140 protein-coding genes, 1 tRNA gene and 11 pseudogenes are annotated in these 170,373 nt (G+C 71.7%); 93 read left to right on the top strand and 59 right to left on the bottom strand.

Going from position 1 to position 170,373, the window contains the following annotated elements; genetic code table 11:
- Nucleotides 1-91 precede the first annotated feature (91 nt).
- Both AB0937_RS26435 and AB0937_RS26430 read right to left on the bottom strand, forming a co-directional pair.
- Entirely contained in the window at nucleotides 92-559 is a 468-nt protein-coding gene (locus tag AB0937_RS26435; RefSeq protein WP_366714704.1) for a molecular chaperone TorD family protein, read from the bottom strand.
- Nucleotides 560-693: 134 nt separating this feature from the next.
- Complete coding sequence (locus AB0937_RS26430; protein WP_366714702.1) at nucleotides 694-1,557, bottom strand: helix-turn-helix transcriptional regulator; 864 nt, start codon at nucleotides 1,555-1,557, stop codon at nucleotides 694-696.
- Nucleotides 1,558-1,798: 241 nt separating this feature from the next.
- Between AB0937_RS26430 and AB0937_RS26425 the strand changes: the two genes are divergently transcribed.
- The gene (locus AB0937_RS26425; RefSeq protein ID WP_366714700.1) at nucleotides 1,799-2,224 is read left to right on the top strand and encodes a hypothetical protein; all 426 of its coding nucleotides are present in this window, start codon (nucleotides 1,799-1,801) and stop codon (nucleotides 2,222-2,224) included.
- On the opposite strand, the gene AB0937_RS26420 is transcribed toward AB0937_RS26425, so the two are convergent.
- The gene (locus AB0937_RS26420) at nucleotides 2,206-3,012 is read right to left on the bottom strand and encodes a helix-turn-helix transcriptional regulator (protein ID WP_366714697.1); all 807 of its coding nucleotides are present in this window, start codon (nucleotides 3,010-3,012) and stop codon (nucleotides 2,206-2,208) included. The two genes, AB0937_RS26425 and AB0937_RS26420, sit on opposite strands and share 19 nt — an antisense overlap.
- 127 nt (nucleotides 3,013-3,139) lie before the next feature.
- Between AB0937_RS26420 and AB0937_RS26415 the strand changes: the two genes are divergently transcribed.
- The gene (locus tag AB0937_RS26415) at nucleotides 3,140-3,445 is read left to right on the top strand and encodes a 4a-hydroxytetrahydrobiopterin dehydratase (RefSeq protein ID WP_366714695.1); all 306 of its coding nucleotides are present in this window, start codon (nucleotides 3,140-3,142) and stop codon (nucleotides 3,443-3,445) included.
- A 4-nt stretch (nucleotides 3,446-3,449) separates the two neighbouring features.
- A complete protein-coding gene (locus tag AB0937_RS26410; protein WP_366714693.1) occupies nucleotides 3,450-4,193 on the top strand; it encodes a class I SAM-dependent methyltransferase in 744 nt (247 codons plus the stop codon).
- Between the two features lie 13 nt (nucleotides 4,194-4,206).
- Here the strand turns inward: AB0937_RS26410 and AB0937_RS26405 are convergent, their stop codons facing one another.
- The 3 genes from AB0937_RS26405 to AB0937_RS26395 all read right to left on the bottom strand — a co-directional run bounded on the left by AB0937_RS26405 (nucleotide 4,207) and on the right by AB0937_RS26395 (nucleotide 10,810).
- Complete coding sequence (locus AB0937_RS26405; protein WP_366714691.1) at nucleotides 4,207-4,839, bottom strand: hypothetical protein; 633 nt, start codon at nucleotides 4,837-4,839, stop codon at nucleotides 4,207-4,209.
- A 163-nt stretch (nucleotides 4,840-5,002) separates the two neighbouring features.
- Nucleotides 5,003-7,651, bottom strand: a complete 2,649-nt coding sequence (locus AB0937_RS26400) for a cellulose binding domain-containing protein (protein ID WP_366714689.1) — start codon at nucleotides 7,649-7,651, stop codon at nucleotides 5,003-5,005.
- Nucleotides 7,652-7,891: 240 nt separating this feature from the next.
- On the bottom strand, nucleotides 7,892-10,810 hold the full coding sequence (locus AB0937_RS26395; protein WP_366714687.1) for a glycoside hydrolase family 48 protein: 2,919 nt from the start codon (nucleotides 10,808-10,810) through the stop codon (nucleotides 7,892-7,894).
- A gap of 454 nt (nucleotides 10,811-11,264) precedes the next feature.
- On the opposite strand from AB0937_RS26395, the gene AB0937_RS26390 reads away from it, so the two are divergent.
- The 3 genes from AB0937_RS26390 (at nucleotide 11,265) to AB0937_RS26380 (ending at nucleotide 14,813) form a co-directional block, all read left to right on the top strand.
- Entirely contained in the window at nucleotides 11,265-12,980 is a 1,716-nt protein-coding gene (locus tag AB0937_RS26390; protein WP_366714685.1) for a glycoside hydrolase family 6 protein, read from the top strand.
- A gap of 130 nt (nucleotides 12,981-13,110) precedes the next feature.
- The gene (locus tag AB0937_RS26385; protein WP_366714683.1) at nucleotides 13,111-14,034 is read left to right on the top strand and encodes a class I SAM-dependent methyltransferase; all 924 of its coding nucleotides are present in this window, start codon (nucleotides 13,111-13,113) and stop codon (nucleotides 14,032-14,034) included.
- A gap of 83 nt (nucleotides 14,035-14,117) precedes the next feature.
- A complete protein-coding gene (locus AB0937_RS26380; RefSeq protein WP_366714681.1) occupies nucleotides 14,118-14,813 on the top strand; it encodes an SDR family oxidoreductase in 696 nt (231 codons plus the stop codon).
- Nucleotides 14,814-14,887: 74 nt separating this feature from the next.
- On the opposite strand, the gene AB0937_RS26375 is transcribed toward AB0937_RS26380, so the two are convergent.
- From AB0937_RS26375 to AB0937_RS26365, 3 genes are all read right to left on the bottom strand, one after another.
- Nucleotides 14,888-15,679 carry an aldo/keto reductase gene (locus AB0937_RS26375; protein WP_366714722.1) on the bottom strand — a complete coding sequence of 264 codons (792 nt, stop codon included), beginning with the start codon at nucleotides 15,677-15,679 and terminating at the stop codon, nucleotides 14,888-14,890.
- Nucleotides 15,680-15,835: 156 nt separating this feature from the next.
- Nucleotides 15,836-17,662 carry an AMP-dependent synthetase/ligase gene (locus tag AB0937_RS26370; protein ID WP_366714679.1) on the bottom strand — a complete coding sequence of 609 codons (1,827 nt, stop codon included), beginning with the start codon at nucleotides 17,660-17,662 and terminating at the stop codon, nucleotides 15,836-15,838.
- 323 nt (nucleotides 17,663-17,985) lie between these two features.
- On the bottom strand, nucleotides 17,986-18,864 hold the full coding sequence (locus AB0937_RS26365) for a LysR substrate-binding domain-containing protein (RefSeq protein WP_366714677.1): 879 nt from the start codon (nucleotides 18,862-18,864) through the stop codon (nucleotides 17,986-17,988).
- A gap of 161 nt (nucleotides 18,865-19,025) precedes the next feature.
- Between AB0937_RS26365 and AB0937_RS26360 the strand changes: the two genes are divergently transcribed.
- The gene (locus AB0937_RS26360) at nucleotides 19,026-20,039 is read left to right on the top strand and encodes a bile acid:sodium symporter family protein (RefSeq protein WP_366714720.1); all 1,014 of its coding nucleotides are present in this window, start codon (nucleotides 19,026-19,028) and stop codon (nucleotides 20,037-20,039) included.
- Here the strand turns inward: AB0937_RS26360 and AB0937_RS26355 are convergent.
- From AB0937_RS26355 to AB0937_RS26345, 3 genes are all read right to left on the bottom strand, one after another.
- Nucleotides 19,975-21,213: a DUF4185 domain-containing protein gene (locus AB0937_RS26355; RefSeq protein ID WP_366714675.1), complete on the bottom strand. Its 1,239-nt coding sequence runs from the start codon at nucleotides 21,211-21,213 to the stop codon at nucleotides 19,975-19,977. The two genes, AB0937_RS26360 and AB0937_RS26355, sit on opposite strands and share 65 nt — an antisense overlap.
- 11 nt (nucleotides 21,214-21,224) lie before the next feature.
- A complete protein-coding gene (locus AB0937_RS26350) occupies nucleotides 21,225-23,096 on the bottom strand; it encodes a sialidase family protein (RefSeq protein ID WP_366714673.1) in 1,872 nt (623 codons plus the stop codon).
- Between the two features lie 154 nt (nucleotides 23,097-23,250).
- A complete protein-coding gene (locus tag AB0937_RS26345) occupies nucleotides 23,251-24,168 on the bottom strand; it encodes a zinc-binding dehydrogenase (RefSeq protein WP_366714671.1) in 918 nt (305 codons plus the stop codon).
- A 103-nt stretch (nucleotides 24,169-24,271) separates the two neighbouring features.
- On the opposite strand from AB0937_RS26345, the gene AB0937_RS26340 reads away from it, so the two are divergent.
- Nucleotides 24,272-24,709, top strand: a complete 438-nt coding sequence (locus AB0937_RS26340) for a MarR family winged helix-turn-helix transcriptional regulator (RefSeq protein WP_366714669.1) — start codon at nucleotides 24,272-24,274, stop codon at nucleotides 24,707-24,709.
- Between the two features lie 106 nt (nucleotides 24,710-24,815).
- Here AB0937_RS26340 and fdhD read toward each other — a convergent pair whose 3' ends face one another.
- The 4 genes and pseudogenes from fdhD to AB0937_RS26320 form a co-directional block, all read right to left on the bottom strand.
- Nucleotides 24,816-25,664 (bottom strand): formate dehydrogenase accessory sulfurtransferase FdhD, encoded by an 849-nt coding sequence (gene fdhD, locus AB0937_RS26335; RefSeq protein ID WP_366714667.1) that lies wholly within the window; start codon nucleotides 25,662-25,664, stop codon nucleotides 24,816-24,818.
- 7 nt (nucleotides 25,665-25,671) lie between these two features.
- Nucleotides 25,672-26,497, bottom strand: a pseudogene (locus AB0937_RS26330) (2Fe-2S iron-sulfur cluster-binding protein).
- Between the two features lie 32 nt (nucleotides 26,498-26,529).
- A pseudogene (locus AB0937_RS26325) lies at nucleotides 26,530-27,188 on the bottom strand (NADH-ubiquinone oxidoreductase-F iron-sulfur binding region domain-containing protein); the annotation flags it as partial.
- Nucleotides 27,182-27,794: pseudogene (locus tag AB0937_RS26320) on the bottom strand (2-dehydropantoate 2-reductase); the annotation flags it as partial. The pseudogenes AB0937_RS26320 and AB0937_RS26325, both read right to left, overlap by 7 nt.
- 219 nt (nucleotides 27,795-28,013) lie before the next feature.
- On the opposite strand from AB0937_RS26320, the gene AB0937_RS26315 reads away from it, so the two are divergent.
- The 20 genes and pseudogenes from AB0937_RS26315 to AB0937_RS26220 form a co-directional block, all read left to right on the top strand.
- Nucleotides 28,014-29,348 carry an OFA family MFS transporter gene (locus AB0937_RS26315; RefSeq protein WP_366714665.1) on the top strand — a complete coding sequence of 445 codons (1,335 nt, stop codon included), beginning with the start codon at nucleotides 28,014-28,016 and terminating at the stop codon, nucleotides 29,346-29,348.
- A complete protein-coding gene (locus AB0937_RS26310; RefSeq protein WP_366714663.1) occupies nucleotides 29,317-29,457 on the top strand; it encodes a hypothetical protein in 141 nt (46 codons plus the stop codon). Before AB0937_RS26315 ends, AB0937_RS26310 begins: the two co-directional genes overlap by 32 nt.
- Before the next feature lie 204 nt (nucleotides 29,458-29,661).
- Complete coding sequence (locus tag AB0937_RS26305; RefSeq protein WP_366714661.1) at nucleotides 29,662-30,600, top strand: beta-ketoacyl-ACP synthase III; 939 nt, start codon at nucleotides 29,662-29,664, stop codon at nucleotides 30,598-30,600.
- A gap of 171 nt (nucleotides 30,601-30,771) precedes the next feature.
- Nucleotides 30,772-31,449 carry a GntR family transcriptional regulator gene (locus AB0937_RS26300; RefSeq protein ID WP_366714659.1) on the top strand — a complete coding sequence of 226 codons (678 nt, stop codon included), beginning with the start codon at nucleotides 30,772-30,774 and terminating at the stop codon, nucleotides 31,447-31,449.
- A 234-nt stretch (nucleotides 31,450-31,683) separates the two neighbouring features.
- Complete coding sequence (locus AB0937_RS26295) at nucleotides 31,684-32,865, top strand: ROK family transcriptional regulator (RefSeq protein ID WP_366714657.1); 1,182 nt, start codon at nucleotides 31,684-31,686, stop codon at nucleotides 32,863-32,865.
- Between the two features lie 88 nt (nucleotides 32,866-32,953).
- Entirely contained in the window at nucleotides 32,954-34,471 is a 1,518-nt protein-coding gene (locus tag AB0937_RS26290) for a sugar ABC transporter ATP-binding protein (RefSeq protein ID WP_366714655.1), read from the top strand.
- Nucleotides 34,468-35,484 (top strand): ABC transporter permease, encoded by a 1,017-nt coding sequence (locus tag AB0937_RS26285; RefSeq protein WP_366714653.1) that lies wholly within the window; start codon nucleotides 34,468-34,470, stop codon nucleotides 35,482-35,484. The genes AB0937_RS26290 and AB0937_RS26285 overlap by 4 nt, the downstream gene beginning before the upstream one ends.
- Nucleotides 35,485-35,501: 17 nt before the next feature.
- Nucleotides 35,502-36,548 (top strand): substrate-binding domain-containing protein, encoded by a 1,047-nt coding sequence (locus AB0937_RS26280; protein WP_366714651.1) that lies wholly within the window; start codon nucleotides 35,502-35,504, stop codon nucleotides 36,546-36,548.
- Nucleotides 36,549-36,603: 55 nt separating this feature from the next.
- The gene (locus AB0937_RS26275) at nucleotides 36,604-37,815 is read left to right on the top strand and encodes a Gfo/Idh/MocA family oxidoreductase (RefSeq protein ID WP_366714646.1); all 1,212 of its coding nucleotides are present in this window, start codon (nucleotides 36,604-36,606) and stop codon (nucleotides 37,813-37,815) included.
- 15 nt (nucleotides 37,816-37,830) lie between these two features.
- The gene (locus tag AB0937_RS26270; RefSeq protein ID WP_366714644.1) at nucleotides 37,831-38,829 is read left to right on the top strand and encodes a sugar phosphate isomerase/epimerase family protein; all 999 of its coding nucleotides are present in this window, start codon (nucleotides 37,831-37,833) and stop codon (nucleotides 38,827-38,829) included.
- A gap of 136 nt (nucleotides 38,830-38,965) precedes the next feature.
- Nucleotides 38,966-42,688: a ThuA domain-containing protein gene (locus AB0937_RS26265; protein ID WP_366714642.1), complete on the top strand. Its 3,723-nt coding sequence runs from the start codon at nucleotides 38,966-38,968 to the stop codon at nucleotides 42,686-42,688.
- A gap of 86 nt (nucleotides 42,689-42,774) precedes the next feature.
- Nucleotides 42,775-43,959, top strand: a complete 1,185-nt coding sequence (locus AB0937_RS26260) for an inositol-3-phosphate synthase (RefSeq protein WP_366714640.1) — start codon at nucleotides 42,775-42,777, stop codon at nucleotides 43,957-43,959.
- A 2-nt stretch (nucleotides 43,960-43,961) separates the two neighbouring features.
- Nucleotides 43,962-44,999 (top strand): SCO3242 family prenyltransferase, encoded by a 1,038-nt coding sequence (locus AB0937_RS26255; RefSeq protein WP_366714718.1) that lies wholly within the window; start codon nucleotides 43,962-43,964, stop codon nucleotides 44,997-44,999.
- Nucleotides 44,996-45,991 (top strand): sugar phosphate isomerase/epimerase family protein, encoded by a 996-nt coding sequence (locus tag AB0937_RS26250; protein WP_366714638.1) that lies wholly within the window; start codon nucleotides 44,996-44,998, stop codon nucleotides 45,989-45,991. Before AB0937_RS26255 ends, AB0937_RS26250 begins: the two co-directional genes overlap by 4 nt.
- Nucleotides 45,988-46,734, top strand: a complete 747-nt coding sequence (locus AB0937_RS26245; protein WP_366714636.1) for an EboA domain-containing protein — start codon at nucleotides 45,988-45,990, stop codon at nucleotides 46,732-46,734. The genes AB0937_RS26250 and AB0937_RS26245 overlap by 4 nt, the downstream gene beginning before the upstream one ends.
- Complete coding sequence (locus AB0937_RS26240) at nucleotides 46,734-47,645, top strand: TatD family hydrolase (protein ID WP_366714634.1); 912 nt, start codon at nucleotides 46,734-46,736, stop codon at nucleotides 47,643-47,645. Before AB0937_RS26245 ends, AB0937_RS26240 begins: the two co-directional genes overlap by 1 nt.
- Nucleotides 47,646-47,648: 3 nt before the next feature.
- A complete protein-coding gene (gene eboE / locus AB0937_RS26235) occupies nucleotides 47,649-48,818 on the top strand; it encodes a metabolite traffic protein EboE (RefSeq protein WP_366714632.1) in 1,170 nt (389 codons plus the stop codon).
- Nucleotides 48,815-50,293, top strand: coding sequence for a nucleotide pyrophosphatase/phosphodiesterase family protein (locus tag AB0937_RS26230; protein WP_366714630.1), 1,479 nt, complete (start codon nucleotides 48,815-48,817; stop codon nucleotides 50,291-50,293). The genes eboE and AB0937_RS26230 overlap by 4 nt, the downstream gene beginning before the upstream one ends.
- Before the next feature lie 83 nt (nucleotides 50,294-50,376).
- Nucleotides 50,377-51,429, top strand: coding sequence for a sugar phosphate isomerase/epimerase (locus AB0937_RS26225; RefSeq protein WP_366714629.1), 1,053 nt, complete (start codon nucleotides 50,377-50,379; stop codon nucleotides 51,427-51,429).
- A 164-nt stretch (nucleotides 51,430-51,593) separates the two neighbouring features.
- Nucleotides 51,594-51,848, top strand: a pseudogene (locus AB0937_RS26220) (aldehyde dehydrogenase); the annotation flags it as partial.
- 49 nt (nucleotides 51,849-51,897) lie between these two features.
- Here AB0937_RS26220 and AB0937_RS26215 read toward each other — a convergent pair.
- Nucleotides 51,898-53,232 (bottom strand): DUF2254 domain-containing protein, encoded by a 1,335-nt coding sequence (locus AB0937_RS26215; RefSeq protein ID WP_366714628.1) that lies wholly within the window; start codon nucleotides 53,230-53,232, stop codon nucleotides 51,898-51,900.
- A 142-nt stretch (nucleotides 53,233-53,374) separates the two neighbouring features.
- Between AB0937_RS26215 and AB0937_RS26210 the strand changes: the two genes are divergently transcribed.
- Nucleotides 53,375-53,459, top strand: a tRNA-Leu gene (locus AB0937_RS26210).
- Between the two features lie 109 nt (nucleotides 53,460-53,568).
- Here AB0937_RS26210 and AB0937_RS26205 read toward each other — a convergent pair.
- Complete coding sequence (locus AB0937_RS26205) at nucleotides 53,569-55,281, bottom strand: helix-turn-helix domain-containing protein (protein ID WP_366714627.1); 1,713 nt, start codon at nucleotides 55,279-55,281, stop codon at nucleotides 53,569-53,571.
- Between the two features lie 357 nt (nucleotides 55,282-55,638).
- Here AB0937_RS26205 and AB0937_RS26200 point away from each other — a divergent pair, with 357 nt between their 5' ends.
- The 9 genes from AB0937_RS26200 to fusA all read left to right on the top strand — a co-directional run bounded on the left by AB0937_RS26200 (nucleotide 55,639) and on the right by fusA (nucleotide 66,799).
- Nucleotides 55,639-57,387 carry an FAD-dependent monooxygenase gene (locus tag AB0937_RS26200; protein ID WP_366714626.1) on the top strand — a complete coding sequence of 583 codons (1,749 nt, stop codon included), beginning with the start codon at nucleotides 55,639-55,641 and terminating at the stop codon, nucleotides 57,385-57,387.
- A 45-nt stretch (nucleotides 57,388-57,432) separates the two neighbouring features.
- Nucleotides 57,433-58,302 carry an intradiol ring-cleavage dioxygenase gene (locus AB0937_RS26195; RefSeq protein WP_366714625.1) on the top strand — a complete coding sequence of 290 codons (870 nt, stop codon included), beginning with the start codon at nucleotides 57,433-57,435 and terminating at the stop codon, nucleotides 58,300-58,302.
- Nucleotides 58,299-59,375 carry a maleylacetate reductase gene (locus AB0937_RS26190; RefSeq protein WP_366714624.1) on the top strand — a complete coding sequence of 359 codons (1,077 nt, stop codon included), beginning with the start codon at nucleotides 58,299-58,301 and terminating at the stop codon, nucleotides 59,373-59,375. Before AB0937_RS26195 ends, AB0937_RS26190 begins: the two co-directional genes overlap by 4 nt.
- Nucleotides 59,376-59,614: 239 nt before the next feature.
- The gene (locus AB0937_RS26185; RefSeq protein WP_366714623.1) at nucleotides 59,615-60,622 is read left to right on the top strand and encodes a hypothetical protein; all 1,008 of its coding nucleotides are present in this window, start codon (nucleotides 59,615-59,617) and stop codon (nucleotides 60,620-60,622) included.
- Nucleotides 60,510-61,544, top strand: a complete 1,035-nt coding sequence (locus AB0937_RS26180) for a S8 family serine peptidase (RefSeq protein ID WP_366714716.1) — start codon at nucleotides 60,510-60,512, stop codon at nucleotides 61,542-61,544. The genes AB0937_RS26185 and AB0937_RS26180 overlap by 113 nt, the downstream gene beginning before the upstream one ends.
- A 25-nt stretch (nucleotides 61,545-61,569) precedes the next feature.
- Nucleotides 61,570-62,412 carry an NAD(P)H-binding protein gene (locus AB0937_RS26175; RefSeq protein WP_366714622.1) on the top strand — a complete coding sequence of 281 codons (843 nt, stop codon included), beginning with the start codon at nucleotides 61,570-61,572 and terminating at the stop codon, nucleotides 62,410-62,412.
- A 138-nt stretch (nucleotides 62,413-62,550) separates the two neighbouring features.
- A complete protein-coding gene (locus AB0937_RS26170) occupies nucleotides 62,551-63,465 on the top strand; it encodes a YceI family protein (RefSeq protein WP_366714621.1) in 915 nt (304 codons plus the stop codon).
- A 117-nt stretch (nucleotides 63,466-63,582) separates the two neighbouring features.
- Entirely contained in the window at nucleotides 63,583-64,386 is an 804-nt protein-coding gene (locus AB0937_RS26165; protein WP_366714620.1) for a hypothetical protein, read from the top strand.
- A gap of 370 nt (nucleotides 64,387-64,756) precedes the next feature.
- Nucleotides 64,757-66,799, top strand: a complete 2,043-nt coding sequence (fusA, locus tag AB0937_RS26160) for an elongation factor G (protein WP_366714619.1) — start codon at nucleotides 64,757-64,759, stop codon at nucleotides 66,797-66,799.
- Nucleotides 66,800-66,859: 60 nt separating this feature from the next.
- On the opposite strand, the gene AB0937_RS26155 is transcribed toward fusA, so the two are convergent.
- On the bottom strand, nucleotides 66,860-68,662 hold the full coding sequence (locus tag AB0937_RS26155) for a coagulation factor 5/8 type domain-containing protein (RefSeq protein ID WP_366714618.1): 1,803 nt from the start codon (nucleotides 68,660-68,662) through the stop codon (nucleotides 66,860-66,862).
- 241 nt (nucleotides 68,663-68,903) lie between these two features.
- On the opposite strand from AB0937_RS26155, the gene AB0937_RS26150 reads away from it, so the two are divergent.
- The 5 genes from AB0937_RS26150 (at nucleotide 68,904) to AB0937_RS26130 (ending at nucleotide 75,551) form a co-directional block, all read left to right on the top strand.
- Complete coding sequence (locus tag AB0937_RS26150; protein WP_366714617.1) at nucleotides 68,904-70,220, top strand: sugar ABC transporter substrate-binding protein; 1,317 nt, start codon at nucleotides 68,904-68,906, stop codon at nucleotides 70,218-70,220.
- Between the two features lie 5 nt (nucleotides 70,221-70,225).
- The gene (locus AB0937_RS26145) at nucleotides 70,226-71,215 is read left to right on the top strand and encodes a sugar ABC transporter permease (protein WP_366714616.1); all 990 of its coding nucleotides are present in this window, start codon (nucleotides 70,226-70,228) and stop codon (nucleotides 71,213-71,215) included.
- Between the two features lie 8 nt (nucleotides 71,216-71,223).
- Entirely contained in the window at nucleotides 71,224-72,063 is an 840-nt protein-coding gene (locus AB0937_RS26140; RefSeq protein ID WP_031107080.1) for a carbohydrate ABC transporter permease, read from the top strand.
- Nucleotides 72,064-72,092: 29 nt separating this feature from the next.
- Complete coding sequence (locus AB0937_RS26135) at nucleotides 72,093-73,451, top strand: GH1 family beta-glucosidase (RefSeq protein WP_366714615.1); 1,359 nt, start codon at nucleotides 72,093-72,095, stop codon at nucleotides 73,449-73,451.
- Nucleotides 73,452-73,625: 174 nt separating this feature from the next.
- Complete coding sequence (locus tag AB0937_RS26130; RefSeq protein ID WP_366714614.1) at nucleotides 73,626-75,551, top strand: DUF262 domain-containing protein; 1,926 nt, start codon at nucleotides 73,626-73,628, stop codon at nucleotides 75,549-75,551.
- Nucleotides 75,552-75,760: 209 nt separating this feature from the next.
- Here AB0937_RS26130 and AB0937_RS26125 read toward each other — a convergent pair whose 3' ends face one another.
- The gene (locus AB0937_RS26125) at nucleotides 75,761-76,432 is read right to left on the bottom strand and encodes an HD domain-containing protein (protein WP_366714613.1); all 672 of its coding nucleotides are present in this window, start codon (nucleotides 76,430-76,432) and stop codon (nucleotides 75,761-75,763) included.
- Between the two features lie 169 nt (nucleotides 76,433-76,601).
- Between AB0937_RS26125 and AB0937_RS26120 the strand changes: the two genes are divergently transcribed.
- Entirely contained in the window at nucleotides 76,602-77,144 is a 543-nt protein-coding gene (locus AB0937_RS26120) for a hypothetical protein (protein WP_366714612.1), read from the top strand.
- Nucleotides 77,145-77,177: 33 nt separating this feature from the next.
- On the opposite strand, the gene AB0937_RS26115 is transcribed toward AB0937_RS26120, so the two are convergent.
- Nucleotides 77,178-78,137 carry an ATP-binding protein gene (locus AB0937_RS26115; protein WP_366714611.1) on the bottom strand — a complete coding sequence of 320 codons (960 nt, stop codon included), beginning with the start codon at nucleotides 78,135-78,137 and terminating at the stop codon, nucleotides 77,178-77,180.
- A gap of 105 nt (nucleotides 78,138-78,242) precedes the next feature.
- On the opposite strand from AB0937_RS26115, the pseudogene AB0937_RS26110 reads away from it, so the two are divergent.
- Nucleotides 78,243-78,752: pseudogene (locus AB0937_RS26110) on the top strand (ABC transporter substrate-binding protein); the annotation flags it as partial.
- A gap of 9 nt (nucleotides 78,753-78,761) precedes the next feature.
- On the opposite strand, the gene AB0937_RS26105 reads toward AB0937_RS26110, so the two are convergent.
- Nucleotides 78,762-79,163 (bottom strand): Rid family hydrolase, encoded by a 402-nt coding sequence (locus AB0937_RS26105; RefSeq protein WP_366714610.1) that lies wholly within the window; start codon nucleotides 79,161-79,163, stop codon nucleotides 78,762-78,764.
- Nucleotides 79,164-79,291: 128 nt separating this feature from the next.
- On the opposite strand from AB0937_RS26105, the gene AB0937_RS26100 reads away from it, so the two are divergent.
- Nucleotides 79,292-79,672: a helix-turn-helix domain-containing protein gene (locus AB0937_RS26100; RefSeq protein ID WP_366714609.1), complete on the top strand. Its 381-nt coding sequence runs from the start codon at nucleotides 79,292-79,294 to the stop codon at nucleotides 79,670-79,672.
- A gap of 20 nt (nucleotides 79,673-79,692) precedes the next feature.
- Here AB0937_RS26100 and AB0937_RS26095 read toward each other — a convergent pair whose 3' ends face one another.
- Complete coding sequence (locus AB0937_RS26095; protein WP_366714608.1) at nucleotides 79,693-80,454, bottom strand: CDP-alcohol phosphatidyltransferase family protein; 762 nt, start codon at nucleotides 80,452-80,454, stop codon at nucleotides 79,693-79,695.
- A gap of 108 nt (nucleotides 80,455-80,562) precedes the next feature.
- Between AB0937_RS26095 and AB0937_RS26090 the strand changes: the two genes are divergently transcribed.
- From AB0937_RS26090 to AB0937_RS26070, 5 genes and pseudogenes are all read left to right on the top strand, one after another.
- Nucleotides 80,563-81,555, top strand: a complete 993-nt coding sequence (locus tag AB0937_RS26090) for a zinc-binding alcohol dehydrogenase (protein WP_366714607.1) — start codon at nucleotides 80,563-80,565, stop codon at nucleotides 81,553-81,555.
- A 158-nt stretch (nucleotides 81,556-81,713) separates the two neighbouring features.
- Entirely contained in the window at nucleotides 81,714-82,112 is a 399-nt protein-coding gene (locus AB0937_RS26085) for a 6-carboxytetrahydropterin synthase (RefSeq protein WP_030843501.1), read from the top strand.
- A gap of 29 nt (nucleotides 82,113-82,141) precedes the next feature.
- Nucleotides 82,142-83,314 carry a glycosyltransferase family 4 protein gene (locus AB0937_RS26080; RefSeq protein ID WP_366714714.1) on the top strand — a complete coding sequence of 391 codons (1,173 nt, stop codon included), beginning with the start codon at nucleotides 82,142-82,144 and terminating at the stop codon, nucleotides 83,312-83,314.
- Nucleotides 83,311-84,435, top strand: a complete 1,125-nt coding sequence (locus AB0937_RS26075) for a class I SAM-dependent methyltransferase (RefSeq protein ID WP_366714606.1) — start codon at nucleotides 83,311-83,313, stop codon at nucleotides 84,433-84,435. The genes AB0937_RS26080 and AB0937_RS26075 overlap by 4 nt, the downstream gene beginning before the upstream one ends.
- Nucleotides 84,432-85,481 (top strand): annotated as a pseudogene (locus tag AB0937_RS26070) (lysylphosphatidylglycerol synthase transmembrane domain-containing protein); the annotation flags it as partial. The gene AB0937_RS26075 and the pseudogene AB0937_RS26070, both read left to right, overlap by 4 nt.
- A 143-nt stretch (nucleotides 85,482-85,624) precedes the next feature.
- On the opposite strand, the gene AB0937_RS26065 reads toward AB0937_RS26070, so the two are convergent.
- The gene (locus AB0937_RS26065; protein ID WP_366714605.1) at nucleotides 85,625-86,353 is read right to left on the bottom strand and encodes a creatininase family protein; all 729 of its coding nucleotides are present in this window, start codon (nucleotides 86,351-86,353) and stop codon (nucleotides 85,625-85,627) included.
- A 41-nt stretch (nucleotides 86,354-86,394) separates the two neighbouring features.
- Here AB0937_RS26065 and ribA point away from each other — a divergent pair, with 41 nt between their 5' ends.
- The 3 genes from ribA to AB0937_RS26050 all read left to right on the top strand — a co-directional run bounded on the left by ribA (nucleotide 86,395) and on the right by AB0937_RS26050 (nucleotide 89,405).
- Nucleotides 86,395-87,054 (top strand): GTP cyclohydrolase II, encoded by a 660-nt coding sequence (gene ribA / locus AB0937_RS26060; protein WP_366714604.1) that lies wholly within the window; start codon nucleotides 86,395-86,397, stop codon nucleotides 87,052-87,054.
- A gap of 142 nt (nucleotides 87,055-87,196) precedes the next feature.
- A complete protein-coding gene (locus AB0937_RS26055; RefSeq protein WP_366714603.1) occupies nucleotides 87,197-88,258 on the top strand; it encodes a saccharopine dehydrogenase in 1,062 nt (353 codons plus the stop codon).
- Complete coding sequence (locus AB0937_RS26050; RefSeq protein WP_366714602.1) at nucleotides 88,248-89,405, top strand: saccharopine dehydrogenase family protein; 1,158 nt, start codon at nucleotides 88,248-88,250, stop codon at nucleotides 89,403-89,405. The genes AB0937_RS26055 and AB0937_RS26050 overlap by 11 nt, the downstream gene beginning before the upstream one ends.
- Here AB0937_RS26050 and AB0937_RS26045 read toward each other — a convergent pair.
- The gene (locus AB0937_RS26045) at nucleotides 89,383-90,642 is read right to left on the bottom strand and encodes a serine hydrolase domain-containing protein (RefSeq protein WP_366714601.1); all 1,260 of its coding nucleotides are present in this window, start codon (nucleotides 90,640-90,642) and stop codon (nucleotides 89,383-89,385) included. The two genes, AB0937_RS26050 and AB0937_RS26045, sit on opposite strands and share 23 nt — an antisense overlap.
- A 222-nt stretch (nucleotides 90,643-90,864) precedes the next feature.
- Here AB0937_RS26045 and AB0937_RS26040 point away from each other — a divergent pair.
- A pseudogene (locus AB0937_RS26040) lies at nucleotides 90,865-91,274 on the top strand (VOC family protein).
- Nucleotides 91,275-91,365: 91 nt separating this feature from the next.
- Here AB0937_RS26040 and AB0937_RS26035 read toward each other — a convergent pair.
- Both AB0937_RS26035 and AB0937_RS26030 read right to left on the bottom strand, forming a co-directional pair.
- The gene (locus tag AB0937_RS26035; RefSeq protein WP_366714600.1) at nucleotides 91,366-92,724 is read right to left on the bottom strand and encodes an MFS transporter; all 1,359 of its coding nucleotides are present in this window, start codon (nucleotides 92,722-92,724) and stop codon (nucleotides 91,366-91,368) included.
- Between the two features lie 162 nt (nucleotides 92,725-92,886).
- Nucleotides 92,887-93,552, bottom strand: coding sequence for a TetR/AcrR family transcriptional regulator (locus AB0937_RS26030; RefSeq protein ID WP_366714599.1), 666 nt, complete (start codon nucleotides 93,550-93,552; stop codon nucleotides 92,887-92,889).
- Nucleotides 93,553-93,694: 142 nt separating this feature from the next.
- Here AB0937_RS26030 and AB0937_RS26025 point away from each other — a divergent pair, with 142 nt between their 5' ends.
- Nucleotides 93,695-94,570: a shikimate dehydrogenase gene (locus AB0937_RS26025; RefSeq protein WP_366714598.1), complete on the top strand. Its 876-nt coding sequence runs from the start codon at nucleotides 93,695-93,697 to the stop codon at nucleotides 94,568-94,570.
- A gap of 14 nt (nucleotides 94,571-94,584) precedes the next feature.
- Nucleotides 94,585-96,381, top strand: coding sequence for a TIM barrel protein (locus AB0937_RS26020; RefSeq protein WP_366714597.1), 1,797 nt, complete (start codon nucleotides 94,585-94,587; stop codon nucleotides 96,379-96,381).
- Here AB0937_RS26020 and AB0937_RS26015 read toward each other — a convergent pair.
- The 8 genes and pseudogenes from AB0937_RS26015 to tkt all read right to left on the bottom strand — a co-directional run.
- Nucleotides 96,368-97,000: pseudogene (locus tag AB0937_RS26015) on the bottom strand (membrane-associated oxidoreductase); the annotation flags it as partial. The gene AB0937_RS26020 and the pseudogene AB0937_RS26015 overlap by 14 nt on opposite strands.
- Before the next feature lie 73 nt (nucleotides 97,001-97,073).
- On the bottom strand, nucleotides 97,074-97,661 hold the full coding sequence (locus AB0937_RS26010; RefSeq protein WP_366714596.1) for a histidine phosphatase family protein: 588 nt from the start codon (nucleotides 97,659-97,661) through the stop codon (nucleotides 97,074-97,076).
- A gap of 3 nt (nucleotides 97,662-97,664) precedes the next feature.
- Nucleotides 97,665-98,549, bottom strand: a complete 885-nt coding sequence (gene gnd / locus AB0937_RS26005) for a phosphogluconate dehydrogenase (NAD(+)-dependent, decarboxylating) (protein ID WP_184907646.1) — start codon at nucleotides 98,547-98,549, stop codon at nucleotides 97,665-97,667.
- Nucleotide 98,550: 1 nt separating this feature from the next.
- On the bottom strand, nucleotides 98,551-100,215 hold the full coding sequence (gene pgi, locus AB0937_RS26000; protein ID WP_366714595.1) for a glucose-6-phosphate isomerase: 1,665 nt from the start codon (nucleotides 100,213-100,215) through the stop codon (nucleotides 98,551-98,553).
- Complete coding sequence (gene opcA, locus AB0937_RS25995) at nucleotides 100,208-101,143, bottom strand: glucose-6-phosphate dehydrogenase assembly protein OpcA (RefSeq protein WP_366714594.1); 936 nt, start codon at nucleotides 101,141-101,143, stop codon at nucleotides 100,208-100,210. Before opcA ends, pgi begins: the two co-directional genes overlap by 8 nt.
- Nucleotides 101,140-102,813, bottom strand: coding sequence for a glucose-6-phosphate dehydrogenase (zwf, locus tag AB0937_RS25990; protein WP_366714593.1), 1,674 nt, complete (start codon nucleotides 102,811-102,813; stop codon nucleotides 101,140-101,142). Before zwf ends, opcA begins: the two co-directional genes overlap by 4 nt.
- Complete coding sequence (tal, locus tag AB0937_RS25985) at nucleotides 102,810-103,955, bottom strand: transaldolase (RefSeq protein ID WP_366714592.1); 1,146 nt, start codon at nucleotides 103,953-103,955, stop codon at nucleotides 102,810-102,812. Before tal ends, zwf begins: the two co-directional genes overlap by 4 nt.
- Before the next feature lie 19 nt (nucleotides 103,956-103,974).
- Entirely contained in the window at nucleotides 103,975-106,050 is a 2,076-nt protein-coding gene (gene tkt / locus AB0937_RS25980) for a transketolase (protein WP_366714591.1), read from the bottom strand.
- 157 nt (nucleotides 106,051-106,207) lie between these two features.
- Between tkt and AB0937_RS25975 the strand changes: the two genes are divergently transcribed.
- Entirely contained in the window at nucleotides 106,208-107,089 is an 882-nt protein-coding gene (locus tag AB0937_RS25975; RefSeq protein WP_366714590.1) for an AraC family transcriptional regulator, read from the top strand.
- 48 nt (nucleotides 107,090-107,137) lie between these two features.
- Here AB0937_RS25975 and AB0937_RS25970 read toward each other — a convergent pair whose 3' ends face one another.
- Complete coding sequence (locus AB0937_RS25970) at nucleotides 107,138-108,532, bottom strand: glycoside hydrolase family 16 protein (RefSeq protein WP_366714589.1); 1,395 nt, start codon at nucleotides 108,530-108,532, stop codon at nucleotides 107,138-107,140.
- Between the two features lie 217 nt (nucleotides 108,533-108,749).
- Here AB0937_RS25970 and AB0937_RS25965 point away from each other — a divergent pair, with 217 nt between their 5' ends.
- From AB0937_RS25965 to AB0937_RS25950, 4 genes are all read left to right on the top strand, one after another.
- Entirely contained in the window at nucleotides 108,750-109,259 is a 510-nt protein-coding gene (locus AB0937_RS25965) for an SRPBCC family protein (RefSeq protein WP_366714588.1), read from the top strand.
- Nucleotides 109,252-110,871, top strand: coding sequence for an NAD(P)/FAD-dependent oxidoreductase (locus AB0937_RS25960; RefSeq protein WP_366714587.1), 1,620 nt, complete (start codon nucleotides 109,252-109,254; stop codon nucleotides 110,869-110,871). The genes AB0937_RS25965 and AB0937_RS25960 overlap by 8 nt, the downstream gene beginning before the upstream one ends.
- Nucleotides 110,872-110,915: 44 nt before the next feature.
- The gene (locus AB0937_RS25955) at nucleotides 110,916-111,797 is read left to right on the top strand and encodes an SDR family oxidoreductase (RefSeq protein WP_366714586.1); all 882 of its coding nucleotides are present in this window, start codon (nucleotides 110,916-110,918) and stop codon (nucleotides 111,795-111,797) included.
- Between the two features lie 186 nt (nucleotides 111,798-111,983).
- Nucleotides 111,984-112,835, top strand: coding sequence for an oxygenase MpaB family protein (locus AB0937_RS25950; RefSeq protein ID WP_366714585.1), 852 nt, complete (start codon nucleotides 111,984-111,986; stop codon nucleotides 112,833-112,835).
- Between the two features lie 30 nt (nucleotides 112,836-112,865).
- Here the strand turns inward: AB0937_RS25950 and AB0937_RS25945 are convergent, their stop codons facing one another.
- The 4 genes from AB0937_RS25945 to AB0937_RS25930 all read right to left on the bottom strand — a co-directional run bounded on the left by AB0937_RS25945 (nucleotide 112,866) and on the right by AB0937_RS25930 (nucleotide 116,924).
- Nucleotides 112,866-113,609 carry an IclR family transcriptional regulator gene (locus AB0937_RS25945; protein ID WP_366714584.1) on the bottom strand — a complete coding sequence of 248 codons (744 nt, stop codon included), beginning with the start codon at nucleotides 113,607-113,609 and terminating at the stop codon, nucleotides 112,866-112,868.
- The gene (locus tag AB0937_RS25940) at nucleotides 113,606-114,979 is read right to left on the bottom strand and encodes a prolyl oligopeptidase family serine peptidase (protein WP_366714583.1); all 1,374 of its coding nucleotides are present in this window, start codon (nucleotides 114,977-114,979) and stop codon (nucleotides 113,606-113,608) included. Before AB0937_RS25940 ends, AB0937_RS25945 begins: the two co-directional genes overlap by 4 nt.
- On the bottom strand, nucleotides 114,976-116,322 hold the full coding sequence (locus tag AB0937_RS25935; RefSeq protein WP_366714582.1) for an MFS transporter: 1,347 nt from the start codon (nucleotides 116,320-116,322) through the stop codon (nucleotides 114,976-114,978). The genes AB0937_RS25940 and AB0937_RS25935 overlap by 4 nt, the downstream gene beginning before the upstream one ends.
- An 80-nt stretch (nucleotides 116,323-116,402) precedes the next feature.
- Entirely contained in the window at nucleotides 116,403-116,924 is a 522-nt protein-coding gene (locus AB0937_RS25930; RefSeq protein WP_366714581.1) for a MarR family transcriptional regulator, read from the bottom strand.
- A gap of 135 nt (nucleotides 116,925-117,059) precedes the next feature.
- On the opposite strand from AB0937_RS25930, the gene AB0937_RS25925 reads away from it, so the two are divergent.
- Genes AB0937_RS25925 through AB0937_RS25910 form a run of 4 tightly spaced genes read left to right on the top strand, consistent with a single transcriptional unit; the run spans nucleotide 117,060 to nucleotide 120,841 of the window.
- Nucleotides 117,060-117,977: an SDR family oxidoreductase gene (locus AB0937_RS25925; protein WP_366714580.1), complete on the top strand. Its 918-nt coding sequence runs from the start codon at nucleotides 117,060-117,062 to the stop codon at nucleotides 117,975-117,977.
- Between the two features lie 11 nt (nucleotides 117,978-117,988).
- Nucleotides 117,989-118,864: an amidohydrolase family protein gene (locus AB0937_RS25920; protein WP_366714712.1), complete on the top strand. Its 876-nt coding sequence runs from the start codon at nucleotides 117,989-117,991 to the stop codon at nucleotides 118,862-118,864.
- Between the two features lie 10 nt (nucleotides 118,865-118,874).
- Nucleotides 118,875-120,389: a long-chain fatty acid--CoA ligase gene (locus tag AB0937_RS25915; protein ID WP_366714579.1), complete on the top strand. Its 1,515-nt coding sequence runs from the start codon at nucleotides 118,875-118,877 to the stop codon at nucleotides 120,387-120,389.
- Nucleotides 120,386-120,841 (top strand): MaoC family dehydratase, encoded by a 456-nt coding sequence (locus tag AB0937_RS25910; RefSeq protein WP_366714578.1) that lies wholly within the window; start codon nucleotides 120,386-120,388, stop codon nucleotides 120,839-120,841. The genes AB0937_RS25915 and AB0937_RS25910 overlap by 4 nt, the downstream gene beginning before the upstream one ends.
- On the opposite strand, the gene AB0937_RS25905 is transcribed toward AB0937_RS25910, so the two are convergent.
- From AB0937_RS25905 to AB0937_RS25895, 3 genes and pseudogenes are all read right to left on the bottom strand, one after another.
- Nucleotides 120,832-121,659 (bottom strand): PaaX family transcriptional regulator C-terminal domain-containing protein, encoded by an 828-nt coding sequence (locus AB0937_RS25905; protein WP_366714577.1) that lies wholly within the window; start codon nucleotides 121,657-121,659, stop codon nucleotides 120,832-120,834. The two genes, AB0937_RS25910 and AB0937_RS25905, sit on opposite strands and share 10 nt — an antisense overlap.
- Before the next feature lie 66 nt (nucleotides 121,660-121,725).
- A pseudogene (locus tag AB0937_RS25900) lies at nucleotides 121,726-122,012 on the bottom strand (histidinol-phosphatase); the annotation flags it as partial.
- A 44-nt stretch (nucleotides 122,013-122,056) separates the two neighbouring features.
- Nucleotides 122,057-122,515, bottom strand: a pseudogene (locus AB0937_RS25895) (LamG-like jellyroll fold domain-containing protein); the annotation flags it as partial.
- A gap of 149 nt (nucleotides 122,516-122,664) precedes the next feature.
- Between AB0937_RS25895 and AB0937_RS25890 the strand changes: the two are divergent.
- The 3 genes from AB0937_RS25890 (at nucleotide 122,665) to AB0937_RS25880 (ending at nucleotide 127,879) form a co-directional block, all read left to right on the top strand.
- Nucleotides 122,665-123,429 (top strand): DeoR/GlpR family DNA-binding transcription regulator, encoded by a 765-nt coding sequence (locus AB0937_RS25890; protein WP_366714710.1) that lies wholly within the window; start codon nucleotides 122,665-122,667, stop codon nucleotides 123,427-123,429.
- Complete coding sequence (locus tag AB0937_RS25885; RefSeq protein WP_366714576.1) at nucleotides 123,426-124,766, top strand: 6-phospho-beta-glucosidase; 1,341 nt, start codon at nucleotides 123,426-123,428, stop codon at nucleotides 124,764-124,766. Before AB0937_RS25890 ends, AB0937_RS25885 begins: the two co-directional genes overlap by 4 nt.
- Nucleotides 124,767-124,837: 71 nt before the next feature.
- Complete coding sequence (locus AB0937_RS25880) at nucleotides 124,838-127,879, top strand: glycoside hydrolase family 38 C-terminal domain-containing protein (protein ID WP_366714575.1); 3,042 nt, start codon at nucleotides 124,838-124,840, stop codon at nucleotides 127,877-127,879.
- 159 nt (nucleotides 127,880-128,038) lie between these two features.
- On the opposite strand, the gene AB0937_RS25875 is transcribed toward AB0937_RS25880, so the two are convergent.
- The 3 genes from AB0937_RS25875 to AB0937_RS25865 all read right to left on the bottom strand — a co-directional run bounded on the left by AB0937_RS25875 (nucleotide 128,039) and on the right by AB0937_RS25865 (nucleotide 132,109).
- Nucleotides 128,039-128,332: a putative quinol monooxygenase gene (locus AB0937_RS25875; RefSeq protein ID WP_366714574.1), complete on the bottom strand. Its 294-nt coding sequence runs from the start codon at nucleotides 128,330-128,332 to the stop codon at nucleotides 128,039-128,041.
- A 38-nt stretch (nucleotides 128,333-128,370) separates the two neighbouring features.
- A complete protein-coding gene (locus AB0937_RS25870; protein ID WP_366714573.1) occupies nucleotides 128,371-130,929 on the bottom strand; it encodes a GH32 C-terminal domain-containing protein in 2,559 nt (852 codons plus the stop codon).
- Between the two features lie 217 nt (nucleotides 130,930-131,146).
- On the bottom strand, nucleotides 131,147-132,109 hold the full coding sequence (locus tag AB0937_RS25865; RefSeq protein WP_366714572.1) for a carbohydrate kinase: 963 nt from the start codon (nucleotides 132,107-132,109) through the stop codon (nucleotides 131,147-131,149).
- A gap of 246 nt (nucleotides 132,110-132,355) precedes the next feature.
- Between AB0937_RS25865 and AB0937_RS25860 the strand changes: the two genes are divergently transcribed.
- The 5 genes from AB0937_RS25860 (at nucleotide 132,356) to AB0937_RS25840 (ending at nucleotide 137,099) form a co-directional block, all read left to right on the top strand.
- The gene (locus tag AB0937_RS25860) at nucleotides 132,356-133,378 is read left to right on the top strand and encodes a sugar ABC transporter substrate-binding protein (protein WP_366714571.1); all 1,023 of its coding nucleotides are present in this window, start codon (nucleotides 132,356-132,358) and stop codon (nucleotides 133,376-133,378) included.
- Between the two features lie 106 nt (nucleotides 133,379-133,484).
- Nucleotides 133,485-134,498 (top strand): ABC transporter permease, encoded by a 1,014-nt coding sequence (locus tag AB0937_RS25855; RefSeq protein ID WP_366714570.1) that lies wholly within the window; start codon nucleotides 133,485-133,487, stop codon nucleotides 134,496-134,498.
- A complete protein-coding gene (locus AB0937_RS25850; RefSeq protein ID WP_366714569.1) occupies nucleotides 134,495-135,331 on the top strand; it encodes an ATP-binding cassette domain-containing protein in 837 nt (278 codons plus the stop codon). Before AB0937_RS25855 ends, AB0937_RS25850 begins: the two co-directional genes overlap by 4 nt.
- 71 nt (nucleotides 135,332-135,402) lie before the next feature.
- Entirely contained in the window at nucleotides 135,403-136,434 is a 1,032-nt protein-coding gene (locus AB0937_RS25845; protein WP_366714568.1) for a LacI family DNA-binding transcriptional regulator, read from the top strand.
- 131 nt (nucleotides 136,435-136,565) lie between these two features.
- Nucleotides 136,566-137,099 (top strand): cupin domain-containing protein, encoded by a 534-nt coding sequence (locus tag AB0937_RS25840; protein WP_366714567.1) that lies wholly within the window; start codon nucleotides 136,566-136,568, stop codon nucleotides 137,097-137,099.
- Here the strand turns inward: AB0937_RS25840 and AB0937_RS25835 are convergent.
- Nucleotides 137,036-138,217, bottom strand: coding sequence for an ATP-grasp domain-containing protein (locus tag AB0937_RS25835; RefSeq protein ID WP_366714566.1), 1,182 nt, complete (start codon nucleotides 138,215-138,217; stop codon nucleotides 137,036-137,038). The genes AB0937_RS25840 and AB0937_RS25835 overlap by 64 nt on opposite strands.
- A 256-nt stretch (nucleotides 138,218-138,473) precedes the next feature.
- On the opposite strand from AB0937_RS25835, the gene AB0937_RS25830 reads away from it, so the two are divergent.
- Nucleotides 138,474-139,334: a metallophosphoesterase gene (locus tag AB0937_RS25830; RefSeq protein ID WP_366714565.1), complete on the top strand. Its 861-nt coding sequence runs from the start codon at nucleotides 138,474-138,476 to the stop codon at nucleotides 139,332-139,334.
- On the top strand, nucleotides 139,331-139,990 hold the full coding sequence (locus tag AB0937_RS25825) for a 4'-phosphopantetheinyl transferase superfamily protein (RefSeq protein ID WP_366714564.1): 660 nt from the start codon (nucleotides 139,331-139,333) through the stop codon (nucleotides 139,988-139,990). Before AB0937_RS25830 ends, AB0937_RS25825 begins: the two co-directional genes overlap by 4 nt.
- 37 nt (nucleotides 139,991-140,027) lie before the next feature.
- Here AB0937_RS25825 and AB0937_RS25820 read toward each other — a convergent pair whose 3' ends face one another.
- The 3 genes from AB0937_RS25820 to AB0937_RS25810 all read right to left on the bottom strand — a co-directional run bounded on the left by AB0937_RS25820 (nucleotide 140,028) and on the right by AB0937_RS25810 (nucleotide 141,651).
- Entirely contained in the window at nucleotides 140,028-140,252 is a 225-nt protein-coding gene (locus AB0937_RS25820; protein ID WP_366714563.1) for a hypothetical protein, read from the bottom strand.
- Nucleotides 140,253-140,428: 176 nt separating this feature from the next.
- A complete protein-coding gene (locus AB0937_RS25815) occupies nucleotides 140,429-140,959 on the bottom strand; it encodes a toxin-antitoxin system, toxin component (protein ID WP_366714708.1) in 531 nt (176 codons plus the stop codon).
- A 32-nt stretch (nucleotides 140,960-140,991) separates the two neighbouring features.
- A complete protein-coding gene (locus tag AB0937_RS25810) occupies nucleotides 140,992-141,651 on the bottom strand; it encodes a helix-turn-helix transcriptional regulator (RefSeq protein WP_234848044.1) in 660 nt (219 codons plus the stop codon).
- A 238-nt stretch (nucleotides 141,652-141,889) separates the two neighbouring features.
- Here AB0937_RS25810 and AB0937_RS25805 point away from each other — a divergent pair, with 238 nt between their 5' ends.
- From AB0937_RS25805 to AB0937_RS25775, 7 genes and pseudogenes are all read left to right on the top strand, one after another.
- Entirely contained in the window at nucleotides 141,890-142,549 is a 660-nt protein-coding gene (locus tag AB0937_RS25805; RefSeq protein WP_366714562.1) for a hypothetical protein, read from the top strand.
- A gap of 72 nt (nucleotides 142,550-142,621) precedes the next feature.
- On the top strand, nucleotides 142,622-143,776 hold the full coding sequence (locus tag AB0937_RS25800; RefSeq protein ID WP_366714561.1) for an FAD-binding oxidoreductase: 1,155 nt from the start codon (nucleotides 142,622-142,624) through the stop codon (nucleotides 143,774-143,776).
- Nucleotides 143,773-144,069 (top strand): annotated as a pseudogene (locus AB0937_RS25795) ((2Fe-2S)-binding protein); the annotation flags it as partial. The gene AB0937_RS25800 and the pseudogene AB0937_RS25795, both read left to right, overlap by 4 nt.
- Nucleotides 144,070-144,274: 205 nt before the next feature.
- Entirely contained in the window at nucleotides 144,275-145,639 is a 1,365-nt protein-coding gene (locus AB0937_RS25790; RefSeq protein WP_366714560.1) for an FAD-dependent oxidoreductase, read from the top strand.
- Nucleotides 145,636-146,526, top strand: coding sequence for a dihydrodipicolinate synthase family protein (locus tag AB0937_RS25785; RefSeq protein ID WP_366714559.1), 891 nt, complete (start codon nucleotides 145,636-145,638; stop codon nucleotides 146,524-146,526). Before AB0937_RS25790 ends, AB0937_RS25785 begins: the two co-directional genes overlap by 4 nt.
- 5 nt (nucleotides 146,527-146,531) lie before the next feature.
- Nucleotides 146,532-147,533: a proline racemase family protein gene (locus AB0937_RS25780; RefSeq protein ID WP_366714558.1), complete on the top strand. Its 1,002-nt coding sequence runs from the start codon at nucleotides 146,532-146,534 to the stop codon at nucleotides 147,531-147,533.
- Nucleotides 147,534-147,572: 39 nt separating this feature from the next.
- Entirely contained in the window at nucleotides 147,573-148,244 is a 672-nt protein-coding gene (locus tag AB0937_RS25775; RefSeq protein ID WP_366714557.1) for a GntR family transcriptional regulator, read from the top strand.
- Nucleotides 148,245-148,301: 57 nt separating this feature from the next.
- Here the strand turns inward: AB0937_RS25775 and AB0937_RS25770 are convergent, their stop codons facing one another.
- The 8 genes from AB0937_RS25770 to AB0937_RS25735 form a co-directional block, all read right to left on the bottom strand.
- Entirely contained in the window at nucleotides 148,302-149,237 is a 936-nt protein-coding gene (locus AB0937_RS25770) for a PDR/VanB family oxidoreductase (RefSeq protein WP_366714556.1), read from the bottom strand.
- The gene (locus tag AB0937_RS25765) at nucleotides 149,234-149,413 is read right to left on the bottom strand and encodes a hypothetical protein (protein WP_366714555.1); all 180 of its coding nucleotides are present in this window, start codon (nucleotides 149,411-149,413) and stop codon (nucleotides 149,234-149,236) included. The genes AB0937_RS25770 and AB0937_RS25765 overlap by 4 nt, the downstream gene beginning before the upstream one ends.
- Nucleotides 149,410-150,480 (bottom strand): aromatic ring-hydroxylating dioxygenase subunit alpha, encoded by a 1,071-nt coding sequence (locus tag AB0937_RS25760; RefSeq protein WP_366714554.1) that lies wholly within the window; start codon nucleotides 150,478-150,480, stop codon nucleotides 149,410-149,412. The genes AB0937_RS25765 and AB0937_RS25760 overlap by 4 nt, the downstream gene beginning before the upstream one ends.
- Nucleotides 150,481-150,586: 106 nt before the next feature.
- Nucleotides 150,587-151,405 carry a hypothetical protein gene (locus AB0937_RS25755; RefSeq protein ID WP_366714553.1) on the bottom strand — a complete coding sequence of 273 codons (819 nt, stop codon included), beginning with the start codon at nucleotides 151,403-151,405 and terminating at the stop codon, nucleotides 150,587-150,589.
- Nucleotide 151,406: 1 nt separating this feature from the next.
- Nucleotides 151,407-153,779: a hypothetical protein gene (locus AB0937_RS25750; protein WP_366714552.1), complete on the bottom strand. Its 2,373-nt coding sequence runs from the start codon at nucleotides 153,777-153,779 to the stop codon at nucleotides 151,407-151,409.
- Nucleotides 153,776-155,413 (bottom strand): GH3 auxin-responsive promoter family protein, encoded by a 1,638-nt coding sequence (locus AB0937_RS25745; RefSeq protein WP_366714551.1) that lies wholly within the window; start codon nucleotides 155,411-155,413, stop codon nucleotides 153,776-153,778. The genes AB0937_RS25750 and AB0937_RS25745 overlap by 4 nt, the downstream gene beginning before the upstream one ends.
- Nucleotide 155,414: 1 nt before the next feature.
- The gene (locus tag AB0937_RS25740) at nucleotides 155,415-156,143 is read right to left on the bottom strand and encodes a DUF6182 family protein (protein ID WP_366714550.1); all 729 of its coding nucleotides are present in this window, start codon (nucleotides 156,141-156,143) and stop codon (nucleotides 155,415-155,417) included.
- Nucleotides 156,140-157,243, bottom strand: coding sequence for a hypothetical protein (locus tag AB0937_RS25735; RefSeq protein WP_366714549.1), 1,104 nt, complete (start codon nucleotides 157,241-157,243; stop codon nucleotides 156,140-156,142). The genes AB0937_RS25740 and AB0937_RS25735 overlap by 4 nt, the downstream gene beginning before the upstream one ends.
- A gap of 302 nt (nucleotides 157,244-157,545) precedes the next feature.
- On the opposite strand from AB0937_RS25735, the gene AB0937_RS25730 reads away from it, so the two are divergent.
- The 9 genes from AB0937_RS25730 (at nucleotide 157,546) to AB0937_RS25690 (ending at nucleotide 167,804) form a co-directional block, all read left to right on the top strand.
- Nucleotides 157,546-159,129, top strand: coding sequence for an MBL fold metallo-hydrolase (locus tag AB0937_RS25730; protein ID WP_366714548.1), 1,584 nt, complete (start codon nucleotides 157,546-157,548; stop codon nucleotides 159,127-159,129).
- A 2-nt stretch (nucleotides 159,130-159,131) separates the two neighbouring features.
- Nucleotides 159,132-160,439, top strand: coding sequence for a PLP-dependent aminotransferase family protein (locus tag AB0937_RS25725; RefSeq protein ID WP_366714547.1), 1,308 nt, complete (start codon nucleotides 159,132-159,134; stop codon nucleotides 160,437-160,439).
- Nucleotides 160,440-160,628: 189 nt separating this feature from the next.
- Nucleotides 160,629-161,693 (top strand): 3,5-dihydroxyphenylacetyl-CoA synthase DpgA, encoded by a 1,065-nt coding sequence (gene dpgA, locus AB0937_RS25720; protein ID WP_366714706.1) that lies wholly within the window; start codon nucleotides 160,629-160,631, stop codon nucleotides 161,691-161,693.
- A gap of 23 nt (nucleotides 161,694-161,716) precedes the next feature.
- The gene (dpgB, locus tag AB0937_RS25715; RefSeq protein WP_366714546.1) at nucleotides 161,717-162,415 is read left to right on the top strand and encodes an enoyl-CoA-hydratase DpgB; all 699 of its coding nucleotides are present in this window, start codon (nucleotides 161,717-161,719) and stop codon (nucleotides 162,413-162,415) included.
- Nucleotides 162,412-163,767: a (3,5-dihydroxyphenyl)acetyl-CoA 1,2-dioxygenase DpgC gene (dpgC, locus tag AB0937_RS25710; protein ID WP_366714545.1), complete on the top strand. Its 1,356-nt coding sequence runs from the start codon at nucleotides 162,412-162,414 to the stop codon at nucleotides 163,765-163,767. Before dpgB ends, dpgC begins: the two co-directional genes overlap by 4 nt.
- A complete protein-coding gene (gene dpgD, locus AB0937_RS25705) occupies nucleotides 163,764-164,570 on the top strand; it encodes an enoyl-CoA-hydratase DpgD (RefSeq protein WP_366714544.1) in 807 nt (268 codons plus the stop codon). The genes dpgC and dpgD overlap by 4 nt, the downstream gene beginning before the upstream one ends.
- 352 nt (nucleotides 164,571-164,922) lie before the next feature.
- Complete coding sequence (locus AB0937_RS25700; RefSeq protein ID WP_366714543.1) at nucleotides 164,923-165,726, top strand: alpha/beta fold hydrolase; 804 nt, start codon at nucleotides 164,923-164,925, stop codon at nucleotides 165,724-165,726.
- 185 nt (nucleotides 165,727-165,911) lie between these two features.
- The gene (locus tag AB0937_RS25695) at nucleotides 165,912-166,865 is read left to right on the top strand and encodes a hypothetical protein (protein WP_366714542.1); all 954 of its coding nucleotides are present in this window, start codon (nucleotides 165,912-165,914) and stop codon (nucleotides 166,863-166,865) included.
- A 276-nt stretch (nucleotides 166,866-167,141) separates the two neighbouring features.
- Entirely contained in the window at nucleotides 167,142-167,804 is a 663-nt protein-coding gene (locus tag AB0937_RS25690; protein WP_366714541.1) for a hypothetical protein, read from the top strand.
- A 102-nt stretch (nucleotides 167,805-167,906) separates the two neighbouring features.
- Here AB0937_RS25690 and AB0937_RS25685 read toward each other — a convergent pair whose 3' ends face one another.
- Nucleotides 167,907-168,824 (bottom strand): transcriptional regulator, encoded by a 918-nt coding sequence (locus AB0937_RS25685; protein ID WP_366714540.1) that lies wholly within the window; start codon nucleotides 168,822-168,824, stop codon nucleotides 167,907-167,909.
- Between the two features lie 1,007 nt (nucleotides 168,825-169,831).
- Here AB0937_RS25685 and AB0937_RS25680 point away from each other — a divergent pair.
- On the top strand, nucleotides 169,832-170,373 hold a 542-nt coding region (locus AB0937_RS25680; protein WP_366714539.1), incomplete at its 3' end, for a condensation domain-containing protein.

Genomic DNA, 170,373 nt, shown 5'->3' with positions numbered 1-170,373 from the left:
CCTCATCCAACTCCCCAGGTGTCACAAACCGCTCAACGACACAGCCCCCCAATCGGACACGCCACCGACAAACGAACCTGACCAAGCACTACTAGCGCCCCGTGGCCACCGGCGGCAGCGTCGCGCACACCGCGTCCAGGACCGTCGCGTACGGGGTGCCGAAGTCGGTGAGCTTCGACCGGAGCCGGTCCAGGCCGTCCCGGTGCTCCGCCAGCAGCTCGGTGTCGCCGGTGCGGGCCGCGCACTCCAGGACCGCCGGCAGGAAGTCCGGCGGCTCCTCGCCGGTCGTCTCCAGACCGTGCGCCCTGTACAGCTCCTCGGACGGTGCCGGGGCGGCCTCGCGCCAGGCGCTCAGATACAGGCTGTGGTCCTGCCCGGCCTCGAACACCTCCACGTAGTGCGCGGCCAGCTCCCGCGGCGGGGTGACGGCCGCGTGGTCGGCGAACTCCCGCAGTTGGGGGGCCGCTTCGCGCAACAGCGGCAGCCTGGCGCGGAAGTCGTCGTCGGGGTACATCAGGCACAGCGCGGCCGCCTGGTACAGCAGCTCGAATCCGGGCATCGGACCTCCTTCACGTGCGCTCGCCTGGCCGTCCCGTCATCCCGACGCTAGGGGTGGGCCGGGGAGCACACCTGCCGACGGCGCCCGTACGGGTCAGAACCCGTCCCATGACGTCGAGGGTGGAGCCGTGGGGCTCAGTAGCGCTCGCGGTACTCCCGCAGCAGCTCCTCCGTGCGCTGCGCGGAGCCCGCCCGGGCCGTCATGTGGTCCAGCACCTCCAGGTGCGCGGAGACCTCCTTGCGGGCGTCCAGGTACAGCGCGCCGGTCAGGTACTCCGTGAAGACCATGTCGGGCAGCTCCGGCTCGGCGAAGCGGAACAGCGAGAACGGCGCGTACGTCCCCGGGTGGGGGCCGGCCGCGAATTCCGCGACCTGCAGGGTGACCCGGTCGCGCTCGGCGTACTCCAGCAGCTTGTCCAGCTGGTCGCGCATCACCCGGCCGTCCACGCTCACCGGGCGGCACAGCACCGTCTCGTCCATGATGACCCACAGGTGCGGCGGGTTCGGCCGGTCCAGGAGCCGCTGCCGCTCCATGCGCAGCGACACGTGCCGGTCCACGGCCTCGGGCCCGGCGTTCGCGATGGTGCCTGCCTGCAGCACGGCCCGGGCGTACCCCTCGGTCTGCAGCAGCCCCGGCACGAAGTGCGGCTCGTACGACCGGATGATCCGGGCCGCGCCCTCCAGGCTCACGTACAGGCTGAACCATTCCGGCAGCACGTCGTGGAACCGCTGCCACCAGCCCGGCCGGTTCGCCTCCTCGGCGAGCTCGACGAAGGCGGTGACCTCGTCCGCCGCCACCCCGTACGCCGTCAGCAGGATCTGCACGTACGGGATCTTCAGCGCGACGTCGGCGGTCTCCATGCGCCGGACCGTCGCCGGGGCGACCCGCAGCACCTTCGCGGCCTCGTCCCGGCTGAGGCCCGCGGCCTCCCGCAGCTCCTGCAACCGCTTGCCCAGGACCACCTGGCCCACGGTGGGTGCGGCCCGCCGTTCACTCACGCCACGCCTCCCCAACGTGCCCAAGCCTGCGATCAGTCTGTCACGGCCGGCCGGCGGCGTGACAGGGCCCGGAGCGAGAAGATCGCCGGAAGCCTCAGGCGCGGGGCGGGCATGACCCCGCGGGTAATCGACCGGACGCCACCCGAAAGGGATCGTGGACGCACCGGGTCCCGGGCCGGCGCACTCCGCCCCGGGACCCGGCCCCAGCCGCCGCACCACGACCCGACGGAGGGTGATTCCCATGTCCGCGTTCCAGCTCGCCGCACTCGCCCGCACCTCCGAGCCGCAGTCGATGCTGCGCCGCTTCCTCGCCCTGGACGCCGTCGTGACCGGCGTCAACGCGCTCGCCTACCTCGCGTTCTCCGGCCCGCTCGGGCGGTTCCTCGGCGCTGACGCCACGCTGCTCCTCGCCCTGGGCGCGTTTCTCGCCCTCTACGCGGCGGGCGTGGGCCTGCTGGCCGCCCGCAGGCAGCCGCCGGCACTCGGCGTGCGGGCCGTCGTCGAGGGCAACCTCGCCTGGGCTGCGGTGAGCCTGGTGGCCCTGGTGCTGTGGCTCTCGCCCAGCACGCCGGGAACGGTGTGGACGGTGCTGCAGGCCCTGACCGTGGCCGGCTTCGGGGTCCTGCAGCACACGGCCCTGAAGGCCCGTCAGGACACGAGCGTCTGAAGATACTTGGCCGTCGCCGGGTCCGCCGGGAGCAGCGTCTCGATGGCCAGCTCGGCGACCGTCACGTCCATCGGCGTGTTGAACGTGGAGATGGAGGAGATGAACGACAGCGTCCGTCCCTCGTGCTCGATCCGCAGCGGCAGCGCGAAGTACGGAACCGGCTCCGAGGGCTCGTCCGCCGCATCCGCGGCGGGCACGGGGTACGCCGCCACCTCCTCGTACAGCGCCCGCAGCGGCTGCGAGCGGTGCAGGGCGATCTGCCGCTCCATCTGCTCCAGCAGATGGCCCCGCCAGGCGCGCAGATTGCGGATGCGGGGAGCGAGGCCCCGCGGGTGCAGGGCCAGCCGCATCGCGTTCAGCGGCGGTGCGAGCAGCGCCTCGCCGACGCCCTCGACCAGCGTCATCACCCCCCGGTTGGCGGCCACGACGTTGTACAGCGCGTCCACCACCAGGGCCGGATACGGCTCGTAGCCGCCGATCAGCCGCTCGATGCCCTCCCGCAGCGCGCCCAGCGCCGGGTCGTCCAGCGGGGTCTCCGGGTAGCGGGGGGCGTAACCGGCCGCCAGCAGCAGCGCGTTGCGCTCCCGCACGGGCACGTCCAGATGCTCGGCCAGCCGCAGCACCATCTCCTCGCTGGGCCGGGAGCGGCCGGTTTCGACGAAGCTGATGTGCCGGGCCGAGGAGTCCGCGCGCAGGGCCAGCTCCAGCTGGCTGACCCGCCGCTGCTCCCGCCAGGCCCGCAGCAGCGGGCCCACGCCCTGCTCGGCGGTGGACGGGTGAGTGGTCATGCCGGGACCGTAGTCGAGAACCGGTCGTCTCGGACAGATACACCCTTCTGACCAGGGCTTCGGCCGCCCCGTTGTGGCAGGCTGGGAGGACACCGGGGACACCGCAGTCCGGGAAGGAGCGCAGCCCATGCCCGTCGAACCGCTGTCGCAGAAGGAGGTCGAGGACCGGCTGGCCGAGCTGCCGGGCTGGTCGCTCGACCAGGACCGTCTCGTCCGTTCCTACCGGCTCGGCTCGCACTTCTCGGCGACGGCGATGGTCGTGCACATCGCCCAGGTCCAGGAGGAACTGAACCACCACTCCGACCTCACGCTCGGCTACAACACCGTCTCCCTGGCCGTGCACACGCACAGCGCGGGCGGCGCCGTCACCGAGAAGGACTTCGAGCTCGCCCGCAGAGTGGAGGACCTCGCCCCCGGGCACGGGGCACACTGACCGGGTGCTCGACTACGACAAGGAAGCGGAGCGGTACGACGCCTCGCGCGGCGGCGAGCCCCGGGCGGCCGCCGCCGCACAGGGCGTGCTGAGCCTCGTGCCGCCGGACACGCGCAGTCTGCTCGACGTCGCCTGCGGCACCGGCATCGTGACCCGCCGGCTGGCCGCCGCCCGCGACCACATGAGGGTGACCGGCGTCGACCTCGCCGCGGCGATGGCCCGGCAGGCCTCCACCCGGCTCCCCGGTGCCGTCGTACGCGCCGACAGCCGCCGGCTGCCCTTCCGGGACGGGCAGTTCGACGCCGTGTGCAGCGTGTGGCTGCTGCATCTGGCCGCCGGGCCCGCCGAGGTGCGGGCCATCGTCGGCGAGTGCGCCCGGGTGCTGCGCCCCGGCGGCGTCTACGTCACCACGGTCGACAAGGCCGCCTCCCACAACGTGGGCAGTGACATCGATGTCGTGCTGTCCTCCCGGCCGCCGGGCCCGGTCCGGGACGCGGCGGCGGACGTCGAGTCCTGTGCCGCCGCCCACGGCCTGGCCCCGGCCGGGCAGGCCCGTTTCACCGGTCACGGCCAGGGCCGCAGCCCCCGCCGTACGATCGCCGACCTGCGCAGGGGCTGGTTCGTCACGCTGCCGCCGGGCCACCCGCTCGCCGACGGGTTCGCCCGCCGCCTCGCCCGGCTCCCCGACCAGGACCGGCCACGCCCCGACCCGGTGTTCAGCCTGCGGGCGTTCCGCAAGACCGGGTGAACTCGACCTGCGACTAGCTGAAGCCGCCGCTGAAGTCGCTGTTGAGCTGGGCGGAGCAGATGTTGTAGGCGCCCTGCGCCCGGCCCGACTTCGTCCTGCCGTCGATGGTGATCGAGCACCGGATGTCACCGCCGCCCATGAGCTGCGCGGTCACCTGGTAGTAGAGGGCGTCGTCCTTGACGGTCAGGGTCTTCTTCAGGGGCAGGCCCTTGCCCTGGAGGTTGGTGCCGTCGTTGCCGTACGTGATGTCGACCCCGGAGGGGGCGGAGCCCCACACCTTGAACACCGCCGTGCCCCCGTCGGTGTCGTCGGCGGCGGCCTCGGGGGAGTCGTCCGCGGTGTCAGCCTTGGGCTTCGGCTTCGGCTTGTCCTTGGCGGTGGCGGTCTTGGTGACAGTCACCGTAGGGGCCGGTTCCGCCGCGTCGTCCGCCTGGGCCTTCTCGGTGACGGTGACGGTCGGGCGGGGCTCGGCGGCCGTCTTCTCGCCGTCGCCGCCGTTCCCGGCCGAGCCGATGCCCGCGCCCACGAGGAGGGCGACGGCGGCGGCGGGTATCAGGACGCGTTTGCGGGCCCAGGACGGACGGGGAGCCGGCGGGGAGGGATGCGGCCCGAAGCCGGGCGGCGGCGGAGGCTGGGTGTACGACATGGACCCCCCTGAGAGTTTTCGTGGGAGGTGAGCGTAACGGTCGGTGTGAAGAAAGTGTGAGTGATGTGCGGGGGAGGTGACGGATTCGTGATCGACTCATGGGGGCGTCCGTGGTGCGGGGAGGGCGCACACCGTGTCCGGTGCACGCCCTCGGGCCGCCCGGTCAGTCGACCGTGCAGTTCTGCCGGCCCAAGGTGAAGGCGGTCGGTCTGGCGTTCGTGCCCGAGCGGTTCGCCGTGAAGCCGAAGCCCACCGACGACCCTGCCGCCACGTTCGCGTTCCAGCCGACGTTCCTCGCCGTCACCGCCGAACCCGCCTGTGCCGCCTCGGTGTTCCACGCCTGTGTCAGCTTCTGGCCGTCGGCGAAGCTCCAGCCGAGCGACCAGCCGTTCCAGGCGCTCGTACCGGTGTTGGTGAGCTGCACGTGCGCCTGGAAGCCGTCCTGCCACTGGCTGGTGACCTTGTACGTCACCGCGCAGGCGCCGGTCGGCGTCGGGTCCGGGCCCCGATCCGACGGGCCGCCGCCTGCGCTGTCGCCGTAGATGACGCCCCGGCCGTTCGTGGAGACGTAGACGCGGCCGTACACCCGTGGGTCGCCGGTGATCGCCGCGCCCGTCCAGCCCCACTGGTGGGCGTCGTCGTTGATGCGCGTCCAGCTCGCGCCCTTGTCCGTGGAGCGGAAGAGGCCCCGCACTCCGCCGATCTTCGCACTGGTGTAGAGGGTCTGGTAGGAGGCGCCGGGTGCCGCCTTGCCGAAGCCGATGGTGTCCGCCTGGGCGACGTTCGCGAGCCTGGTGAAGGTCGTTCCGCCGTCCGTGGAGTGCCACAGGCCGTAGGCGCCGTCCGTGGTGCCGCCCGCCAGCCACACGTCGCCCTTCCCGCCGGGCAGCGCCTTGAAGCGGACGCTGTCGCCGCTCGGCAGCCCCGTGGCGGGGGAGGCCTTGAAGGTCGCGCCGCCGTCCGTACTCACGTAGAACTTCCCGGACTTGAAGCCGTAGAAGGTCTTCGTGTCGACGCGGTCCGACTCGACGATCGCCCCTGCCGGGATCCCGGCGGAGGCCTGCCACGACGTGCCGAAGCCCGTCGCGTGGTGGACACCGGCGCCCTCGGGGCTCCACACGAACCGGCTGCCGTCGGCCGCCGACGCGACGGTGCCGCCGCCGCTCACACCCGAAGGGTCGGTCCCGGCGGACCAGTTGGCCCCGTTGTCCGTCGAGAACGCGATGTGCGGGCCCGAGTCCAGATTCCCCGTCCGCACCACCGTGTTCGGGTTCGACTCGGCGAAGTCCAGGCTCGTGGTCGTCGTGAAGTTCGGCCGGGTGAACATCATCGACGGCACCTTCGTCAGATCCGTGTGCCGGAAGCCGCCGATGTCACCGAGTGCGCTGAGCAGCGGGGCGCCGGACGGGGGAGAGGCGAGGTCGTTGACCGCCGTCTCCTCCAGGCCCCGCACCATCGGCTTGACGGCGAACCTGCCTCCGCTGTCCCAGTTCGTGAGGTTCTCGGTGCCGTAGACCGTCGCGCCCGTCCCGTACATCATCCGGTTCGAGTCGAACGGGTCGATCTCCAGCGCCTCCGTCATCCAGCCCAGCTTCGGCGTCTGCTCGGGTGGTTGCGGGTCGGCGCCCCACGTCAGCCACGGCGAGGACGAGACGTCCATCGTGTAGCGGTTCTCGCGGTTCGGGTACGACGTGTAGTCCCACGCCCTGGTCCAGGTCCCGCCGCTGTCCGTGGAGCGGAAGATCTGGGTGTCCGGCCACCAGGCGCTGTACGCGGTCGCCATGACCGTGCCCGGCTTCTGCCGGTCCACGGTCAGTCCGCTGAAACCGTAGAAGGTGTCCTCCTCCGCCACCGGGCTGATGTCCCTCCAGGTCCCCGCGCCCGTCGCGTACCGCCACAGCCGGCCCTTGCCGCCGTCGTACGGCCCGCCCTTGTCGCTGTAGGCGAGGTAGAGGTAGCCGTTCTTCGCGTCCAGGACGCCCTTGTGGGCGAGGTGGCCGGTGGGCTGCCCGGGCAGCCGCTGCCAGGTCGCGCCCGCGTCCGTCGAGCGGTACACCGCGTTGTCCTTGTCGGCCACCCCGACGTAGACCGTCTTCGTGGCGCTCCCGGCGGTGCCCGTGGACTCGTCGAAGGTGACCCACACGATGCCCTGGTTGTCGGACGCGTAGCCGCTCGTGTCGCTCGGGTCCTGGGCGTAGTTGCCGGCGTTCGGGAAGTTCGTGACCTGCGACCAACTGGCGCCCGAGTCCGTCGACCGCCACAGCCCCTTGCCGCTGGGCGCGCCCAGGTACAGCACGCTGTTGCGGTTCGGGTCGATCGCCAGCCGCTCGCCCATGCCCCGCCCCGGCATGTTGCCGCCGAGCTTGAACGGCAGGTCGGCCTTCCACCAGCTCGCGCCCCGGTCGGAGGAGCGCATGACCGCGCCGTTCTTCGGGTCCCAGCTGTTCGTGTACGTCCCGACCGCCGCGTACACCCGGTCCGGGTCGACGGAGTCGGACGCGATGCTGACCACGCCCGTGTGCCCCCAGTCGTCCCACCCGACCGAGTCCAGCAGCGGCGTCCAGGTCTTGGAGGACTCCTGCCAGCGGTAGGCACCGCCGATGTCCGTGCGGGCGTAGGCCAGGTTCTTCTCGGAGCGGTTGAAGACGATGCCGGGGACGAACCCGCCGCCGTCGATCCGGGCGTTCTTCCAGGCGTAGGTGTCGGCGGCGAGCTCCGGCGCCGGGGGATCGGCGGCCAGGGCGGTGGGGGCGCCCGACAGCAGCCCGGCCGCCAGCGCCAGGACAGCCGTGAGGATGCGGGTTCTTCGCACGGTGGGGGTCCTTCCGTGAGGGGGGACGTGCGAGGGCCGGGCGGCTCCCCGTGCGGAGGGGAGCCGCCCGGCCGGGCCGGCCTCGCCGTCAGGTGGCGAGACCACGAACGCGGAGCTTCGGACGCACCTGCCTTCAGGGGGCGCGGGGCTGCATCGATATGCGGTTCCGCCGCGTGGGCGAGACCAGCCGCACACGGCCCGCAGACACAACCCGCGCCCCGGCCGAGCGCCCGGCGGGGGCTATTCGAGAAGCTCCGCGTACGCGCCCATGGCCAGGGCGATGTCCGCCTGGGCCCAGAACCGGTGGTACGTGAACGACGGCACCGCACCGCCCGCGAGATAACTCTCGACCTTCGACCAGGCCGGGTCGTCCTCGTAGAAGGAGCGGATCGACTCGAACGTCGACGACGAGTTGATCGCGTCGCCGTTCGGCATCGTGCCGGTCCAGCCACTCGGGATGAACACCCGGTCGTCGAAGCGGTTGTAGTCGGCCCGGTTCTCCGGGACCGCGACGCCGAGGGCGTCCTGGTGGTTGGCCCACATGCCGTCCAGCAGCTTCTTCGCCGCCGCCGCGGCCTCCGTGTCACCGGAGCGGTCCGCGTAGTACGTCAGGGTCTTGGCGTACGCGGCCGCCACACCCACGTCATTGGTGTAGTCGGCGACCGTGACGTGCAGACCGCTGTTGGAGCCTGGGCTCGATGCGTTCCAGGTGTCGGGCTGGCCCGACCACTGCAGCGTCGACGGGATGCGGAACGTACCGTCCGGGTTGAACGTGGTCTTGGACAGCGCCCAGTCGACCCACTTGTCGAGGACCGTCTTGGCCTGCGCGTTCCCCGTCTGCTGGTACAGCTCGGCGACGCGCTCCATGGACCACGCCTGGAAGCCGAACCACTGGTTGGACGGCGGGTCGTGGTACACGGGCTTCTCGTCGTAGAACATGCCGTAGAACGTCGACTTGCCCGAAGGCGGGGTCGCGTACCGGCCCGCCCAGCTGTTGGTCGCGCCGCCCGCGATGGCGCCCTCGTCCGACTGCAGCCAGCGGTAGAACTCCAGCTGCCGGTCCATGGACTTGGCCCAGTCCGCCGCGCCCGTCGCCGACTTCGGCTTCAGCGGCGCGTAGTTGGCGAGCGCGTAGGCGGCCAGGGGGTTCTGGTAGCCGCCGTGGGCGTGGCTGGAGCCGATGCGCCAGGCCCACCCGGCACTCGTGTCGGTGGCGCCGCCCCAGGCGTAGTACCAGGACATCAGGTAGAACGAGGCGTCCTTGCCGGTGCCCGCAGGGCAGGCGGCGGGACCGACGCAGTTGCCGGCCTTCTTGAAGTACTTGTCGTACATGGAGTAGCGCAGGTAGTCGCCCATCTTGGCGGCTTTGCCGACCGTCGCGGAGACGGCGGAGCCCTTGCCCTGCTCCTTCGCCCACAGGTCGGCCCAGTAGGCGGCCTGCACGGCACGCGCGTCGGCGTCCGGCGCGTTGGTGAACTTCCACTGCTTGGCGTAGGAGGCGTCACCGGTGAACAGGTCCAGATAGCCGTTCTTGCCGCCGTACTTGAAGGCGTCGCAGGTCGGCTGCGGCACCGTCTCCCACACCGACTCCTGCGCGCCGCGCTGGAAGGTGTTGATGTACGACGGGCCGGTGTCCGACGGACCCGCCTCGCACTTGCCGGGTGCGTTGCCGTAGCCGTAGACGTTGTCGACGTCCTGCAGCCAGTGCATGCCGTAGACGTCGTCCGTGCCGTACGCGCTCTTCAGCTCGGCGGCGATCGGGTCGCGGCCGACCGGGACACCGGTGTCGAGCTTGGCCGGGTACTCGTCCGGCGTGTCCAGCTCGGGCGCGTAGGTGGCCGGCTTGGCGGCGTTGTAGAAGGAGTTGGTCGGCTGGTCGGCGTGGGTGGGGATCATGTACTTCTCCATGAGGTCCCACGCGCCGTTGAACTTCGACCAGTCACCCGTCACCTTGCCGTACATGGCCTGGAGCCACAGGAGGTAGCTGTACGCCTCCGAGGTGGTCTCGTGGCCGTGGTCCGGCGCCTCGACGATCAGCGTCTCGACCGAGTGGTAGGGGATGCCCTCGGGGGAGAAGTAGCCGTTCGCCGGGTTGGTGATCTTCCCGTAGAGCTCAAGGAAGCGGGCGTCGTAGACCTTCGCCGCGGCCAGCTGGGTGACGGTGACCGAGGCCTTGGCGTGGCCTGCGGCCGTCGACTCGAACACGGCCGATCCCGTGCCCGAGTTCGCGGCCGTGACGGTCACCTGCTGCGCGGTGTTCCAGTTCTGCGGCGTGAAGGTGAGCGAGGCGCCGGCCGAGACCGACAGGCCCGAGTTGCCGCTCGCGCGGGCCGACGTCACCGTCACGCTGGAGGCGGGCTGCTTGGACAGCTTCACCTCGTAGGTGCCCGACTTGCCGGACTGGACGCCCAGTTGGAGCGGCGAGGCGACGATGGCCGGGCCGGAGGAGACGGTGATGCCGACCGGGGTGGAGTCTGCGGAGGCGCCCATGCTGTCGTACGCCTTCGCCACCAGCGAGTGACCGCCCACGGCCAGGTCGGAGACGGACAGCGCGTAGGGCGCGCTCGTGTCCGTGCCCAGCAGCTTGGTGTCGTCGTAGAACTCCACCTTGCTGATCGTGGCGTTGTCCGCGGCGGCGGCGGTGGCCGCCAGCGGCACCGCCTGGCCCTGGGTGTAGACGGCGCCCGCGCTCGGGCTGGTCAGCACGGTGATCGGCGGCTGGTGCGCGCCGGTGCAGGGCGTGCCGTTGACCGAGAAGGACGTGGGCGCGGTGTTGGAGCCGCTGTAGGAGAACTGGGCACCGGTGGAGACGGCGGCGCCCGCCGCGACCCGCGCGTTGTGGGAGGCGTTCTTCACGGTGATGTTCTGGCCGGACTGCGACCAGGTGCCGTTCCAGCCGTTGCCCAGCTTCTGGTTGCCGGAGTAGGCGTAGGTCAGCGTCCAGCCGTCGATGACGTCCGTGCCGCGGTTGGTGAGGGTCAGGTCCACCGTGAAACCTGAGCCCCAGTCGTTCGCCTTGTAGTCGACACTGCACTGAAGTGCCGCCGCCTGCGCGGGAGTCGATGCTGAGGAGAGCATCGTCAACGGAAGAGCGAGAGCGGCGAGCGCGGCGGTCCACAGCCGCCGCGCGGCTCTCCGCCTCCGGGGTGGGGGATGCATGGTGCTGGTTCCTCCTTGCGGCTCGGAGAAGTCAAGGCTTGAACCAGTGGGAGCGCTCCCATAGTGCGGATACGTCAGGTACTGGTCAAGGTCTTCGAAGAGTCGAAAAGATTCGACGCGGCGCCTTGAGCAAAAGTCAGCAACTCCCCTGTTCTTTGCCGTCACTTGCCGCTACCTTCCTTGACACCAGTGGGAGCGGTTCCATCAGTCGACGCGTCCGTCACGGCACGCCCGACCTGCAAGGAGTCGCTCATGCGACACCCCCCGCGTTCAGTACTTTGACCCGCCGCCGGCGTGTGAGTCAGCCGCGCGCGGCGGACAGTCGCCGCCCTCAGCAGGCCGCATACGGCGCCGCATCGGCCCCGGCATGCCCGCGCAGACCTCACCGCACCTCTGAACCCCCCACGGAACCGCGGAAAACGCAAGGAACCCAACGGAAGAGGGACCCCCACTCATGAGCCGTACGAGAACCGCGTTACTGGCCGCCATGGCTCTGGTCGCAGGCGCGACCGGCACCGCCTTCGCCGTCGACCCGGGCGGCGCCGGCATCGCCGCCGTCCCCTGCACCGTCGACTACAAGATCCAGAACCAGTGGAGCACCGGCTTCACCGCCGCCGTGACCCTCACCAACAACAGCGCGGCCAAGTCGTCGTGGTCGCTGAAGTGGTCGTACGCCGGGAACCAGAAGGTGACCAGCGGCTGGAACGCCAAGATCAGCCAGAGCGGTGCCGCCGTCACCGCCGCCAACGAGACGTACAACGGACAGCTGGCGACCGGCGGTTCGGTCAGCTTCGGTTTCCAGGGCAGCTACAGCGGCAGCAACGCGATCCCGGCGACCTTCACCCTCGACGGCGTGACCTGCAACGTCGACGGCGGCGGCGGCCCCACGGACCCGCCGGACCCGGGCGGACCGTCCACTCGCGTGAACAACCCCTACGAGGGCGCGAAGGTGTACGTGAACCCGGAGTGGTCCGCGAACGCCGCGGCCGAGCCGGGCGGCAGCCGGGTCGCCGGCCAGCCGACCGGTGTCTGGCTGGACCGCATCGCCGCGATCAACGGCTCCGGCGGAAAGATGGGCCTGCGCGACCACCTCGACGAGGCGCTGCGCCAGAAGGGATCCGGCGAGCTCGTCGTCCAGTTCGTCATCTACAACCTGCCCGGCCGGGACTGCTCCGCCCTCGCCTCCAACGGCGAGCTGAAGGCCGATGAGATCGGCCGCTACAAGACGGAGTACATCGACCCGATCAAGGCGATCCTCGCCGACCCGAAGTACGCCTCGTTGCGGATCGTCACCACGGTCGAGATCGACTCGCTGCCGAACCTCGTCACCAACACCGGCAGCCGCCCGACAGCCGTCCCGCAGTGCGACGTGATGAAGGCCAACGGCAACTACGTCAAGGGCGTCGGCTACGCACTCAACAAGCTCGGCGACGTGCCCAACGTATACAACTACGTCGACGCCGGGCACCACGGCTGGATCGGCTGGGACGACAACTTCGGCCCCACCGCCACCATCATGAAGGAGGCGGCGACCGCCGAGGGCGCCACGGTGAACGACGTCCACGGCTTCATCACCAACACGGCGAACTACAGCGCCCTGAAGGAGAACAACTTCACCATCAACGACACCGTGGGCGGCAAGTCCGTCCGCGAGTCGAAGTGGGTCGACTGGAACCGCTACCTCGACGAGCTGTCCTACGCCCAGGCCTTCCGCAACCAACTGGTCTCGGCGGGCTTCGACTCGAACATCGGCATGCTGATCGACACCTCCCGCAACGGCTGGGGCGGCGCCGCACGGCCCACCGGACCGGGCGCGACGACCAGCGTCGACACCTACGTCGACGGCGGGCGGTACGACCGTCGCTTCAACGCCGGCAACTGGTGCAACCAGTCCGGAGCGGGTCTCGGCGAGCGCCCGAAGGCCGCTCCGGCCGCGGGGATCGACGCGTACGTGTGGATGAAGCCGCCGGGTGAGTCCGACGGGTCGAGCAAGGCCATCCCGAACGACGAGGGCAAGGGTTTCGACCGCATGTGCGACCCGACCTACACGGGCAACCCGCGGAACAACAACAACATGTCCGGCGCCCTGGCGGACGCGCCGGTGTCCGGGCACTGGTTCTCCGCGCAGTTCCGGCAACTGATGCAGAACGCCTACCCGCCGCTGTCCTGACCGGTCCGCGGTGAACCGCTGATCCGCCGGGGCCACGGCCCCGGCGGATTTTGCGGGACCGGCAACAGCACTGGCCTCCGTCCGGTGCGTCGGCGCACGCTGACCGCATCCGAGCGAGAGGCTGACCACCATGGCGCACCACCACCACGACGACCACGAGCCTGTCCACGAGCCTGTCCACGAGCACGGCCACGGCGCTCACCACGGCCACACGGACCTCGACTGGGCCGAGATGGGCCCGATGCTGGAGTCCTCGGCGGAGCTGTTCGCGTCACTGTACGAGCGGGCGCTCGGCTGGCTGGCACAGGAGGTGACCGAGCCGGGTCTGATCGTCGACGCGGGCAGCGGTCCGGGTGTCGTGTCGTGCCTGTTCGCGGAGACGTTCCCGGGTGCCCGGATCATGGCGGTGGACGGCTCCGAAGCGCTGCTGGAGCGGGCCCGGGCGCGCGCCGGGCGGCAGGGCGTCGCCGACCGCTTCGGCACGCTCGCCGGCGAGCTGCCCGATGTGCTCGGCGAGCTGGACTACCCCGCCGACCTGCTGTGGGCGAGCCGCAGCCTGCACCACCTGGGCGACCAGCGGGCCGCGCTGGCCGCCTTCGCCCGGCATCTGGCGCCGGGTGGCACGCTGGCCCTCATGGAGGGCGGTCTGCCCCTTCGGTTCCTGCCGCGTGACATCGGCATGGGCCGTCCCGGTCTCCAGGCGCGGATCGACGCGGTGGAGGCGGAGTGGTTCACCCGGATGCGTACCGATCTGCCCGGGCACGTGGCCGAGACCGAGGACTGGCCGGCGCTGCTGGCCGCCGCAGGGCTCAAGCACACGAGGACGCACAGCTTCCTGCTCGACCTGCCGGCCCCCGCATCGGACCGGGCACGCGCGTATGTCGTGGCCTCCTTGTCTCACATGCGCGACAAGCTCGCCGAGGGACTCGACGCCGGGGACCTCGCGACCGTCGACCGCCTGCTCGACCCCGACGACGAGGAGAGCCTGCACCGCCGCCCGGACGTGTTCGTCCTGGAGGCCCACACGGTGCACACGGCGGTCCGGCCGGGCTAGCACGGCCGCCCTTGACTTCGAGAGCACTTCAACTGATGGACTCCCCGGCATCGCACTTTGGCCCACACTCCAGGGGGAAGTCCATGTCTCAGGTCGCGCTCATCACCGGCGGTGGAAGCGGCATCGGTGCCGCCGTCGCACGCAGGTTGCTGGACGACGGGCACCGGGTGGCGGTCACCGGCCGAGGGGAGGAGCGGTTGCGTGACTTCGCCGAGGGACTGGGACGTCCCGAGGGGCTGCTGACGATCGCCGGTGACACCGCCGTGTACGACGACGTCCGGGCGGCGGTCGACACCACGGTCAAGGCGTTCGGACGGCTGGACACGGTGGTGGCCAACGCCGGTTCCGCCACCCACGACACGGTCGCCGAGGGGGACCCCGACGGCTGGCGGGACATGGTGCTGACCAACGTCCTCGGGCCCGCCCTGCTGATCCGGGCCTCCATCGACGCCCTGAAGGAGACGCGCGGCCGGATCGTCCTGATCGGCAGCGTCGCCGGGTTCGTGCACGGACCGGGCAACCTCTACGGGGCGACGAAGTGGGCGGTGACCGGGCTCGCCGAGAACACCCGGCGGCAGGTCACCGAGTGGGGCGTGGGCGTCACCCTGGTCGCGCCGGGCCGGACGGAAACGCCCTTCTGGAACTCCTACGGCAGCCTCCCGCCCGGGCGTCTCCTCACCGCCGGCCAGATCGCCGACTCGGTCGTCTGGGCGATGAGCCAGCCGGAGGGCGTCGACGTCAACACGGTCGTCGTACGGCCCGTGGGACAGCCGGTCTGAGGCAGCGGCAACGACGGCGCCCCGGTCCCGGTACCCCGTGAGGGGCTCCGGGACCGGGGCGCTGCCGGTACGGCTCAGGCGCCGTTGAACTCCGCCGGGTCCGGGCCGATGCGCCGGTCCTCGTTCAGGGCGCTGATGGCCGCCAGGTCCTCGTCGTCGAGGCTGAAGTCGAAGACGTCGATGTTCTCCTTGATCCGCGACGGCGTCACGGACTTCGGGATCACCACGTTGCCCAGCTGGATGTGCCAGCGCAGCACGACCTGCGCGGGGGTGCGGTCGTGCTTGCGGGCGATGGCGACGATCGCCGGGACCTCCAGCAGGCCCTTGCCCTGGCCGAGCGGCGACCAGGCCTCCGTGGCGATGCCCTGCTCCGCGTGGTACTCGCGGGAGGTGCCCTGCTGCAGATGCGGGTGCAGCTCGATCTGGTTCACCGCCGGGACGACCGACGTCTCACCGATCAGCTTCTGCAGGTGCTCGGGAAGGAAGTTGGAGACACCGATGGCCCGGATGCGGCCGTCGGCGTGCAGCTTCTCGAACGCCTTGTACGTGTCGACGAACAGACCCCGCTCCGGCGTGGGCCAGTGGATCAGGTAAAGGTCGACGAAGTCCAGGCCGAGCTTCTCCAGCGACGTGTCGAAGGCGCGCAGCGTGGAGTCGTACCCCTGGTCGGCGTTCCAGAGCTTCGTGGTGACGAAGAGCTCCTCGCGGGGCAGACCGGAGGCGGCGATGGCCTTGCCGGTGCCCTCCTCGTTGCCGTAGATCGCCGCGGTGTCGATGCTGCGGTACCCGGCCTCCAGCGCCGTCGCGACGGCCGTCTCGGCCTCGTCGTCCGGCACCTGCCAGACGCCGAAGCCCAACTGGGGCATCTCGACGCCGTTGTTCAGGATGATCGGGGGGACCTTGCTCACGAGCTCTCGATCCTTCGGTAAGTGGTCAGTGTGCTCCCATCGTCAACGATCACGGGCGGTGATGCATTCCTGACGGGAGAAATCCGAAGCCACACCTGCCCCGCGGAGCGGAGGTCACGCCCGGTAGAGCGCCTCGACCTCGTTCTCGTACGCCTTCTCGATCGCCTTGCGCTTCAGCTTCAGCGACGGGGTCAGCAGCCCGTGCTCCTCGGTGAACGGCTGGGCGAGGATGCGGAAGGTGCGGATCGACTCGGCCTGCGAGACGAGGGTGTTGGCGGCGACCACCGCGCGGCGCACCTCCGTCTCCAGATCCGCGTCGCGCACCAGCTCCGCCGGGGACATCTGCGGCTTGGCCCGCATGGCCAGCCAGTGCTCCACGGCCTCCTGGTCGAGGGTGACCAGGGCGGCGATGTACGGGCGGTCGTTGCCGACGACGATGCACTGGTTGACCAGCGGATGGTCCCGGACGCGCTCCTCCAGCACACCGGGTGAAACGCTCTTGCCGCCGGACGTGACCAGGATCTCCTTCTTGCGGCCGGTGATGGTGAGGAAGCCGTCCTCGTCGAGTGTGCCGAGGTCGCCGGTGGCGAGCCAGCCGTCGTGCAGGGTCGCGTCGGTGGCCTTCTGGTTGTTGAGGTACCCCTGGAAGACGTTCTCCCCGTGCAGCCAGATCTCGCCGTCGTCCGCGATGTGCACGGTCATACCGGGGATGGGCTGCCCCACCGTGCCGAAGCGGGTGCGCCCGGGCGGGTTGGCGGTCGCGGCCGCCGTGGACTCCGTCAGGCCGTAGCCCTCGTAGATGTGCACGCCCGCCCCGGCGAAGAACAGCCCGAGCCGGCGGTCCATCGCCGACCCGCCGGACATGGCGTGCTTGATGCGGCCGCCCATCGCGGCACGGATCTTGGTGTAGACGAGCTTGTCGAACAGCTGGTGCTGCATGCGCAGGCCCGCCGACGGGCCGGGGCCGATGCCCCAGGCCTTGGCCTCCATCGCGTCGGCGTACTTGATCGCGATGTCGACGGCCTTCTCGAAGGGACCGGAGCGGCCCTCCTTCTCGGCTCTGCGGCGGGCCGCGTTGAACACCTTCTCGAAGATGTACGGCACGGCCAGGAAGAACGTCGGCTTGAACGCGGCCAGGTCCGGCAGCAGGGCCGCGGCGTTCAGCTGCGGCTGATGGCCGAACTTCACCTTGCCGCGGATCCCGGCGACCTGGACCATCCGCCCGAAGACGTGCGCGAGCGGCAGGAAGAGCAGGGTCGCCGCCTCGTCTCCGCGCTTGGAGTGGAACACCGGCTCCCAGCGCTCGATGACGGTGTCCGCCTCGTACATGAAGTTGCCGTGTGTGATGACGCAGCCCTTGGGGCGTCCGGTGGTGCCCGAGGTGTAGATGATCGTGGCGACCGAGTCGGGTGTGACGGCCTGCCGGTGGCGGTGCACCACCTCGTCGTCCAGGTGCGCGCCCGCGTCGTACAGCTCGTGCACGGCGCCGGAGTCCAGCTGCCAGAGCCGGCGCAGCTGGGGGAGCCGGTCGATGACGGTGGCGATGGTCATCGCGTGGTCCTCGTGCTCCACGACCGCGGCCGTCACCTCGGCGTCGTACAGCATCCAGAAGCACTGCTCGGCCGAGGACGTCGGGTAGACCGGCACCACCTGGGCGCCGATCGTCCACAGCGCGTAGTCGAAGAGGGTCCACTCATAGCGCGTACGGGACATGATCGCGACCCGGTCGCCGAACCGGATGCCGCTCGCGAGCAGGCCCTTGGCCAGCGCGAGCACCTCGTCACGGAACTCGGCGCTGGTGACGTCCCGCCACTGACCGGAGTCGTCCGTGCGGCCCAGGGCGATGTGCAGAGGGTCTTCCTGGGCATGCTCGAAGACCACGTCGGCCAGACCACCCACCGGAGGTGCCAACGCCAACGGAGGGTTGGTGAACTCGCGCAAACCCCGCTCCCCGCTCCTCAGCGCTTCAGTCGAGTGACGCCCCGCACAGCGCCGTGAAAGCTACCCCACCCGGGCAGGGGGCGGGAGGGGGTACGACGACGAGCAGCGCTCTTGTATGCGCTGGTCAGCCAGGGAAAAAGCGCTCACATGGGGAAGGGTCGGACACAAAACTGACGGTTGCGTAAGTTTCGGTGCCGTAATCTCCACCGAATCTGTACGACGCCGGTCGCGGTGCCACGCGCCTCCCGGCAGGGTCTCCTCTGTCAGCGGAGCAGCGGCGGATTCTGTCACTCCGCTTCCGGCGGAGGTGACGTACGGGCAGATCACAGCCCCTTGCGCTCGCTGCGGTGGAGCCGGTCCCCGCCCGTCAGGATCGCCGCCGCCAGGGCGTCCGCCGCGCCCTGCGCGGAGGGCCGCCGCCGGCCGTGGACCAGGACGAAGTCGACCTGCCCGAGTTCCGGCAGCCCTGCCCGGTCGGGGATCCGGACCAGGCCCGGCGGGATCAGGCCGCGGGAGTGCGCCATCACGCCGAGGCCGGCCCGGGCCGCCGCGACGAGACCGTTCAGGCTGCCGCTGGTGCACACGACCCGCCATTCCCGGCCCTGCCGTTCCAGGGCCTCCAGGGCGAGCGCGCGGGTGATGCCCGGCGGCGGGTAGACGATGAGCGGCACCGGGCGGTCCGGATCGAGCCGGAGGCGTTCCGCGCCGATCCACACCAGCCTGTCGTGCCGGACCAGCCGGCCGCGAGGGTCCTCGGGCCGCCGCTTGGCGAGGACGAGGTCCAGCTTCCCGGCGGCCAGCTGCTCGTGCAGCGTGCCCGAGAGCTCGACCGTCAGCTCCAGGTCGACCTCGGGGTGCTCGTGCCGGAAGCCCTCGAGGATCTCGGGCAGCCGCGTCAGCACGAAGTCCTCCGAGGCGCCGAACCGCAGCCGGCCGCGCAGCCGGGTACCGGTGAAGAACGCCGCCGCCTGCTCCTGCACCTCCAGGATCCGGCGCGCGAAGCCCAGCATGGCCTCGCCGTCCTCGGTCAGCTCCACCGAGTGCGTGTCCCGGGTGAACAGCGTCCGCCCTGTGGCGTCCTCCAGCCGCCTCACGTGCTGGCTGACCGTGGACTGCCGCAGCCCGAGCCGCCGCGCGGCCTGCGTGAAGCTCAGCGTCTGCGCCACCGACAGGAACGTGCGCAGATGGGACGGGTCGTACACAGCCCCCACGTTAACGCGGAACGCGATGACAGTGAGAGCGGTATGCGGGATTCCCGATCGCCGGTCGGGGGAGCAGGATGGGACGGGGCCGCTGCGGCCCCGGTCCGAGGGACGTACCAAGCAAGTGGAGCACCGTGAAACGCCTGCGCCGGCCGAACTGGATGCCGATCGACCCTTACATCCTGCTGCTGCTCGGGACGGTGGGCCTCGCCGCACTCCTTCCGGCTCGCGGGCCGGCCGCCGAGGTCGCCTCGGGTGCCTCCACGGCGGCGGTCGCCCTCCTCTTCTTCCTGTACGGCGCGCGGCTCTCCACCCGTGAGGCGCTCGACGGGCTGCGCCACTGGCGGCTCCACGTCACCGTCCTGGCCTGCACCTTCCTGGTCTTCCCGCTGCTCGGGCTCGCGGCCCGCGGGCTGGTCCCGGTGATCCTGACGCACCCGCTCCACCAGGGCCTGCTCTTCCTCACGCTCGTCCCGTCGACCGTGCAGTCGTCGATCGCCTTCACCTCGATGGCCCGCGGCAACGTGCCCGCCGCGATCTGCGCGGGCTCCTTCTCCTCGCTCGCCGGCATCGTCGCCACCCCGCTGCTCGCGGCCTCGCTGCTCGGCGGCAGCGGCGGCGGGTTCTCCGCCGACTCGCTGCTGAAGATCGTGCTGCAGCTGCTGGTGCCGTTCCTCGCCGGGCAGCTGCTGCGCCACTGGATCGGCGGCTTCGTCACCCGCCGGAAGAAGGTCCTCGCCCTGGTGGACCGCGGCTCGATCCTGCTCGTCGTCTACACCGCGTTCAGCGCGGGCATGGTCCAGGGCATCTGGCACCAGGTCAGCCCCGCCCGGCTCGGCGGCCTGGTCGTCGTCGAGGCCGTGATCCTCGCGGTGATGCTGCTGCTGACCTGGTACGGCGGCAAGGCGCTGCGCTTCGGCCGGGCGGACCGGATCGCGATCCAGTTCGCCGGCTCGAAGAAGTCCCTGGCCGCCGGACTGCCCATGGCGAGCGTCCTGTTCGGCGCACAGGCGGCGCTCGCCGTGCTGCCGCTGATGCTCTTCCACCAGATGCAGCTCATCGTGTGCGCGGTGATCGCCAAGCGGCGCGCGCGGGAGGCGGTGGCGGAGGTCACCGCACCGCGGCCAGCCGCAACGACACGAACCGTGGCCGGTACAGGGACACGTTCCGGCTGAGCTGGGCGGCGGCGCCCGTCGTCTCCAGCCAGTTGACGTCGTAGCTCAGCACGAGCCGTCCGCCGCCGCTCAGCACGGGATGCGCCTGCGGGTTGTAGGCGGCGACCTGTCCCGGGGGCAGCGTCGGGCTGAACTCCTTCGCCGGACCGTGCCACGGCCCGGCGGGCGAGCAGGCCCAGTAGGACGTGACGGTGGTCAGCCCCTTCGGGCCGGCGGCCATCGTGAACAGCACGTACGTACCGCCCTCCCGGACCACCGAGAACGCGCTGCCCACGCCCGTCTGCCGCCCGTCCCCGAGCACCGGCCGGGGACGGGCCCGGGGCACCCACGCCGAGCCGCTCCAGTACTGCCAGGCCGACGGATCCGCGAGCCGGCCCTCCGGCACCCGGGCCGCGTACGCGTGCGAGGCGGGACGGGAGGCGGCCCGGCCGTCGTCGCCGCCGAACACGTAGGTCCAGCCGTCCTCCTGGACCAGAGTGGTACCGAACAGCACCCGCCGGGACGGGTCGGGGACCGGACGCTGGTCCAGCACCTCGACGATCGACTCCAGGCGCAGCCCGGGCAGGGACAGCGTGGCGACCTCGGTCGCGGTGGGCACCCCGTAGATCCAGGGGGACTGGCCTGCCGTGCGCACCCACAGCAGCACCCGCACGACCTGTTCCGAGGAGCCGGGGGAGCGGGGTTCGACGCGGGCGGCGACCGGCCAGCGCCACCGGCCGGGTGCCGGGTCGGCGAACAGCGGGGCCGGCAGGGTGGTTTCGAGGCGGCCGTCGCGCATCAGCACGGCGGAGTTGCGCACCAGCGGCGTGCCGGCGTCCCGCCAGGCGTAGGACTCGCCGTGCGGGTTGGGCGGGCCGTACACCCGGCCCAGATAGGTGTCCGAGAACAGCCACAGCACCCGGCCGTCCGGCAATCGCACCGAGTGGGTGCCGTCGCCGCCGGTCCAGTCGTCCGTGCGGCTCGCGTCGTCGCCGTAGCGGGCGAACTCGGCGTCGAGGCCGTCGTCCGCCTTCCAGGAGCCGACCGTGAGCGCCCGGCAGGCGCCGTCCGCGCCGCCGCCGTCGTCGTCGGGCAGGGCGATGAGCAGCGCCGCGCCGAGAACCAGGGCCAGCAGCAGGCCGATCCCGGTTCCCGTGCGCTGTCGGGCTCGTAATGCTCCTGAGGCGTCGGGCACGCCCCGTGACGTTAGTTGCTGCCGCTCACCCGGTCCATGGGCAGCCTCAGCACGGTGCCCCGGAAGGCCGCGCCCGAGGCGCCGGAGGCCAGCTCCTCGTCGCTCAGGGCCCGGTTCCACACCCGGACGTCGTCGATCGCCCCGGTGAGGAACGCCCGGCTGTCCATGCGCTGCCCGATGTGCACGCCGAACGGGGAGTTGCGGCTGACCGACCCCGGCACGTCCGTGGTGCCGAGCGCCTCGCCGTCGAGGAAGAGCGTCAGCTGCCCGCCGCCGCGGCGCAGCGCGAGATGGTGCCAGCGGCCGTCGTTGTGGGCGCCGTCGGTGGACACCGAGGCGGACCTGACGGTCGTCGCACCCGACCGGGTGGTGATCAGTCCCCGGACCCGGTCGCTCGCCGGTTCCCCGCGCAGCCAGATCTGCGGCTGGGTGGTGCCGATGCCGCCCATCCACAGGAAGGGCTGCTCGCCGGCCGTGGCCGTGTAGCGGAAGTGCAGCGACGCCGTGAAGTCCCCGTCCCCGAGCGGCAGCCGGGACCGGTAGGGGAGCCGGACGGCGTCGTCGGCGCCGTCGAAGGACAGCGCGCCGCCGCGGACACCGGCCGTGCGCGCCGCGCCGCCGAGCACGGCCGCGGGCCTGGCTCCCGCCGCCGCGTCCCGCGTGGTCGGGTCGGCGCCCCGGCGCGGCTTCAGCCAGTCCTCGGTGAAGCGGGCGAAGCGGATCTCGTCGCGCGCGTCGACGGCGCCGCCCTCGTACAGCAGCCCGACCGTGGTGCCGTCGACGGACGCCATGTCGGAGTAGCCGGACCAGTCCGTGGTGACGACCGTCCCCCGGTCCACGCTCTCCCAGGTGCGCCCGCCGTCGTAGGAGGAGCGGACCATCATCGTGCGGCGGCGGTCGGGGTCGGCGGGAGCGGACAGCAGCATCCGGTCGCCGAGTCGCAGGGTCGCGCCCTGGACCTGCGGGGTGTACAGGTCCGGCAGGTCGCGGAAGGGCGTGGCGAAGCTGTCGCCGCCGTCCACGCTGAGGGTCTGGGAGCGGTGCCCGAGGTCGGTGCCGTCCTGCTCACGGCCGCTGACGAGCAGGGCGCCGTCGGCGCGTTCGGTGAGCGTCACCTCCGACGGCTTCTGCCGGAACGTGCCGTCCTGCGCTATGGGCCAGGTGTCCGTGGCGCCGATCTCCCAGGAGTCGCCGCCGTCGTCGCTGATCACGAGTGCGGCGTGGTTGGCGGACACCCGGCTGCCGTTCCACGTCTCGGTGTTGACGCCGAACACCAGCCGACCGGCGTGCTTGCCGCGGGTGAGCTGAATGCCGTGCACGGGACCCGTCGCGTACCAGGAGTTCCAGTCCTCGGGCAGGATCTCCTCGCTCAGGTCGCGCGGCTGCGACCAGGTCCGGCCGTCGTCGTCGCTGTACTGCAGGTGCGGGGTGCGGTCGCAGGGCACGGCGCAGTTGCCGGCGTCCGTACGGCCGGTGTTGTACGTCTCGGCCAGCAGGATCCGGCCCGTCCTGCGGTCCACGACGGGTGCCGGGTTGCCGTGCGTGTCGCCCGCGCCCTCGGTGACGACCTGGAGCGGCCCCCAGGTGCGGCCCCCGTCGATGGAGCGCTTGACGACGATGTCGATGTCGGCCGCGTCACCGCAGTTGAGGACCCGGCCCTCGGCGAAGGCGAGCAGGGTGCCCCGGGCGGTGCGCACCATCGCCGGGATCCGGAAGCAGGCGTAGCCGGGGTCCTGGGAGGCCTTGAAGAGCACCTGCTGCTCGAACTCCGGTAACGGCGTGGCGGGTCGGCCGTGGGCCGGGACGGTGGGCGCGAGCAGCGCCCCGGCGGTGACGGCGGCTGTCAGGGTGGATCTCAGACGTGCGCGAAGACTTGACGGCATGGTGCGACCTGCCCTTCATGCGTCTGTCGGCTGGACCACCTGGTCATGGGAAAAGACATCCGGTCATCCGGTCATCCGGTCATCCGGACATTCCACGTCCCATGTGTGGGTCACAGACGGTACTTGGCTCACAGACCCCCCACAAGGACCCGCGTCAGGGGATCAGGACGACCTTGCCCAGGTTGGACCGGCCCTCGATCTCCGCGTGCGCCTTCGCCGCGTCCTCCAGGGCGAACCGTCCGTGGACGGCGGGCCTGAGCTCTCCGGCGTCGAACAGCCGCCACAGCTCCTCGCGCCACTGCTCGTACAACTCCGGCTTCCCGCGGGCGATGCGGGCCATCTGGAAGCCGCTCACCGACTTGGCGGCCACGAGCAGGTCGTAGGCCTGGATGGCGCCGCCGCCCGAGCTGTACGCCACCAGCCGCCCCTCGGGGACCAGCGCGTGCAGGGCGCGGGTGAGCAACTCGCCGCCGACCGCGTCCAGCACGTAGTCGACCGGGGTGCCCCAGCTCCGGTCGCCGTACGCGATGACGTGGTCGGCGCCCAGATCGCGCACGAAGCCGGCCTTGCCCGGGTCGGAGACGGCACCCACGACACGCCCCGCGCCGCGTGTCCTGGCCAGCTGCACGGCCAGATGGCCGACGCCGCTCGCGGCCGCGGTGACCAGGGCCGCCTCGCCCGGCTCGGGGCGGGCCGCCTCGAGGGCGCCGAGGGCGACCAGGCCGCTGCGGACCAGGGCGACCGCGTCGACGGCGCTCGCGTCCCGGGGGACCGGGGAGGCCATGGCCTCGTGCAGCACGGCGAAGTCCGCGTAGCCGTGGCCGAAGCAGAGCCCGGTCACCCGGTCGCCGGTGCCGAAGCGGGTGACGCCCTCTCCGGCGGCCGTGACCTGACCGGCGATCTCGCCGCCGAGCGGGACCGGTTCGGCCGCTTCGGTGACCTTGCGTACGACCGGGAGCGTGACGCCGATCGCCTCCGTACGCACGAGCAGCTCGCCGGGGCCGGGCTCGGGGAGCGGTGCCTCTTCCAGGAAGAGGGGGCCGCCTCGGGTTTCGTAGCGGACGCGGCGCATCGCACCTCCGGGGTCGTCGGCAGCCCCGACGAGATCGTTGGGAGGCCCAACGGTATAGGAGGATCATAGGGAGAACCAACGATTTCTTGATTAGGCTGCGACCATGCCGGAAGCTCCCCTCCCCGCGATCCGTTCCCTGCCCAGCTGGCTGCTCGGCCGCGCCGCAGCCCGCGGCCGGGCCCTGGTGGCGGAGGCGCTGGCCGCGGAGGACATGAGGATGTGGCACCACGTGGTGCTGTCCGCCGTCCGCGACCTCGCCCCCGTCGCCCAGGCCGACCTCGGCCGCGGGGTCCGGCTGGACCCCAAGGACCTGGTCGGGATCCTGAACGACCTCCAGGCGGCCGGCCTGGTCGTGCGCGAGCCGGACCCCGGGGACCGCCGCAAGAACGCGGTGTCCCTCACCCCGCGCGGAGCCCGGCTGCTCGAGCGCTGCGAGAAGGCGGCCCGCGCGGCCAACGACGAACTGCTCGCACCGCTGTCGGCGGACGAGCGGGAGCAGTTCACGTCGATGCTGCTCCGGATATCCGGTACGGCCGGCTGACGACCCGGCCGGGCCCCGCGCGGGCAGGCCGAGGCGGGGCCCCTGCGGCGCAGGGGGCGCTCCCCGCCGGTCGGGGCCCCGCCGCCGTGTCGCGGGAGGGACCTGCTCAGCCCTGGGCGGCCGCGGCCCGCACAGCGATCCGGTCCTCACCCGCGTACACGTTCATGGAACTGCCCCGCAGGAAGCCCACCAGCGTCAGGCCCGTCTCGGCGGCCAGGTCCACCGCGAGTGACGACGGCGCCGACACGGCCGCCAGGACCGGAATGCCGGCCATCACGGCCTTCTGCGCCAGCTCGAAGGAGGCCCGGCCCGACACGAGGAGGATCGCCCGCGACAGCGGCAGCTCCCCGTTCTGCAGGGCCCGGCCGACCAGTTTGTCGACCGCGTTGTGCCGGCCCACGTCCTCCCGGACGTCCAGCAGCTCGCCGCGTTCCGAGAACAGCGCCGCCGCGTGCAGGCCCCCGGTCCGGTCGAAGACCCGCTGGGCCGCGCGCAGCCGGTCGGGGAGGCTCGTGAGCAGCTCGGGGGAGATCCGGACCGGGGGAGTGTCGGCCATGGGCCACCGGGTCGTGGTGCGCACCGCGTCCAGCGACGCCTTGCCGCACAGCCCGCAGGAGGACGTGGTGTAGACGTTGCGCTCCAGCGTGATGTCCGGGACCACCACGTCCTGGGCGGTCTTCACGTCGACCACGTTGTACGTGTTCGAGCCCTCGGCCGTGGCCCCGGCGCAGTACACGATGTTCTGCAGGTCCTGCCGCCCGGCCAGCACCCCCTCGCTCACCAGGAACCCCGCCGCCAGCGCGAAGTCGTCGCCAGGGGTGCGCATGGTGATCGCCAGGGGCTTGCCGTTCAGCCGGATCTCCATCGGCTCCTCGGCGACGAGCGTGTCCGGGCGGCTGGAGACCGCCCCGTCCCGGATGCGGAGCACCTTGCGTCGTTCCGTGACTCGTCCCATGTCCTGATCAGCCCCGGTTCTGTACGTGCTGGTAGCCGAAGCGGCCCTTGATGCAGAGATTGCCGTGGGTCACCGGGTTGTCGTGCGGCGAGGTGACCTTGACGATCTCATTGTCCTGCACGTGCAGCGTCAGGTTGCAGCCCACTCCGCAGTACGCGCACACCGTGGTCGTCTCCGTCTGCCGTGCCTCGTCCCAGGTACCCGCCGCGCGCATGTCGAACTCGGACTTGAAGGACAGCGCGCCCGTGGGACACACCTCGATGCAGTTCCCGCAGTACACGCACGCCGAGTCGGTCAGCGGCGCGTCCGGCTTACGGCGATCCGGGCGTCGAAGCCCCGCCCGGCGACCGAGATCGCGAAGGTGTTCTGCCACTGGTCGCCGCAGGCGTCGACGCACTTGTAGCAGAGGACGCACTTGTCGTAGTCGCGGACGTACAGATCGTTGTCGACCTTCGGCTCCTCGTTCAGCCGCGCCGCGTCGGGGCCGAAGCGGTCCGGCTTCGCCTCGTAGTCCTTGAGCCACCCGGCGACCTTCGGGGTCGTCGACAGGTCGACCGAGGACGCGAGCAGTTCGAGGACGACCTTGCGGCTGTGCCGGGCTCGTTCGGTGTCCGTACGGACCTCCATGCCCAACTCCGCCTCGCGCGAGCAGGCGGGGACGAGCGTCCTCGCCCCCTCGACCTCGACGACACAGACCCGGCAGGCGTTCCTCGGGCGCAGGGGTCGCCCTCGCACAAGGTCGGGACGTCCTTCCCGGCGGCCCGGCACGCGTCCAGGATCGTCGAGCCCTCGGGGACCCGGGTCTCCTCGCCGTCGAGAGTGAACTCCAGCATGCGGCGCGGGATCCCCAGCGGTGTGACGGTCGTTCGTACGCCCCCAGACGGTCGATGGCGGATTCCACGGCGTTCCACGCGGTCTGGCCCAGACCGCAGATGGAGGCGTCCCGCATGGCGCGGCCGACCTCCCGCAGCAGCGCGACGTCCCCGGCGGCGTCGGCGCCCGCGCGCTCCACGATCCGGTGCAGCGCCTCCTCCTGCCGCACCGTCCCGACCCGGCAGGGCACGCACTGCCCGCACGACTCGTCGCGGAAGAACTCCGCGATGCGCAGCAGCAGCCGGGGCAGAGGCACACTGTCGTCGAAGGCCATGACGACGCCCGAGCCGAGCGTCGTGCCCGCCGCCCGGGTCCCTTCGAAGGTGAGCGGGATGTCTCTCTCGTCGGCCCGTACGAAGCCGCCCGCCGCGCCGCCGAGCAGCACCGCCCGCAGCCCGTCCCGCACCCCGGCGAGCGTGAGCAGCTCGCCCAGCGTCGCGCTGAAGGGCACCTCGTAGACGCCGGGCCGGTCCACGCTCCCGGACACGCAGAACAGCTTCGGCCCGGTGGAGTCCCGGTGCCGATCGCCGCGTACGCCGGGGCGCCCATCGTCAGGATCGGCAGCACGTTGACCAGCGTCTCGACGTTGTTCTCGACGGTCGGCTTGCCGAACAGGCCCTTCTCCACCGGGAACGGCGGCTTGGCTTCACCCAGATGTCGCCGCGCAGGTCCGGTTCGACCGGGCACTTCAGCCCGCCCGCCTGCATGGCCTCGCTGAACGCGAGGCAGCGCGCGGAGCGGCTGCGGTCCGGTTCGCCGATGGAGAACCTCGTGCCCTCCAAGTGCCGTACGATGCCCGGCCCTTCGAGTTCGGTCGCCGCGTAGACGACACAGCCGATGGCCCGTTCGGGCGTGAGCACCGCACTGACCGCGCCGTCCGGGTCGACACTCTCGACACGGTGGCCGTCGTACGGGCCGCCGTGCCGGTGGAAGTACCACCAGGGGATGCCGTTCCGGGCCGCGACGACCGACGTCGTCCCGTGCAGCAAAGGCGCGATCAGCGGCCCGCACGCCGCGTACGCGTTGGCCTTCAGGCCCAGGAAGACATGGCCGACCGGGCCGACTTCGGCCGGGTCGTCGGTGGCGTGGGGGTGCGCGGTGAAGTCGCCGCGTGGGCTGCGCACCCGGACTCCGTGCTGCCTCATGGCCGCCAAATGCGGTCCACGGGCGACGAGATGCACCTCGGCGCCCGCGCGGTGGAGCGCGGCGCCGACGTAGGCGCCGATGGCCACCGGCGCCGAGAACTGCGACTTTCACGGGAGCACTCCGTTCGGTTTGAGGGATACCGCGGAGGTGGGGGAGAGAGCGAGGCCGGCTCTGACCGGAACGTGTCGACGAAATATTGTGCACAGTATGGAGGTTGGGTGGGCGAGGGTGCGCGCGCCGACCGTTCGGCGCATGCCGGATACCGCTCACCGCATACGGTCGACGGCTCGGCTTCCCAACTCCCCCGGCGATCCCTACCGTCCGGGGTTCATGAGTCCCCCCGTCGCGCCCCCGGGCTGGAGCCGCTGGCTCGTTCCGCCCGCCGCTCTCTCCGTGCATCTCTCCATCGGCCAGGCCTACGCCTGGAGCGTGTTCAAGCCGCCCCTCGAGTCCGCGCTCGGCCTCAGCGGCACGCAGAGCGCGCTGCCCTTCCAGCTGGGCATCGTCATGCTGGGCCTGTCCGCCGCGTTCGGCGGCACCCTCGTGGAGCGCAACGGCCCCCGCTGGGCGATGACCGTGGCCCTGCTCTGCTTCTCCTCCGGCTTCCTGCTCTCCGCGCTGGGCGCGTACCTGGAGCAGTACTGGCTGATCGTCCTCGGCTACGGCTTCGTCGGCGGCATCGGTCTGGGCATCGGGTACATCTCACCCGTCTCCACACTGATCAAGTGGTTCCCGGACCGGCCCGGCATGGCCACCGGCATCGCCATCATGGGCTTCGGCGGCGGCGCGCTCATCGCCTCACCGTGGTCGGCCCAGATGCTGGAGTCGTTCGGCGGCGACAGCTCCGGCATCGCACTCGCCTTCCTCGTGCACGGGCTGTCGTACGCCGTGTTCATGCTGCTGGGGGTGCTCCTGGTCCGGGTTCCGCGTCATGCTCCGAAGGCGCGGGGGACCGCGCGACAAGCCCCCACCGGACCGCAGGTCTCCGCGAGACAGGCGCTGCGCACCCCGCAGTTCTGGCTCCTGTGGATCGTGCTCTGCATGAACGTCACCGCGGGCATCGGCATCCTGGAGAAGGCCGCGCCGATGATCACGGACTTCTTCGCCGACACCTCCACCCCGGTGTCCGTGACGGCCGCCGCCGGATTCGTCGCGCTGCTGTCGGCGGCGAACATGGCGGGCCGGATCGGCTGGTCCTCGACGTCCGACCTCATCGGCCGCAAGAACATCTACCGCGTCTATCTCGCTGTCGGCGCCCTGATGTACGCCCTCATCGCCCTGTTCGGCGACTCCTCCAAGCCGCTGTTCGTCCTGTGCGCCCTGGTCATCCTCTCCTTCTACGGCGGCGGATTCGCCACGGTTCCCGCCTATCTGAAGGATTTGTTCGGTACGTACCAGGTCGGCGCCATCCACGGGCGGCTGCTCACCGCCTGGTCCACGGCCGGGGTGCTCGGCCCGCTGATCGTGAACTGGATCGCCGACCGGCAGGAGGAGGCGGGCCGGCACGGAGCGTCCCTGTACGGCCTGTCCTTCGTCATCATGATCGGGCTGCTCGTCGTCGGCTTCGTCGCCAACGAACTGGTCCGGCCCGTCGACCCCCGCCACCACGTCCCCGTCCCGAAGGAGGCCGCCCATGCCGAGCGGCAGCAGTCAGAGTCCGCCTAGCCCGGACCGGCGGTGGCTGATCGCCCTCGCCTGGGCGTGGGTGGGCGTACCGCTCGCCTACGGGCTGTACGAGCTCGTCCGCAAGGCGACGCAACTGTTCACCGGATAGGCGCCGGGGTGCGGGTGAAAGCCGGGGCGCGGGCAGGAGCCGGGCCGCCGGGTCGGCGTTCGACAGGCGTCCGGGCGCCCGAGCACCTGACCGAAGCGAACAACCCAGGCGCCCGTTTCCTGTCGCATTGGCTGCCGTCGTACCCGCGAGTCACTGATCAGACTGGTGGATCCGCTACCCAAGGCAACGAGGGGGATCCACCCAATGAACGGCTCGCGCATCGCCGCCGTCGGCCACTACCAGCCCGCCAAGGTGCTCACCAACGAGGACCTGGCGGGACTGGTCGACACCAGTGACGAGTGGATCCGGAGCCGGGTGGGCATCCGCACGCGGCACATCGCCGGCCCCGGCGAGCCCGTCGACGAGCTGGCTGGCCACGCCGCCGCGAAGGCCCTCGCCGCGGCCGGACTGGCCCCGGCGGACATCGACCTCGTGCTGGTCGCCACCTCCACCGCCGTCGACCGCTCGCCCAACACGGCAGCCCGGGTCGCGGCCCGGCTGGGCATCCCGCAGGCCGCCACCATGGACCTCAACGTGGTGTGCGCCGGCTTCACCCACGCCCTGGCCACCGCCGACCACGCGGTCCGCGCGGGGGGCTCGAGCCGTGCGCTGGTGATCGGGGCCGACAAGATGTCCGCCGTGACCGACTGGAGTGACCGCAGCACCTGTGTGCTCGTCGGCGACGGGGCCGGGGCCGCGGTGGTGGAGGCCGCGGACGAGCCGGCCATCGGGCCGGTGCTGTGGGGCTCGGTGCCCGAGATGGGCAACGCCGTGCGGATCGAGGGCACCCCGCCGCGCTTCGCCCAGGAGGGCCAGAGCGTCTACCGCTGGGCCACCACGCAGCTCCCGCCCATAGCCCGGCGGGCCTGCGAACGGGCCGGGCTGGAGCCGGCCGACCTCGCCGGGGTCGTGCTGCACCAGGCGAACCTGCGCATCATCGAGCCGCTCGCGGAGAAGATCGGCGCGGTCAACGCGGTCGTCGCACGCGATGTCACCGAGTCCGGCAACACCTCGGCCGCGAGCATCCCGATGGCCTTCTCCAAGCTGGTCGAACAGGGCGCGCTCACCACGGGCGACCCGGTGCTGCTGTTCGGCTTCGGCGGCAATCTGTCCTACGCCGGGCAGGTCGTGCGCTGCCCGTGAGCGGCGGGGCGTCGTGACCCGGCCCTGCCCCGGGGGTGTGACGCGGTCAACTCCCCGAAAGCCTGGCCCTTGTGCGCCGTAGACTGTAGACGAAAGACAATCAATACTGACTCTGCGGCCATACCGGCTCGCGCCGCGCTGTGCACGGCCCTGCCGAGGAGGGGGACAGCGATGCTGTCGACAGGCCTGCCCCAGGGGGCGGTACCCAAGCTGGAGCGCCCGGGTCCGCTGCGCGACCGTGTCTACGAGGCACTGCTCGAACTCATCACCACCCGTGCGCTCCACCCCGGCCAGCACCTCGTCGAGAGCGAACTCGCCGGGCACCTCGGCGTCTCCCGGCAGCCGGTGCGTGAGGCGCTGCAGCGGCTCAACACCGAGGGGTGGGTCGATCTGCGGCCCGCCCAGGGCGCGTTCGTGCACGAGCCGACGGAGGAGGAGGCCGACCAGCTCCTCACGGTCCGTACGCTCCTGGAGGCCGAGGCCGCCCGGCTCGCGGCGGCCAACGCCGGCAGCGCGGGCATCGCCGCGCTCGAAGCGCTGTGCGCGGAGGGCGAGAAGGCCGTCGACGCCGACGACGTGGACGGGGCCGTCGCCATGAACGCCCGTTTCCACGCCAAGATCATGGAGCTCGCCGGCAACGCGGTCCTGGCCGAACTCGCCGCCCAGGTCGACCGGCGCGTGCGCTGGTACTACACGCCGGTGGCCCGCCGGCGCGGTCACCATTCCTGGATCGAGCACCGCGAACTGATCGCCGCGGTCGCCGACCGGGACGAACAGCGCGCCACCCGGCTGATGCGCGAACACACCGAGCACACGCGCCGTTCGTACCACGAGCGTTCGCGTGCGTAGCGCCACCACGAGCCCGTAGTACCGCGACCCGCCCCGCCCCAACCTCGCGCTGCGAGGCAGGACATCCGTCAACGCTTCTTTGTCCACTGAGTGGAAAAAGTACGGGGCAATTGCTGCGCGACTTCTTCCCAGCCTCGGCAGCCGCTGCTACGTTCCCTCCGAAAGCAAGCCACTGAGGTGGCGGAAAACCGGCGCGCACAGGCCGATCGAGGCGGGGAGGGGCTCGTGAGACGTATGACCGCACGACCCGGAAACGCCCACCAGGCCCGACTGCTCAAGCTGTTGCGTGACGGTGGCCCCAACTCCCGTGCCCAGTTGGGCGACCAGGTCGACCTCTCGCGGTCCAAGCTCGCCGTGGAGGTGGACCGGCTGCTGGAGACGGGGCTGGTCGTGGCCGACGGACTCGCCGCCTCGCGCGGTGGCCGCCGTTCCCACAACATCCGGCTCAACCCCGAACTCCGCTTCCTCGGTGTCGACATCGGCGCGACCTCGGTCGACGTCGCCGTCACCAACGCCGAGCTGGAGACCCTCGGGCACCTCAACCAGCCCATGGACGTGCGTGAAGGGCCCGTCGCGGTCTTCGAGCAGGTCCTGGCCATGGCCGCGAAGCTGAGGGCCTCCGGGCTCGCGGAGGGGTTCGACGGCGCCGGCATCGGCGTCCCGGGCCCGGTCCGCTTCCCCGAGGGCATCCCGGTGGCACCGCCGATCATGCCCGGCTGGGACGGCTTCCCCGTGCGGGAGGCGCTCAGCCAGGAACTCGGCTGCCCGGTCATGGTCGACAACGACGTCAACCTCATGGCGATGGGGGAGCAGCACGCGGGCGTGGCCCGCACCGTCGCCGACTTCCTCTGCGTCAAGATCGGCACCGGCATCGGCTGCGGCATCGTCGTCGGCGGTGAGGTCTACCGCGGCACGACGGGCAGCGCCGGCGACATCGGGCACATCCAGGCCGTCCCCGACGGCCACCCCTGCGCCTGCGGCAACCGGGGCTGCCTGGAGGCCCACTTCAGTGGGGCGGCCCTGGCCCGAGACGCGACGGAGGCCGCCCAGCAGGGGCGCTCCGCCGAACTGGCCTCGCGGCTGGACACCAACGGCGCACTCACCGCCGTGGACGTCGCCGGCGCGGCCGCAGCCGGTGACGCCACCGCCCTCGACCTGATCCGCGAGGGCGGCAACCGCGCCGGCCAGGTCATCGCCGGCCTGGTCAGCTTCTTCAACCCGGGCCTGGTGGTGATCGGCGGCGGGGTGACCGGCCTCGGCCACACCCTGCTCGCCGCGATCCGCACCCAGGTCTACCGCCAGTCGCTGCCGCTGGCGACCGGCAACCTCCCCATCGTCCTAGGGGAGTTGGGCCCCACCGCCGGAGTGATCGGCGCGGCCCGGCTCATCAGCGACCACCTGTTCTCACCCGCGTAGTCCTTCACGACAGCACGGCTCCCTCAGCACAGCGCCCTGCTCTGCCCTGCCCTGAAACCGGCCCGCACGCCCGCCAAGGGGAATCCGCATGGCATCAGAACCACCGCTGCTCAGCATGTCCGGCATCACCAAGTCGTTCCCCGGAGTCCGGGCCCTGGACGGCGTCGACCTGGACGTCCAGGCCGGTGAGGTGCACTGCCTCCTCGGCCAGAACGGCGCCGGCAAGTCCACCCTCATCAAGGTGCTGGCCGGTGCCCACCAGCCCGACACCGGAAGCATCCGCTGGCGCGGCGAGGAGGTCACCCTCCGCTCGCCGATCAACGCGATGCGCCTCGGCATCGCCACCATCTACCAGGAACTCGACCTGGTGGAGCACCTGTCGGTCGCCGAGAACGTCCACCTCGGGCACGAGCCGACCGCCGCGGGATTCGTCGTCCGCGGCAGGACGGCCAAGGCGTCGACGGCCGCTCTGCTGAAGCGACTCGGCCATGCCGAGATCGATCCCGCCCGGCTCGTGGGACAGCTGTCGGCGGCGCAGCAGCAGATCGTGTCCATGGCGCGGGCGCTCTCCCACGACGTGCGGCTCATCGTGATGGACGAGCCCTCCGCCGCCCTCGACCCGGACGAGGTCGACAACCTGTTCCGTATCGTCGGCGACCTGACCGCCGCCGGAGTCGCCGTCGTCTACATCTCGCACCGGCTGGAGGAGATCCGCCGGATCGGCGACCGGGTGACCGTCCTGAAGGACGGACGGGCCGTGGCGAACGGGCTCCTGGCGAGATCGACGCCGACCCGCGAGGTCGTCGCCCTGATGACGGGCCGCAACGTCGAGTACGTCTTCCCCGGCCGCCCCCTCTCCCCGCCGCCCGGCGAACCCGTCCTGACCGTTCAAGGGCTGTCCAGGCAAGGGGAGTTCGAACCGCTCGACCTGGAGGTCGGCCCGGGCGAGATCGTCGGCCTCGCCGGACTCGTCGGCTCGGGCCGCTCCGAGATCCTGGAGACCGTCTACGGCGCCCGCAAACCGACGACCGGACAGGTACGGGTCGGCGGCCGGACCCTCAAGCCGGGCAGCGTACCGGCCGCCGTCCGGGCCGGACTCGGGCTCGCCCCCGAGGAACGCAAGGCGCAGGCCCTGCTGATGCTGGAGTCCGTCACCCGCAACGTGTCGGTCTCCTCCATGTCCCGCTTCGCACGAGGCGGCTGGATCGACCGGGGCGCCGAACTCGGTGCCGCCCGGGCCGCCACCCGCGAACTGTCGCTCCGGCCGGACAACCCGGCCGTGCCCGTGCGCACCCTGTCCGGCGGCAACCAGCAGAAGGCCGTCCTGGCCCGCTGGCTCCTGCGCGGCTGCAAGGTGCTGCTGCTCGACGAACCCACCCGCGGTGTCGACGTGGGCGCCCGCGCCGAGCTCTACGCGGTCATCCGCCGGCTCGCCGACGAAGGCCTCGCCGTCCTGCTGGTCTCCAGCGAGGTGCCCGAGGTGCTCGGCCTCGCCGACCGCGTGCTGGTGCTGCGCGAGGGGCGTGTCGTCCACACGGCACCCGCGCGCGAACTCGACGAACACCGTGTACTCGACCTGGTCATGGAAGGAAGCCCGGCGTCATGACGCAGCCCGTCTCCCCGCCACGGGACAGCACCGCGAAGGTGCCCGAGGGCCGGCCCCCGGCCTGGCGCGGCCTGCCGGCCCGCGCCGACGTCCGCACCCTCTCCCTGCTCGGCGTGCTCGCCGCGCTGATCGTCGTCGGCGGCATCACCAAGCCCGACGAGTTCCTCGACACCCGCAACCTGCAACTGGTCCTCACCCAGGCCTCCGTGGTCGGCGTCGTCACGGTGGGCATGACCTTCGTCATCGTCTCCGGCGGCATCGACCTGTCGGTCGGCGCGATCGTCGCTCTCGCCTCGGTGTGGGCGACCACGGTCGCCACCCAGGAGTACGGCTTCGCCGGCATCCTCTTCACGGCGATCGTCGTCGGCGTCGGCTGCGGCCTGGTCAACGGGGTGCTCATCGCCTACGGCGGGATGGTGCCGTTCATCGCCACCCTCGCCATGCTGGCCTCCGCCCGCGGCCTCGCCCTGCAGATCACCGACGGCAAGACGCAGATCGTCACGGTGCCGTCCGTCCTCGACCTGGGGGAGCGCGACGCCTACGTCCTCGGCATCCCGCCCCTGGTCCTGGTGTTCGCCGTCGTGACGGTCATCGGCTGGCTGGTGCTCAACCGCACCACCTTCGGCCGCCGCACGGTCGCCGTCGGGGGCAACCCGGAGGCGGCCCGGCTCGCCGGCATCGACGTCCGCCGCCAGCGGCTCTACCTCTACCTGCTGTCCGGGCTGTGCTGCGGCATCGCGGCCTTCCTGCTCATCGTCCTGTCCGGCTCAGGCCAGAACACCAACGGCAACCTGTACGAACTCGACGCCATCGCCGCCGCGATCATCGGCGGCACCCTGCTCACCGGCGGCCGGGGCACCATCACCGGCTCCGTGCTCGGCGTCCTGATCTTCTTCACGATCACCAACATCTTCGCCCTGAACAACCTGCAGAGCGACGTCCAGCAGATCGCCAAGGGCGCGATCATCGTCGCCGCCGTGCTGGTCCAGCGCCGTACCGCGAGCACGACCTGAGGAAAGGGTTGACCGCCATGCCAGAGATCACGAGCCGCAGAGGGCTGCTCTTCGGGGCCGCCGCCGTCTCCGCCGGTGCCCTCCTCACGGGGTGCACGAGCAACGAGCCGTCCGAATCCGAGGACGAGCCGGCCGGCAACGACCAGCCGGCCGCCGACGACAAGCCCGGCAAGAAGGTCACCATCGGCTTCGCCGGACCGCAGGCCGACCACGGGTGGCTCAACGCGATCAACGACAACGCCAAGAGCCGCGCCGAGAAGTACTCCGACGTCACCCTGGAGATCACCGAGGGTTCCAACGACACCGCCCAGCAGATCGGCCAGATCGAGACCCTCATCAACAAGAAGGTCGACGTCCTGGTCGTGCTGCCCGCCGACGGCAAGGCCCTCACCCAGGTCGGCCTGAAGGCGATGCGTGCCGGCATCCCGGTCGTCAACCTCGACCGGATCTTCAACTCCCCGCAGGCGTACCGCTGCTGGATCGGCGGCGACAACTACGGCATGGGCCTCAACGCCGGGCACTACATCGGCGAGAAGCTCAAGGGCAAGTCCGGCGCCCGTGTCATCGAACTGGCGGGCCTGGACAACCTGGAGCTCACCAAGCAGCGCACCCAGGGCTTCGACGACGCCCTGAAGAACTACCCCAACATCAAGAAGGTCGCCCGGCAGGCCGCCGAGTTCACCGTCGAGTCCGGCCAGGCCAAGATGGCGCAGCTGCTCCAGGCCCAGTCGAAGTTCGACGCGCTGTGGAACCACGACGACGACCAGGGCGTGGGCGCGCTCCGCGCCATCGAGCAGGCCGGGCGCGACGACTTCCTGATGGTCGGCGGCGCCGGCGCGCTCTCCGCGTTCCAGGCCATCAAGCAGGACGACGGTGTCCTCAAGGCGACCGTGCTGTACCCGCCGACCATGGCCGCCTCCGCGATCGACCTGGCCCGCGCCCTCGGCCAGAGCAAGGGCATCGGGGGCCTCGCCGAGTTCGAGATCCCCTCGTCGCTGACCCTCTACTCGGCCGTCGTCGACAAGACCAACGTCGACCAGTACATGTCCACCGGCTTCAAGTGAGCCACCCCGCACCCCCCACGTGCGCTACCCCGACCAGGACGAGGAGGACACCCGTATGGGACAGCCGCAGCAGCAGTCGGAAGGGACCGAGAAAGGCAAGCCACCCCTGCGTGTGGGGATGGTGGGCTACGCCTTCATGGGCGCTGCCCACTCCCAGGGCTGGCGCACCGCGGGCCGCGTCTTCGACCTGCCGCTGAACCCCGTGCAGGCCGTGATCTGCGGCCGGGACACCGCCGCCGTCCGTGCCGCGGCCGGCCGGCACGGCTGGGAGTCCACCGAGACCGACTGGCGGGCCCTCGTCGAACGGGACGACGTCGACCTCGTCGACATCTGCACCCCCGGCGACAGCCACGCCGAGATCGCCCTGGCCGCCCTGGCCGCGGGCAAGCACGTCCTGTGCGAGAAGCCGCTGGCCAACACCGTCGAGGAGGCCACCTCGATGGCGCGGGCCGCCGAGGAGGCCCACGCGCGCGGCCAGGTGGCGATGGTCGGCTTCAACTACCGCCGGGTGCCCGCCACCGCCCAGGCCCGCCGCATGGTCGCCGAGGGCCGCCTGGGCAGGCTGCGGCACGTGCGCGTCACGTACCTCCAGGACTGGCTGGTCGACCCACGGTTCCCGCTGACCTGGCGGCTGCGCAGGGAGCAGGCCGGGTCGGGCTCGCTGGGCGACCTCGGCGCGCACATCGTCGACCTCGCGCAGTACCTGGTGGGGGAGCGGCTGGCAGGCGTCTCCGCCCTCACGGAGACCTTTGTACGGGAGAGGCCCCTGCCCACCGGTGCCACGAGCGGGCTGTCCGCCGTCACCTCCGCCGGCACCGGGCAGGTCACCGTCGACGACGCCGCCCTCTTCACGGCCCGCTTCCCCTCCGGCGCCCTCGCCTCCTTCGAGGCCACCCGCTACGCCACCGGCCGCAAGAACGCGCTGCGCATCGAACTCAACGGGGAGCGCGGCTCACTCGCCTTCGACCTGGAGCGGCTCAACGAGCTGTCCTTCCACGACGCCACCGAGCCGGGCGCGGAAGCCGGCTTCCGCCGGATCCTCGTCACCGAACCCGACCACCCCTACCTGGACGCCTGGTGGCCGCCCGGCCACGGCCTCGGCTACGAGCACACCTTCGTCCACCAGGCCCGCGACCTCGTCCACGCCATCGCCGGGGGACGCCGCCCCGAACCCTCCTTCGCCGACGGGCTGCAGGTGCAGCGCGTGCTCGCGGCGGTCGAGGAGAGTGCCGAGAAGAACTCCGTCTACACGCCGATCGCGGTCTGAGGAGGGCCTGTTCCGATGCCCCGCACCTTCACGCTCTTCACCGGCCAGTGGGCGGACCTGCCGCTGGAGGAGGTCTGCCGCCTGGCCCGCGACTTCGGCTACGACGGCCTCGAACTCGCTTGCTGGGGCGACCATTTCGAAGTCGACAAGGCGCTCGCCGACCCCTCCTACCTGGACGGCCGCCGGGCCCTGCTCGACAAGTACGGCCTGAAGTGCTGGGCCATCTCCAACCACCTGGTCGGCCAGGCCGTCTGCGACGCCATCATCGACGAACGCCACCAAGCCATCGTGCCGGGGGAGGTGTGGGGCGACGGAGACCCGGAGGGTGTCCGGCAGCGCGCCGCCGAGCGCATGAAGGACACCGCCCGGGCCGCGGCCGCCTTCGGCGTGAACACCGTCATCGGGTTCACCGGCTCCGCCATCTGGCACCTGGTCGCCATGTTCCCGCCCGCGCCCGAGGCGATGATCGAACGCGGCTACCAGGACTTCGCCGACCGCTGGAACCCGATCCTGGACGTCTTCGACGCCGAGGGCGTGCGGTTCGCACACGAGGTCCACCCCAGCGAGATCGCCTACGACTACTGGACCACGCAACGGGCCCTGGAAGCCGTCCGCCGGCGCCCCGCCTTCGGCCTCAACTTCGACCCGTCGCACTTCGTGTGGCAGGACCTCGATCCGGTCGGCTTCCTCTGGGACTTCCGCGACCGCATCTACCACGTCGACTGCAAGGAGGCCCGCAAGCGACTCGACGGACGCAACGGCCGGCTCGGCTCCCACCTGCCCTGGGGCGACCCGCGGCGCGGCTGGGACTTCGTCTCCGCCGGGCACGGCGACGTCCCCTGGGAGGACGTCTTCCGCATGCTGCGCTCCATCGACTACACAGGCCCGGTCTCCGTCGAGTGGGAGGACGCCGGCATGGACCGGCTCCAAGGGGCGCCCGAGGCCCTGACCAGGCTCAAGGCCTTCGACTTCGAACCGCCCAGCGCGTCCTTCGACGCCGCGTTCAACAGCTGAACCACGGGTTCGGCACTCCGACCTGCCTTGACGTGCTCAAGGCACACACACCTCCGGGGTGACGGCGCACCCCGGCGCCCGCACCGCACGCTTCGCACCCACCCCGTACGGCCCACCCCGTTCCCGGAGGGACTTCGTGCACAGAACCAGACCCAGAAGCACCCGCACCCCCAGGCGTACCGGACTTCGCACCACCGTCGCCCTGTTCACCGGCCTGCTTCTCGCCGTCGGAACCCCCGCCACCGTCGCCGGCGCCCACCCCGGGCACCCGGAACACGACGAACCGGCGGCCGCCGAGGGCCAGTTCCAGCAGGTGCCGCTCGCCAAAGGCGAACCCGAGACGGGTGAACCCATGTCGCTCGCCGTCCTCCCGGACCGCAGCGTCCTGCACACCTCACGCGACGGCACGCTGCGCCTCACCGACCAGGCCGGCGTCACCAAGGTCGCCGGCAAACTCGACGTGTACAGCCACGACGAGGAAGGTCTTCAGGGCGTAGGCATCGACCCGGACTTCAAGAACAACCGGGCGATCTACCTGTACTACGCCCCGCCGCTCGACACCCCGACGGGCGACGCCCCGGAGACCGGCACCGCCGACGACTTCAAGAAGTTCGACGGCGTCAACCGCCTCTCGCGCTTCGTCCTCAACCCCAACGGCACGCTGAACCTGTCCAGCGAGAAGAAGGTCCTGGACGTCGCGGCCTCCCGGGGCACCTGCTGCCACGTCGGCGGCGACATCGACTTCGACGCGGCCGGCAACCTCTACCTGTCGACCGGTGACGACACCAACCCCTTCGCCTCCGACGGCTACACCCCGATCGACGACCGGCCGAACCGCAACCCGGCCTTCGACGCCCGCCGCAGCGCAGGCAACACCAACGACCTGCGCGGCAAGATCCTGCGCATCAAGGTCGCCGAGGACGGGTCCTACACCGTCCCGGAGGGCAACCTCTTCGCCCCCGGCACCGACAGGACCCGCCCCGAGATCTACGCGATGGGCTTCCGCAACCCCTTCCGCATGAGCGTGGACGACAAGACCGGCACCGTCTACGTCGGCGACTACGGCCCCGACGCCGGCGCCGCCGACCCCAAGCGCGGCCCGGGCGGACAGGTCGAGTTCGCCAAGGTCACCAAGGCCGCCAACTTCGGCTGGCCCTTCTGCACCGGCGACAACGACCCATACGTCGACTACGACTTCGCCACAAAGGAGTCCGGCGAGACGTTCGACTGCAACGCCCCGAGGAACACCTCGCCGCACAACACGGGCCTCACCGACCTGCCGCCCGCGCAGGCCGCCTGGATCCCGTACGACGGCGGCTCCCTGCCCGAGTTCGGCAGCGGCTCCGAGTCGCCGATGGGCGGCCCGGTCTACCGCTACGACCCCGAGCTGAACTCCAGCGTGAAGTTCCCCGAGGCCTACGACGGCGACTTCTTCGCCGGTGAGTTCGGGCGCCGCTGGATCAAGCGGATCGACCAGAACGCGGACGGGTCCGTCGCGAAGATCAACGACTTCCCGTGGACCGGCACCCAGATCATGGACATGGAGTTCGGCCCCGACGGCGCCCTCTACGTTCTCGACTACGGCCTCTCCTGGTTCCAGGGCGACAAGGACTCCGCACTGTACCGGATCGAGAACGCCGAGGACGGCTTCTCGCCGATCGCCGAGGTGAGCGCCGACAAGACGTCCGGCGCGGCCGGAGTGAAGGTCAAGTTCACCGCCTCCGCCAAGGACGCCGACTCCACGGACCTCACCTACAGCTGGGACTTCGGAGACGGCGCCAAGGGCGAGGGCCTCACCCCCACCCACACGTACAAGAAGGTCGGCACTTACAGCGCCACCTTCACCGCCAAGGACCCCGAGGGCAACACCGGCAACGCCAGCGTCCGGATCGTCGTCGGCAACACCGAGCCGAAGGTGACGATCGAAACCCCGGGCAACGGCAGCATGGCCGCCTTCGGCAAGCCCGTCCCGTTCAAGGTGAAGGTCACCGACCCCGAGGAGACCGTCGACTGCTCCAAGGTCAAGGTCACCTACAGCCTCGGCCACGACTCCCACGCCCATGAACTGACCAGCGAGATGGGCTGCGAGGGCACCCTGACACCGCCCCCCGGTGACGGCGGCCACGACCCCAACGCCAACATCTACGGCGTCGTCGGCGCGAGCTACACCGACGGCGGGGCAGGTGGCCAGGAGTCCCTGACCGGCACCGCCCGCACCGTGCTCCAGCCGCTGCACCGCCAGGGCGAGCACTTCACCACCCAGTCGGGCGTCTCGCTCATCACCAAGACCGGTGCGAACGGCGGCAAGACCGTCGGCGACATCCACGACGGCGACTGGATCTCCTTCAGCCCCTACCGGTTCGACGGACAGAAGAAGATGACCGTACGGGCCTCCTCCGGCGGCGCGGGCGGCTTCATCGAACTGCGCACCGGCTCGCCCGACGGGCCCTTGCACGGCTCGGCCCACATTCCGCCGACCGGCGGCTGGGAGACGTTCCAGAACGTCGACGTGCCACTGCGGTCGCTGCCGAAGAAGACCACCGACATCTACCTGGTCTTCAAGGGCGGCGAAGGCGCGCTGTACGACGTGGACGACTTCGAGTTCTCCAAGGAGCCGTTCAGGGGCGGCAAGAGGGTCCTGGTCTTCTCCAAGACCGCCGGCTTCCGGCACGACTCCATCCCGGCGGGCATCACCGCCCTGAAGGAACTCGGCGGCCCGGCCGGCATCACCGTCGACGCCACCGAGGAAGCACGGCAGTTCACCACGACCAACCTCGCCAAGTACGACGCCGTGGCCTTCCTGTCCACCACCGGCGACGTCCTCAACACCGAGCAGCAGAAGGCCTTCGAGGACTATGTGGCCGGCGGCGGTGGCTACATGGGCATCCACGCGGCCGCCGACACCGAGTACGACTGGCAGTTCTACGGTGGCCTCGTCGGCGCCTACTTCCAGTCGCACCCGGCCATCCAGAAGGCCACCGTCCGCGTCGAGGACCACGACCACCCGTCGACGGCGCACCTGGACGGCACCTGGGAACGCACCGACGAGTGGTACAACTACCGCACCAATCCGCGGGAGAAGGCCAAGGTCCTCGCCACCCTGGACGAGACCACCTACCAGGGCGGCACCATGAAGGGCGACCACCCGATCGCCTGGTGCCAGAGCTACGGCGGCGGCCGGTCCTTCTACACCGGCGGCGGCCACACCAAGGAGTCCTACGCCGACACCGCCTTCCGCGCCCACCTGCTCGGCGGCCTGCAGTACGCCACCGGCCAGGTGAAGGCGGACTGCAAACCGGGCAAGGACTACCGGAAGATCTTCAACGGCCAGACCCTGGACGGCTGGAAGCAGGCCGGACCCGGCACGTTCACCGTCAAGGACGGCACCCTGGAGACCGAGGGCGGCATGGGCCTGCTCTGGTACCAGGCCAAGGAGCTGAAGTCGTACTCCCTCAAGCTCGACTGGAAGATGCGGGGCGACGACAACTCCGGGGTCTTCGTGGGCTTCCCCGCCTCCGACGACCCCTGGTCCGCGGTGAACAAGGGCTACGAGATCCAGATCGACGCCACGGACGCCCCCGACCGCACCACGGGCTCCGTCTACTCGTTCAAGTCGGCGAACATCAAGGCCCGTGACCAGGTCCTGCGGCCGCCCGGCCAGTGGAACTCCTACGAGATCAAGGTCCAGGGCGAACGCCTCCAATTGTTCCTCAACGGAGTCCGGATCAACGACTTCACCAACAAGGACCCCGAGCGGAGCCTGACCGACGGCTACATCGGCCTGCAGAACCACGGCGCCGACGACCAGGTCTCCTTCCGCAACATCCAGCTGAAGGAACTGCCCGTCCAGGGCCAGTGAACGGCGGCGGGCGGGGGACGCCGGACCCCCGCCCGCCGTCCCCATCCCGCTCCGCCCGTGGCTCGCGCACGATCAGGAGGCTGCCCATGTCCGCGTCCCTCTCCCGACCGCGTGTGGGGGTGTGGCTGATCGGAGCCCGCGGCTCCGTCGCCACCACCGCCGTCACGGGGTGCGCCGCCGTCGCCGCCGGACTGCACCCGCCCACCGGCATGGTCACCGAGACACCCGCGTTCACCGACAGCGGCCTGCCCGCACTGTCCGACCTCGTCTTCGGCGGCCACGACACCCTCGACTGCCCGCTGCCCAAACGTGCCGAGACCCTCACCGCCGGCGGCGTCCTCCCACCCGGCGTGGCCACCGCCGTCACCGCCGAACTCGCCGCCGCCGACCGGGAGATCAGGCCCGGCGGCCCCACCCCCGGGGACACCCGCAGCGAGGCCGAACTGATCACGGCCTTCGCCGACGACCTACGCGACTTCCTGCACCGCCACGAACTGGAACGGGCCGTGGTCGTGAACGTCGCCTCCACCGAACCCGCCTCCCACGGACCCGGCGCCCCGCTGCCGGCCAGCACCCTCTACGCGCTGGCCGCCCTGCGCGCGGGCTGCCCCTACGTCAACTTCACCCCCTCCGAGGGCATGCACCACCCGGTCGCCGCCCGCGAGGCCGAGCACAGCGGCCTGCCCCACGCCGGGCGGGACGGCAAGACCGGACAGACGCTCCTGCGGGCCGTGCTCGGCCCGATGTTCGCCCAGCGGGCGCTGAGGGTCCGGGCCTGGTCCGGCACGAACCTGCTCGGCGGCGGCGACGGCGCCGCCCTCGCCGACCCTGCCGCCGCGGCGGCGAAGAACGCCGGCAAGGAACGCGTCCTCGCCGACACGCTCGGCGCCGTCCCCGAGGGCCAGGTCCACATCGACGACGTGCCCGCCCTCGGCGACTGGAAGACCGCCTGGGACCACATCGCCTTCGACGGCTTCCTCGGCACCCGCATGATCCTCCAGACCACCTGGCAGGGCTGCGACTCGGCCCTGGCCGCGCCCCTGGTGCTGGACCTGGCCCGTCTGACCGTCCGCGCCCACGAGACAGGGCTGTCCGGCCCCCTCGGAGCGCTCGGCTTCTACTTCAAGGATCCGGTGGGCGACGGGCCGTCCGGGCTGGCCGAGCAGTACGAGGAACTGGTCCGGTTCGGACGCGGCCTCGGGCGGCCCGACCCAGCGGGCCACGGCACACGGTCGGTGAGGGACACCGAGGAGTCAGGGGGAGCCCTGTGACACTGCGCGAGCGCCCTGGCGGCCGCCCCGACGGAACTCCCGCAGCCACCCCGGGAGACACCGCCGCCGCAACGGCCCCCCACACGCGCACCGGCGGCTCCCACCGGCACCGCGCCCGCGCCTGGGCCGAACTCCTGCGGCTTCCGGCCCTGTGCACCGTCCCCGGGGACGCCCTGGCCGGTGCCGCGGCAACCGGCGCACGTCCCACATCCCGCACCCTGCTCGCCATCGCCTCCTCCCTCTGCCTGTACGAGGCCGGCATGGCCCTCAACGACTGGGCCGACCGCGACGTCGACGCCGTCGAACGCCCACACCGCCCCCTGCCCTCCGGCCGCATCCGCCCCACCGCCGCCCTCACGGCGGCCGGAGCTCTCACCGGCGCCGGACTGGCCCTGGCCGCCCGCGCCGGCCGGCCCGCCCTCGCTGTCGCCGCACCCCTGGCCGCGACAGTCTGGGCATACGACCTCGGCCTGAAACGCACGCCCGCCGGTCCCCTGGCCATGGGCGCGGCCCGGGGCCTGGACCTGCTCCTGGGAGCCGCGGCCACCACCGGAAGGACCCGGGAGGCCCTGCCCTCCGCCGCCCTCCTCGGCACCCACACCCTGGCCGTCACCACCGTCTCCCGCCAGGAGGCACAGGGCGGCTCGCCCCTGCCTCCGCTGGCGGCCCTCGCCACGACCGCGCTGCTCACCCGACTGGTCACCCGTCGCCCCGGCACCCCGACCGACGGCCGCCGGCAGGCAACCCCCCACATCCGGACCGGCCCCCGAGCAGCCGGGTGGCCAGGCCCCGAGCCGCAGGCGCTGCTCACCACCGCCCTCGGCGCCACCTACGCCGCGACGACCGCCCGCCCCTATTTCCACGCCACCCTGAACCCCTCACCTCCTCTCACCCAACGCGCCGTCGGAGCCGGCATCCGCGCCACCATCCCCCTCCAGGCCACCCTCACCGCCCGCTCCAGGGGCACCGCCACGGCCCTCCTCATCACGGCCCTCGCCCCCCTCGGAGCCCGCTTCGCGAAGAAGGTGAGCGTCACATGAGCCTCGAAGCCAACGCCCCCGAAGCCAACGCGCCCGAGAACCGGGTCGGCGCCGCCCCCAGCCTCCGCTTCGGCTACGGCACCAACGGCCTCGCCGACCTCCGGCTCGACGACGCCCTCGCCCTCCTCGCCGACCTCGGCTACGACGGCGTCGGACTGACCCTCGACCACATGCACCTCGACCCGCTCGCCCCCGGCCTCGCCGCCCGCACCCGCCGGGTCGCGCACCGGCTGGGCACACTCGGGCTGGGCGTCACCGTCGAGACCGGTGCCCGCTATGTGCTCGACCCGCGCCGCAAGCACGGCCCGTCCCTGCTGGACCCGGACCCAGCGGACCGGGCCCGCCGCGCCGACCTCCTCCTCCGGGCCGTCCGGGTCGCCGCCGACCTCGGCGCGCACGCCGTCCACTGCTTCAGCGGAATCGTCCCGCAGGGCACCGACACGGACATCGCGTGGAAACGCCTCACCGAGGCCCTGACCCCCGTCCTGGACGCCGCCGCCCGCGCGGGCGTCCCGCTCGCCGTCGAACCCGAACCGGGCCACCTCCTCGCCACCCTGGCCGACTTCCACCATCTGCGCGGCGCCCTCGGCGACCCCGAAGCCCTCGGCCTCACCCTGGACATCGGCCACTGCCAGTGCCTCGAACCCCTCGCACCGGCCGACTGCGTGCGGACCGCCGCCCCCTGGCTGCGACACGTCCAGATCGAGGACATGCGGCGCGGCGTCCACGAGCACCTCCCCTTCGGAGACGGAGAGATCGACTTCCCGCCGGTCCTGGCGGCCCTCGCCGCCACCGGCTACCAGGGCCTGACCGTCGTCGAACTGCCCCGCCACTCCCACGCCGGCCCGCACTTCGCCGCGCACTCCCTCCCGTTCCTCCGCCACGCCGAGCGGACCGCGGCCACCGCCGCACCTGTTCCCGCTCCGGCCCTCCAGCAGGCCGCGCCACCCCACGGCGCTCCCTCCACCACCCCCGAAGGGAGCAGCAGATGACCCACCCCCGCGCCACCCACGCGGCGAGCACCGGGAGAACCCAGGACGCCCCGAGCACCAGCCACCACACCGGCCGAACCACCCCCGCCACCACCCTCACCCCCTCCCTCCGTGACCTCCGCCGACACCTCAGCAGCCGCCTCGACCCGCCCGCCCGCACCTGGCTCGACCACGCCCTCGACGAGGCCGCCGCCCACCCCGGCCTCCACGGACCCATCTCCGTCTGGGAACTGCGCCTCGCCGAAGCCGCCCGGCGCTGCGGCCCCGCCCACGCCGACGCCGCACGCGTCCTCATCCTGGACGCGGCCCGCGCCGGCACCGACGCCCTCACCCGGGTGTACTTCCAGGGCACCGCCGACGAACGCCGAGCCGTACTGCACGCCCTGCCCCACCTCGTGTCCGGCCCGGACGCCCTCCCGCTGGTCGAGGACGCCCTGCGCACCAACGACACCCGGCTCCTCGCAGCCGCCGTCGGGCCCTACGCCGCCCGGCACCTGACCGCCCACGCCTGGCGCCACGCCGTGCTGAAGTGCCTGTTCACCGGCGTGCCCGTCGACCACGTGGTGGACCTTCCGCGGCGCGCCGCCGGCGACGGCGAACTCGCCCGCATGCTGGGCGACTACGCCGCCGAACGCACCGCCGCCGGCCGCACCGCCCCCGAGGACCTGTACCGCGTCCTGGACCTGACCGAGTCCGTGCACCACACCCCCGGCACGGACCACCCCCACGGCAAGGAGTCCTGATGCGCATCTTCGACCCCCACATCCACATGTCGTCCCGCACCACCGACGACTACGAGGCCATGTACGCCGCCGGTGTGCGCGCCGTCGTGGAGCCGTCCTTCTGGCTCGGCCAGCCGCGCACCTCGCCCGCCTCCTTCCGTGACTACTTCGACTCCCTCCTCGGCTGGGAGCCCTTCCGCGCCGCCCAGTACGGCATCGCCCACCACTGCACGATCGCCCTCAACCCCAAAGAGGCCAACGACCCGCGCTGCCTGCCCGTCCTCGACGAACTGCCGCGCTATCTCGTCAAGGACAACGTCGTGGCGGTCGGAGAGATCGGCTACGACTCCATGACCCCGGCGGAGGACACCGCCCTCGCCGCGCAGCTCCAGCTCGCCGCCGAGCACGGCCTGCCCGCCCTCGTGCACACCCCGCACCGCGACAAGCTCGCCGGGCTGCGCCGCACCTTCGACGTCGTCCGGGAGTCCGCACTGGACCCGGACCGGGTCCTGGTCGACCACCTCAACGAGACCACCGTCAAGGAGGCCAGAGACAGCGGCTGCTGGCTGGGCTTCTCCGTCTATCCGGACACCAAGATGGACGAGGAGCGCATGGTCGCCCTCCTGCGCGCCTACGGCACCGGGCGGATCCTGGTGAACTCCGCCGCCGACTGGGGAAAGAGCGACCCCCTCAAGACCCGCAGGGTCGGCGACCTCATGCTGGCCGAGGGCTTCGACGAGGACGACGTCGACCAGGTGCTGTGGCGCAACCCCGTCGCCTTCTACGGGCTCAGCGGCCGGCTGAACCTCGACGTCACCGGCACGGAGGCCACCCACGAGGGCAACTCCGTCCTCCGCGGTGCCCCGAAGGATCCGCACGAGCCGGTCACCGACCCGAGCACACCGGCCCGCGTCCCCGCCGCGGAGGCGTGAGTCATGCGCTTCCGCCACCCCGACGGCTCCACCGTCCACCTCGCCTACTGCACCAACGTCCACCCCGCGGAAACCCTCGACGGCGTCCTCGCCCAGCTCCGCGACCACTGCGAGCCCGTCCGCCGCCGCCTGGGCCGCGACCGGCTGGGCATCGGGCTGTGGCTCGCCAAGGACGCGGCCCACGCACTCGTCACCGACCCCTCCGCACTGCGCAAGCTGCGCACCGAGCTCGACCGGCGCGGCCTCGAGGTCGTCACTCTCAACGGCTTCCCCTATGAAGGCTTCGGCGCCGAGGAGGTCAAGTACCGCGTCTACAAGCCGGACTGGGCCGACCCGGAACGCCTCGATCACACCACCGCCCTGGCCCGCGTCCTCGCCGGCCTTCTCCCGGACGACGTCACCGACGGGACCATCTCCACACTGCCCCTCGCCTGGCGCACCGCGTACGACGACGGCCGCGCGGAGACCGCCCGCACGGCGCTGCGCACCCTCGCCGAACGCCTCGACGCCCTCGAGGAGCTCACCGGTCGTTCCATCCGCGTGGGGCTGGAACCGGAACCCGGCTGCGTCGTCGAGACCACCCACGACGCCATCGCCCCGCTCACCGCGATCGGCCACGATCGCATCGGCCTGTGCCTCGACACCTGCCATCTCGCCACCTCCTTCGAAGACCCGTACACCGCCCTGGACGCGCTCGCCGCAGCCCGCGTCCCCGTCGTCAAATCCCAGCTCTCCGCCGCCCTGCACGCCGAGCACCCCCATCTCCCCGAGGTACGCCAAGCGCTCGCCGCCTTCGCCGAACCCCGCTTCCTGCACCAGACCCGCACAGCGACCGCCGCCGGGCTGCGCGCCACCGACGACCTCGACGAGGCCCTCGCCGGACACGCCCTGCCGGACGCCTCACCCTGGCGCGCCCACTTCCACGTCCCCCTGCACGCGGCCCCCGCCGCACCTCTCACCTCCACCCTCCCGGTCCTTTCCTCCGCCATGACCCGGCTCGTCGGCGGCCCGGCCCCGCTCACTCGCCACCTGGAGGTCGAGACGTACACCTGGCAGGCCCTCCCACCCGAGCTGCGCCCCAGGGGCCGCTCCCAGCTCGCCGACGGCATCGCCGCCGAACTCACCCTCGCCCGCGACCTGCTGACGGATCTCGGCCTGAAGGAGCTGCCATGAGCACCGGCCCCGACGAGCACCCGGAACCGGCCACCGCTGATCCGGCAGTCTCGCTTCCGCCCGACACCGACCCGGCCGCCCCGCTTCCGGCCGCCACGGACCGCCCCACCCCGCTCCTCGTGCTGGACGTCGTCGGCCTCACCCCCCGTCTCCTCGACCACATGCCCCACCTCAAGTCGCTCGCCCAGTCCGGCTCCCGCGCCCCGCTGGGCACCGTCCTGCCCGCCGTCACCTGCGCCGCCCAGTCCACCTTCCTCACCGGCGCCATGCCCTCGGAGCACGGCATCGTCGGCAACGGCTGGTACTTCCGCGAACTCGGCGACGTCCTGCTGTGGCGCCAGCACAACGGGCTCGTGGCCGGCGACAAGATCTGGGACGCCGCCCGTCGCGTCCACCCCGGCTACACCGTGGCGAACATCTGCTGGTGGTACGCCATGGGCGCCGACACCGACTTCACCGTCACCCCCCGTCCCGTCTACTACGCCGACGGCCGCAAGGAACCCGACTGCTACACCCGGCCGGCAGCGCTCCACGACGAACTCACCGAGAAACTGGGCACCTTCCCCCTCTTCCACTTCTGGGGACCCGGAGCCGACCTCGTCTCCAGCCGCTGGATCATCGACGCGACCCGCCACATCATGACCACCCGGCACCCCGACCTGACGCTCTGCTACCTCCCTCACCTCGACTACGACCTGCAGCGCTTCGGCCCCGACGACCCGCGCTCCCTGAAGGCGGCCGCCGACCTGGACACCGCCATGGCGCCACTGCTGGACGACGCCCGCGCGCAGGGCCGTACCGTCGTCGCCCTGTCCGAGTACGGCATCACCCGCGTGAACCGGCACGTCGACATCAACCGCGCCCTGCGCCGCGCCGGGCTGCTGGAGGTGCACACGCAGGACGGCATGGAGTACCTCGACCCGATGGCGTCCCGCGCCTTCGCGGTAGCCGACCACCAGATCGCCCATGTCTACGTGCGCCGCCCCGAGGACCTCGACGCCACCCGGGCCGCACTCGAAGGCCTGCCCGGCGTCGCCCAACTCCTCGGCGACGAAGGCAAGAAGGACCACCACCTCGACCATCCGCGCGCCGGCGAACTGGTCGCCGTGGCGGAACCCGACGCCTGGTTCACGTACTACTACTGGCTCGACGACGACCGCGCGCCCGACTTCGCGCAGCTGGTCGAGATCCACCGCAAACCCGGCTACGACCCGGTCGAACTCTTCATGGATCCCCTCGACCCGTACGTCAAGGTCAAGGCGGCCACCGCACTGGCGCGCAAGAAACTCGGCATGCGCTACCGCATGGCGGTCGTGCCCCTGGACCCCTCACCTATTCGAGGCAGCCACGGCCGCCTTCCGCAGAGCGACGACGACGGTCCGCTCCTCATCTGCTCCACCCCCCGCGCTGTCGGCGACCGCGTCGCGGCCACCGATGTGAAGTCACTGCTGCTCCGACTCGCCGGTCTCACCTGAAGTTCTCACCCTCGGTGTCCGACTGGTCACAAGTGAAGCACTCACCACTGACAACGCCCCGCGATCACGAGGAGTTCCCCCGCATGAGCCGCTTCTCCCAGCCCGACCCCGAGCTCGGCCACCGCCTCAGCAGACGAGGCATGCTCGGCGTCGCCGCCGGGGCCACCGCCGCCGCCCTGCTCGGCGCCGCGGCCCCCGCGACCGCAGCCCCCACGACGGCGACCACAGCCACCGCCTCCGGCGCGAAGGGCCGCGGCCGCCCCGTCCTGCCGCCCGGCCGCCTCGGTATCCAGCTGTACAGCCTGCGCGACAAGGTCTCCACCCTCGGCTTCGGCCCCGTCTTCGCCGAACTGGAGCGGTACGGCTACGACGAGGTCGAGTTCGCCGGTTACACCCAGGGCTCCGCCGGCCCCATCACGCTCGCCCAGCTCAAGCGGCTGGCCCGCGACCACGGCCTGAACCCGATCGGCAGCCACGTCGGTTACTACTCCGACGACCCGAACGCCTACACCTTCGCCCAGAACCTCACCAAGGTCCTCGACGACGCCCAGGCCCTCGGCCTCAGGCACATCGGCACCGCCTCCGGTCCGTTCCGTTACGGCTCGACCGTCGACGCCTGGAAGCGTGCCGCCGAGGACTTCAACACATACGGCGCGGCGGCCAGGGCACGCGGCATGAAGTTCTACCAGCACAACCACTCCGAGGAGTTCTCCTTCGCCACCGACAACCCCAAGGTCCGCCTCTACGACGTGCTGCTCAGGGAGACCGACCCGGACCTGGTCCACCTGGAGATGGACATCTACTGGGCGTACGTCGGCCAGTTCCGGTTCTCCCAGCGGCCCGACGGGACTCCCGCCCCGTTCGAGCCGCTGGACTACGTCCTGCGGCGGCCCGACCGCTACCCGCTCTTCCACGTGAAAGACGGCGAGAGCGACCCGTCGAACCCGTACGGATACCGCATGACTGATGTCGGCGACGGCGACATCGACTACCAGCGCTTCATCTCGGCCGTGACCCGGCTGCGCGGTCACCGCATGGCCCACCACTGGCAGGCCGAGCACGACAACCCGGCCGAGTCCTTCACCTTTGCGCGCCGTTCCAGCGCGCACCTGCACTCCCTGAGGGAGAAGTGCTGACCGGAGTACGAGCATGAGGAGGCCCCTCCCCGCCCGGGGAGGGGCCTCCTCATGGGTGGGCCGCCTTCAGCCCACGGTCTGCGGCCGTGCCGGTGCGCGCCCGGGCCGGCGCAGCAGCAGGGCCACCAGAGCGGCGCCCAACTGCTGGCCGCGATGAACGCCCCAACGGCGCGCTGGTCGCCACGCTGTCCACGGACGACCGGGCGACGTACGACCGGCTCGCCCCGCACATCCGCGCCTTCAAGGTCGGCCACGGCGCGCCCCGCTCACGCGGCGACCGCGACGAGCTGTTCGGCGGGCTCGGCGCGTCCTGGCGCGGTGCGTTCGTCGGCGGCGACCTGCTCGTGCGGGCGGTGACGCGGGGGCCGGCGGGGGAGCGGCTGCCGGGGAACTTCCCGGAGTACCAGCTGCTGCCCTGACGAAAGGGGGGTGCGTCCGGCGCCGGCTCGCCGCGTACCGGGACATCGCTCAGCCGATGCCCTGCCGGTCCGGGCGCAGGGCGAAGTCCCGGTCCGGCGCGTTCGCCGCGGCGAGACCGACCGCCTGCCGGAGCAGGTCACGATGGCGCAGCAGCGGCTCGCGGCGCTCCGGCGGAGCGAGCAGGAGCAGGTCGTCGAGGCCGGCCAGCATGCGCCGGGAGACCTGCGGGTTCCCCACGGCACACCCCCGTGTCTCGGTCAGCCCGAGATCCACCAACTCCGTCCAGCCGGGCACGGGCTGCACCAGGCGCACCGCACCGGCCCGGTCCCGGTGCAGGGCGGCGTCCAGCGGCCGCCGGCTCAGCGCGGCCAGGAACTGGACGACCCGGTCCAGCGCCTGGACGGCGGTCGTCGGATCGTTGACCGCGGGGGACAGCCCGCGCAGCGCGATGTCGGACAACTGCCGCAGCCCGAAGCCGAGATCCTGGTGGTAGGTCCGTTCCACGCCCACCGAGATCGCGTAGCGCAGCACCCTGCGCGGCGGGACCGGGCCGCCGTGCACCGCGAGCACGGGCATCCCGGGCACCACGAAGTCCCCGATCCGCGGGATCAGCCGCAGCACCACCCCGTGCTTGCGCGCCACCCGCACCAACCGCGCGATGTGCACGTCCCGCAGCACCCCCGCCCGGCCCTCGTGCGGCACCCAGGCGGTCTCGGTGCCGAGGTCGGGAACACCACCCTGCCCGGCCACCGGCACGGGCATCGAGGCGACCACCCGGAACGACTCCGTGGCGATCCGCGCGATCACATGGCTGATGCGCATCAGCCGCAGGGTGGCGTTCACGTAGAGCACGAAGAGCAGCAGGCTCAGGGCGACCATGCAGAGGGTGAGGACCGACTGCACCAGAGGCACCGAGGTGACGGCCCGGGGATCGTCCACACTGTCGAAGCTCGTCAGGACCAGCAGCGTCAGCACGAAGGTCGCCAGGAAGACCGCGAAGGTCGCCTTGGTGATCCGGCTCCGGACGAAGAGCCGCACCACGCGCGGGGTGAACTGCCCGGTGGCCATCTGAACGGCCACCAGGGAGATGCTGAACACCACACCGATGAAGGTCATCATCGCCGAGCCCACCACGGTCACCACGGCTTTCGCGTCCTCCGCGAACCGCAGCAGCTCGTCGAGCGTCTCGTAGTCCCGGTCTTCCCGGAGCGCGTCGACCAGGGCCGTGTCGAGGGCCTCCGCCCCCACCCAGACCGCGAAGACGGCCAGCATCGCCGCGGTGGGGGCGAACCAGAACGTGTCCCGCAGATGCTCCCTGAGCGGTGACAGTGCACGTGGCCGACGCCTCACCGAAGAGCTCTGCGTAACCATCCAGTCACTCATGGTGTGACCCTAGGGGTATCGGGGCGTGAGGTCCCGGACCCCCGCCCGGCACAGGGAAACGCAGGTGAAAGGCACTCCGAAAGCTTGGTATTGTTGTCCATGTCGCCGGGGGGAACACCCCTGGCAAGGCGGCAGACACCTGGTCCGGGTGGCGGAATGGCAGACGCGCTAGCTTGAGGTGCTAGTGCCCTTTATCGGGCGTGGGGGTTCAAGTCCCCCCTCGGACACACACCAGCTCGGGCGGGTCGAGATCATCTCGGCCCGCCCGAGCGGTTTGTGCATCGCCCTCCAGCAGGAATCAGCGCCAGGGATCAGCCCCCAGGACCAGCACCGGGATCAGCGCCGGTACTCCCGCAGCTTGCGGTACAGCGTCGCCCGGCCGATCCCCAGCGCGGTCGCCGCGCGTGCCTTGTTGCCGCCGTGGCGGCGCAGCGCCTCCAGGATGGCGGTGCGCTCGGCGTGCTCCATCGGGCTGAGCGGGCGCGCGGCCGGTCCCTCCCGGACGGCGTCCGGCAGCTCCGCCCGGCGGACCGGCCCGGACCTCCGCCGCTGCTCCGCGAGGGCCCGTACGACATGGGCCAGCTCGGTGACGTTGCCGGGCCACTGGTGCGCCTCCAGCGCACGCAGGGCGTCCAGGGTCCAGGTCAGCGGCGGTTGCCCGGGCGCCGGGCGGGGGGTGAGGGCGGGCAGGAGTTCCCGTATGTCCTCGGCGCGCTCCCGCAGTGGTGGCAGGGTCACCGAGCGGGCGGACAGTTTGTCCAGCAGACGCTGGAGGCAGGGGCCCGCCGGGGCGCCGGGCGTGTAAGTGATCAGCAGCGGGATGCCCGGGTGCTGGTCGAGCAGGGAGTTGAGCGTGGCCACGCCGGGTTGCGCGAGGCGCTCGGCGTGGCGCAGCAGGAGGAGCCGGTCGGGCTGCCACGTGGACAGGGCCTGGTCGAGGCCGGCGTCCTGTGCCGCGTCGGCCTCCTGGACGGGGTCCGGGCCGAACAGCTCCCGCGCCAGTGCGGCCTTGCCGGTTCCGCGTTCGCCGGTCAGCAGCAGGGGCTCCCCGGAGCGGACCAGCTCGACTGCCCGCCCGACGGCGTGCCGCCAGGAGACCGAGGAGCCGGTCAGGGCGACCGGCGGGGGCGGCGCAGCGGGCGCCGGATCGTCCAGCGGTTCCAGGGCGGCCACGATCCCGATGGTCGTGCCGTCCAGCCGTACCGGGGTGACGTGCGCCGTACACCCGGCTCCCTCCGGCAATCGCGTGACGCCCGTGACGTCCCGGTGCCGCGCGCCGGCCGCCGTGCGCTCCAGCACCCCGAGCACCTCGGGCGTCAGCAGCCGCTGCGCCGCGTCGCTGACCAGCCGGTTGCGGCCGTCGAGTGCCGCCACGGCCCGGTCCGGTCCGCCCGCCGCGTGCACGAAGGCGTCCAGCAGCGCCCGCTCGCCCCGCCCGGCCCGGGCCCGCAGCTCCGTCTCGACCGCCGCGACCGTCGCCTCGGCGAAGGCCGCCTGAGGATGCGGCGGTCCGGCGGCGCACAGCCGTGATGCGACCGTCACGGTGCCCAGCACCCGTCCGCTCTCCGGCCCGAGCACCGGCACGCTGACCGCGGAGACGTCCTGCCACCGGTCGAGGAAGTGCTCGGGTCCGTGGACCTCGGCCCGGCCCCGGGTGCGCAGGGCGAGAGCCGCGCTGTTGTGGCCGACCTCCTGCTCCGACAGACCGCCGCACGCGCCGCACCCGGGTACGCTCCCGGCCGTCCACAGCACGCGCAGCCGTTCGTCGGTCAGGACGAGCAGCGACCCGCCCGCGCCCAGGGCAGGGACGATCCGGTCGAGCACCGGCCGGGCGGCGCCGAGCAGAGCCGACTCCCCGGGCAGCGGAGAACGCGCCACCGGCTCTTCCAAGTCGTGCGGCACGCCGAAGAACCGAGCCCGCCGCCACGCCGCGACGACGTCCTCCGGCACGCCCTGGGGCAGCGGACGCCCCGACAGGAACCGCTCGCGGGCGACGCGCAGTGAGGGCCGGGCGGTAGTGGCTGCGGGAGAGGGGTCTGTGGTGGTCACGGCACAGCCCACCGTAGCGGGTTCAGTTGAACAGGAAACAACCGCGGGTCCCGCTGCCGCGCTTCGCCGACCATCCGATGTGTCGTAACGGGGTGCCCGAGGCCGCCGCCCGTCGACCGTCCGGCGTTGCGCCATGAGGCACCCCGAGCCCGTCGACCGTCCGGCGTTGCGCCATGAGGCACCCAGAGCTCGCCGACCGTCCGGCGTTGCGCCATGAGGCACCCCGAGACCCCGCCCAGCCGCCCTTCGCCTACACCCCTGTGTCTCGTAATGAGACACCCGCGCGCAGCCCAAGACCTCCATGATCATGCACGTCCCGCGTCCCGCCGCCCGAACCCCCTTCCGCAGGAGCGCCCCGTGTCCACCGTCGTCGAGACCGACGTCCTGATCGTGGGCAGCGGCCCGGCCGGTGCCTCGGCCGCGCTGGCCCTGAGCACCTACGGCGTCCCCAACACCGTGGTGACCCGCTACGCGCGCCTCGCCGACACACCCCGCGCGCACATCACCAACCAGCGCACCATGGAGGTGCTGCGCGACCTCGGCGTGGAGCAGGAGGTCGTCGCGCAGGCCACCCCGCAGCACCTGATGGGCAACACGACGTTCTGCACGAGCCTCGCGGGCGAGGAACTGGGCCGGGTGCGCTCCTGGGGCAACGACCCGCTCGTGCAGGCCGAGCACGAACTCGCCAGCCCCACGCGCATGTGCGACATGCCGCAGCACCTCATGGAGCCGGTCCTCGTGAACGCGGCCGTCGCCCGCGGCACCCGACTCCGCTTCCAGAACGAGTACCTGTCCCACACCCAGGACGCCGACGGCGTCACCGCCACCGTTCTCGACCGGCTGCGCGGGGACACGTACGAGATCCGGGCCAAGTACCTGATCGGCGCCGACGGCGGACGGTCGAAGATCGCCGCGGACGCCGGGCTGCCGATGGGTGGCCAGATGGGCGTGGCCGGCAGCATCAACATCGTCTTCGAGGCGGACCTGAGCCGGTACACCGCCCACCGCCCGTCCACCCTCTACTGGGTCCTCGCCCCGGGCGCGACGGTCGGCGGCATCGGCGCCGGCCTGGTGCGCTGTGTGCGCCCCTGGAACGAGTGGCTGATCGTCTGGGGCTACGACGTGAACGCCGGCGCGCCCGACCTGACCACCGAGTACGCGGAGTCGATCGTCCGGGCGCTCGTCGGTGACGACGACATCCCGGTGACCGTCAAGTCGTCCTCGGCGTGGACCGTCAACGAGATGTACGCCGAGACGTACGCCAACGGCCGGGTCTTCTGCGCCGGCGACGCCGTGCACCGGCATCCGCCGTCCAACGGCCTCGGCTCCAACACCTCGATCCAGGACGCCTACAACCTCGCCTGGAAGCTCAAACTCGTCCTCGACGGCACCGCCCACCCCAGGCTGCTCGACAGCTACACCGCCGAGCGCGCCCCGGTCGGCCGGCAGATCGTCACCCGCGCCAACCGGTCCATCCGCGAGACCGCCCCGGTCTTCGAGGCCCTCGACGGGCTCTCCCCGCAGACCCCCGAGCAGCTGTGGGCCAACATCGCCGCCCGCAAGGACGCCACCGAGGCCGCCGAGAAGCAGCGGGCCGCACTGCGCGAGGCGATCGCCTTCAAGGTCTACGAGTTCAACGCCCACGGCGTCGACCTCAACCAGCGCTACGACGCCGGGGATTGCGCCGCGATCGTCCCGGACGGCACGCCCGACCCCGGCTTCGCCCGCGACCCCGAGCTGCACCACCAGCCGTCCTCCCGCCCCGGCGCCCGGCTCCCGCACGCCTGGATCATCTCCGGCACCCGCACGCTCTCGACCCTCGACACCATCGGCCGGGGCCGCTTCACCCTGCTGACCGGCATCGGGGGAGACGCCTGGGTGCGGGCGGCCGAGGAGCAGGAGGTGGAGATCGCCACGGTGGTGATCGGCCCGGGCCAGCAGTACGAGGACCCGTACGGAGACTGGGCGCGGCTGCGTGAGATCCCGGACGCGGGCGCCCTCCTGGTACGCCCGGACGGTTTCGTCGCCTTTCGACACGCCACCGTCGGCGCGGACGCCGGAGAACTGCTCGCGGACGCGCTGCGGCGGATCCTCGGGCACGGGTGAGAGCGCCATCATGGAAGAAGCGGACGTCGACGACGAGGAGCCGGGATGACCACCGATGCGACCAGGGCCGGCGTCACCGAGCAGGCCCTCGCCAGCCTGCGCGGGACCGCCGACCCGCGGCTGCGTGAACTGCTCACCGGCCTCGTCCGCCATCTGCACGACTTCGCGCGCGAGACCCGTCTGACCCAGGAGGAGTGGGAGCGGGCGATCGCCTTCCTGACCACGACCGGGCAGATGTGCACCGACACCCGGCAGGAGTTCATCCTGCTGTCGGACGTGCTGGGCCTGTCCATGCTGGTGGAGACGCTGAGCGGCGATCGCGCGGCGGGCGCCACCGAGTCGACGGTGCTGGGCCCCTTCCACATGACCGAGTCGCCGGTCCGCGCGCTCGGCGACGACATCGACCTGGTCGGCGGCGGCGAGAAGTGCGTCGTCAGCGGCCGGGTGCGGTCCGCCGACGGCACCCCGCTGCCCGGCGCCGTCGTCGACGTCTGGCAGGCCGACGACAAGGGCTTCTACGACGTCCAGCAGCCCGGCGTCCAGCCCGCGGGCAACGGACGCGGGCTGTTCACCGCCGACGCCGAGGGCCGCTTCTGGTTCCGCACCTGCGTCCCGGCGGCGTATCCCATCCCCACCGACGGCCCCGTGGGCGGGCTGCTGCGCGCGACCGGACGGCACCCGTACCGCCCCGCGCACATCCACTTCATCGCCACGGCCGAGGGCCACCGACCCGTCACCACCCACATCTTCGTGGCCGGCGGCGACTACCTCGACTCCGACGCGGTGTTCGCCGTGAAGCGGAGCCTGGTCCAGGACTTCGCCGAGACCGACGACCCGTTCCTGGCCCGGGAGTTCGGCGTGGCGAACCCCTTCCGGCACGCCCGCTTCGACCTCGTCCTGGAGCAGGCCGCATGACGTTCCAGGAGCAGTTCACGTACGAGACCCGGCCCGTGCGGGTCGTGTTCCGGCCCGGCGCGGCCGTCACCGCGACTCCGGACGAGGCGGCGCGCCTCGGCCTGCGGCGGCTGCTCGTGGTGTCCGGCAGACGGGGCGAGCCCGTGGCCCGGGCCGTCGCGGAGGCGCTCGGCGACAGTTGCGCGGGGGTGCACGCCGAAGCGCGGATGCATGTGCCCGTCGAGGACGCCGACCGGGCCGTCGCGGCCGCCCGGGCGGTGGGGGCGGACGGCTGCGTCGCGGTCGGCGGCGGCTCCGCGATCGGGCTCGGCAAAGCGATCGCCCTGCGCACCGGACTTCCGCTGATCGCCGTGCCGTCGACCTACTCGGGCTCCGAGATGACCCCGGTCTGGGGCCTGACCGAGGACGGCACCAAACGCACCGGCCGCGACCCGGTCGTCCAGCCCCGCAGCGTCGTCTACGACCCCCGGCTCACCCTCTCCCTGCCGGTGCCGCTGACCGTGACCAGCGGGATCAACGCGCTCGCGCACGCCGTGGAGGCGCTGTACGCCCCCGACGTCTCACCGCTGGTGTCGGTCATGGCCGAGGAGGGCGTCCGGGCCATGGCCGTGGCTCTGCCGCGACTGGCCGCAGACCCGGACGACCTCGATGCGCGCAGCCGGGCGCTGTACGCGGCATGGCTGTGCGGCGCGTGCCTCGGCGCGACGACCATGGGGCTGCACCACAAGCTGTGCCATGTCCTCGGCGGCACCTACGGCCTGCCCCACGCCGAGACCCACACCGTGGTCCTGCCCCACGCCCTCGCCCACAACGCCCCCGCGGCCCCGCAGGCGTTGACCGTCCTGCGCCGCGCCCTCGGAACCGACGACGCGCCCCGCGCCCTGTGGGACCTGGCCGGCCGCCTCGGCGCACCGCGTTCCCTGGCCGAACTCGGCCTCACGGAGGCCGATGTGACCCCGGCGGCGGAACGGGCCGCGGGCGAGCCGTACGCCAATCCGCGCGAGGTGACGGCTGAGGGGGTTCGCGGCGTGCTGCTCGCGGCGTACGAAGGCGGCCCGCCCTCCACGGCATAGGCGCCTCCGTCAGCCGGCCCGCCCGTACCCGCCGTGAGCGCGAGGTTGCAGCGGCCCTGACCAGGGCGGAAGATGAGAACAGGCCCACCGGCCGCTGTCGCCGTCTCCCACCGCCCTGCGCAGGACCGCACGCACGCGCACCGGGAGTCCACACGGACCGAGCCGACCTCTCAGCGGTGTTCTACGGGAACGGTCCCGTACCTGTCCTGTGGGCCACCTACTGCCCCGTCCACTTCGACGTGTGGCTGGCGTTCGCCCGGCCGCCGTCCTCGCGGGAGGACGCCGACGGCCCGCGAGCCGTGGCCCGGACGGGAGAGCGGGGGCGGCAGGACCTGATTCTCGCGATCCGTGAGGAGTACGGCGTCGAGCAGGTGCTGGAGCGTTTCCAGAGCAGCGGGCTGATGGAGAAGTGCCGTCCGATCGCCGCCGGCAGTTTCGTGGCGGCGCAGCTGACCCTGAAGGAACTCGTCAGCGACGTCCTGCCCCTGACCAGTCTGGCCGGTGCGGTGCGGGTCGCCCACGAACTCGCCCGCGCCAGCGGGACCGAGGGCGTCGAAGCAGCCCTCGCCGGACACGTCAGGACGCCCGCCACCAGCGAGATCCACGACAGCATGGAGCGCCGGCAGGAGCGCGGCCGCCATGTCACCTGGCTGCTGAGGTTGCTGCACCGCGTCGTGCGGAACGCGAGACCGGACCTGGGCCGGGGTGAGACGCGGGCACGGGCCGTGACCGGCGTACTGGTCGACATGCTGGACGCCGTCGTCGTGGACACCGGCCCCGTGCGCCGGCCCCACGCACCCGTCGGGCGGGTGGCCGACCGGAGGCAGAAGTACCCGGTCGTCTCCGTGACTACGAACCGGCCCGCGACCGGAGCAGTCGTACGGTCACGCCGGACGATCAAAGCCGGCGCGGCGGAGCAGGTCTTCCCTGTCGACACCGCCGCCATCGGCTGGGCCGTGGTCGTCGGCGGCATCGACCCGCGCCACCCCGCCTTCCACGACTGGGACGCCACAGGCCCGACGCCGCAGCCACTCGGGACGCGTATCGCCCGCTCCTTCGACTTCACTCACCGGCGTACGGGAGAAACTCTCCGCCGACGTGCTCGTGGGCGGCCTCGTCAACTGGGCGGCCGCCCTGCCGTCCGTCGAGACCACCCCGTCCCCGAAGCAACCCGCACGGCCACCGCCCGGCGACCAGCACGGCACCCACATCGCCGGCATCATCGGCGGCTGGTGGCCGGAGCTTGACTTCCGCGGCATCTGCCCACGCATCCGGCTCTACGATGTCCGGGTCCTCGACGACGACGGCGGTGGCGACGAGTTCTCCATCGTCACCGCCCTGCAGGCGATCCGTCACATCAACGAGCAGGCCCGCCGGTTCATCATCGCCGGGGTCAGCATCAGCCTGTCGGTCCCGCACGACGTCGCCAGCCACTCCACCGGATGGACCCCCGTGTGCGTCGAGTGTGACCGCCTGGCGCGGTCCGGCGTCGTGGTCGTCACCGCGGCCGGCAACTCGGGATTCACCGGCACCGCGCGGACCATGGGCGCCGACTACCGGGACATCAGCATCTCCGACCCCGGAAACGCGGAGTCCGTCATCACCGTCGGCTCCACCCACCGCAGCAACCCCCACCGCCACGGCGTCAGCTACTTCTCCAGCCGGGGCCCCACCGGCGACGGCCGGCCCAAGCCCGGCCTGGTGGCACCGGGAGAGGACATCGACGGCCCCATCCCCGGCGAGGGCATCGCCGCCATGCACGGCACCAGCCAGGCGGCGGCCCATGTCAGCGGAGCCGCGGCCATGCTGCTGCTGGCCCGCAACCGGGAGTTGCTCGGCCCCCCCCGGAACGTCTCGTCCAGCTCTCCACCGACTTCCCGGCGGACGGCCCCGACGCCCTGCGCCGCCGCCGCGCGGCCTTCCCCGAACAACCGGCCTGCGACGGCCGTCATCTCGCCCTCGTCCCGACCGTGTTCGACCGCCTCGACCCGGGCCTGTGCCGTGCCCTGGTCCACCGCGGTGGTGGCTGGGCGGGGCGGCCCTGGCGGCGTACCACCCGGAGCTGCTTCCGGACGACCTGTCATCGCTGCGCCCGCCGCAGCGATGACCTTCCGATCGAGGACCGCACGCACGGCCCTCAGCCGCCTGAGTCTTGCGGACAGAAGGTGACCTCAAGCCTTCCTAGGGTCGTGGCATGACTCAGACGCAGAAGATCCTTGTCACCGGCGCCACCGGAACCGTCGGCCGTCAGGTCGTCGCCGAACTGCTCGACCGGGGGCACGAAGTGCGTGCCCTCACACGTGACGCGGGGAAGGCGGCCTTCCCGGCAGGCGTCGAGGTCGTCGAAGGCGACCTGACCGAGCCGGAGGGCCTGGGCCCGGCCCTGGAGGGCGTCACGGGGCTCCACCTGATCACCTTCGGGGGCGCCGCCTTCAGCCCGTTGGAGACAGGCCCCCGGATCCTGGAACTCGCCCGCTCCGCCGGTGTCCGCCGCGTCACCGTGCTGCACGGCGGCGGCCCCACCCCGCTGGAGGACGCGGTACGGGCCGACGACGGCGTGGACTGGACGGTGCTCATGCCGGTCGAGTTCATGGCCAACGCCCTGGAGTGGGCGGACGGAATCGTGACCTCGGGGGAGGTGCGGGAGCCCTTCGTGGACCGGCTGAGCGCCATGGTCCACGAGGCGGACATCGGCGCCGTCGCGGCCGTCGCGCTCACGGAGGAGGGGCACGGCGGCCAGGAGTACGTGATCACCGGCCCCGAGGTTCTCACCGTCGGCGACAAGGTGAAGACGCTCGCCGCCGCCGTCGGCCGGGACGTCACGCTGGTCGAGCTGACCGAGGAGGAGGCGGTCGCGCAGTGGCGGGCGGCCGGCCTCGGGGAGGACACCATCGGCTTCCTGCTCATGGCGTACGGCGACACCCCCGAGGTGGGCCGTACGGTCTCCGGCACCGTCGAGAAGGTCACCGGCCGCCCGGCGCGCACCTTCACCCGGTGGGCGGCCGAACACGCGGACGCCTTCACGGGGCAGTCCTGACTGTCTCGTATTGAGACACCCGGACCGGAATCCGGTCCGTCAAGATCGACAAGGGGGTGTGACCGCAGCAAGGTGCGGCCGTCGGCATGCGCAGAATCGCCGACCGCACGGCCGCACACCCGAAGAAAGGTGACCACCATGGCCCTCGCACTGCTCCGGCGCCGGTGGCTCAAGAACACCTCCGCCGCAGCGGCGGGCCTCGCCCTCCCCCTCCCCGACGGCGCGGGCGCGGTGGCGCGCGAGGTCGTCGACCCGATGGGCTCGCCCCTGGCGGCCGCGGACGTCACCGTCACCGCCCTGGACACCCACCGCGTCGCCGCGCGCGGCACGACCGACCCCTACGGCTACTTCCTCGCGGCACTGCCGCCCGGCCGCTACAGCCTGCTCATCTCGGCGCAGGGCCTGCGGCCGCACCGCGAGACGATCGAGACGGGCCCGGGCACCCCGACGGCCACCGAGCGCGTCTGGCTGCAACCCGCCGAGGCGCTCCAGCTTCCGGCGCCCGGCACCTGGCTCTTCGACCCGCCGCACACGGCGATCCGGTTCATCGCCAAGCACGTCGGCATGGCCCATGTCCATGGCCGCTTCGAACGCTTCGAAGGCGGCATCCGCATAGTCCCGGACATGGCCGACTCCCGCGTGCACGTCAGGATCGACGCCTCCAGCATCACCACCGGCAACACCACCCGCGACAACCACCTGCGATCCGCCGACTTCCTCGACGTCGAACGCTTCCCGTACATCGACTTCACGAGTGCGCGCTTCGCCTACCGCGGCGGCACCAAGTGGACGCTCCAGGGCTCCCTCACCATGCACGGCGTCAGCCGCTCCGTCGCCCTGGACACGACCTACCTCGGCACCGTGAACGGCGGCTACGGCCAGGAGTTGCGCTGCGCGGCCCTGGCGACGGCGGAACTGCACCGCGAGGACTACACCCTCAACTGGCGTTCCATGCTGGCCCGGGGCATCGCGGTGGTCGGCCCGACGGTCCAGCTGGAGCTCGACGTGCAGGCGATGTACCGCACCCATGACACGCCCACCCCGCCGGAATAGGACGCGACGGCCCGCCTGTCCGCCGGCTGACGGGCAGGCGCAGGCGCGGACATGAAGCGAGACGTGCAGTTGCCGGATGACGGGGCGGCGTGAGCTGCGATGAGCCATGATCCGTGTATGAGCCCTGCGACGCAGCAGACGGAAGTCCGTCTCGTCTTCCACGGGTGCCGGCTCGGACGCAGTGAACTGGACCGACTGTTCAGCCTGGCGCCGGAAGGCATCCCCTCTGCCTACACGGCGGTGTCGACCCAGCGGGACAACACCCGGTACACGGCGGACGACATGTCCGCCCTGGTCGACGCCCTCAACGAGGCGAACGCCCCCGGAGATCTCCACACCTGGGACAACCTGATGCAGGTGGCGGGTGATGCGGAGGGTGACCGCAAGGTGTCCGTGGACATCGCACAAGGGCGCGTCGTCGTGCAGATCTCGGGCCGTGACGCGACCTGGGCCTACGGCCAGGGCGCCCGCATCCAACTCCTCCTGGAAGCGGCCGGCGGCAAGGAGCCGGGCCCCGGCCTGGTCAAGACGATCGACAACATGAAGTGGTCGACCCTGTGGCTGCTGGCCTCATTGGGTGTCTGCCTCGTGTCGGGTTCCTATGTCGCCGACCCCGACTCGCTGCTCAGGACGGAGCAGTGGCGGGCCTCGGCGGGAGTGCTCGCCGGCCTCGTCGTCTGGGGCGTGTTCGCCTTGATCGCGGCGTCGATCGTGAGCCGGGCGAACCGTCCCCTCCTGTTGCCCACGGCAGAAGTCCCCCGCGGCTCGTGGTGGAATCGCGCGAGCAGCACGGACCGCATAGCCCTGGGCGGTCTGGTCGTCGCGGCCCTGAGTCTCATCGTGGCCGCGGTGGCGCTGGGGAACGAGCTGGTGGGCGACGACGAGAAGCCGACGAGCGGGGGAACGACGGCAACCCGCTGATGCCCATGCGGATGTCGCGGCGAAGGGGCCCAGCGGACCTCCGCGATAATCCCTGGCACCGGCCCCACCGGCCTCCCTACACTCACGTTCACGCCCGTGCCGCCCATGATCCGGGCGGTGCGCCGAGGTGACGAACGAAGGGAGACGGCCATGCGTGACCACACCGCTGTCGCCGTCTCCCTGCCGCGCTACCAGGTGATCCTCGTGTCCTGCGTGGCTCCGGTGCCCGCTGCGCGGCGGCACCGGATGCCCGGGACGAACGCCTGACCCCCGGCAAATCCTGACATGACGTCAGGTCCGGCCGCCGTCCGCCCGTCTCGCCCGGGAATCGCGCTGCCCCCTTCCTGAACGCATCGAAAGGCCCTGGGCCGTGCGCACCCACCGAAACCCGCTCGCCGTCGTCCGCAACCTCGGCATCCTCGCCCACGTCGACGCCGGCAAGACCACCGTCACCGAACGGATCCTGTTCGCGACCGGCACCACCCACAAGCGCGGCGAGGTCCACGACGGCACCACCGTCACCGACTTCGACCCGCAGGAACGCGACCGCGGCATCACCATCTTCGCCGCGGCGGTGAGCTGCGACTGGGACGGTCACCGCATCAACCTCATCGACACCCCCGGGCACGTCGACTTCGCCGACGAGGTGGAGCGTGCCCTGCGGGTGCTCGACGGTGCGGTGGCCGTGTTCGACGCGGTGGCCGGGGTGGAGCCGCAGAGCGAGACCGTGTGGCGGCAGGCGGACCGGTACGGCGTGCCGAGGATCGCGTTCGTCAACAAGATGGACCGCGCCGGGGCCGACCTCGACGCGGCCGTGGCGTCGATCCGGGCGCGACTGCATCCGGCGCCCCTGGTCGTGCAGTTGCCGATCGGCACGGAGGACACCTTCACCGGCGTCGTCGACCTGGTGCGCATGCGTGCACTGCTGTGGGACGACGGCGGCTGCGTCGAGGAGGCGCCGGTGCCGGGCGGCCTGCGGGACGAAGCCGTCGCCCGCCGCCGGGCGCTGGAGGAGGCCGTGGCGGAGCTGCACCCGGGCGCGCTGGAGGAGTTCTGCGACACGGGCACGCTCTCCGAGGGCACCCTCTCCTCGGCGTTGCGCGAGGTGACCGGGGACGGTGACGGCGTGGTCGTGCTGTGCGGCTCCGCGTACCGCAACCGCGGTGTCGAGCCGCTGCTCGACGCGGTCGTGGCCTATCTGCCGTCGCCCCTGGACGTGCCGCCGGTCCGCGGCACGCACGAGGGCGAGGAGCAGGCGCGGCCCGCCGATCCCGCGGCGCCGGCCGCCGCCCTGGCGTTCAAGGTGCACGCCACCCCGACGGGTCGGCTGACCTGTCTGCGGATCTACTCGGGCACGATCGAGAAGGGAGACACCCTGTGGGACGCGACCGCGCGGCGCACCGAGCGGATCGGGCGGATCCTGCGCGTCCAGGCCGACCGGCACGCCCCGCTGGACCGGGCCGTCGCCGGGGACATCGTCGCCGTGGTCGGGCTGAAGTCCGCCCGCGCCGGCTCGACCCTGTGCGCACCGGGCGCGCCCCTCGTCCTGGAGCCGCCCGGCGTGCCCGAGCCGGTCGTGTCGGTCGCGGTGGAGTCCCGCCGTGCCGGTGACACGGACCGGCTGGCGTCGGGGCTCGCCCGGCTGACCGAGGAGGATCCCTCGCTGGTCGTGCGAACCGATCCGGAGACCGGGCAGACCGTGCTGTCCGGCATGGGTGAACTGCACCTGGAGGTGGCGGTGGAGAAGCTCCGGCGCGAGCTGGGACTTGAGGTCAACGTCGGCCGTCCCCGGGTCAGTTATCGCGAGACCGTCGGCCGGGGCGTGGCCGGTCTGGTGTTCCGGCACGTCAAACAGGACGGCGGAGCGGGGCAGTTCGCCCAAGTCGTCCTCGACGTGGAGCCGCATGAGGAGGGAGGTTTCGAGTTCCGCTCCGCGGTCGTCGGCGGGCGAGTGCCGCAGGAGTACGTCCGGGCCGTCGAGGCGGGTTGCCGGGACGCCCTCGCCGAAGGGCCGCTCGGCGGGCACCCGGTGACGGGCCTGCGCGTCACGCTCACCGATGGGGCGACCCATGTGAAGGACTCCTCGGACACGGCGTTCCGCACGGCCGGCCGCCTCGGTCTCCGTGAGGCCCTGCGCGCGTGTGCGATGGTCCTGCTGGAGCCGGTCGTCGAGGTCACGGTCACCGTGCCCGAGGACGCGGTCGGCGGAGTGCTCGGCGATCTCGCCGCCCGGCGCGGCCGGGTGACCGGCTCGGTCACCCGCGCGGGCGCGGCGATCGTCACCGCCACCGTGCCGCTGGCCGAACTGTTCGGCTACGCGACCCGGTTGCGCAGCCGCACGCAGGGCCGCGGCACCTTCACGGCCCGTCCCACCGGTTACGCGCCGGCGCCGGTCACGACATCGGCGCGGTAGGCCCAGAACAGGCCCCTCCCCCCTGCTTTCCGGCCCGGGGGAGGGGCCTGTGCCTGCACGCTACGGGTACGACACCACCGTCGACGGCACCGTGGAGGTCCCCGACGTCGGCGACCCCGTGTCGTTGATGACGCGCTCGTACTGCCCGTTGCCGCCGAGCGAGACCACGAGCAGGTCGTGGAAGCGCACCCCGGGGCGGTTCGGCGCCGCGAAGCCGTGGTGCTGCACGATCGTGGGGTCGACGTTGTAGTAGCAGTAACTGCCCAGGCCCCAGCCCTCGTGCGTGATGACGCCGTCCCCGACCCGGTAGGCGGCGTAGCCCTTGACCGGGCCGTTCTGGATCGCGGCCTGGTTCGGGGCGTCGTACGCCTTCTCGTTCTGGTAGAAGATCGTGCGCCCGCGCTCGCCGAACCACTGCACGTCGTACTTGTTGAAGTGCTCCACGAACAGCCCGGTCGCCAGCACGTCGTGCCCGTTCACGACGACGCCGTAGTCGGCGCGGTTGGTCTCCCAGCCGACGCCGTCGCCGTGGTCGGCGCGCCAGACCCAGGTGTGGTCGACGATGGTGTGCCGGCTGTTGACGACCATGCTGGTGGTGGCCTTGCCGGGGCCCGCCCCGCCGATGCGGACGAACACGTCCTGGACGGTCGTCGGGTTGGCGGAGTGGTCGCGGGAAGCGCCCCGTGGGCCGATCTCCAGCAGGGTCGCGGAGTTGACCGGCCCGGCGTCGACGAGGAACCCGGCGAGCCGTACGCCGTCGACGTCGGCGACCTTGAGCGCGGTGACGCCGTTGTCGGGGACGAGAGTGGCGTAGCCCAGGCCCAGCACCACGGTGCCCGCCCGGTCGACCCGTACCGGCTGGTCGAGGTGGTAGATGCCGGGCGTGAGAAGCAGGTGGAGTCCCTGTGCGAGGGCCTGGTTGAGTGTGGCGGCCGGGACGCCGGGCCTGGCGACGTAGAAGCGGGACAGCGGCAGCGAGGTGCCCCGAGGAGTGCCGTTGCCCCAGGTGACGCCGCGGGCATTGGTCCGCTTCTCCGGCAGGAAGACCCGGTACTCGTCGCCGCCGAGGTACAGGAACGGCTTCTCGCGGGAGACCGGCGTTGTGGCCAGGGTGGTGTACGGCGGGTTCGGGAAGCCCTGCGCGGGGGCGCCCTCGACGCCGGAGAACACCATGTTCCACACGCCGTTGAGCCAGCCGCCGATCGCGCTGTCCCGGGTGTACCACTGCTGCTGCGAGTACGGCTGCACCTGGCCGTCGATCCGGCTGTCGGCGATGTAGCCGCCGCTGGACCAGCCGTAGCCGCTCGGGGCGAGGTTGAGGTTGCCGCGGACGTGCATCCGGCGGAAGGGGGCCGCCTGCGAGACGGCCCAGCGGTTGGTGCCGTTCACGGGGACGACCGCGAGGTTCTCCGCGGAACGCCAGAAGTTCTGTGTGGCGTTGCCGCCGAACCAGCCGGCGTCGACCGTGACGTCGCCGTTGATGGTGGTGTCGTCGGGGGAGAGGCCGAGGCCGGAGATCGAGGTGTAGAAACCGATCTGCGCGTTGAGGCCGTGGTAGGTGCCCGGTTTGAACAGCAGTTGGTAGCGGCCGGTGCCGAACTGGGCCGACTCCTGCCGCCGGAAGACCTCGTCCAGTCTGGCCTGGATGTCCGGCGTGGACGGGTCGAAGACCAGCACGTTCGGGCCGAGATCACCACCGCCGGGCAGGGCGCGCGGCTTCCTGCGCACGGGCGTCTTCCGTGTGTCGGGGGCGGCCGAGGCGGTGCCGGGCAGCGCCGCGAGCGCGGACGCGGCCGCGGCGGCGCCGAGGACGGCCCGGCGGCCGGGCGCGGGCAGACGGGATGACGGGGAGTGAGGGTGCATGGGGCGGCTCTCCTGGTTCATGAAGTGAACGGAGTGGGGTGCGGGGAGCGCTCTCTCGCCGCTGAATGGTTCATCCGTGGAACAGATGCGTCAAGGGGTGCGGCGAGACTTCCGCGAGCGTGTCCAAACCCTTGACGGGACTGCCTTCCGGGGATTAACTCACGTCCTAAATTAAGCCATGACGGCTCCCTCTTTCCGGGGAAGCCGTGATCCCGTACTCCCGGAAAGGCCAGGAGCAGCCATGCGCAGCATCCGAGCCGCGGCGGCAGGCGCCGTCACACTGTCACTCGCCCTCGCGGCCACGGCCTGCGGAGGCGGCTCCGCCACCGGCGGTGGATCGAACGATTCGCCGAAGACGCTCACCTACTGGGCGTCCAACCAGGGCGCCAGCATCGAGGTCGACAAGAAGGTCCTCCAGCCGGAGCTCGACAAGTTCGAGAAGCAGACCGGCATCAAGGTGAAGGTGGAGGTCGTCCCCTGGTCCGACCTGCTCAACCGGATCCTCACCGCCACCACCTCCGGCCAGGGTCCCGACGTCCTGAACATCGGCAACACCTGGAGCGCCTCGCTCCAGGCCACCGGATCCCTGCTGCCCTGGGACGCGAAGAACTTCGCGAAGATCGGCGGCCGGGACCGCTTCGTCGACTCGGCCCTCGGATCCACTGGCGCCGAGGGCAAGGACCCGGCGGCGGTGCCCCTCTACTCGATGTCGTACGCGCTCTACTACAACAAGAAGCTGTTCGCCGACGCCGGCATCTCCAAGCCCCCGGCCACCTGGGACGAGCTCGTCGCCGACGGCAAGAAGCTGTCCAAGGACGGCAAGTGGGGCCTGGGCATGGAGGGTTCGAACCCGTCGGAGAACATCCACCACGCCTTCGTCTTCGCCAAGCAGCACGGCGCCGACTTCTTCACCCCCGAGGGCAAGGCCGACTTCACCGGGGACGGGACGGTCGCCGCGGTCAAGCAGTACGTCGGTCTGATGGCCAAGGACAAGGTCATCGCGCCGGGCAACGCCGAGTACGCGCAGAACCAGTCCGTCAGCGACTTCGCCAAGGGGAAGACGGCGATGCTGCTGTGGCAGTCCGCGTCCGCCAACCTCGAGTCGCAGGGCATGAGCAAGGACGACTACGGCATCGCCCCCGTGCCCGTCCAGTCCGGCACTCCCGGCACCGGCAAGCAGGTCAACTCGATGGTCGCCGGCATCAACCTGGCCGTCTTCAAGAACACCGACAACACCGACGGCGCCGCCAAGTTCGTGAAGTTCATGACGAGCGACGCCGAGCAGAAGATTCTCAACAAGGCCTACAGCACGATCCCGCCCGTCAAATCGGCCCAGGCGGACGCGGCCTTCACCACCCCGGCGAACGGCGTTCTGAAGGACACCCTGGCGAAGAGCGCCGTGGCACTGCCGCAGGTCGCCGACGAGTCCCAGTTCGAGACGGCCGTCGGCACCGCCATCAAGGGCCTGTTCGCCGACGCGGCCGCCGGCCGCCCGGTCACCACCGGTTCGGTGAAGGCGGCCCTGGAGAAGGCCCAGCAGCAGATGCCGGCGGCCTGACCGACATGACGACCACTGCCCAGGCCGAGAGGCCGGCGGTCCGCAAGAACCCGCCCGGCACGGCGCGCGGTCCCCGCCGCCGCACCGGGCGGATCCGCCGCGTGGGCCTGCCCTACCTGCTGCTCCTGCCCGCCCTGCTTCTCGAACTCCTCGTCCATCTGGTGCCGATGGTGATCGGCATCGTCATGAGCTTCAAGGAACTCACCCAGTTCTACATCCGCGACTGGGGCGCCGCCCCCTGGTCCGCCCTCGACAACTACAAGGTGTCGGTGGACTTCGACGCCCCCGTCGGCGAGGCGCTGCTCCACTCGTTCCTCGTCACCGTCGCCTTCACCCTGCTGTCGGTGGGCGTGTGCTGGCTGCTCGGCACGGCCGCCGCGGTCTTCATGCAGGACGCCTTCCGGGGCCGCGGCCTGCTCCGGGCGCTCTTCCTGGTGCCGTACGCGCTGCCGGTCTACGCGGCCGTCATCACCTGGGTCTTCATGTTTCAGCACGACAACGGCCTGGTGAACCACGTCCTGCACGACCAGCTGGGCCTCACCGACAAGCCGTCCTTCTGGCTCATCGGCGACAACAGCTTCATCGCGCTGCTGACGGTGTCGGTGTGGAAGGGCTGGCCGTTCGCCTTCCTCATCGTCATGGCCGGCCTGCAGAACATCCCGCGCGAGCTGTACGAGGCGGCCGCGCTGGACGGAGCCGGAGTGTGGCAGCAGATCCGCCGCATCACGCTGCCGTCCCTGCGCCCGGTCAACCAGGTTCTGGTCCTCGTCCTGTTCCTGTGGACGTTCAACGACTTCAACACGCCGTTCGTGCAGTTCGGCAGGACCGCGCCGGAGGCCGCCGACCTCATCTCGGTGCACATCTACCAGGCGTCGTTCGTCACCTGGAACTTCGGCACCGGCTCCGCGATGTCCGTCCTGCTGCTGCTGTTCCTGCTGCTGGTCACGGGCGGATACCTGGCGCTCACCTCGCGCGGACGGAGGACCGCCTCATGAGTTCGCCCCTGGCCCCGCCCCGCTCCTTCCTGTGGTCCCGGCGGATCTTCCTCACCCTGCTGACGGGCTTCGTGCTCGTGCCCGTCTACGTCATGGTCTCCAGTTCCCTGAAGCCCCTGGCCGACGTCACCGGAAAGTTCCGCTGGCTGCCGAGCGAGCTGACGATCCGCCCGTACATCGACATCTGGTCGACGGTCCCGCTGGCCCGCTACTTCGTCAACTCCCTCGTCGTGGCCGGGGCGGCGACGGTCTGCTCGGTGGTCATCGCCGTCTTCTCGGCCTACGCGGTCAGCCGCTACGACTTCCGCGGCAAACGCGTCTTCACCGTCACCGTCCTGTCCACGCAGATGTTCCCCGGCATCCTCTTCCTGCTGCCGCTGTTCCTGATCTACGTCAACATCGGCAATGCGACGGGCATCGCCCTGTTCGGCTCGCGCGGCGGCCTGATCCTCACGTACCTCACCTTCTCCCTGCCGTTCTCGATCTGGATGCTGATCGGCTACTTCGACTCGGTGCCGCGTGACCTGGACGAGGCGGCGCTGGTCGACGGCTGCGGCCCACTCGGCGCGCTGTTCCGGGTCGTCGTCCCGGCGGCCGTGCCCGGCATCATCGCGGTCGCGGTCTACGCCTTCATGACCGCCTGGGGCGAGGTCCTGTTCGCCTCGGTGATGACCAACGACACCACCCGCACGCTCGCCGTCGGCCTGCAGGGCTACTCGACCCTCAACGACGTGTACTGGAACCAGATCATGGCCGCCTCGCTGGTCGTCAGCGTGCCCGTGGTCGCGGGTTTCCTGCTGCTCCAGCGCTACCTCGTGGCCGGCCTGACGGCGGGAGCCGTCAAGTGACCGACTCGCCCGTTCCCGAAGGGACTTCCGTGACCATCGACCTCGCCGCACTCCCGCACGACTTCCTGTGGGGCACGGCCACCTCGGCGTACCAGATCGAGGGAGCCGTGGCGGAGGACGGCCGCTCGCCGTCGATCTGGGACACGTTCTCGCACACCCCCGGGAAGACCGCCGGGGGCGACCACGGCGATGTCGCCTGCGACCACTACCACCGCTGGCGCGAGGACATCGCCCTGATGCGCCGGCTCGGCGTGAACGCCTACCGCCTCTCGATCGCCTGGCCGCGGGTCGTCCCCGGCGGCGACGGCCCCGTGAACCCGAAGGGCCTGGCCTTCTACGACGAGTTGATCGACGGCCTGCTGGAGGCGGGCATCGCCCCGTCCGTGACCCTGTACCACTGGGACCTGCCGCAGGTGCTCCAGGACCGGGGCGGCTGGCCGGAGCGCGACACGGCCCACGCGTTCGCGCGGTACGCCTCGGTCGTCGCCGAGCGCCTCGGCGACCGCGTCACCCACTGGGCCACGCTCAACGAGCCCCTGTGCTCGGCGTGGATCGGCCACCTGGAAGGCAAGATGGCCCCCGGCCTGACGGACCTCACGGCCGCCGTCCGCGCCTCTTACCACCTGCTGCTCGGTCACGGCCTGGCGAGCCGGGCCGTCCGCGCGGCGGCCCCCGGAGCACAGGTCGGCATCGTCAACAACCTCTCGACGATCCATCCCGCCACCGACACACCGGAGGACCGGGCCGCGGCCCGCCGCATGGACGGCCACACCAACCGCTGGTGGCTCGACCCGGTGCACGGCAGGGGCTTCCCGGCGGACATGCGCGAACTCTACGGCGTCGAACTCCCGGAACGGCCCGGCGACTCGGGGGCCATCGCCGCCCCGCTGGACTGGCTGGGCCTCAACTACTACTTCCCGCAGACCGTCGCCGACGACCCCGCAGGCCCGGCGCCGTACGCCCGTGCCGTACGCCGTGACGGTGTGCCGCGCACCGGCATGGACTGGGAGGTCGACGCGAGCGGCATCGAGTCGCTGCTGCTGAGGCTCACCGACGACTACGGGGCCCGCCGGCTGTACGTCACGGAGAACGGCTCGGCCTACCCCGACGTGGTCCGCCCCGACGGCACGGTCGACGACCTCGAGAGGCAGGAGTACCTGCTCGGCCACCTCGCCGCCTGCGCCTCGGCCGCCCGCAAGGGAGCCCCACTGGCCGGCTACTTCGCCTGGTCGCTGCTGGACAACTTCGAGTGGGCGTACGGCTACGAGAAGCGGTTCGGCCTCGTCCACGTCGACTACGAGACGCAGCGGCGCACGATCAAGGGGGCGGGGTACCGGTACGCGGAGGTCGTCCGGGCGCACCGCGGCCGGGCACGCGAGGCGGCCTGAGGACCGTGGCCGCTGAAATTCCTGCCCGGGTTTCGGCGGCCCGTGGTCACGGCCCATGGGTGCGGTGCGACGACGAGACCGGTGCGATCGACGGGTCTCCTGGACACAAGACGGCAGGCAGAGGCGACAGTTATCGTATGTGCCGTAGATCACTCGCACGGTGAGGGCGGCAGCATGGGGCTGGCAAACGACAAGATCATTACTCAGGTCGAGAACCTGCTGCGGGGCAGTGTCGTCATTCCCTCCATCCAGCGCGACTTCGTCTGGATGCGCCCCGATGTACGTGATCTTTTCGACTCCCTCTACCGGGGCTACCCGGTCGGTGCCCTGCTGTTGTGGAAGACGAATCTGACCGTCCCCTTCAAGACCGCTGCCGTCGTCCAGGCCGACAAGTCGACACATCAGCCTCTGTATCTGCTGGACGGACAACAGCGGTTGACGTCCCTCGCCTGGGTGTACCGGCCGGATTCGAAGGCGGACGGCCGGCTCATCGATCTGCGCTTCGACGTGCGCACCGCGGAGTTCGTCAATCCGAGCGCGGTCCAGGGCAAGGACCCGCTGTTGTTCCGCGTTTCCACCTTGCTGCAGGAGAACGTGCAGTACCACGAAGTGCTCAACGCGGCCGGGGTCGAGTACTCCGCCCCGCACTTCGGCGCGTGGATGCAGCGCCTGCAGAAGGTGCACGACATTCGCAGGCAGGAGATCGCCGTCATCACCTACGAGTCCGACGACTACGAGGAGGTCGCCGAACTTTTCGCCCGCTTGAACAAGGGCGGCAGAAGGCTGTCCAAGGGCGACCTGGTGTACAGCGCGATCGCGGCACGCTGGTCCGAGGGCCTGGACACCATGGACTCCTTCCACCAGGAGCTGCGGGACAGCAACTTCGCCTTGAACAGGGAAGCCGTCCTGCGCCTCACGAGCCTCCTCGCGGGAACAGGCGCCCATCACATCAAGCTCATCGGGGCGGACATGGACGAAGCCGCGCTGAAGGAGGCGTGGCACTCCACGGAGAGGGCGCTGCGCTTCGCCATCGACTTCCTGAAGGGCGAATGTTCGATCCCCCGGTCGGAGATTCTCTCCTCGCCGAACGTCACGATCGTGCCCGCTCTGCTGCTGCACCACCGCGACGGCAAGCTGCGTCCGGGAGAGGCCCAGCTGCTGCGCCGCTGGGTGTACACGGCGATGGCGTTCAGCCACTACTCCCTGCAGGTCGAGGGCAAGCTCGACGCGGAGGCCAGGCTGATCAAGTCGCGCCAGGGCGAAGACCTGTTCGCCGAGCTCATCCGGCGGGCTTCCGGCACCCGGTCGCTGGACAGCGCCCTGCACCCGAGGGATCTGGAGCAGAAGTACTCCACGCACCCCTTCTTCAAGCTGCTCTACATCGCCGCGCTACGGGGCACGGCGCGGGACTGGGCGACCAACATCGCCATCAGTGACCAGCCGATGAACACCGGTGCCACCATCGAGTTCCACCACGTCTTCCCGCGCGCCCGGGTACAGGGGACGTACGCGAAGGAGGAGTGGAACAGCCTGGCCAACCTGGCCTTCATCACCGGCCAGACCAACAAGATGATCTCGGCGAGGCTGCCCTCCCAGTACATGGCGGAGATCGCTTCGGAACGCCTGGCCGAACAGTGGATCCCCGAAGAACCGGAGTTGTGGTCCCTCGACCGCTTCCCCGACTTCCTGGCCGCACGCAGGCGCTCGCTGGCCAATGTCCTCAACGGGCTTCTGGGGCTTCCCCACTACGACGCGCAGGCCTCACACCCGGACACCGACGAGTTGCCCGCCGACGAAGAACTGATCGCGGAGGACCCGACGGCACCCACTTTGATCGGGACGGAAGTCCAAAAGCTGCGGACGGAGCAAGGAGTCGAAATCCACGCGGTCTACGAGGGCCGACGCACCAACGCCTACTACGACCCCTCGTCCCGCACCGTGACGATTCCCTCCGGTCCCGGCCGCGGTGATTACGAGACTCCCAGCGGGGCGGCCGTCGCAGTGGTACAGGCCCTCAACCCACACGTCAATCCGAACCGCAACGGGTGGTCGTTCTGGACGGTCACTGCCACGGGGCTGTTGCTGCAGAGCATTCGATAAGGGTGATTCGGCAAATCCTCACGATGCCGAGTGGTCGAACTGAGCGGTCCTGGTGAGGAGGTCAGCACAAACCCATGACCGGCGGCACTGGCGGATCTGGTCCTGTGGCCGGATCACCCTGCAAGGCTCCGGCCATGGCGCTATGCGAAGCGGTCATTCCCCTCGGCCGTCATTCCGCTGAGTCCTTGTTCCCCAGGTGGGCCCCGTGCTCACGGACTCGGCGGCAGAACGGCAGCTTGGCGGGTTGTCTGCCGCACGGTGCCTCCGAGACCGCCCGCCGCGGTGTCTTCCACCGTCTCGAAGCCCGGCACGCCCCCGGTGAGGTCCGGGTCACCGAACTCCGCGCGCAGCGCATCGAACGCAGTCACCTTGTCCGCGCCGAAGCGGAGGACGTGGGCGGCGAATTCGTCGGGGGCGAGGAACACCGACGGCCGGGACTTGCTGTGGAACTTGTCCGTGTACATCACCAGCCTTTCCTCCTCCGTCACCGCCACGTAGTCGGCGGGAGGGAGGGGAAGGGCCTGGCTGACGATGTCGTGCCGGGTGAGTCCCACCCCGGTGTGGTGGGAGCAGAAGCGGCGGACAGCCTCGGGGAAGCCCTCCGCTTCGAGGATCTCGTGGCCGAGCAGACCGTGCCGGATGTAGTTCCGGTGGTCCAGCCGACCGTCCTCCCCGTAGAGGCGGTAGACGCCGATGTCGTGGAGGAGACAGCCGGCGCGGACCAGTTCGGCGTCGAGGTGGGCGAGGCGGGGCGCGGCAAGGAGCTGCTCGGCGATTCCCCAGACGATCTCGCAGTGGCTGTGGACGAGGGCGAACGCCTCGGTGGTGGGCGCGTACTTCTCGTGCAGCGCCCGGATCTCTGCGGGGTCCGGAATCCTCATCCCAGGAGCGTAACAACCGCTCGTCCGGCTGAGCCGGGAAGTTCCCGCAGCGGTCCTTTTCACGCGAAAGGATGGTGCCTCGGGGAGCGGGCACCTGCCCGGCCCGCGGGCCGTTCGAGCTGGTGACGGGACTTGTCGTCCATTCTCAGCACGATGACGGGGGCACACCATGGGCCTGCACTTCCACCGCAACCCTGACGGCACGACGACGGGGCGCAACGAGGCGAACGGCTTCACCGTGACGCATGCCGACGAAGAAGAGGTGAAGCGGCAGTTGTACGAGGACGCAGGATGGGAGTACACGCCTCCACCGCCGCCCGTCCCGCCCGGGTTCCACCGGTTCTCCTTGGTACACGACGAGTTCCGGGCCTCCGGGTTCGAGGACGAGACGTACGCGGGGCTGCGGGCGCGCCCGCCGGAGGGGTGTGTGCCGGTCGACCGGGGGTGCTTCGCCCTGGAATGCGAACGGCCGGGGAAGACGCTCCTGGACGCCGTCGCCGGCACCGTCGCGGAGGTCCGCCGAGAGCACGGCCTGGTGATGAACAGCCTGGGTGTCGAGAAGCTCCAGGAATGGTTCGACGCGGACAGCAAGAACGGATACGCCGCGAAGATCGTCGCGCACTTGGTGCTCATGGCCGCCGACCGCGCCCGGCTCCTCGGGTACGGACGCAAGGACGTGGTCCGGCTGCTCGATGCCACCGGAATCGAGTAGCCGGAGGGGGAGACACAATGGGTGTGACGCGCCTCAGAGCCGGGCGGCCGGCCCCGGCACGAACTCCGGATCCACTTGAGCGGCCAGGTCTTCGCCCGTACGGGCGTCCGCCCAGGCGTGGACGTTGCGCAGGTGGAACTCGACCGCGTGGCGGTGCAGTCGGTCCCAGTCGCGGACCTCGGCGTCGACCGCCTCGCGCATCACCGCGAGGGCGTGCCGGTTGTGCGGTTCCAGCGACGCCAGTGCGTCCGGGCCGGACCCGGCCCGGCCCTGTTCCGCCGCGCGGATCCAGGGCGAGTGCACCAGGTGCGTCAACAGGTCGTCGCCCACCTGCTCCTTGAGGAAGAGCAGGTCGTCCTCGCCGGTCACCTTGTTGCCGACGACGGCGATCCGGATGCCGAACTGTTCCGCGTGGTCGCGGTACTGGCGGTACACCGAGACACCCTTGCGGGTGGGTTCCGCCACCAGGAAGGTGAGGTCGAAGCGGGCGAACAGGCCCGAGGCGAAGGCATCGGCTCCGGCCGTCATGTCGACCACGACGTACTCGCCGGGACCGTCGACCAGATGCCCGAGGTACAGCTCGACCGCGCCCAGCTTGGAGTGGTAGCAGGCCACGCCCAGGTCGGACTCGTCGAACTCGCCCGTGGCCATGAAGGGGACGCCGCCCGCCCGGCCGACGTGCCGCGCGTGCAGTTCGTCCTCGCCGAGCGGACGCAGGAGGCGGGATCCGCGGCCCGGCGGGGTCGTCTTGATCATCGCTTCGGCGGAGGGGACACGGGGGTTGTCGCCCCGCAGGTAGTCCTTGATCTCGGGCAGGTGCGCGCCCAGCGGAGGGGCGGACTCCTCCTCGCCGCCCAGCGCCTCGGCCAGGTGCTGGTTGATGTCGCCGTCGACGGCGAGGACCGGGGCGCCGGAGCGTGCCAGGTGGCGGGAGAAGAGTGCGGAGAGCGTGGTCTTGCCGCTGCCGCCCTTGCCGACGAACGCGATCCTCACGACGGCCCCACCTTTTTGAAAATGGATGTCATGTGGCTAGGTTTAAGGAGTGATCGTCGCCGCTGTCAAATTGCTTGAGCCAATCGGGGTGTTGCCTTGATGCATGGACGCGCGAAGTCCGCCCGCCCCGACGGCACGCCGGTCACCCTCGCCACCTACGACAACCGGCCCGAGCTTCCCGAGGTCGCCCAAGTCGTGCAACAGCAGCTGAAGGAGGCGGGCTTCAGAGTGAAACTGGAGGTGTGTGAGTACTCACGGCTGGAGGGCGACGCGCTCGCCGGAAAGTTCGACGCGTTCATCGGCGCCCGCAACAGCCTCCTGGACACCGGCGACCCCGTCGGCGTCCTCGGCAGCGACTACACCTGCGACGGCGCCTACAACCTGGCCCGGTTGTGCGACGAGCGGGCCGACCGGGCCGTCGCCGAGGCCGTCGAGACCGACGGCACCGAGCAGCGGCAGGACGCCGCCACGGCCGCCGAGGCCGCGATCCTCGGCACGGACGCGGTCGTGCCCCTGGCCCACCAGCAGATCGTCGCCGGTGTCTCCATCAAGGTCCGGGGCGTGCTGCTCGACCCCTACGAACGGACCCTCGTGGGCGCCGGGACGCGTCGCTGACCGGACGGTTCAGGCGGGCAGCCTCGTGTCGATCACGCAGCTGATCTCGACGAGCTGCCCGGGGAAGGTCAGTTCGGTGACGCCGAGGGCCGTGCTGGCCGGACGGTGGGCGCCGAAGTACGCCCGGTTGCCCTTCGCGACCACCTCGGCATTCCGCACGAGGTCCACCGCGTACAGCGTCTGGGAGACGATCTGGTTGCGGGTGGCGCCGTAATGGGCCAGGACCTTGTCGAGGTTGACGTAGGTCCGGTCGAGCTGAGCGGCGACGTCGTCCTCGGGGTGGAAGGCGCCTGCCTCGTCGAACGAGAGCTGCCCGGAGACGTGGACCAGGTCACCGGACCTGATCGCCTGGGCGTAGCCGAAGTGGCCCTCGGCCGGAATGCCGTGGTCGTAGACGTCGAGCGTGGTCATGGTGCGCGTTCCTTCCGTCGGGCACGGACCGCGGGCACCGGGCCCGTGCTCTCTTGCGGTTACTCGGAAACCGTAGGAGAGTGAACGCCGACCTGGAAGAACGCACTTTTCGGTGACTGGGGAACCAGATGGTGACCAAGCAGATCAGAGACCTGCCCGAGAACGCGGACCTGCGGCGGGCGGACTCCCTGGCCCGGGAGATCTTCTCCGACGTGGCCAACAAATGGGCCCTGTTGATCATCGAGGCGCTCGGGGAACGCACCCTGCGGTTCAGCGAGTTGCGCGACGAGGTCGAGGGCGTCAGCCACAAGATGCTCACGCAGAACCTGCGGATGCTGGAGCGCAACGGCCTGGTGGACCGGAAGGTGCACCCCACCGTGCCGCCCAAGGTCGAGTACACGCTCACCCAGCCGGGACGCGCCCTGCGCGCCACGGTCGACGCGATCTGCGGCTGGACCCATCAGTACCTCGGGCACATCGAGGCGGCCCGAGGGCGCTTCGGCGCCTGACCGGCGAAGCCGGCCGGGCGTCAGCCCGCGACCAGTTCCCGCACCTGGGGGGCGGCCGCCGGCTCCTCGGCCCGCGAGGTCCGGTACAGCCACAGCACGTCCCGCCCGAACGACCAGACCAGCAGGCCCAGAGCCAGGGCCGCCACCGCGAAGTTGGCCGCGTACGGCAGCAGATCGGCGCCCGCCAGGAGCAGCAGCACACCCTGGAGCGCGGCGACGGTCTTGCGGGCGGTGCTCGGCGGGAGCGCGGCGGTCAGCCAGGGCCACACCTTGGCCGCGGCGACGAAGACGTAGCGCATGCCGCCGATCAGCAGCACCCACGGGCCCAGTTGCATCGACACGTACACGCTGAGCACCAGGATCAGGAAGGCGTCGACCTCCATGTCGAAACGCGCGCCCAGCGGGGTCGAGGTACCGGTGCGGCGGGCGACCTTGCCGTCCACGCCGTCGAGGATCAGCGCCACCGCCGTCAGGCCGACGAACAGCGACACCGGCGGTGAACTCTGGAAGGAGTCCGCGACCAGGGCGGTGACCCCGCCGACGAGGGTGGCCCGGCCCAGGGTGACCCGGTTCGCCGCGCCGAACGAGCTCAGCCGGGAGCGGTGCAGGGCCCGGGAGAGCACCGCCCAGGTGGCGATCGCGAACGCGAGACCGCTGAGCCAGCCCGCCGGCCCCATCCCGATCGCCGTACCGATCAGGGCCAGCAGCAGGACCTGCACACCCGCCCCCAGGGCGGTCTCCTGCTGTACGAGCCTCGCGTCGTAAGTGTTGTTCAGGGCCACCGAACACCCTCCGGCCGTGTGACAGAGTCGATCAACGCCGCTACGTTGTGCGCGGCCTGTGCACCCCTCGGTACGCACTCAGCTTCCCGATCGTTCAGGAGGAATTCGATGAAGCACACCGGACGCGCGTTCTGGATCGACTCGCCTGGGCGAGGCGCGGTCCGGGACGTCGCCCTGCCGGCGCCCGGCGAGGGCGAGGTGCTGGTCCGCACGCTGTTCTCCGGCGTCAGCCGCGGCACCGAGACACTCGTCTTCCGCGGCGGCGTCCCCGTGAGCCAGCACACGGCCATGCGCGCGCCCTTCCAGGAGGGCGACTTCCCCGGCCCGGTGAAGTACGGCTACCTCAACGTCGGCGTGGTGGAAGAGGGCCCCGAAGAGCTCGCCGGCCGCACGGTGTTCTGCCTCTACCCGCATCAGACGCGGTACATCGTCCCGGCCTCCGCGGTGACCCCCGTGCCGGACACCGTGCCCGCCGAACGAGCCGTGCTCGCCGGGACCGTGGAGACCGCCGTCAACGCCCTGTGGGACGCCGCACCCCTGGTCGGCGACCGGATCGCCGTGGTCGGCGGCGGCATGGTCGGCTGCTCGGTGGCGGCCCTCCTCGCCCGCTTCCCGGGAGTCCGCGTCCAACTGGTCGACGCCGATCCGTCCCGCGCGAAGATCGCCGAGGCGCTCGGTGTCGGCTTCGCCACCCCCGAGGACGCCGACGGGGAACGCGACCTGGTCGTGCACGCCAGCGCCACGGAAGCGGGCCTCGCGAGGTCCCTGGAACTCCTCACCGCCGAGGGGACCGTCCTCGAACTCAGCTGGTACGGCGACCGGCGGGTGAGCCTCCCCCTGGGGGAGGCCTTCCACTCCCGCAGGCTCGTCATCCGCAGCAGTCAGGTCGGCACCGTCTCCCCGGCCTGCCCGAACCGCACTTACGCCGACCGGCTCGCCGTCGCCCTGGACCTGCTCGCCGACCCCGCGCTCGACGCCCTGATCACCGGCGAATCCCCCTTCGAGAACCTGCCGGAGGTGCTGCCCCGGCTGGCGTCCGGCGAGGTCCCCGCGCTGTGCCACCGCGTCCGTTACGACGAGAACGACGGACGCATCGGCTGACGATTCGTTCCATCCGGTACGAGTTGGTCACAACAAGAGCGCCTGACCTGAGAAAAGACGTATGACAGGCTGAACAAGGGAAGACAACGGGCCGTACTACTCGGCATCCCCGGCACCGAGAGCGGGGAGCAGACGCGCCGCACCTGGAGGGTCGTCCGTTGTTCAGCATCACCGTCCGCGATCACATCATGATCGCCCACAGCTTCCGTGGCGACGTCTTCGGACCGGCGCAGCGCCTGCACGGGGCCACGTTCCTCGTGGACGCCACGTTCCGGCGCGAACAGCTGGACGAGGACAACATCGTCGTCGACATCGGGCTCGCCACGCAGGAACTGGGCGCGGTCGTCAGCGAGCTGAACTACCGCAATCTCGACAACGAGCCCGACTTCGCCGGAGTCAACACCTCCACGGAGTTCCTGGCCAAGGTCATCGCCGACCGGCTCGCCGAGCGCATCCACAAGGGGGCGCTGGGCGAGGGCGCCAAGGGCATCGCGGGCCTCACCGTCACCCTGCACGAGTCGCACATCGCCTGGGCGAGTTACGAGCGTGCGCTGTGACCGACACGACCGTCGAACGGCCCGAACACATGGGTCCGGCACCGGCACGGCTGAATTATGTTCCCGTGCAGCACGCTTCCCTGAAGAACGCCGAGATCATCCCCATGTCCCTGCGCACCGTGCACTTCGTACTGCCGGGCGGCATCGACGACCCGACGGCACCCAGCGGCGGCAACGCCTACGACCGGCGCGTGTGCCTGGACCTGCCCGGCTTCGGCTGGCAGGTGACCAAGCACGCCGTGGCCGGTGACTGGCCCCGGCCCGGGGCCCGAGACCGTACGGAACTGGCCCGCGCCCTGGCCGCCCTGCCCGACGGCTCCGTCGTGCTCCTCGACGGACTGGTGGCCTGCGGCGTACCGGAGATCGTGGTCCCCGAGGCGGAACGCCTGCGCATGGCCGTCCTCGTCCACCTCCCGCTCGGCGACGAGACGGGACTGGACGCGGCGGTCGCCGCCGAACTGGACGCCAAGGAACGGACGGTGCTGCGGGCGGTGCCGGCGGTGATCGCCACCAGTGACTGGGCCGTCCGCCGCCTGGTCTCCCACCACGGCCTTCCCCCCGAGCGGGTCCACGTCGCCGCCCCCGGCGCCGACATCGCGCCGCTCGCGCCCGGGACCGACGGGGTGTCGCGCCTGCTGTGCGTGGCCGCCGTGACCCCGCGCAAGGGCCAGCACCGGCTGGTGGAGGCACTGGCCGCGGTGAGCGACCTGCCGTGGAGCTGCGTGTGCGTCGGCTCGCTCACCCAGGACCCGGAGTACGTCGACCACCTGCGGTCCCTCATCGCGGAGCACGGCCTTCAGGACCGGCTGGAGCTGGCCGGCCCCAAGTCCGGCCCCGCGCTCGACGCCGCCTACGCCACCGCCGACCTGATGGTCCTCACCTCCTACGCGGAGACCTACGGCATGGCGGTGACCGAGGCACTGGCCCGGGGCATCCCGGTGCTGGCCACGGACGTGGGCGGGCTGCCCGAGGCGGTCGGCCGCGCGCCCGACGGCGGGATGCCCGGCATCCTCGTCCCGCCGGAGAACTCCGCCGCGATCGCCGTCGAACTGCGCGGCTGGTTCGGCGAGGCGGACGTACGACGCCGCCTGAAGGGCGCCGCCCGCAGCCGCCGTGCCGCCCTCGACGGCTGGGCGACGACCGCACAGAGCCTGGCGGCGGTACTGCGCCGGCTCCCCACCGAACCCCGGAGGGCCGCATGACGAACCCGACGACGACCCAGCAGAGCGGGGCGATCCCGGCACAGCCCGGGCCGAGGGAGGCCACGAGCGTGACGGACGGCGTGACGACGGGCGGGACGCCCGGCCCGGGGCAGACCGCCGCAGCGGGCACCGCGGGCGCGGTGGCCGGCGGGCCCGCGGGAACCCCCGGCCCGGCCGCCGGCGCGGAGTTCGTTCCGGGGTACGCCCCGGATGCCGTCATCCCCGGCGCCGGACCCAGCGGCAGGCCCGGCGCGCGGCCGACCGTCAAGCTGCGTGAAGCCAACCCGGAGGACCCGCCCCGGTACGCGCCGGAATGGCTGGAGCTGCGGGAGCCGGCCGACGCCGCGGCACGGGCGCACGACCTGCTCGACACGCTGCGCATCCGGCTCGCCAACCTGCCGGGCAAGTCGGGCGTCGTCATCCACGACCTGGGCTGCGGCACCGGCTCGATGGGCCGCTGGCTCGCGCCCCGACTCGACGGCGCCCAGCACTGGATCCTGCACGACCGCGACCCCTACCTGCTGCACTTCGCCGCCGTCTCGTCCCCGCGCTCGGCCGCCGACGGCAGCCGGGTCACGGTGGAGACGCGGCGCGGTGACGTCGCCCGCCTCACCCCGGACGCCCTCCAGGGCGCGTCCCTGGTGACGGCGTCCGCCCTGCTGGACGTCCTCACGCGCGAGGAGATCGGCACGCTCGCCGCCGCGTGTGCCGGAGCCGGGTGCCCCGCCCTGCTGACGCTGTCCGTCGCCGGGCGCGTGGAACTGACCCCGTCCCACCCGCTGGACGCGGAGATCGCCCAGGCGTTCAACGACCACCAGCGCCGCGACGGTCTGCTCGGACCCGACGCGGTCACCGTGGCGGCCGAGGCGTTCTCCGAGCACGGCGCGACCGTACGGCTGCAGCCGAGCCCCTGGCGGCTCGGACCCGAGCAGGCCGCACTCACCGAGCAGTGGCTGCGCGGCTGGGTCGGCGCCGCCGTCGAGGTGCGCCCCGAACTGCGGGCCGAGGCCGACGTCTACCTCAGCAACCGGCTGAAGGCCTGCGCCGCGGGCGAGTTGCGCGTCACCGTCCACCACGTCGACCTGCTGGCCCTGTCCCGCCCGGCGGGCGGAGCGTCATGAGCCCCCAGGCGACGGGAACGCGCCCGCGCACCACGCTCACGGAGCAGCCCGGGCCGCCCGCGACCGCCGGCGGCACCCGTCTGCCCGCGCCCTCCGGCCCGGCGGACACGGCCGTGCCGCACCCGGCTGTGAGCGACGGCAGCGAGCCCGCCGCCTCGACCCCGTCCAGCCCCACCCGGACAACCGAAGCTCCGGCGAACCGTGTCCGTACGGCCCTGGCCCGTCTCGGCTCCTCCAAGGTCCGTACGCACCTCGGCACGTTCGCCGGAATCGCCATCCTGGGTGTGCTGTTCTGGCGACTGGGAACCGGCGTCTTCCTGGACGGACTGCGGCGGATCGACGCGGCGTCGCTGCTGCTCGCGCTCGGCATCGGGCTCGTCACCACTGTGTTCAGCGCGTGGCGGTGGGCGCTCGTGGCGCGGGCACTCAGGATCCGCCTGCCCTTCGGGCCGGCCGTCGCCGACTACTACCGCGCGCTGTTCCTGAACGCGGCCCTGCCCGGCGGCGTCCTCGGCGACGTGCACCGGGCCGTGCGGCACGGGCAGAGCGAGGGAGACCTGCGGCGGGGCGTGAAGGCCGTCGTCCTCGAACGGACGGCCGGCCAGATCGCGTTGTTCGCCGCCGGGGCCGTCGTCCTGCTGACCATGCCGTCCCCGGTGCTGGCCGAGGCCCGGCACATCGCAGCGCCCACGGCCCTGGCGGCCCTGGGCGCACTCGCCGTCGTCCTCGCCCTGCGCATGAACCGTTCGGCACCCTCCCGCCGGGGCCGCAGGCTGCGCGCGTTCCTCGCCGAGGCCCGCGAAGGGCTGCTGTCGCGACGGAACGGGCCCGGAGTGGTTGTCTCCTCCCTGGTGGTGCTGGCAGGTTACGTCGCGATGTTCGTACTCGCCGCCCGGGTCGCCGGGACCGCCGCCTCCGTGGCCGTCCTGCTGCCCCTCGCCGTCCTCGCCCTGCTGGCGATGGGCCTGCCGCTGAACGTCGGCGGCTGGGGCCCCCGGGAGGGCGTCACCGCCTGGGCGTTCGGCGCGGCGGGTCTGGGCGCCGGCCGGGGGCTCGCCGTCGCGGTGGTCTACGGGGTGCTCAGCCTCGTCGCCAGCCTGCCCGGCCTGATCGTGCTCGTCGCCCGCTGGTACGCGGGCCTGCGGGCCGGGGCCCGGACCCCTCCCGGGGCCCCGGCGCCGCAGGGTGACTACGCGTCGGAGGTCAGCATCGAGAAATACGCCCCGAAGGAATCCGCCAGGCTCGCCAGGAGTTCCTTCCCCTTTTCCGCCGAACCCAGTGAAGGACGGCCGATGACACCGGAATCGGTATAGCCGGACATGCCGAGGGTGAGCAGATGACGCCGGTCGTCAGCGACGAAATCGGAAGTCTCATAACCGGGTCGGAGCATTTCTGGATGAGCGTGCAGAAGGATGGAGGTCTCGATTTCCCCCGCATGCATGTCGGTGAGCAGCGAGGTGACCACACCCGCCCGCTCGCGCGCCGCCTCCCAGTCCTCCGCGGCCGGGAAGAGCGCCATCCGCTCGCCGCGCGCGGAGGATTCCTGAACCACGTTGCCCAGCACGTAGTTGCCGCCGTGCCCGTTGACCACCACCAGGGCGTCGACGCCGGACCGGCGCAGCGAAGCCGCAATGTCCCGTACCACCGCATGAAGGGTCGCCGAGGAGATGCTGACGGTCCCCGGCCAGGCCGCGTGTTCGTGCGAGCACGAGATCGTCACCGGAGGAAGGAGGTGCACCGGGTACGCGCCGGCTATTTCCCGCGCGACGGCACAGGCGACGAGCGTGTCGGTCGCCAGCGGGAGATACGGACCGTGCTGCTCGAAGCTCCCCACGGGAAGCACCGCGACCTGCCGTGAGACACCGGAGCCCCGCGTCCGTACGTCTTCCGTGGTGTCCGCCGGCACCAGATCACTCATATCGTCACGGCCTTTCGTCTCTGCTTAGGAACTCGAGAATCATGACAGACAACATTGGCGTACTCGGCAAGAAGGCACCGCAGCGGACCGGCGTGGAACGCGTCGTGAATGCCCCCTTGCCCACCGTGTACGGGAAATTCCAGGCGATCGGCTACATGGACCACGACCGCGGCGACGAACAGGTCGCGCTGGTCTACGGCGAGATCGGCCCGGACGACGTCCTCATCCGGCTGCACTCGGAGTGCCTGACGGGCGACGCCTTCGGCTCCCAGCACTGCGAGTGCGGAGATCAGCTCGACGCCGCCCTGCGCGCGGTCGTCTCCGAGGGCGCGGGCATCGTGGTCTACCTCAGAGGGCATGAAGGCCGTGGCATCGGCCTGCTCGCCAAGCTGCGCGCGATGGCCCTGCAGGCGGAGGGCCTGGACACCGTCGAGGCGAACCTCGCTCTCGGCCTGCCCGTCGACGCCCGCGACTACGGTGTCGCCGCCCGGATCCTCGACGACCTGGGCGTGCGGTCCGTGCGCCTGATGTCCAACAACCCGCGCAAGCGCGAGGCCCTGGTGGACCACGGCATCACGGTCGCCGAGCAGGTGCCGCTGCTGATCCCGCCGTGCGAGAACAACATCACCTATCTGCGCACCAAGCGGGAACGCCTCGACCACCACCTGCCCCACCTGGACGCGGTGGTCAGCTCCTCCTGATCACTCGACCGGCTCCGGCTCCCCGACGTGACCTGGGCGGATCGGTGCGCGACCCGAAGACGGGCCGCGTACGCTTCGTGGACGTCCGCCCCTTGAGCGTCGGCCCCCAGCGGCCGACGCCTCACGCCGGAGGCCCACTGGTATGACCGAGCTCCATCTGTGGCTGCGCCACGAGGCCCGCACGACCGAGCGACGCACTCCGATCGTCCCCGACGACGCCCGGCGGCTCGTCGGGGACGGAGTGGAACTGACCGTCGAGGAGTCCCCCCAGCGGGTCTTCCCGATCGAGGAGTACGAGGCGGCCGGCTGCCGGGTCGCATCCGCGGGCTCCTGGGTGACGGCGCCGCGGGACGCAGTCGTGCTGGGGCTGAAGGAACTGCCCGGCGAGCCGGGCGAGCTGACGCACCGGCACGTCTTCTTCGGCCACGCCTACAAGAACCAGCCCGGAGCGGCGGAGCTGCTGGGCCGGTTCGCCGCCGGTGGCGGGGCGCTGTACGACCTGGAGTACCTGGTGGACGGCACCGGGCGGCGCCTGGCCGCCTTCGGTTTCTGGGCCGGCTACCTGGGCGCCGCCCTCGCCGTGCTCCGGCACCGCGGCCGGCTCCGGGCGCCCCTGGCCCCCACCACCAAGGAAGACCTGGACGAGACGCTGAAGCCCGCCGCCGACGACGCCGATTTCAGCGGGCTCGTCATCGGCGCCCTGGGCCGCAGCGGCCGCGGCGCCCGCGCCGCCTTCGCCACCGCAGGTGCCGACCCGACCTGCTGGGACCTCGCCGAGACGCGCGACCTCGACCGCCCCGCCCTGCTGCGGCACGACGTGATGGTCAACGCGGTGCTCGCCACCACCCCCGTCCCGCCCTTCCTGCGCGATCAGGACCTGGACAGCCCCGACCGCCGTCTGCGCACCCTGTGCGACGTGACCTGCGACGTCGGCTCCCCGCTCAACGTCCTGCCGGTGTACGACGACACCACCTCCTGGGACGAGCCGGTGCGCCGGCTGCGCGACGAGCCCCCGCTCGACCTGATCGCCATCGACAACCTGCCCTCCCTGCTGCCGCTGGAGTCGAGCACCGACTTCTCGGCCGCACTGCTGCCCCACCTGCGCGACTTCGGCGTCTCCGGGCCCTGGGGGCGCTGCCTGGACCGGTTCCGTGAGGCGTCCCGCGCCCACGGCCTCGACAAGGGGGAGTCCCGTGACCGGTGAACCGGCACCGGCGAGCGGCACCGTCCACTGGATCGGCGCCGGCCTGTCCACGGGCAGCGGTCTCGCCGCGCTGTGCGACACCGCCGAGCGTGTACGGCTCTGGCACCGCACCGAGAACCGCGCCGCCGACGCCCTGGGCCGGCTGGGCCTGACCGGACGGGCCGAGCCCCGCGCGTACACGCGGTCCGCGCTCGCCGCCGAACTCGCCCCGGGCGACGTCGTCGTGTCGATGCTGCCCGCGCCGGAGCACGCTCCGCTCCTCGCCGAGTGCGTGCGTCGGGGAGCGCACTTCGCGTGCTCCAGCTATGTGTCCCAGGCGGTGCTGGAGCAGGTGCCCGACGCCGGGAAGGCCGGGCTGGTCGTCCTCACCGAGGCCGGGCTCGACCCGGGCATCGACCACCTGTTCGCCCACGCCCTGGTCGCCCGGGCCCGGGAGTCGATCGGTGAGGGGACGCCCGCGACGTACACCTTCACGTCGTACTGCGGCGGAGTCCCGGCCGTGCCGAACGACTTCACGTACCGCTTCAGCTGGGCCCCCGCCGGTGTCCTCAACGCCCTGCGCTCCCCGGCTCGTTACCTGGAGGGCGGTGCGGAGACGGTCGCCGAGCGGCCCTGGGAGGCGACCCGGCGGCACGTCGTCGAAGGGGAGACCTTCGAGGTCTACCCCAACCGCGACAGTGTCCCGTTCGTCGCGCAGTACGGGGTGCCGGACGCCTGGACGCCGCGGACGTTCGTGCGGGGCACCCTGCGTCTGGAGGGCTGGCTGCGTGCCTGGGACGGCGTCTTCGAGGAACTGAGAACCGGTGACGACACCCGGATCGCCGCCCTGGCCCGAGAGCTGGCCGCCGCCTACCCCACCACGGACGACGACCGCGACCGGGTCGTCCTGGCCGTGTCGCTGGACGTGAGCGCCGAGTCGGGGCCGACATGGCGGGGCGGCTACCTCCTCGACCTGGTGGGCGACGCCCAGGAGAGCGCGATGGCCCGGTGCGTCTCACGGACCCTCGCCCTCGGTGTCCGGCACATCCTGGACGGCTCCCTGCCGCCCGGCCTGAACCGCGCGGCGGAGACGGCCGCCCGGTCCGGGCAGTGGCTGCGTGAACTGGCGCAGGAGGGAGTGGAGTTCACCCTGCGGGTGGACCGCTAGCGGACATCCGGTCCGTCAGGGCCTCGTGGACCAGCCGCTTGAGGTCCTTGAAGACCGTGTGGGACGTCCTGGGCCGCACCTGTGTCATGAACTGCACCGTCAGGTCGCGGCCCGGATCGACCCAGAACGTCGTCGTGGCCACCCCGCTCCAGCCGAAGGCGCCGAGCCCGGAGGGGACCTGGGTGCGGGACGGATCGATCACGACAGAGCAGTTGAGGCCGAAGCCGACTCCCTCGTTGCCGGGCTCGTCGTGGGCGGGGCGGCTGCCGAAGGCCCGCAGGTCGACGCCGCCGGGAAGGTGGTTGCGGGTCATCAGGTCCACCGTCTCCGGGCCGAGCAGCCGCACGCCGTCGAGCTCGCCCCGGCGGCGCAGCAGTTCCATGAAGCGGTGGTAGTCGTGGGCCGAGCACACCAGGCCGCCGCTGCCCGACAGGAACCGCGGCCGGCCGTGCAGCGGCAGCCCCGCGATCGGCTCGATGCCGCCGCCCTCCCGCTCCCCGTACATCTCGGCGAGCCGGGGCGTCTGGGCGTCCGTGACGTGGAAGCCCGCGTCCGTCATGCCGAGCGGCCCGAAGATCCGCTCGGCGCAGAACGCGTCGAGCGGCTGCCCCGACACGACCTCGATGATCCGGCCGAGGACGTTGCTCGCGACCGAGTAGTTCCACTCCGTGCCCGGCTCGAACTGCAGCGGCAGGCTCGCGTACACATCGATGGTCTCGGCCAGGTCCGCGCCCGGTGGCACCGACGACTCCAGGCCGGCTGCGCGGTAGAGGGCGTCGACGGGGTGGGTGTGGTAGAAGCCGAAGGTCAGACCCGAGGTGTGGGTCATCAGGTGCCGGACGAGTATCGGGCCGCCGGCCGGGCGGGTCTCCACGTCGGCCCCGGAGCCGCCGACGTAGACCCGCGGGTCGGCGAAGGCCGGCAGGTGGTCGGCGACCGGGTCGTCCAGCGACAGCCGCCCCTCCTCCACCAGCAGCAGCGCGGCGACCGCGGTGACCGGTTTCGTCATGGAGTAGACCCGCCACAGCGTGTCGGGCTCGACCGGCAGCCCGGCCGCTACGTCGCGCAGGCCGTGTGCCGTGAGGTGGGCGACGCGCCCGGACCGGGCGACGGACACGAGGAAGCCCGGCAGACGCCCCTCGTCGACCAGCCGGGCGAAGGTCCGGTCCAGCCGGTCCAGCACCCGCGGATCCAGCCCGGCCTCACCCGGATCGACCTCTTGTCGCAGCTGTGCCATGGCTCTTCTCCCGTCGCGCTGGTCGAGGTGAGATCCGGCATACCCCGCCCGGACCGCCTCAGACCCCATGGTGGCGCAGGAACGGCTCGTGATCGCGGGCGAACGCGTGAGCGGGGGTCTTAGGGCGCGGGACGCAGGACCGATGGCCGATGGTCCCGGCGGCGGCCGGGTTCCTGGGCTCGGGGCGCCGCCGAAGTCAGGACGCCAGAAGAAGAGGTCGCGATGCCCGTGAACGGTCGCAGCCACATCCGTATCGCCCGTCCCTCCAGAGACCTCGCGGCGGCCGAGCGGTTCTGGGGCTCCGGGCTCGGACTGGGCGTGCTGTGGCGCGCCGAGGGCGGCGAGCCCGGGGAGCACGACCTGGTGATGCTGGGCTGGCCCGACGCCGACTGGCACCTGGAACTCGTGCACGAGCCGGCCCGCCCGGTCGAACCCCGCCCCCACGGAGGAGGACCTGCTGGTCCTCTACGTGGACGGCCCGGTCCCGGACGATCTGGTCGCCCGGCTGGAGGAGCACGGCGGCACGAGGGTGGTGTCCCCCAACCCCTACTGGAAACGAGTGGGGGATCACCGTAGAGGACCCGGACGGCTACCGCCTGGTCCTGTGCCGAAGGGCGTGGTCCAACAGGTGACGCTGGGCAAAGCCCCGTAAGGGCGCGGGGAACTGCGCGACCAGCCCCCACGCGCCCGCGCCCGCGCCCGTACCGGCACCCGCGCGAGCCCTCAGGCCGTCACCTTCTCCGGCTGCACGGCCCCGAGTTCGCCGCGTTCCCCCAGCGACTCCGCAGGAACCCGGTGGGTCTCCCGCGCCGACAGCGCCGCGATCACCGGCGGTACGCACAACGCCGCCGTGAACAGCGCCACCGCCGACCAGTCGTCGCCCGCCGGTCCCGCGATCCGTGCCGCGAACGTCACCGCGAACCCGGCCGCCGCGAACCCGAGTTGCGTGCCGATGGCCACGCCGGAGAGCCGGACGCGGGTCGTGAACATCTCACCGTAGAAGGCGGGCCACACGCCGTTCGCGGCGCTGTAGACGACGCCGAAGCAGATGACGCCCGTGAGGAACGTCAGCGGGTAGGAGCCCGTGGAGACCGCCCACAGGTACAGGAACATCGTCACCGCGCTGCCGGCCGCGCCGATCAGGAACACCGGGCGGCGCCCGATCCGGTCGGACAGTGTCGCCCACAGCGGGATCGCGGCGAGCGCGACGACGTTGGCCAGGGCACCCACCCACAGCATGGCCGTACGCGACATGCCGACCGTGTCGCTGGTGGCGTACGCCAGCGCCCACACCGTGAAGATCGTGCTGACCGAGGCGATCAGCGCGCCTGCGATCACCCGCAGGACATCGGCCCAGTGCTCGCGGAGCAGGATCACCAGGGGCAGCTTGGCCACACCCGCCTCGGCGGCCTGCCGGGCGAAGGCCGGCGTCTCGTCCAGCTTGCGGCGGATGACGTAGCCGACGACGGCGACCGCGACGCTCAGCCAGAACGGCAGCCGCCAGCCCCACGACAGCAACTGGTCCTCGGGCAGCGCGGCGACGGGGATGAAGACCAGGGTCGCCAGGAGCTGGCCACCTTGTGTGCCGCTGAGGGTGAAGCTGGTGAAGAAGCCGCGCCGGCCCGGTGGCGCGTGTTCCAGCGTCATGGAGTTGGCGCTGGCCTGCTCGCCCGCCGCCGAGATGCCCTGGAGCACCCGGCACAGCACCAGCAGGGCCGGGGCGAGAGCGCCGACCTGGTCCCGGGTGGGCAGACAGCCGATGAGGAACGTCGACAGGCCCATCAGCATCAACGTGAAGACCATGATTTTCTTGCGGCCGACCCGGTCACCGAAGTGCCCGAGCACCAGCGCGCCGAGCGGGCGGGCGGCGTAGGCGACACCGAACGTGGCGAGTGACAGCAGGGTCGCCGTGGCCGGATCGGACGCGTCGAAGAACACCTCGGGGAAGATCAGCGCGGCGGCGCTGCCGTAGATGAAGAAGTCGTAGTACTCCAGGGCGCTGCCGATCCAGGCGGCGGTCGCGGCTTTCCTGGGCTGACCGGGCGGGGCTGCGGATCCTTCGGGCATGGCGGGGACGGACACGGCGGCTCCTAGGGGGCTCCGCCCGAGGCGGAGGGAGAAGAACGGCGAACGGTCGGGGCGTGCCGGATCGCGGCTAATTAACCCACTGGGTAGTTAGTAGGGGATGGCCAGTGATGCTCCGCCCGTGTACCGCCGGTGTCAAGGGGTGCGGAGCCGGGTCGTTCAGCGTGGGGTGCGCTCCGCCGTCAGGTACGCGATCACCATGTCGCCCAGCATCGCGCGGTAGTGCGCGCGCTGCGTCTCGTCGAGCAGGTCACGGCCGAACAGTGCCCCGAAGGTGTGCCGGTTGGCGACCCGGAAGAAACAGAAGGAGGAGATCATCGCGTGCAGGTCGACGGCGTCGACGTCGGCCGTGAACAGGCCCGACTCCCGGCCCGACGCCAGGATCCGGCGGATCACGTCCAGGGCCGGGGAGCCGATCTTCCCCAGCTTCTCGGAGGCGGCGATGTGCTGCGCCTCGTGGATGTTCTCGATGCTGACCAGGCGGATGAAGTCGGGGTGCTGCTCGTGGTGGTCGAAGGTCAGCTCGGCCAGCCGCCGGATGGCCGCCACCGGATCCAGGTGGTCGACGTCGAGCTGCTGCTCGGCCTCCCGGATCACGCCGTACGCGCGCTCCAGCACGGAGGTGAACAACTGCTCCTTGCCGCCGAAGTAGTAGTAGATCATCCGCTTCGTGGTGCGGGTGCGGGCGGCGATCTCGTCGACCCGGGCGCCGTCGTAGCCGGCCCGGGCGAACTCCTGGGTGGCGACGTCGAGGATCTCGGCCCGGGTGCGGGCGGCGTCACGGATGCGCTCGCCGGATCGTGCCGGTTCTTCGACGCTGGTCATCAGTTTCCTTCGGGCGGAGGGGCCGGTGCCGGTGATTCTAGAAGGAGGCGCCCGTTGACCCGCCGGGCCTTCCGGAGGCCGCCCTCGGCTGATATAGCTAACGTACTGGTTCGTACATTAGTGAGCCGCCCGGGAGGCGTGTGTGCCCAAGGAGTCCTTTCTCGTCGGACTGATCGGTTCCGGCATCGGCCCGTCACTCAGTCCGGCGCTGCACGAGCGGGAGGCCGACTGCCAGGGCCTGCGCCTGGTGTACCGGCGGATCGACATCGACACCCTCGGCGTGCCGCCCGAGGCGGTGGGCGATCTGCTGCGGGCCGCCCGCGCCCTGGGCTTCGACGGACTCAACATCACGCATCCCTGCAAGCAGCTCGTCATCGAGCACCTGGACGCGCTCGCGCCACAGGCAGAGGCGCTGGGCGCGGTGAACACGGTCGTGTTCGAGGACGGCCGCGCGGTCGGCCACAACACGGACGTCACCGGCTTCGCCGCGTCGTTCGCGCGCGGACTGCCCGACGCGCCGCTGGAACGGGTCGTGCAGCTGGGGGCCGGTGGTGCCGGCGCGGCCGTCGCCCACGCCATGCTCACCCTCGGCGCCGGGCGGATCACCGTCGTCGACGCCCTGCCCGAGCGGGCAGCGGCCCTGGCCGGCTCCCTGAACCGGACCTTCGGACAGGGCCGTGCGGCCGCCGCGCCGCCCGACCGGCTTGCCCGGCTGCTCGCGCACGCCGACGGCATCGTGCACGCCACGCCCACCGGCATGGCCGCCCACCCCGGCCTGCCCCTGCCCGCAGAGCTGCTCCACTCCGGGCTGTGGGTGGCCGAGGTGGTCTACCGCCCGCTGGAGACCGAGCTGCTGCGGACCGCCCGCGCCCTGGGCTGCGCCACCCTCGACGGCGGCGGCATGGCCGCTTTCCAGGCCGCCGACGCGTTCCGCCTGTTCACCGGCCGGGAACCCGGCGCCGCGCGGATGCTGGCGGACCTGACCGAACTGGCCGGGGCCGTCGGAGCTCCGAACTAGAGAGAGGTACCGACGTGCGTACGTCCATCGCCACCGTCTCCCTCAGCGGCTCCCTCACCGGGAAACTCGACGCCGCCGCCCGGGCCGGCTTCGACGGGGTGGAGATCTTCGAGAACGACCTGCTGGCCTGCCCCCTCGCCCCCGAGGACATCCGCGCCCGCTGCGCCGACCTCGGGCTCCGCATCGACCTCTACCAGCCGATGCGGGACATCGAGGCCGTCCCCGAGGCGGAGTTCGCCCGGAACCTGCGGCGGGCCCGGCACAAGTTCGAGCTGATGCGCCGGCTCGGCGCCGACACCGTTCTCGTCTGCTCCAGCGTTTCCCCGCAGGCGGTCGACGACGACGCCCTCGCCGCCGAGCAGCTCACCCGGCTCGCCGATCTCGCACAGGAGTCGGGCATCCGGGTGGCCTACGAGGCGCTCGCCTGGGGGCGGCACGTCAGTACGTACGACCACGCCTGGCGCATCGTCGAGACGGCCGGTCACCCCGCGCTCGGCACCTGCCTGGACAGCTTCCACATCCTCTCGCGCGGCTCGGATCCCAAGGGCATCGCGGACATCCCCGGCGAGAAGATCTTCTTCCTCCAGCTCGCCGACGCCCCGCTGCTGGCCATGGACGTCCTGCAGTGGAGCCGCCACTACCGCTGCTTCCCCGGCCAAGGCGGCTTCGACGTCGCCGGGTTGGTGCGCCAGGTGCTGGCCACCGGCTACGACGGCCCGCTCTCCCTGGAGGTCTTCAACGACGTGTTCCGGCAGGCCGATGCCGGTCCGACCGCCGTCGACGCCCGGCGCTCCCTGCTGGTCCTCCAGGAGACGGTGGGGAGGGCACCGCTGCCCGACCCCGTCGTCCCCACCGGCGTCGCCTTCGCCGAGCTGGTCACACCCGACGCCGAGCCCCTCGCCGCCCTGCTCGGCGCCCTGGGCTTCACCCGCACCGCCCGCCATCGCGGCAAGCCCGTCGCCCTGTGGGAGCAGGGCGACGCCCGCGTCCTGGTCAACACCGGGACCGCGGTCCGCCGCGACGGCACCCGGCTCGCCGCGATCGGGCTGGAGTCACCGGACCCGGCCGGAGCCGCCCGGCGGGCCGAGGCACTGCTCGCGCCCGTACTGCCGCGCCGCCGCGCGCCGCAGGACGCCCCGCTGGACGCGGTCGCCGCCCCCGACGGCACGGAGCTGTTCCTCTGCGCCACCGGACGCCCGGAACTGCCCGACTGGCGGGCCGACTTCGAGAACACGGGCGTGCCCCCGGCGCAGGCCGGCATCCGGGGCATCGACCACCTCGCCCTCACCCAGCCCTGGCACCACTTCGACGAGGCGGCCCTCTTCCACCGGGGCGTGCTCGGCCTGCACGCCCAGGAGAGCGTGGACGTCGCCGACCCCTACGGTCTGCTGCGCAGCCGGGCCGTCACCAACCCCGACGGCAGCGTCCGGATCGCCCTCACCGTCGGCGCCGCGCCCACCGACGACACCGTCCACGCCCAGCACATCGCCCTGGCCACCGACGACGTGGTCGCCGCGGCCCGCCGGTTCCGCGAGGCGGGCGGCAGCCTGCTGCCGGTGCCCGCGAACTACTACGACGACCTCGCCGCCCGCTTCGAGTTCGCCGACGGCGAGCTGGAGACCTACTGCGACCTCGGCATCCTCTACGACCGCGACGCCCACGGCGTCTTCCGCCACTGCTACACCCGCACCGTCGGCCGGGTCTTCTTCGAACTCGTCCAGCGGGACGGCGGCTACCGGGGATACGGCGCCGCGAACGCCCCGGTGCGGCTGGCCGCGCAGCACACGGCACGGGCGCTCACTGGCGGCTGACGGTCCGGGTGATGCCGGTGACGACGGTGGTGGCGAGGATCCAGCCCGTGAGCACCAGGGTGTAGGAGAGCCACTGGTAGCCGTCGGTGGGGGCGAACGCGGCCTCCTGTCCGAAGGAGATCACCGGCAGCAGCAGGTCGAGGGTGTAGAACACCGGGTTGAACTGCGGTGCCTCGTCCGCCTTCAGCGGCGCGGGGTGGTGCAGTGCGTAGGCGAGCGAGCCGACCGCGAGCAGGGACACCAGCCATCCCGCGGCCCGCAGGGGGCGGAAGCCGTAGCCGACGGTGGCGTCCTGCACATGGCCCCACAGCCGGCCGTACCAGGGCAGGGTGCCGCGGCGGCGGCGCTGCTTGGCGAGCTGGACCAGGCGGGCGGCGGGGTCGTCGCCGATCCTGCGGTAGGCGGCGGTCAACTGCTCGTAGGCGTGCGGGACATAGCCCTCGCCGTCCCGCTCCAGCCTCGCCAGGCGTCGCTCGGCGGGCTCGTGCGGGGTGAGGGAGGTGTAGACGAGGCTGTTGAGCAGGACCTCGCCCGGGACCGCCTCCGGCTCCAGGAACAGCACGTCCATCTGGGCGCGCCGCAGATTGAGGGTGCCCTCCATGGGAGGGCCCTTGCGCATGTCGTCGATCTCCATCAGCCGGGACTCTGACGTGCCCGGCCGGAGGTGTCAACTCACCTCCGGCCGGGGCTCGTTACGCCCGGGTGTTCCACTCCGCGATCACGGGCCGGCCGTGCTCGGCCGACAGCCGGCAGACCGTCCCGGTCTCCAGCCGGAACAGCCGTCCCTCCGCCGGGGACAGGCCCAGCCGGCGGGCCGTCAGCACGCGAAGGAAGTGGCCGTGCGCCACCAGCAGCACATCACCCTCGGGCAGCGCCTGCGCCGCCCGGGCCAGCACCCGGTCGGCCCGCTCGCCGACCTCCTCGGGCGACTCGCCCGGCTCGCCGTCACGGCCGGGCGGGACCCCGTCGGTCCACAGGTCCCAGTCGGGACGGGTGCGGTGGATCTCCTCGGTGGTGACGCCCTCGTAGGCGCCGTAGTACCACTCGTGCAGGTCCGCGTCCCGCACGGTCCCCGTCAGGCCCGCGAGTTCGGCGGTGCGCACCGCGCGGCCGAGCGGGCTGGTGAGGACCAGGGCGAAGGGGCGGTCCGCGAGGAGCGGGGCGAGCGACTTGACCTGCTCCTCACCGTGGCGGGTGAGGGGCAGGTCGGTGAAGCTGGTGTGCTGTCCGCTGCGGCTCCACTCCGTCTCGCCGTGGCGGACCAGCAGCAGATCACCCACGTCCTACGCCTTCTTCGCGGACTCGACGGCGTGGCCGCCGAACTGGTTGCGCAGCGCCGCGATCATCTTCATCTGCGGCGAGTCGTCCTGCCGGGAGGCGAACCGGGAGTAGAGGGAGGCGGTGATCGCGGGCAGCGGTACGGAGTTGTCGATCGCGGCCTCCACCGTCCAGCGTCCCTCACCGGAGTCCTGGGCGTAGCCCCGGAGCTCCTCCAGGTGCTCGTCCTCGTCGAGGGCGTCCACCGCCAGGTCCAGCAGCCAGGAGCGGATGACGGTGCCGTCCTGCCAGGAGCGGAACACCTCGCGGACGTTGTCCACCGAGTCCACGGCCTCCAGCAGCTCCCAGCCCTCGGCGTAGGCCTGCATCATCGCGTACTCGATGCCGTTGTGGACCATCTTCGCGAAGTGCCCGGCGCCCACCTTGCCCGCGTGGACGAAGCCGTACGGGCCCTCCGGCTTGAGCGCCTCGAAGATCGGCCGCAGCCGGTCGACGTACTCCTTCTCGCCGCCGACCATCAGGGCGTAGCCGTTCTTGAGGCCCCACACGCCGCCCGAGACACCCGCGTCGACAAAGCCGATGCCGCGCTTGCTCAGCTCCTCGGCGTGCTTCTCGTCGTCCGTCCAGCGGGAGTTGCCGCCGTCGACCACCGTGTCGTACGGCTTGAGGAGGTCAGCCAGACGGTCGATGACGTGCTGGGTGGGGTCGCCGGCCGGGACCATGACCCAGACCGTGCGCGGCGCCTCCAGCTGGTTGACGAGGTCGGCCAGGCTGGCGACGTCGGACTTCTCGGGGTCGGTGTCGTAGCCGATGACGGTGTGGCCGGCGTTGCGCAGGCGCTCGCGCATGTTGCCGCCCATCTTGCCGAGACCCACAAGACCGATCTGCATGTCAGTTCACTTCCCGAAGATTGCGGTAGGCGGCCACCAGCGCGGCCGTGGACGGGTCGAGACCGGGGACGTCGGCGCCCTCGGTCAGGGCGGGCTCGACGCGCTTGGCGAGCACCTTGCCGAGCTCGACGCCCCACTGGTCGAAGGAGTCGATGTTCCAGACGGCGCCCTGCACGAACACCTTGTGCTCGTAGAGGGCGATCAGCTGGCCGAGGACCGACGGGGACAGTTCGGTGGCCAGGATCGTCGTGGTGGGGTGGTTGCCCCGGAAGGTGCGGTGCGGCACCTGCTCCTCGGGCACACCCTCGGCGCGCACCTCCTCGGCGGTCTTGCCGAAGGCGAGCGCCTGCCCCTGCGCGAACAGGTTGGCCATCAGCAGGTCGTGCTGCGCCTGCAGTTCGTCGCTCAGCTCGGCGACGGGCCGGGCGAAGCCGATCAGGTCGGCCGGGATGAGCTTGGTCCCCTGGTGGATCAACTGGTAGTAGGCGTGCTGTCCGTTGGTGCCGGGCGTGCCCCACACCACCGGGCCGGTCTGCCACTCCACCGGCTTCCCGTCGCGGTCCACCGACTTGCCGTTGGACTCCATGTCGAGCTGCTGGAGGTAGGCGGTGAACTTGGACAGGTAGTGGCTGTAGGGCAGGACGGCGTGCGACTGGGCGTCGTGGAAGTTGCCGTACCAGATGCCCAGCAGGCCCAGCAGCAGTGGGGCGTTGGCCTCGGCCGGGGCGTTGCGGAAGTGCTCGTCGACGATGCGGAAGCCGTCGAGCATCTCCCGGAAGCGGTCCGGGCCGATCGCGATCATCAGGGACAGGCCGATCGCGGAGTCGAACGAGTAGCGGCCGCCGACCCAGTCCCAGAACTCGAACATGTTGTCGACGTCGATGCCGAAGTCGGCGACCTTCTCCGCGTTGGTCGACAGCGCGACGAAGTGCTTCGCCACCGCCTTTTCGTCGCCCCCGAGACCCCTCAGCAGCCAGGAGCGGGCCGAGGTCGCGTTAGTGATCGTCTCGATGGTGGTGAAGGTCTTGGACGCGACGATGAACAGCGTCTCCGCCGGGTCCAGGTCGCGCACCGCCTCGTGCAGGTCCGAGCCGTCCACGTTCGACACGAAGCGGAACGTCAGATCCCGGTCGGTGAACGGACGCAGCGCCTCGTAGGCCATCGCCGGGCCGAGGTCCGATCCGCCGATGCCGATGTTGACGACGTTGCGGATCCGCCTGCCGGTGTGCCCGGTCCACTCCCCGGAGCGCACCCGGTCCGCGAAGCCGGCCATCTTGTCGAGCACCGCGTGCACGCCCGGGACGACGTTCTCGCCGTCGACCTCGATCACGGCGTCCCGCGGGGCGCGCAGCGCCGTGTGCAGCACCGCCCGGTTCTCGGTGACGTTGATCTTCTCGCCACGGAACATCGCGTCCCGGAGTCCGAACACGTCGGTGGCCGTGGCCAGCTCCTGGAGCAGAGCCAGCGTCTCGTCGGTGACCAGGTGCTTGGAGTAGTCGATGCGCAGGTCGCCCACGTGCACGACGTAGCGCTCGGCACGTCCCGGGTCCGCGGCGAACAGCTCGCGCAGGTCCGGCTGCGGCACGGCGTCCGCGCGGTGGTCCTCCAGTGCGGTCCACTCGGGGCGCCGGGTGAGCCTGGCGGAGTGGGAGGGGGAGTCAGACATGGGCAGGGGTCTCCTCGGTCGCCTCGCCGTTCAGAGCGATGGCGTACATCTCGTCCGCGTCGAGGCGCCGCAGCTCCTCGGCGATCAGTTCGGAGGTCGCACGGACCTTGAGCGCGAGGGTGCGCGACGGCTGGCCCGGCAGGGTCAGCGTGGCCAGCGGCCCCTCGGGCCGGTCGATGACGATCTCCCCGTGCTCGGTGCCAAGGCGCACGGCCGTCACGACCGGCCCGGCGGTGACGACACGGTCCACCCGGACGTGCAGCCGCGCCTCGAGCCAGCGGGCCAGCAGCTCGGCGGCCGGGTTCTCGGCCTCGGCCTCCACCGCCGCCGAGACGATCCGCTCCCGGGCCTGGTCCAGCGCGGCCGCCAGCATCGAACGCCAGGGCGTCAGCCGGGTCCAGGCCAGGTCGGTGTCACCGGGTGCGTAGGAGCGGACCCGGGTCTGGAGCGTCTCCAGGGGGTTCTCGACGGCGTACAGGTCGGTGATCCGCCGCTGGGCCAGCGCCCCGAGCGGGTCCTTGGAGGGGACCTCGGGGGCGTCCACCGGCCACCACACCACCACCGGCGCGTCGGGCAGCAGCAGCGGCAGCACCACCGAGTCGGCGTGCTCGGACACCTCGCCGTAGGTCCGCAGGATCACCGTCTCGCCGGTGCCCGCGTCGGCGCCCACCCGGACCTCGGCGTCCAGTCGGGAGGACTGCCGGTCGCGCGGGGTGCGGGCGTGCCGCTTGATGACGACCAGGGTGCGCGAGGGGTGCTCGTGCGAGGCCTCCTCGGCCGCCTTGATCGCGTCGTAGGCGTTCTCCTCGTCCGTGACGATCACCATCGTCAGGACCATGCCCACGGCGGGCGTGCCGATGGCGCGTCGGCCCTGCACCAGCGCCTTGTTGATCTTGCTTGCCGTGGTGTCGGTCAGGTCGATCTTCATGGCCTGCGCCAGCTCCGTCCGTCTCGTGCGAGCATCTCGTCGGCTTCCTCGGGTCCCCAGCCGCCCGAGGCGTACTGCGCGGGCCGGCCGTGCGTGGCCCAGTACTGCTCGATCGGGTCGAGGATCTTCCAGGACTCTTCCACTTCCTGGTGACGGGGGAACAGGTTGGCGTCGCCCAGGAGGACGTCGAGGATCAGCCGTTCGTACGCCTCCGGGCTGGACTCGGTGAACGACTCGCCGTAGGCGAAGTCCATCGTGACGTCCCGGATCTCCATCGACGTGCCCGGCACCTTGGAGCCGAAGCGGACCGTCATGCCCTCGTCCGGCTGGACACGGATGACGATCGCGTTGGAGCCGAGCTCCTCGGTCGCGCTGGAGTCGAAGGGGGAGTGCGGGGCCCGCTGGAAGACCACGGCGATCTCCGTGACCCGGCGGCCGAGGCGCTTGCCGGTACGCAGGTAGAACGGGACGCCGGCCCAGCGGCGGTTGTCCACCTGGAGCCTGACCGCGGCGTAGGTGTCGGTCGTGGAGGAGGGGTCGATGCCGTCCTCCTCCAGATAGCCGCGTACCTTCGCGCCGCCCTGCCAGGCCGCTGTGTACTGCCCGCGCACGGTGTTCGCCCCGAGGTCCTGCGGAAGCCGCACGGCCTTGAGGACCTTCAGCTTCTCGGTGAGCAGCGAGGGGGCGTCGAAGGCGGCCGGTTCCTCCATCGCGGTGAGCGCCATCAGCTGGAGCAGGTGGTTCTGTATGACGTCACGGGCGGCGCCGATGCCGTCGTAGTACCCGGCCCGGCCCCCGATGCCGATGTCCTCGGCCATGGTGATCTGCACGTGGTCGACGTACGACCGGTTCCAGATCGGTTCGAACATCTGGTTGGCGAAGCGCAGCGCCAGCAGGTTCTGTACGGTCTCCTTGCCCAGGTAGTGGTCGATGCGGAAGACCTGCTCCGGATCGAACACCTCGTGCACGATGCGGTTGAGCTCCTCGGCCGACTTCAGATCGTGGCCGAACGGCTTCTCGATGACCGCGCGTCGCCAGGAACCCTCGGGCGCGTCGGCCAGCTTGTGCTTCTTCAGCTGCTGGACGACCTTCGGGAAGAACTTCGGCGGCACCGACAGGTAGAAGGCGTAGTTGCCGCTGGTGCCCCGGGAGGCGTCCAGCTCCTCCACGGCGGAGCGCAGCTGCTTGAACGCCGTGTCGTCGTCGAAGTCGCCCGGGATGAACCGCATGCCCTCGGCGAGCTGCTGCCAGACCTCCTCGCGGAACGGGGTCCGGGCGTGCTCGCGGACCGCGTCGTGCACGACCTGGGCGAAGTCCTGGTCCTCCCAGTCCCGGCGGGCGAAACCGACCAGGGAGAACCCCGGCGGCAGCAGGCCGCGGTTGGCCAGGTCGTAGACCGCCGGCATCAGCTTCTTGCGGGAGAGGTCGCCGGTGACGCCGAAGATGACGAGCCCGGAGGGCCCCGCGATCCTGGGCAGACGGCGGTCGCGCGGATCGCGCAGGGGGTTCTCGAAGTGGGTGTCGGCGTGCTCCGTACGGGGGGCGTGACCGCTCGCCCCGGTCTGCTCCACCCCGGCCGCCTCCTGCGCGGCCAGGGCCTCCTTCTCCTCCTTGGTCCCCTTCGTCTCCTGTTCGGCCGTCTGGGGGATGCCCTCGATGCCCTCGCTCATTCCGCGTCAACTCCCTTGCTGTTCAAGGACTTGGTGACCGCGTCCAGCAGCTCCTGCCAGGCCACCTCGAACTTGGCCACGCCCTCGTCCTCCAGTTGCCGCACCACCTCGTCGTATGCAATGCCGAGCCGTTCGACGGCCGCCAGGTCGGCGCGCGCCTGGGCGTAACCGCCGGTGACGGTGTCGCCCAGGACGTCACCGTGGTCGGCGACGGCGTTCAGCGTGGCCTCCGGCATGGTGTTCACCGTGCCGGGGGCGACCAGCTCGTCCACGTACAGGGTGTCCTTGTAAGCCGGGTCCTTCACACCGGTGGAGGCCCAAAGGGGGCGCTGCCGGTTCGCGCGGGCCCCGCCCAGCGCCTGCCAGCGCGGCCCGGCGAAGACCTGCTCGTACGCCTCGTAGGCCAGTCGTGCGTTGGCCAGGGCGGCCCGGCCCTTCAGAGCGAGGGCCTCCGGCGTGCCCAGCAGCGTCAGCCGCTTGTCGATCTCGGCGTCCACGCGGGAGACGAAGAACGACGCGACCGAGTGAATCGCCGCCAGGTCCAGACCGGCCGCCTGCGCCTTCTCCAGGCCCGCGAGATAGGCGTCCATCACCTCGCGGTACCGCTCCAGCGAGAAGATCAGCGTCACGTTGACACTGATACCCGCCCCGACGGCTTCCATGATCGCCGGCAGACCCGCTCGCGTCGCCGGGATCTTGATCATCACGTTGGGGCGGTCCACCAGCCAGGCCAGCTGCCGGGCCTCGGCGACGGTCGCCCGCGTGTCGTGGGCCAGCCGCGGGTCGACCTCGATGGACACCCGGCCGTCCCGGCCGCCGGTGGCCTCGTACACCGGGCGCAGCACGTCGGCGGCGGCCCGGACGTCGGCGGTCGTCATCATCCGTACGGCCTCGTCCACCGTCACACCGCGCACCGCCAGGTCGGCGAGCTGCTCCTCGTAGCCCGCCCCGGAGCCGATGGCGGCCTGGAAGATGGACGGGTTGGTGGTGACGCCGACGACGTTCCTCGTGGCGACGAGCTCGGCCAGGTTGCCGGACTCGATCCGCCGGCGCGACAGGTCGTCGAGCCAGATCGACACACCCTGGCCGGACAGGCGCTTGAGTGCTCCCGCGTCCGCGGTCGCTTCGGTCACAGTGATCATCTTCTTTCGGGCGGTCGGGTCAGCCGCGGGCGGCGGTCAGGGATTCCCGCGCGGCGGCGACGACGTTCTCGGGGGTGAAGCCGTACTCGGCGAACAGGGTCTGGGCGTCGGCGGAGGCGCCGAAGTGCTCCAGGGAGACGATGCGTCCCGCGTCTCCGACGAACCGGTGCCAGGTCAGGCCGATCCCGGCCTCGACGGCGACCCGGGCCGTCACGGACGGCGGCAGGACGCTCTCGCGGTAGGAGCGTGGCTGTTCCTCGAACCACTCCACCGACGGCATCGACACGACGCGGGTGGGCACGCCGGCGGCCTGGAGGATCTCGCGCGCCCCGGCGGCGACGTGCACCTCGGAGCCGGTGGCGATCAGGATCACCTGGGGCGTGCCGCCCTCCGCCTCGAACCGTACGTAACCGCCGCGCGCCGCGTCCGGGTCCGGCTCGTAGGTGGGCACGCCCTGGCGGGTGAGCGCGAGGCCGTGCGGGGCCGGGGCGGTGCTGTGGCGCTCGAGGATCTCGGCCCAGACGACCGCGGTCTCGTTGGCGTCGGCCGGGCGTACGACGTTCAGGCCGGGGATGGCCCGCAGCGCGGCCAGATGCTCCACCGGCTGGTGGGTCGGGCCGTCCTCGCCGAGGCCGATGGAGTCGTGCGTCCACACGTACGTCACCGGCAGCTGCATCAGGGCCGACATCCGCACCGCGTTGCGCATGTAGTCGGAGAAGACCAGGAACGTGCCGCCGTGGACGCGGGTGTTGCCGTGCAGCGCGATGCCGTTCATCTCCGCGGCCATGGAGAACTCGCGGATGCCGAAGTGCACGGTGCGGCCGTAGGGGTCGGCCTCCGGCAGCGGGTTGCCCCGCGGGAGGAACGAGCTGGTCTGGTCGATGGTGGTGTTGTTGGAGCCGGCGAGGTCGGCCGAACCGCCCCACAGCTCGGGCACGACCGGTCCCAGCGCCTGGAGGACCTTGCCGGAGGCGGCGCGGGTGGCGACGGCCTTGCCCGGCTCGAACACCGGCACGGCGTCCTCCCAGCCCTCGGGCAGCTCGCCCTTGCTGACGCGGTCGAACGTGGCGGCCCGCTCCGGGTTCTCGGACCGCCAGGCGGCGATCCGCTTGTCCCAGGCGGTGTGCGCCTCGGCGCCCCGGTCCAGGGCCTCGCGGGTGTGCGCCAGCACCTCGCCGGCGACCGCGAAGCTCTCCTCCGGGTCGAAGCCGAGGACGCGCTTGGTGGCGGCCACCTCGTCCTCGCCGAGCGCCGAACCGTGGGAGGCCTCGGTGTCGCGCGCGTTCGGGGCCGGCCAGGCGATGATCGTGCGCATCGCGATGATCGACGGGCGCTCCGTCTCGGCCTGAGCCGACCTCAGCGCCGCGTACAGCGCGTGCACGTCGACGTCGCCGTTCTCCTGCGGCTCGATCCGCTGCACGTGCCAGCCATAGGCCTCGTAGCGCTTCAGCACGTCCTCGGAGAACGCGGTCGCGGTGTCGCCCTCGATGGAGATGTGGTTGTCGTCGTAGAGGAAGACCAGGTTGCCGAGCTTCTGGTGGCCGGCGAGCGAGGAGGCCTCGGCGGAGACACCCTCCTGGAGGTCGCCGTCGGAGGCGATCGCCCAGATGGTGTGGTCGAAGGGGGAGTCGCCGTCGGCGGCATCCGGGTCGAACAGGCCGCGCTCGTACCGGGCGGCCATCGCCATGCCGACCGCGTTCGCCACGCCCTGGCCGAGCGGGCCCGTGGTGGTCTCCACACCCGCGGTGTGGCCGTACTCGGGGTGACCGGGCGTCTTGGAGCCGTGCGTGCGGAATGCCTTCAGGTCGTCCAGCTCCAGTTCGTAGCCCGCCAGGTAGAGCTGCGTGTAGAGGGTCAGCGAGGTGTGACCGGGGGAGAGGACGAAGCGGTCACGGCCGGCCCACTCGGGATCGGCGGGATCGTGCCGCATCACCTTCTGAAAGATCGTGTAGGCGGCCGGTGCCAGGCTCATCGCCGTGCCGGGGTGGCCGTTGCCGACCCGCTGGACGGCGTCGGCCGCCAGCAGACGGGCGGTGTCGACGGCACGCCGGTCGAGTTCGGTCCAGTCGAAGCGGTCCGCTGTCTGCGTGCTCATCTTCAAGAAGTCCTCGATGGGAGCGAAGTTGCTGGTCTGACGCGTTCAAAGTTAAAAGTCTGACTTTTACGGCGGAAGGTCGGCGTGTGCCAGCCTGTGGTGAAAGTGGGACACCCGCGGGCAGCAGGACACGCGAACGGTGCAGCACGAGGCGGACATGGCAGACAGAACCATTCAAGACGGCGACGGGATCGATACGTTCCCCTTCCCGGTCGGGCTCAGCGTCGGCGGCGTCGGCATGCAGATCGCCCCCATGGGCGACACCTGGCCGTCCGGCGTACCGCTGGAGCGCGTGCACCGCATCGACTTCCACACCGTCCTGCTCTTCGAGGCGGGCCCGGTCCGGCACATGGTCGACTTCACCGAGCACGAGGCCACGGCCGGGGACCTGCTGTGGATCCGCCCGGGACAGGTCCACCGCTTCTCGCGCACCAGCGAGTACCGCGGAACCGTGCTGACCATGCAACCGGGCTTCCTGCCCCGCTCGACCGTGGAGGCCACCGGCCTCTACCACTACGACCTGCCGCCCCTGCTGCACCCCGGCACAGCTCAACTCGCCGCCCTGAAAGCCTCGTTGACGCAGTTGCGGCGCGAGTACGAGGACACGGCCACACTCCCGCCGGCCCTGCACACCGCCGTCCTGCGCCACACGCTGACGGCGTTCCTGCTGCGGCTCGCCCACCTCGCCGCGAGTTCGGCGAAGGCTCCGCGGCAGCAGTCCGACTCCACGTTCACCCTCTTCCGGGACGCCGTGGAGCGGGACTTCGCCACCAACCACAGCGTCAGCGCCTACGCCGACGCGCTCGGCTACTCCCGCCGCACCCTGGTCCGGGCGGTGCGCGCCGCGACCGGTGAGACCCCCAAGGCCTTCATCGACAAGCGGGTGATCCTGGAGGCCAAACGGCTCCTCGCCCACACCGAACTGCCCATCGGCCGGATCGGCGTGGCGGTCGGCTTCCCCGACGCCGCGAACTTCTCCAAGTTCTTCCACCAGCACACGGAACGGACTCCGGCGGCCTTCCGCGCGGAGTTGCGCTGAGCACGGCGAAGGGCTCCACGCGCGCGTGGAGCCCCGTGTCCCCTGCCGTCAGTGCCCGAAGGCGAACCAGTTGACGTTCACGAAGTCCGCCGGCTGACCGCTGGTGAAGGTCAGATACACGTCGTGCGTGCCCGTCACGGCACTGATGTTCGCCGGGACGGTCCGCCACGACTGCCAGCCCCCGGTGCTGCCCACCGCGAAGCTCCCGACGGGCGCGTTGCTCCGGCTGTCCAGCCGGACCTCGACCAGCCCGCTGACGCCGCCGGCCGCTCCGCTCGCGACCCGGGCGCTGAACTGCCGGGCCGCCGTGGAGCCGAAGTTCACGCCCTTGAAGTGCAGCCAGTCGCCATTGGCCAGGGCGCCGACGTTCTGCCCGCCGCCGGAGTCGGCCGTCGTCTCGGTGATCACGCCGGACTGGCCGTCGTAGGACTCGGCCTGGATGGTCCCGTAGGCGTCGCGGCCTCCGGTCGGGGGAGGCGTGGTGCCACCCCCGGACGACAGCACCTGTACGTAGTCGACGACCATCGCGTGACCCGGCTGCGTCCCGGCGTCCGGGCCCCCGCCGAACGCGTCGGGGAAGCCGCCGCCCATCGCGACGTTCAGGATGACGAAGAAACCGTGGTCGGTGGCGTTCTTCCAGGTCGTCGCGTCGACCTGGTTGGCGCGCACCGTGTGGTAGTTGACGCCGTCGAGGTAGAAACGGATCTCCTCGACGCTCGTGGAGCGGTCCCACTCCATCCGGTACGTGTGGAAGCCCGCCTGGCAGGAGGTGTTCTGACAGGTGGTCGAGCCGCCGATGCCGCTGGTCTCGTTGCAGGGGCCGCCGGGTGAGGTGCCGCAGTGCATCGTGGCGAACACCGTGTTCATGCCCTGGGTGTTCTCCATGATGTCCAGCTCGCCGACCGCCGGCCAGTTCCAGTGGTTGCCGCGGTAGGGGCCGCCCAGCATCCAGAACGCCGGCCAGTAGCCCTTGGCGGCGGCGCCGGTGACGTCGGGCACCTGGATGCGCGACTCGACGCGCAGCGTGCCTCCCGCCGGGGGCTGGAAGTCGGTGCGGTTGGTCTCGATCCGGCCGGAGGTCCAGTTGCCGGCGGCGTCCCGCCGGGGCGTGATGCGGAGGTTGCCGTTGCCGTCGAGCGAGACGTTGTCCGTGCTGTTCGTCATCGTCTCGATCTCGCCGGTGCCCCAGTTGGCGGGTCCGCCCGGGTAGCCCTTGCCGGTCGCGTACCGCCAGTCGGAGGTGTTGACGCCGGAGCCGGCGGCTCCGTTGAAGTCGTCCACGAAGAGCTGCGTCCAGCCCGACGGGGGCGGGGGCGCGGAGGCGTTCGCGGAGGGGGCGGCGACCGCGGAGGCGGCTGCCGCGAGCCCGAGGGTGCTGACAACGGCGACGAACGCCCGCCGCAGCGGACGCCGTCCGGGGGACGTGCCGGTGGTGTCGCTCATGTGGGGATGCCTCTCGGATGGGAGACGGGTGAGAGCGCTCTCAAAGTGCCGTCAATGTGCTCCACGCGCTCTGGGGCGTCAAGAGGTAAAGCCGGGATTGGTGCGCGGCGGTGCGTGAGTGCACTCCTTTAACGGGACGGCCCCGCGCTGTTGAACAAGGGGTTCCGGGGCACTCGGGGTGGCGACGGACCACCGGTCGAGGCAACAGGAGGCAGCCGTGGCCGTACGCCATCACCTGATCCGAGTCGGCCCGGGCGCCGTGTGGGACGTTCTCGCCGACGGTCACCGCTATTCGGAGTGGGTCGTGGGTACCTCCGAGTCCCATCCGGTGCGCGGAAACTGGCCACGCACCGGCTCCGCGATCGGCTACGAGGTCCGCCTCGGCCCGGTGCGGCTCGACAACGAGACGGTCGTGCGCCACTGCGAGGAGGGCAAGCTGCTGGAGCTGGAGGCCCACGCCGGTGCGCTCGGCTCGGCACGCATCGCGATCGAGCTGCGGCCCTGGGGCGAGCACTGCCTGGTGATCGTGGACGAGCATCCCCTGCGGGGCGCCGGCGGCCGGCTGCACAACATCGGATTCGAGGCCCTGATCCAGCTGCGCCACCGCGCCATGCTGGCCCGGCTGGCCAAACTGTGCGAGGCCGAGGCGCGGGTCCCGGGAGGCACCCGCCGCGGCCTGGGTCAGGTGACCGCGGGGTCCGGCGCGGACGGGCCCGGCCATGCCTGACGCCGTGGTGATCGGCGCGGGCCCCAACGGCCTGGTGGCCGCCAACGTCCTCGCGGACGCCGGGTGGAGCGTCGAGGTGCTGGAGGAACAGCCCGAACCGGGCGGCGCCGTCCGTCACGACCGCGGCGTCGACCCCGCCTTCGTCAACGACCTCTTCAGCTCCTTCTACCCCCTTGCGGCCGCCTCACCGGTCCTGGCCGCGCTGCACCCCGAGGAGCACGGACTGCGCTGGAGCCACGCGCCCAGCGTGCTGGCCCATCCCCTCACCGACGGCAGCTGCGCCGTCCTGGACCGGAACATCGACATCACCGCCGCGTCCCTCGACACCTTCGAGCCGGGCGACGGAGCCGCCTGGCAGCGGCTGCACCAGGTGTGGCAGAACTTGCGCCCCGGCCTCCTGGACGCCCTGTTCACCCCGTTCCCGCCCATCCGCGCCACGGCACGGCTCGCACTGCGGCTGCGGGCCGCCGGCGGACTGCGCATGGCCCGCTCCCTGGTGCTGCCGGTGCGCCGCCTGGGGGAGGAGGAGTTCCGCGGCCAGGGTGGGCGACTGCTGCTGGCCGGCAACGCCCTGCACGCCGACCTCGCCCCCGAGTCGGCGGGCAGCGGCGGCTTCGGCTGGCTGATGGCCATGCTGGGCCAGACCTACGGCTTCCCGGTTCCGGCCGGCGGCTCCGGCGCGCTGACCTCGGCCCTGGTCCGGCGGCTGGAGACCCGGGACGGCCGGGTGCGCTGCGGGCAACGCGTCGAGCACGTCGTCGTCCGCGGCGGGCGAGCCGTCGGCGTGCGCACGGCGGGCGGTGACGCGGTACAGGCCCGCCGGGCGGTACTGGCGGACGTGTCCGTGCCCGCCCTGTACGGCGAGCTCCTCGACCCGGAGCACCTGCCCCCGCAGGTCCTCGACGACCTGCGGCGCTTCCAGTGGGACTTCGCCACCTTCAAGGTCGACTGGGCGCTCGACGGGCCGGTGCCCTGGCTGACCGAGCAGGCGTCCCGGGCCGGCACCGTGCACCTCGCCGACGGCATGGACGACCTGACCCGCTTCACCGCGCAGATCGCCATGCGGCAGGTCCCGGACCGGCCGTTCACGATCTTCGGCCAGATGACCACCTCCGACGCCACCCGCTCCCCCCAGGGCACCGAATCGGCCTGGGCGTACACCCACATCCCGCACGAGATCCGCGCCGACGCCGCCGACGAGGGCATCACCGGCCGCTGGGACACCAAGGACCAGGAACTCATGGCCGACCGCATGGAACGCCAGGTGGAACGCTTCGCACCCGGGTTCCGCTCGCTGATCCGCAGCCGCCGCATCCTGGCACCCCCGACGCTGGAGGCACTCGACGGCAACCTCGCGGGCGGCGCCATCAACGGCGGCACCACCGCCCTGCACCAGCAGCTCGTCTTCCGGCCCCTGCCCGGCACCGGCCGCCCGGAGACCCCGGTACCGGGCCTTTACCTCGCCTCCTCCGGAGCCCACCCGGGCGGCGGAGTGCACGGCGCCCCCGGAGCCAACGCCGCCCGGGCCGCCCTGCGCCGCAACCGGCCTCCCGGCCTCGCCCGCGCCCAGCGGCTCCTCGCCCACCGCGACCGCACCGGAGCCAGGCGCTGAACCCGGCCCCCGGGGCAGGGCCGGCACCGTAAGGAAGGCAGCCCATGGCAAGCAGTCCGCTCGCCGAGCGCACGATCGTCGTCACCGGAGCCGCCCGCGGCGTGGGCGCGGCCGTGGCCCGCGAAGTCGCCCGCCGCGGCGCCCGGGTCGCGCTCGTCGGCCACGAGAAGACCGCCCTGGACGCGGTCGCCGCCTCCCTGCCGGGCCCGGCCCTCGCCCTGGAGACCGACGTCACCGACCTCTCCGCGCTGGAAGCGGCGGCGGACACCGTGCGGGACCGTCTCGGCCCGCCCTCGGCCGTGGTGGCGAACGCCGGCATCGCCGAGGGCGGCGCACTCCTCGCCACGGACCCGGCCGCCTGGCGCCGCGTGATCGACGTCAACCTCACCGGCAGCGCCCAGACGGCCCGGGCGTTCCTGCCGGACCTGCTCGACACGGCGGGCTACTTCCTCCAGGTCGCCTCCCTGGCCTCGATCGGCGCCGCCCCGCTGATGAGCGCCTACTGCGCCTCCAAGGCGGGGGTCGAGGGCTTCGCGCACTCCCTGCGCGCGGAGGTGGCGCACCGCGGGGTCGCGGTGGGCATCGCCTACCTCAACTGGACGGACACCGACATGATCCGCGACGCCGACCGGTACGACGTCCTGCGCGAACTGCGCCTGCACATGCCCCCGCCGGCCCGCCGCGTGCACCCGGTGGACGTCGTCGCCGCCCGCCTGGTCAGGGGCATGGAGCGGCGGCGTACGGCCGTCTACGCCCCGGCCTGGCTGCGGCTCGCCCAGCCGATACGCCCCGCCATGCCCCCGGTGGTCCTGCGCGTGGCGCGCCGCGCCCTGCCCCGCCTGGAGGCTTCGGGCCCGGTCCGCTGCACCGGCCCACTCGGCGCCGGCGGCCAGGCCGACCGCGCGGCGTCGGGCCAGACATCCTGACCCCGGCGACACGGCAAGGCGGGGGCACAGCCACGCCCGCAGTCCCGCAGTCCCGCAGGCCCGTGATCCGGCCATCTCCGGCTGGGCCCGGCAGGCCCGGTCAGGCACGAGCGTTCGGCGGGTCGGCAGCCCCCCGGCCGGCGCCGCCATGACGGACACTGGGCAGCAGGAGAAGGGAGGCCGACCGTGCTGACCGGAGTCCGTGATCAGCTGGGCCAGGCCCTGTTCCGTCGGGTCGCCGGGCCCGGCGGGTCCGCGGCCCGGGCCCGCATCCACCACACGCCCGGGCCGCGCTGGTTCGGGCCGGACCGGCCCATCCGCACGGTCCACGGTGACGCCTCGATGTTCATCGGCGGGCTGACCGCCCTGCTCCTGCAGTCCCTGCACCCCCTCGCGATGGCGGCGGTCGCCGGTCACTCCGGCTTCCGCGGCGACCCGTGGGGCCGGCTGCAGCGCACCAGCACCTTCCTGGCCGTGACGACGTACGGCACCGCCGCCGACGCGCAGCAGGCGGTCGACCGGGTGCGCGGCATCCACGAGCGGATCCGCGGCACGACGGCCGACGGCGTGCCGTACCACGCGGCCGACCCCCACCTGCTCGGCTGGGTGCACGCCGCCGAGACGGACAGCTTCCTGCGCGCCCACGAACGCTACGGGGCCCGGCCGCTGGACGCCGCCGGCTACGACGCCTACGTCGCCGACACCGCGCGCGTCGCCGAGGCACTGGGGGCTGCCGACCCGCCGCGCGACCGCGGCGAACTGACCGAGCGCCTGACCGCCTACCGGCCCGAACTGCGGGCCACGCCCGAGGCCCGGGCGGCCGCCCGCTTCCTGCTGTTCCAGCCTCCCCTGCCCCTGGCCGTCCGGCCCTTCTACGGCGGACTGGCGGCGAACGCCGTCACCCTGCTCCCGCCCTGGGCCCGCGGCCTGCTGTGGCTGCCCCGGGTGCCGGTCGTCGAGGACCTCGCGGTGCGCCCCACGGGCCAGGCCCTGACCCGGACCATCCGCTGGGCCATGACACCGGCTCGGGAAGCCTGAGCCCACGGCGTCCGTCGAACCCGGCGCCGCTCAGGGCTGCCACCCCAGCGCCCGCGAGATCCCCCGCGCCGCCACCCGCACCGCCGGGCCCAGGACCGGCACCTGGGCGTCGGCGTGGGGCACCACGATCGACACGGCGGCGATCACGCCGCCGTCGGCGCCGCGCACCGGAGCGGCCACCGACAGGGCGTCCTCGGTGACCTGACGGTCGCTCACCGCCATGCCCGACCTGCGCACCTCGGCGAGGACCCGCCGCAGCCGCTCCGGTTCGGTGATCGTGTACGGGGTGAAGGAGGCGAGTTCGCCCGCGCAGTACTCCTTGCGGAACACCGGGTCGCCGTGGGCCAGCAGGGCGAGTCCGACCCCCGTGGCGTGCAGCGGCCAGCGGGCGCCGACGCGGATGTGCACACCGACCGCGGACCGCCCCGACAGCCACTCGATGTAGACCACGTCCCGGCCGTCCCGCACGGCCAGTTGCACGTTCTCGTGCGTCGCCTCGTACAGGTCCTCCAGGTACGGCAGCGCGATTTGCCGCAGCGCGAGGCCGCGCGGGGCCAGCGCGGCGAGCTCCCACAGCCGCAGCCCCACGTGGTAGACACCTGACTCGTCCCGCTCCAGGGCGCCCCACTCGGTGAGCGCTCCCACCAGCCGGTGTGCGGTGGTCAGGCTCAGCCCGGCCCGCCGGCTGATGTCCGTCAGGCACAGCGCCGGATGCTCGTGGTCGAAGGCCGCGAGCACGGACAGCAGCCGGTCGGGCGCGGTGGGGCCGGTCATGGCCGGGCGTCTGAGGGGTGGGCGAGGTCGTAGGGGCGCGGGTAGGCGCTCGGACGGTACGGCAGGTAGCGGGGCTCCGTCGTCGGATCCTCGGCCCGGGCGCGGGAGTTGAGGGCACCCGGCGAGGTGTCCCAGCGGCCGGTGTCCACGCGGTGCTCCAGGGTGTGCAGGGCGGCCAGTGTCTCGCCCGGGCCGAAGGTGCAGTGGCCCGGCGCGTCGACGTACGCCTGGCGGAGGAGCCCGGCGGCGCCCGCCGCGGTGGCGGCCCGCCGGTAGGCGCTCTCCGACTGCACCGGGATCAGGGCGTCACCGGTGGTGTGGATGTTCAGCTGGGGGTCGGTGAGGCGGCCGGAGAGCGCGCTGGTGTTCCGCATCCACCGCACCGCCGACGGGTCGGCGGCGACCCGGGGTGCCCGGCCCAGGGCCGAGAGGTCCGTGCGCAAGGACAGGCCCGCCTCCTTGTAGAGCTCCGTCACCTCTTTGTACAGCGGGGAGCGTGCGAGCATCGAGCGGTAGTCGACGCCCGTGTTCCAGGACGGGTTGCCGCCCGCCCGGCTCTCGGCCTCCTGCCGCCAGGCGAACGCGGGCAGCTGGAGCAGGCCCCGGACGGCGGCGTACTGGTTGGACTGCGCGGTCTTCCAGTCGGCGGGGCCCGGTTCGGTCTGCGAGGCGTCGTTGTGGCCCGGGATGTTGTGCAGGGCGGCGGTCAGGGCGATCCGGGCCCGGCCCCCGGGGGTCTGCTGGGCCGCGTCGACCTTCGAGGTGAGCGCCTTGCCCGCGGCGATCGCCTCGGCCTGGTCGGCGAACCCCGCGAGCCGCACACCGGAGTCCGGGGCGAGCAGGGTGCGCAGCGCGAACACCGGGTCCAGGGTGCTGTTCCAGTTGGCGACCCCGCCCTGCACCAGCCCGCACATCGACAGGGAGCCGTCGAACCGTCCGGCGTGCCGCTCGGCGAGCATGCCGGTGACGAAGCCGCCGTACGAGGTGCCCCAGGCGAGCGTCCGGCGGGCCGCTCCGTACTTGCCCGTGAAGAGGTCCAGCGTGGCGAGCTGGTCGGGCACCGCCTCGGCGATCGCCCAGCCGTTCGTCGCGTACGAGGAGCCGATCAGGGCGTACCCCTCGGCCAGCAGCTGGTCGCGGACGGGCGGACCGGGCGCGTTCTGGGCGGGGTTGGGCGCTCCGGCCGGGGTGTAGCCGTGGCTGTAGAGCAGGACCGTGCCGTTCCAGGACGCGGGGACGTCCATCACGTACGTGGCGCCGGAGGAGAGCCGGCCCTCCCAGTGGGTGCCGGTGGTGGCGGCGACGGCGGGCAGGGCGGTCGCGGCCAGGGACAGGCAGGCGGTGGTCAGTAAGGCGAGGCGGATCCTCAACGGGGGGTTCCTTCCAGGGCGGGGGCGGCGGCAGGGGAGTGGAGGGCGTCCGTGTGCGTCTCGCGCAGCCGCCACACGGTGACCGCGGTGACGGCCGCGCCGGCGCACAGCATCAGCGACACCGGGGTGCTGCCACCTCCGAAGGAGGCCAGGAGGCCGCCGGCGATCAAGGGCGAGAATCCGGCGCCGATCAGGGTCGCCCCCTGGTAGCCGAGGGAGGCGCCGGTGTAGCGGACGCGGGTGCCGAACATCTCGGTGAGCAGGGCGCCGAGAGGGCCGTACATCGTGGACTGGGCGACGCCGTGGCCGAGGGCCAGGGCGAGGATCAGCAGGGCGGGCGACCCGGAGTCGACCAGGGCCAGCACCGGGAACGCGAGCGCCGCCGAGGCGACGGCGCCGGCCAGGACGACGGGCCGGCGTCCGACCCGGTCCGACAGGGCGGAGGCGGCGGGCAGGACGCCGAGGGCCACGCAGGAGGCGACGGTCACCGCGGTCAGCACCTGCGGGCGGGTGTACCCCTCGTCGACGGCGTAGGAGATCATGAAGCTGGTCAGCAGCGACTGGGCGGTGAACGCGCCGATGCCGACACAGGCGGCCAGCAGCACGGGCTTCGGGCGGCGCAGCACCTCGACGATCGGTGGCCGGTCCGTCGGCTCCTTCTCGACCTGCGCCAACAGCGGGCTCTCGGCGACCTTCAGACGCACGAACAGACCGACGGCCAGCAGCACGATGCTCAGCAGGAACGGCACGCGCCAGCCCCAGGAGCGGAAGTCGTCGTCCGGCAGCGCGGCGACGAGTGTGACCACACCGGCCGACAGCACGGAACCGAGCGGAGCGCCGAGCTGTGTGAAGCTGGACCACAGGCCGCGCCGGGAACCCCGGGCGTGCTCGGCGTGTTCGACGACCATCAGCATCGCGCCGCCCCACTCGCCGCCGATCGCGATGCCCTGCACCACACGCAGGGCGACCAGCAGCACCGGCGCCCAGACGCCGATGGTGTCGTACGTCGGCAGCAGGCCGATGAGGAAGCTGCCGGACCCCATCAGCACCATGGTCAGCAGCATCATCGACTTGCGGCCGATCCGGTCGCCGAAGTGCCCGAACACGATGCCGCCGAGCGGCCGGGCGAGGTAGCCGGCGGCGAAGGTGCCGAACGCCGCGATGGTGCCGACCGCCGGGTCGGCCCGCGGGAAGAACAGTTCGCCGAAGACGAGCGCGGCGACGGTGCCGTAGACGAGGAAGTCGTAGAACTCGACGGCTGTGCCGAGCAGGCCGGAGACGGCGACCCGGCGCAACTGCGCTGTATCGGGGGAGGGTTGGGATGCGGACGGGGATGGCTGCACGGTGGGCTCCCTGGGGACGGGGCGCGGTTGGTCCGTGAAGTTATGCAGTCATCGTGCAGCCGTCAATCACTTGCACAACATCAGTTCAGGCCGTCCTCCGCGATGCGCAGCAACAGCGCGTGCAGCGTCTCCCGCTCGGCCGCGTCCAGCGGGCCGAGGAGTTCACCGGTCACCCGCAGGCCGTCCTCGTCGGTGTCGCGGAGGAAGTCGCGGCCCCGCTCGGACAGGACGACGATCCGGCTCCTGCGGTCGCCGGGGGAGGGGCGGCGCTCGGCGAAGCCCAGCTTCTCCAGGTCGTCGACCAGGCCGACGATCGCGCTCGGGTCGTAGCCGAGGCGCGTGCTCAGCTCGCGCTGCAGGGCGCCGTCGGTGCCGGCGAGGAACCGCAGCACCGCGTAGTGGCGCAGGCGCAGGCCCGACTCCTGGAGGCAGGCGTTGAAGAGCTGCCCTGAGCGCAGCCCGAGGCGGTACAGCAGGTAGCCCGTGTCGGCGTGCAGGCCGCGCATCCACGGCTCGTGGGCGTCGATGGGGTTCGCGGTGACGTTCTCGCGTGTGATGGCGGGCTCCCTGGGGTCGGTGCTGCTTCCTGCAGATTCCAGCATCTCGCACCCATGGGTCACCAACAACTATTGACGGCAACAATTATTGCTCTTAGCTTCGATCTCGCAGTCGAACCCGTGCGAGTCGCTGTCGAATCCGTGCGACTCGCTGTCGAACCCGTGTGAAGGGACCCGCCCGTGCCCAGCATCGATCTCTCCGGCAAGGCCGCCGTCGTCACCGGCAGCGGCCGTGGCCTCGGCCTCGCCTACGCCCACGCCCTGGCCGCCCACGGCGCGTCCGTGGTCGTCAACGACGTGGACGAGGCGGTGGCCGAGGCGGCCGTGAAGTCCATCGTGGAAGCGGGCGGCAGGGCCGTCGCCGAGGTCGTCCCGGTCGGCACCTCCGAGGCCGCCGAGCGGCTGGTGAACCGCGCGGTCGAGGAGTTCGGCCGGCTCGACGTGCTCGTCACCAACGCGGGCATCCTGCGCGACAAGGTCCTGTGGAAGATGACCGACGAGGACTTCGACGCGGTGCTCACCACCCACCTCAAGGGCACTTTCACCTGCGCCCGCGCCGCCGCCGTACGGATGCGCGAGCAGGGCGAGGGCGGCTCACTGATCCTGGTCGGCTCCCCGGCCGGGCAGCGCGGCAACTTCGGCCAGACGAACTACGCCGCCGCCAAGGCCGGCATCGCGGCGATGGCCCGCACCTGGGCCATGGAGCTGGGCCGCGCGAACATCACGGTCAACGCGATCGTGCCGGTCGCCGCCACCGCGATGACCGAGACCATCCCGGCCTTCGCGCCCTACGTCGAGGCCATGCGGAACGGCGAGCCCCTGTCGGACTTCCTCCGCAAGGGCGAGGGATTCGGCACCCCCGAGGACTGCGCGGCCCTGGTCCCGTTCCTCGCCTCCGAGGCCGCCCGGGGCGTCACCGGCCAGGCCATCGGCATCGGCGGCGACAAGGTGGCACTCTGGTCGCATCCGCAGGAGATCAGGGCGGCCTACGCCGACGGCGGCTGGACCCCCGACACCCTGGCCGACGCCTGGCCCACCTCGGTCGGTGCCGAGCTCCAGACGGTCGGCATCCCGGCGCCGAAGCTTCCGGAGGCGTGATGGACCGCCCGATGAACGTCGACGAGCTGGTCGCGATCGACGTCCACACCCACGCGGAGGTGTCCTCCCAGGGCCACTCCTCGCTGGACGACAACCTGCACGACGCCTCCTCCGCCTACTTCAAGGTGGAGGGCAAGCGGAAGCCCACCCTTCAGGAGACGGCCGTCTACTACCGCGAGCGGAACATGGCCGCGGTCATCTTCACCGTCGACGCCGAGTCCGCGACCGGCACCGCGCCCGTCCCGAACGAGGAGGTCGCCGAGGCGGCGGCCGCCAACTCCGACGTCCTGATCCCCTTCGCCTCCATCGACCCGTTCCGGGGCAAGGCCGGCGTCAGGCAGGCCCGGCGCCTGGTCGAGGAGTACGGGGTGAAGGGCTTCAAGTTCCACCCCAGCATCCAGGGGTTCTTCCCCAACGAGCGCGCGGTGGCGTACGACCTGTACGAGGTGATCGAGGAGACGGGCGCCATCGCCCTCTTCCACACCGGCCAGACGGGCATCGGCGCCGGAGTCCCCGGCGGGGGTGGCATCAGGCTCAAGTACTCCAATCCCCTGCACGTGGACGACGTGGCGGCCGACTTCCCGCACCTGAAGATCATCCTGGCGCATCCGTCCTTCCCCTGGCAGGACGAGGCCCTGGCGGTCGCCACGCACAAGCCGGGGGTGCACATCGACCTGTCCGGCTGGTCGCCGAAGTACTTCCCGCCGCAGCTCGTGCAGTACGCGAACACCCTGCTGAAGGACAAGGTGCTCTTCGGCTCCGACTTCCCCGTCCTGACCCCCGACCGCTGGCTCGCCGACTTCGACAAGCTCACGATCAAGGACGAGGTCCGGCCGAAGATCCTCAAGGAGAACGCGGCCCGCCTGCTCGGGCTGACGACACCGTAAGGGGCGAGACATGCGCAACGAGGGACTGGGTTCGTGGCCCGCACGCCGGGCCCGCAAGACCCCGCACCGCACCGCCCTGATCCACGACGGGTCCGCCACCGACTACGCCACCGTCCACACCCGCACCACCCGCCTGGCCCACGCCCTGCGCGCCCGGGGCGTGCGCCGCGGCGACCGCATCGCCTACCTCGGCCCGAACCACCCCTCCTATCTGGAGACGCTCTTCGCCGCAGGCCTGCTCGGCGCGGTCTTCGTCCCGCTCAACATCCGCCTCGCCGGACCGGAGATCGCCCACCAGCTCGCCGACTCCGGCGCCCGGGCCCTCGTCTACGGCCCGTCCCACGCGGGTCTGGTCGCGGGCCTGCCCGGCAGCACGGACGTACGCCTCTACCTGGAGGTCGGCGCGGAGTACGAGGCAGCCGTCGCCGAGGCGCCCGGGGAGCCGATCGACGAACCCGTCGGCGCCGACGACACCTGCATCATCATGTACACCTCGGGCACGACCGGCCGCCCCAAGGGCGCCATGCTCACCCACGGCAACCTCACCTGGAACGCCGTCAACGTCCTCGTCGACACCGACCTGATCGCCGACGAACGCGCGCTGGTCTCGGCCCCGCTGTTCCACACCGCGGGCCTGAACATGCTGACCCTGCCGGTCCTGCTGAAGGGCGGCACCTGTGTCCTGGTCGACGCCTTCGACCCGGACGCCACCTTCGACCTCATCGAACGGCACCGGATCACCTTCATGTTCGGCGTGCCCACGATGTTCGACCAGGTGGCCCGCCACCCGCGCTGGCCCGACGCGGACCTGTCCTCGCTCCGCATCCTCACCTGCGGCGGCTCCCCGGTCCCCACCCCGCTGATCGCGGCCTACCTGGAGCGCGGCCTGACCTTCCTCCAGGGCTACGGGATGACCGAGGCCGCCCCGGGCACGCTGTTCCTGGACGCCGAGCACGCCGTGAGCAAAGCGGGTTCGGCGGGTGTGCCGCACTTCTTCAGCGACGTCCGCGTCGTACGGCCGGACCTGTCTCCGGTGGGCACCGGCGAGGTGGGCGAGGTCGTGGTGCGCGGCCCGCACGTCATGCCCGGCTACTGGGGGCTGCCCGAGGAGACCGCCGCCTCCTTCGCGGACGGCTGGTTCCGCAGCGGGGACGCCGCACAGGTCGACGAGGACGGCTACGTCCACATCGTCGACCGCATCAAGGACATGATCATCTCCGGTGGTGAGAACGTCTACCCCGCCGAGATCGAGGACCAGCTCCTCGCCCACCCGGACATCGCCGAGTGCGCGGTGATCGGCGTGCCGGACGACAAGTGGGGCGAGGTGCCCCGCGCGGTCGTCGTCCCCCGCGAGGGCGCCGCCCTCGACCCCGACGAGGTGCTCGCGTCGCTCGCCGGCCGCCTCGCCAAGTACAAGATTCCGAAATCGGTGGTCCTCGCGGACGCACTCCCGCGCACGGCCTCCGGAAAGCTCCTCAAGTCCCGCGTCCGTACGCGTTACGGCCAGAGTCAAGGATCCGCATGAGCATCACCGTCAACGGCCTCGACGAACTCAAGAAGCTCGCCGGCAACGACCTCGGCACCAGTGAGTGGATCGAGGTGACGCAGGAGCGCATCGAAACCTTCGCCGACGCCACGGGCGACCACCAGTGGATCCACGTGGACCCCGAGCGCGCCAAGGACGGCCCCTTCGGCGCACCCATCGCGCACGGCTACCTCACGCTGTCCCTCTTCATCCCCCTGTTCACCGAGCTGCTGGACGTCCAGGGCGTGACGACGAAGGTCAACTACGGCCTCAACAAGGTGCGTTTCCCCGCTCCCGTCAAGGCCGGCTCCCGCATCCGCCTGACCGCGAAGCTCGCCGAGGTCGAGGAGGTGCCGGGCGGCGTGCAGATCACCGTCGAGGGCGCCATCGAGATCGAGGGCGGCACCAAGCCGGCGGCGGTGCTTCAGAGCCTGTCGCGGTTCTACGCCTGAGGGCGCGCCGGTACCAGGTCCAGAAGGCGTCGCGAGGCGTCGCGGACGAGCGGCGAGAGCCTTTCGTGCACGATGCGGAACGTCTTCTCGGCCTGTTCGGCCGGCCAGTCGGCGGGCAGGTGTTCGACGGGGAGCCGTGGGTCGCGGCGGACGATCTGCAGCCACTCCGTCTGGAGGCGCAGGCGCAGCACGAGGGCCTCTCCGGCGTCCGGCAGGTCGTCCTCCCAGTGCTGCCAGCGGCCCGCGAACCCCTCGTAGCGCTCGGCCAGTTCGGACAGCTCCCAGGTCTCCTCGATCATCCGGCCGATGTCCATGCCGGTGTCCGCGTGCGCCCGGAAGACCTTGACGTGGGCGGACAGGCCGAGCTCGGACACCAGGGCCGACACGTCGACCTCGCCCGGGGCGATCCACAGGCCGTTGAAGAGGGGGCCGAAGCCGCTCCAGGTCAGCTGGGAGCGCAGGTCGTGCCGCTGGCGCTGCCAGGTCTCCGGCAGGGAGAAGCCGAGCAGCGTCCAGCTGCCGTCCCACCGCCGGTTGACGGCACCCGTCCGCCAGATCCGCCGCTCGCCGTCGCGCAGCACCGCCTCCGAGCGCTCGGTCAGCCCGAAGTACATGCGGCGGCCCTCGCGCTGGCGGCGCAGCAGGTCACGGCCCACCATGCGGGTCAGAGTGGAGCGGGTGGCCTGCTCGCCGATCCCGGCGCGGGCGAACACGTCGATGACGCTGCCCGAGTACACGCACACATCACGGCCGAGCACCTGGTCGCCCAGGAACGTCAGCATGAGGGACTGGGGCCGCAGCGACTCTTCACCGGTCACGCGGCCCACCGTACCTCCGCTCGCCCCGTCCGCTCGATCGGTCCGTGACCTGCTGGTACCCGGAGGTCAGGAACCCTCGACGTCCACGAACACGGGGTTCGAGCAGAACCAGGTGTCCGCCCACGGTCACCGTCCCCGGGCGCGTGCGGGACCGGCCCGTGCGGGTCGACCGACGCGCCGAGGTAGCCGGGGCCGTTGCGGTTGCCGTCGCTGCCGCGCAGCCGGACGTAGAAGGACTCCTCGCCGGCGGTCAGCGGGATCCGCAAGGTGCAGGCGCCCTTCCGTCCGGAGACGTGCTCGGTCCGGACGACCCGGGTGTCCGGGGCCTTCCACGTGTCGCGGTCGGCGACCGGCTGCTCGGTCATGATCAGGGGCCCTTCGGGTTCTCAGTGGTTCATGAAGGAGGTGACGGGCAGCGCCCTGGCGACGATCCGGACGTCGCCGAGCCGGCCGCGGAAGATCTGGTCGATCTTTCCGCCGTACTCGTAGCCGCCCAGTAGCCACGGACCTCCGACGGAGGTGATGCCGACCGCGGGCGCCTTGGGGTTGCGGACCACCGGGCAGCCCTCGACGTACAGCGTGGTGTGCCTGCCGTCGTTGACGACCGCCAGGTGCCACCAGGTCTCCACCGGCGTCTCCTGGCCCCAGTTGGTGGCGATGCCCTGCTGGTTGAGCGGCTGGTGCGCAGGCCGAAGCGGGCGGCGGCGACCGCGAGCTTCGCGATGCCGCCCGGGCCGCAGCCCATGCCCCGGGTCCAGATCTCCTCGCCCGGGGTGGGCGGCCCGCCGGGCCCCGTGAGGACGAGGTCGTAGAAGAGCAGCCCGGTCAGCAGCACATCGGGCCGGTCGTCGTCCACGGATGTGTCCTCTCACTCACGGCTTCGACGGAGATCGTCAAAACTCTTCATTTCGGTGAGCGGAATCGTGCGCCGCTTCGCGAGTCCGGTCAATGCCTGAGCAGAAATAAGCATGGCGATGATTGGAGATGACGAGTAATGTGCACGGCGTGCTGGCGGAACGACGACACCAACTCATCCTGCGGGCCCTGCGGGCCGGTGGTCCCGCGGCCGTGACCGACCTCTCGGAGCAGCTGGGCGTGAGCCCCGCCACCATCAGGCGTGACCTGGTCAAACTCGAAGAGGACGGACTGCTCACGCGTGTGCACGGCGGCGCCGTCGTGGAGGAGGGCGACCAGCCCTTCGCCGAGGTCGCCGAGGTGCGCGTGCCCGAGAAGGACGCCATAGCCGAACGCGCCGCCGCGATGATCAGGGACGGCCAGTCGGTGCTGCTGGACATCGGCACGACGGCCTACCGCCTGGCCCGGCAGCTGCACGGGCGCCGGCTCACCGTGATCACCAGCAACCTGGTGGTCTACGAGGAGCTCGCCGACGACGAGGGCATCGAGCTGGTCCTGCTCGGCGGCATGGTCCGCCGCGAGTACCGCTCCCTGGTCGGCTTCCTCACCGAGGACAACCTGCGCCAGCTGCACGCCGACTGGCTCTTCCTCGGGACCAGCGGGGTGCGGCCCGGCGGGCAGGTCATGGACACGACGGTCGTGGAAGTGCCCGTCAAGCGGGCCATGATCAAGGCCGGTGAGAAGGTGGTGCTGCTCGCCGACGCGGCGAAGTTCCCCGGGCACGGGATGGCGAAGGTCTGCGGTCCCGAGGACCTGGACGCGGTGGTGACGAACGCGCCGGTCGACGCGGCGACACGGACCTCCTTCCAGGAGGCGGGCGTCGAGGTCGTCGTGGCGGGAAAGGTGCAGGCGTGAAACTGACGATTCTGGGCGGCGGAGGATTCCGCGTGCCCCTGGTGTACGGAGCGCTCCTCCAGGACCACGCCCAGGGCCGGGTGACCCGCGTCGTCCTGCACGATCTGGACGCCGGACGGCTGTCGGCGGTGACCCGCGTCCTCGCCGAACAGGCGGCCGGCGTCCCCGACGCGCCCGAGGTGAGCGCCACCACCGACCTCGACGACGCCCTGCGCGGTGCCGACTTCGTGTTCTCCGCGATCCGTGTCGGCGGCCTGGAGGGACGCGCGAACGACGAACGCGTCGCCCTGGCCGAAGGGGTGCTGGGCCAGGAGACCGTGGGAGCGGGCGGCATCGCCTACGGCCTGCGCACGGTCCCGGTCGCCGTCGACATCGCGCGACGGGTCGCCCGGCTCGCGCCCGACGCCTGGGTCATCAACTTCACCAACCCGGCGGGTCTCGTCACCGAGGCCATGTCCCGCCACCTCGGCGACCGCGTCATCGGCATCTGCGACTCCCCGGTCGGCCTCGGCCGCCGCATCGCCCGGGTGCTCGGCGTGGAGAACCCGGGGGAGGCGTGGATCGACTACGTCGGGCTCAACCACCTCGGCTGGGTGCGCGGCCTGCGCGTCGCCGGCCGGGACGAGCTCCCGCGCCTGCTCGCCGACCCCGACCTGCTCGGCTCGTTCGAGGAGGGCAAGCTCTTCGGCGCCGCATGGCTGCGCTCCCTGGGCGCGATCCCCAACGAATACCTGCATTACTACTACTTCAACCGCGAGGCGGTCCGCGCCTACCAGCAGGCCGAGAAGACCCGCGGCGCCTTCCTGCACGACCAGCAGGCCCGTTTCTACGCCGAGATGCGCAACCCGGACACCCCCGCCCTCGACGTCTGGGACCGCACCCGCGCCGAGCGCGAGGCCACGTACATGGCCGAGAACCGCGAGACCGCGGGCGCCGGGGAACGCGACGAGGACGACCTGTCCGGCGGCTACGAGAAGGTGGCCCTCGCCCTGATGCGGGCCATCGCCCGGGACGAGCGCACCACCCTGATCCTCAACGTGCGCAACCGGCGCACGCTGTCCGTCCTGGACACGGAGGCCGTGATCGAGGTCCCCTGCCTCGTCGACGCCAACGGCGCCCACCCCGTCGCCGTCGACCCGCTGCCCGACCACGCCACCGGCCTGGTCTGCGCGGTCAAGGCCGTCGAGCGCGAGGTGCTGGCCGCCGCCGACACCGGCTCCCGCGCCACCGCCGTGAAGGCCTTCGCCCTGCATCCGCTCGTCGACTCCGTCAACGTGGCCCGCAGGCTGGTCGAGGGCTACGCGGAGGTCCATCCCGGGTTGGCGTACCTTAGGTGAACGCCGCTCGGTAAGCGCTTTCCCCCACCGCCTGCCGTCTGCTCGCTCTTCCCGCTTCCTGGAGACAGCCCATGCACGACGAAAGCCGCCGCATCGAGGAGCGCGTGCAGCGCCTTCACGACCAGCGCGTCAAGACCGCGGTCTACGCGGCCACCGTCCCCTTCGAGGTGGAGGCCTGGCAGGCCCCGGGGGAGCCGGTGCCGTTCGAGGAGGCCGCCGCCGCCTCCTACGAGCCGTTCACGATGGGCACCCCGTGGGGCCCGCCCTGGGGCACCACCTGGTTCCGCATGCGCGGGCGGGTGCCCGAGGAATGGGCGGGCCGCCGCGTCGAGGCCGTCATCGACCTCGGCTTCGTCGGCGCCTGGCCCGGCAACCAGGCCGAGGCCTTGGTCCACCTCACCGACGGCACCCCCCTGAAGGCCGTCAACCCGCTCAACCAGTACGTGGCGATCGCCAACCCCGCGCAGGGCGGCGAGACCGTCGACTACCTGGTCGAGGCCGCCTCCAACCCGGACATCCTCGCGGACAACTTCTCCAGGACCACGCCCCTGGGCGACAAGCTCACCGCGGGCGACAAGCCCCTCTACACCTTCCGCAGCGCCGACATCGCGATCCTCGACGAGGAGGTCTGGCACCTCGACCTCGACGTGCAGGTGCTGCGCGAACTGATGCTGGAGCTCGGCGAGCACGACCCGCGCCGGCACGAGATCGCCCACGCCCTCGACCGCGCGATGGACCTGCTCGACCTGGACGACGTCTCCGGCTCCGCCCCGGCCGTCCGCGAGGCGCTGAAGCCGGTGCTGTCCAAGCCCGCGCACGCCAGCGCGCACACGATCTCCGGCGTCGGCCACGCCCACATCGACTCCGCCTGGCTATGGCCGATCCGCGAGACCAAGCGCAAGACGTCCCGCACCTTCTCCAACGTCACCTCGCTCGCCGACGAGTACGACGACTTCATCTTCGCCTGCTCCCAGGCCCAGCAGTACGAGTGGGTCCGCGACAACTACCCCAGGGTCTGGTCCCGCATCCAGGAGTCGGTCAAGAACGGCCAGTGGGCACCAGTCGGCGGCATGTGGGTCGAGTCCGACGGCAACCTGCCCGGCGGCGAGGCCGTAGCCCGCCAGTTCGTCCACGGCAAGCGGTTCTTCATGGACCACTTCGGCATCGAGACCAAGGGCGTGTGGCTGCCGGACTCCTTCGGCTACAACGCGGCCTACCCGCAGATCGCCAAGCTCGCCGGGAACGAGTGGTTCCTCACCCAGAAGATCTCCTGGAACCAGACCAACAAGTTCCCCCACCACACCTTCTGGTGGGAGGGCATCGACGGCACCCGCATCTTCACCCACTTCCCCCCGGTCGACACCTACAACGCCCGCTTCAGCGGCGAGGAGATGTCCCGCGCGGTCCGCAACTACTCCGAGAAGGGCGGCGCCTCCCGCTCCCTGGCCCCCTTCGGCTGGGGCGACGGCGGTGGCGGCCCCACCCGCGAGATCATGGAACGCGCCCGCCGGCTGGCGGATCTCGAGGGCTCCGCGAAGGTCGTCGTCGAGCACCCCGACGAGTTCTTCGCCAAGGCCCGTGAGGAGTACCCGGACGCGCCCGTGTGGGTCGGCGAGCTCTACCTGGAGCTGCACCGCGCCACCTACACCTCCCAGGCCCGCACCAAGCAGGGCAACCGCCGCTCCGAGCACCTCCTTCGCGAGGCCGAACTCTGGGCGACCACGGCCGCCCTGCACGCGCCGGGCTACAGCTACCCGTACGAGAAGCTGGACCGGCTGTGGAAGACGGTGCTGCTGCACCAGTTCCACGACATCCTGCCCGGCTCCTCCATCGCCTGGGTGCACCGCGAGGCCGAGGCCGAGTACGCCCGCGTCGCGCAGGAGCTGCACGCGCTCACCGCGCAGGCGGTGGCCGCGCTGGGCACCGGCGAGACCCGCGTCTTCAACGCCGGCCCCTGCGACCGCGCCGAAGTGGTCCGCACCGCCGACGGCGCACCGGCGTACGTGCAGGTGCCCGCGAACGGCTCCGCGCCCCTCACCGGCTCCGCACCCCCGCAGCCGGTGACCGTCGACGGCCGGGTCCTCGACAACGGACTGGTCCGGGTGGAGGTCGCCGCGGACGGCACGCTGTCCTCCGTCCGCGACCTGCGCGCCGGCCGCGAGGTGCTCGCCGAGCCGGGCAACCTGCTCCGCCTGCACACCGACCTGCCCAACTACTGGGACGCCTGGGACATCGACAAGCACTACAAGAACCGCTACACCGACCTGCTGGACGCCTCGTCCGTCACCGTCGTCGAGCAGCACCCCCTGATCGGCGCCATCCGCGTCGAACGGTCCTTCGGCAGGGGCTCCACGATCACCCAGACGATCACCGTCCGCGCCGGCAGCCCCCGTATCGACATCGAGACGGACATCGACTGGCACGAGACCGAGAAGATCCTCAAGGCGGCCTTCCCGGTAGACATCCGCGCCCCGCATTCCTCCGCCGAGATCCAGTTCGGCCACGTCCAGCGCCCCACCCACACCAACACCAGCTGGGAGTCGGCCCGCTTCGAGGTCTCCGGCCACCGCTGGGTGCACCTCGGCGAACCCGGCTACGGTGTCGCCGTCGTCAACGACTCGACCTACGGCCACGACGTCTCCCGCACGGTCCGCGAGGACGGCGGCACCACGACCACCGTCCGGCTGTCCCTGGTCCGCGCCCCGCGCATCCCGGACCCCGAGGCCGACCAGGGCCCCCACCGCTTCACCTACGCCCTGCTGCCCGGCGCGAGCATCGAGGACGCCGTCGCCGAGGGCTACGCCCTCAACCTGCCGCTGCGGGTGGCCGACGCGGCCGGTGCCCCCGAACCGGTCGTGTCCACCGAGGGCGAGGGCATCACCGTGGAAGCGGTCAAACTCGCCGACGACGCCTCCGGCGATGTCGTCGTACGGCTCTACGAGTCCCGTGGCGGCCGCGCCACCGGCACCCTGCGCACCGGGTTCCCGCTCGCAGGCGCCCAGATTGCCGACCTGCTGGAACGGCCTCTGGAGGACGCGGAGACCACCGACGGGTCCGTCACCGTCGCGCTGCGGCCCTTCCAGATCCTCACCCTGCGCCTGCGCAGGGGCTGACCTCGGGCTCGTGCAGCCGGGGACGGGGACGCCGGGGCTCGGCGTCCCCGTCCGCCGGGGCAGCGACGCCGTCGACGGCGTCGCTGCAGCCCCGGTCGTACTGCGACGACGTCGTGGCACACGGCCGGTCCCTGTCCGGCACTGTCGTGCGCCGGAGGGTCAGGCGACCGGATCGAGGAAGGTGAGCACGGAGGCGCTCTCCTCGATCAGCGGCGCGAGCGCGGCGTTGAACGGGCCGCCGTACGGGGCGTCCAGATGTGCCTTGAAGGCGTCGTCGTCCCGGTAGACCTCGAAGATCCAGAAGGCGCGCGGGCGGGAGGCCTTGGTGTAGACGTCGAAGACGAGGTTGCCTTCCTCGTCCCGCACCTTCAGGGCGTAGTCGCGCAGCAGCCGGGCGACGTCCTGCTCCGCTCCCTCGCGGGCGGTGAACTCGGCGAACAGGGTCTTCTTCACGGTGAGTCGGCCTCCATGGTCGGGGATGGCGGTGAGGATCAGTCGCGGTAGGAGCCGAGGTGCCAGACGGCCGCCCGGTCCAGCTTCACCGAGCCGTCCTCGGCGAAGATCCGCACTCCTGTGCTCCCGGGGTCGGGGAAGATCTGGTCGGTGATCACGGCCTCGCCGTTGCCGCCGAAGACCTCGACGGAGGACCGGTCGACCAGGATCCGCAGCCTCACCTTGCCCTTCTCGGCCTTCAGCGGTGCGCGCTGGACGCCGGGGAAGGTGTTGTGGAAGTCCACGGTCCCGGAGCGGGTGCGGTCGACGTACAGCTCCTCGGTGGTGGTGTCGTAGCCGATGACCGTCTCCTGAGCGGCACCGGTGCGTACCTTCAGTCCAAAGCGGTCGGCGTCCTCCAGGGCGAAGGTGGCTTCGATGTCGAGCGCCTCGCCTTCGGCGGACGGGCCGATCAGCGGTTCGGAGGTGTTCTGGACCGTGACGCCCGACGCGGTCGCGGGCTCCTCGCCGCGCAGCGAGCCGAGACCGTCCACCGGCTTGGCGACCAGGCGGATCCGCCCGTCGACGGTGCGCAGGGCCATCTCCCGGGGTACGGTCTGCGCGCCGCGCCAGGGGGAGGTCGGGACCGCGCCCGCGTAGTCCCAGTTGCTCATCCAGCCGATCATGTACCGCTTGCCGCCCGGAGCGTCCTCCCAGGACACGGCCGCGTAGTAGTCCTTGCCGTAGTCGGCCCAGTCGGCGCGCTGCAGAACGGACTTGGCGGGGGCCTCGGCGGTGGTGAACCGGTCGGCCAGGACGTGGCCCCAGCCTCCGGTGTTCATGTCGGCGATCTGGATCTGCGCCTTCTTCCCGGCGTAGGGCCGCAGGTCGAAGGAGGCCCAGTCCAGGGTCTCGCTGTCGGTGCCCGTGGCGTTGCCGACGACCTCGCCGTCGACGAGCAGGTTGACGGACGTCTCGTCGGAGACGGGGCGGGCCCGGGTGTCCGACAGCACGACGTGGTCGACGTTGATGTGGCCCCAGCCGCCCGTGTTCTCGTCGGTGATCCTGATCCGGGCCTTCCGGCCGGCGAGGTCACGGACGTCCCAGGCGGCCCAGTTGAGCGCCTCGGTGTCCTGACCGGTGGCACCGCGTACGGCCTTGCCGTCGACGACGAGTTCGACGGCGGTGGGGTCGGCCTGGCCGGCGGGGTGGGCGCCGCCGGCGATCAGGAAGTCGATGTAGTCCTTGTCGATGGTGAACTCGGGCGACGTGAGCGTGCCGGTGGCGGAGTCACCGTTCAGGAAGGTGTTGACCAGCCCGTCGCCGAGCCACCCGGTCACCTGCTGCTGGCCGGGAAGGGTGCCGGTGGCGGGCGCGGTGCCGAAGGCGTCGCCGGTCCTGGTCCAGTCGCCGTAGGTCCCGCCCTCGAAGTCACCGATGACCGTGCCCTCGGGCACGGGCCCCCGCTCCAGGACGGTTCCCTCCCGGTGCGGGTGCCGGCCGCCGCCGATCCTGAAGTTCAGATAGGGGCTGTCGACGGTGAAGGGGGGCGAGGTGAGGGTGCCGGTGGCGGCGTCACCGCCGTGGAAGCTGTTGGCGAGACCCGTTCCCTCGACCCCTTCGACGGGCAGCTGTCCGTCCAGTGCCCCGGCCGACGGCCCCGGTCCGAAGGCGGTGCCGGCAGGTGTCCACGTACCGAAGTCCGTGCTCTCGAAGTCCTGCACGACCGTGCCACTGGGCGGGGTGTAGGTGCCCTTGTCGTCGGCGGTGAACTTCTGGCCGTCGAAGTCTCCGATGAAGTACTGGGCGGCCGAACCGCCCGCGATGCCACCGGGGTTGATGTTGACGACCAGGACCCACTTGGTCTTCTTCTTGTCCCCGTCGACCGCGAGCGGGAAGAGGTCGGGGCACTCCCAGACACCGCCCGTGGCACCGGCCGGGCCGAACTCGCTCTGCAGCGTCCAGTCCTTGAGGTTCTTGGAGGAGTAGAACAGCACCTTGTGCTCGGCGGACAGCGACACCGTCATGAGCCAGCTCCTGGTGGGCTCGTGCCACTGCACCTTCGGATCGCGGAAGTCCTTGGAGCCGATGTCGATGACGGGGTTGCCCCGGTACTTCGTCCAGGTCCGGCCGCGGTCGGTGCTGTAGGCGAGCGACTGGGCCTGGACGCCCGTGTTCTTGTCGAAACTGGTGTAGAGCGCCACCATGGCCGGGTTCTTCCGGGTGCCGAAGCCGGTGGTGTTGTCCCGGTCGACCACCGCGCTGCCGGAGAAGACCATCTCCTCGTCGTCGTGCGGCAGGGCGAGCGGCAGCTCCTTCCAGTGCACGAGGTCCTCGCTCACCGCGTGGCCCCAGGACATGTTGCCCCAGGAGTTGCCGTCGGGGTTGTACTGGTAGAAGAGGTGGTATTCGCCCTGGTAGTGGACGAGACCGTTCGGATCGTTCATCCAGTTCTTCTGCGGCGTGTAGTGGAACCGGGGACGATGGGTCTCGGAGTAGGGCGGGGTGTCGGCGGCGACGGCCCGAGGGGCGAGCGGAGCGGCGGACAGGGCGCACAAGGCCACCACCGTCGCGACCATCCGTCGGTGAGCACGCAGGGGTACACGTTCAGAGCTCATGAAGTCTCCTGTGCCGCGGCCGTCCACGCAGCGGAGCCCGAGCTGCCCCGTGCGGACCGGCCGAGAGGTGATGCCCCTGGCCGGCGCCGGCGTCCACGTGCCCAGGGGATGTCATCGTTGACTTGTGTCATCGATGACATCGAGGTGCCCGATGATGGAGGCAGAACGGCCGGCACGTCAACGGTCCGGGCAGGATCGGCCCTTCGGGTCGAAGCCCTCAGGTCCGGTCGGCCTCCGCGGCACGCGTCAGTTCGTGCCGCCACGGCGGGTTGGGGCCGGCCACCGAGCAGGTCAGGGAGGCGACCCGGGCGGCGAAGCGGCAGGCTTCCTCGACGTCGCCGAGCCGGAGATCCGTCAGCCGGCCCCCGAGGAGGCCGTCGGCGGCGAGGCGGTGCAGCAGGCCGGCGGTGAAGGAGTCCCCCGCCCCGACCGTGTCGGCAACCTTCGCCGCGACCGCCGGCACCTCCACCCGTTCCCCGTCGAGCGAGGCCAGGGCGCCGTCCCCGCCGCGCGTGATCACTACGAGCCGGGTCCCCGCGGCGTGCCATGTGTCGCATGCCTGCTCGGGGGACGCGCCGGGCAGGAGCAGGTCGAGGTCTTCGTCGCTGAGCCGCAGGATGTCGGCGAGCCGGCACCAGTGCGCGAGCCGCTCGCGGTAGACCTCGGGACGCACCAGCAGCGGACGCACGTTGGGATCGACGCTGATGGTGGCCCGGGGTGCGGCAGCCGCCAGGAACTCCTCCACCGCGGCCGCTCCGGGTTCCCGGACCAGGGCGAGTGATCCGGTGTGCACGCAGACGGACCCGGACAGGTCCGCGCCGGCGAGTTCCCCGGCCGTCCACTGCCAGTCGGCCGTGTTCTGCGCGTGGAAGGAGAACGCGGCCCGGCCCTGGGTGTCCAGTTCCGCCACGGCCAGCGTGCTCGGTTCGGACGCCTTGACGGTGTCCGACAGGTCCACTCCGGAATCCTCCAGGTGTGCCCGGAACAGGCGGCCGAACACGTCGTCGGACAGGCGGGCCAGGAAGTGCGCTCCGGTGCCGAGCCGGGCGAGCGACACGGCCGTGTTCGCCGGCCCGCCCCCGGGCAGCACCCGCAGGGCGAGTTCGTTCGAGCTCTTCGCGGGCTCGGTGAACGCGTCCGCGACGCACTCCCCCAGGACGGTGATCTGATGCGGGCTCATCTGCTGCTCTCCTCTGCGGCCGTGCGGGCGAACCGGTCACGTCATGACGCAGCCGCTGATCGGCCGCGGGGACGGCGGCCCGGACGTTGCCGATTTGTGACGCGGGTAAGGCATTGACGTTGCCGGGAGCCGGAGTCCATCATCCTCGCCATGCAGTGTCAACGATGACATAAGTCAACGATGACACCTCGGGACGGCATGCTCCGATGCCGGCCGCGCCGCTCGTTATCCCGCAGGAGTCGTTTCATGTCTCGCACCACTCGTATGCCCTCCTCCCTCCTCAGAGCCGCCGCGTGTACCGGCGTCGCGGCCCTCGCCCTGACGGCCTGCGGATCCGGCTCCGGCGCCGGTTCGGCTTCGGCCGGCTCCTCCTCGGGCGATGTCAAGGTCGGTCTGATCACCAAGACCGACACCAACCCGTTCTTCGTGAAGATGAAGGAGGGTGCCGAGAAGGCCGCGAAGGCCGAAGGCGTGCAGCTCATGACCGCGGCGGGCAAGTTCGACGGCGACAACGCCGGTCAGGTCACGGCCGTCGAGAACATGGTCGCGTCGGGCGTGAAGGGCATCCTCATCACCCCCAGCGACTCGAAGGCGATCGTGCCCGCGCTCGAGAAGGCCAAGGCCAAGGGCGTCCTCGTCATCGCGCTCGACACCCCGACCGAGCCGCAGAGCGCCGTCGACGCCCTCTTCGCCACCGACAACCTCAAGGCCGGCGAACTGATCGGCGAGTACGCCAAGGCCGCCATGAAGGGCAAGACCGCGAAGATAGCCGCCCTCGACCTCGCGCCGGGCGTCTCCGTCGGCGTCCAGCGGCACAACGGCTTCCTCAAGGGCTTCGGCGCCACCGACAAGGACGTCGCCTGCGCCCAGGACACCGGCGGTGACCAGTCCAAGGGCCAGACCGCCATGGAGAACTGCCTCCAGAAGGAACCCGGCATCAACGTCGTCTACACGATCAACGAACCGGCCGCCCTGGGCGCCTACACCGCCCTGAAGGCCAAGGGCCGCGAGAAGGACGTCCTGATCGTGTCCGTGGACGGCGGCTGCACCGGAACCCGGGCCGTCAAGGACGGCAAGATCGCCGCGACCTCGCAGCAGTACCCGCTGAAGATGGCCGCCGAGGGTGTCAAAGCCGTCGTGACCTACGCCAAGGACGGCAAGAAGGCGTCCGGTTACACCGACACCGGCGTCACCCTTGTCTCCGACAAGGCACAGCCGGGGATCACGTCCAAGGACACCGCCTACGGCCTGGAGAACTGCTGGGGCTGAGCCGCCCCGAGGACCGCCCGCACCGCCTCACCCCGAGCCGGCGGGCCGGCTCCCACCTCCCCGGCCGGGAGCCGGCCGCCTCCCCATCCTCCGTCAAGGACCTCGCATGACTGCCACGTCCACGCCACCGTCCACATCCTCGCCCTACGCCGGGCTGAAAGCCCCGACGACGGCCCGCAGGCTGCTCACACAGCCGACCACGGGTCCGCTGGTCGCGCTCCTGCTGGCCTGTGTGTTCTTCTCCGTCTCGACCGACCAGTTCCTCACGGGCGGGAACTTCTCACTGATCGTCCAGCAGGTCATGGTCGTCGGAACACTCGCGATCGGCCAGACGCTGATCATCCTCACGGCGGGCATCGACCTGTCGTGCGGGGCCGTGATGGCGTTCGGCAGCATCGTGATCGCCAAGATGGCGGCCGAGGGCTCGTTGCCGCCGCTGGCCGCGATCGCCCTGGGGCTCGTCGTCTGCGGCGGTTTCGGCCTGCTCAACGGGCTGCTGGTGCAGAAGATCCCGCTGCCGCCGTTCATCGTCACCCTCGGCATGCTGAACGTGGCGTTCGCGCTCACCCACATCTACTCCGAGGAGCAGACGGTCACCAACCTGCCCGGCCCGCTGACGGCGCTGGGGCAGACCTTCCCCCTGGGAAGGACGGACATCACCTACGGCTCCCTGGTCACCATCGGCCTGTTCCTCCTCCTCGCCTACGCGCTGAGCAGCACCGGCTGGGGCCGGCACGTCTACGCCCTGGGCAACAGCCAGGAAGCGGCCCGCCTGAACGGCATCCGCACCTCCCGGCTGACCATCGGCGTCTACACCACGGCCGGCGTCCTCTACGGCATCGCCGCCCTGCTCCTCATCTCCCGGACGGGCGTGGGTGACCCGCAGGCGGGACAGACGGACAACCTGGACAGCATCACCGCCGTGGTCCTCGGAGGCACCAGCCTCTTCGGCGGACGCGGCTCGGTCCTGGGCACCTTCATCGGCGTCCTCATCGTCGGCGTCTTCCGCAACGGGCTCCAGCTGATGGGCGTCGCCTCCATCTACCAGACCCTGATCACCGGCGTCCTGGTGATCCTCGCGGTGACCGTCGACCAGATCTCCCGGAAGAAGGCCCGATGACCGCCACCTCCTCCCCGACGCCCGTCCTCCAGGCCCGCGGTCTGGTCAAGCGCTACGGCCACGTCACCGCCATCGACGGCGCCGACTTCGACCTGCTGCCCGGCGAGGTGCTCGCCGTCATCGGCGACAACGGCGCCGGCAAGACCAGCCTCATCAAGGCCCTCACCGGCGCGGTGACCCCCGACGCGGGCGAGATACGCCTGAACGGCGAACCCATCACCTTCTCGGGCCCCCAGAGCGCCCGCGCCCACGGCATCGAGACGGTGTACCAGGACCTCGCCGTGGCCGCTTCCATGGACATCGCGTCGAACATGTTCCTGGGCCGCGAACTGCGCCGCCCGGGCGTCCTCGGCAGTGTCTTCCGCATGCTGGACAAGAAGCGCATGCGTCAGGAGGCCGCCGCGCACATGGCCGATCTGAAGATCGGGCTGCGCTCCCTGACACAGGCGGTCGAGACCCTGTCGGGCGGACAGCGCCAGGCCGTGGCCGTGGCCCGTTCCGTCGCCTGGGCCCGCAGCGTCGTCGTCATGGACGAACCCACCGCCGCGCTGGGCGTGAAGGAATCGGGGCAGGTCCTGGACCTCATCCGCCGCGTCCGGGACAAGGGCATGCCGGTCGTCCTGATCAGCCACAACATGCCGCACGTCTTCGAGATCGCCGACCGGATCCACGTCCACCGCCTGGGCCGCCGCGCCGCCCTGATCAAGCCCTCCGACTACTCCATGGCGGAGGTCGTCGCCATCATGACCGGCGCGCTCGGCGTCGACGCGGCCGGAGATACTGTCGTGGCGGATTCCGCGGCAGCGAAGGCCGCCGGGGTCCAGGCCACTTGACCACCCGCCCTCACAGGCTTCCGGCCGAGGCCGCGGCCGGAACCGACGAGCACAGGAGACAGTCCTCCCCCATGGCAGCGAACCGCCGCCCGACCCTGGCCGACGTCGCACGCGAAGTCGGTGTCAGCGCCAAGACGGTCTCCCGTGTCCTCAACGAGGACGGGCCCGCCTCCGCCGAGACGAGGGAACAGGTCCTCGCCGCCGTCGCCCGACTCGGCTTCCAGCCGAACCTCATGGCCCGCAACATCCGGGTCGGCGGACCGGACACCACCATCGGGCTGGTCATCCCCGACCTCGGCAACCCCTTCTTCGGGGCCGTGGCCCGAAGCATCGAGGACACCGTCCGCGAACGCGGACTGACCCTCCTCATGGGCTCCTCCGCGGACGACCCCGACCGCGAGCGGGCCCTGACCGACAAGTTCCTCGCCCGCCGCGTCAGCGTCCTCATGGTCGTGCCGTCCGTCGGCGCCGACCACTCCCACCTCAAGGCCCACCGCACCAGGGGCCTGCCCGTGGTCTTCCTCGACCGGCTGGGGTCCGGCCTGTCCACCGACAGTGTGGTCAGCTCCAACCGCACCGGCGCGCACGACGGTGTCGCCCACCTCGTCGCCCACGGCCACCGGCGCATCGGCTTCGTCGGCGACCTGCCCACCAAGCTCTACACCCGCCGTGAACGACTCGCCGGCTACCGCGACGCCCTTCAGGAAGCCGGCATCGCCTACGACCGCACCCTGGTCGCCAACGCCCATGACCAGCGCGGGGCCTCCACCGTCACCTCCCGGCTGCTGGGCCTGGACGATCCCCCCACCGCCCTGTTCGCAGGCAACAACATCGTCGCCCTCGGCATCGTCAGCGAACTCGCCCGCAGCAGGAGGAAGGACGTCGCCGTCGTCACCTTCGACGACGTGGAACTGGCCGAGGCCCTCGAACCGGCCCTGACGGCCGTCGCGCAGGACCCCGAGGAGATCGGCAGGGCGGCCGCCACGACGGCCCTGGCCCGCCTCGACGGCGACCGCTCCCGCGCCCGGACCGTCACCGTCCCCACCCGGCTCATCGTCCGCGGCTCGGGGGAACTCCCGGCCCCGGCACCGCGGAAGGCGTGACGACGCCGGAATCCATGGTCCAAAGCGAGCGCAGGCCGCGGCCGCAACCCGTCCGCGCTTCGAATTGACCCACGAACACGGCACCCGAATGCCCCCTGTCGTGGGTCGCCCGGATCCGTAGGGTCATGGTCATGACGACGACACAGCATGAAACGGGAAGCAGCAGCGGCTTCGCACCGGTCCTCACCCGCGCCGCCGAGGCCGAGACGACGCGCGACCCCAGCAGCGTGATGACATTGCTCGCCGACTCCGAGAACACCGGCGGGCGGCTCACCAGCTACCGGTCCACGTTCGCGGAGGGCGCCGTCGGCGCGCCCGCCCACCTGCACACCAAGGCGTCCGAGATGTTCTACGTCATCGACGGAGCACTCCAGGTGCTGGTGGGTGAGGAGATCACCGTGCTGCGGGCCGGCGACTTCCTCCTGGTGCCGCCGCACACCCCGCACGCCTTCGCCGCCGCGCCGGGGGCGAAGGCCGACGTGCTGTTCGTCTTCACCCCGGGTGCGGGACGGTTCGACTATCTGCGGCTCCTGGGCCGGGTGATGCGCGGCGAGGCCGACCCGCGGGAGATCAAGGACTCCTCGGAACGCTTCGACAACCACTACGTCGACAGCCCGGTGTGGCGCGAGGCGCTCGCGGCCAGGCCCGGAAGCGGGGCCGCCTGAGCCGCCGGCTCGATGATGCCGGCCTGCTCGGCCGCAGTGGGCGAGGGCACCGCCGGGAGCGGCTCCGGCACTTCCGGCCGCTGCAGTGGCAGCGACACCGGGAGCAGCGGACGCGGCCCCGACACCACCGTGTAGTCCTGGCCCAGAAACGGCGGCTCGATCTCGCCCGGGTCCTCGCCGAGGGCCAACCGCACGGCGGCCCAGGGCGCGTTGACACCGCACTGGGACAGCTGGTGCAGTCCGCCGGCCGGGCGGGTGTTGACGTCCATCAGCACCGGCCGGTCGCCGAACATCCGGAACTGGATGTTGGACAAGTAGTGCAGACCGAAACCCTCGGCGATCCGCCGGGCCGGGCCCAGCCACTGCTCGTGCAGCGTGAAGCCGCGGCGGCGGCCGTTCTTGGTACGGCCCACCGCCAGCCGGACCCGGTTGTCCGGCCCGGTCAGGCAGTCCACCGACACCTCGGGCTGCTCCAGACGCGGCATCACCAGCCAGTCCACCGGCTCCTCGTCCCGCCGCAGCGCCTCCAGCACCAGGTCGAGCGGCACGTACGGGCTCGGGAAACCACTCAGATGCATCAGGGAGAAGGGCGTTCGCGTGATCACGCGGAAGCCCACCCCGCCGGCCCCGGACGCCGGCTTGAAGCACGCCTTGTGCCCACCGGCCTCCAATGCCTCGACCGCGGCGATCAGTTCGTCCTCCGAGCGGACCCGGTACCACGGCGGCACCGGCACACCGATCGCCTGGACCGCCTCGTAGGCGATCACCTTGTCGTGGAAGACGGCCACGGCCTCGGGCGGCGGCGCCAGGACCGCCGTGCCCGCCGCCTCGAACTCCGCGCGGTGCGCCACGATCGCCGACTGGTGCAGCCGCGGCACGAACACGTCGATGCCCCGCCGCGCGCACTGGTCCAGCGCGTACTCGGCGTACCCGGCGGGGGAGAGGTTCTCGGGCTCCAGCTCGGCGGTGTCGGCGGCGGCCAGCACCGGCGAGTCGGGGTCTGCGTGCGTGGCATGGATCTCGACCGCCCGGTCGCTGGGATTCCTCCGCAGCTGATCCATGAAGAACACGTTCTCCGCGTACGTGCGGTTGAGCCAGACGCGTACGCGAGAGACCATGCAGGCCGCCTTTCAGGGTTCGCGGGCAGGGCTGAGCAGCCCGTGCCCGGGCAGAAGAAGGGAGGGACACCAAACCGCCCCTGTGAAAGGGACGTTCGTAGCGGTGGTGTTGGGCCCAGATCATACGGCTTCGACGGGCCGCCTCGTGCAACGCGCGTGTGAAGGAATTCTCCGCCCACGGCCCCCGGGCCGCGCTTGTCCCCGTCACACGGATGTGATCTCTTGGTGGCGTCCGGACGGACGGAGGGGGCGAGAGGTGACGTCGACGGCCGGTGGCGCCGCACAATTGCTGGCCATCAGTGACCTGCACATCGGTTACCCGGAGAACCGCGCCCTGGTCGAGGGCATGCGGCCCGGGACGGACGACGACTGGCTGCTGGTCGCCGGGGACGTCGCCGAGACCGTGGCGGACATCCACTGGGCCCTGAAAACGCTCGCGGGCCGCTTCCGCAAGGTCGTCTGGGTGCCCGGCAACCACGAGCTGTGGAGCCATCCGGGCGACGCCGTCACCCTGCGCGGCGCCGCCCGCTACACCCACCTGGTCGAGCTGTGCCGTGACCTCGGCGTGACGACACCCGAGGACCCCTACCCCGTCTGGGAGGGCCCCGGCGGCCCGGCGGTCGTCGCCCCGCTGTTCCTGCTGTACGACTACTCGTTCCTGCCGGCCGGCTGCACCACCAAGGAACAGGGCCTGGAGTACGCGCAGGGCACCGGGATCGTCTGCACCGACGAGTACCTGCTGCACCCCGACCCGTACCCGAGCCGGGAAGCCTGGTGCCGGGCACGGGTGGCCGAGACCGAACGCAGACTCGCCGCACTGCCCGGCGACCTGCCGGTGATCCCGGTCAACCACTACCCGCTGCACCGGCATCCGATGGACGTGCTGTGGCACCCCGAGTTCGCCATGTGGTGCGGCACGGACCTGACCGCCGACTGGCACCGCAGGTTCCGTGTGTCCGCCATGGTCTACGGCCATCTGCACATCCCCCGCACCACCTTCCACGAGGGCGTGCGCTTCGAGGAGGTGTCGGTGGGCTATCCGCGAGAGTGGAGCAAACGGTCCCAGCCACCGGGGCGGCTGCGGCGCATCCTGCCGGAGGAGGGCGAGGAGCGGTGATCGAGGAACTGCTGCCGCAGACGGTGGTCACCGTCGAGACGTACGGACACGCAGAGGCGGACACCCCGCTGTACCCCGAGGAGGCCGCGCTCCTGGCACGGGCGGTCGCCAAGCGGCGCAGGGAGTTCGCCGTCGTGCGCTCCTGCGCCCGCAGGGCCATGGAGAAACTCGGCGTGCCGCCGCAGCCGATCCTGCCCGGGGAACGCGGTGCCCCCGGCTGGCCGGCCGGGCTGGCCGGCAGCATGACCCACTGCGACGGCTACTGCGCCGCCGCGCTGGTGCGCGCCACCGACCTGGCGTCCCTCGGCATCGACGCCGAGGTCCACGGACCGCTGCCCGAGGGTGTCCTGCCGTCCGTGTCCCTGCCGGCCGAGGCCGACCGGCTGCGGCGGCTGGCGGCCGAACGACCCGACATCCACTGGGACAGGCTCCTGTTCAGCGCCAAGGAGTCCGTCTACAAGGCGTGGTTCCCCCTCACCGGGAAGTGGCTGGACTTCATGGAGGCCGACATCGAACTCACCGCCGACGGCACCTTCCGCGCGGACCTGCTCGTCCCCGGGCCCCGGGTGGGCACCCGCCGCCTGGACCACTTCGAAGGCCGCTGGACGGCGGGGCGGGGCCTGATCGCGACGGCGATCGCGGTACCGCACGCATGAACCCGCTGCACGGCACTCGCCCCGAGGCGTACCCGGTTCAGCTGCCCGGCTCCGGGCACCACTGCTCCAGGAGGCGGAAGAACGCCTCCTCGTTGCCGGACAGGCCGGCGCGTTCCAGGGCCTGCTCCGCCTCGGCGAGCACCGCCGGCGGGACCAGTGGGGGTCCGCCCTCCCGGTCGAAGGCGGCCCGGACGGTGTGCAGCAGCCGCAGATAGGCCTGGACGGCGGTGCGTTCACGATCGGTCAGAACGGCGGTGGGCATCGGTCGGCTCTCCCCGTGTCGGCGTCGTCGGTCCCGCGCCTCGCGGCGCGTGCGCCCCCGCACAGCGATGGCGCACCTCCAGCTTGCCGCCCACCACTGACAATCCGGCCCCGCCGCCCTCCGGTTCGCCCGCTCGGCGCAGGCCGCCGCACCGCGTCACCGCGCCGGGCGGTCCGTCAGCCCTGGGGTCCGCGATACCCCAGCGATGCCTCGATCCGCCCCGCCAGATGGTCCCGCTGCACCGGCCCCCGCGAGGACGAACCGGCCAGCCAGGCACGGCACTTGCTGGCGAGCAGCAGGCCGAAGCTCTCGGCCTCCTTCTCGTCGGCGAGGTCGAAACGGGTGCGGGCGGCGACCTTCAGCACGGTCGCCTGGAGGTCGGCCCCGTCGTCGAGCAGCCGGGCCGCCACGGCCGCGCCCTCGACGTGGTGGGAGCAGTGCCCCGCCTTCATGTGCCACAGTTCATGGCCCAGGATCACCAACTGGTGCTCGGGGGCGGTGCGTTCCTCGATCACCACGAGGTCCTGTTCGGCCATGTCCAGCCACAGTCCGCTGGCCGTTCCGGGAGGGAACGCGGCCGTGCGGAAGCGGACGGGGCGGCCACGGCGTCTGCTCATGCCGTCGCACAGGGCGGCGTACAGCTCGTCGGGCCGGGCCGGCACGGGGAGGGTCAGCTCCGCGACCAGCTCGCCGCACAGGCGGCGCATTTCCCTACCGATGCCCACAGTTCTCCCCACGGTCACGACTCGGGCCGCTTGACGCTCTCCAGGAGCATGTCCAGCCACTCCGCGACCTTGTCGCGGTGCTGGTCGGTGGGCAGTTGCGCGGCCCGCCAGGCGATGCCGCGCACGCCGTGGTCCTGCAGCAGCCGCTCCAGGGGGTCGTCCGCCGCCGCGGCGGCCTGCCGCTCACGGTCGGCGAGCTTCTGCAGCAGCTCCTGCTCGGTGTGCTGGAGGGCGCTCACGAGCGCCTCGGGGTCCTCGGCGGTCAGGAAGCCGGCGTGCACCCGGAAGAACCGCTGGAGGGCGTCGCAGTGCTCCATGGTCGGCCGCCGGTCGCCGTTGATGAGGGCGCCGGCCTGCTGGCGGGACATGCCGGCGCCGTCGGCGATCTCCTGCTGGGTGTACTTGCGGCCGTTGGGCTTGAGCCGGGTCCGGCGCAGCAGGTCCAGCCGCTGCAGGAACCGGGCCTGGACGTCGGGCTCACCCGCCGGACGGCCGCTGAGCAGGGCCTTGATCACGGGGTCCGGGACGCCGGAGGCGACGGACAGCCTGCCGACGTCGAAGACCTCGGCGTGCGGCACGCCGAGCCGGTCGGCGAGCGCGCCGACACGGGAGACGACGGCCGGCAGCACGGCCGTAGGCGTGACGCCCGGACCTTCGACGAAGCCACCCGTCACCGACAGATCTCCTACGTATCTCACAGGCTTCTCACACGTGGATGCCGTGACCTACCCCGGCGTGAACTTCCCGGAGCGTAGCCGGTGCTTCGAACTCACATCCAGGTCTCGCCACAACTGTGGCCAATTTCAGCCGTCAACAGACGCTGAATGCCACGATAGTTGACACGCCTCAGCTCGGACCAGCAGGATCGGGGCGCCGCGTCAAGGCCGCACAGGCAAGAGGGGTGACCTCCCGATGGCATATCAGGCAGGAGGGCAGCGGCCGGCACCGCGGCCCGTCCCCGAGACTCCCGAGGCCCAGGCCTACCTGGAGGACTACGCCGGGCTCCTGGAGGGTGTCACCTTCCCCTCGCTCGTCGTCGACCACTGCTGGGACGTGGTGCTGACCAACGGCGCCTTCCGGTCACTTTTCCGTGAGATCGGCCCGCACCCGACCGCGATGCCGGACGACAACTTCCTCAGGTTCGTCCTCTTCCACCCCGACGCCCCCACGGTGCTCGGCGACCACGAGGCGAGCTGGTGCCTGCCGATGCTCGCGCACTTCGCACGGACCGTGGACGGCCACGGCCCCGACCACGGTCTGCAGGCCATCCGCCGTGACATCGCCCAGGACCCGATCATGGAGGCCGCCTACCGGCACGGCCTGCCGCACTGGATCCGGGCGGTCGGTGAGGGCGCCGTCGAGCAGGACGGAGCCGTCCGGCTCCTGGTGCACCCCGATCCGCACCGCGGCGCCACCGAGTGCCGGATCGTCGTCGAGACGTCCAGGGCGCTCGAGGAACTGGGCTGCGCCCGGGTCACGCTCGTGCTGCGCGAGGCCCGCCGCTCCGCGTCCCGCGAGCGCCGCGCCCGCCGCACCGCCTCCCATCTGAGAGTCGTCCCCACGGTCGACTGACCGTCGCCCGGGTGTCCCGCCCGCCTTGCCGGCACCCTTCCCCGAGCCTGTGGTGTGTGACATAGTACCGATGTGAGCGAGTCGCTGACCTGCGATGTCGTGGTGGTCGGAGCCGGATTGGTCGGCGCCGCCACCGCCCTGTACGCGGGCCGGGCGGGCCTGGACACCGTCGTGGTGGACCGGGGCCCGGTGGCCGGTGGCACGACCGGAGCGGGGGAGGGGAATCTCCTCGTCTCCGACAAGGAGCCTGGCCCCGAGCTCGAACTGGCCCTGCTGTCCGCCCGGCTGTGGGCCGCCCTGGCCCGGGACGGGCTGGGCGGGGCCGTCGAGTACGAGGCCAAGGGCGGTGTCGTCGTCGCCCGCACGGACCGGGCCCTGGCCGGGCTGGAGAAGCTCGCCGCGGAGCAGCGCGCGGCCGGGGTCGAGGCCGTCCCGGTGCCGCCCGACGCGCTCACCGACCTGGAGCCGTACCTGGCCCCCGGCCTCGCGGGCGGCATGCACTACCCGCAGGACGCGCAGGTGATGCCCGCCCTGGCGGCGGCGCACCTGCTGCGTGCCTCGGGGGCCCGGGTGCTCACCGGGCGGGAGGTGACCGGGATCCTGCGCGGTCCGGACGGTGCGGTGCGTGGTGTGCGGACCGACCGGGGCGTCGTGCACGCACCCGCGGTCGTCAACGCGGCCGGCACCTGGGGCGGCGAGGTGGCGGCCCGCGCCGGGGTGTCCCTGCCGGTGCTGCCCCGCCGGGGGTTCGTCCTGGTCACCGAACCACTGCCGCCCCGCATCCGGCACAAGGTGTACGCCGCCGACTACGTGGCCGACGTCGCCAGCGACTCGGCGGCACTGCAGACCTCCCCGGTGGTCGAGGGCACCCCGGCCGGACCGGTCCTCATCGGCGCCAGCCGCGAACGCGTCGGCTTCGACCGGTCGCTGTCCCTCCCCGCGCTGCGCGCGCTGGCGGCCGGGGCGACCGGGCTCTTCCCGTTCCTCGGCGATGTCCGGGCCCTGCGGACGTACGCCGGCTTCCGGCCGTATCTGCCGGACCATCTGCCCGCGATCGGCGCGGATCCGAGGGCGCCCGGGCTGTTCCACGCCTGCGGGCACGAGGGCGCGGGCATCGGGCTGGCCACCGGCACCGGGCATCTCCTCGCACAGGTGCTGAGCGGGCGGACGCCCGATCTGGACCTCGTTCCCTTCCGGCCCGACCGCTTCACCGAGGAGGCCGCATGAACCCGCTGGAGCTCGCGGGGGCCAGGCCCGGCCCCGCCTTCACGGTCACGTTCGACGGGCGGCCCGTCGAGGCGCTGCCCGGGCAGACGGTCGCCGCCGCGCTGTGGGCGGCGGGCGTCACCTCCTGGCGTTCCACCCGCTCACAGGGCCGTCCGCGCGGGGTGTTCTGCGGGATCGGCGTCTGCTTCGACTGCCTGGTGACCGTCAACGGCCGCCCCAACCAACGCGCCTGCCTGGTGCCGGTGCGGCCCGGGGACGAGATCGGCACGCAGGAGGGCACGGGCCACGGGGAGATGGGCACGCGGGGAGGGACGGGCTGCCGGGACCTCGGCACCCAGGGCGCCACAGGCCAAGGGGAGATCAGCGCTCGGGGCGGCACAGGCCGCGGGGACATCGCCGCTCAGGACGGCACAGGCCCCGAGGACATCGGCACTCAAGGCGGCACAGGCCAAGGGGCGATCGGCCCCCAGGACGGCACCAGCGGCCAGGAGGCCCGTCATGCGGACTGACCTCGTCGTGGTCGGCGCCGGACCGGCCGGGCTCGCCGCTGCCCTGGCGGCCTCCGCGCGCGGCGTCCGGGTCACGCTCGTCGACGCAGCCACACAGCCCGGCGGGCAGTTCTACCGGCAGCCCGCCGCCGGACTCGGCGCCGGCCGGCCCGAGGCGCTGCACCACCGGTGGCGGACCTGGGAGCGGCTGCGGGACGGGCTCGCCGCAAGCGCCGTACGCGTGCTGACGGACCACCACGTCTGGAACGTGGAGCGCACCCCTGACGGCTTCACCTCGTACGCGCTGCTCGGGCCGGAGCAGGAGCAGCCCGTCGAAGTGCACGCCCGCGCCGTGCTCCTGGCCACCGGCGGCTATGAGTACGTGCTGCCCTTCCCCGGCTGGACCCTCCCGGGCGTCGTCACGGCCGGGGGAGCCCAGGCCATGCTCAAGGGCGGGCTCGTGGTGCCGGGTCACCGAGCCGTGGTGGCCGGGTCCGGACCACTGCTGCTGCCCGTGGCGACCGGGCTCGCGGCGGCCGGCGTAGAGGTCGCCGCACTCGTCGAGTCCACCGACCCCAAGCGCCTCGCCCGGCACGCCCCCGCCCTGGCCGGCAAGCTCCCCGAGGGCGCCGGACACGCCGCCGGGCTGCTGCGCCACCGCGTCCCGGCCCTCACCCGGCACACCGTCGTCCGCGCCCATGGCGACGACCGGCTGACCGGCGTCACCGTCGCCGCGCTCGACGCCGACGGGCGCGTCCGTCCCGGCACCGCACGGCACCTGGCGTGCGACACCCTCGCCGTCGGCCATGGCATGCTCCCGCACACCGACCTCGCCGAGACCCTCGGCTGCCGGCTCGACGGGCTCACCGTGGCCGTCGACACCGAGCAGCGCACCGACGTGCCCGGCGTGTGGGCGGCCGGCGAGGCCACCGGCATCGGCGGCGCCGCCCTGGCCCTCGCCGAGGGGCACATCGCCGGCTGCTCGGCCGCCGCCCACCTGCACGGCATCGCCCCGGATCCGGCCCCCGCCGCCCTCAAGGCCCGCGCGAAGCTCACGCGATCGGCAGCCGCCCTCGACGCCGCCTGCGCGCCGCCCGCCCACTGGCCCGAGCACCTCACCGACGACACCGTGGTCTGCCGCTGCGAGGAGGTCACCGCCGGCGCCGTACGCGAGGCGCTGGACCTCGGCGCGGGCGACGAACGCACCGTGAAGCTGCTCACCCGCGCCGGGATGGGCTGGTGTCAGGGCCGCATGTGCGGCACCGCGGTCGCCGGTCTCGCCGGCTGCCCACCCGCCCCCGGCAAGCGCCCGTTCGCCCGTCCCGTGCCGCTCGGCGTCCTCGCCCGGCAACACCCCCAGGAGGGACCGTCATGACCGAACACCGCCCCTGGCGCGGCGTCCTCGTCGCCACCGCGCTCCCGCTGAACGACGACCTCTCGGTGAACCACGACCGGTACGCCGAGCACTGTGCCTGGCTGGTCGAGAACGGCTGCGATGGCGTCGTACCGAACGGCTCCCTCGGCGAGTACCAGGTGCTCACGCCCGAGGAGCGGGCCCGGGTCGTCGAGACGGCCGTCGCCGCGATCGGCGGGGAGCGCGTGATGCCCGGCGTCGCCGCCTACGGGTCGGCCGAGGCCCGGCGCTGGGCCGAGCAGGCCGCGGAGGCCGGCTGCCGCGCGGTGATGCTGCTGCCCCCGAACGCCTACCGCGCCGACGAGCGCTCCGTCCTCGCCCACTACGTCGAGGTCGCCCGGTCGGGCCTGCCTGTCGTCGCGTACAACAACCCGATCGACACCAAGGTCGACCTCGTGCCCGAACTCCTCGCCCGGCTGCACGGCGAAGGACACATCCAAGGCGTGAAGGAGTTCTCGGGTGACGTCCGCCGGGCCTACCGGATCGCCGAACTCGCCCCCGAACTGGACCTGCTGATCGGCGCCGACGACGTCCTGCTGGAGCTGGCCGTCGCCGGAGCCAAGGGCTGGGTCGCGGGCTACCCGAACGCGCTGCCCCGGGCCTGTGCCGAGCTGTACCGCGCGGCCGTCGGCGGTGACCTGGACACCGCGCTGCCCCTGTACCGGCAACTGCACCCGCTGCTGCGCTGGGACTCCCGCGTGGAGTTCGTCCAGGCCATCAAGCTGTCCATGGATCTCGTCGGCAGCCACGGCGGCCCCTGCCGCCCGCCGCGGATGCCGCTGCCGCCCGAGCAGGAGGCCACCGTCCGAGCCGCCACCGAGAAGGCCGTCGCGGCCGGATTGAGCTGAGGACCATGCGCAGCAGACTCGTCCTGCACGCCGTCGACTCGCACACCGAGGGCATGCCCACCCGCGTGATCACCGGCGGCATCGGCACCGTCCCGGGCGCCACGATGAACGAACGGCGGCTGTGGTTCCGCGAACACCGCGACGACATCAAGCAGTTGCTGATGAACGAGCCGCGCGGCCACTCCGCGATGAGCGGCGCGATCCTCCAGCCGCCGACCCGGCCCGACTGCGACTGGGGCGTCCTCTACATCGAGGTCTCCGGCTACCTGCCCATGTGCGGGCACGGCACCATCGGCGTGGCGACCGTCCTGGTCGAGACCGGCATGGTCGAGGTCGTCGAGCCGGTCACCACCATCCGGCTCGACACCCCGGCCGGGCCGGTCGTCGCCGAGGTGGCGGTCCGGGACGGGGCCGCACGGGCGGTCACCCTGCGCAACGTGCCCTCCTTCGCCGTCGGCCTCGACCGCAAGGCCACCCTCGCCGACGGCCGGACGGTGACGTACGACCTGGCGTTCGGCGGCAACTTCTACGCCGTCCTGCCGCTGGAGCAGTTCGGCCTGCCCTTCGACCGGTCCCGCAAGGACGAGATCCTCGCCGCGGGCCTGTCCCTCATGGCCGCCGTCAACGCCGAGGACCCGCCCGTCCACCCGGAGGACGCGTCCATCCACGGCCTCCACCACGTCTACCTGGCCGCCCCCGGCTCGACGGCCCGCCACTCCCGGCACGCCATGGCCATCCACCCCGGCTGGTTCGACCGCTCGCCCTGCGGCACCGGCACCAGCGCCCGCATGGCACAGTTGCACGCGCGCGGCGAACTCCCGCTGCACACCGAGTTCGTGAACGAGTCCTTCATCGGCACCCGCTTCACCGGCCGACTGCTCGGCACCACCGAGGTCGCCGGCCACCCGGCCGTCCTGCCCAGCTTCACCGGCCGCGCCTGGATCACCGGCACCGCCCAGTACCTGCTGGACCCCGAGGACCCGTTCCCGGCCGGGTTCGTCCTGTAGACGACCCCGCAATCCACCAGAGAGGAACCCCGAACGGTCATGGCCCCGCAGCACACCCCCGCCCTGCCCATCCTGGGCAGCAGGAAGCCCAGCCACCGGGAGCGGGTCGCGGACGCGCTGCGGGCCGCCCTGATCGCCGGTGAACTGCGGCCCGGCGAGGTCTACTCGGCCCCCGGCCTCGCCGCCCGCTTCGGCGTCTCCGCCACGCCCGTGCGCGAGGCCATGCTCGACCTGGCCAAGGAGGGCCTGGTCGACACCGTGCCCAACAAGGGCTTCCGGGTCACGGCCGTCTCCGAGCGGCAACTCGACGAGTACACACACATCCGAGCGCTGATCGAGATCCCCACCACGGCGGAACTGGCCCGCACGGCCGACCCGGTGGCCCTGGAGGCACTCCGCCCGGCCGCCCGGGAGATCGTCACCTCCGCCGCTGCCGGGGACCTCATCGCCTACGTCGAGGCCGACCTGCGCTTCCACCTCGGTCTGCTGGCCCTCGCCGGCAACGGCCACCTCGTCGACGTCGTCCGCGACCTCAGACGCCGCTCCCGGCTCTACGGCCTGACGGCACTGGCCGAACAGGGGCGGCTGGAGGCGTCGGCGGAGGAGCACCTGGAGATCCTGGACGCGCTGCTCGCCCGCGACGAGGAGGCCGTCCGCGCCGTGATGACCCGGCACCTCGGACACGTCCGGGGCCTGTGGGCAGCGCCCTGAACGGCCGGGACGGCGGACGGGGCGGGCCGATCGGGCGTGCCGGTCGGGCGGGCCGGTTCACAGATCCAGGACGAGCCGCTTCCCAAGGCAGCGGGACACACAGATCATCATGGTCTCGCCCGCCGCCCGCTCGTCGTCCGTCAGCACCGAGTCGCGGTGGTCCGGCTCGCCGCCGAGGACGTCCGTCTCACACGTGCCGCAGGTGCCCTCGGTGCAGGAGTACAGCACTTCGACCCCGGCCGCGCGTACGGCGTCGAGCACGGACACGTCCGGCGCGACGGTGATCCTCGTGCCGCTCCGCGCGAGTTCCACCTCGAACGCGGTGGCGGCGCCGGTCTCCTGCTCCTTCGGCTGGAACCGCTCGACGCGCAACGCCCCCGACGGACACCGGGCCTCGACCGCGTCCAGCAGCGGCCCCGGACCGCAGCAGTAGACGAGAGTGCCCTCGGGCACGTCGTCCAGCACGGACGGAAGGTCCAGCAGACCCGACTCGTCCTCGGGAGCGATCGTCACCCGGTCCCCGTAACGTGCCAGTTCCTCCGCGAAAGCCATGGACCCGCGGCTGCGCCCGCCGTACAGCAGCGTCCAGTCGGCGCCCGCCGCCTCGGCCGCCGCCAGCATCGGCAGGATCGGTGTGATGCCGATGCCGCCCGCGACGAAGCGGTACCGGGGGGCGGGTTCCAGACGGAAGTTGTTGCGGGGCCCGCGCACCCGTACCTTGGCGCCCTCGCCCACCTGCTCGTGCAGATGGGCCGAGCCGCCCCGCCCGGCGCTCTCGCGGAGCACCGCGATCCGCCAGGTAGACCGGTCCGCCGGATCCCCGCACAGCGAGTACTGCCGCTCCAGACCGGGCGCCGGCACGACGTCGACGTGGGCGCCCGGCTCCCACGCCGGAAGCGGCTCACCCAGCGGATGGCGCAGGGTGAGGGCGAGCACCCCGTCGGCGGCGAACTCCCTCTTCTCGACGACGAGTCCGGTCTCGTAGATCTTCATGAACTGGTTCCTCGTGGCTCGTCGACCAAGTGCCCCTGCGGGTGGGCCAGCATCCACTCCCACATCTCGACCGGGTCCTGCGCGGTGTGCTCGCGGCCGCAGTGGCACGTGCCGTGCAGGGTGTCGGTGCCGGGCAGCCAGGCGATGCGGTAGATCTCGCCGGTCGGAGCGGTCACCGGATCTTCTCCTCGGGCTTGGCACCCTGCTCCACCAGCCGGGCGAGGATGCGGCGGGCGGCCAGACCACCGGTGTCGATGTTGATGCTCAGCTCCTGGTAGCCGGTGCGTTCGGTGCCGAGCGTCTTCTGCAGCAGGTTGAGCGCGGTGACGTCCTGCATCACGACCGTGTGGTTGTTGCCCCGCAGGAACTCGGTGACCTCGGCGTCGTCGGCCGCCCAGTCGCGGGAGACGGCCCAGAAGTCGTACACCGTGCCGTCACCCGAGGGCGTGATGGCGTACGTGATCTCGGTGTGGAAGCCGTTCGGGTCGCTGCCGTCCGCCTCGGGCAGCACCCCGGCCGGGGCGATCCGGCTGTGCAGCAGATACAGGCAGGGCGCGTGGTACTCGATGTCCTGCCAGCGGGTGATCCGGCCCTCGATGCCGGTGGACTTGGCGTAGAACGGCGGGCACGCGGCGTCGTCCATGTGCCGGCTGACCCGGACGATCCCGGCGCCCTCGTCGACCTCGGTGGTGATCGGCGTCTCGGCGACCTCGGGGGTGCCGATGTAACCGCCGTGCAGATACGTCTCGTGGGACAGGTCGAGGAGGTTGTCGACGAGCAGGCCGTAGTCGCAGTCGATGGGCTCCATGCCGCGCACGGTGACCCAGCCGGGGGCGTCCAGGTGGCGGGCCCGGGGGACGGACCACGGGTCGGCCAGCGCCGGGTCACCGATCCACACCCAGATCAGCGAGTCCTGCTCGACGACCGGGTAGGAGGCGACCCGGGCGGTGCGCGGCACCCGCTTCTGCCCCGGCACGTACACGCACGTGCCGGTCGTGTCGTAGGTGAACCCGTGGTAGCCGCACACGATCCGGTCCCCGTCCAGCCGCGTCGGCGCCTCCGACAGCGGGTAACGGCGGTGCACACAGCGGTCGTGCAGGACGACCGGCGTGCCGTCCGCCTCCGTCCGGTAGAGCACGAGCGTCTCACCGAGGATCGTCCGGCCGAGCAACTCCCGCCCCACCTCGTGGCTGTAGGCGGCGACGTACCACTGGTTCCTGGCGAACGCGGTCATGTGAGGCATGGGCGCCGGCTCCCGTCTCTCTGTCGTGGCGACCATCGTCGGGAAGCGCTTCACGGGGGCGCAACACCACTTCCGCCCGGTGGAAGGACCGGTGCGACACGCCTGTTCAGCGCCGTTCCTCGCCCCCGCGCGTCCCGGCGTGTGCCGCGGTGGAGCCCACCGCCTCGCGGACCGCCTCGGTCACCTCGGCCGCGGTGCGGCCGCGGCAGTCGACACGGTGGACGGCGACCTCCGGCCGGGTGCGCGCCAGCCAGGCCAGGGCGGTCTCGTAGTGCTGCCGGACCAGCGACAGCAGGTCCGCCGTCTCGTGCAACTCGCCCCCGCCGCGCCGGACCCTGGTCCGTGCCAGGGCGTCCTCGACGGGCAGGTCGAGCAGCACCACCGCGTGGGGCAGTGACACGCCGCACGACCGGCTGAAGTGGTCGAGGACGTCCTGCGGCGGCCCCGTCGCCCGGCGGAGGAGATCGGTGCCCAGCGGCCTCGGGTCGGCGCTTCCGGTACGGGCCACGAGCCAGTCGCGCACCGCCCCGGCGGCCCGGGGCTCCTGTCCGCGCCAGAAGGCCTCGACGTCGGCGTCGGGAGCCTCCGCACGGTCGGCCCGGACGAACATCGGCAGGTACGCCAGCGGATCGATCAGCGGATGCCGGTCGGAGACGAGGATCCGGCCCTCCCGCGCCGCCCGCCGCTCCGTCGGGCCGTACAGACACAGCTGCAGGTACAGCACGGCCAGCTTCAGCTGTACCCGGCCCAGGGCGTCCGCCGCGGCCGACGCCCCGGCCAGCGCCCTCGACAGCGCGGCGTACGGACTGCCCGGGTCGTCATGGGCCCGGATGGCGTGCACGACCGCGATGTCGCCGCGCTCGCGCATCCGGCGCAGCACCGTGGTCTTGCCCGTGCCGTCGATCCCCACGACAGCGGCCCGCACCTCAGTCCTCCTTCCGGGCCTCTTCGAGCTCCCACAGCCGGAACGAGGTCTGCGCGAGGCGCGGCAGGAAGCCGAACTCGCGCTGGCTGTGCCCGGCGAGGTACAGCGCCAGCCGGGTCGTCATGAACGTGCGCAGCGCCAGCCGGTAGCCGTGGCGCCAGTCGCATCCGGCCACCAGCGCGGCCGCCTCCGGCGACACCGCGGCCACGGCTTCCGCGTGCACGGCGAGCGCGTGCTCGACATCGTCCGCCGTGGCGTCGGGACCCAGGGTGGACGCGAGCAGCTCCACGACGTCCCGCTGCGGCACGTCGACCGTGGCGAGTTCCCAGTCGTACACCACGACCCGCTCTCCCCGCACCGCGATGTTGCGCGGATTGAGGTCGTTGTGCACCAGCGTCCGGGGCAGGGCGTGCACCGAGGGCGCCCACTGGCCGGCCTCCTCCACCAGACCCGTGAGCACATCCGTCCGGGCGGGGCCCAGCAGGTCGGGCTGCTCCTGCGCGGCGTGCCGGACCAGCGCCCCCCACAGCTCGTGCGCCTTGGCCACGTCCGCCGGCTCCGGCACCCGCTGCAGCCAGCCCTCGGCGAGCAGTTCCTCGTCCCGGCCGAGCCAGTGGCCGTGGACCCGCCCGACGCCGCGCAGCACGCCGTCGATCCGGTCACGCGTCCACGGCCGGCCGTCGTCGGACAACCGCTCCATGAGGACGACGTACGCCTCCCGCTCGTCGTCCTCCAGGATCCCGAAGCAGCGCGGGAGAATCTCCGTCAGAGCGCTCTCCGGGCGCCGGTACACGGCCAGTTCACGGCGGTGCGCGTCACCGAACCCGGTGACCGCGCCCCAGCGCTCCCACGCCGCGGCCGGTTCCGGGCCGCACAGGGACAGCACCATCGCGATCCCGGCGACGATCTCCTCGCCCCGGGGTTTGACCTTGGCGACCAGGTCGGCCGCGGTGGGGGACCCGTCGCCGGAGGTCCACTCGACCCGCAGCGGGTGCAGCCCGCTCAGTCTGCGCCGTTCGGCGAGCGCCCCGAGTTCGCCGGCGATCCCGTCCCCGCGCAGGGGCGGCGACGGCTCCACCCGGGAGACGTGCAGGCCGGGGTCGTCAAGAGCGCGCGTCAGCATCGGCTGCAGCAGGGCCGCGTCGAGATCACCTTCCCGCAGCCAGTCCACCCGCCGGGCCCGCCCCAGCCGCTGGTGCGCCTGGGCGAACTGGCCGCTGACCAGCGCCGCCATCGTCGACAGGTCCAGGGCCAGCGCGAACCCGGCGACGATCTCCGCGAACCGGCGGCCGCCGCCCTCGCCCGCGCAGCCGAGCAGGGCGAGCAGTTCCCGCTGGTGCGGCAGCCCGGTGCCCCCGCCGACCGTGCCCACGACCAGGTTGGGCAGCAGGATCGTGGCGACCAGGTCGTCGCCGTCCTGCTCCATCGAGAAGATCGACACCCCCGACTCGTGGACACAGGCCACGTCCTGGCCCGTGGCGACGAACAGGGCCGCGACGATGTTCGCCGCGTTGACGCCGTGCCCCGGCATTCCGATCTGCTGGGCACCCAGAACCGTGGAGACGTGGTTCTTCACCATGGCCTCGGGCGTGGTCTTGAGCACCGAGGCCACCGTGTCGCGGCTCAGGCGGCACTCGGCGGTCACCCGGGTGCCGCGGCCGGCCAGCATGGAGCCGACGGTCGCCTTCTTGTCCCCGCTGAGATTGCCCTCCAGCAGCAGGTTCCTGGGCCTGAGCCCTTCCTCGGCGGCGAGCGCGTCGGTCAGCCAGCGGCAGATCTGCCAGGTCGCCGCCGTCGTCATGTTCTGCCCGGCCGCGTCGGCGGTCTCGAAGACGAACCGCACATGCAGGTACCGGCCGATCTGGTGCGGCTCGACGTCCACCAGACGGGTGTGCCGGGACACCAGCCCGACCTGTGCCTCCAGCGCGGGCCGCCGCTCCCGTAACCACTCGGTGAGACGGTGGGCGGCGGCGATGTCGGCGCACTCGAGCACGGGCGCCCGCGTCATCCGCTGCGACAGCACTCTCGTCGACACCCCGCCGGACGCGGTCACGGCCCGGGCGCCCCGGGACGCCGACGCGACCAGGGCGCCCTCGGTGGTCGCCAGCGGCGCCACCACCTCCCCGCGCGCCGCGTCCCCGACGAACAGCAGCGGCCCCGCCAGGCCCACCGGCACCTCGACCGAACCGATGAAGTTCTCCACGTTGCCGACCAGGTTGTACGCGTCCAGGCCGGTCCGCTCCAGCGACGTGAGCGCGGCGCCGCTGTGCCCGCGCAGCCACTCCAGCCGCTGTCTGCGGGCGTCCTCGGTGTACTGTCCCCGGCCGGGGACCACGTCGGCCGCCCCCTGCCCCGCTGCCCGCTCCCGCGTCACGCCGCCACCTCCTGCGCGGTGGCGACGATCCTCGCCCACCTCTCCTCGTCGGGCATGAAGACGCGGTCCTTGATGCGGGGCGGGCGCTGCCCGGAGCGGGCCGCGCGCTCCCACTCCCGCAGGAACGCGTCCGGGTGGACGGTGATCACCTCGACCGGTCCGATCGCCCCGGACCCGCGGCCGGCGGCGTAGCCGGGACACTCCCGCGACAACCGCCGGTCGAGCGCGGCGGCCAGTCCGGGCACCGCGGGCCCCGCGAAGGCGACGGCGACCTGGTGGCGCGGGCCGGCCCCCTCGCCCTCGGGGCACAGGCGGAACGTCGCGTTGCGCAGCTCCGCGCCGGTGTCGTCGCACGCGGCCCTCAGGGCGCGCAGCGCGACGGCCTCGGTCAGCCGCTCCCCGGCCGCGGACCGGACGACGTCCCGCCCGGCGTACTCGATGCGCGGGGTACGGCCCACATGGCCGACCACGGTGACCACGTCCGTGACGGCGCACCGGTACAGCCCTCCGACGTGGCTGAGCACCAGGTGGTAGTCGCGTCCCTCCTCCACCTCGGTGGCCGACAGCGTCTCACTGCCGGCGGTGACCGGCCGCTCGGCGGGTGCGAACTCGTAGACGCAGCCCGGCAGATACAGCGGGGCCCCGTGGGGATGCCCGTCGACGGGTACGGCCGCCGGTCCCTCGCAGGACGCGATCGGCGCCGGGAACAGCCGCACACCCGGCCCGTACGTCTCCCGCACCCGGGGGAGGTAGGACCGCGCGAGGCCGCTGTTCCACACGAACACGGCGGCCAGGTGCGGCCACAGGTGGTAGGGGTGGACCGTGCCGAACGTCTTCGCGTACTCCTCGATCTGCTCCGCGCGCTCCGGGTTCGGCGTCGAGTGCCGGTGACCGCCGAGGGTGCCGGCCCGGATGTCGTCCACCAACCGAGGCCACATCTGGCGCAGTTGGTACGGCAGCCCGGCCACCATCGCGGGATTGACGCCGATCACCACCCGGATGTCCTGCTCGGCGGCCAGGCGCAGTTTGTAGTAGCTGCGCTCCCATGGGTCGTCGCCGGCCAGCGCCTCGGGGATGCGGCTCCACTCGGCGTTGTTGCCGAGGCCCACGGCGGAGTCCTCGCCGAACTTGCGGTAGTCGACCTGACTGGCGCCGATGTGCGGCCGGCCCTGCGGGGTGCGGGTGATCGGCGAGGTGGGGTCCTGCCAGAGGTTCAGCACACCACCGGGTGCGGCCGGTGCCTGCGGCAGCGCCCGCAGCAGCGGCGCGAAACTCGCGTGGTAGAAGGGCAGGAACGTCTGCCGCATGTAGGTGCGGGTGATGGGGATGTGCTTCTCGCGGCCCGTGCTCCCGCTGGACGAGAAGTAGACGACCGGGTCGTCGGTGGTCAGCACCTTCGGCTCGCCGGCCATGGCGCGTTCGATCCACGGCATCATCGCCTCGTGGGTGCGGATCGGCACGGCCCGGCGCAGCTCGTCCAGGGTGCGGACCGAGGCCAGCGCGTGCTCGCGCCCGAACGACGTGTCCGCGTTCCGCTCCAGCATGTCCCGGAGCAGGTCGTGTTGCACTTCCTCGGGGCGCTCCAGGCACTCCAGGAACCGTCGGTGCTCCGCGAGCACCCGTTCGGCCTGCACGTCAGTTGTCTCCTTCGCTGCGGTCCGACGTCAGCACGCCGAACAGGGCCAGTCGGTCGGGGGCGGAGCCGCTGCCGGCGATCCGGGTCTGGACCGAACCGGCACGGGCGGGGTCGAGGGCGTCGTGGAACTCCGCCGGGTCGAGGAACCGCCGGTGGCCGACCCGCAGGGTGTCACCGGGGCCGACCAGTCCGCGCAGCACGGCCTCCGCGATCAGATGGTGCACATGGACGAGGTAGGCGCTGGTGCTGACGCCGCCGACCGCGACCGATGCCTGTGCGGTGTGGCCGGAGGGCGGTCCCGGCACGGTCACGGTCAGGGGCCCGGCCGGCACCTCGACCGGCCGGGGGCCCTCGAAGGAGCGCAGCAGCCGGGACAGCGGCAGCATCGCCCCGCGTGCGGCCGGGCCGTACCACGCGAGGTTCCCGTCCGCAGTGACGAGCCGGTGCGGGTGCCGGCCCGCCACGGCGGCCGGCCGGCCCGCCAGGAACACCGTTCTGGTGAAGGTCCGGTACCAGCCTTCCCGCAGGTCGGCCGGGATGCCCACGGCGAACTGCGCGGCGCCCCGGACGAACGCCGCGACGTCGAGGTCCGCCACGACCACGGCCACCCCCAGCCCCCGGGGAACCGGTCCGGCGCCCAGCCCCGCACGGACCGCCGCCACCCGGGACAGCGCCGCGGCCCTCAGGGCCGCCACGCCCGCCGGTGCCCCGGCCGGTAACCCGCTCACGTGTAGATCCTCAGCAGCCGCGGGTCCGCCGGCAGCGGGCCGAGCAATGACGTCGTCAGCCGGTAGGGGTCGACGAAACCGTTCGGGTCCCGGGACCGGGAGAGCGCCTCCGGCGGCACGCGCCCGTCGACGTCGGCCGGGGTGCGCGTGAGCAGCCGGGCGGCGCGTCCCACGCACCGGCGCAGCACCGGCATGCGGAACGGCTGCGCGGAGCGGCGCGGCAGCACCCCCGCGAAGTACAGCCGCATCCCCAGCCGGTAGGCGGCCCGGTCCGCCGAGCCGGAGACCGCCGACAGGTCGGAGAGGGTGTGGCCGCGCCAACCGCCGTAGCGGCTGGAACGCACCGCCCCGGCGACGGGCACCCTGCTGAACGGGAGCCGTACCGAGCGGCCGCCGAACGCGGTCAGCACCCGGTCGAGCAGCAGGTAGTCGGCGGCCAGACCGTCGTCGAAGACCAGCAGGAACACCCGGCCCGGGCCGATCGCCGGGATCAGCTCGCGCAGGATGGGCAGCAGGTAGTTGGGATGCCCGTCGCTCCCGACCAGCTGCCGCAGCGGCAGGCCCCAGCGCGTGCCGTCCAGGTGGACGGGACCGCCGAAGCGGCGGTGGTCGACCAACAGCCCCCGCCCCGCCAGCGCTTCGAGTATCGGGTCCGCCGCCGCGGCCAGCGGACGGTCCTCCCCGAGGCCGAGATCGCCGACACCCAGCAGCTCCAGCTCGGCGCGCCACGCATCCAGCACCCGCCGGCCGGCCGGGTGGATCCACCCGGCCGCGTCGACCCGCTCCAGGTAGGCGCCCACACCCCGGGGATCGCTCCTCCCGCCCTCGGTGTGGAAGCGGACGTAACGCTCACCGATCGCGGCCGCCGACTCGCGGCTCCAGTCCGTGTCCGGCTCGACCCGGTCCAAGTACTGCCAGAACGCCGTCGACTGGGTCGTCAGCGTCGCCATGCGGTCGTTCCACAGCAGCCGCACCCGGCCGGCCAGCGCGCTCGCCTTGACCAGGATGTCCGTCCACAGCAGGCCTTTGACATGCGTGGGCGTGAGCGGCTTGGTCGGCGTGATCGTCACCGGAGCCACCACGAGTTCGTCGAGGACCACGTGATCGACCCTTTCTGCACAAGGAATTCCGCGGCAATTCACGGGGCGGCGACGGAAGAGTGCACGAAGAATGAGGCAACCGTAACAATGGCCCACGGGTGTTCAACTGCCGCTGGTACACGGTTGAACAGCCGGAGCTTTTCTGCCCGAATTGCAGAGGGCTTTCCGGACGTTCAACTGCGGCGAGGAGGCAGTTGAACGCAACGCCGTGAAATCTGTTGGACATTGATCGGCCAGCCCCGTCACGCCTAGCTTGAGGCCGCACCCCCGCCTGTTCAAAAGCTCCAAGAGATGGGAAACCCATGGCTGATCAGCAGCTGTTCCTGCGCTCGAAAGTGATCGTCGAACCGCTGATCGACAGATTCTTCGCGTGGCCCTACACCACGGCACCGGTGCAGTCGGCGATGAACCTCGCATTCCTCCAGGTACCGCTGCTCGAGTCCTACCTGCAGTCCCCCCAGGTTCACGTGGCGGCCAGCAACAACCCCGACCTCCGCGGCGGCTACTTCATCAACATCCCCGAGGAGCGCGCCGACGAGGTACGCGATCTGCTCGCCGCGATCAAGCGGGACCGCGCGCACATCCTGCGCTTCGCCGACGCGATCGTCGCCGGCCAGGAACTGCTGCGTGCCAACGCCACCGGCTTCGACCTCACCCCGCTGTACCCGAAGCTGCCGCCGGAGCTCGGCGGCCTGATCGAGCTCGCCTACGACACCGACAACCAGGCGCAGCTGCGCTTCATGGAGCCGGTCGTCTACAAGAGCGACATCTACCAGGAGTCGCGGCAGTCGGTGCAGTTGTCCTTCGAGACCGGCATCGAGCGCCCCTTCGTCCTCAGCACCCCGCGCCTGCCCTCCCCGGACGTCCTGGAGATCGACATCCCCTTCCGCCACGAGGGCCTCGCGGAGCTGTTCCGCACCCGCGTGCGGCCCACCACCCTCGGTCACCTGCGCGAGGCCCTCGGCCTCGACGACACCCGGGCCGGACAGCTGTCGCACATGCTCAGCGAAGAGCCCTCCCTCGCCGAGGACCGCCACATCGAGTCCGGCGGCCGCATCCGCTACTTCGGCCACGCCTGTCTGGTGATGCAGACCCCGCAGGCGGCCATCGTCACGGACCCCTTCATCAGCGCCGACAGCACGGCCGGCGACCGCTACACCCTCGACGACCTGCCCGACTTCATCGACCTCGTGCTCATCACCCACGGGCACCAGGACCACATCGTGCTGGAGACCCTGCTGCAACTGCGCGGCCGCGTCGGCGCGATCGTCGTGCCCCGGTCCTCCCGCGGCAACCTGGCCGACCCGAACATGGCGCTGATGCTGAAGAGCCAAGGCTTCCCGGTGATCGAGGTCGACGACTTCGACGAGATCGAGTTCCCCGGCGGCAAGGTCACCGCCACACCCTTCCTCGGGGAGCACTGCGACCTCGACATCCGCGCCAAGTCCACCTACTGGGTGCGGCTCGCCGACAGGAACGTCTTCGCCGGCGCCGACTCCTCCGGCATCGAGCCCTCCCTCTACCGCTACATCAAGCAGGAACTGGGCACCGCCGACTACGCCTTCCTCGGCATGGAGTGCGACGGCGCCCCCCTCACCTGGCTCTACCAGGCCCTGCTCACCATCCCGATCACCAAGAAGATGAGCAACTCCCGCAAACTGTCCGGCTCCAACGCCGAGCAGGCCGCCGCGATCATGACCGAACTGGGCGCCAAGGAGGCGTACGTGTACGCCATGGGCGAGGAGCCCTGGCTCGGCCACGTCATGGCCACGACGTACACCCCCGACACGTACCAGATCAAGCAGATCGAGGAGTTCATGACCTGGTGCGCCGACCGCGGCATCAAGGCCGGCCACCTCTACGGCCAGCAGGAATGGCGCTGGTAGACATGGCACCCGCCACCCTGCGGAGAGCCGAGCTGCACGCCAGCGTCGGCGACCCGGTCCTCGACACGATGAACTTCCTGAACGAGATCACCCACCGCTACCCCAGGGCGGTCTCGTTCGCACCGGGCCGCCCGTACGACGGCTTCTTCGACGTCGAGGAGATCTTCCGGCACATCCGCCGCTACCTCGACCACCTGGTGGAACGCGGCGCCTCCCCGGCGCAGATCCGCGACGCGCTCTTCCAGTACGGGCCGACCGGCGGGCAGATCCGCGAACTCGTCACACGGTCACTGCGCGAGGACGAGGACATCGACGTGCCGCCCGAGGCCGTGGTGGTGACCGTGGGCTGCCAGGAGGCCATCTTCCTCACCCTGCGCGCCCTGCTGGCGGGACCGCGGGACACCCTGCTGGTCTCCAGCCCGTGCTACGTCGGCATCACCGGGGCCGCCCGGCTGCTCGGCGTCGAACCGACCCCGGTGGCGGAGGGCCCGGACGGCTTCCGCGGCGCAGACCTGGAGGCAGCGGTCGCCGCCGAGAAGGCGCGCGGCCGCCGCCCCCGCGCCTTCTACGTCGTCCCCGACCACTCCAACCCGTCCGGATCCACGATGCCGTTGCCGGAGCGGCACGCCCTGCTCGACCTGGCGCGGCGCGAGGACTTCCTGATCCTGGAGGACAGCCCCTACCGGCTGGTCAGCCCCGGCCGGCAACTGCCCACCCTGAAGTCCCTCGACCACGACCGCCGGGTCGTCCACCTCGGCTCGTACTCCAAGACCCTCTTCCCCGGCGCCCGGGTCGGCTTCGCCGTCGCCGACCAGGTCGTCGTGGACGAGGACGGCGGGCAGGGACTGCTGGCCGACGAACTCATCAAGATCAAAAGCATGGTCACGGTCAACACCTCGCCCCTGAGCCAGGCCGCAGTGGCGGGCATGCTCCTCGCCGCCGAGGGACGCACCTCGGAACTCAACACCGAGACCTCGGCGTACTACGGGGAGGCGATGCGGGCCATCCTGAAACGGCTCGACGCATGCTTCCCCGAGCCCGAACGCAGCGCACTCGGCGTTCGCTGGAACGAGCCGGACGGCGGATTCTTCCTCACCCTGGAGGTCCCCTTCCCCGCCGACAACGCCGCCCTGGTGCGCTCGGCGGAGGACCACGGCGTGATCTGGACGCCCATGTCCTACTTCTATCCCCAGGGCGGCGGCGAGCACAGCCTGCGCCTGTCGGTCAGCTACCTGACCCAGGCCGACATCACCGAAGGCACAGCCCGGCTGGCCCGGTTCATCACGGCCGAAGCGGCCCGGGCCCGCTGAAGCACCGCCGTTCCCTCCCGTCACTCACAGAAAGCGAAGTCCCGTGTCGACAGCACGACGTCTCATTCGCAGCAAGCCACGCATGTGGGGGTGGACCTTCCGATGACCGCCGACGCAGATCTCCACAGCACCGCCCTCCTCGACACCCCCGTCACCACACCGTCCAAAGGCCTCGGCAGCCCACGGATCATGGGGGTCGGCACCGCCGTCACCGACCACTCGTACTCCCAGCGGGAAGTCCTCGACCTCTTCGGCATCACCGACCCCAAGGTCCGCTCGGTCTTCCTCAACAGCGCCATCGAACGCCGTCACCTCACCCTCCCGCCCCGGGACCCCGACGGCGCCGTTTTCACCGAGGCCCAGGGCGAACTCCTCGCGAAGCACAAGCGGACCGCCCTCGACATGGGCGCCCGAGCCGTACGCGCCTGCCTGGAGAACACCGGCCTCGACCTCGCCGACATCGACTACCTCTGCTGCACCACCACCACCGGATTCCTCACCCCCGGCCTCAGCGCCCACCTCATCAAGGACATGGGCCTCCTGCCCCGCACCAGCCGGGTCGACGTTGTCGGCATGGGCTGCAACGCAGGCCTCAACGCCCTCAACGCCACCGCCGGCTGGGTCACGGCCAACCCCGGCAAGGTCGCCGTGATGCTCTGCGCGGAAGCCTGCTCCGCCGCCTACGTCATCGACGGCAGCATGCGCACCGCCGTCGTCAACAGCCTCTTCGGGGACGGCGCCGCCGCCGTCGCACTCACCGCGGACCCACCCGACGCCGCCTACGGCCCGGCCGGCACCCCACCGGCACAGGACGGCCCCCGCATCCTCGCCTTCGCCAGCCACCTGATCACCGACGCCATCGAAGCGATGCGCTACGACTGGGACGACGACCAGAACAAGTTCAGCTTCTACCTCGACCCGCTCGTCCCCTACGTCGTCGGCGCCAACGCCGAGCAGATCGTCGACCGGCTGCTCACGAGCGCCGGCCTGCGCCGGCGCGACATCGCCCACTGGCTCGTGCACTCCGGCGGCAAGAAGGTGATCGACGCCGTACGCGTCAACCTCGGGCTCACCCGCCACGACGTACGGCACACCACCGGCGTCCTGCGCGACTACGGCAACCTCTCCAGCGGGTCCTTCCTGTTCTCCTACGAGCGACTGCTCCGGGAGGGAGCCGCCCACGCCGGCGACTACGGCGTGCTGATGACGATGGGCCCCGGCTCGACCATCGAGACCGCGCTGGTGCAGTGGTGACCACGGAACAGGTGAGAGAAGCGATGAAGAGCAACCCGACCGCCGCGGCACACCCCGCGTCCGAGGAGATACCCCTGCGGATCGACGGGCGGCAGCCCCTGTCCGCCGACACCGTCGCCGCCGTCACCGCGGTCTGCGAGGCCGCCGAGGACCTCGACGGCCTCGCCAGCGTCGTCGTACGCGTCTCCGGAGCCCCGAGCGGGCCCCTGCCGGGCGACCTGACCGTCTCCCTCGTCAGCAAGTGGGAGCGCGTCCTGCGCCGCCTGGAACGACTGCCCGCCACCACGGTCGCCGTCGCCGACAGCGACTGCGGAGGCCCCGCCCTGGACGTGCTGCTGGCCACCGACCACCGCATCGCCACCACCACGGTGCGCCTGGTCGTGCCCGTCGAGGGCGGCGGGACCTGGCCGGGCATGGCCCTGTACCGGCTCGCCGGACACGGCCCCCACGCGGCCCCCATCCGCCACGCCGTCCTCTACGGCACCCCCGTCGGCGCCGCCGACGCCCTGGCCCTGCACCTGGTCGACGAGCTGACCGACGACGTGCCCGAGGCCCTCCGGCTCGCCGCGGAACGCGCACGCGCCGTCTCGGGCACCGAGCTGGCCATCCGCCGCCAACTGCTGCACGAAGCGGCCGGCACCAGCTTCGAAGAGGCGCTCGGAGCCCACCTGGCGGCCTGTGACCGCGTCCTGCGCCGCGCCACGACAGGAGCCGAAGCATGACCGCCACCGCGGAGCCCACCGCACCGCACACCGGCCCGGACGACGTCCGCGCACCCCTGCCCCGGGCCAGACAGACCCTGGAACAGGCGGCACGCCACTGCCAGACCCTGCTGGACGGCCTCCCCCCGCACGGCGAACGCTCCGTGCGGCAACAAACCCTCGCCGCCACGGCCGCCGACACCGTCCGCAACCTGCGCGCCGCGTTCCTGGACACCCACACCGACGCGGTCTACGACGAACTCACCGACCTGCGCACCCGCCCCCTGCGCATCGACGAACTGGCCAGGGCCGCCGCGACCGCCTTCCCCGGCCTCGTCCCCACCGACGACCAGCTCGCCACCGAACGCGGCCGGCCACAGGCCCGCAAAGAGGGCCACGAGATAGACCAGGGCATCTTCTTCAGCCGGATACTGCGCTCACCCCTGGCCGGCGCCCATCTGCTCGACGCGATGCTCCGGCCGACCCCGCGCGCCACCGCGCTGCTGCCCGAGTTCACCCGCACCGGCCGCGCCGACCTGGGATCCGTCCACCTGGAACGCACCGGCGCCGTGGCCCGGCTGACCATGTGCCGCGACGACGCCCTCAACGCCGAGGACAACGCCCAGGTCGACGACATGGAGACAGCGGTCGACCTCGCCCTGCTCGACCCGGCCGTCGAGGTCGGACTCCTGCGCGGCGGCGAGATGACCCACCCCCGCTACCGCGGACGGCGGGTCTTCAGCGCGGGCATCAACCTCAAAGCCCTGCACAGCGGAGACATCTCCCTCGTCGACTTCCTGCTCCGCCGCGAACTCGGCTACATCCACAAGCTGCTGCGCGGCATCCGCACCGACGAACCGGGCTGGCGGCCGGGGAGCACCGACAAACCCTGGGTCGCCGTCGTCGACTCCTTCGCGATCGGCGGCGGGGCCCAGCTGCTGCTCGTCTTCGACCACGTCATCGCGGCCGCCGACGCCTACGTCAGCCTCCCCGCCGCACAGGAGGGCATCGTCCCCGGCGCCGCCAACTTCCGGCTGACCCGCTCCGCGGGGCCACGCCTGTCACGGCAGGTGATCCTCGAAGGAAGACGGATCTTCGCCACCGAACCCGAGGCCCGCTTCCTCGTCGACGAGGTCCACGACCGGACCGACCTCGACCTCGCGGTGGAACGCAGTGTGGAACGCCTACGCGGCAGCGCGGTCCTCGCCAACCGGCGGATGCTCAACCTCGCGGAGGAGTCACCGGACGACTTCCGCCGCTACATGGCCGAGTTCGCACTGCAACAGGCACTCCGCCTCTACAGCTCCGACGTGATCGACAAGGTCGGCCGCTTCACCACGGCCTCGGCACCCGCAGCCGGGCGCACACCGTGATCGGCGGCGGGGACTCGGGCGTACGGTACGAGAAGGACGGCCAGATCGCCCGGGTCACCCTCGACCGGCCCGAGGTGCTCAACGCGATGAACCAGCGCATGCACCGCGAACTCGCGCTCGTCTGGGACGACATCGAGGCCGACGACGACATCCGGGCCGCGGTGCTGACCGGCGCCGGCGATCGCGCGTTCACCGTCGGCCAGGACCTGCGCGAGCGGGCCCGGCTCGACCGGGAGGGTACCCCGCCGACCAGCTTCGGCAGTCGCGGCCAGCCAGGCTCACCCCGGCTGACCGACCGGTTCGACCTGACCAAGCCCGTGATCGCCCGCGTCAACGGCTACGCTCTCGGCGGCGGCTTCGAACTCGCCCTGGCCTGCGACCTCGTCGTCTCCGCCGACCACGCCGTGTTCGCGCTGCCCGAGGCCACGCTCGGACTGGTCCCCGGCGCGGGCGGCGCCTTCCGCCTGGCCCGGCAGATGCCCCTGAAACAGGCCATGGGCTACCTGCTCACCGGACGCCGCATGAGTGCCGCAGAGGCGCTGCGCTTCGGCCTCGTCAACGAGGTCGTCCCGCTGCACGGCCTGGACGCCGCCGTGGACACCTGGACGGACGCCCTGCGGCGCAGCGCCCCGCTCTCCGTACGGGCCCTCAAGGAAGCGGTGCAGCGGTCCCTGCACCTGCCGCTGGAAGAGGCCTTCACGGCGACCTACCCGTGGGAGGAGAAACGACGCCGCAGCCATGACGCCGTCGAGGGCCCGCGGGCCTTCGCCGAGAAACGCGCTCCCGTCTGGCGCGGCGCCTGACCCCCTCATCGGCACCCGGTGCCGCCGGCCCACACCGCACACACCCCGGCACTCGCGCCGGGCCCGGCCCCACCGCGCCGGAAGGGACGGTGCGGCCCGGACGGTCGTTCAACCGCGCGGACGCAGCGGTTGAACGACCGCGTGGGCCCCGTCCCGGCCCACCCGGCAACGCTTGATCGCCGCCGAGTTGCGATGCCATCGTGAGCCGTGACGGAGCCCGCGCGCTCCACCGAGCACGACACCCGGCCCGCGAGCCGGGACCGACGGGGGCCGACGGCGGGGCGGCCACCCGGACCTCTCCGTGGTGACCGCACGGAGAGCGCCTGTTGCCCCCTACGAGAACGGGCTCGACATGCCATTCGTGAACACCAACGGTGTGAGGCTCTCCTACCAGCGCTCCGGCAGCGGCACGCCGGTCCTGCTGATCATGGGCTCGTCCGCGTCGGGCCGGGTATGGACGATGCACCAGACGCCGGCGCTGAACCGCGCCGGCTACGAGACCGTCACCTTCGACAACCGGGGCATCGCACCGTCGGACGCCCCCGCGGGCGACTACCGCCTCGCCGACATGGTGGCCGACACGCGCGGCCTGATCGAGCAGCTGGGACTGGGCCCCTGCCACATCGTGGGAACGTCCCTCGGCTCCATGATCGCCCAGGAACTCGCCCTCGCCGCACCCGAACTGGTGCGCTCCGCGATCCTGATCGCCTCCCGGGCCCGCTCCGACGCCTTCCGGCGCGCCCAGAGCGCCGCCGACCGCGCGCTGCGGGAGAGCGGCGTACAACTGCCGGCCGGCTACGACGCCGTGAAGACGGTCACCGAGATGTTCTCCCCGACGACCCTCAACGACGACACCGCCGTCAGCCCCCTGCTCGAGCTCTTCGAACTCACCGGCGGCGGCCACTCGTCCGCCGGCCAGGCCGCCGCCGTCGACGGTCTCGGCGACCGGCGCGAGTCACTGCGCGGCATCACGGTGCCGTGCAGGGCCGTCGCCTTCAGCCACGACCTCGTCTGCCCGCCCCATCTGGTCGCCGAGGTGGCCGACGCGATCCCCGGCTGCGACCTCGTGGAGATCGCCGACTGCGGTCATCTCGGCTACCTGGAACGCCCCGACGAGGTCAACGCGGCCCTGATCGAGTTCCTCGACAAGTACTGACCACGCGGCACCGTCCACGCCCCACGGACACGACAGCCGCAGGCCGGCACCGTGCGCGCCGCACGCACGACCCCCGCGCACGCGGCCATGACGTGTACGCGGCCACGCCGCGCACCGAACGTCGGCTCTCGAAGTGGGGGGGGGCACCGCCCTCACCGGACCACCCCGCGCAGGAAGGAAGACCTATGGCAGGGCACGGCATCGCGTACGTCGAGTTGTACGCCAAGGACAAGCAGCGGACCGCCCAGTACCTCGTCTCGGCCCTGGGATTCGACTGCGTGGCGGACTCCGTCGCCCCCGGCCGCAGCTCCCTGCTGCTGAAGCAGGGCACCGCCTCCCTCGTCGTCACCTCCGGCCCCGCCACCTGGGGATTCCTGGACGCACACGGCGACGGCATCGCCGACATCGCACTGCACTGCACGGACGTCACCGCGACAGCGGAGCGGGCCCTGCGGGCCGGCGCCCGTGAGGTCGGCTCCGCACGCGGCAATCCGATCCTCGCGGGGGCCGGCGGCATGACCCACACCCTGCTGCCCGCCGGACACACCCGGCCGGGCCGGCCGGGCGGCCACCGCTGGGCGCGGCTCCCACAGAGCCCCCGCCGCGAGGTGTCCGCGGCCCCCGTCGCGCGACTCGACGGCGTGACGACCGGTGTCGGGGCGACGAACCTCCAGGAGTGCGTCCGCCTGTACGAGGAAGGGTTCGGGCTGATCCCGCGCAGGCCGCGAAGGGACTCCGCACCGGACCTGACGCCGCACGCGGTGGAACTCGCCGGACTCCAGGGCGGCATGACCCTCACCGTCGTGGCGTCGGAGCCGCACACCGACCTCCGCCACGGGGCGTCACCGCAGCCGACCCCCGCGCACCGCGCGGAGCAGCGACTCTCCTTCGGGGCGGACGACATCGCCCGCGCGGCCCGCGAACTCCTGCAAGCGGGAGTCGAGTTCCACCCTCCGGTACCGTCCGAGCAGCCCGCGGGACACCGCACGCGACCGCACCTCGTGGGCACCTCGGAACACTTGGGTGACACCCTGCTCATCGAACTGGCCGGGCACGGAGGCGGGCCCGGCGCTCTCGGCGGCGACGACCTCCAGGCCCTGTGCCAGGCGGTCGGCCGTCACAGGCTGGCCGCCCGGTGAGCCACGCGACGCACCCACCCTCCGCCAACCAACTTCCGCCTCTTGTGGGTACCGGCCCGAAGGGCCCCGCCCTGAGGCGTCCTCCCCCGGGATGACACACCCAGGGGAGGACACCCTCCGGCGGTCCCGGACGGGAGGACGTGGCGCCGCGAAGGACACGGGGTCGTCACCGCGGGGGACGCGGTCCGGCGGGTGAGGAACCTAGCCTCGAACCGTCAACGGGCCGCCCGGCCACGACGCCGGCGCGGTGACACGACCCGGAAGGACTGATGAGCAGTGGCAGACCACGGAGGGCCGGGGCGCAAGGGCGCCGACGGGCCGCCGACCGAGGCATCCGAGCTCCCCACTGCGGATGACCCGCGCGGTTCCGTCGTCGCGCTGCCAGGGCTCCGGCACTCCCGGGAACCGGGACCCGCCTCTCCGGTCGCCCAGGGCCGGCCACACCGGCCCGTGCCCCATCCGGAGGCCCCGGGACTGGACCAGCTCGTGTCACCCGGCGCCGTCTGCGTGGACGTCGGGGCCGGCTGCGCGCGGTGCACCGCGGCACTGAGGAGCCTCGCCGGCCCGGACGGGCAGGTGCACCGTCTCGTGCCGGGACGCCCGGGCGGCCCACGGGCGGCCACCCTGGACGATCTCTGCCGGAGGAAGGACCTGACACGGGTCGACTTCATCCGGATCCAGTTCGGCGAGGACGAACTGGGCGTCCTGCTCGGGGCGTTCGCGACACTGCTGCGCGACCGCCCCGCTCTGCTCCTGCGGTGGGGGCGCCGACGCCCCGACCGGCGGCGCACGGCCGACACCGTCCGCAGCCTCACCGTCTCCCTGTCGTACACGATGCACGGCTGGCAGGAAGGCACCTGGCGGCCGGTGACGGACGCCATGCCGGGTTGGGGCGGTTTCCTGTTCCGGCCACAGCCGGTCCCGGGCCGATTACCGTGACAGAGACAGCCGGATCACCCGGGTCCAGGCTCCTCACCGGTGCGAGCCGAGCATGTCCGCGGCCGTCGGTGGGTGCCCCTGCACCAGGTCGGGCGAACGTCCTCACCCGCTGGCGAGAAGCCCCGCCCGCAGACGCTCGTCCAGCTCCTGCGCGAAGCCGAGCCATGTCTTGGCGTACTCCCGGGCGAGACTCGCCACCGTCTCCCTGGAGTGGCCCGACAGGGAGGTGCTCAGCGCGGGCCATTCCTGCGTGGCGATCGCGTGCTGCTGGAGCAGCCGCAGCAGCCGCCGCCCTTCCTCCCTGTGACGCAGGGACGGGTCACGCGACAGCTTGTCGAGCACGACCCCCGGATCCTGCGCCACCAGACGCATCCGGCGGTGCGGCTTACGCCCGGCCGGCTGGGGAGGTACGGCGGTCCGGCCCGCGGCCGGGCCCTTGTCCGCCTGGCTCCTGGCCCCCGAGCGCTCCGGGGCGGGCGGTTCGCCGGAGGCGAGACGTCGTCGGACGTCGCTGACGGTGGCCGGTGAGACGCAGGCGAGCCGCGCCAGTTCACGCAGGGAGGCATCGGGACGCTCGGCCAGCAGCTCGGCGACCCGGTACCGCGCCTCGGCGCTGTTGAGCGGACGGACCTTGCCGTCCTGGCCGACGCGGGCCTTGAGTTGGGGTGTCTCGTCCATCCGGCGGCGGATGGTGGCCACGGCCTTGGCACCCAGCCCCGCCGCCTTGGCGATCGCGCGGTCGGACATGTGGGGCAGGGACGCGATGATCCGGGCGGCTGCCGCTTTGCGTTCGGCGGGGGAGAGCGGGAGGCCGTGAACCGAGTTCGCCTGCACGGCCCGGAGGTACGCCTCTTCGGTGGTTCCGTCGAAGAACTCGACCTCGATAGTCTTCTGGCCGTTCGAAAGTGCGGCCAGATAGCGGTGCATTCCGTCGATGACCCGCATCGTCGGTCGGTGCACCAGCACGGCGGGTAAGGGCCCTTCGATTTCGGCGAGCCGGGCGATGTGCTGGGCGTTCACGCCCTCGGTGCGAGGCGAGTCACCCGGCAGCAGTGACGCGGTGGGTACGGTCGTGATCCGGCTGCCCGAAGTCCTGGATCCGTGCTCCGGTCTTGATATGGCCCTTTCACTTCCGGATTGCGTCAAGATCAACCCCCAGATTAATCAGTATCTCGGAACTGCTGTTCGTGGGTCGTGCCGTGCATGGGCCGGGTCGTGCCACGTACTTTTACGAGAACTTGGAGCAACGGGGTGAGTGGGACCGGTGTCTATACGGCCGTTAACGGCCACTGGGTGGCCGACACGCGATCGTACGACGATTGCCAGACGCTGTTCGGCGTCCACCCTACATTCACATCTGTGCGGCGGCAGGCGAGTTTATTCGGAGTCGACAGTTCCGTATTCTGGGCATTACGAGGCGTGAGTGTGCGTGCATCCAGGGTGAAAACGGCGACGGGGTGAGCACTCCAAAGCTCGGATATCGTGTCAAAGCGGATGCTCCACCCATCTCCGGCGCGCACATCCCGCAAAGCCTGGAATCCCAAGAGGTGACGCCCCGACGGCAAGCGGGCAATGCCTCACAGGGGCCGGCCACGCCTGTTCAAGTGCGGTCGGGGAGCAGTTGAACGGTCAGCGAATTCGATCACCGGCATTGATCAGACATGCGGCCTGGACCATAGTGAACTGGCTCCGCCCACGGCCGCCCGTGGACACGTCTTGTAAGGGATGACGGATGGCCGACCCGTTCGACGACCCGACCGCCCCGTCTTCCGGTGCCGGTCGACGGCGAGGAACAATGCCGTCGGCGGGTCGCCGTCGCCCTGACCATCCGAATGCCGCCGCACGACCGGTGAACGGACCAGACTTTCCTGCTCGCATTCAGAACACCTGCTGTTCTTGACGAAAACGGCAGTTGAATATCAAGCCGCCGCTCATGCGGAGGTGCGAAGGCATGCCCCTCAGGTGGGACACCTTCGAATGGGGAACATGACCCCCGCCGCGGTCACGCGTAAACAGGAGGAATCCCGATGATCCCGTTGTCGTACGCGCAGCGCCGGCTGTGGTTCTTGACGCAGCTGGAAGGTCCGAGCGCGACGTACAACATTCCGATGGCCCTGCGGTTGTCGGGCCGACTGGACCGGGATGCCCTGGAAAGCGCGCTGCGGGATGTGCTGGAGCGCCATGAGGTACTGCGCACGGTGTTCGCGGAGACGGACGGCGAGCCGTATCAGCGGATCCTGCCGGTGGAGGAGGCCGGCTTCGCACTGACCGTCGCAGACGTGCGACCGGATGAACTGGACGGCGCGGTGGCGGAGGCAGTGCGCCACGTCTTCGAGCTGAGCACCGACATACCGCTTCGTGCCTGGCTGTTCAGGGTCGGTGCGGATGAGCATGTGCTGGTGCTGGTGGTGCATCACATCGCGGGTGATGGCTGGTCGATGGGGCCGTTGGCGCGGGATGTGTCGGTGGCGTATGGGGCGCGGTGTGAGGGGCGGGTGCCGGGGTGGGTGCCGTTGCCGGTGCAGTACGCGGATTACGTGTTGTGGCAGCAGGAGGTGTTCGGGTCCGA

The organism is Streptomyces sp. NPDC047880, from assembly GCF_040706515.1.
Lineage (GTDB): Bacteria > Actinomycetota > Actinomycetes > Streptomycetales > Streptomycetaceae > Streptomyces.
Note: the sequence above shows the minus strand (reverse complement) of the source record. Positions and strands in the feature narration are given on the sequence as shown.

Bases quoted from the DNA above. Each gene is read 5' to 3' on its own strand.
- AB0937_RS26435 (WP_366714704.1), bottom strand. From the start codon at position 559: ATGCCCGGATTCGAGCTGCTGTACCAGGCGGCCGCGCTGTGCCTGATG.
- AB0937_RS26425 (WP_366714700.1), top strand. From the start codon at position 1,799: ATGTCCGCGTTCCAGCTCGCCGCACTCGCCCGCACCTCCGAGCCGCAG.
- AB0937_RS26420 (WP_366714697.1), bottom strand. From the start codon at position 3,012: ATGACCACTCACCCGTCCACCGCCGAGCAGGGCGTGGGCCCGCTGCTG.
- AB0937_RS26415 (WP_366714695.1), top strand. From the start codon at position 3,140: ATGCCCGTCGAACCGCTGTCGCAGAAGGAGGTCGAGGACCGGCTGGCC.
- AB0937_RS26405 (WP_366714691.1), bottom strand. From the start codon at position 4,839: ATGTCGTACACCCAGCCTCCGCCGCCGCCCGGCTTCGGGCCGCATCCC.
- AB0937_RS26395 (WP_366714687.1), bottom strand. From the start codon at position 10,810: ATGCATCCCCCACCCCGGAGGCGGAGAGCCGCGCGGCGGCTGTGGACC.
- AB0937_RS26390 (WP_366714685.1), top strand. From the start codon at position 11,265: ATGAGCCGTACGAGAACCGCGTTACTGGCCGCCATGGCTCTGGTCGCA.
- AB0937_RS26385 (WP_366714683.1), top strand. From the start codon at position 13,111: ATGGCGCACCACCACCACGACGACCACGAGCCTGTCCACGAGCCTGTC.
- AB0937_RS26380 (WP_366714681.1), top strand. From the start codon at position 14,118: ATGTCTCAGGTCGCGCTCATCACCGGCGGTGGAAGCGGCATCGGTGCC.
- AB0937_RS26375 (WP_366714722.1), bottom strand. From the start codon at position 15,679: ATGCCCCAGTTGGGCTTCGGCGTCTGGCAGGTGCCGGACGACGAGGCC.
- AB0937_RS26360 (WP_366714720.1), top strand. From the start codon at position 19,026: ATGCCGATCGACCCTTACATCCTGCTGCTGCTCGGGACGGTGGGCCTC.
- AB0937_RS26350 (WP_366714673.1), bottom strand. From the start codon at position 23,096: ATGCCGTCAAGTCTTCGCGCACGTCTGAGATCCACCCTGACAGCCGCC.
- AB0937_RS26345 (WP_366714671.1), bottom strand. From the start codon at position 24,168: ATGCGCCGCGTCCGCTACGAAACCCGAGGCGGCCCCCTCTTCCTGGAA.
- AB0937_RS26340 (WP_366714669.1), top strand. From the start codon at position 24,272: ATGCCGGAAGCTCCCCTCCCCGCGATCCGTTCCCTGCCCAGCTGGCTG.
- fdhD (WP_366714667.1), bottom strand. From the start codon at position 25,664: ATGGGACGAGTCACGGAACGACGCAAGGTGCTCCGCATCCGGGACGGG.
- AB0937_RS26315 (WP_366714665.1), top strand. From the start codon at position 28,014: ATGAGTCCCCCCGTCGCGCCCCCGGGCTGGAGCCGCTGGCTCGTTCCG.
- AB0937_RS26310 (WP_366714663.1), top strand. From the start codon at position 29,317: ATGCCGAGCGGCAGCAGTCAGAGTCCGCCTAGCCCGGACCGGCGGTGG.
- AB0937_RS26305 (WP_366714661.1), top strand. From the start codon at position 29,662: ATGAACGGCTCGCGCATCGCCGCCGTCGGCCACTACCAGCCCGCCAAG.
- AB0937_RS26300 (WP_366714659.1), top strand. From the start codon at position 30,772: ATGCTGTCGACAGGCCTGCCCCAGGGGGCGGTACCCAAGCTGGAGCGC.
- AB0937_RS26295 (WP_366714657.1), top strand. From the start codon at position 31,684: ATGACCGCACGACCCGGAAACGCCCACCAGGCCCGACTGCTCAAGCTG.
- AB0937_RS26290 (WP_366714655.1), top strand. From the start codon at position 32,954: ATGGCATCAGAACCACCGCTGCTCAGCATGTCCGGCATCACCAAGTCG.
- AB0937_RS26285 (WP_366714653.1), top strand. From the start codon at position 34,468: ATGACGCAGCCCGTCTCCCCGCCACGGGACAGCACCGCGAAGGTGCCC.
- AB0937_RS26280 (WP_366714651.1), top strand. From the start codon at position 35,502: ATGCCAGAGATCACGAGCCGCAGAGGGCTGCTCTTCGGGGCCGCCGCC.
- AB0937_RS26275 (WP_366714646.1), top strand. From the start codon at position 36,604: ATGGGACAGCCGCAGCAGCAGTCGGAAGGGACCGAGAAAGGCAAGCCA.
- AB0937_RS26270 (WP_366714644.1), top strand. From the start codon at position 37,831: ATGCCCCGCACCTTCACGCTCTTCACCGGCCAGTGGGCGGACCTGCCG.
- AB0937_RS26260 (WP_366714640.1), top strand. From the start codon at position 42,775: ATGTCCGCGTCCCTCTCCCGACCGCGTGTGGGGGTGTGGCTGATCGGA.
- AB0937_RS26250 (WP_366714638.1), top strand. From the start codon at position 44,996: ATGAGCCTCGAAGCCAACGCCCCCGAAGCCAACGCGCCCGAGAACCGG.
- AB0937_RS26245 (WP_366714636.1), top strand. From the start codon at position 45,988: ATGACCCACCCCCGCGCCACCCACGCGGCGAGCACCGGGAGAACCCAG.
- AB0937_RS26240 (WP_366714634.1), top strand. From the start codon at position 46,734: ATGCGCATCTTCGACCCCCACATCCACATGTCGTCCCGCACCACCGAC.
- eboE (WP_366714632.1), top strand. From the start codon at position 47,649: ATGCGCTTCCGCCACCCCGACGGCTCCACCGTCCACCTCGCCTACTGC.
- AB0937_RS26230 (WP_366714630.1), top strand. From the start codon at position 48,815: ATGAGCACCGGCCCCGACGAGCACCCGGAACCGGCCACCGCTGATCCG.
- AB0937_RS26225 (WP_366714629.1), top strand. From the start codon at position 50,377: ATGAGCCGCTTCTCCCAGCCCGACCCCGAGCTCGGCCACCGCCTCAGC.
- AB0937_RS26215 (WP_366714628.1), bottom strand. From the start codon at position 53,232: ATGAGTGACTGGATGGTTACGCAGAGCTCTTCGGTGAGGCGTCGGCCA.
- AB0937_RS26195 (WP_366714625.1), top strand. From the start codon at position 57,433: ATGACCACCGATGCGACCAGGGCCGGCGTCACCGAGCAGGCCCTCGCC.
- AB0937_RS26190 (WP_366714624.1), top strand. From the start codon at position 58,299: ATGACGTTCCAGGAGCAGTTCACGTACGAGACCCGGCCCGTGCGGGTC.
- AB0937_RS26175 (WP_366714622.1), top strand. From the start codon at position 61,570: ATGACTCAGACGCAGAAGATCCTTGTCACCGGCGCCACCGGAACCGTC.
- AB0937_RS26170 (WP_366714621.1), top strand. From the start codon at position 62,551: ATGGCCCTCGCACTGCTCCGGCGCCGGTGGCTCAAGAACACCTCCGCC.
- AB0937_RS26165 (WP_366714620.1), top strand. From the start codon at position 63,583: ATGAGCCCTGCGACGCAGCAGACGGAAGTCCGTCTCGTCTTCCACGGG.
- AB0937_RS26155 (WP_366714618.1), bottom strand. From the start codon at position 68,662: ATGCACCCTCACTCCCCGTCATCCCGTCTGCCCGCGCCCGGCCGCCGG.
- AB0937_RS26150 (WP_366714617.1), top strand. From the start codon at position 68,904: ATGCGCAGCATCCGAGCCGCGGCGGCAGGCGCCGTCACACTGTCACTC.
- AB0937_RS26145 (WP_366714616.1), top strand. From the start codon at position 70,226: ATGACGACCACTGCCCAGGCCGAGAGGCCGGCGGTCCGCAAGAACCCG.
- AB0937_RS26130 (WP_366714614.1), top strand. From the start codon at position 73,626: ATGGGGCTGGCAAACGACAAGATCATTACTCAGGTCGAGAACCTGCTG.
- AB0937_RS26125 (WP_366714613.1), bottom strand. From the start codon at position 76,432: ATGAGGATTCCGGACCCCGCAGAGATCCGGGCGCTGCACGAGAAGTAC.
- AB0937_RS26120 (WP_366714612.1), top strand. From the start codon at position 76,602: ATGGGCCTGCACTTCCACCGCAACCCTGACGGCACGACGACGGGGCGC.
- AB0937_RS26105 (WP_366714610.1), bottom strand. From the start codon at position 79,163: ATGACCACGCTCGACGTCTACGACCACGGCATTCCGGCCGAGGGCCAC.
- AB0937_RS26100 (WP_366714609.1), top strand. From the start codon at position 79,292: ATGGTGACCAAGCAGATCAGAGACCTGCCCGAGAACGCGGACCTGCGG.
- AB0937_RS26090 (WP_366714607.1), top strand. From the start codon at position 80,563: ATGAAGCACACCGGACGCGCGTTCTGGATCGACTCGCCTGGGCGAGGC.
- AB0937_RS26080 (WP_366714714.1), top strand. From the start codon at position 82,142: ATGGGTCCGGCACCGGCACGGCTGAATTATGTTCCCGTGCAGCACGCT.
- AB0937_RS26075 (WP_366714606.1), top strand. From the start codon at position 83,311: ATGACGAACCCGACGACGACCCAGCAGAGCGGGGCGATCCCGGCACAG.
- AB0937_RS26065 (WP_366714605.1), bottom strand. From the start codon at position 86,353: ATGAGTGATCTGGTGCCGGCGGACACCACGGAAGACGTACGGACGCGG.
- ribA (WP_366714604.1), top strand. From the start codon at position 86,395: ATGACAGACAACATTGGCGTACTCGGCAAGAAGGCACCGCAGCGGACC.
- AB0937_RS26055 (WP_366714603.1), top strand. From the start codon at position 87,197: ATGACCGAGCTCCATCTGTGGCTGCGCCACGAGGCCCGCACGACCGAG.
- AB0937_RS26045 (WP_366714601.1), bottom strand. From the start codon at position 90,642: ATGGCACAGCTGCGACAAGAGGTCGATCCGGGTGAGGCCGGGCTGGAT.
- AB0937_RS26030 (WP_366714599.1), bottom strand. From the start codon at position 93,552: ATGACCAGCGTCGAAGAACCGGCACGATCCGGCGAGCGCATCCGTGAC.
- gnd (WP_184907646.1), bottom strand. From the start codon at position 98,549: ATGCAGATCGGTCTTGTGGGTCTCGGCAAGATGGGCGGCAACATGCGC.
- pgi (WP_366714595.1), bottom strand. From the start codon at position 100,215: ATGTCTGACTCCCCCTCCCACTCCGCCAGGCTCACCCGGCGCCCCGAG.
- opcA (WP_366714594.1), bottom strand. From the start codon at position 101,143: ATGAAGATCGACCTGACCGACACCACGGCAAGCAAGATCAACAAGGCG.
- zwf (WP_366714593.1), bottom strand. From the start codon at position 102,813: ATGAGCGAGGGCATCGAGGGCATCCCCCAGACGGCCGAACAGGAGACG.
- tal (WP_366714592.1), bottom strand. From the start codon at position 103,955: ATGATCACTGTGACCGAAGCGACCGCGGACGCGGGAGCACTCAAGCGC.
- tkt (WP_366714591.1), bottom strand. From the start codon at position 106,050: ATGAGCACGCAGACAGCGGACCGCTTCGACTGGACCGAACTCGACCGG.
- AB0937_RS25975 (WP_366714590.1), top strand. From the start codon at position 106,208: ATGGCAGACAGAACCATTCAAGACGGCGACGGGATCGATACGTTCCCC.
- AB0937_RS25970 (WP_366714589.1), bottom strand. From the start codon at position 108,532: ATGAGCGACACCACCGGCACGTCCCCCGGACGGCGTCCGCTGCGGCGG.
- AB0937_RS25960 (WP_366714587.1), top strand. From the start codon at position 109,252: ATGCCTGACGCCGTGGTGATCGGCGCGGGCCCCAACGGCCTGGTGGCC.
- AB0937_RS25955 (WP_366714586.1), top strand. From the start codon at position 110,916: ATGGCAAGCAGTCCGCTCGCCGAGCGCACGATCGTCGTCACCGGAGCC.
- AB0937_RS25945 (WP_366714584.1), bottom strand. From the start codon at position 113,609: ATGACCGGCCCCACCGCGCCCGACCGGCTGCTGTCCGTGCTCGCGGCC.
- AB0937_RS25930 (WP_366714581.1), bottom strand. From the start codon at position 116,924: ATGCTGGAATCTGCAGGAAGCAGCACCGACCCCAGGGAGCCCGCCATC.
- AB0937_RS25920 (WP_366714712.1), top strand. From the start codon at position 117,989: ATGAACGTCGACGAGCTGGTCGCGATCGACGTCCACACCCACGCGGAG.
- AB0937_RS25915 (WP_366714579.1), top strand. From the start codon at position 118,875: ATGCGCAACGAGGGACTGGGTTCGTGGCCCGCACGCCGGGCCCGCAAG.
- AB0937_RS25910 (WP_366714578.1), top strand. From the start codon at position 120,386: ATGAGCATCACCGTCAACGGCCTCGACGAACTCAAGAAGCTCGCCGGC.
- AB0937_RS25880 (WP_366714575.1), top strand. From the start codon at position 124,838: ATGCACGACGAAAGCCGCCGCATCGAGGAGCGCGTGCAGCGCCTTCAC.
- AB0937_RS25870 (WP_366714573.1), bottom strand. From the start codon at position 130,929: ATGAGCTCTGAACGTGTACCCCTGCGTGCTCACCGACGGATGGTCGCG.
- AB0937_RS25865 (WP_366714572.1), bottom strand. From the start codon at position 132,109: ATGAGCCCGCATCAGATCACCGTCCTGGGGGAGTGCGTCGCGGACGCG.
- AB0937_RS25860 (WP_366714571.1), top strand. From the start codon at position 132,356: ATGTCTCGCACCACTCGTATGCCCTCCTCCCTCCTCAGAGCCGCCGCG.
- AB0937_RS25855 (WP_366714570.1), top strand. From the start codon at position 133,485: ATGACTGCCACGTCCACGCCACCGTCCACATCCTCGCCCTACGCCGGG.
- AB0937_RS25850 (WP_366714569.1), top strand. From the start codon at position 134,495: ATGACCGCCACCTCCTCCCCGACGCCCGTCCTCCAGGCCCGCGGTCTG.
- AB0937_RS25845 (WP_366714568.1), top strand. From the start codon at position 135,403: ATGGCAGCGAACCGCCGCCCGACCCTGGCCGACGTCGCACGCGAAGTC.
- AB0937_RS25840 (WP_366714567.1), top strand. From the start codon at position 136,566: ATGACGACGACACAGCATGAAACGGGAAGCAGCAGCGGCTTCGCACCG.
- AB0937_RS25835 (WP_366714566.1), bottom strand. From the start codon at position 138,217: ATGGTCTCTCGCGTACGCGTCTGGCTCAACCGCACGTACGCGGAGAAC.
- AB0937_RS25820 (WP_366714563.1), bottom strand. From the start codon at position 140,252: ATGCCCACCGCCGTTCTGACCGATCGTGAACGCACCGCCGTCCAGGCC.
- AB0937_RS25815 (WP_366714708.1), bottom strand. From the start codon at position 140,959: ATGCGCCGCCTGTGCGGCGAGCTGGTCGCGGAGCTGACCCTCCCCGTG.
- AB0937_RS25805 (WP_366714562.1), top strand. From the start codon at position 141,890: ATGGCATATCAGGCAGGAGGGCAGCGGCCGGCACCGCGGCCCGTCCCC.
- AB0937_RS25790 (WP_366714560.1), top strand. From the start codon at position 144,275: ATGCGGACTGACCTCGTCGTGGTCGGCGCCGGACCGGCCGGGCTCGCC.
- AB0937_RS25785 (WP_366714559.1), top strand. From the start codon at position 145,636: ATGACCGAACACCGCCCCTGGCGCGGCGTCCTCGTCGCCACCGCGCTC.
- AB0937_RS25780 (WP_366714558.1), top strand. From the start codon at position 146,532: ATGCGCAGCAGACTCGTCCTGCACGCCGTCGACTCGCACACCGAGGGC.
- AB0937_RS25775 (WP_366714557.1), top strand. From the start codon at position 147,573: ATGGCCCCGCAGCACACCCCCGCCCTGCCCATCCTGGGCAGCAGGAAG.
- AB0937_RS25770 (WP_366714556.1), bottom strand. From the start codon at position 149,237: ATGAAGATCTACGAGACCGGACTCGTCGTCGAGAAGAGGGAGTTCGCC.
- AB0937_RS25760 (WP_366714554.1), bottom strand. From the start codon at position 150,480: ATGCCTCACATGACCGCGTTCGCCAGGAACCAGTGGTACGTCGCCGCC.
- AB0937_RS25730 (WP_366714548.1), top strand. From the start codon at position 157,546: ATGGCTGATCAGCAGCTGTTCCTGCGCTCGAAAGTGATCGTCGAACCG.
- AB0937_RS25725 (WP_366714547.1), top strand. From the start codon at position 159,132: ATGGCACCCGCCACCCTGCGGAGAGCCGAGCTGCACGCCAGCGTCGGC.
- dpgA (WP_366714706.1), top strand. From the start codon at position 160,629: ATGGGGGTCGGCACCGCCGTCACCGACCACTCGTACTCCCAGCGGGAA.
- dpgB (WP_366714546.1), top strand. From the start codon at position 161,717: ATGAAGAGCAACCCGACCGCCGCGGCACACCCCGCGTCCGAGGAGATA.
- dpgC (WP_366714545.1), top strand. From the start codon at position 162,412: ATGACCGCCACCGCGGAGCCCACCGCACCGCACACCGGCCCGGACGAC.
- AB0937_RS25700 (WP_366714543.1), top strand. From the start codon at position 164,923: ATGCCATTCGTGAACACCAACGGTGTGAGGCTCTCCTACCAGCGCTCC.
- AB0937_RS25695 (WP_366714542.1), top strand. From the start codon at position 165,912: ATGGCAGGGCACGGCATCGCGTACGTCGAGTTGTACGCCAAGGACAAG.